This window comes from Actinomadura sp. 9N407 (assembly GCF_044326315.1).
GTDB lineage: Bacteria > Actinomycetota > Actinomycetes > Streptosporangiales > Streptosporangiaceae > Spirillospora.
On sequence record NZ_JBIRAW010000003.1, the window covers coordinates 170,697 to 395,156 of the forward strand.

Sequence of the window (224,460 nt, forward strand, 5' to 3'; positions counted from 1 at the left end):
ATCGACGGCGTGCTGTACGCCTGGGAGATCCTGACATGACCAACGGCACCACCATCAAAGGCCTGTCCGCTTGGGAGGCCCTCGACTCGCGCGGTAAGCCCACCGTCGGATGCGAGGCCACCCTTACCGGCGGTGCGCGAGGCCGCGCGACCGTCCCGTCCGGGGCGTCCACCGGAACCCATGAGGCGCTGGAACTGCGCGACGGCGACCCCGGCCGGTACGGCGGCCACGGCGTTCTGACGGCCGTCGCCCACGTCGACGGCGAGATCGCCGACCGGGTACGCGGCCTTGACGCGGCCGACCAGCAGGGGCTCGACTCGGCCCTGCGCGAGCTGGACGGCACCCCCGATCTAGGCCGCCTGGGAGCCAACGCCGTCCTGGCCGTCTCCATCGCCGCGGCGATCGCGGCGGCCGAGGCCACCGGCGGCCCGCTGTGGCGGCACGCCGCGCGCATGGCCGGCCGCGGCGACGAGAGTCCGCTGCTCCCCCTGCCGATGGTGAACATCATCTCCGGCGGCGCCCACGCCGGGCGTTCCATCGACGTCCAGGACTTCCTCGCCGTTCCGCTGGGCGCGCGATCGTTCGGCGAGGCGATCGAGTGGGCCTCCCGGGTACGCGCCGGAACGGCGCAGATCCTTGAGGACAACGGACTTCCGGTCGCGCTGGTGGCCGACGAGGGCGGGCTCGGGCCGATGCTGCCCACCAACCGGCGTGCCCTGGAACTGCTCTGCCAAGGGGTCGAACGTGCCGGACTCCGCCTGGATACCGGTGGCGGCGACGGCGTGGGCATCGCCATCGATGTCGCCGCCACCCAGTTCCTAGACAAGAACGGACGGTACGTGCTGGCCGCCGAGCAACGACGGCTCACCAGTGCCGAACTCGTGGAAGAACTGGCGCAATGGTGCGCGCGGTACCCGATCGTGTCGCTGGAGGACGCACTGGCCGAAGACGACTGGGACGGCTGGAGTGCCGCGACACCGAAACTGACGACCAACGGCTCCGGCCATCGGGTGCAGCTACTCGGGGACGACTTCTTCGTCACCAACGTGGAGCGGCTGGAACGCGGCATCGAAGCGGGCGCGGCCAACGCCGTCCTGGTCAAGCCCAACCAGGCGGGCACCCTGTCCGGCGCCCTCGCCGTGGTCCGGCGCGCCCACCAGGCCGGCTACACCACCGTGCTGTCGGCCCGTTCCGGCGAGACCGAGGACACCTGGCTCGCCGATCTCGCGGCCGGCTGGCACACCGGCCAGATCAAGGTCGGGTCCACCATGCGTTCCGAACGTACCGCCAAATGGAACCGCCTCCTGCAACTGGAGAGCGAGCTGGACGGCGCCGCTCGCTACGCCGGCGCGCAGGGACTGGCCGAGCCCATGTGAACCGGAAGCCGACGGCCCTGACCAGGGGCCCTGTGCTGAGCCGCCCTCTCATTCGGAGAGGGCGGCCTCACTGCGGGCGGCGGCGAGGAGTTCCTCCCGGAGCCAGACATGCCCGGGGTCGGCATCGCGGCGGGAGTGCCAGAACACCGACTGGCGGAGCGGGCGCAGCGGCTTCTCCAAAGGCAGCACGACGACGTCGGCCGCCTCGGCGACGCGCAGCGCCAGCCGCTCGGGAACGATCGTGATCAGCATGGTGCCGGCCAGCATGAACGGCATGGAGACGAAGTTCTCGGCCCCGGCCTCGACGTTGCGGGCGATCCCGAGGGTGTCCAGGTCCTCCTCGACGAGGCTGATGCCCTGGGAGGGGGCATAGGCGAGGTAGGGCCAGTCGGCGAAGGCGGCGGCCGTCAGGCGGCCGTCGGACGCCACCGGATGCCCCCTCCAGACGACACCGACGAACCGGTCCTCGACCGCCGGCGCGCTGGAGCATTCCGGCAGGTCGCCCGGGTTCACCAGCCGGTCGGGGATCACCGCGATGTCGATCTCGTCGCGTTGCAGGTCGGTGAGGTAACCGAGCGACACCGGACGCAGATCGATGCGCAGACTTGACGCCTGGGGACCGACCCGGGTGAGCAGCGGCCGGATCAGCACGATCCCGATGTAGTCGCTGGCCACCAGCGAGAACGTGCGGGCATCGGTGGACGGGTCGAACCGCGGAGGCCGCAGCACCGACTGCTCGACGGTCGCCAGCACCTCCCGTACCGGCCCCTTGAGCGCCTCGGCCCGCGGCGTCAGGACCAGGCTGCGCCCGTGCTTGACCAGCAGCGGATCGTCCAGGGCCTTGCGCAGCCTGGCGAGCGCCGTGCTGACCGCCGGCTGGGACAGATGCAGCCGCTCGGCGGCGCGGGTGACGTGCTGCTCGCGCAACAGCGTGTCCAGGACGACCAGGAGGTTGAGATCGAAGCTGCCCAATTCCATCGCCGCTCACCTCAACCTTCATCGACCGGTCACGCGCGTCGTTCTCCCTGGTCGGCACAGCGTAACCAGCGAAAGCAGGTGCGCCACGCACCAACAGGCTCCGGTATCCGGCCGGGCGCGATCGCGATGGCTGCCATAAAGGATGGCAATGGGACTCGGGCCTGGAACGCCCTTGCATCGCCCGTACTCTCGCCGGATGAACGCGTCTGAGATCTCCTCATACGCCGGTCGGTCGAATCGATCACCGTACGGCCGTACCCGGCGGGCCCGGCCGGTCTCGAGCGGCGGCGGACGGCTCGTCGTCCTCGGGAAGGAAACCCTCAGCGTGACCGTCGTTCTCGTGCGCCTCGGCGATCCGGACGGGCGGGCGCTGCCCGGGTGGTCGCCCGGTTCCCACATCGATCTCGTACTGCCCAACGGCCTGGTGCGGCCCTACTCGTTGTGCGGCCGCACCGATGACCGGCGGGAGTGGCGGATCCTGGTCCAGCGCCAGGAGGAGTCTCGTGGCGGCTCGGCGTTCGTGCACGATCGGCTGAACCGAGGCGATCGGCTGGACTACCGGGGGCCGAGAGGCTGGTTCCGGCTGCGGTCCGCCCGCCGGTATCTCTTCCTCGCCGGAGGGGTCGGCATCGCCCCGCTGATCCCGATGGCCCGGCTGGTGGCCGCCTCCCATCTGCCCTGGTCGATGGTCCACATCGGACGCTCGGCCGACACCGCCCGGCTCACCGCCGCGCTCCCCGACCTGGCCGTCCGTACCACCGCGATGGCCACGGACGGCGGAGCCCGGACCGATCTCGCGGCGCTGCTGTCCTCCCTCGATCCGGGCACCGCCGTCTACACCTGCGGATCGGACCGGTTCGTCGAAGCAGTGGAACGAGCCACGCGGGAAGGGGTCACACTCCACCGGCAACTGTTCACGGCGCGGGCGGTGCCGGCCGGCGATGACCGGCCGGTCGAGCTGGTCCTGGCCCGGTCGCGGCTGACGTTCACCGTCCCGGCGGGGACGCCGCTGGCCACCGCGCTACGGCAGATGGGCGTCCTGGTACCGGTGTCGTGCGGCGCCGGGATCTGCGGGGCCTGCCTGGTGAACGTGGTCGACGGCGTCCCCGAGCATCGCGACCGGCTCCTGACACCGGGGCGGCGTGAACGCGGCGATGCGATCCTCACGTGCGTGTCCCGGGCCCGCTCCCCACGGCTCGTCCTCGACCTTTGAACGCGGCGGCCGCCGGGCATTCCCCGGACGCGATGGCTGCCATTACGAATGTGTATTTCCGGACCAGGGCCCGACCTGTCTAGCTTCTGACCAACGCCCAAGGAAGGAAGCACGATGCAGGAGATCGCGAAACTCGGATATGTCGGAGTGCAGTCCCCGGCCTACGAGCAATGGCGGACCTGGGCGCCCGAGGCCTTCGGCTGCATGCTCGGCCCCGACGGGGACGACGGAGCCGTCCGGATAAAAATCGACGACGCCGACTACCGCCTGTCGATCCACCCCGGCGACGAGCACCGGCTGGCCTACGTCGGCTGGGAGGTCCTGTCCCACCGCGACCTGGACACGCTGGTGACCAGGCTCGACAAGGCCGGAGCGAACCCGCAGGTCGCCGGCCGGGAACTCGCCGACTCCCGGGGAGTGCTCGACCTGGTGACCTTCCAGGACTGCTTCGGCCAGCCGTACGAGGCGTTCTGCTACCAGGCCAGCGGCTACAAGGACTGGGACCCGCCCCGTCCCCACCAGGGCTTCGTCACCGGCGACCAGGGGCTCGGGCACGTGGTGTTCGTCGTCCCCGATGCCCGGAAGGCGGTCGACTGGCACATCGACGTCCTCGGGTTCCGGCCCAGCGACATCATCAAGCTGCGGGAACCGCTCGGGGACATGTGGTTCCTGCGCGCCAACCCCCGCCACCACAGCGTCGCGTTCCTGGAGATCCCCGAGCTGCTCGGGCTGCACCACGTCTACCTCGAATGCAACTCTCTCGACGATGTCGGCTACTCCTACTACGACGTCCTGGGCGGGGACCAGAACCCGGACATGCTGATGAAGCTGGGCCGCCACATCGGCGACCAGACGGTCTCGTACTACATCCGCACCCCGGCCGGTTTCTTCATCGAGTACGGCTGGGACGGCCTGGCCATCCCCGAGACCGAAGCCCGCTCCCCCCGGTTCATCGACGTGCGCAAGGGCAAGCGGCCCGAGATGTGGGGACACGAATTCACCATGCAGCCCAACGAGACCGTCCGCCCCTACAAGCGCTGAACCCACCACCCGAACGAAAGGAGAACGCGGTGAACAGCGCGTCCGCCGAGCACCATTTCGCCCTCGGCACGTTCACGGACGGCGACGGGCCGCCGTTCGCCGGCCTGGTCAGGGGCGACCGCGTGCTGCCCCTGACCGATGACGGCGCGCTGCGCGGCGCCGCCACCGTCCGCGGCCTGCTGGAGCAGTGGGACGCCGTGTGGCCGCGACTCGACGAACTCGCGGCCGGTCAGGACAGCGGCTGGGCCGACCTGGCGAGCCTTCGCGTCCTGCCGCCGCTGGAACCACGGCAGATCATCCAGGCCGGCGCCAACTACCGCGCCCACCTGCTGGAGATGGCCACCGCCAAACGAGTGGCGGACGGGCAGGGCGCGCAGGAAGCCCGGCACGCCGCCGAAGCCGAGGTCGAGGAGTTCGCGCGGGGACGGCCGTTCCTGTTCATCGGCCTGCCGTCGGCCATGTGCGGCCCGCACGACGACGTCCTGCTGCCCGCGGGCGCCCAGCAGCCGGACTGGGAGGTCGAACTCGCCGCGGTCATCGGCCGGCCGGGACGGCACATCACGCCCGAGCAGGCCATGGACCACATCGCCGGATACACCGTCTGCAACGACATCAGCGCCCGCGACTGGCAGTTCTCCCCCGAGCACCGCGCCCTGGGCGGCGACTGGCTGCGAGCCAAGAACCAGCCGACGTTCCTGCCGACCGGGCCGTTCCTCGTACCCGCGCCGTTCCTGGGCGACCCGTACGGCCTGCGCCTCACCATGACCCTCAACGGCCAGGTCATGCAGGACGAGACCCCCCAGGACATGATCTTCGACATCGCCCGGCTCGTGTCCGACGCCTCCGCCTCGACAACGCTGCTCCCCGGCGACCTCATCCTCACCGGAAGCCCCAAGGGCAACGGCGGCCAGTGGAACCGCTACCTGCGCCCCGGCGACGTCATCGAAGCCGCCATCACCGGCATCGGCACCCAGCGCAACCACTGCGCACCCGCCTGACCGTCCCTCCCCCACCCCAGCACAGCGAGGCATCATGAAGGTTCTCATCGTCGGCGGCGGCATCACCGGAACCAGCCTGGCCATCCTGCTCGCACGCGCGGGCGTCACGGTCGACCTGGCCGAACGCGAGCCCGCCTGGAGCACGCTCGGCTCGGGCATCACCCTCCAAGGCAACGCCCTGCGGGTGCTGCGCGAACTCGGCGTATGGGAACAGATCCGGAACAGCGGCTACGCCTTCGACTCCCTCGGCATCCGCACCCCCGACGGAACCCTGATGTTCGAGACCCAGGACATCAAATCCGGTGGGCCCGGCCTTCCCGCCTCGCTCGGCATGTACCGCCCGGACCTGTGCGCCATCCTCGTCGACGCCGCCGAACGCGCCGGCGCGCGCCTGATGCTCGGCCGCACCGTCACCTCGGTCGACCCGGTCCGGTTCGCCGACGGCACCACCGGCGAGTACGACCTGGTCGTGGGCGCGGACGGGATCCGCTCGTCCGTCCGCCGGATGCTCGGCATCGACATCGAGCCGCGACCGGTCGGCATGGGCGCCTGGCGGGCCCACACCCGGCGCCCCAAGAGCATCGAACGCACCGAACTGATGTACGGCGGCCCCTGTTACATCGCCGGATACTGCCCCACCGGCCCAGACACCATCTACGCCTACCTCGTCGAAAAGGCCAGGGACAAGACCACCGTCCCCACCGACCGCCTGGCCGAAATGATGCGCGCCCTGGCCGAGCCGTACGGCGGCGCCTGGGACGAGATCAAGCCCGGCATCACCGACTCCACCCGGATCAACTACACCTGGTTCGAGTCACTGCTGGTCGACCGCCCCTGGAACCGCGGCAACGTCCTCCTCATCGGCGACGCGATCCACGCCTGCCCGCCCACCCTCGCCCAGGGCGCCGCCCAATGCCTGGAGGACGCCCTCGTCCTCGCCGAACTCCTCCTCGAACGCGGCACCATCGACCAGGCGCTCTTCGACACCTTCACCGACCGCCGGATCGACCGCGTCCGCACCGTCGTCGAGACCTCACTGCAGATCGCGCACTGGCAGATGGACCCCGGGCCGGACGCCGACGTCCCGGGAGCCATGAGCCGCATCGCCGCCATGGTCACCGAAACACCCTGACCCCACTCACCCGCCGCCGCGGCCCGCGCTCTCGCCCAGTTCTCGGAGAACGCGGGAATCGGGTTGGAACCCCGCCGAGCCGTCGGACGGGCGTGGTCTCCGGCTATTCGCAGCAGCCGGTGCCGGTCCGGCGGTTCGACGGGCGGCCGTTTCGGATGCTGGAGGAGCCTTCTCAACCGAGGGTCGGTGATGCTCCCCCGGTTCGGCGGCGCTTCCGTAGGATGAAGGGCGCCGTGTTCGGAAGCAGGCGCAGAAAGCGAGGCGTGCGTGCCGCCGCGTAGTCAGATGACGCCCGGCTCCGCGGGCGGCCATGCTCGTCCCAAGGGCGGCTATCAGGTGGAGGCGCTGGCGAAGGGGCTGCGCATCCTCGGGCTCTTCTCCGAGCAGCGGCCCGCGATGAAGCTGACCGACATGGCCGCCGCGACGGGCCTGCCGCTGCCCACCGCCTTCCGGATGGCGTCCACCCTGACGGCGGAGGGGTTCCTCGAGCAACTACCGGACGGCCGTTACCGGCCCGCGCCCAAGGTGCTCACGTTGGGCTTCTCCGCGTTGCGCAGCCTCGACCTGGTGCAGCTCGCGGACGGCCCGCTGCGCAGGCTCGTCGACGCCACCGGCCAGACGGTGAACCTGGGCGTGCTGTCGGGCGACCATGTGCTGTACCTGGTGAGGCTGCGCAACAACGACCTGGTGACGGCCAACATCCAGGTCGGGTCCAGGCTTCCGGCGGTCCGGACCTCGATGGGCAAGATGCTGCTGTCCGAACTGGACGAAGCGGGGCTGGACCGGGTGCTGACCGAGGAGTCGTTCACCGGGGCGGCCGGCCCCAACGCGGTGACCTCGATGGACGCGCTCCGTCCCGTGCTGGCGGAGATCCGCGGCCGGGGATGGGCCCTGCAGGACGAGGAGCTCGCCCATGGGCTCCGGTCGGTCGCGGCGCCCGTCCGGGACGCGTCCGGGACGGCGGTGGCCGCGGTCAACGTGGCCGTACCCGCGAGGGAGGTCCCCACGTCACGGCTCCTGGACCGGGTCGGGCCGCTGGTCCAGGACACGTGCGCGGAGATCTCCCGCCTGCTGGGCGGGCGCTGACCCGGTCAGGACGGCGGCGCCTTGTGGAAGCGGCCGCCCTGCATGATCGCGGTCAGGTTCGCCGGGTCCTGGAGGAGAGCGACGTCGCGCGCCGGGTCGCCCTGGACGACGAGCAGGTCGGCGAGGAAGCCGGGGGCGAGCACGCCCAGCTCGTCCGCCATGCCCATGACCTCGCCGCCCCAGCGGGTGGCGGCGACCAGCGCCTCCGCCGGGGTGTAGCCGAACAGGTCGACGAACAGCTGCAGGTCACGGGCGTTGCGGCCGATGGGGGTCTGCGGGAACCCGTAGTCGCCGCCCGGCAGGACGCGGATGCCGCGCCGCCGCATCTCCGGGTAGAGCACGGTCTGAGCCTCCAGCTGCGCGACGGACCCCATCCGCTCGGCCATCGCCCGGTCGATCCCGAACTCCTCGGCCTCGTGCACGTTCGCCCACATGATCCCGACGGCCGGCGCGGTGAACAGGTCGTCCTTGTGCTCCTCCAGGAGGTCGAGCGCCTCCTCGTCGGCGTAGGAGCAGTGGTAGACCGAGCGGAACCCGTTCCGGACGGCGAGCTTGATCGACTCGGGGTTCTGGGCGTGGCAGTTGAGCCACACGCCGGCCTCCCGTGCCGCCGCGCCGGCCGCCGCGGCCTCCTCGGCGCTGTACTGGGTCTGCATCGAGCCGCCGGGGACGAACACGTCGTCGTTGCTGAGCAGCAGCTTCACCGAGTCGAACCCGAGCGCGGCCTGCTCGGCGATGAAACCCGCCACGCCCGTCGGCGTGGTGGCCTCGGCGCCGTGCCGCACCGGGTTGTTGTCGCGTTCGAAGCCGGCCGCGCGCAGCCGCGGGCCCGGCACCTCCCCGGCGGCGATCCTGTCGCGAAGCCGGACCTCGACGTTGCCGGGGGTGAGCGAACCGGCCGAATAGGCGCTGGTGAAGCCCGCGTCCAGAAGGATCAGGGCGTTGCGCTCGGCGAGGGCGAGGTGCTCTTCGGCCGTGGGCGGGCGCCCGAAGAACGACACGTCGACCGGCGGGTTGAAGCGGGGCTCCAGGTGGCCGATCGCCGAGGGGAACGTCAGGTGCGCGTGCCCCTCGACCAGGCCCGGCATCACCGTGGCGCCGGTGCAGTCGACGACCGTGGCGCCTTCCGGCGCGGGAGCGTGGCCCGGACGGACGGCGACGACGCGGTCACCGCGCACGACCACCTCGCCGGGGAACGGCTCCCTGCCCGTCCCGTCGAACACCGAACCGCCGGTGAAAACGGTCTCACCCATCGCGAGCCCCTTCCAGAACTTTCATTGAATGAAAGCTACTTTCTTTCAGTGGTAGTCGAAGGGTAATCAAGGCCGGGCCAGGACGCCACGGGCGAAGTCCAGCGACTTCTCGAAGACCGCGGTGACGTCCGGAGCGTCCCGCCAGATGTGGTCGGCGCCCTCGACCCGCCGCAACTCAACCGGCGCGCCCGCCGAGCTCAGCGCCTCGGCCATCCGCTCGCTCTGCGCGAGAGGAACGAGGCGGTCGGCCGTCCCGTGCCAGAGCTGGAAGGGCGGCGCGCCGACGTGGGCGTGCGTGATGGGGCTCGCCTCGGCGGCCAGTGCCGGTACGTCCCCGACGGCCGATCCGAGCAGCAGCGACTCCCGCGACGACGGGTCGCCGGGATCGGGCATCGCGGCCAGGTCGTACACGCCGTACCAGCCCACCACGGCCTCGATCCCGGGGCCGGTGAGGGCGGCGAGCGCGGCCAGATGCGCTCCGGCCGACGCGCCCCAGGCCACGATCCGGGACCCGTCGAACCCGTACTCGTCACCGTGGGCGCGCAGCCAGTCGATCGCCGCCCGCACGTCGTGGAGTTGGGCCGGGTGCCGCGCCTCGCCCGACAGCCGGTAGCCGGCCGAGGCCACCGCGAACCCGGCCGCGGCGATCCGCTCGAACGGCGAGGGCCGCCAGTCCTCGAACGCGTGCCCGAAGTCCCGGCGCGTCCCGCGCCGCCAGCCGCCGCCGTGCAGGAACAGGACGACCGGCGCACGCCCGGCCGAGGGCAGGTAGAGGTCCAACTCCAGCGGCCGATAGCCGATTCGGAACGCGTACTCGACACCCTCGTGGACCGTTCTCACGTGCCGCTCCCCTTCGCGACGAACCGCTGGGTGAGGCGGCCCACCCCCTCCAGGTCGCTGACCAGCACCTCACCCGGGCGGATGAAGCGCTTGGGCGAACGGGCGTTGCCGACCCCGGACGGCGTCCCGGTGAAGACGAGGTCGCCCGGGAACAGCCGGCACACCCGCGACAGCCGGACGAGCAGTTCGGGGACGTCGTAGATCATCTCCGAGGTGCGCGCCTCCTGCATCGTCTCACCGGACAGGCTGCACGAGATGGCCAGGTCGGACGGGTCGTCGAAGGCGTCCGGAGTGACCAGCCAGGGACCGGTCGGGCCGAAGTTCGCGAACGACTTGGCCAGGCTGAACTGCGGCTTGGCGCCGGCGAGCTGCGAGGTCCGTTCGGACAGGTCCTGGCCGAGTGTGATCCCCGCGATGTGGTCCCAGGCGTCCTCGCGCCGGACCCCGGCGGTCTCCCGGGACACCGCCACCACCATCTCGACCTCCCAGTCCACGGTGCCGGAGGGCAGTTCGACCTCGCAGACGGGCCCGGCCAGGCAGCCGGGGAATTTGGTGAACGTCACGGGCGCGGACTCGGGCGGGTAGCCGGCCTCGCTGGCGTGCGCGGCATAGTTGATGCCGATCGCGAACACCTGGCGCGGACGGGGCACCGGTGGCCCCAGGTCCTCCATCGAGAACGAATCGCCCCGCGAGGTGTCCAAGGACGCGGCCCACTCGCGGAACAGGTCCCACTCGGCGAAGACGGCCTGCGGGTCGGCGGCGAACCTGCCCTCGCTCGCCTCGGCCACGTCGACGGCCGCGTCCCCGGCGACCACGGCGAGGCGGCCGTTCAGGTTGGCGAGTCTCACCAGTCGACCTTCTCCGGCGCGGGCTCACCGTGCGCGTCCTGCCAGGAGGACACCGGGTTGCGCAGTGTGCCGATCCCCTCGATCTCGGCCTCCACGACGTCACCCGGGCGCAGGTAGAAGTCGAACGGGTTCGGCTGGACGGCGGCGACGCCCGAGACGGTGCCGGTGGTGAGGATGTCGCCCGCGCTGTAGACCTGCGGGGAGTGGTACGCCACCAGGTGCGGGATCGAGACCCGCATCTGCTTGGTGTGCCCGGTCTGCCGCGTCTGGCCGTTCACCCGCAGCTCCATGGCGAGGTCGTGCATGTCGTCGATCTCGTCGGCGGTCACGATCCACGGGCCGATCGGGCAGAACGTGTCGATGGCCTTGCTGAAGGAGAAGACGCCCGACTCCATCTCGCGGCGCTGGATGTCGCGGGCCGTGATGTCGTTGAAGACGGTGAACCCGGCGATGTGCTCCAGCGCCTCGTCCGGCCCGAAGAACTTGCCGGGCTTGCCGATGATGACGGCCAGTTCGAGCTCGTAGTCCAGTTCGCCGGTGAGGTGCTCGGGATGGACGACCGGGTCGTCCGGGCCGATGATCGCGTCGACGTTCTGGAAGAAGACGATGCCCTTGTGCACCGGATGCGACCAGTTGACCGCCTGCAGCTCCTCGTGATGGTCGGCGAAGTTGCCCGCGGTGTGGAAGAACTTCTTCGGCCGGATGGGGGCGCGGAGCCGGACGTCCGCCAGCTTGAGCCGTTCCCCGGTCTCGGCGGCCGTCCCGCCGCGCTCGAAGAACGCCCGGGTGGACGGGACGTCGAGTTCGATGACGTCGTCGCCGTCCAGCCGGCCGACCCGGCCCTCGTCGAAGGTGATCAGTTTCATCGGTTGGTCTTCCTTTCAGGTGCGCCCGCGTGAGGCGCGTTTCTCAATGGCCGAAAGCGCCGCGTTGACCGCGAGCGCGCCGGCGCAGACCACGAGCACCATGGCGTCCAGCGCGGCCGCCTGATGGTTGGTGATCTGCAGGCTGATGTAGGTACCGACGCCGTCCACCGAGATCATCAGCTCGGCCAGCAGCACGCCCAGCAGCGACAGCGCCGCGCCGATCTTCAGCGCGCCGATGATCTCGGGCAGGCAGGCCGGGACGATCAGGAACAGCATCCGCTGGACGCGGCCGGCGCCCATGGCCCGCCCGGAGTCGATGACGGACGGCTCGACCGCCGCACCCGCCGTCATCGTCATGAGGATCACCGGCAGGATCCCGTGGATGGCGCCGAACGCGATCTCCGACCCGTCCCCGAGCCCGAGCCACAGCACGAACAGCGGGTAGAAGGGCGCCATCGGCAGCGCGTAGAGGACCGACACGATGTCCCGGCCGCCGAGGTGGACGTGCCGGTTCACCCGGCCGAGCAGCAGCCCGATCGCGGTCCCGGCGACGGCCGTGATCGCGAAGGCTGCCAGGAACCGGTAGGTCGTGTAGGCGACCGGCGTCAGGGACTCACGGGTCAGCACGTCAGGCAGCCCGTCGGCGACGATCCGGCTGGGCGAGGTGAGGAAGTCGCCCCCGGCCCCCGAAGCGCGGGTCAGCGCCTCCCACAGGGCGACCAGCCCGAGGACGGTCGCCCAGCGGACGACCTGGACGCCGGCGGCCTCGCCGCGTCCGGTCCGCGGCACCCGGCGCGGCGTCGCGGGCGGCCGGGTGATGACGCTCAGGGACGGCATGGACGGCTCACTTCGCGGTGATCTGGGTGCTGAGGTAGGTGTCCTCGGCGGGCGAGGAGGACGCGATGCCGAGCTTGGGCAGCGCCTTGGCGTAGCCGGCCATTCCAGCGGTGACGATGGCGCCGTCCGGGGTGAAGTCCCCGATCAGCGCGTCGTAGGTCTTCCCGGCGAGCGGCCCGGGCATACCGAGCTTGGCCGTCGCGAGAGCGATGGTGGGCTGCCGGTTGGCCTTCATCCATTCCAGCGCCTTGGTGTAGGCCCTGGTGAGCTTGCGCAGGTTCTCCTCGTTGCCGCCGATGTAGGACTTCTTGGCCATCAGCACGGCGAACTGGGAGTCGGCGCCGAGCACCTCGGACGCCTTCTGCGCGACCTTGCCCTCGTTCTGCGACTCCAGCAGGAAGCCGTAGTTGACCGGCAGGACGAACGCGTCGATGTCGCCGCGCTTCATCGCCGACATCGACGCCGACGGGGCACCGAGCGGCACCTCCTTGATCTTCTCGAACGGCACGCCGGACGCCTCGGCCGTGGCGCGGGTCACGTAGTCGGTGAGCGAGCCCACCTTCGAGATGCCGATCTTCTTGCCCGCCATGCCGGCGAAGCCGGTGATGGCGGAGTCCTTCGGGACGATCAGCGCCATCGGGCTCTTGGCCATGACGCCGTAGAACGCCTGCGTCTGGAGGCTCTTGGCCGCGCCCGCCACCGCGTCCAGCCCGGTCGCGGCGCCCACGTCGATGGACCCGCCGGTCATCGCCTTGGTGAGGTCGGATCCCGCGGAGAAGTCGACGACGCTCACCTCCAGCCCCTCGGCCTTGAAGAGGCCCTGCTCGACGGCCACCCGGGCGGGCATGGCGTGCACGAAGTCCTGCGCCTGGACGAGCCCGATCTTGATGGAGGTGGACGGTCCGGTGGATCCGCCGCCCCCGCACGCGCTCAACGCGGTCGCGCACAGCGCCGCGATCGTGACCAGCCTGATGGTGGGGTTCATCGCTGAACGCCTTTCTGGAGGAGGTGGGTGGTGGCCGAGAACAGCAGGTTGACGGCGACCGTGACCAGGCAGGCGATCACGATCCAGGCGAACAGCCCGGGGCTGTCCAGGCCCTGGCTGGTGGTGCCGAGCTGGTAGCCGATGCCGGCGGCGCCCGCGATGAACTCCGCCGCGATGACCGTGACCAGCGCCAGCCCCAGGGACACCCGCATCGCGGCGAGCACCGGGCCGAGGACGGCGGGCAGCACGACGGCGCGCAGCCACTGCCCCCGGGTGGCGCCCATCGTGCGGGCGGCGACGATCAGGCGGGCGTCCACGTTCGCGGTGGCGCGGACCGCCGCGATGGCGATGGGGAAGAACGCGTACAGCGTCCCGAGCACGATCTTGGACTGGGAGCCCACCCCGAGCGTCGCCGCCAGCACCGGGTAGAGGATCACGAGCGGTAGCGCGTTCAGGCTGGTGAGGAACGGTTCGTAGGCGCGGCGCAGCAGCCGGGACGAGCCGGTCAGCACGCCGATGGGCAGCGCGAGCAGCGCCGCGATCGCGAACGCGGCGCCCGTCTCCCGCAGCGTGGTGCCGATCGGCTCGACCAGCCGCGACGGCTCCCCCGCGAGAGCGGCGAGCACCTGCCACACGCTGCCGATGGAGGGCAGCAGCAGCGGCGCCACCGCTCCCGTGGCCGCGAGGATCCACCAGGCCGCCAGGACGGCCGAGACCGTCCCGGCGTAGACGAGCACGCGCCGGGGGGCGATCATCGCGAGTCCTCCAGCAGCAGCGCCGACAGCCGGTCGGTGAGCGCGTGGAACTCCGGGCTGCGCAGGACGCGCGGCTCGCGCGGCCGCGCCAGCGGCACCTCGATGATCTCCTTGATCGTCGCCGGCCGCGGGGTCATCACGATGACGCGGTCGGACAGGTAGACCGCCTCCGAGAGGCTGTGGGTCACGAACAGCACCGTCTTGCCGTGCTCCTCCAGCAGCGTGATGAGCTGCTCGCCGATCTTCATCCGGGACAGCTCGTCGAGCGCGGCGAACGGCTCGTCCAGCAGCAGGATCGAGGCGTCCGACACCAGCGCCCGCGCGATCGCGACCCGCTGCCGCATCCCGCCGGACAGCTGGCTCGGGAACCGGTACGGGACGTCCTCCAGCCCGACGGCACGCAGCGCGTCCATGGCGCGGGCCCGGCGCTCCCGGCGGCCGACGCCGGCGAACTGCAGAGCGATCTCCACGTTGCGGACGGCGCTGCGCCACGGATACAGCGCCAGATCCTGGAAGACGAACGACACGTCGCGCGGGCGTGGGCCTTGGACGCGCGTCCCGTCCACGAGCAGTTCGCCCGAGACGGGTTCGAGGAGGCCGCCCACCGCGCGCAGGGCGGAGCTCTTGCCGCAGCCGGACGGGCCGATGAGGCTGACGAACTCGCCCGGCCGGACGTCGAAGGTCAGGCCGGTCGCGGCCGTGGTCGCGCCGTAGGCGAGGGTGAGGTCGCGTGCGTCGACGCGCGGGGACGCCGGGTCGGCCGCCACCGGTGCGGCGCTCTTCTCTGGCTGCCGGGGCATGCCCGTCAGGCCCCGACCATGTTGAACCCGCCGTCGGCCAGCATGTAGGCGCCCGTGATGTGGGAGGCGTCCTCGGTGGCCAGGAACAGCGCCGTTCCCGCCACCACCTCGGGCGGCGGGATCGTGCCCATCGGCGTCTGCGCGATGAGCTTCTCCCGGCGGCCGGACTTCCAGTCCTCGCGCTCCAGCGTGGCGCCGGTCTCCATGAAGCCCGGCGCGAACGTGTTGACGCGGACGGTCGGCGCGAACGCCGCGGCGTACGACTTGGTGACGCCGAGCAGCCCGTACTTGGCGGCGGCGTACTGGGGAGCCCGCGCGCTGCCCCGCACCACCACGGTGGACCCGATGTTCACGATGGCGCCGTGGCCCTGGTCCAGCATCCGGGAGCCGAACTCTTGCGTCATCAGCAGCGTGCCCTTGAGATCGACGTCGATGACGCGGTCCAGGGACTCCTGGGTGAGCTCCCGCCACGACATCTGCTCGGTCGCGACGTCCCCGACGTTGTTGACCAGCACGTCGAGGGTGCCCGCCCGCTCGAAGACCTCGTCCGCGAGCCGGCGGATCGACTCCCAGGAGGAGATGTCGGCCTGCACGACGAACGCCTCGGCGCCCGCCGCGCGGACGCGTTCGGCCGTCCGCTCGGCCCCCTGCTTGGAGCTGTTGTAGTGGACGCCGACCCGTGCGCCCTCCTGCGCCGCGCGGACGGCGATCTCGGCGCCGAAGCCGGTGCCCGCCCCGGTGACCAGTACGGTCTTCCCCGCGAAACGCGGAAAGATCCTCTGCTCCGTGCTCATGGTGTTCTCCCTGTCAGACGAGCGTTCGGCCGCCGTCGACGTACATGACGTGCCCGGTCATGAACGCCGCGTGCGGCGAGGAAAGGAACAGGATCGGGCCGACGACCTCGGCCGCCGTGCCCAGCCGCCCGGCGGGGACCAGCCGTACGAGGTCCTCGCGGACACCCGGCTGCGCGAGGTAGGCGGCGGTCAGCGGTGTCTCGACGTAGCCGGGCGCGAGCGCGTTCACCGTGACGCCGTGGCAGGCCCACTCCGCGGCCATGACCCGCATCATCTGGTTCATGCCGCCCTTGGACGCGGCGTACGGGCCGTGCTTCTTGTGCGCCAGATGCCCGGAGACCGACGACAGGAGGACGATGCGCCCGCGGCCCGCGCCGACCATGTGCCGCCCCGCCGCCTGCGCCGCACCGAAGGCGGTGGACAGGTTGGTGCGAAGGATCCGGTCCCATTCGGCCTCGGTGAACTCCAGGACCGGCCGGCGGTCGTTGACGCCGACGCAGTGGAGCAGCACGTCCAGCCCGCCCATCTCCTCCAGCGCGTGCTGGACGGCGCCGGCGCCCGCACCCGGCTCCGTCAGGTCGGCCGCGAGCGTGTACGGCCGGGTCCCGTCCGGGCCGGGGGCCAGCACGTCCAGGCGCGCCTGGTCCCGGTCGACCGCCGTGACGACGGCACCCGCGCCGAGATAACCGCGGACGCACTCCGCGCCGAGCCCGCCCGCGCCCAGGACGAGCACCCGGGCGCCGCGCAGGCCCAGCCAGTCGGTCGCCGTGTCCGGCGACACCTCAGTCGTCTGTGCCCCGTCAGCCACTTGCGGTTCCTCGCATTCCCGATGTACTTTCATTGAGTGAAAGCTACTTTCACTAAGCAAGAGTATGGAGTGACCCAGGTCATGACGTCAAGAGACCGGTCGCGCTACCACATCGCGGCGCTCGCGAAAGGCCTGCAGGTACTGAGCCTGTTCGACGGTCCGACGCTGTCCCTGCGCACCAGTGACATCGCCGCCCTGGCCGGGCTGCCGATGCCCACGGCGTTCCGGATCGTCTCCACGCTGGAGGACCTCGGATACCTGGAGCGCCGGCAGGACGGATCGGTCCAGCCCGGCGTCAAGGTGCTGACGCTCGGCTCGGCGGCGATCCGCGGGTCCAGCCTCGTGCAGCTCAGCGACCGTCCCCTGCGGCTGCTCGCCGAGGCGACCGGCGAGACCGTCAACCTCGGCGTCCTGATCGAGGACCGCGTCCTCTATCTCGCCCGGCTCCGCAACGCCGACCTGGTCACGGCCAACGTCCACGTGGGCTCGACCTTGCCGGCGACCTACACCTCCATGGGCAAGCTGCTGCTCGCCCACCTGCCGCAGGACGATCTGGACCACCGCATCAGCGAAGCGTCCTTCACCGACGGCGCCGGGCCCAACGCCGTCACCGACGCCATCGGGCTGTACGCCCAACTGGAGGAGATCCGCCGCAACGGCTACGCCGTCCAGGACCAGGAACTCGCGCAGGGCCTGCGGTCGGTCTCGGTCCCGGTGTTCGGCACCGGCGACGCCCCGGTCGCGGCCGTCAACGTCGCCGTGTCCGCGATGCGCCGTACCGAAGGCGACCTGCGCGGCGCCATCCTCGAGCGGCTGCGCGAGACCGCCGACGACATCAGCACGAGACTGAGGGCCCGATGACACGGCAGCACCCGTTCACCCCCGGTGAGCTCGACGGCGACCGGCTGGCCGTCTACCGCTCGATCACCGAGGGCCCCCGCGCGCGGGGGCCCCGGTCGTTCGACCTGGTCTCGGAGTCGGGCACCCTGCTCGGGCCGTTCAACGAGTTCCTGCTCAGGCCCGCGCTCGGGGATGCCCTGCAACGGCTCGGCGCGGCCATCCGCTACCAGGGCACCCTCAGCGGACGGGCCCGCGAGATGGCGATCCTGGCCGTGGCCGCCGCCTGGAACAGCGAGTTCGAGCGCACCGCCCACGAGGCGGTCGGCCGGTCGGCCGGCCTCAGCGAGGCGGAACTGAGCGCCATCGCCGACCAGTCACCCGTACCGCTCGACGACCCCCACGAGGCCGCCGTTCTACGCCTCACCCGCGCTCTCGCCGCCGGCGACGTGGACGACGGGACATGGTCGGCCTGCGTCCCGCCGCTGGACCGCGAGACGGTCTTCGAGCTGACCACCCTCGTCGGCTACTACTCGACGCTCGCCCTCCAGATGCGGACGTTCCGCGTCTGAGGACCCATTACCCCGGCGAGCCTCGCCAGGCCTCATCCCGAACGGCCGGACCCTTCGCCGGCTCTCGACCGGCGCCATGCGAGGACCTCGACCCGACAAAGGCGTAGCCGAGATCGAGGGTGAGCCTGTGTTCAGAAGCGGAAGCGGGTCAGGCCGCCCGGCTCGGCCGACCAGACCACGGTCGCCGAACGCGGCTCGATGCGGTACACGTTCCACGGCGGCGGTCCCAGCGAGGGCGCGTTGAACGGGGCGGTGATACCCGACCCGCTCTCATCGGGCTCGGCCGGCCAGCCCTGCTCCGCCCACGCCCTGGCAACGCGCGCCACCGCGCCCGGCTCGGTCACCCGGACCGCGTCGCCTTCGATCACCACGTCCGCGTCGCGGACCGACACCGCGACCGAACACCGCCGATCCCGCGCGACGTTGCGGCCCTTGCGCGTACCCGCGCCCGTCTGGAACCAGAACGTGCCGTCCACCCAGATGGCACCGACCGCGGTCACATGCGGACCGCCGTCCTCATTGAGAGTGGACAGCCACGTCGTGCGGGCGTTCGGCGCGTCCGCCTGCGGTACCGACCCCGCGTCGAGCTTCTCGACAACGGCGGCCCACTCCACCGGCGGCAGCCCATCCGCCTCACCCAGATTGATGGTCTCCATATCCGGAACCTATACGCCCGTACTTCCCCGGTACGCGCGATCCGCAAGGAGACACGCACCCATGCGCAGGCACAGGTCCACGAACTGGTGAGGTACCCGGATTCGGTCAAACACGTGATGTGTCCCGGCTTTGATGGAGTCGTCTTACCGGAACCTCGTGTCTTCGATCATGAGAAGAGGCAGCGATTGTCGGGCAATTCCGGCTGCCCTCTTCAATGACCGTCTACTGACCCCGAGGGATGACCGTCACTGAAGGGCTGCGCGCGCAGGAGGCGGAGCGGAGCCGGGACGCCGACGGCCGGCGGGCCACGGAGGAGCGGATGCGCATCGCCCGCGAGTTGCACGACGTGCTGGCGCACGACATCTCAGTGATCAATGTCCGGCCCGGGATAGATCATTCGGTCAAGGACCGCAGGTAGGCCATGAGGGCCTCGCCTCGCGGGGACAGGCGGTAACCGGTCTCCAGGCTGTCGGTGAGGCCGAGGGCTTTGAGGCGGCGGACGTCGGCCTTGAACGGAAGTTTGTCGCGGCCCAGGTGTTCGGCCAGGTCCAGGGCGCGCAGGCCGGGGTGTTCCTCGACGAGACGGAGGACCTCACGGGTCCAGGGGCCGCGGCGGCTGCGGGTGTCGATGGCGTCGAGGTCCGCTTTGAGGCCGGCCAGTTCCTGGTCGGTCAGGTCGGCGTTCCCGGCCAACTCCGATCGGGGGTCGGGGCCGCCCAGATGGAGCATGACGCGGTGGTAGCCGCCCTCCTTGGTGCTCTTGGACAGGGCGGTGAGCAAGGCCGCGCGGCCGTTGAAGCCCGAACGGAGGGCGTCCTCCTCCGTGATCTCCTCGGGGGTGACGGCCGTGACCGAGTCGATGACGATGATCCCCACCCAGGTGCGCTGGGTGCTCCCCGCGCGGACCCGGGGCTCGGCCCACACCCGGAACACCCGGTCGATCCGCCCACCCGCGATCCCCTCAAGGACCTCCCGCCTGAACAGCAACGTTCCCTCCCGGGTGTCACGACTCTCCTCCTGCAATCTTCTTCGGAAGTATCCAGGAAAGGCCACACGGTTCCCCGCCGATCTTGCGCTCCATGGGACCACGACGCCTCCTCACTCAGGAGGTCTGAGTGAGGGGATCCCGCGCGGAGTCCTGCTGCGCCGCGGACGCCCTTCGGGTGTCCGCGGCCTGGCCTGGACCCCGGCGCATACGGAGACGGCTCCCGAGCTTGCCTTGACACCGTCCCGGGTCATTGGATAAATATCAATTTCGACTTCAATATCAAAAATACACGAGGGGCGGCGGCCGATGTCCGGCGGCATCACGTTCCGACCGCCGTGGTCGTGCCGTAGGTGCCGGATAGCCCCTCGTCCTCTCAGACCAGGAGAAGCCACATGGACCAGATTCTGTACGAGGTCGTCGGTGGGGTCGCGGTGATCACGTTGAACCGGCCCGAGGTCGCCAACGCGCAGACGATGGAGTTGCTGGACGATCTGGACGCGGCGTGGTCGCGGGCGGCGGCCGATGACCAGGTGCGGGTGATCGTGCTGAAGGCCAACGGCAGGCATTTCTCGGCCGGGCACGATCTGAAGGGCGGCGGGCCGGTGCCGGAGAAGATCACGCTGGAGCACATCTACGGGATCGAGGCGCGCCGGTACCTGGAGTACACGCTGCGGTGGCGCAACACCCCCAAGCCGTCGATCGCGGCGGTGCAGGGCAAGTGCATCGCGGGCGGGCTGATGCTGTGCTGGCCGTGCGATCTGATCGTGGCGGCGCAGAACGCGCAGTTCTCCGACCCGGTGGTGCACATGGGCATCGGCGGGGTGGAGTACCACGGCCACACCTGGGAACTCGGCCCGCGCAAGGCCAAGGAGATCCTGTTCACCGGCCGCCCCGTCACCGCCGACGAAGCCGAGAAGACCGGCATGGTCAACCGGGTGGTACCGCTGGAGGAACTGGAGGCCTCGGCGATGCAACTGGCCGAACAGATCGCCCAGATGCACCCCTTCGCCCTGCGCCAGGCCAAACGCGCCGTCAACCAGACCCTCGACGTCCAAGGCTTCTACGCCGCCATCCAATCGGTCTTCGACATCCACCAGACCGGACACGGCAACGCCCTCAGCGTCACCGGCTACCCCATCCTCATGCAACTCGAAGGGATGAAGGACAAGCTCAAGGGACGATGAGCCTCAGCAGGCGGCCGTTTCGGGATCGGCACTACCGGCCGCCTGCCGGCGCACCGGCCGTCATCGCCATCTGTTCGCAGCGATCGCCGGCCGGTTCGCCGACGAGACCCTCCACCCCGCCCAGACGCTCAGCCGATCCCTCCTCGGTAGGTCATGTCCCGGCGCCCGTACGGCTCGCGCCGATCCCCCGGTCATCCCCGCTCGCTCGACGTGAGGCGATCATTCGAGTGCCGGGAGGACTTCCTCGGCGAAGAGCCGGATCGTCTCCGGCGTGCCGAAGTCGTGGAACTGGCAGACGAACAGCTCGGCTCCGGCTTCGCGTTCGCGCGACAGCGCGGCGGCGACCTCGTCGGGCGTTCCGGCGATGACCCCGCCCCATGCGCCGAAACGCCGGTGAGCGGTCTCGACGACCTCGTCCCGGGTGGCCGAGGAGGACGCCAGCCCGATCGGGTGCTGTACGGAGATCCGGGCGGAGCCGGCCAGCGGGCGGAGCCGGGCGAGCCGGCCGGTGGCGCTGGACGGGCAGTTCCACCAGTCGGCCCGGTCCGCGACCAGGGGCATCGTGAGCCGGGGGCCGGCACCGCCGATGTGGATGGGTACCCGGCCGGTCACGGGCCGGGGACGGCAGACCGCGCCCCGGAGCGTCCAGTGCTCGCCGTCGAAGTCGACCGGCTCTCCGGTCCAGAGCAGGCGGAGGAGATCGATGGTCTCGGCGAGCCGGGCGGCTCGGGCGACCGGACCCGGATCGGTGAATCCGTAGTCGGTGAGTTCCTCGGCGACCGATCCCCAGCCCAGGCCGAGCTCCAGGCGTCCGCCGGAGATGGCGTCGAGACTGGCCGCCATCTTCGCCAGCAGTGCCGGGTGGCGGAACTCCGCGCACAGCACGAGGTGGCCGACATGCAGCCGTTCGGTGCGCACGGCCACGGCCGTGGCGACCGTCCAGGCGTCGAGCATGTCGAGACCGCGGGCCGCGGGAGGCGCCAGGTGGTCGATGAACCAGGCGGAGTGGAAGCCCGCCTCCTCGGCGACCCGCGCGCGCCGTTCGATCGCGGCGAAGTCCATCCGGACCTGCGGCAGGTAAAGGCCGGCGAGAGCGCGGTTCGTCATCGTGGTCACACGGGGATGAGGCGGGAGAGGTTGCCGCCCATGATCTTGGCCTTGGCGTCGTCGGGGAGGGCGGCGAGGTCGTCGACGTAGGTGATCGGATCGGCCTTGCCCTCGGGGTGGGGGTAGTCCGAGCCGAACAGCACCCGGTCGATCCCCAGCAGGTCGGCCAGCGCGGCCATGTCGTCCTCGATGAACGGGCTCACGTGGATCAGCCGGCGCATCTGCTCCACCGGATGCTCCTGAAAACCCTGCGGCATCTTCTTGTAGGTGTCGGCCAGCTTCTCCATCAGCGGCCGCACCCAGGACGACCCCGTCTCGATGGTGGCGATCTTCAGATCGGGGAAGCGGGACAGGCAGCCGTGGCAGATCAGCGACGCGACCGTGTCCTCGATCGCCCGCCACTGCCCGATCTGCCGGAAACTCTGCAACGTGAACGGCAGGTACTCACCCGTCTTGCCCTCCCAGTCGGCGGCATACCGCTCGTAGCCGCTGTCGGAGGAATGGAAGGTCACCAGCGTGCCGCTCTCTTCGACCAGCTTCCAGAACGGGTCGAACTCCGGCAGCGCCATCGACCGGGGACCGCGGACCCCGAACGCCGGGGCGGGACGGATCAGCACCGCGCGCGCACCCCGCTCCAGAGCCCACTCCAGCTCCTTGATCGCCTCCGCCACGATCGGCAGCGTGATCACCGGGGTGGTGAAGATCCGGTCCTGGTAGTTGAACGACCAGACCTCGTCCAGCCAGCGGTTCAGGGAGTGGACGGCCGCGTGGGTCAGCTCCGGCTCGTCCCGCATCCGCTCCTCCAGCAGGCTCGCCAGCGTCGGGAACATCAGGGTCCGCTGGACGCCCTGCTCGTTCATCAGCTCCAGCCGCGGGCCCGGCTCCCGGAAGGCCGGGATCGACTCGATCGGCTTGCCCACGATCTCCCGGTACGACCTGCCCTCCGGGTTCCCGTTCTTGTAGTAGTCCTCCTGCGCGCCGGGGCGGGCCACCTTGGAGAACGTCGGGTTCGGGATGTACTCGCTGATCTGCCCCCGGATCGCGATCTTCGTCCGCCCCCGGACCTGCACATATTCGATGGCGCCCTGGTAGGCCTCCGGCAGGTACCGGGTGAAGGCGTCCTCGGTCTCGTACAGATGGTTGTCCGCGTCGAACAGCGGATACGGCAGCTCGCGTGACGGCATGAGTGTCACCCTCTCGGTTCGAAAATCATCCGCAGAATATATCGACCTCGATGTCAAAATCAATCATGCCTGGCGGGATGGCCCGGCGGTCAGAGGACCATGCCCGGGTCCGAGGGCCGGTGGACGAGGGGCCGGATCATCCCGTAAACGGTGTAGGACGCCACGAGCCGTCCGGCCTGGTCGTAGACGCGCCCTTCACTCTGGGTCCCTCCACGGCCCGTGTAGACGACCTGGTTGGCATACAGCAGCCACTGGGTGACGTCGACGTCGTCGTGGTAGGCGACGGTGGCCTTGGAGATGCCCGTGGAGATCGTCTTGTGCGCCTGGGCCTCGCTGTAGCCGGCGTGCGGGCGCAGCGCCGCGGCGATCGTCCAGTGCGTGACCGACTGCGTCATCAGGGCGGTGTGCAGGCACGCGACCGGCGGCGCGTCGGCGAAGCGCGTCCACACGAACAGTTCGGGAGGCCCGACGTGCCGGGGATCCCGGTCGTAGGCGTCGTCGACGATGCGGAGCTCTCGCCCTTGGACCTGCATGCCGGGCTCCTCGAAGGCACGGAGGGCGTCCGGCGCCGGAACGTCGGGCATCGGTGCGGTGGAGCCGATCAGATCGTCGGCGTCGGCCCCCATGAGGATCAGCCCCGCGCAGCGGAGCCTGTCCTCCTGCTTCACCTGCGCCAGGACGGTGGAGTAGGTCCGGCCGCTGTGCGGCACGTCCAGCTCGACGGCGATCTCCGCGTCGTGGCGGGCGGCCCGGGAGAAGACCATCGACGCCGAGGCGACCCGCTGACCGGGGATCTCCTTGGACGCGGCGACGACGGCGTCCGCGAGGAGCTGGCCGGCTTCCACCACGTTGCGGCCGGTGGACCCGTGGGCGGGCGCGGTGTACCGGCCCGGTCCGTCCCGCCGCACGTCCATCAGGCGGAGCAGTTCACCCTGATCCCAGGGCCGCGCCGACTCCCCCGCAGCGCCCCGCTCTCCATCAGTCCCCATCGCTCTCACTCCCCAGCCGCGTCGATCCGATCGAATCCGCAGCATATATTGACAATGACGTCAAAAATAGATTTGCTCGCACGGACGTTCGGAGGAGGTGTCATGCCGGACAGCGTTTCGCGGATCCTGCGCTTCGTCGACGGCTGGGGACGGCGCGCGTACCCGGTGCGGTGGTCGCTCCGGGACACGATCACGTACGCCATCGCCACCGGGGCCGACGGGCGCAACGCCCGCGCGCTCGTCTGGGAGTCGGCGCCCGATTTCGAGACCCTGCCGACGTTCGCGACGCGCTTCGCGCACGACGCGATCATCGACTTCGCGGCCGGAACCCAGAACGCGGGGCTCCCCGCCTTCGCGCGCGCCACCCGCGTCCGTCTCCACCGTCCGCTCGCCGCCGAGGGCGGCCATGACGGCCAGGCGAGCGCGTCGGCCGTGCTCAGCGTCAAGGAACGGGCCCCCGAGCGGCTGGTGCTGACGCTCGATGTCGAAACGCGCGTGGCGGACGAGCCGATCGCGGACTCGTCACTCGACGTGCATTTCCGGCTCGGGGACGCGAGGAGTGCGCGGCGGCCGTCTCGCGGAGCCGACGACGACGAGACCGGCGACGGGACCGTCGAGGTGAAGGAAAGCGTCCATCCCTACCAGGCCGCCGTCTTCCGCACTCTGCTGGGGCTGACGGCCGATGGCCGCGTGCAGGACGCGATGCACATCGACCCGGTCCGATCACGTGAGATCGGCTTGTCCGCGCCGGCGCTTCCCGGAGAGGTCACCCTGGGCATCGTCGCCAGACTGGCCGCACGGAATCTCCAGCCGCTCGGGTTCCGCGGCCTCGTCGGTGCCGAGGCGTCGTACCTGAGCCCCGTATCCGACCAGGACGGGCTGCTGGTCACGTTCACGCCGTCCCGAAATGGATCAGTGCGCACGAGGGTGGTCAACGGAAAGGGCCGTATCGCGGCGCGCGGAACGCTGCACTTCCAGACCTCCCCCCACCAGGCCTCCTCCCCCACCCCCGGTTGCAGGGAGACATCGTGAAACCGTCCTTCGAAGGCTCGCTTCCGCCGCTCGCCGAGCGCACGATCGTGCACGTCCTGCGCGAGCACGCCGAGCGGCACCCCGGCCGGCCGGCGATCGCGGGACCCGGGGCCGAGCTCGGCTACGGCCGGCTGCTGGAGGAGGCGGCGGCTCTCGCGGGCGGCCTGCGCGCCCGCGGCATCGGGCCCGGCGATCGCGTCCTGCTGATGCTCGACGACCACGTGGACGCGGTCGTCGCGTGGCTGGGCGTCGTCTGTGCGGGCGCGGTGGAGGTCCCGGTCAACACCGCGTTCGACGGCGGCTTCCTCGACCACGTCGTGCGCGACAGCGGCGCCGTCGCGGCGATCGCCGAATCGCCGTATCTCGACCGTCTCGCGAAGGCCGGCGGGGGGCGGCTGCGAGGCCGCCTCATGGCGTACGTCCCGGGGAAGGGCCGCGGCCGGTTCGAGGTCCCCGAAGGCGAACCGACGATCGCGGACGCCGATCCCTGGGACATCGCGGCGGTGTTCTACACGTCCGGGACGACCGGGCCGAGCAAGGGCGTGCTCGTTCCGCACGCCCAGGCCTACGGGTACGCGAGCCCGGTCTACATCGGAGCGGTCAAGCCGGACGACACCAGCTACGTGGCGATGCCGCTGTTCCACGTGGGCGGTCAGCTGTGGGGGGTGTACAACGCGCTGATCGCGGGAGCGCGCGCCTACGTCGCTCCCCGGTTCTCGGCGTCGGGATTCTGGGCGGACATCGCCCGGAGCGGCTCCACCTTCGCCGTGCTCACCGGCGCCATGGCCCGCTTTCTGGAGGCACGGCCGCCGGATCCGCTGGAACGGACGAGCGGCCTGCGCAAGGTGTGCCTGGCACCGGTACCGGCGGACGTCGACGCGTTCTGCGCACGGTTCGGGGTCGCCTACTGCGCCGGCTACGGCAGTACGGAGGCCGCCACGCCGATCGCCGCCCCGCACGGGGTGTCGGGCGCGGGCGGGCTCGGCTGGGCGCGTCCGGGCTTCGAGGCCCTGGTCGTGGACGAGCACGACCGGCCGGTCCCGGACGGGCGGATCGGCGAACTCGTCGTCCGGCCGGACGAGCCGTGGACGATGTTCCAGGGCTACGTCGGGCGCCCGGAGGCCACGGCGGCGGCGTGGCGGAACTCCTACTTCCACACCGGCGACGCCGTCCGCAGGACGCCGGACGGCGAGTTCTTCCTGGTCGACCGCATCCACGACAGCATCCGCCGCCGCGGCGAGAACATCTCGTCGCTGGAGGTCGAGGCCGAGGCGAACACCCACGGGCAGGTCACCGAGACCGCGGCGATCGGGGTGCCCAGCGAGCACAGCGAGGAGGAGGTCCTGCTGCTGGCGGTACCGCACCCCGAAGGGGCGCCCCACCCCGCCGACCTGTTCCGCTACCTGGCGGAACGGCTGCCGTACTTCGCCGTCCCCCGTTTCATCGCGTTCGTCCCCGAGCTGCCGCGATCGGCCTCCAACAAGATCATGAAGCGGCCGCTGCGGGAGGCGGGGATTCCGGACGACGCGTGGGACGCCGAACTGAACGGCCTGCGCGCCACCCGGAACGGGATCGTCCCGCTATGAGTCATTGAACCGAACGACAGGTAGCCCTCATGGATGTCACTCTGAGCGCCGAGCAACGCCAGCTCGTCGAGTCCTTCACCGCGCTGTACGGCGACGCGTCGCCGCCGTCCCGGGTCCGGGCGGCCGAGCCGCTCGGCTTCGATCCCGGCCTGTGGGAGACGGTACGGTCCGCCGGCGCCGTCGCCATGGCCGTCGGCGAGGCGGACGGCGGCTGGGGCGCGGGACCGCTCGACCTCGCGCTCATCGCCGAGGTCCAGGGACGCTTCATCGCTCCCGTCCCGATCGTGGAGGCGCAGGTGGCCGCGCGGCTGCTGGCCCGGCTGGGGACGCCGCGCGCCTCGGCCGCGCTCGCCGCCGCGGTGGCGGGCGAGCGCACGGTGACGCTGGGCGTCCATCCGGCCCGCGAGGGCGTGGCCCGGCTCGTACCGGCCGGCGCGGTGGCCGATGACGTGCTGGTGATGGACGGGAGCCGGCTCCTGCTCGTCGCGTCCGGCGGTAACGGCGTCCAGGTGGAGAACCTTGGTTCGCTGCCTCTCGCCGACGTGAGCCTGGGCTCCGGCGCGGAGGTACTCGCCGACGGACCGGACGCCGAGGCCGCCTACGAGGGCGCACTGGACGAGTTCCTGCTCCTCACCGCCGCCGCCCAGGTCGGGATCGCCGCCCGTGCCATCGAGATCGGCGTCGGTTACGTCACCGAGCGCCGCGCCTTCGGCGTCCCGATTGGTTCCTTCCAGTCCATCGCCCATGCCCTGGCCGACTCCGCCGCCGCCGTGGACGGCGCCCGCCTGCTCACGTACGAGGCCGCCTGGGCGCGCACCGAGGATCCGGAACGCTTCGCCGAGCTGGCGGCCATGGCGTTCGCGTTCGCGACCGAGACGGCGCGCGACGCGACGTACCGCAGCCTGCACTTCCATGGCGGCTACGGCTTCACCGACGAGTACGACATCCAGCTCTACTACCGGCGCGCCCGGGCCTGGGCCGCCGTCTACCTCGAGCCGCGTGCCGCCTACCGCAGGGCGGCCGACCGCCGCTACGGCACCGTCCGAGCGGCCGCACAGATGGAGGAACAGTGGACTTCCGCATAGGAGAACGGGGCGAGTCGCTGCGCGCGGAGGTCAGAGCGTTCCTCAAGGAACATCTCACCGATGAGCTGGCCGAGCGCTGCCACCGCACCGGTGTCGCGCACGACGATGACTTCGTCCGCGCGATGCACGAGGCGGGGCTGCTGGCGCTGGGCTGGCCCGAGGAGTGGGGCGGACGGCCCTGCGACCCCCTCGACCTGTGCGTCGTCGAAGAGGAGCTGAGCAAGGCCGAGGCCCCCACGTACGGGGTCAGCACGACGCACATGGTCGCGCGCGCCCTGCTGAAGTGCGGGGACGACCGGCAGCGCGCGGAGATCGTCCCCCGTGCCGTGCGCGGCGAGATCGTCATCGTGCTGGGGTTCACCGAGCCCGAGTGCGGGTCCGACCTCGCCGCCGCCCGGACCCGCGCGGTGCGGGACGGGGACGAGTGGGTCGTCAACGGCTCCAAGATGTTCACGACCAATGCCCAGATCGGTGACTACGCGTTCCTCCTGGCGCGGACCGACCCGGCGTCCAAGCACGGGGGGCTGACCACGTTCCTGGTGCCCCTCGGCGGGCCCGGGATCGAGGTGCAGGCCGTGCGGACCATCTCCGGTGAACGGACGAACATCACCTACTACCGGGACGTGCGCGTCCACGACGAGTGGCGCGTCGGTGATGTGGGCGGCGGCTGGCGCGTTCTGGGCGAGGCGCTTCAGGAGGAGCACTCGGTGGGCTTCGGCGCCTCGATGCTGCGCCTGCTGGAGGCCGCGGAGGGCTGGGCGCGTTCGGCCTCCGGGGTTTCGGGCCGGCCGCGGATCGAGGACCCGGACGTGCGGGAGCGGCTCGGCCGGTGCGCCGCCGAGGCCGAGGTCTCGCTGCTGCTCCAGCGCCGCGCGGCGGCGATGGCGCAGCGTGGCGCGGTCCCCGTGGCGGAGGGGCCGATGGCCAAGCTCTTCAGTTCTGAAGCGCTGACCCGGGCCGCGGAGGACCTGTTCGACCTCCTCGGCCCGGACGCCCTGCGCAGCCGGCTGTCGCCTGCCGCGCCCGAAGGCGGGCGGGTCGAGCACGCGCTGCGCTTCTCCCTCGGCACGACGATCTACGGCGGGACGAGCGAGATCCAGCGGGGCATCATCGCCCGCCGGGGACTCGGTCTCCCCCGGTAGCGCCCGGGAACGCGGACATGACCACCGGCGGCCGCGTCTGACGCGGCCGCCGGTGGTCATGTGACCGGTCCTCCAGTGGTCAACCGGCCGGCTGGCCGGCGCCCGCTCCCAGATAGGCCTGCCGCAGCACGCTGGACGAGGCGAGCAACTCGGCCCCGGTACCGGACATCGACAGCCGCCCCCGGCTCAGCACGTACCCGCGATCACTGACCGACAGGACCTGCGAGGCGTGCTGCTCGACGATGAGCACCGCCGTCCCGGCATCGGCGGCGGCGCGGAGCCGCTCCAGCAGCCGGGTCACGATGAGCGGCGCGAGCCCCAGCGACAGCTCGTCGACCAGCAGCAGATCGGGCTTGCCCGCCAGGCTCCGCGCCAGCGCGAGCATCCGCTGCTCACCTCCCGAGAGCAGGCCGCCGCGGCGCTTGAGAAGCGGCTCCAGCTCAGGGAAGAGCGCCAGCGCGTCCGTGACACTCCCGGGCCCGAGCCTCAGGTTGGCCAGCGTGGTCAGCCGGCTGAAGACCGACCCCTGCTCGCTGATGTAGGAGATGCCCTGCCGTGCCCGCTGGTGCAGCGCCCCGCGCAAGGGGGCGCCCCGGTAGAGGATCCGCCCGGACGTCGGCGCCAGCACGCCGGCGAGCGCGAGGAGCGTCGTGGTCTTGCCGGCCCCGTTGGGACCCAGCAGCGCCACGACCTCGCCCTTGTCGATGTGCAGGTCGAGCTCGCGGATGACGTCCACACCGGAGTATCCGGCGGACGTCCCTTCGACGGTCAGCAGCATTGATCTCACGCCCTCTCCGGCGCGAGCCGGTCGCCGTCGCCGGTCGTTTCCCGGTCGTCCGCCTGATGGCCGGTGCCGAGGTAGGCCTCGACCACGGCGGGGTCCCGCAGTATCTCGGCCGGCTCGCCGTCGGCGATCAACCGCCCGAAGTTCAGGACGGCGATCCGGTCGGCGCAGGTCTGCACGAACGACATGTCGTGCTCGATGACCAGGACGGCGATGCCGAGGGTGTCGGTCAGCCGCCGGATCAGCCGGGCCAGTTCGGTCGTCTCCTCCTCGCCGAGGCCCGCCGCGGGCTCGTCCAGGAGCAGCACGGCGGGCTCGGACGCCACCGCGCGGGCGATGGCCAGCAGGCGGCGGCGCCCGTGCGGCAGTTCGCCGGGGAACCGCTCCAGGTCGTCCGCCAGCCCGAACTCCTGTACGGCGGCCTCGCCCGCGGCGGTGAGCCGGGGCGTACGCGGGCGGACCAGGTCGGTGACGTACCGCAGCGGCGGGATCCCGGACGTGACAAGAAGGTTCTCCAGTACCGTCAGATCCTCGAACAGCTCCAGGGACTGGAACGAACGGACCAGCCCGGCGCGGGCCCTGCGCGCGGCGCCCCAGTCCTCCAGGGCCTGGTCGCCGAGCCGGATCCGACCGCCCCGCTCCGGTTTCACGAAGCCGGTCAGCGCGTCGATCACCGTGGTCTTACCGGCGCCGTTGGGCCCGATCAGGGCCACCACTTCGCCGGGAGCCACGCTCAGGCTCACATCGTCGACGGCCTGCACCCGGCCGAAGCGGACGTTCAGCCCGCTGACCTCCAGGGTGCGCGCACCCGCCGGGCGCTCGGCCCGCGGCGCGTCCCCGGCCCCCGCGTGGGCGGGCCCGGCGACGGACTTGGGGGAAGGCTCGGGCACGGGCTCGGGCTCGGGCTCGGGCTCGGGGGTGCGGCGCTTGCGGGACCCGAGCCGCTCGCGGACCGCGGTGACGGCTCTGACCTGCTCGAAGGCCATTCCGCTGGGATTCGCGATGATGATCATCAACAGCATCGCGCCCGAGATGATCTCCAGCGCGTTGGTGCCCAGTCCGAAGGAGTGCAGGATCTGCCCGCCCACGCCGCCCGGGGCGAACGAACCGCCGCCGAGCGCGCCGATCACGTAGCCGAGCCCGCCGATCACGGTGAAGACCACCAGCTGCACGGACGAGAACGGGGAGAACTCGGTCAGCACCAGGTTCTGCTGCCGGAACGCCAGGAACACGCCGCCGAGCGCGGCCAGGGCGGCGCCGAGGCCGAACGCGTAGACCTTGATCGCCGCGCTGTTGAGGCCGAGCGCCGCGGCCGCCCGCTCGTTGCTGCGCAGCGCGATCAGCCGCAGCCCGGTGCCGCTGCGCCGCAGGTTCGCCACGGCGACGCACACCGCGACGACGACGGCGAGCGTGACGAACGCGAGCCGCCGCGGGTGGTCGAAGCCGTCCATCGCCCAGCCGAAGACGTTCAGCTTGCCGACGTTGATGCCTTCCAGCCCGCCGGTGAGGGCGGGGTTCTGCAGGATCAGCTGGGAGAGCACGACCGACAGGCCGAAGGTCAGCAGGGCCAGGTTCACGCCCCGGGTGCGCAGCGCGGGCACCGCGAACACGACCCCGACCACGGTGGTGATGACCACCGCGGCGATCAGGGCCGGGATCAGCGGCCACGACTGCGTCTGGATCAGCTTCCCGGCGATCCACGCGCCGGTGCCGGCCAGTCCCATCTGCGCCAGCGAGATCTGCCCGGTGAGGCCGGTGACCACCACCAGTGACAGGCAGATCATCGCGACGGCCAGGCTGACCTGGACCGAGGCCGCCCAGGCGACGGGCACCACCGAGATCACCACGACCGTCACCGCCAGCGCCGCGAGCAGGCCGGGCAGCGAGATCCGGCCGGTGCCGAGCACCGGCAGCCGGTCCAGCAGCTCGCCCCGGACGGGCAGGCTGCGGCCCGAGACGAAGAGCACGACGACGATCATGAGGAACGCGGCCGAGTGCGACACCGACTGGGCGGTGAAGGTACCGAACAGCAACTGGTCGTCCGACACGAAGGGCGCCAGCGGCCCCTCGTTCACGATGTAGCGGCCCAGCAGGGTCTCGATCACGCCGATCGCCAGCGCCGCCGCGAGCGTCCGCCAGAACGAGACGAACCGGCCGACCAGCGCCGCCGCCAGCGAGCGCAGCACGATCAGGGCGAGCGCCTCGACGCTGAGGAACAGGATCGGCGCGACCAGGATGCCGGCCAGCGAGGCCAGCACGGCGCCGAGCACCCAGTTCGCGGTGGCGACGACGTCCGGCGACTTGCCGAGGGCGGCCGCGGCCACCGGGTTCTCCGCGATCGCCTCGGTGGTGCGCCCGAACGGCGTCCAGCGGAACAGCGCGACCAGGCCGAGCGTGAGCGCGACCGCGATGCCGATGACCCAGAACCGGTCCTCGCCGATCCCCGCCCCCGCGCCGAACACGTGGATCGCGTCGTGCGGGAGCGGGGAGACGACGAGGTCCTGCCCGCGTCCCCACAACTGGTAGCCGATCCCGACCAGCAGAGCGAAGACGCCCAGGGTCGCGACCAGCCTTACCAGCGCCGACGCCCGCCGCAGATGCTTCATCAGAAGCAGGTGCGTGGCGGCGCCGAGCAGCGCGGGAACGCCCAGGGCGAGCGCCCACGCGGCCGGCTGCGGCAGCCCCATGTCGGGGGCGACGCGGTAGAAGAGAAAGGCGCCGATCATGCTGGAGGCGCCCTGCGCGAAGTTGACCACCCCGCTGCCGCGGTAGATCAGCACCAGGCCCTGGGCGGTGAGGGCGTAGACCGCCCCCACCGACAGTCCCAGGATGAGGAAGGTGAGCAGGTCGTTCATGGGCGAGGCTCCCGGCCGGTCCGATTACTTCTTGGCGAGCGTGTTGAGGTCGGTGAACCCGCCCCCGGCCGGAGCCATGATCTTGCCGCCCCGCACGGTCTGGAACTGGACGGTGGCCCGCGGGAGCCGCGGGAGCTTGAGGAAGTTCGGCGACCCGAAGGTGAAGTCGGGGGCGATGCCGATGGAGACCTTGCTCCCCTCCAGCGCCTTCATCAGGCCGGTGCCGCTGACCTCGGTCATCCCGTTGAGCCGGTCGGCGACCAGGTGGGTCGCGGCCCAGGCGTTCAGCGCGAACTCGGTGCCCTCGACCTTGCCGTCGGCGTACTCGGCCATCTCGTCCACGAACTGCTTGATCTTCGGGTTCGCCGTGTTGGTCACCGCGTCGTAGTCGCTGACGACGATGGTGCCCTCGCCCGCGTCGCCCAGCTTCGCGATGGACGCCTCCGACACCGCCGTCGCCACCACCGCGATCTTGCCCTGGTAGCCGGCCTGCCGCAGGCCGACGATCGTCTTGGCGGTGACGTCGGTGGAGGCCAGCAGCGCGACCCCGTCCGGACGGGCCGCGGCGATCTGGCTGAACTGCGAGGTCAGGTCGGCCGAGACGTCGAACGACAGGTAGTGGGCGCCCTTGAGGTCATCGGGCGAGGCGAGCAGCGCCTTGACGAAACCGGGGACCAGCCGCCCGGACGGGCTGTCGCCGGTGACGACCGCCACCGTCTTCGCCCCCGCCTGCTGCAGCGCGGCGCCGGTCGCCGCCGACAGCATCGGCGAGCCGCCCTGGATCGGGAACGACGCGGGGTTGCTGAAGTCCTGCCCGGTCTGCACCTGCGTGCCGACCAGCGGGATCTTCGCCCCCTGGAAGGCCTGGACGACCGCGTCCGACGACACGTACTTGCCGACCCCGGCGATCACCTTCTCGCCGATGGCCTCGCGCGCGCACTTGGTCGCGGCGTTGGGGTCGGTGACCGTGGAGGCCTCGCAGTGGACCAGCTTGAGCGGACGGGCCTCGCCCTGGCCGCCGGGCTTGACGCCGCCGGCGTCGTTGATCGCGTTCACCGTGGCCTGGGCCGCCTTCAGCAGCTCGGGCTGGTAGATCGGCCCGGGCCCGGAGGCGATCAGCGACAGCTTGATGGGCTCGCCGGTGAGGTTCTTGCCGTACTCGGTCTCCGAACCGGAGCCGGAGCAGGCGGTCACGGTGGCCGCCGCCAGGGCCGCGAGGGCCGCGATACTGAGGACTCGGCGCAATGGACTCTCCCTAGGTCAAGGGCGGGGGGCGGGGGCAGGGCTGAGGGAGCTCGCGGGGCCGGCGGTGCCGATCTGGACGACGGCCCGGTCCTGGTAGAAGGCGAGGTGGTCGCGGAGGATCGCGACCTCGAGGTACGGCTCCGGGTACTCCCAGGCGATGGGGTCGGCGCCGTCCCGCAGCCGCCAGTACTTCGCCCGCCCCTTGTAGGGGCATCTCGTCGAAGCCTGGCCGGAGGGCGCGAGGTGCTCGGTTCGCACGTCCGCGCGCGGGATGTAGAGGACGAGCCCGTGGTCCTGCTCGTCGACCACGAGGGCCGCGGTCGTCTCGGCCAGCACCACGCCCTCGTGCGACACGCGGACGAGATTGCGCTGGCGGCGCACGTCCACGCGGTAGTCCGGGCGGTCGAGGTAACCCGACGGCTCCACGGCGTCTCCCTTCCTTGCCGGCACGCGCTACCGCGCGTCCCGGATCGAGCCGTCGCGTACCTGTTCGCGCAGGCGGAACTTCTGGATCTTCCCGGTCGCCGTGCGCGGGAAGTCCTCGACCAGGTGCACCGACTCCGGCCACTTCTGCCGGCTGAGCCCGGCCGCGGCGAGATGGGCGCGCACGTCGTCCAGCGAGACGGGCCCGGCCTGCTCGTGCGGGCGGATCACCGCGGTGGCGCGCTCCCCCATCCGCGGGTCGGGCTCGGCCACCACGCTGACCTCGGCGACCCGCTCCATCCCGAGCACCAGCGACTCGATCTCCTGGGCGCTGATGTTCTCGCCGCCGCGGATGATGACGTCGGCCACGCGGTCGGTGATGGTGAGGTAGCCGTCGCCGTCCACCGAGCCCATGTCACCGGTGCGGTACCAGCCGTCGGCGTCGAACGCGCGGGCGGTCAGTGCGGGGTCGGTGTAGCCGACGCAGCAGTCGGCGCCGCGCGTGAGGATCTCACCGGTGCCGTCCAGGCGGAACTCGGCGCCCGGCAGCGCCCGGCCGTCGGTGCGCAGCCGTTTGTCTGCCGCGTCGGCCAGCAGGCTCGCCGTGATCGACGGGTGCTCGGTGCTCCCGTACGACCGGTACACCGCGACGCCCTCCTTCGTCGCCCGGTCGGTGAACGCCTCCGGCACCGACGCGCCGCCCAGTCCCATGTACGGGATCAGGGCCAGGTGCTCGGGGGTGAAGTCGGCGTGGTCGAGCAGGCTGGTGAGGAAGTAGGGCGGCCCGCCCGCGACGCCGAGGTTCTCCTCGGCCATCATCCGCAGCACCTCGGCCGGGTTCCACTGGTCGATCAGCTGCACCGGCTCGGACCGCAGCAGCGGCAGCAGGAAGGCGTTGATCATGCCCATGAAGTGGCCGACCGGCGTACCGACGATCTGCGGCGGGCCGCCCTTGCCGTAGAAGCCGTCGCACTGGCGCGCCTCCCAGCCGATCGTCTGGTGGCTGTGCACCACGCCCTTGGGATTGAGCGTCGTCCCGGAGGTGAAGCCCACGATCGCCGGCGCCGCCGGATCGACGGCCTCCGGCTCCTGGAGCACGTCGGCGTCCAGCATCCGGTGGAAGGGCGTGGCGGCCCGCGGCAGGTCCCGTTCCGGGCGGTCGCTCACCACCAGCCACAGCGGCGCGTCGTCGCGCTCGGCCAGCAGCTGCTCGTACTGCTGGAGGTGGTCGGCGCGGCCGAAGCGGTCGGGCGTGACGATCACCGCGGGACGGGTGTCGTCCAGGATGTGGCCGACCTCCCTGGGCCCGTAGAAGTGCACCACGGGGACGACGACGGCGCCGACGTAGGTGGCGGCCCAGAACGTGATGGCGGCCTCGACCCAGTTGGGCAACTGGAGGACGATGACCGAGCCGGGACCGATGTCCCTGACCCGCAGGGCCCAGGCGAGCGAGCGAGCGGCCCGGTCCACATCGGCGAGGGTGCCGGTGTAGGGACGAACTTTGGAACGCACGCGGAAGGGCAGGTGCGGGGAGCGGCCCAGCCCTTCGGCCACCATCGAGCCGAGGGAGTCGGCGGTCCACTGGCCTTCGTCGCGGTAGCGCTGGACGAGCCCGGCGGGAACCGTCCGGATGCCCCAGTCTTCCAGAGCAGAGCTTCGGGTCACCGTATCGCCTTCAGTGGTCGGTTTCGGGCCGGCGGCTTTCGCTCACCGGGGCTGGCCGTTAACATAAAAGTATATTTCGACGTCGAGGTCAATACTTGGAGGCGACCGCATGAGCGTTCCGCGGATCTACCACGTGGGTATCGTCGTCCCGGCCCTGGAGCCGGCGATGGAGCAGTTCAGCGCGTCCACGGGCGTCACATGGGGACGCGTGCAGCGCTTCCCCGTCGAGTTCGCCACGCCCTCGGGGCCGCGGACGTTCGAGCAGACGTTCGTGCTGTCCCTGGAGGGGCCGCCCCACATCGAGCTGCTGGTGCAGGTCCCCGACAGCGTGTGGGAGAAGACCGGCCTCCACCACCTGGGCATGTGGAGCGACGACGTACCGGGGGAATCGGACGGACTGGAAGAGCGCGGATGCGCGTGGCAGGGAGCCATCCTCGACGGCGAGGGCAGGCGGTCGGGCGCCTGCTATCACCTGCTGCCCGATCTCGACGCCCGCATCGAACTGGTGTCGCGCGACGCCAGCGGCCCGCGCCTCGGCCGCTACCTGGCGGGTGGCGACTACCGCTGAGCCCCGGCCCGCGCGTCCACCCGCTGGGCGGGCGCGCGAGCCGGCCTTAGAGAACACAGCTCAGGACGAGCCGGCGGCCAGGGTCTGCGTGAGCGTGGCCTTGGAGCCGGCCACGTTGTAGAGGTACCAGTTCTTGAACGGGTAGTGGTCGCCGGCGGTGTAGCCGAAGGCGTCGACGATGCCGGGGATCGATGTGCGCAACTTCTCCAGCTGCGCTTTGAGCTGCTCGCCGGAGCACGGGTACCCGCAGGTCTTCAGCGCCTCGCCGAAGGCCCTGGCGCTCAGGTAGCCCATGACCGCCTCCCCGTCGTTGAGCCCCATCATGGTCGAGGCGTCCTTGATCTTGGACTTGATCGCGTCGTTGTAGGCCTTGGCGCCCTCCGCGGTCGCGCCCGGCTCGACCAGCGAGTACACGGTCATCGCGTACACGTCCTTGTCGGTGGACGAGGCGAGCGAAGCGAGGTTCGCGGTCCCGTCCAGCCACACCACCGGCGCCTTGATCCCCGCGGCGCGCACGCCCTTCAGCACGCTCAGCAGGCCGGGCCCGGTGTGCGAGATGAGGATGACGTCCGGCTCGGCCTCGACCACCTTCGCCGTCTGGCTGGAGTAGTCGGCCGACATCAGGTCGACCTCCTGCGCGGTGGCCAGCCCGACGCCGGCGCCCGCCGCCTTCGCCTTCACCTCCTTGGCCAGCGCGAGGTCGGTGAGGGTGTTGAGATAGACGAAGGCCGCCTTCGGGTCGCTCTTGCCGGTCACCTTCTTGGCCGCCTCGAACAGCGGCGCCGCCGCGCGCGCGTTGTCGGGCCCGATGCTGAAGACGTAGGGGTGGTGCTCCGCCGCGGAGACGCAGGCCAGCGGCACCTTGTTGCGCGCGGCGATCGGCTGCGCGGCCGAGCAGTTCGAGCTCAGCACGTGCCCGAAGATCGCGTTCACCTGGCGGGCGGTGGCCAGCTGGGTGGCGTTGGCCGCCGACCGGGACTGCTCGCCCCCGTTGTCCAGCGAGGTCAGCTTGATCTTGTGGCCGTTGATGCCGCCGGCCGTGTTCACCTCGTCGACGTAGGCCTCGACGCCCTGCTGGAGCGTCTTGCCGTAGGCCGAGGTGGCCCCCGACAACTCGGCGTTGATGCCCCAGTTGTACTCGCCTCCCGAGGCGCCCGTTCCACCGCCGCACGCGGCGAGAACGAGGGCACCCGTACCGGCTAGGGCGAGGGCCTTGAGGACGGCTCTGTGTGGACGGGGCATCGCGACATCCTTGTCATCAGTACGGCGCCGGGGGGGACGAGGGATGTCCGGTGACGAACATCTTTTTAACTTCGATGTCAAAAAATAAAAGTAGCGGCCGGGCCTGTCAAGGCCCGGGGGCGGCGGACTCGCCGGTATCGGAATCGACCGGCTCGCCCAGGTAGGAGCGCTTGACGACATCGCTGCCCATCACGTCGTCCGGCAGGCCCACGTCCAGGACCTCGCCGAAGTTCATGGCCATGAGGCGGTCGCAGTTCCCGGTCACGAAGCCGGGATCGTGGTCGATCAGCACGATCGTCCGTCCCAGCGTCCTGAGCTGGAGCAGCGCCTCGCCGATCGCACCGCGCTCCTGGCCGCTCACACCGGAGGTGGGCTCGTCGAGCAGCAGGAGCTCGCCGCCCGCGACGACGGCGCGGGCGATGTCGAGGAGCTTCTGCACAGCGCTCGACAGCTCGTTCAGGGGCCGGCTCGCGTACCGTTCCAGCCCGAACTGCTCCAGCACCTCCATGCCCCTGTGGCGCGCCGCCGCCTGCGCCTTGCGCCGCTTGCGGTGACCTGTGAAGCGCAGCGCGCCCGCCACCGAGTTGGGCAGCTCGCCCAGCGCGACGAGTTCCGCCGCCGTGAGGTCCCGGAAGTAGTGGGTCGACTGGAGGCTGCGCCCGATCCCGTGATCGCGCATGTTGTGCGGGCGCACCCGGCACAGATCGACGTCCCCGTACCGGACCGTTCCAGCGCTCGGCCGGACGATGCCGTCGATGACGTTGAGGATGGTGGTCTTGCCCGCGCCGTTGGGGCCGACGATGCCGAACACCTCGCCGGGCCGGACGTCGAACGTGACGCCCCGCAGGATCGCGACACCGCCCAGCTCGACGTCGACCCCGTCGACCTTCAGCGGACGGGCGGCGGGCTTGACCTCACCATTAGCGCTCATGTCGCCCCAGGTAGGTGTCGAGAACGGCGTCGATGTCCAGCGAGTCGAGCGGCCCACTGGCCACCAGCGACCCGCTGTCCACGACCTGGACTTGGTCGGCGACGTGCAGCGAGGCGTGCACGGCCTGGTCGGCGGCCAGGATGGTGAGCCCCCGCTCGTCCGCCAGGCGCCTCAGATGGCCCATCAGCTCGCGCACCATGCCCGGCGCCAGGCCGAGCGACAACTCGTCGACCAGCAGGACGCTCGGCTTGCGCAGCAGCACGAGCGCGGTCGCGAGCATCTGCCGCTCTCCCCCGCTGAGCAGCCCCGCCCGGACGGCACGGCGCTCGCGCAGCCGGGGGAAGAACTCGTACATCTCTTCCACGTCCGGCTTGCGGGAGGTCACCAGGCGCAACTGGTCCTGCACCGACATGTTGGCGAAGACCTTGTGCCGGTCGGACACCAGGCCCACGCCGAGCTTGGACAGGCGCAGCGGGTTCGGGCGCTTGACCACCCGGCCCCGGACCGAGATCGTCCCCCGCGAGGAGCCCGACTCGTGCGCGAGGAAGCCGGTGATGCCGCGCAGCGTGCTGGTCTTCCCCGCGCCGTTGCGGCCGAGGATGACCGTGAGGGTTCCGGGCGCCAGGTCGACGTGGTAGCCCGACACGGCCGGCGGGCCGCCGTCGTAGGACACCACGAGATCCCGCACCGTGAGGAGTGAATCCGTCATTCCGGCGACTCCGCCAATCGTCTGGTACGGCCCCCGACGACGCGCCGCAGGGACCGTTCCACCTTGCCGAGCAGTCCCTGGACGCCCTCGGGCTCGAAGAGCACGACGAGCAGGAAGAGCAGGTTGAACAGGCCGGCGTTCACGATGCTCTGGTTCTCGGTGTACCAGTCCGCGCCGAGCCCGAGCGCGCTCAGCCATTCCGGCAGCCGCAGCTGGAGGATGTACGGCAGCGCGGTGATGATCACCGCTCCGGTCAGCGCACCGAGCCGGGACCGGATGCCGCCGATGTAGATCATCGTGATCAGCGCGATCGACAGGTTGAGGTTGTAGGTCTCGTAGTCCGCCCGCCCGACCAGGTAGGCCATCAGGCAGCCGGCCACCGCGGTGATCGCTCCGCTCAGGGCGAAGGCGTACAGCTTCCAGCGGACGACGTCGACGCCGCTGACCGCCGCCGCCTCGTCGCTCTCGCGGATCGCCTTCCACGCCAGGCCCACGCCCGTTCGCTCGATGAGCGCCACGGACAGGTACACGATCGCGAGGATGCTGATCAGCGCGATGTAGAACAGCTGGCCCGTGGAGGCGTCCAGCGGGCCGATCCGCAGCGGCGGTACCTCCAGCCCGGCGGGGTGGTAGGCCGACTGGTAGTTCTTGGTCAGCGCGGTCACCATGAACTGGAGCGCGAGGCTGGCCAGCAGCAGGTACAGCCCGCGGAACCGCAGGCCGGGCAGCCCGGAGACCAGGCCGACCAGCCAGCCCACCACCGCGCAGATCAGCAGCGGGAGGGGGAACGCTTCGAGCGGCGTTCCGGCCAGGCCGCCGGTGACGAACGCGCCGATGGCCATGAAGGCGGCGCCGCTGAGCGCGATCTGGCCCGCGCTGCCGATGAGCACGGACTGCCCGATCGCGGCGATGGCGTAGATGGCGCAGGCCTGGCCCACCAGATTGAGGAAGGGACCGCCGTTCAGCGCCCACAGCGCGGCGGCGAGCAGCCCGGCGCCCATCACCAGCTGCGTCCCGCTCCCCTGCCGGCTCAGCGCCCGGCCGAGCGCGCGGCCCGGCGCCCCCGCTCGGGGGCTTGCGATATCGCTGCTCACAGCCGTACGACCTCCGCCTTGCCGAACAGCCCTGACGGGCGGAAGAACAGGATCGCGAGCATGATCGCGAAGGAGAACAGATCCACCCAGCCGGCCCCGATGCCGATCCGCACCACGTTCTGGACGGCGGCGAGCATCAGCCCGCCCGCGAGCGCGCCGCCGACCGAGCCGAGGCCGCCGAGGATGATCGCCGGGAACGCCAGCAGCCCGATGTTGGCGACCCCGGCCGGGTCGACGGCGGACCTGAGGCTGAACGCGATGCCGGCCAGCGCGGCCGTCCCCCCGGCCAGGGCCCAGGCCACGGTGGCGACGCGGGCCGAGCTGATGCCGAGGTGCACCGCCAGCGTGGCGTTGTCCGCCACGGCGTTCATCCGCAGGCCGATCTGGGAGTGGCGCAGGGTCAGCACCAGGACCGCCACGACGATCGCCGCCATCGCCACCGCCACGATGTCGGTGACGGGCACCACCGCGCCCAGGAACCGGTAGGCGCGGTCGGACACCACGTCCGGCAGGCTGAGCGGCGCGGTTCCGTACTTGATCCCCACCGCCGCCTGCAGGACGCCCGCCAGCCCGATCGTGGCGACCGAGGTGGCGAACGCCTCCCGGGCCGCGACCCGGGCGAAGATCAGCACGTAGACCAGGGCGCTGAAGGCGGCCACGCCGATCACGGTGAGGAGCACCGCGACCGGCAGCGGTCGCTCGGCGTCCACCATCGAATAGAAGATGAAGGCGCCGAGCAGCATGAAACCGCCCTGGGCGAAGCTCAGGACCTTCGAGGCGCGGAACAGCAGCGCGAACCCCACGCCGACCAGTCCGTAGATGGATCCGGTCACGATCGTGCCCTCGACAGCCTGGGCGACAACGCTCACGACGTCGCTCCCTTCTCCGCCGGAACGCCCGCGCGGGCCGCGGGCGTCCCGAAGCTGCGGGACATTGAAATTGACTTCGACGTCACAATATAAGTGTGGGCCAGGCCACGTCAATGCTCGCGAACACCGGTGACCTGGTGATCAACGAGCCGCGGCGCGGGCGGCCAGGAACGTCCACGTGCTCTCGGTATCGACGTCGGACGTGGCCAGGACGTGCGCGGCGAAGTCCGTGACACCGCTCGCCGCGAACGCGTCCAGGCGCCGTCCGACCTCGCCGGGCGAACCGACGATCGCCAGCTGGGCCACGCCGTCCACGCCTTCCCTGCGCAGCACCTTCTGGTACGAGGGGAAGCGGTCGTTCGCTCCGAGCACGCGGTGGATGTGCTCGCGCGCGCCGGCGATGTCGCTCGTCACGCAGACCGGCAGGGCGGCCACGATCCGGAACGGTGCCCCGCCCGGCCGTTCGAGCGCCGCCGGCCGGATCACCTCCGCTATCGTCCGGGGTCCCGCCGCCCAGGTGACGGCGCCGGAGGCCACCTCCGCGGCCAGCCGGGCCATGGCCGGATTGACCGCCCCGAGCAGGATCGGCGTCGGATCGCCGCCGATGGCGACCCGGCGCCCTTCCCGACCGGTCATGACGGCCGTCAGCTCCTCCACGTAGCGCCGCGTGGCCGGGATCGGCGGCGTCCACTCCAGCCCGAACGCGTCCTTGACCAGCGCCTCGTGCGAGGGGCCCAGGCCGAGGGCCAGCCTCCCCTTCAGCACTTCCTGAACGGTCGCCACCTGCTGGGCGAGGGCGAAAGCGGGACGCAGGGGCATCGGCACGACGGCCGTCCCCAATTCCACCTCCGGCACCTCGCGGCCGGCGATGGCGAAGGCCGTGAGCGTGTCGTGCCCGGTGAGCATCGGCGCCCAGTAACCGGCAAGGCCGAATTCGACGACCTTGCGCACTTCGGCGACGATGTCCTCGACCCTCCCGCGCATGGTGAGGCCCGAATGAATGGCGATCCGCAATGTGTCTCCGCTCCGCGCGCGTCTTGTCGCTCAGAAGGACTGTCGTTCGGCAGGACTGCCGTTCAGACAGGGCTGGCGTTCAGTAGGACTTGGGCAGGCCGAGAACGTGCTCGCTGATGTAGTTGAGCACCATTTCCTGGCTGACCGGGGCGATGCGCATCAGGCGCGATTCCCGGAAATAGCGTTCGACGTGGTATTCGCGGGCGTAACCGAATCCGCCGTGCGTCTGGACGGCGGCGTCGGCCGCGGCGAAACCGGCGTCGGCGCAGAGGAACTTCGCCGTGTTCGCCTCCTTGCCGCACGGCTCCCCGCGGTCGTAGCGGGCGGCGGCGTGCCGTGCCGCCAGCTCGGCCGCGTCCAGGCGCATCGACGCCTCGGCGAGCGGGAAGGCGATCCCCTGGTTCTGCCCGATCGGGCGGTCGAACACGACGCGTTCCCCGGCGTACCGCACGGCTCGGCGCAGCGCCGCGCGGCCGATACCCAGCGCCTCGTGCGCGAGCAGGATCCGCTCGGGGTTGATGCCGTCCAGCAGGTAGGTGAACCCGCGGCCCTCCTCCCCCACCAGGGCCGATCCGGGAACGCGGAAGTCGTCCAGGAACAACTCGTACGAGGAGACCGCGTTGCGGCCCATCTTCGGGATCGGCCGCATCTCGACCTCGCCGCCGGTCAGGTCGACCACGAACATCGACAGCCCGTCCGTGCGCCGTCCGCCCTCCCCCGGCTCGCTCGTGCGCGCCAGCAGCACCGCCTTCTGCGACTGCGCCGCCTTGGTGATCCAGACCTTGCGGCCGTTGATCACGTAGTCGGACCCGTCCCGCCGGGCGAAGGTGCGGATGCGGCTGGTGTCGGAGCCGGCGTCGGGCTCGGTGATGGCGAAGCAGACGTGCAGGTCACCGCTGGCGGCGGCCGGTAGCAGCTCGCGGCACAGCCGTTCGCCGCCGTGCCGTGCCACCAGGTTGAGGCCGAAGATCGTGAGGTGGAACGGGCTGCAGCCGTTCATGCCGGCGCCGGACGCGGCGATCTCGTAGACCATGGACGACGCGGCCGAGATGCCCATGCCGGCGCCGCCGTACTCGCGGGGGATCGCGATGCCGAGCCAGCCGGCCGAGGCGAACGCGTCGTAGAAATCCCACGGGAACCTGCCCTCCTGGTCCACCTCGGCCCAGTACCCGTCATCGAACCGCCCGGCGACGTCCCGGACGGCCGCGCGCAGTTCCTCGTCGGTGAGCGCCTCGTCCTCGGCGGCCGTGCCGCCGGGCGCGGCCGGTGCTGCGATGTCGGTCATTGAGAGGTCCATCCCATCGTCGGCTTCGTTCTGATCACACTCGGCGCCGGTCCCGAGGGGCCGGCCGCGGCCGGGCTCAGCGCACCGAGCGTCCGCCGTCGACATAGAGGACCTGGCCGGTCACGAAGCCCGACTCCTCCGCGGCGAGGAACAGGGCCGCGTTCGCGATGTCGGCGGGCACTCCCGCTCTGCGCATCGGCAGCGTGGCCGCGACCTCGGCCAGGCGCTGGTCCACCGGGACGCCGAGCCGCTCGGCCGTCGCGCGGGTCATCTCCGTGTCGACGTAACCGGGCCCGATCGAGTTGACGGTGATGCCGAACGGCCCGAGCTCGATGGCCGCCGTACGGGTGAAGCCCTGGATCCCCGCCTTGGCCGCGGAGTAGTTCGCCTGGCCGCGGTTGCCCAGTGCCGAGGTCGAGGAGATGTTGACGACTCGCCCGTACCGCCGCCCGACCATGACCTCCTGGGCCGCCTGGGTGACCAGGAACGTACCGCGCAGATGCACGCCCATCACGGTGTCCCAGTCGTCCCCGGTCATCTTGAACAGCAGGTTGTCGCGGGTCACCCCGGCGTTGTTGACGACGATGTCCAGCCCGCCGAACTCCTCGACGACCCGTTCCACCGCCCGCCGCACCTGTGCGGCGTCGGACACGTCCGCGCCGATCGCCAGGGCCTGCCCGCCCGCCTCGTTGATGGAGGCCACGGTGCCGCGGGTCAGGTTCTCCTTGAGGTCCAGGACCCCGACCTTGGCTCCCGCGCGGGCGTACACGCGAGCGATCTCCGCCCCGATGCCGCGGGCAGCGCCCGTCACCAGCGCGACCCGCCCGTTCAGTTTCGTCATGATCCGTCTGCTCCCGGGTTCTCGGTGGTGGAGGCGGAGCGCGCGGCGAGGCCGCGCGCCAGCGCCCGTACGGCGTCGCGGTGGGCGTCCGATTCCAGGAGCCGGACGTGCCACTCGGCTTCGGCATCCGCGCAAGTGGCAAGGTCGTGATCCTGGGCGCGGCCCACATGGGCCTTCATCGCGCGGGCGGCGTCGGGAGAGAGCGCGGCCAGGCGTGCGGCGACCTCGGCGACATGGCCGCCGAGCCGCTCGTCGGGCACCGCCTCGGTCACCAGCCCGAGTTCCTGGGCACGGGCGGCGCCGAGCGGCGGCGACAGGAGCAGAAGCTCCAGCGCGCGGGACGCTCCGACCAGCCGGTTCAGGGACCAGGTGCAGCCGAAGTCGCCGGCCAGGCCGAGCCTTCCGAATCCGGTGCGCAGCGTCGCGGAGGCCCCCGCGTAGCGCAGGTCGCAGGCCAGGGCCAGGCCGAGACCGGCCCCGACCGCCGCCCCCTCGATCAGCGCGATGGACGGCTTGTCCAGCTCACGGAGCCGGACGACCGTCGCGCGCTGGAGCGTCTTCTGCGCCTCCAGGCGCGCGTCCGGGTCGGCTGCCGGACCGAAGATGCTCTCCCCCGACGCGAGCCTGCCGAGGTCGCCGCCCGCGCTGAAGGCGCCTCCCGCCCCGGCCAGGACCACGGCGCGGACGGACTCCTCCCGGGCGGCGAGGTCCAGCATGGCCGCCAGGGCTTCGAGCATCTCCCGCGAGAACGCGTTGCGGGCCTCGGGGCGGTTGAGCGTGAGGGTCAGCGTGCCGCCGGCCCGGCTCGCGAGCAGGTGCCCGGTGCCCGTCCCGACGGCCCGCGCCTCCAGATTATTTGACATAGACGTCGAAATTACAATGGGCCCACTTGTCGGGTCAACCCTCGGCACCCCACCCACACCGCCGGCCGCCCAAGCCCCGTCGACTCGTGGCGTGTTCGCCCTTCGCAGCGGTAAGACGGGCGACCCCGCCACGAGACAACACAGGGGGAGGGTGCCCGGGGTGGGGGCGGGCACATATGATTGACATCGATGTCAAAATTTTCCCTGCCGGCGCGGGCGGGGTGCCCACGACGTACGTACACGGAGGACCGCATGGACGACCGGCCGGACCGGGACCAGGGTCCCGCCCCCGGAGGGCCTCTCACCGGCACCGTCGTGGTGAGCTTCGAGCAGGCGGTCTCGGCGCCCTACTGCACGCGGATGCTGGCCGATCTCGGCGCCGAGGTCATTAAGGTGGAGCACCCGCGCTCGGGAGACCTCACCCGCTGGTTCGACAAGGCCGCCAACGGCATGGCGACGTACTTCGCCTGGCTGAACCGCAACAAGCGGTCGCTGGCACTGGACTGCAAACTCCCGGAGGCGCGGCCCGTCCTCGACCGGCTGCTCGAACGCGCCGACGTCGTCGTGCAGAACCTCGCGCCGGGCTCGGCCCGCCGCCTCGGGCTGGACGCGGCGACGCTGGTCGAGCGGTACCCGTCCCTGGTGGCGGTGGACATCTCCGGCTACGGCACCGGCGGACCGCTCGACCACCGCCGCGCCTACGACCTGCTCGTCCAGGCCGAGAGCGGCTCCTGCGCCGCCACCGGGCAGGCCGGCGCCCCGGCCAAGCCGGGCATTCCCATCGCCGACATCGGCACCGCGATGCACGCCGCGTCGGGCATCATGGCCGCCCTGCTCGGACGCGCACGCACCGGCGCCGGCGCCGCCCTCCAGGTGAGCATGTTCGACACGGCGGCCGACTTCCTCGGTTTCGCGCTGCTGTACGCCCGCTACACCGGCGAGGAGCGGGCACCGATCGGCATGTCGTCGCCGATCGTGGCCCCGTACAACGCCTACCCGACCAAGGACGGGCGCACCGTCGTTCTCGGGACCACCAACGACGCCGAATGGCAGCGGCTGGCCCGGGACCTGATCGAGCGCGCGGACCTCGCGGACGACCCGGACCTCGCGACCACACCGCAGCGCTGCGCGCAGCGGGGCAGGCTGGACGAGGCCGTCACCGCGTGGACCTCGACGCTGGACCTCGCCGATATCTGCGCGCGGGCCGACGCGGCCGGCATCGGCAACGCGGTGTTCAACCGGGTCACCGAGGTCGTCGACCATCCGCAACTGACCGCGCGCGAGCGCTGGCAGGAGGTCGGATCGCCGGTCGGGCCGCTGGCGTCGCTGCTCCCGCCCGTCATCACCTCAGCGTGGAGCACGCCGCTGGAGGACGTCCCCGGCCTCGGCGAGCACAGCGCCGCGATCCTCACGGACCTGGGCTTCACCACCGAGGCACAGGACGAACTCGGCCGGGCCGGCGCGGTCGTCCGGCGCGGCGCCACCACTCCCCCCTCTCAAGGAGCGACATGAACGAGGCTGTGATCTGCCTACCGGTGCGGACCCCGATCGGCCGGTTCGGCGGTGCCCTGCGGACGGTCCCGGTCCAGGATCTGGGCGTGACGGTCGTCCGGGCGCTGATGGAACGCAGCGGCCTGGACGGCGCGCTCGTCGACGACGTCGTGCTCGGCCACTGCTACGGAACCGCCGAGGCGCCCGCCCTCGGCCGCGTGGTCGCCCTCGACGCCGGGCTCCCGACGACCGTTCCCGGCGTGCAGATCGACCGTCGCTGCGGCTCGGGCCTGCAGGCCGTGGTGTACGCCGCCGCGATGGTGCGTTCCGGCACGGCCCAGGCGATCATCGCGGGCGGCGCGGAGAGCATGTCGCAGGCACCGCACTACTCCCTGACCGCGCGCTGGGGAACGCGCGCCGGCGACCTCACGCTGACCGACACGCTGACGCGGGGACGGGCGACGGCCGGCGGGCGGTCCTACCCCGTGCCGGGCGGCATGCTCGAGACGGCGGAGAACCTGCGCCGCGAGTACAAGATCGGCCGGGAGGAGCAGGACGAGCTCGCCTACACCTCGCACCGGCGGGCCCTGGACGCCCAGGACCGCGGCGCGTTCGCCGAGGAGATCGTCCCGGTGAAGGTCGGCACGAAGAAGGGCGAGGTGGTCGTCGACACCGACGAGCATCCGCGCCGCGACATCTCCCCCGAGGCGCTGGCCGCCCTCCGCCCGGCCCTGGCGAAGCAGGACGCCGAGTCCACGGTCACCGCGGGCAACGCCAGCGGCCAGAACGACGGCGCCGCGGCGTGCCTGGTCACGACACCCGAGTTCGCCGCCCAGCACGGGTTGCGGCCGCTCGCGCGCGTGGTGTCCACCGCGGTCGCCGGCGTACCGCCCCGCGTCATGGGAATCGGCCCGGTCGCGGCGACGCGGCGCGCGCTGGACGCCGCCGGGCTGACGCTGGCCGACATGGACCTCATCGAGCTCAACGAGGCGTTCGCGGCGCAGTCGCTGGCGGTGACCCGGGAATGGGGCTTCGGCCCGGCCGACTTCGAGCGGCTCAACGTGAACGGCTCGGGCATCTCGCTCGGCCATCCGGTCGGGGCGACCGGAGCGCGGATCGTGGCGACGCTGCTGCACGAGATGGCGCGGCGCGACGCCCGGTACGGCCTGGAGACGCTGTGCATCGGCGGCGGCCAGGGCATCGCGGCGGTCTTCGAGCGGGCGGGCGCCTGACGGTCCGAACGCCGTGGCCGGCGTCCGGCGGCAGCGGGACACCGGCCACGGCCGCCGCGGCGACGTTCGGCGGGAAGGCCTTGGGAGTCAGGCGGTTCCGCTCTTCGCGGGAGCCTTCCGATCGGCGGTGGAGTCCATGCCCAGCGCGTTGGCCCACAGGAGCGTGAGCTGCTCCACCGCCGCGTTCATGTCGAAGCGCGCGCCCCCGATGAACATCATCTCGGCGAACTTGGCGACCATGCCGCCCAGCGCCGTCGCGGCGTACCGCTCGTCGATCCGCTCATCGGCCAGCCCTTCCGACTGCAGCCGCTTGATCGCCGATTCGAGCCTGACCGCCAGGTTGTCGTCGCGCTTGGAGCGCACCTTGCGGACGTCGTCGTCATAGCGGCTGACCTCCTCGATGACCCGCATGATGCGGGCCTCTTTCCGGTACGCCGTCAGGTAGGCCTTGTTGGCGGCGCGGATGCGGTCGACGGGGCCGGCGCTCTCGGCGAGGTCCTGCGCGATGTCGTCCATGGACACCAGCCGCACCTCGACCTCCTCGGCGATCTCGCGGAAGAGAGATTCCTTGGAATCGAAGTAGTGGTAGAACGACCCGTGCGAGACCTGCGCCTCGGTGGCGATGTCGGTGATGCGCGCCTGCAGGAAGCCGTCGCGCTCGAAGACGGTCTTGCCGGCCTCGACGAGGCGCGCCCGCGTACGGCGGCCCTTCGCCGAGCGAGGCTCTGGGTCCATCCTGCCCTCCAACCGATGAATTCGACGTCGGAAACATAATGCCGCACCAGAACGTGCGATACGTCATCCGGAACGCGCGTGGCCCCCTGTGGCCGCGGGAGACATTGTCGTCCGGGTACCGTCCAGGTGACGGATTATCGCGGGTCAGCGCGAACGCAAAGCAGGCGATACGTCTAGATTGTCGGCATCTGTCCGCTAGGCAGATCCACCGTCGATGTGACCGATCTGACAATTTCGGTCACGCCGGGCGGCGGATATCGATGTGCCTCCTGGCGAACACCAGGCGCCCTTCCTCCCAGGTCATCCGGTCGACGTAGGCACCCGCCACAATCGCGCCGGTCTCGGCGTTGAAGAAGACGAACGGCGCCACCGAGTCGATGTCGCCGTCCGGACGGGCGTCAAGGCTGGGAACGCCCTGCAGATGAACCCCCTTCGGCGCGCGGGCCGCGAAAGCCTCCAGTTCCCGGCCGCCGATCTCCCTGCCGTCCGACACCGAGAGAACGCCTCCAGTGCCGTAGAGCCCGCTCCACGCCTCCGATTCACCGCCGTCGACGAATCGGGCATAGTCCGCCTGCAGCTTCGTCACCGCCGCCAGTTGCCGTTCGGCCCGCTCAGCATCGGTCATCCCGCCCCTCCCTCCTGCGGCCACCGCGGCCGGCCACCGCTCGACTGTCCAGCGGCTAGGTCATCCTTATGACTTCGATGTCAATATTGTCAAGCCTTCCAGTGCACTGAGAGAGTCCACCATCGCTTTACCTCGCTACATTGAGGCACTCTGGCGGACGGTCACGCCGGCCAGGCATCCGACTCTATTCTTCGATGTCGACGTCAGGATAGGATGATTCGGACGCACCTTGCGGGGCCGGCCCCGGCAGCACCGGGCCCGGCGCGAGCAGGGCGGCCGGCGCGCGTTCGCTCCGGCCCCGGGGCCCACGCCCCGGCCCGCCTCCCCTGGCCAGTGAGGAAGCAAGGAGAAGAGATGGCACCGGTCCCCATCGCCGACGACCTGTTCACCGGGTCCGGCGAAGAGTCCCGCCTCATCGGCGGCAAGTGCAAGGAATGCGGCACGTTCGTGTTCCCCGTCCGGACGGGCTGCGCGCGCTGCGGCGCCGCCGCGGTGGAGCGCGCGCCGCTCAGCCGCTCCGGGACCCTCTGGACCTGGACGAGCCAGGGCTTCCCGCCGAAGGCGCCGTTCCGCGGCGAGTTCGCCGGGACGGACCCGTTCGAGCCGTGGCTGGTCGGGGTGATCGAGCTTCCCGGGCAGCTGCGGGTCGAGTCGCTCATCGTCGGCTGCGCCCAGGAGGACCTGGCCTTCGGTATGCCGATGCGGCTGGTCACCACGCCGTTCCGCACCGACGAGGACGGCCGGGAGATCATCACTTTCGCTTTCAGCCCCGCTGGGGCCGACGCTCCCGCCGGGGCCGACGATGCTGGAGGGGCCGACCATGCCTGACGTCGCGATCATCGGAGTGGGGATCCACCGGTTCGGCCGGTTCCCCGGCAAGCCCGCCCTGGCCATGGGCGCCGAGGCCGCCAGGGACGCGCTGGCCGACGCCGGGCTGGCCTGGACCGACGTCCAGTTCGCCGTGGGCGGCAGCTACGAGGTGGACCAGCCGGACGCCGTGGTCGGCGAACTGGGGCTGACCGGCGTCCAGTTCACCAACGTCTACAACGGCTGCGCGACCGCCGGGAGCGCGCTGGCCCTCGCCAGCCAGACGATCAAGCTGGGACAGCACGAGATCGGCCTGGTCCTCGGTATGGACAAGCACCAGTCGGGCGCCTTCACGGCCGATCCCCAGGAGTACGGGTGCCCGCCCTGGTACGGCGAGATGGGGCTGTTCCTGACCACCAAGTTCTTCGGCATGAAGATCAACCGCTACATGCACGACCACGGGATCACCCACGAGACGCTCGCCGCCGTCGCCGAGAAGAACTACGGCAACGGCGGGCTCAACCCCAACGCCCACCGGCGCACCCCGCTGACCAGTGAGCAGATCCTCGCGTCTCGGATGGTCAACTACCCGCTGACGCAGTACATGTTCTGTACGCCCAACGAGGGCGCGGCGGCGCTGGTCGTGTGCAGCGCGGACGTGGCCCACCGCTACACCGACAAGCCGGTCTTCCTGCGCAGCGTCGTCACCCGGACGCGGCGCTTCGGGGCGTTCGAGGTGCACAGCCCGTCCGCCTCGGTGGCGGCCGACCACGTCCCGGCGCCGACCGTGGACGCCGCCAGGGCCGCGTTCGAGGAGGCGGGGATCGGGCCGGCGGACGTCGGCATCGCCCAGCTCCAGGACACCGACGCGGGCGCCGAGGTCATCCACATGGCCGAGGTCGGGCTGTGCGAGGACGGCGAGCAGAACAAGCTGATCGCCTCCGGTGCCACGGCGCTGGGAGGCGCGCTTCCGGTCAACACCGACGGCGGGCTGATCGCCAACGGCGAGCCGGTCGGGGCCTCGGGGCTGCGGCAGGTCCGCGAGCTGGTGCTCCAGATGCGCGGCACGGCCGGTGAGCGCCAGGTCGCCGGCGGGCCGCGGGTCGGCCTCGCCCAGCTGTACGGCGCTCCCGGGGTCGCCGCGGTCTCCATCCTGTCCACCTGACGGAGATCGCGGCGCCCCGTCGCGGGCGGCCCGGGCCCGGTCAGCCCGCGGCCGCCCCGAGCGCCTGGCGGGCGATGATCAGCTGCTGGATCTGGCTGGTGCCCTCGTAGATGCGGAACAGCCGCGCGTCGCGGTAGAACCGCTCGACGGCCACCGAGCGCATGTATCCGGCGCCGCCGTGCACCTGGACGGCACGGTCGGCCACCCGTCCGACGGCCTCGCTGCAGAAGTACTTGGCGGCGGCGGGCCCGGTCCGGCGGTCCGAGCCGTCCTGGTAGGCGCGCGCGGCGTCCAGGACGAGACTCCGCGCGGCCATCGTGTCGGTCACGGAATCGGCGATCATCGCCTGCACCAGCTGGTGGGACGCGATGGGGCGCCCGCCCTGCTTGCGGTCCGACGCGAACCGCACGGACTCGTCGATCAGCCGCTGGGACATCCCCACGCAGGCGGCGGCCAGTAGCAGGCGCCCGTTGGACAGGCAGCGCATCGCGGTCAGGAAGCCGGTGTCGACGCCCGCCTCGCCGCCGACGACCGCGTCGAACGGCACCCGCACGCCGTCGAGGTTGACGTCGGCCGTCCAGGCGCCGAACTGGCCCATCTTGTGGTCGCGCGGCCCCACCGACACCCCGGGAGTGCCGGCCGGGACGATGAACGTGGAGATGCCCCTGGACGACTTCGCGTCCGGGTCGGTACGGGCGAACACCATGAACACGTCGGCGATCGGCGCGTTGGTGATGTAGCGCTTGACGCCGTTGAGGACCCATTCGTCGCCGTCGCGGACCGCGCTCGTGCGCAGGTCGGACGGGTCGGACCCGGCGTCCGGCTCGGTGAGCGCGAACGAGGCGATCACCTCGCCCGTGGCCAGCCGGGGAAGCCAGCCCGCCTTCTGCTCCGCGGTCCCGCCGTCCATGATCACGTGCCCGGCGATGCCCACGTTGGTGCTGAACATCGAGCGCAGCGCCGGCGTGGTGTACCCGATTTCGATCAGCAGCCGGCACTGGTCGACGATGCCGAGCCCGAGCCCGCCGTACTCCTCCGGGATGGTGAAGCCGAACAGGCCCATCGTCTTGGCCGTCTCGCGCAGGACCGCCGGCACCTCGTCGTTCTCGTCGATCTCCACCTCGCGGGGGATGACCTCCTTGCGGATGAAGTCGCGGACCGCCTCGAGCATCGGCTCGAGATCGTGATCGTGCATGTCAGCCACCTTCCAATGGGACCGCCGCGCCGCCGGGACCGTCGCGCCGCCGGCGCATTCGACATAAACCGACGTCGGTGTCAATAATGCCTCAAGCGACGGGCCCGGCGGCCGCCCGGTCCCGCAGTGCGGTCTTGCGCACCTTCCCGCTGGCGGTGAGCGGCAGCTCGCCGATCAGCTCGACCCGGCGCGGAACCTTGTAGTTCGCCATCCGCTCACGGCACCAGGCGATGACCTCGTCGGCGGCCGGCGCGGGCGGGCGCGGCACGATGAACGCCATGCCCACCTCGCCCAGGCGCTCATCGGGGACTCCGATCACCGCGGCCTCGCGAACGCCCGGATGCTCCAGGAGCATGGCCTCGATCTCGGCCGGGTAGGCGTTGAACCCCCCGACGAGGAACATGTCCTTGGACCGTCCGGCGATGCGCAGGCACCCGCGCTCGTCGAAGCGGCCGAGATCCTCGGTGCTCAGCAGGCCGTCCGCGGAGAGCACCGCCGCCGTCGCCTCCGGGTCGTCCAGGTATCCGGCCATCACGGTCGGCCCGCGCATGACGATCTCGCCGACCTCGCCCGGCGCGACGTCGCCGCCCGCCCCGTCGACGACGCGGATCTCGAAGCCCGGCCGGGGACGCCCGACGGTCGTGGCGATGGTCTCCGGGTCGTCGTCGGGCGAGGTCGAGCTGGCCGTCCCGCCCTCGGTGAGGCCGTAACCGGCCACGATCACCGAGAACGGCAGCTCGTCACGGACCCGCCGGATCAGCTCGACGGGGATGTCGGCCGCGCCGGTCACCGCGACCCGCAGGCTCGACAGGTCGTACCGGTCCCGGTCGGCGTGCTCCAGGATCGCCTGGTAGAGGGCCGGCGGCCCGGGCAGGACGGTGATCCGCTCCTCGGCGACCTGCCGCAGCACCCGGTCCACGTCGAGTACGGGCTGCGGATACATGGACGCGCCACTGGCGAGGCAGGCCAGGATTCCGCCCTTGAAGCCGAACATGTGGAAGTAGGGATTGACCATCACGTAGCGGTCGCCGGCCGAGAGACCGGCCATGTCCACCCAGTCGGTCCCCACGCCCATCGTCCGCCGATGGGTCATCAGCACGCCCTTGGGCGTTCCCGTCGTGCCGGAGGTGAACAGCACGTCCGATAGGTCGTCCGGACCGAGGGCGGCCCGGCGCCGTTCGACCTCGGCGAGACCGCCGTCGACCGCGCGCGCCAGGAAGTCCGCCCACATCACGCCGGACCCGGAGGGCCCGCCCCGGGCGATGACGACGGTCCGCAGGTCCGGCAGGGGCACGCCCGACCCGGCGAGCATCGCGACGTAGTCGTTGCCGAGGAAGTCCGTCACCGTCACCAGGACCTTGACCCTGGCACGGCTCAGGATGTCGGCGGCCTCGCGCCCCTTGAACCTGGTGTTGACCGGAACGAGGACCGCGCCCGCCTGGTAGAGCCCCAGCAGCGCGACGATCCATTCGCGGCTGTTGAACGCCCAGATCCCGACGCGGTCGCCCGGTTCGACGCCCTCGGCCACCAGCGCCGCCCCGAAGCGGCGGGCCTCCTCGTACAGCTCCGCGTACGAGACGCGCGCGTCGCCGTCCACGACCGCGACGCGATCGGGGAAACGCTCCGCGGCGTCCTCGGTCATGGCCGCGACGCTCGGCCAGGTCGGCTCCCGGCTGTCGTTCATGCGCAACTTCCCGTCTCCGTGATTGACATCGACGTCAGTATAGACTTTTATCTAGAGGAGAACAGAGCTTGCGACATCCCGCGCCGGCGGCCCGCGCGCACCCCCGCGCGCGGGGTCCGGCGCGCTTCTCCCGAGGGTGCCGGTACATGATCACCAAGCCCGATCCCCGCACGGCCGCCGCGCCGTGTCCACCGGGCCGCGGCCGCGCCGCGGTGCCGGTCCTCCCGCCACGCCGCGGCCGGCTCCTCCCCCGAGGCTCGCTCGCGCCTCCCCCCATGCGGGCCACCGGCCTGCCGGACGCGTGCTCGCCGGACCCGTGCTCGCCGGTCAGGGGCCTACCCGGCATCGTGCGGGGTGACCGCTGATGGACGTCCGCCTGTCCGCTGATCAGCGGGCGCTGCGCGAAGCCGCGGCCCGGCTCGTCGACGACCACGCGCCCGCGTCCGTCGCCGATCTGGACGACACGACCCGGGCGGCGAGGCTGGAGGCGGCCCTGGTCCGTTCCGGCTGGCGCGAACTGCGCGTCCCCGACGACGGTGGTGACCGGCCGCCGGCCTCCGCCGTCGAGACCGCGATCGTGGCCGAGGAACTCGGCCGCGGCCTGGCCGACACCTCCTTCCTGGGCCCCACCCTGGCCACCGAGCTGCGCCGCCGCGCGGCGGCCGGGCCCGCCACCGCCCACGAGACCGTGCTGCTCCGTTCCGACCTGTCCGGCATCGTCGTGGTCGAGGACGCCGACATGCTCTGCAGCGGCATCGCGATCGACGTCCGGGGCGCCACGTCCGCGCTGGCCCTGGTCCGCACCGGTCACGGCTACGACCTGGTCTCTGTCCTGGTGACGGACGGCCCGCGCGGACACGACCTCACCCGTCCCACCGGTACGGTCGAGCGGGCGCCGTTCGAGGTGCTGCGCGACGCCGGCCGCCCGCTGACCACCGAGGACATCGAGGCCTGGTCGGCCTTCGCCCTCGCCCTCACCTGTGCCGACCTCGTCGGGACGATGCGGGGCGCGGTGGAAATGGCCCGCTCGTACGCCGGCGTCCGTCACCAGTACGGCGTGGCCATCGGCACCTTCCAGAGCGTCCATCACATGCTGGCGGACGCCTTCGTCTCGATCGAGGGGTCGAGCAGTGTCGCGCGGCACGCGGCCTGGGCGGCCGACACCCTCCCCGCGGGCGAGGCGCTCGCGGCCGCCGCGACGGCCAAGGCCTACTGCGCGCGCGCCGCGCGCGAGGTGTGCGAGACCTCCATCCAGGTTCACGGCGGGATCGGCATGACCTGGGAATGCCTGGCGCACATTCATCTGCGGCGGGCGCTGCTGTCGTCCCAGGTGCTCGGCGACGTGGGCGCGAACCTCGCCCGGATCGCCGCGCACCGCAAGATCGGAGGCGGACACGATGGACTTCGCTGACTCCCCCCAGGAGGCGGCATTCCGCGAGCGGCTGCGCGCGTGGCTCGTGGAGAACAATCCGGAACTCCCGCAGTCGTCCACGGCCGACGCGTACTGGGACGGGCAGGCCCCCTGGCACCGGGCCCTCTACGACGCCGGCTTCTTCGCGCTCTCCTGGCCGGAGGAGATCGGCGGCCACGGCCTGCCGAGCGTGTACGAGGCGATCGTGGACGGTGAGCTCGCCGCGGCCGGCGCACCCCCGCGTCCCAGCCTCGGCTACCTGGTGCAGGGCTTCCTGCGGCACGGTGGCGAGGACGTCAGGCGCCGGTTCCTGCCCGGCATCGTCAACGGGCGGCAGCGCTGGTGCCAGGGGTTCAGCGAGCCGGACGCCGGGTCGGACCTGGCCTCGCTGCGCACCCGCGCGGTCCGCGACGGCGAGGACTACCTGATCACCGGGCACAAGGTGTGGACCAGCTACTCCGACGAGGCCGACTGGTGCCTGGTCCTGGCCCGGACCGACGGCGAGGTCCCCAAGCACCGCGGGCTGTCGGCGTTCGCCGTCCCGATGGACCAGCCGGGCATCGAGCAGCGCCCGCTGAAGATGATCAACGGGGTCACCCGGGAGTTCGGCGAGGTGTTCTTCGACGGCGCGGTCGCGAAGGCGTCCGACATGATCGGGGCACCGGGCGAGGGCTGGAAGCTGGCCATGACCGTGGTCAGCCATGAGCGGGAGCCGGGCGAGCTCGGCTACGTCGCCCGCTACAGCAAGGCGGTCAACGAGCTCGTGGACCGCGTCCGGGCCGAACCGGACCGTTTCAACGACGAGAACGTGCGCGACGTCGCATGGGCGATCGTCGAGGCGGAGATGCTCCGGCTGCACGTGTGCCGGCGGCTCTCGGACCGGCTGAACGGGATCTCGCACGGTCCGGAGGGGTCGGTGGACAAGCTCCTGATGACGCGCGTCGAACAGGCCATCGGGCACGCCGCCCTTGGCATGAGCACCCTGACCGGTGACACCGAGGAGGACACATGGCTGAAGATGTACCTCTACAGCCGGGCGCAGAGCATCATGGGCGGAACGTCGCAGATCCAGCGCAACCTGGTGGCGACCCGGATCCTCGGGCTCCCGGTCTCGTGAGCGGCTACGGGATGCCTCCGGAGATCCAGGTCACCGCCGACGGGCCGATCAGGATCGTGACGCTCAACCGCCCGGACGCGCTGAACGCGTCCAACCACGCCCTCCATGAGGGACTCGGGGCGCTCTTCCCCCGGCTCGACGCGGACGAGGACGCCCGCGCCGTGGTGATCACGGGTGCGGGCCGCGCGTTCTCGGCGGGCGGCGACTTCTCCTACCTGGACGAGCTCACCAAGGACGACGAGCTGCGGCGCCGGACCCTGGTGGACGCCCGCCGCATCGTCACCGGCCTGGTGCAGTGCAGGCTGCCGATCGTCGCGGCCGTCAACGGCCCCGCCGTCGGCCTGGGGTGCAGCCTGGTCGCGCTCTCCGACATCGTGTTCATGGCCGAGAGCGCCCATCTCGCCGACCCCCACGTCCTGGTCGGGCTGGTGGCCGCCGACGGCGGCCCGGTGGTCTGGCCGCTGCTGACGAGCCTGCAGCTGGCCAAGGAGTACGCGCTGACCGGCGACCGGATCAGCGCCCGCCGGGCCGCCGAGATGGGGCTGGCCAACCATGTCTGCGCCGACGACGAGGTGATGTCCTCGGCCATGGCCTGCGCGCGCAAGCTCGCGGCGATGCCGCGCCGGACCCTGGAGGACACCAAGCGGGTCCTCAACCTGCATCTGGAACGGGCCGTGCTCGCCACGCTCGACTTCGCGATGGCCGCGGAGGACCGTTCGTTCCGCTCACCGGAACTACGGGCGACCCTGGACAAGCAGTTGTCCAAGCGGAGCGACCCCCGCTGACGGCCGGACGAGCGACGGGCGCCTTCCCCTCGGGGAGGCGCCCGTCGCGTTCACCGGACCTTCACAGAGGTGGAGCGGCCGGCAGCCGGCGGTCGCGCAGCAGCTCTTCCCCGAGCTCGCGCGTCAGCGACCGGGCGTCGCCGAGGAGCCCGTCGAGGGTGAGGACCCGCCGGAAGCAGTGGTGGAAGTCGTGCTCCTCGGTGAATCCCACGCCGGCGAGCACCTGCTGGCAATGCCGTGCCACCGTGCGCGCGTTGCGTCCGGCGAGCGCCTTGGCCATCCCGGCCGGCGTCGCGGGCACCTGGACGCCCGGGCCCGGCCCCGCCGCCTCGATCGCGGCGCCGGCGGCGGCCTCGGCGCTCTCGATCGCGACCAGGCCGTCGGCCAGGCGGTGCCGGACGGCCTGGAACGAGCCGATCGGCCGGCCGAACTGGATCCGGGTCACCGCGTGCTCTCGCGCGAGCCGGAGCATCGTCCGGCTCACGCCGACCAGCTCGTGGGCCAGCGCCGCCCGTCCCGCGGACAGCGCGTCCGCCCAGCCCGCGGTGACGTCCGCGCCACCGGACGCGGCGATCCCCCGCCCTTCGACCGTGACCAGTCCCAGGCGCGGGTCGACGCCCCCGACCGGCCGGGTCTCGAGCTCGCCCGTCTCCACGACGAACGCCCGAAGCGCACCGTCATCCTCGGCGACCACCACGGCGCGGGCGGCGCCACGCATCCGCACGGTGCCGAGTCCGCGCACCGCGAGACTCCCGTTCCGGACGGAACCGGGTGCCGCGTACGTTCCGAACGCCGGCAGGACGAACGCCGTGTCCGGACCGGCCGGCAGGCCCAGCGCCCCCGTCAGCAGATCGTCGAGCGCGCCCGAAGCGGCGTTCGCGGCTCCCTGGCGGGTGAACAGCAGCGGGATGACGGCGGCGCCCTCTTCCTCCAGCGCCTCCCGCCAGCCGATCTCCTCCAGCGACGCGTCGACCGCCGTGGCGGTCTCGCCCTTGAAGGCCCGGTCGAGGCTCTGCGACAGCAGGGCGTCCGTTTCGGCGTCCATCATCGGTCCGTCCCGAGGTCGAGCAGGCGGCACGCGATGATGTCGCGCTGGATCTCGGCACTGCCGCCGTAGATCGTCGCCGCCCGCGAGTACAGGAACTCGGTCCGCCACCGATCGCTGTCGGCATCGTCGCCGACGGCGATGCCCGGCGCCACCGCGTCCGCGGCCAGGTCGAACACCGTCTGCTCGGTGGTCGCCAGCAGCACCTTGTCGATCGACGTCTCCGGCCCCAGCCGCTCGCCGCGCGCCATCCGGTGCTGCGTCCCCCGGGAGCGCGCGTGGAAGGCGAACGCCATCTGGACGGCCTCACCGAGGTCCCGGGGATCGAGCGCCCCGTCCGTTGCGGAGGCGAGCAGGCGACCCAGCCGCTGCCGGAGATAGGCGCTGCGGTGCCACAGCGAGGTGCTCCGCTCGTAGGGCAGCAGGTCCATCGCGACGGTCCAGCCTCGATCGACCTCGCCGAGCGTGCGGCCGACCGGGACCGGCACGTCGTCGAAGAACACCTCGCAGAACTCGTCCCGCCCGTGCATCGCGCGGATCGGGCGCACCGTGATCCCGGGCGCGTCCATGTCCGCGAACAGCGCGGTGATGCCCTTGCTGCCCGACTCCGGTGCACCCGTACGGGCCAGCAGCACGCACCGGTCGGCGTACTGCGCCAGGCTCGTCCACACCTTCTGGCCGGTGACCCGCCAGACGTCGCCGTCCCGGCGGGCACGGCACGTCAGGGAGCCCAGGTTGCTGCCGGTGCTCGGCTCGGAGAAGCCCTGGCACCACGTCTCGTCGCCCCGCAGCAGCCGCGGGACCATCTCCGCCGCCAACTCCGGGCGGGCGAACTCGATCATGGTCGGCACCAGCACCTCGGTCATCGAGTAGATGCCGGGCTCGATCATGTCCCGGGACGCCAGCGCCTCCCCGAGGTAGGCGCGCATGAGCGTGGAGCCCCCGTACCCGCCGACCCGTTCGGGCCAGCCCCACCGCATCCAGCCGGCGTCGAACGCCAGGCGCTTCACCTTGGAGAGGTGCTCCATCTCCTGGTCGAGGGTGACGTCCGGGCCGAACGCGGCCTCGAGCTCCGAGGCGTTCTCGCCGAGCCACGCGTCCAGGCCGTCGCGGAATTCCTGTAGGTCCATGGAAGCGCGGTTCAGTTCGCCGTCTTCTGCCCGGGCACCGGACGCCGGGGATCGTGGGAACGCCCGGAGTCGCGGGAGCCGCTCTTGCGCAGGAAGGTCATCGCCCTGGTCCGCAGCCGCCAGCCGTCCGGAGTGCGGCGGTAGGTGTCGGTGTAGTACCCGATCCGCATCGAATGGTCGGTCTGGGCCACGAAGCACAGGGTCTGCTCCCCCGTCGCCGAGTCCTCGCCGTCGAATCCGATCGCCGGGGTGCTCACGGAGAACACTCCCTTGGGCGCGGCCGCCACGAGTTCCGGGAAGTCGTCGACACCGTACTTCTCCCCGAAGGCGCTGTACGTGCCGTCCGGCGTGAACACCGCGACGACCGCGTCCACATCGTCCTTCGTCATACCGACCGCGTAGCGCGCGAGCAACTGCTCGATCTCGATGATGTCGGCGATGTGCGAACTCTCCACGCTGGAGCCTCCTCGGCAGGGATCTCGGGCGAGCCGGCCGGCCGTGCCCGCACGGCACCCGCTCGACGGAATCCTAACTCGACATCGACGTCAAATCCAGTTCAACGGCGCCGCCGTGGCATTCGCGCTCGGCACCGGCTCTGCGGGGTTCCATCGCGCTACGCGTCGCGGGCTCAACAGGTCAGTGGAGCCGGTGCCGAAGCGGGGCGGCCAGGTCGGTGGTGCTCAGGGTCAGGGCGACGGTGTAGCGAATGAGATGGTCCCGGTCGATGTCCAGGTCGCCGCGGAACCAGGTGGTGAACAGCTCCCACAGACCGGCCGTGAGGGTCAGGCCGGTCAGTTCCAGGTCGCGGTCGGGCAGGGAGACCTCGTCCAGGACCTCGTCGGCCTGGGCGGCGAAGATGGCGGCCAGGGTACGGATGATCTCTAGGCGGCGCCGCTGGAGAAGGGGGGAGGCGGGGAACTCGTGGGTGAGGATCCGGGCACGGCGCGGGTCCGTGGTCAGGAAGTCGAGGACGGCCGTCACCACCGCGAGAGTACGGGCGTGCGGGCGGCGGGGAGCCTGGCGGGCGGCGGACAGGATCACGTCGGTTCCCTGGGCGATCTGCTCATCGACGACCGCCAGGAGCAGGGCGTCCCGGTCCGGGAAGTTCTCGTAGAAGTAGCGATCGTTGAGCCCGGCCTCAGCGCATACCTTCCGTACGGTCATGGCCTGCCACCCCTGGGTGCCCAGGAGCTCCAGCCCGGCCCGCAGCAGCGCGGCACGGCGGCGGGCTCGGCGCTGGTCGGCGGGAACTCCGCCGTAGGGGCGTGCGCGAGAAGGCTCAGAGGTCACGGCCCAAGTGTGCCGCACCCCTTGACGCGGCTCGCAAATCTGGAGATGGTTCTCACCAGATAATTCTGGTGCATAGGCTCACCAGAATTCCCCTCGCGGTGTGACTGGGAGTGTGATGGTCCGATGTCCACGGAGAACCCCGCACGGCTGACCACGGCGGACATCGATCTGAGCGATCTGCGGTTCTGGGCCCGGCCGCTGGAGGAGCGGGCACGGGCCTTCGCGCTGCTGCGCGCTCGCCCCGCGCCGGAGTTCTTCACTCTGCCCAAGCTTCCCTTCCTCGGGCAGAGCCCGGGAGCCTGGGCGCTGGTACGCCATGCCGACGTGACCGAGGCCAGCCGGCACCCGGAGGTGTTCAGCAGCGAACCCAGCGCCACCAGCCCGGCCGACATGCCGCGCTGGATGGACAAGTACTTCAACTCGATGATCGACATGGACGATCCGCGGCACGCCAAGATCCGCCGGATCGTGTCGCGGGCCTTCAGTCCCAAGATGCTCGCCAAGGCCGAGGACGACATCGCGCGGCGGGCCGCCCGGATCGTCGACGAGCTGATCGAGGCCGGAGGCGGCGACCTCGTCTCCCAGGTCGCGGTGCGGCTGCCGGTCGAGGTCATCTGCGACATGCTCGGCATTCCCGCCCGGCACCACCGCCAGGTGGTGGAGTGGACCAACATCATCGTCGGCTACTCCGACCCCGAATACGTGGGCGCCACCGTGGAGTACGGCGCCGATGGCACCGCGCGGATGGGCCGGCTCGCCACGCTGCGCATGCTGGGCACCATCGCGTCCGCGGGATGGCGGCTGCACCGGCTGGCGGCCCGGCTCGGCCGGGAGCGCGCGACCACGCCCACCGACGACCTGACCTCTGCCCTGGTGAACGCCAACGTCGACGGTGAACGGCTGTCCCCGCGCGAGTTCGCCACGTTCTTCCTGCTGCTGGTGGTGGCGGGCAACGAGACCACACGCAATGCGATCGCGCACGGCCTGAGGCTGTTCACCGAGCATCCCGAGCAACGCGAACTGCTGCTGGCCGACTTCGACGGGCGCATCGCGGGGGCCGTCGAGGAGATCGTCCGCTACAGCAGTCCGGTCATCTTCATGCGCCGAAACCTCACCCGCGATCACGAGATGAACGGCCACACCTTCCGCAAGGGCGACAGGGTGACGCTGTTCTACTGGTCCGCCAATCGCGACGAGGACGTCTTCACCGACCCCGAGTCGTTCGACATCACCCGTTCCCCGAACCCGCACGTCGGATTCGGGGGGCCCGGCCCGCACTTCTGCCTGGGCGCCAACCTGGCGCGGCGCGAGATCACCGTGATGCTCCGTGAGCTGTTCACCCGCCTGCCCGACATCACCGCCGGGGAGCCGGATCGGCTCATGTCCGGTTTCATCAACGGTTACAAGCGTCTTCCCTGCACCTTCACTCCCCCGGCCTCCGCGCCCGGCCAGACGAAGGACGCATGACCGCGCGGGCCGTCCCCGGCCTACCGGGGACGGCCCGCGCGGACATGAGCGGAACCGCTCAGAACGTCAGGTCACCGGATTGTCGACCAGGTAAACGGGCGGCGACGGCTTGGCGCAGGTCGCCTGGGTGGGCGCTCCGCCGTCGAAAGTGAGCTGCGCACTGGCTCCGCCCAGCATCACCCGCACGTTCCGCGATCCCGCCGATGGCTTGAACGGGCCCGCCGTCAGCGTGCCGTCCGCGGGCAGCGGCACGACGAGCCGCTGGTCACGCGCCAGGGTCGTCCGGGGGATCTGGACACCCTCGCTCGGGATGACGTTGAGGGTCTGCGGGGTGCCGCCCTCGACCTCCAGGTTCAGTTCGGACACCCTTCCCGAGACCGTCTTCACTCCCTGGTCGAGGAGGCTGTTCACGGTCTCCTTCGGCACCGTCAGCGCGCCGGACGCGTTCGTGAAGGAGAACGAGCCCCGCCTGCCGACCGTGAGCGGAATGCCGTCGGCGCCGACCGCGATCCCGATGTTGTGCGGCTGCCCGTTCCAGGTGCACCGGTAGGGCGCGTTGATGATGCCGGCCAGTTCGCCGGACTTGGGTTCGGGGAAGTTCAGCGGCGCGCCGTGGATCTTCGCGGGCGGTTGTCCCGGCTCCCCGCCCACCGCGATCGTCAGCAGCGCGTTGCCGCCCCGCGGCTTGCAGTCGGCGGTGATGGGGAGCGAGAAGCCGGCCGAGGACTTCAGGTCGACCTTCGCGAACGCGCTGTTGAAGCCCAGCGTGACCTTGCCGCTCCGCGGGGCGGTGTAGGGCCCCACGTCGAACGGGTCCTGGCCGGGCGCGGGTAGCCCGACCTTCAGCGGCTTTCCCGGCTCGATCGGGATGTCGGAGAGCGTGATCGGGTCCTTGGCGATGTTCACCGCGTCCGGCGTCGAGTCGGTCGCGCCGATGGACATGTCGCTGATCGTCGCGTCGGCCTTGTCGATGCCCAGGATCGGGGCCAGGGCGGTCAGCCAGGCCGGGAAGGTGATGCTGCCCGAGCCCTGGGTCAGCCAGAACTCCTGGCCGGGCCCGAGCCGCACCGGCGCGACGCCCTGGATGTCGACGTCCAGGGGCAGCCACAGCACCGGCAGCGCTCCGGCGAAGTTGATCGTGCAGGCGATCGGCAGTTTGAACCGGCCGGTGTCCACGCCGACGGCCGGCAGATCCTGCGGCGGGATCGCGTTGGCCGCCTGCGGTACCGCCAACGTGGGCACCAGCATCGCCACCGCGCTGATCGCGGACAGGAGCATGGTGCGGATCGGTCTGCGACGTGCCGGGCGCCCAAGGGCGTGGCGCGGTCTGGGGGTGAGTCGCATGTGGTCCCTCATTCCTTCGAATCGGGGAATGCGTCCCACAGTGTGTGTCGCACAGTTGACCGTTGAGTAGAAAGCGCAGTGCGGTTTCGGGTCGGCGGGCTTCTGCCCTAACTCACAACAACGTTCCCCGGGGGTCGGCCACCCTGCGGGTCGAGCGCCGTGCGGAGCCGTCCCAGCACCTCCGCGTGCCAGTCGTCCAGGAGCCCGATCGCCTGCCGGGCGGGTCCCATGTCCCCCGCCTCCCATGCGCTGACGAGCTGGTCCCACCACCACACGTGAACGCCGGGGGCGTCGAACACGACGTCGAGCACCTCCGGCACCTCGCTCAGCATCGGCCCCAGGGAGTTGAGCACCCCGAGGAAGACCCCGCCTCCGACCGCCATCGATCCCGCCCGCAGGACCTCCAGCACGCCCTGGTGGACGTCCGCCGGGCTCGCCTTCTCGTCTTGGGCCAGCATTTCGAGGCGCCGCCACGCCCGCCTCGCCGGCGCCGGGTCATAGGCGCCCGGGTCCGCCTCGATCTTGTCCGCGACCGACGCGTAGAACAGGCGCAGGGTCTCCAGGATGTCCCGGAGGATCCGTACCGCCAGATCGGGCAGCCTTCGCGAGAACCGGAACAGGTAGCGCCACGTCTCCACCCCGCCGTACGCCTCGACGTCGCGGACCACGGCACCGATCCCCTGATGGGTCTCCACGAAACCCGCCGCCCGCAGCTGTCCCAGCACGAGCTGCACCGTGGACGGGTTGATCTCGTACTCCTCGGCGAGCCGCCGGATCGACGGCAGCCGCTCCCCTGCCCGCAGCCGTCCCACCGCGATCGCGAACGCGATCTGCTCGGCGACCTCCTCGACCATCGTCCCGCCGGTCATGGCGCCCCGGCAGCCTTCGCGACCCGTCCAGCGCCCGCCTGTGAGCTCCGCATGCCGGACAGCGTACGGCTTGTCCCGCTTTCCGGCGTTCCTTCAGCGCCCCGCACCGCTCCGGGCGTACGGCCTGGATCACTCATCTGATTGAGGAAACCGATCCCCGACTTCTGCCTTCGGGACACTACGTGCGGGCCACTGTGTGACACAGACTCTGGTGCACCCTTACTCCGTGGGAGGAACCCTTGCAGTCGTCCTTCTCTCCTGCCGCTGAGTGCCGACCGACGCGATGAGCCGGGGCCAGATCCGATGAAGCTCCCGTTCCCAATAGGGCCAGCTGTGCGTGCCGTTCCGGTACAAGTGGGCCGTCGCGGGGATTCCCAGGGCGCGCAGCCTCCGCAGGAACGGGCGGATGGTCGACCGCACGACGGGCTCGGCGAGGTTGGCCGCACTCCAGGGCCCCGGCGGGTCCAGCGGGCCGGGACGCCCGGTCAGCCCGCACGACACGAACACGCCCGTACCGCGCAGCCCGGCCGCCAGGTGGAGCGGGTCGGCGGCCCGCCAGCGCCGGTCTTCGAGTACGGGCACACCCCACATGCCGAACGGGTTCACTCGGCCGGCGATCCCGGTGGCGGCGAGCAGGGTGGTCGCGGCGAGCGGGGAACGGATCGTGCACGGTCCGCTCAGGGCGGCCGCGAATCGGAACTTTCCGGGATGAGCCGCCGCGCTCAGCAGCGCCCCGTACCCGCCGCCGGAGACACCCGCGACCGCGCGCACGGCCGAGGCCCGGTACCGCTCCCGCATGAGCGCGTGGAGGTCGTGGACGTGGAAGGCCTGCCACTGGGGGCCGTGGCGCCAGTCGGCGTATCCGCCCGCCCGTCCGCCGTCCGGCATGACGATGAGGACGTCGTCGTCCCGGCTGAGACGCTCCACGTCGGTGTGGCGCGTCCACGACGCCGAGTCGTCGAGACCGCCGTGGTGCAGCGTCAGCAGCGGCCAGGAACCGCCGCCGCGCTCGGTCCAGCCCCGCGGGACCAGGACCCGGATCGACCATTCTCGCGGGCCGATGGAATCGGCCCGCACCGTCAGTCTCCTGAGCCGGTCGCCCAGCCTCTCCTCGTCGAGGACCTTGATCGCCATGAATCGAGGTTATGGCGCCACTGAATGGCGCGACACTGAGCCGGCGAAGATTCGGCTTCGCCGATCGCTTACTTTCCTGAGTCCTTTCGGGACCCTTCTTCGATGACACCAGAAATACCGATCGGCGTTTCTGGCGACCCTGGATGAAAGGAGGCCGGAACATGGCCGTCGGATTGATCATCGTCATCGCGCTCTGCATGACGGCCAACGCGTGGCGGCTGCGGGCCCGCCTGCGCGGCCTCCATCCGCTGCCGCCCGCACCCGGCGGCCATCGGCCGGACGGTGAGCGGGACGAGTTCGTCCTGCTCACCGTGGACGGAGTCCAGGTCCCGCCCGGAGTGGTGCGCGCCGCCGAGCAGCACGCCCGCGACAAGGACCTCGGCCTGGTCGATCTGATGCCCCGGGATCTGCACGTCGACGCGGTCCTCGACCTGGCCCGCCACCTGGACTTCGACGCCTACCGCGACGACGTCTTCGGGATGGGCCGCGGGGGCTGTCACGCGGTGCTCGCCTCGCGTACCGCCGTCACCGGCGCCGGGATCACGAGGTTCACCGGCCTCGACCCCGACGAGCTCGGTGCGGCCACCGCCCGGCTGCGGCTCTACACGGGCTCGGCCGACATCGTCGTCGCCCCGTTCGGCGGCCACGACCAGACCGCCTTCCGGCGTTCGCGAATGCGTTCGCTCGCGCTGGTGATCCCGCAGACCCTCGCCCTGCCGCAGACACTGTTCGCCGCTGCGGGCGGATACCTCCTCGTGGCCGGGGCCATCATGCTGGCGCCGGTCGCCGGGCTCGGGCTGGCGCTGCTGTACTGCGCTCTCCCGGCGCTGGTCTTCGCCGGTGCCGCCGTCCGGCCCCGCGACCTCGCCCGCGTCTGCGCGCTACGGCTCGTCCACACGCCCCGCTCGATCGCCCGCACCCTCACCGCCCCGAGGACGCGCTGGGAACGGGAGCTGATCGCCCGCCGTGAGCAGGCCCGGGTCTGGTACAGGGCCGAGATCGACCAGGGGGTCGACCGGTTCGCCGGGCCGCGCGCCGAGGAATGCCCGTGGTGCGGCGGCCGCGCGCTGAGCAGGCGGGTCGTGGCCCGCGACGTCCTCCAGGGCAAGCCGGGACGTTTCACCATGGACCGGTGCGACGGCTGCGGGCACGTCTTCCAGAACCCGCGCCTGACCCCCGAGGGCCTGGCCTTCTATTACAAGGACGTCTACGACGGTCTCGGGGACGTCCTGGCCGAGCGGATCCTGTCCTCCAACACCTCCTGGTACCTCGCCCGCGCCGGCCTGGTGGCCCGTGCGACCACCCCCCGGACCTGGCTCGACGTCGGCACGGGCAAGGGGCATTTCTGCCGTGCCGCGCGGACCGTCCTGCCCGGCACGCGCTTCGACGGCCTCGACTTCGGCGCGGCGGTCGACGAGGGCGCGCAACGCGGCTGGGTCGAGCGCGCCTACCGCGGCGAGTTCACGGCACTGGCCGCCGACCTGGCCGGGCGCTACGACGTGATCAGCATGCACCACTACCTGGAGCACACCGCCGACCCGCTCACCGAACTCGACACCGCCGTCAAGGTACTGCCGTCAGGGGGGCACCTCCTGATCGAACTGCCCGACCCCGAGTCATGGTTCGGCAGCGTCCTGCGCGGCTTCTGGCTGCCCTGGCTCGCGCCCCAGCATCTGAACATGATCCCCATCGGCAACCTGCGCGAGGCGCTGGCGCAGCGCGGCCTGGAGATCCTCGCCGAAGAGCGCAGGGAAGCCGACCAGGGACCGGACTTCGTCGCCTCCGCCGCGGCCGTCCTCAACTGGCTCGCCCTCGACGTCGACCGGCCGTGGTGGCCGCGTCCCCCGGGCCGCCGCGAGTACGCCGGCGCGCTCGCCACGATCGTGCTGGCCGGCCCCCTCATGGGGACGGCCCTGCTGCTGGACCTGCTCACCATCCCCATCGCCCGGAAGAACAGCAACGCCTACCGGGTCCTGGCCAGAAAGAACCTCGGATGAGACGCCTTCCGCTGACGCTGATGCTCACGCTCCTGCTCTCGCTCATCTCCGTACCCGCGCGCGCCGGCGCGTCGGAGATCACCGAGAAACGGCTCGACGCGCGCACCCTCGACCTGACCTGGACGTCGCCGAACGTCGGCGACGTCAGCGCCCGCCTCCTGCTGCCCAAGGGCTGGACCCGATCCGCCAAGCGCACCTGGCCGGTCGTCTACGCCTTCCAGGGCGGCCGCGACGACTACACCTCCTGGACCCGCGAGACCCACATCGAAGAACTCGCCGCACGGTGGGACGTCATGGTCGTCATGCCGTCCGGCGGGAACAACGGCAGCTACACCGACTGGTGGAACGACGGGAAAGGCGGCGTCCCGCGCTGGGAGACCTTCCACACCAGCGAGGTGCTCACACTGATGGCCCGCTACCGGGCAGGAACCCGCCGAGCCGTGATGGGCGCTTCATCGGGCGGCCAGGGCGCGCTGGCCTACGCCGCCCGGCACCCCGGGATGTTCCGGTACGCGGCCTCCTTCAGCGGCTCCACCCACCTGACCATGGACGGGATGCAAGCGTTCCTGCTCGCGATGAACCTGCTCGGCTCGGGCATGGACGCCTTGCGCATCTTCGGCCTGCCCGGCCGCGACGACGCGAACTGGCGGGCCCACGATCCGTACGTGCTGGCCGAGAAGCTGCGCGGCGTCGGCCTGTACGTCTCCAGCGGGACCACCGGCATGAACGGCCCGTACACCCCCGAGGGCGCCCAATGGCGGCTCACCCAGCTCAGCGAGGTCCTCATCGGCCGGATGAACCGCTCGTTCGTCACCCGGCTACGCGAACTGAACATCCCGGTCACCTCCCACATCTACGGCGACGGCTGGCACGCCTGGCCCGAATGGATACCGGAAATGAACGCGGCCTGGCCCTTGATGATGCGCACGATCGACGCGAAGGGCGCCAAGGCCTGAACTCCGGATCACGGTCTTCCTGTTTCCCCATTGCGACGGCGGGCTGTCGGTCGCCTGCTCTACGGTGAGGCGCCATGGAAGATCACCTTCGGGACGAGGGCATCCTGATCCTCCCGGATCCCTTGCGGCGCCACGTCTACCCGCGGCGGGACGGGAGTCCGGGCCCGAGGCCCAAGGTCAACCGGTCCGCGGGCAGGACCGTGCGTGAACGCGTGCGCGCGCTGGAGGCCGTGCGACCGCTCGCGGAGCGCGAGGGCGTCACGCCGGACATGGCCGAAGCCCTGCGGGCGTACGCGTCCGGAGGCGCGCATCCCCTCGGCGCCGCAGTGGCCGCCGCGCTGCTCATGCAGGACGCCGGGAACGATGACGAGAAAGTCGCCGTACTGGCCGTCGACTCCTGGGTGGCCGGGCACGGGCTGCCTTTCGCCGCCTGCGCGTTCGCCGAGTGCAGCCAGATCCTCTGGGACCGCCCTGGGCTCGGCCTCGTCGACGGGAGCGGCACGGGAGTTCAGGGCTCGGCCATCGTCTCCCAGGCACCCAAGGCCGCCGTACGGCTCCGGGCGTTTCTGTCCGTCGCCGATGAGGAGGTGTATCAGGAGGCGGTGGACCGGTTGGCGGGATGCCGGCGCACCGCGTCCCAGCGGGTGGTGGTCTCCTTCCTGGTGCCCGCCCGCGAGGACTGGGTGGACGAGTGCTGCGCCGACCCTCCCCCTGCGAGGGGCCAATTGGGTTTCTGGTGGATGCTGTACGGCTCGCTCGGCTCGCCTGGCCAGGTCGACCAGCTCCTCCAGCACAGGGTCGTCAGCAGGTTCCTGTGGGACCGGGCACTCCTGGCCACCATGGCGGACGCGGTGGGGCCGGCCATCACGCCCCTGGTCGTCGCAGCGTTCGACGACACCTGGGACACCTCCGCACGCAAGCTGTTCCTGGAGTTCCTTGCGGTCCTGCCGTGCGACGAGGCGTTCCGGGCGCTGGTGGATCGCGCCGATCAGAAGAACGTGCAGCCCGCCCTGCTCGCGGCGGCCAAGCGGTTCCCCGAGCGGGCGCGGCGGCTGCTGCCCGAGCTGGCGGCCGAGAGGGACGCGCTGGCCGCCGGCCGGCTGCCGGACGCACCGGTGGACGCCCTTCCCAAGCCCCTGACCGACCCGCGGAGTCTCCCCTCCCGCGTACAGGAGCCGGGTGAGTGGGCCGATCTGGAGACGCTGCCGCAGATCAGGCTCCGTGACCGGGGCGAGGCGCTCCCCGCCGACGCCACCCGCCGCCTGCTGACGATGCTCGCCATGTCCTCCTCCGCAGAGGCGCACGCGGGCCTCGCGGCCGTCAAGGACGCGTGCGACGCCAGGTCGCTGGCCTCGTTCGGGTGGGCGCTGTTCCAGCTGTGGGACAAGATCGGCGCACCGCCCAAGGACCGGTGGGCGCTGAGCCGGATGGGGTGGTTCGGCGATGACGAGACCGTCCGCATGCTGACACCGCTCATCCCCGCGTGGCAGGGGAAGCGCGCCCACGCCAAGGCGTTCGCCGGCCTGGACGTCCTGGCCGGGATCGGCTCGGACGTGGCGCTGACGCATCTGGACGGCATCGCGCAGAGGGGCAAGTACAAGGACCTCAGGAAGCGCGCCCACGAGAGGTTCGATGAGGTCGCCGGCGAGCTGGGACTGACGCCCGAGCAGCTCCGTGACCGGCTGCTCCCCGACTTCGGCCTGGACGCGGCGGGCAGGCTCGTCCTGGACTACGGGCCGCGGCGCTTCCTCGTCGGCTTCGACGAGAACCTCAGGCCGCACGTGGCCGACGAGGACGGCACGCCCCGCAGATCGCTCCCCAAGCCCGGCGCCAAGGACGACCAGGAACTCGCGACCGCCGCCTACAAGCACTTCACCGCGCTCAAGAAGGACGTGGGCACGGTGGCCGGCGACCAGATCCGACGGCTGGAGGCGGCGATGGTGGCACGGCGCCGCTGGACCGTGGCGGAGTTCCGGCGCCTCTTCGTGGAGCACCCCCTGCTCTGGCACATCGCGCGCCGCCTGGTGTGGCTCGCCGAAGACGGCTCCGGGACGACCGCTTTCCGCGTCGCCGAAGACCGCACGCTCGCCGGCCCCGGCGACGGCGCGCTCACGCTGCGGGATGGGACCCGCATCGGCCTCGCCCACCCGCTGGACCTGGGCGGAGCGCTCGGCGCGTGGACGCGTGTGCTGGCCGACTACGAGCTCATGCAGCCGTTCCCGCAGCTCCACCGCCCGGTGCACGTCCTGACCGAGGCCGAGCGCGCCGTCCGGCGGCTGGCCAGGTTCCAGGACGCCGCCGCACCGGCCCGGGCGGTGCTCGCCCTCGAACAGCGCGGGTGGCGGCGCAGCGCACCCGTGGACGGCGGCTACCAGCGGTGCCTCTACCGCAAGGTCCCCAGCGGCCTGTTCGTCAACGTCAAGATCGACCCGGGAATGAAGATCGGGCACGGGGCCGACAACCCGGAACAGCGGCTGGCTGAGATCCGGCTCGACGACCGTCCCGAGGAAGGCCACTGGTCCTCGCGCGACGGGCGGACGTTCGGCGACCTCGATCCACCCACCGCCTCCGAGGTCCTCAGCGAGCTCGCCGAAGCGACCGCCCGGGAGTAGACAGTGTTTCAAAGTCCCGGCCCACGGTGCTCGCCTGGCGGCTCGCACCGTGACCGGTTCTTGTGCGAGCGCGGCATCGCTTCGCGATCTGCCCGGGTGAGGCTCGCCTCCGGCTTTGCCTCACCGGCCAGGTAACGCGCTCGCGCGGTGGCTGAGCCCTCTTTGAGACAGGCATTAGACCCCCCGTTTCCGCGCAGCCGGAGCAAGGCGGCTGCGGCCGATCCCTGCGCGAGGGGTTTCCCGATCGCCTGTCCATGGTTCGGGTCCTATCCACCTGGCAGACGACCACCCGTCAGACGGCCGTGTCCAGGTCGAGGATCTCGGCGAACGGGTCGTCCAGGCAGGTGGCGGGCTCGCCGGGGGCGAGCAGGCATCCGTCGAGCAGCGCGTGGATCCGGTCGTGGTCGAGTTCGGGGCCGGTGAGGACCAGGTGCTGGACGCGGTCACCGTGGTCGGCCGACCAGTCCAGCTCGGCGGCCAGCCGGCGGGCGGGCGGGACGGTGTGCCAGTCGTGTTCGGGGAGGGCGGCCAGCCAGGGGCCGGTGTCCTCGACCATGACGACGCCGGCGACGGCGTCCCAGGCCAGCATCCGGTCGGGCCGGCTGGAGAGCCAGAACCGGCCGCGGCTGCGTACCGACTCGGTGGCCAGGACGTCCATGGCGTCGAAGAACCGGGCCGGATGCAGGGGCGTGGTGCGGTGCCAGACCACGGTGTCGGCCGCGGGGGTGTGCGACGCGCAGGGGAGCTGCGCCGTGGCCGGGTCGACGCGGGCCGCCAGCTCGTGGGCGCACAGCGCGGGGCCGGCGAGCGGAGGCAGCGGCTCGCCGGGCATGGTGACCGGCGTGATCGGGGCCAGGTGCCCGAGCAGTTCGCGGCACAGGTCCAGATCCCCCCGGTCGGCCGGGGGCAGCGGGGCCGGCAGGGTCTCGGGGACGACCAGCGCGGTGGCGTACTCGATCTGGTGGGCCAGTACCTCGGCCAGGTAGCGCCGGTCGCCGGGCGCGCCCGGCTTGCCCGCCTCGGTCAGCAGTTCGCCGCGGCAGATGTCGGTGGGCATCAGCTCGGCGTCCACCGCGGTGAGCACGCCGGTGAGCCGGATGTCGCCGTCCAGGCCGGGATGGTCGAGGGCTTCGGCGACCGACCGCGGCTCGACGCAGTCCCACAGGTCCACGACCAGCAGTTCGGCGCGGCCGGCGTACCGGAGCAGCTGGGGGATCAGATCCTCGCGGACGGTGCAGGTCACGCAGCCGTGCTCCAGCCGGATGAGGGTCCGCTCCAGCGTCGTGCCCGCATCGCGGACGGTGCGCGTCACCAGCCCGCGGGTGATGGCGCGCAGATCGTGGTGGATCGCCACGGCGCCGGGATGCTCGCGCAGCAGCCGGTCGACGACGGTGGCGCGGGCGGTGCCGTGCAGCCCGGCCACCAGTGCTACGGGAACGGACATCGGAGACCCCTTCTGCAAGTGAAAACGATTATCACTATCATTGCATGCGTCGAGGCTCCCTGCGGCTCCCGGACTCCCGGCACGCTCTGAACGGCGCGGGGCATGACCTGGATCTGGTGAAATCTGCTCCAGACCGCATCCCTGGAACGACAACGTTCACCGAAGGGCCGGTACCCTCCGCGACTCGACACTCATCACTCGGAGACACCGGCACTTCGCCCGTAAGGAGCCGCAACCGTGGGCGCCCACCACTCACACCGACACGACGCCGGCCCCACCGCGCCCGCCACCGTACGAGCGGTGCTGATCGTCATCGTCCCGCTGGCCGTCGCCACGCTGGCCGCCCTGATCTGGATGTGGCCGTCCGGTACCGATGGAGACGAGACCTCCGCCGCCCGGTTGAAGAAGGTCACCGGGGAGATCGTCCGGATCGATCTCAAGCCGTGCCCGGCCCAGGCCCCGCCCGTCGCAGAGCCCGGCACGCCATCGCCGCCCGGCGCGCCGCGGCCCGATCCGAGAAGGTGCGGAACCGCCACGGTCTCCCTCACCTCGGGGCCGATGGCCGGGCGGGCGGTGCAAACCGAACTGCCGAGCGGTCCCGGCAACAGGATCTTCAGCGCCGGGGAGGCGGTGGTCCTGGTCGAGATGCCCGACGCCGAAGGCCTTCCCGGCTCTCCGGGCTCCCCGTACCAGCTCAGTGATCACGACCGTTCCGGGGCCCTGTGGATCGTGGCCCTGGCCTTCATGCTCGCGGTGGTCGCCTTCGGCCGCTGGCGCGGCCTGACCGCCCTCGTCGGGCTGGCCATCACCTTCGCCCTGATCCTGCTGTTCCTGATCCCGGCCATCATCGACGGGCGCCCACCGCTCTTGGCCGCGATCGTCTGCGCGGCGGCGATCATGCTGGCGGTGCTCTATCTCACCCACGGCTTCACCGTGACCACATCGGTCGCCGTGATGGGCACGCTGGCCAGCCTCACCCTGACAGGCGTACTCGCCATGGCGGCCATCGAGATGACCCGGCTCACCGGGATCATCGACGACAGCTCCCTGTTCCTGGACATCGACTACGACATCAACACCCGGGGGCTGCTCCTGGCCAGCGTCATCATCGGCGCGCTGGGCGTACTCGACGACGTCACCATCACCCAGGCCGCGACCGTCCGGGAACTGGCACGGGCCAACCCCTCCTTCGGTTTCGGGCGGCTGTACCGAGCCGCCACCCGGGTCGGGCGGGCGCACATCGCCTCGGTGATCAACACGATCGTCCTCGCCTACGCGGGAGCGTCCCTTCCCCTCCTCCTGCTGTTCAGCCTCGGCCGGCAGCCCGCCGGCGAGGTCCTCACCAGCCCCGCCGTCGCCCAGGAGATCGTGCGCGCCGTCGCCGGCACCATCGGGCTCATCGCGGCCGTCCCCCTGACCACCGCCCTGGCCGTATTCACCGCTACGCGGCGCACACCCACCGACACCGACGCGGTGGGCGTCGCCGAGGCTCCGACCCGTTGGCCAAGGTCCGGCAGAACTGCTCGAAATCATGCGAGCCCGCTCAGAGAGTCTCGGTCACAGGACGGCGGCCACCAAGACGGGCAGGAACAGTGGTGAGCGCCGCCACCACGAGCCCGGTCGCCAGTACCAGGGCGAGCAGCTGCCAGAGCGAGGGAAGCGCGGCCTTGTCGCTGTCGCCGCCGGTGATCGTGTTTATCGCGGCGAACAGCGCGAAGCCTCCCGGGAAGACGCCCAGGATGGCGCCGGCGAGCGCGGGCAGCACCTGCGCGGCCGCCAGTGCCGCACTCACTTCACGAGGGGTCGCGCCGAGGGCGCGCGCCAGCGCGGAGGAATGCCGGTTGTCGAGCACCGTCGCCCAGGTGATGACGATGGCGTTGACCGCCGCCAGGCAGAGCAGTATGACCGTCCAGACGAGAAGCACGTGCCGGAGCACCGCCACTTGACCCTCGCTGTACGCGCCGGTGCCCGGCTGGGCGTCGAGGAAGGCGTTGAGCATCAGAAGGACGTAGATCCCGCTGACCGTGACCGCGATACTGGCCACCCCCAGCACGACCCGTCGCGGCCGGCGGGCGGCGACCCGCAAGGCGAGGAGCAGCGGGACCGGCAGTCGCGTCGAGAGAGTGATCAGCCAACCGGTGCGGCGGGGCGGGCGGGCCGCGTCGGCCAGCGCGCTGACGGTGCTCGAGCGGGCGCCGCGTACCGCCGGGACGGCGGTCGCCACTACGGCTACCCCGAGGGCCACGGCGGTCACCAGACCCACCGTGGACCACGTCAACGACGCCGTCCCCGCGCTGCCGACGAGGCCCGCGGTCGACTCGGTGAGCAGCGGAGCGGTCAGCGCCCCGATCACCAGGCCGGCCGCCGCCGCGACGACGGCCACCAGGAGATACTCCGCGAGCAGCACGGCGGCGACCAGGCCCGGTGTGCCGCCGACCGCCTTGAGGAGCCCGACGCGTCGGGTTTGATCGGCCATCCGGCCGCCGACCAGAACGGAAAGGCTGGCCACCGCGAGCAGGCCGAGCAGCCAGGCGCCGATCAGCAGCAGGATCTGGGAGTCTCTGGCCAGGTCGGTGGCGTCGGCGAGGATGCTCTGCCAGGGCTGCATGGCGATGGCGCCGCTGCGATCGCCGCCGTTCGCGTCGACGAACGCCTGAGCCTCATCCGGGTCGGCCAGCTTCAGGTTCATCACATAGGACACGGAGCCCTGTGTCGGGACGAGGCTCCGCACGTCCGCCTGGGTGAGCCAGACGAGCCCGGGGTTGTGCAACAACTCCGGAGGCAGATTCCGGTCCTGCGGGATGGCGCCGTTGACGCAACCGACGGAGACGACGATGCAGGACGCCCCCGGATAGGGCGCCATGGCGGCGGTGACCGCCAGGCCGACGACCGGGAACGACTTGCCGCCCAGAGTGATCCGATCACCGACGTTCACCTCGAGCGAGTTGGCGTAGGCGGCTTCGAGCACCACGCCGCCGTCGCTGACCCAGGTGCCCTGCGTCACCGCTGGCTGATCGACCGCCGCGATCGTGGCGTCCCGCCCTTCGATCTGCGCGTCCGACGTCCGGCCGGACGCCTCGAGCTCCCCCGCGATGACGGGGTACGGTCCGCTGTGTCCGGTGACATCGGAGGTAGCGGCCAGTTCCTCGAGGCCGGCGAGACCGGCGGACGTGCCGACGGCGGCGACCGCGTCCGGTCCCTTGGTCGCTGCCCGGGTGCTCTCGTACGGGCCGCCGGCCGCGTCGCGCAGAACCAGCCCGAGCGTCAGCGTCGTGGTGGCCGCCAGGATGGCGATCAGCAGAAGGACTGCTTCGGTACGGCGCCGCCGGAGGTCCCGCACGGCGAGGCGTCCCACGAGAAGGATGCGGCCCATCGCCCTCAGTCCTCCAGCCCGGCGAGGGCGCCGAGGTATCCGGTGGCGCCACCGGTCAGCCGGGTCTCGTCCACGAACGCGCCGTCGCGCATCGAGATCAACCGGTCCGCGATGGCCGCGATCCGCGCGTCGTGGGTGACGATGACCAGTGTCTGCCCGGACCCGTGCAGGCCCTCGAAGAGCTGGAGGACGTCCAGGGTGGCGGCGCTGTCCAGGTTCCCGGTCGGCTCGTCGGCGAGAACGACCAACGGTTCGTTGCTCAACGCCCGGGCGACCGCGACCCGCTGCCGCTGGCCACCGGACAGCGCGGAGGGCAGGAAGCGCGCCCGGTCGGCGAGCCCGACCTGCTCCAGCAGGTCCACGGCACGCCGTCTGGCCACCCGCGGAGAGCGTCCGGCCAGCAGCGCCGACAGCTCGACGTTCTCAACGGCGGTGAGCTCCTCCATCAGATGGAAGGATTGGAAGACGAAGCCGACATCGGTGCGCCGCATCCGGGCCAGGGCCTTCTCGCTGATGTCGTCGATGCGACGGCCGTTCAGCGACACCTCTCCACCCGAGGGCCGGTCCAGCCCTCCGAGCAGATGCAGCAGCGTGGACTTCCCGCATCCGCTGGGCCCCATCACCGCCACCGTCTCTCCCGCCCCGATCTCGAGATCGACGCCGTCGACGGCGCGCACCAACCCTTCCCCCTTGCCGTACTCCTTGCGCACCCCGCGGGCCCGCAGCACGGGCATGTCGGCGGCGTTGCTCACGATCCGCTCCTTCGCTGGGTCCAGTTCTTCTCACATGTCTCGAGCCAGCGCAGGTCCGCCTGAAGCCTGAGCACGATGCCCTCCAGTAACAGCGCCGCGTCCGAGCGGACCGGCTCGGCCATGGCGGCGCGCTGGGTGTCACGCAGCCGGCGCAGCAATTCGCGGCGCTGGGTGTCGACGATGGTGAGCGGGTCGGCCAGCCCGGCCGCCGCGGCCGCGATCAGCTTGAGATGGAACTCCGCCAGATCGGGTCGCGGCCACCTCACCTCGGCGATCCACGCGGCGACTCGCTCTTGGCCGTCGGGGGTGAGCGCGTACACCTTGCGATCCGACCGGTCAGCGCCCCCGGCAGACCTCTCGACCGCCAGCAGGCCGGCCTTTTCGAGCCGGGTCAACGTGACATAGATCTGCCCGGCGTTCATCGCGTCACCGAGAGGGCCGAGCGCGTCGCGCAGCCGCGCACGCAGCTGGTAGCCGTGCGAGGGCTCCTTGGCCAGCAGCGCCAGCACCACTTCCTGCTGCATGGGGCCTCCCATATAACCGTTAGCCCCTATGTCTAACGGTTATTCCCACGGTTGGCAAGCCCACGCGCCGCCGGTCGCGGAAACCGCCGCGACCGGCGAGTGGCCGGCCGGGATCCCGGCCGGCCACGTTTCGACATCCGCCACTCAGCGAATCGTGCTCAGTGACGGTGACCGGGGCCGCAGTCGTTCATCGGGGCGTGACGCTTGACCCAGCTGGCGCCGCGGGCCGCGGCCGCCGCCTTCTTGACGTCGCTGGAGCCCTCGTCGTAGGCCACCGTGCCGCCGACGATGGTCATCGCGACCGGCAGCTGCGAGATCTCGGCGGTGCCGATGGCGTGCACATCGCCGTCGAGGACGGTGATGTCGCCGACGTGGCCCTTGGTGAGCCGTCCCTTCCATGCCTCCGCGTGGTCCTGCCAGGCGCCGGTGCGGGTGTAGGTGGCGATCGCCTCGTCCAGGCCGATGCGCTCCTGCGCGCCGTAGAGCCTGCCCGACACCCGCCCTTCGCGGCGGACCATCGTCTCCAGGCCCTGCCGGAAGTCCGGGTAGACGACGGGAGCGTCCGAGGCGCTGGCCACCTTCACGCCCGACCTGAGCGCCGTGGCGTACGGCCACTCGTACTCGGCCCGTTCCAGCCCGATCGACTCGATCTGGGCGTCGGTCAGCACCCACTTGATGTTCGGGTTGAAGTTCCCGCCGACGCTCGCCCTGGCCATCCGGGCCAGGTCCGCGGGCCGGGCCAGGTCGCTGTGGATGATGTAGTGCCGCGGGTTGACGCGACGCGGGTTCGTGCGATGCATCCGTTCGTACGCCGTGATGACCGCGTCGATCGTCCGGTCGCCGGTCGCGTGCGTCCCGATCTGGAATCCGGCCGTGTGCGCCATCCGGACCAGCTCTTCGAGCGTCGCGACCTGCTCCTCCGGGGTGCTCCCCGGAAGGGTCATGCCGCCGTACCCGCCGCCCACGTACTCCTCGAACAGCCACGCGGTCTTGTTGATGGTCGGGATGCCGTCGGCGAAGATCTTGACCTGGTTCGCCGTGAAGCGGCGGGGGTCGACGTCGGGCCGCTCGAACTCGGCCAGGTTCGCTCGCAGGCTCTCCGGCGAGGAGCCGCTCAGCATCATGCTGACCCGTACCGGAATCCTCCCGGCGTCCACCAGGCCGGCGACCGCGGTGATGAGCCGAGGCGACGAGCCCGGGTCGGTGTAGCTGGTGATGCCTTCGGCGAGCATCATCTTCGCGGCGAGTTCGGCGGCGGCGGCCTGCTGCTCGATGGTGTACGGCGGGACGTGGCGGCCGGCCAGGCCGGCGGCGGTCTCCAGGAGCACGCCGGTCGGTTCCCCGTCGGCGTCCTTGACGATCTGGCCGCCCGCGGGCGGGACCGTGTCCCTGGTGATGCCGGCGATCCGCAATGCCTCGGAGTTGACCCATGCGGCATGACCGGACCACTCGGTCAGGTAGACGGGGTTGTTCGGGGAGACCGCGTCCAGGTCCTGCCTGGTCGGCATGCGGCCCTCACCGAGGTACTGCGGGTCCCAGCCGCTGCCCCGGATCCACGCGCCGGGCCCGGCCGCCGCCGCGGCCTGGGCCACGGACGCCGCGATGTCGGCGATCGACCGTACGGTCGGATAGCCGACGTCCAGGCTGAACGGCGGCCTGCTCAGCCCCCAACTCACCGCGTGCAGGTGCGAGTCGTTGACGCCCGGCATCGCGGTACGGCCTTTGAGGTCGACCACGTCGGTTCCCGCGCCGATGAGATGCCGCACCGACGCCGACGGCCCGACATGGACGATGACGCCGTTCTTGATCGCGACCGCCGCCGCGACGCGGAAGTGCCGATCGAGGGTCAGCACCTTGCCGTTGACGAGGACGAGGTCCGCCGGGCCCGGCTTGGCCAGGGCCTCCGCGTGCGGCAGGCCCAGCGTCGACACCCCGAGCGCCGCCAGTGCGGCACCTCCACCCTTGATCACGGAGCGGCGGGTGGTCATGTGGTTCTCAGACATGGAGGTCCCTTCGAACGACACATTTCATTTGACCCCGTACGATAAAGAAATCGTACGGGATCAAATGAAGCCTGCCAAGGGTCGCGCGCAGACCGCGTCGGGAAGGACCTCACGTCCTTCCTGCACCGCTCAGGCGAGGGTGACCTCGACCGGGAGCCTCTTGATGCCGTTGACGAAGTTGGAGCGAACCCGGGGGATCTCGCCGGCGAGCCTGATGCCGGCGAGCCGAGGGATCAGCTCCTCGAACATGATCCGGATCTCGGTACGGGCGAGCAGGTTGCCCAGGCAGAGGTGCGGGCTGCCCTTCCCGAAGGTGACATGGTCGTTGTTCTGGCGGGCGACGTCGAAGTCGTACGGGTTGCCGAAGACCTCCTCGTCCCGGTTGCCCGAGGCGAACCACATGACGGCCTTGTCGCCCTCCTTGATCTGCTTTCCGCCGAGTTCGACGTCCCGGGTCGCGGTGCGGCGGAAGTGGTAGACCGGCGTGGCCCAGCGCAGGAACTCCTCGACCGCGGCCGGGATGAGGGAGGGGTCCTCCTGAAGCCGCGCGAGCTGGTCGGGGTGCTGGATCAGGGCCAGCATGGAATGCGAGATGGTGTGGCGGGTGGTCTCGTTGCCGGCGACGACCAGGAGCAGGAAGTAGTTGTCGAAGTCCTGCGGCGAGAGCGGGATCCCGTCGCGCGGCTCGCCGTTGACGAGTCTGGAGACCAGGTCGGTGCCGTCGCCGCCACGCCGCCGCCGGGCGAGGTCGCGGCCGTACTCGAAGACCTCGAGGGAGGCGGGCGAGCGGAAGGGCAGGTCGCGGTACCGCTCGCTCTCCTCGCTGTGCAGCAGGACGTCGGCGTAATCGGGATCGGTATGGCCGATGATGCGGTTGCCCCAGTCGATGAGCTTCTGGTTGTCCTCCGGGGGCACGTCCAGCAGGCGGGCGAGGACGTTGATGGGGAAGTCCGCGGAGACATCGGCGACGAAGTCGAACGTGCCCTGGGCGAGAGCGGCATCGAGGGTCCGCACGGTGAGACCGCGCAGGAAGTCGGTGTATCCGTTGATCACGGACGCGCCGAACTGCCGCTGGAGCAGGCTGCGCAGGGCGCGGTGCCGGACGCCGTCGAGCTCCAGGATGGAGGCCCGCTTCCTGATCTGGTCGTCGTCGACCTCCTCGAGATTGACGAACCGGGTGGAGGTGAAGGTCTCGGCGTCGCGGTCGACGCGGACGATGTCGGCATGCCGGGTCACCGCCCAGAAGCCCGAGTTGGGGGCGTCCTCAGGCTGCCAGTGGACCGGGTCCTCATGGCGCAGGGTGTGGAGCATGCGCCATGGCGTGACGCCGTCGGTGAAGTTGTCGAGGTCGGCGAGATCGACGTCCTCCAGCGGGAAGGGCTCGTTCACCGCTTCCTTCGCGGTGGGCGGGTGGGTGGTCATGCCAGGCTCCTCGGCGTCACAGGTGGTAGGCGTATTCGGTGAACTCCCAGTCGGTGACGAACCGCTGGAAGCGTTCGGCCTCATCCCGCTTGTAGGTGAGGAACGAGGTGGTGAAGTCCTTGCCGAGGATGTCGGTGAGCGCCGTGTCCGCCTCCAGTGCGTCCAGCGCGGCCGGGAGGTTCATGGGGAGCACGGCCGACCTGGCGGGGTCGTACCCGTAGCCCTCCAGCGGAGCCGGCGGCTCCTCTCCGGCCAGGACGCCCAGCAGCGCGGCGGCGGCGGTTGCGGCGATCACCAGGTACGGGTTCGCTCCGGCGTCCCCCAGGCGCAGCTCGAGCCGTGCCGCCGATCCGCGCTCGGGCGGGATGCGGACCATGGCGCTGCGGTTGTCCAGGCCCCAGTCGATCAGCCAGGGCGCGAGGGTGTCCGGTCCGAAGCGCTTGTAGGAGTTGACGGTCGGGTTGAGCAGGGCGGCCAGAGCGGGGGCGTGCGCGAGGATGCCGGCCACCGCGTGGCGCGCGATTCCGGACAGGCCGTACGGGGCCGAGGTGTCGCCGAAGACGTTGCCACCGGCGTCGTCCTCACCGGACAGGTGGATGTGGAAGCCGGAACCGCCGCCGTCGTTGAACGGCTTGGCCATGAAGGTCGCCAGCCTGCCCTCCTTGCGGGCCAGTTCCTTGACCGCGGCCTTGAGCCGGAAGGCGCGGTCGGCGGCGTCCAGGGCGTCGGAGTGGACGAGGTTGATCTCGAACTGGGCACTGTCGAACTCGTGGTTGCCGGTGGTGACGCCGATCCCGAGGTCGCGGAGCAGCCGTAGCGTGCGCAGCAGATGGTTGTCGGGGTCTGCGCGGAGACCGGCGGTGTAGACGCTGCCGGCGGCGTCGGTGTACCTGCGCCAGCCGGTGGCCGATCCCGGGTCCGCCTCGCACAGGAAGTACTCCAGCTCCGGTCCCACCACCGGGCGCAGGCCGTGCTCGGCGCACCGGGCCAGGACCGCGCGCAGCAGGTCACGGGGCGATTCGGCGGCGGCCGATCCGGTCGCCGGGTCGGTGACCTCCCCCAGGCAGGACGCGACGCCCGGCTCCCACGGGAGCGTGACCAGCGTGTCGAGGTCGGGGCGTACGCAGATGTCGGGCAGCCCCGCGTCCAGGCCGCCGGGCACCGGCACCACATCGCCCTGCGGGCTGGTGTGGTAGACGGCGCGGCAGAAGGCGAGCCCGTGCTCACAGGCCGATGGCAGATGCTCCAGCAGGACGTCGCGGGCCCGGTCGGTGCCGATGAGATCGGGGAAGGTCACCCGGACCACATCGATGCCCTCGGCGGCGAGCCGATCCAGATGCTGACGGAGGTGGGGGGTCACGGAAGCGCTCACCGATGTCTCCTTGGCCGGATGTGAGGTGGCGAGTGGGGTCGGGCTGCGGTGCCGGCGGAGCCCGGCTGTCATTTGATGCCAAACGGTATGAAGCGCACCCGCCCCGCCGCAAGAGGGCGGAGCGAAATCGTCCGGCGGAGCGAGATCGTCCGGCCGGGCACGGCTTGACCCGCGAGCGGGTGCCCCTTATCTTGTTTGAGGTCAAACGAATTGCTCCGCGGACTCCCTGGCCGGCCCGGCCGGACCGTGGCGTCCTGGCGTCCGCGAGCCGCGCCCGCCCGCTGCCTCCGCCCCGACACCTCCTGGGAGGACCGGCCATGAAGGTCGTCGTCGATATGAACAAGTGCCAGGACCACGGGCAGTGCGTGTTCGCGGCGCCTGACGTCTTCCGGATCGACGACGGCGGGCGGCTGGCCTACGTCTCCGACCCCGACGGCTCCCTGCGCGAGGAGGTCGAGGAGGCGGCGGACGTCTGCCCGCTCCAGGCCATCCGGATCGAAGGCTGACCCCCGTGTCCGGAAACACCGTGTCCGGAAGCACCGTGTCCGGAAGCACCGTGCCTGGAAGCATCGTCGTCGTCGGCGCGTCCCTGGGTGGCCTGCGCGCGGCGGAGCGGTTGCGCGCGGCCGGCTGGACCGGATCGATCACCGTCGTCGGGGACGAGCCGTACATGCCCTACAACCGGCCTCCGCTGTCCAAGGAGGCGCTGGCGGGCAAGGCGACGTTCGAGTCGCTGGCCTTCACACCGAAGGCCGGCGTCGCCGACGTGCGCTGGCGGCTCGGTACCCGCGTCACCGCCGCCCGCCTGGCCGACAGGTTCATCGTGCTGGACGGCGGCGAGGAGATGGCCTTCGACGGCCTGGTCGTGGCCACCGGCATGCGGCCGCGGCGGCTGCGCTGCGCGGGACCGGCCACCGGCCGGCACACCGTCCGCACCATCGCCGACGCCCGGGGGCTGCGTGACGCTCTGACACGGCCCGGCGCCCGCGTCGTCGTGGCCGGTGCGGGGTTCATCGGCTGCGAGGTCGCCGCCACGGCCATCGGGCTCGGTGCCGCCGAGGTGACCGTCGTCGATCCGCTGCCGTTGCCCATGGTGGGACCGCTCGGCGAACTCCTGGGCCACGCACTGCTCCAGCGGCACCAGGAGCGCGGGGTGCGCTTCGCCCTGGGCACCGGTGTCGCCGGTTTCGAGGGCACCGACCGCGTCACGGGGGTCGCCCTGAACGACGGCCGCGTCCTACCGGCCGACGTGGTCGTGGAGTCGGTCGGCTCGGTCGCCAACACCGAATGGCTGGAGGGCAACGGGCTCGACCTGGCCGATGGCGTGCTCACCGACGCACGGCTCCGGGCCGGCGGCCTCCCGCATGTCATCGCGGTCGGCGACGTCGCCCGCTTCCCCAACGCCCGCTACGACGGGGTCCCGCGCCGTGTCGAGCACTGGTCCATCCCCACCGACACCGCGAAGCACGCCGCGAAGGCCCTCGCCGCCCATCTCATGGGCACGGGTGCGGACCCGGGCCCCTTCGCGCCGCTGCCGGCGTTCTGGAGCGACCAGCACGACTTCCGGCTCCAGTCGTTCGGCGCGCCGTTCCTCGGCAAGGACGACGTGCGGGTCCTGGACGGCGACCCCGAAGGCGATGTCCTCGTCGGCCACCACCACGGCGGCCGGCTGGCCGGAGTGGTCGCCCTCGGCGGGCCCGAGGCCACCGCCGCAGCCGCCCGCTACCGCGCCCAGTTGCTCGAGCAACCCGCCCTCGCGCCGTAAGGATGAACGTCATGACCGGTCCTCGAGGCTTCTTCGTTCCCAAGACGGCCAGCGGCGCGTCGTCGCTGATCCCGTCCCCGCCCTGGCTCTACTCCGGTGATCTGCTCACCGTCGAATACCGGACCGACCCGGCCCGGGTACGCGAGCTGCTGCCCGAACCTCTGGAACCCGCCGCCGAGGACCCGGGCGCCGTGGCGCTGATCTGGGCCGACTGGCAGTCCTGCGCGGCGGGCGAGGCGGAACTGCTGGACCCCGTGCGCTCCCAGTACAAAGAGGCGTTCGCGGTCGTCCGCTGCTCCTACAAGGGGCGTACCTACTCGCGGTGCGTCTACATCTGGGTCGACAAGGACTTCGCGATCGCCCGCGGGCTGCACCAGGGGTACCCGAAGAAGCTCGGCTCGATCCATCAGACCCGGCCGCACCCGTTCGGACCCGCCCCCCGGATCGAGGCGGGAGCGCGCTTCGGCGCGACCCTGGCCGCAGCGGACCGGCGACTGGCCCAGGCGGTGGTCACCCTGCGCGAGCCCGCGGAGACCAACGGCTTCGTCAACGGCCATCCGATGGCACACCACCGCTGGCTCCCCGCCATCGAGAAGGACGGCGGGCTCGCTCTCGACGAGCTGATCGAATCCGGCGCCGCGTCCTTCGAGGGCGGCGGGCCGTGGACCGGGGACGCGGAACTGGAACTGTTCGAGGCCCCCACCGAGGAGCTGTCCCGGCTGGAGGTCCGCGAGCCGATCGCCGCGTACTACCGCCAGGTCGGGGTGGTCTGGGACGGCGGCCGGTTGCTGGAGGCCCGCGGCCGGGGCGACCGATGACCCCTACGTTCTCGACAGGATTGGGAAGCCGGACATGACCGAGCACATCACCACCGTGGCCGGGGTCGCCGTCGACACCCGGCACTGGATCGGCGGACGGCGCGTGCCCTCCGCGGAGACGTTCACCGACCTCTCCCCCATCGACGGGAGCAGCCTCGGGGAGATCTCCCGGGGCGGAGGGGAAGAGGCGGCGGCCGCCGTGGCCGCCGCGAAGGCCGCCTTCCCCGGCTGGGCCGCGACACCGCGCACCGAACGCGCCCGCCTCCTCCGCGCCATCGCCGACGGCGTGGAGAAGCGCCTCCAAGACCTCGCGATCGTCGAGACCCATGACAACGGTGCCCTCCTTCGCTCGCACCGCCGGGGCGTGATGCCCCGGGTCGCGCACAATTTCCGGTTCTTCGCGGACTGGTCGCTGCGACTCGGACACGAGGATTTCGAGACCCGTGGTCACACCAACCACGTCAGCTGGGACCCGGCGGGCCCCAGCGTTCTCATCACCCCGTGGAACGCCCCGCTGATGCTGGCCACGTGGAAGGTCGCCCCCGCCCTGGCCGCCGGGAACACGGTGGTCCTCAAGCCCGCCGAGTGGTCCCCGCTGACCGCTTCGCTGCTCGCCGACATCGCCGCCGAGGCGGGCCTGCCGGCCGGAGTGCTCAACGTCGTGCAGGGTCTCGGCGCCGAGATCGGTGACGCCCTCACCTCGAACCCGGACGTGCGCCGGATCAGCTTCACCGGGTCCGTGCCGACCGCCCGGCGCATCGCCGCATCGGCGGCGGCCGGCCTCACCCCGCTCAGCCTCGAACTCGGCGGCAAATCGCCGCTGCTGGTCTTCGCGGACGCCGATCTCGACCTGGCCGCCGACCTGGCGGTGGAGCAGTACGACAACGCCGGGCAGGTCTGCCTGGCCGCCACCCGGATCCTCGTCGAGGAAACGGCCGCCGAGGAGTTCACGCGGCGTTTCACGGAGAAGGCCTCGGCACTCAGGCAGGGCGACCCTCGCGACGAGACCACCGACATCGGGCCAAACGTCCACTCCCGCCAGGTGGAGAAGATCGACGGCTTCGTGCGGCGAGCCCTCGCGGCCGGTGCGCGCGCCGTGATCGGCGGCGGGCCCGACACCGATCTGGGCGGCCTCTACTACCGGCCCACCCTCCTCACCGGCGTCGGCCAGGACAGCGAGATCGTCCAGGAGGAGGTCTTCGGTCCCGTCCTGACCCTGCAGACCTTCTCGTCCGAGGACGAGGCGATCGCCCTGGCCAACGACACCCGTTTCGGCCTCGCCGCCACCGTCGCCACCGGAGACCCCGAGCGGGCCCGGCGCGTCACCGCACGGCTCGTGGCGGGCACGGTCTGGGTCAACTGCTTCTTCGTCCGGGACCTCCGCGCGCCCTTCGGCGGATCCCGCCTGTCGGGTGTCGGGCGTGAGGGCGGCGACTGGAGCTTCGACTTCTACTGCGACATGAAGAACACCGTGACCGCCCCCGGGAGCGGGCAGCCCCATGGGTGAGATCGTCGGGGCGGGCCTGCTCGCCCACGTCCCCACCATCGTCCTGCCGGAGGACGAGAGGCGGGAGCTCAACGAGGGCAAGGAGATCACCCTCGTCACCGGTCTCCGGCGGCTCCGCGAGGAGGTCTTCGAGCGCGACGACTACGACACCGTCGTCGTGCTGGACTCGCACTGGGCCACCACCGTCGAGTTCGTCCTGACGGCCCAGGACCGGCGGGCGGGCCTGTTCACCTCCGAGGAACTGCCCCGCGGCATGTGCCGGATGCCGTACGACTTCCCCGGCGACCCCGAACTCGCCCACGCCATCGCCTCGTTCGCCGACGCCCACGGGACCTGGATCACCCCGATCGACGACGCCTACCTGCCGATCTACTACGCCACCGTCAACCTGTGGAAGTACCTCGGCGAGGGACTCCCGGACAAGCGCTGGCTGACCATCGGCGTCTGCCAGACCGGTGACATGGAGGATCATCTCCGCCTGGGCCGGGCCCTGGCCGACGGCATCGCGGCGACTCCCGGGCGCAGGGTCCTGGTCATCGCGTCCGGTGCCCTCTCCCACACCTTCTGGCCACTGCGCGAACTGCGGGACCATGAGGCCAGTGACCCCCTCCACATCTTCACCCCCGAGGCACGCGAGGCCGACCTGCGGCGGATCGCCTGGTTCAAGGAAGGCCGTCACGACAAGGTGCTCCAGACGATGGACGAGTTCTGGAAGTTCAAGCCCGAGGCGAGGTTCTCCCACTACCTGATGATGGCGGGCGCCCTCGGCGAGCAGGCCTGCACCGCCAGGGGCCGCCAGTACAGCGCGTACGAGAACTCCATCGGCACCGGGCAGGTCCACCTCTGGTTCGACCGCCCGGCCGGCGGCTGGACCGCCGCCACCCCGCCCGCATCCCCGCACAGCCAGCCCCAGGAGGCCTGACATGACCGAGTACCGCCGCATCCTCCTGGACGGTGCCACCGTCCAGGTCGTCCGGGAAGGCGATGAACTCGTCGCCGGCGACGGACGGCGCGTCAAGGCCGGCGATGCCCGGCACCTGCCTCCGGTCCAGCCGACGAAGATCATCGCCGTTCACCTCAACCACCGCAGCCGCGTCGAGGAGTTCCAGGCCGAGCTTCCCGCCGCCCCCACCTTTTTCCACAAGCCCGTCTCGGCACTCAACTCCCACAAGGGCGCCGTCGTCCGCCCCGAGGGCTGCCGATGGCTCAACTACGAGGGCGAGGTCGGCGTCGTCATCGGAAGGACCGCCCGGAACATCTCCCCGGACGAGGCAGGGGCGTACATCGCGGGCTACACCATCGCCAACGACTACGGCCTGCACGACTTCCGCGACACCGACGCCGGCTCCATGCTCCGCGTCAAAGGCTCCGACACCCTCTGCCCGCTGGGCCCCGGTCTGGTCACCGACTGGGACTTCCATGGCAAGCGCCTACGGACGTACGTCAACGGCGAGGTGGTCCAGGACGGCTCGACCGACGAGATGAAGTGGGACATGCACTACCTCGTCGCCGACATCGCCCGCACCATCACGCTCCACCCCGGCGACGTCCTGCTGTCCGGCACTCCGGCGAACTCCCGCCCGGTGCAGCCCGGCGACGTCGTCGAAGTGGAGGTCGAAGGGCTGGGCCGCCTGACCAACCACATCGTCACCGGACCGGCTCCCATCCGCGCGGACGTCGGCGCCCAGCCCACGTCGTCCGAACAGGTCGTCTCCACCGCGCTCGGAGGCGACTGGGAGTTCCGCGGCATCCGGCCGCCCAAGCGCTGACGCGGCGGGGGGCGGGGCCGCTCACGCCAGCTGATCGAGGAAGCCGTCGACCAGCAGGCCGGCGCGCCCGCCGGCACCGGCCTCCATCTCCAGGGTGCGTTCGAGCAGCCGGCGCGGGTCGACGCCGTGCCGCAGCAGCTCGTCTGGCTCGGCCAGCTCGAGCCATCCCCGCACCATCGCCGGCGTGACCTCCGGATGGAACTGCACTCCGAGGCTTCGTCCCACGTGGAAGGCCTGGGGGCATGCGGAGTTGCGGGCCAGCTCCACGCTCCCGGGCGGCAGCACGCAGCGGTCGTAGTGCCATTGGAACCACGGCCCCGGCGGCACCAGGTCAGGACGGTCGCTCTGGATCTCGATCCAGCCGATCTCCGGGCGCGGGGCGGCCTCCACCGCGCCGCCGAGGGCCGCGGCGAGCGCTTGGGCCCCGAAGCAGACGCCCAGCACGGGGACGCCGAGGCGGTGGGCCTCCCGCAGCAGTGCCAGCTCGCCGTCCAGCCAGCTGCCGACGGCCGTGTCGTCGTACACCGACCAGGGCGCGCCGAGGGACACGATCAGGTCCCAGCCGCCGGCCTCGGGGAAGTCGAACGTCACGTCGGGTGCGTGGTACCTGGCCTCGGGCACGACCGTCACGGGGACGAGATCGTACCCGCGCTCGGCGAGCCGGGCCCCGACATGTCCCGGCTCCGTCACGTGATCATGCTGGATGACGAGTGCTCGCACGATGGACGCTCCTTCCGCTGTCCCGGGCGTGGTGGACGGACGGAGCCCGCCGCGGTCCTGCTTCGTTTCCGGCTCTCACAGGCCTACCAGGGCTTCGGACCGCCTGACGACCTCGCGGCAGAAGGCGCCGATGTCGTCCGGGTCGTCGATGAACTGCGAAGGCTTGATGCAGAACGTGGTGAATCCTTCGGCCTGCTGCCCCGGAATGCTCTCCAGCGCGGGCGCCAGCGGGGCGCAGGAGCGGTCGCCGGGGAAGACGGGGCGGGTTCCGCCGACCATTTCCAGGGCGGTCCCGTCGCGGCCCGCGTCGCCCATGGCCGACCGCAGCCGGGCGAGTTCCTCGGGAGCGGGCCTGCCCAGCGGGTGGAACCCGTGGCCATGGCGCACCAGGCGGTCCAGCAGCCGGTCGTGCAGCCGACGGCCTCCGAACCACATGCGGGGACCGTCGGGCCGGTGGGCGCGTGGCTCGAAGTACACGTCCTCGAAGCCGTAGTACCGCCCCCGGTAGGAGACCGGGGAGCCCTGCCAGAGCAGGCTCCAGATCTCCAGCTGCTCGTCGAGCAGCGCGCCCCGCTGCTCGAAGGGCACCCCCAGCGCGGCGTACTCGTCGCGGCTCCAGCTCACGGTGGGCTGGACGACCAGGCGGCCTCCGGAGAGCAGGTCGAGGGTGCCGAGATCGCGGGCGAGCGCGAGCGGGTGCCGCAGCGGCGCGATCACCGCGGCCGCCGCCAGCCTCAGCCGCGAGGTGACCGACGCGATCGCCGCGAGGAGCAGCAGTGAGGACGGCCATGGCGTGTGCGGATCCTGGTTGCCGGGCAGCGCGTACTCCCGCGGATTGCGCATGACGCCGTCGGCACCGGCGTCCGGGCCGAGGACGATGTGCTCGCTGACCATGACGGCGTCGAACCCGGCGTCCTCGGCCTCCCGTGCCCAGCGGACCAGGGCGGGCAGGTCACGGCCGCTGGTCATCGTCCAATTCTCGCTCAGTACGAGCACGAAGCGCGGAGTCTCCATCATCACCACAGAATGTTCGGGATCAAACGAACTGTCAAGATCCGCAAGGAGGGATTTCGTACGGGACCGAATGGAGTCGGGCCGGCGGTAGATTCGCATGCAGCCGGCGGGAAGAGGTCTGCGCCGGCCCATCGGGAGGGACGAACGTGACCGGCCATCACACTCTGCGACAGACCGAGCAGGCCATAGAGCGGCAGCTCAGCGGCGCGCCCGTGCGCCACGACGCGATGATGGCGGTGTCCAACATCTACCGCGCGGCCGCCGCGATCCGGCAGCACTTCGAGGCGTCCGTGCTGCGCGGCGCCGATCTGACCTGGACGGCGTTCGTCGTGCTGTGGGTGGTGTGGATCTGGGAGGACATGGAGACCCGGCACGTCGCCGAGGAGGCGGGCATCTCCAAGGGCACGCTCACCGGCGTGGCCAGGACGCTGGAGGGACGCGGCCTGCTCGAGCGCGTCTCGCACGCCACCGACGGGCGCCGCGTCCTGCTCCGGCTCACCGACAAGGGCCACGCCCTGATGAAGGAGCTGTTCCCGGCGTTCAACGCCGAGGAGGCGTTCGTGGTCGAGCGCCTTTCGCGCCCGCAGGGCCAGGCGCTGACGGAGTCGCTCCGGACCGTCATCGAGCACCTGGAGGAAGAGGGCGAGGAGCGGCGGGCCGTCCTGCGGGCGGAGTCGCCGCCGCCGCCCCGCCGTTCAGGCCGCAGGCCCCGCGCCTGACCTGACCCCCACGGCGACCGTATGAGGGTCAGGTCGAAGCCCGGCACATGCAGCCGCGAGGACGCCGCCTCATCGGCCCCTCAGCTCACCAGGTCCGCCATCGCCTGGGATTTCTCCTTCCCACGCCGTGCGGCGCCTACGGCCGTCCCCGCGGCGAGAACGAGGAAGGGCAGCGCCACCAGGAACCAGCCCAGCGCCGACAGGCCCCACGACTGGGTCGCGGGGTCGACGCCCTCCGCCGCGGTCCCGGCCAGGAGGCCGAAGCGGGAGACGAGCAGGTACATCCCGAGCACGAGGCCGACGATGGAGACGGCGGGCGCGACCAGGGTGCTCCAGGGGCTCGCCGCCTCCGCCTGCCGGCGGAAGTACACGATCACGGCGGCGGAGACCAGCACCTCGACCAGCACGATCGCCAGCACGGCCAGGGCACTGAACCAGGTGAACAGGTGCAGCACCGGGTCGCGGCCGGTGATCTGGAACAGCACGACGACGAGCAGCGAGATCACCGAGACGGCGGCGGTGCCGTACGCCGGCGCGCCGCGCCCGTTGACCCGGCCGAGGACGGCGGGCAGCACCCCGGCGCGCGACATGGAGAAGAAGTAGCGGGCCGCACTGTTCTGGAAGGCGAGCAGTCCCGCGAAGAGGCTGGAGAGCACCAGCCAGCTCATCACCGTGGCCAGCCAGCCGCCGACGTACTCGCCGGCGACGAAGAACAGCACCGCGGCGGGATTGGCCAGCGGCGTCCCGTCCACGGTCGAGAGCTCGACGGCACGCGCGACGACGTCGCCGCTGCCGAGGCCGCTGACCACGGCCCAGGCGGTGAAGGCGAACAGCAGCGCGATCAGCGAGACGGCGATGTAGGTCGCGCGGGGAACGCTGCGCTTGGGGTCCTTGGTCTCCTCGCCGTAGATGGCGGTCGCCTCGAACCCGATGTAGGACGCGAAGGCGAAGGTGAGCGCGATGCCCGCCGAGCCCGCGAAACCGCCCGCGAAGACGCTGCCCGGCGAGAAGGACGAGCCCAGCGACAGACCGTCAGGGCCTCCGCCCCGCAGCAGCACCGCGGCGGCCACGATCGCCAGCGCCAGCACTTCGAGGGCCATGAGCAGGCCGAGCACCTTGGCCCCGATGTCGACGCTCAGCGCCGACAGGCCCGTCACCAGCGCCCACGCGATCAGAACCCACACCCACCAGGCCAGGTCGATTCCCAGTTCGGCGTTCATATGCCCGGCCATGGTGGCGCCGAAGAAGCCGAAGACCGCGAGCTGGATCGCCACGTAGGCGAGCAGGGAGACGAAGGCCGATCCCACACCCGGCGCGACGCCGAGCCCGCGCCCGACGTAGGCGAAGAACGCTCCGGTGTTGGTCACCCGGTGGCTCATCGCGGCGTAGCCGATGCTGAAGACCAGCAGGATCAGGCCGACGGCGAGGTAGGCGCCGGGCACTCCGGCGCCGTTGCCGGCGACGATGGCGATGGGGACGGCGCCGGTCATGCCCACCAAGGGGGCGGCCGCGGCGACGACGAAGAAGACGATGCCCGCGACTCCGAGCTTGTTCGTGGCGAGGCGGCTTCCGCCTCCGTCTGCTGGACCCGCCTGCTGCAGGCCTGGTGCGTCCTGGTCGGTCATGCCCTCATAACCCTTTCGATCGGCCACGCACGGCGATGGGGTGGTCGGATCATAAGGGCCCAAACAACCGTTGGGAAGGCCTCCTCGCAACTCGGCCACGAAGAGACGCGGACCCGACCGGCCGGGACTGCGCCGTACCTCTCGAGAGAGGCTGCCTCGGAACCCGGGTCGGCTCATGGAGGCCCTGGCGGATCAGGTGGTGCGGGTGTACGTTCCGCTCAGGTGTGCCGGGAAGCCTGGTCGGCGGCTCTGTCCGCAACGGCTTTCGGAGGCGCCATGGACGCGCACGCAGCGATCCTCACCACAGCACTGACGAAGCACTTCGGCCGGGTCCGGGCCCTGCAGGATCTGAATCTCGAGGTGTCGCGCGGGGAGGTCTTCGGGTATCTGGGGCCCAACGGCGCCGGGAAGACGACCACGATCCGGCTGCTGCTGGACTTCCTGCGTCCCACCGCGGGCATGTCGGAGATGCTGGGCGGATCCGGTGCCGATCCGGCCGTCCGGGCCCGCGTCGGCTACCTGCCCGCCGAACTGCGCGTCGATCCCCGCTACACGGCCACCGATCTGCTCGCCTTCTATGGACGCCTGCGCGGTGGGCATGATCGCGCCTGGGTCGCGGAACTGCTGGACCGGTTCGGCCTGGACCCGGGGCGCCGCGTGGGGGAACTGTCGACCGGCAATCGACGCAAGGTCGGGATCGTGGCGGCGGTGGCGCACCGCCCCGAGTTGCTCATCCTGGACGAACCGACCTCGGGCCTGGACCCCCTGCTGCAGCACGAGTTCCAGCTCCTGGTACGGGAACTGGTCGGCGAGGGCGCCACGGTTCTGCTGTCCAGCCACGTACTGCCCGAGGTGGAGGTGCTGGCCGACCGGGTGGCGATCTTGCGGCAGGGCCGCCTGGTGACGGTCGCCACCGTCGATGAACTACGCCTGCAGGCTCGCCAGCGCATCGACCTGTACGTGGCGCGCCGGCCTGCTTCATCGGATTTCGCCGAGGTGCCGGGCGTCGTCGAGGCCCAGGTGGTGCCGCCCCGGCCGGGTGCCGCGGACGCGGGGACGTTGCTGCGGCTGGTGGTGGAGGGATCGGCGGCCGCTGCCATCAGCGCCGCCGCGCCCTTGGAGGTGCTGCGGGTCGTCACCCACGAGGCCGATCTGGAAGAGGTGTTCCTGCGCTACTACCAGCGGGACTCCAGTGCCGCCGACCAGCCGGTCGCGGCGTCCGAGGGGCGGGTACGGCCATGACCGTCGCGCTGCGCCTGCTGGCGGATCGCCGCAGGGCCTTGGTTTGGTGGACGGTCGCGGTTGCGTCCTTGGTGCTGTTCACCGTCTCGCTGTATCCGTCGCTGAAAGAGCAGGCGTCCATCGACGACCTGGTGGCCGGGCTGCCCGAAACGGTCCGGACGATGGTGGGATACCAGGCAGGGGTGCCGTTGACCTCACCGGCGGGCTTCCTGCACGCCCGGCTGTTCGCCACCCTGCTGCCGGTCCTGGTCCTGGTGCTGGGCATCGGCGCGGGAGCCCGTGCGATCGCTGGTGCCGAGGAGGAGGGGGCACTGGAACCGATGCTGGCCAACCCGGTCACCCGCCGGCGCGTGGCCGCCGAGCGCTACGCCGCCGTCCTGGTCCAGCTGGTGATCGTGGTGGGGGCCTTCGCCATCGCTCTGGTGGTCATGGGGCCGATGTTCGGCGTGCTGGAGGACATCTCACCGCCGGCCCTGGCGGGCGCGTGCGCGGCATTGCTGGGACTCGCGCTGATCCACACCACGCTGGCGTTCGCGATCGGCGCCGCGACGGGGCGTCCGGGGCCGGCGGTGGCGGTGAGCGCCGCGGTCGCGGTCACCGGCTACCTGATGCAGAATCTGCTCACCGCCGATGGCGCGGGCGGCTCGGTACGCGGGTTCAGCCCGTGGTCGTGGTACCTGGACGGCAACATCCTCGCCGACGGCCCCAGCATGGTCGCGCTGTGGGGCCCGCTTCCCCTCACCGCCGTTCTGTTCACCCTCGGCGTCGTCCGCTTCTGCCGGCGCGACCTGCGATGAAACGCGCACTCGCGGCCCCGTGTCAGAGCAGCGAGACCAGGAGGAAGAGGCCGAGGAGCAGGGCCACCCACAAGACCATGACGTCGGTCGGCCATGGCGTTCCCAGCCACCCCCGCGCTTTCAGGGGCCGGGAGGCGAGAGCGAGGACCCGATCGGCCCGCCGCTGCAGGGGCTTGGTCACCTGGTCCCGTACGCGCGTCGTCCCCTGTACTCCGGTGCGCCAGGCGCGCGGCAGGAAGCGGCGATAGACCACATCGGCGTCCACGTTCACCGAGGGCAGTTCGGGCGGGTAGAGCCCGGTCCGCATGAGAACGGTGAAGGCCATCGAGGCGAGAAGTAGCAGCTGGATCTGGTTGACCACGTGGGGCACCGTGTACGCCGAATAGTCCATCTCGTACGGCAGCAGGCCGTACAGCAGGTTCGGTGCCACTCCGATGGCGATGGAACCGGCCGCGGCGAGACCCATGGCGAGCCGCATGTTCAGCGGAGCCTCGGCGACCCGGTGTCCCCGGTCGTGGGCGAAGAAGGCGAAGAAGGGGATCTTGATTCCGGCATGGTGGAAGACCCCGGCCGAGGCGAAGAGCAGGAGCAGCCACACGACGGTGCGATGCTCCTCCGAGACGGCCTCCATGATGATCGACTTGGTGGCGAATCCGGAGAAGAGCGGGAAGGCGGAGATGGACGCCGCCCCGATGACGCACAGCACCATGGTCTGCGGCATGGACTTGTAGAGCCCGCCCAGTTCCGAGCCCTTGGCCGTCCCGGTGCGCAGCAGGACGGCGCCCATGCTCATGAACAGCAGTCCCTTGAACAGGATGTCGGCGAACGCGTGCGCGGCGGCGCCGTTGACCCCGAGCGCGCCCCCGACCCCGATCGCGGCGACCATGAAGCCGAGCTGGTTGATCATGCTGTACGCCAGCACCCGGCGCAGATCGTTCTCGATCACGGCGTAGAAGATCGGGAAGCAGGCCATCGCCACGCCGACCCACACCAGTTCCCCGGTACCGGGGAAGCCGCGCGCCAGAACGTAGATCGCGAACTTGGTGGTGAACGCCGACAGCACCACGGTGCCGACGACGGTGGCCTCCGGATAGGTGTCCTGCAGCCAGGCGTGCAGGACGGGGAAGGCGCACTTGATCCCGACGGCGAGCAGGATCAGCAGGCCGCCGGGATCGCCCAGGCCGATGAAGCCGAACTCCAGGCCGGCTCCGGACTGCACGTGCAGGACGATGCCGCCCAGCATCAGCAGGCCGGAGGCGACCTGCGCGACCAAGTAGCGCATCCCCGCGCGGTAGGCGCGCTCCGTACGCCGGGCCCAGATCAGGAACACCGAGGACAGCCCGGCCAGCTCCCAGAACACGAAGAGCGTGATCAGGTCGCCCGCGAGCGCCCCGCCGACCGCGGACGCGGCATAGACGGGGATCACGGTCTGCTGCACGCGGTCGCGCAGGTTCAGGGCGTAGACAACCGAGATGAACGCCGCGACGAGGAAGGCCGTCGCGAACACCCGCGCGAGAGCGTCCACCCGCAGGGGGTTCAGCGCGAGGCCGAGCACATCGAAGCCGCCGTGGACGCCCTCGGGCAGCGTCCACAGCACCACCATCGCGGCGGCCGGGAGCAGCAGCATCCACGCGGCGCGGGCCCGGCCGTTCAGCAGCGGGACCGGCAACGCGCCGAGGATCAGCAGCAGCGCCGGATTAATCGTCATCGTCGGTCCGCTCCGGCTGCTCGTAGAAGTCCTCGCGGCGCATCAGCACCCGGCGCAGCTGCTTGGCCGCCAGCACCAGGGTCACGCTGCCGACGAAGCCGTAGAGGGCGTAGAAACCGAAGACGTTCTCGATATCGAAGAAGGCGTGCTTGGTGTAGAGCAGGTCCGTGAGGAACGCCAGAGCGCAGGCGGTGTAGAGGCCGTAGACGATGCGGTCCACGTTGCGGGGCTCGTCCAGCCAGCGGCGATCGTCCTTCATGGCAGCTCCAAGACCTGGTTGAGGGGGGCGATGACCGCATCGACTCCAAAGAACAGGACCACGCAGGCCAGCGCGGTCAGCACCAGCGGCAGCACCAGGGTCCAGGACGCCTCCCCGTGGTCGATCCGCTCGGCGGGCGGGCGGAAGAACGCCCGGGCCGGGATCGGCATCAGGTAGGCCAGCGACAGCAGCGATCCCACCAGCAGGACCACGAGCATCACGCTCTGCCCGGCGTCGGCCGCGCCCATCAGCAGCAGCCACTTGCTCCAGACACCGCCGAGTGGGGGCAGGCCGATGATCGAGATCGAGGCGACCAGGAAGGCCCCGAAGGTCCAGGGCATCGCGCGGCCGAGCCCGTCCAGCTCGCTGACGTGCGTCCGGTTCGCCGCGGTGTAGATGGCACCGGCGCAGAAGAACAAGGTGATCTTGCCGGCCGCGTGGGTGGCGATGTGCAGCGCGCCGCCGGCGGCGGCGATGTCGTTGGCCAGCGTGGCCGCGAGCACGATGTAGGCGAGCTGGCTCACCGTCGAGTAGGCCAGCCGTTCCTTGAGGTTGTCGCGCGTGATCGCGATCATCCCGGCTCCCAGCAGGGTGAACGCCGCGACCCACATCATCGGCGCCGCGGCGCCGGTGACGTCGAGCGTGTCGATGCCGAAGACGTAGACCGAGACCTTGAGCACCGTGAAGACGCCCGCCTTGACCACCGCCACCGCGTGCAGCAGAGCCGACACCGGCGTGGGCGCGACCATGGCGGCGGGCAGCCAGCGATGGAAGGGGAACAGCGCCGCCTTCCCGATGCCGAACAGGTAGAGGGCGAACAGCACGGTCAGGGTGGCGGTACCCGCCTTGCCCTCCAGCATCCCGCCGGCCGTGAACTCGGTGCCGTCGGCCAGGATCGACGTCCAGACCAGGGCCGGAAGCAGCAGGCCGATCGAGGTCGTCAGCAGCAGCCCGAGGTAGACGCGTCCCGCGCGCTTGTCCTGCTCGTTCCCCGCGTGGGTGACCAGGGGCCAGGTCGACAGCGTCAGGATCTCGTACCCGATGAACAGCGTGATCAGGTTCCCCGAGAACGCGATCCACAGCGCCGCCGCGATGGCCAGGGCGAAGAAGAAGTAGAACCGGGTCTGGTGCCGCTGCAGGTTGCCGCGCATGTAGCCGATCGCGTACAGCGTCGTGATCGGCCACAGCAGCCCGGCCACGGTCGCGAACAGCAGGCCGAGGGGTTCCAGCTTGAACACCAGCGAGATGCCCGGCAGCCAGTCCCACAGCCGGAAGCTCAGGCCTTCGTCGACCACCGGCCACAGGGACAGGACGAGTGCCGCCACCGCGACGCCGGCCACCAGCGAGGCCGCTTCGCGCAAGGCGGGACGGCGCCGGAAGGCGAGCACCCCGAGGCCGCCCAGCAGCGGCACCGTCACCGCGACCGGCAGGACCAGCGCGTTGCCGGACGCTAGCCAGGTCGCACTCTGGACGCTCACTTGCCGCCTCCCAGAAGTGCGGCGGCGGCACCTTCGGCGAGACTCGTCGGCCAGCCGGGAGCCAGGCCGAACAGCAGTGACAGCAGGACCAGGGCCCAGGTGGCGGCGACCATGGACGACGGCGGTCTCGCGACCGTCACCGGCTCGGAGACGCGGCGGAACCAGCCGACCTCGATGACCCGCCCGATGTAGACCAGGGCCAGCAGGGAGCTGACCAGCATCACCACCAGGACCGGCCAGTACCCGGCCTCGATGAGCGCTCGCGCGAGCGTCCACTTGCTGACGAACCCCGCCGTCGGCGGCAGGCCGACCAGCCCGAGCCCGGCCACCACGATCGCGGCGAAGGTCCACGGCATGCTCCGGCCGAGCCCCGCCATCGCCGAGAGCCGTACCGAACCGAGCCGCAGCAGCAGGATGCCGGCCACCGCGAACAGCGCGCCCTTGATCACCGCATGATTGATCATGTGCAGGTAGGCGGCGGTCAGGCCGTCGGCGGTCGCGAGACTGAAACCGGCGACGATGTAGCCGATCTGGGCGATGCTCGACCAGGCCAGCACGCGTTTGAAGTCCTGCTGGAAGCAGGCCACCGCCGATCCGATCAGCATCGCCAGGCAGGCCAGCACCAGGCCGATCTCGGCGATCGGCATCCTTCCGAAGACCAGTGCCGTCCCGAAGACGCTGAACGCGAATCGCAGGAACGTGTAGATGGCCACCTTGGTACTCGTGGCCGCCAGGAACATGCCGACGACCGACGGCGCCTCCGCGTAGGCGTCCGGCAGCCAGGCGTGCAGGGGGAACAGGGCCATCTTGATGGCCAGCCCGACGAACACGAAGATGACCGCCGCGGCCAGCGCGCGGTTGCCGTAGATCTCCGGCAGCCGCTGGGCCAGGTCCGCCATGTTGAGCGTGCCGGTCACGGCGTAGGCCAGCCCGATGCCGATCAGCAGGAACGTGGCCCCGACGGTTCCCACGATCAGGTACTGGAAGGAGGCCAGCAGGGCCCGCCTGCGCCGTCCCATCGCGATCAGCGCGTACGAGGACAGTGAGGTGATCTCCAGGAAGACGAAGGCGTTGAAGGCGTCACCGGTGGCGGCGATGCCGAGCAGGCCGGTCAGGTTCAGGCACAGGCAGGCGTAGAACATCGGGACCCGGGGCGCCTCGATCTCCGCCGCGATGCTGGGCCGGCTGTAGACGGCGACGGCCAGGCCGATCGCCGACACCAGGAGCAGCACCGGCACGTTCGCCCTGTCGATCACGTACTCGATGCCCGCCGGCGGCTGCCAGCCGCCCATCGCGTACCGGAGCACCTCGCCCCCGGCGACCTGCCAGGCCATCACCGACGCGCAGGCCAGGGCCGACGCCGCGGCGACCAGGAACAGCAGCCAGGCGGCCGTCCGGGAACGGAACAGCACGCACAGCGGAGCGCACAGCAGCGGGATCACGACCTGCAGCGCAGGCAGGTGGGCCGTCACGGCGCCGGCTCGTCGTCGACGTTGTCCCGTTCATCGACGTTGTCCCGTTCGATGACCTCGTCCTCCTCGATCGTGCCGTAGGCCTCGAAGATCCTCACCGTGAGCGCCAGCCCGATCGAGGTGGTGGCGATACCGACGACGATCGCCGTGAGGATCAGCACGTGCGGCAGCGGATGCGAGTACGTCTCGACACCCTTCTCGATGATCGGCGCCTGGCCGCCCTTGACCTTGCCGAGGGCGATATAGAACATGAACACGCCGATCTGGAAGAGGTTCAGGCCGATCAGCTTCTTCACCAGATTGCCGTGGCTGATCACCGTGTACAGACCGATGACCATCATGGTGAACGAGAACCAGTAGATGTAGTGGTCGCCGGTCACCGCGGCGCCCCGCGGCTGGTGAAGCTATAGAAGATGGCTATCAGCACGGCCGCCACCGTGATCCCCACCCCGGTCTCGATCACCAGGATGCCGAGATGCTGGCCTTCCGCGGGATGGTCGGGAACCAGCGTGCCGTAGTCGAGGAACGAGCCGCCCAGTGCCATGTTCACGACGCCGAGCCCGGCATAGAGCAGAACACCGACCGGCAGCAGGCCCAGCAGCACCGGCCACGGCAGCACGCGCCCGACGCCTTTGAAGCCGAAGACCAGACCGTACAGGACGAATCCCGACGCGAAGATCACACCCGCCTGGAATCCCCCGCCCGGCCCATAGTCCCCGTGAAAGAGAATGTAACAGGCGAAGATAAAGATGAAGGGCATCAATATCTTGCTGGCGACGCGGAGAATGCGGTATTCGCTCAGCGTGTTCTCGTTCGTCTCGTCGTCCTCGCCGCGCCGCCGCGTCCGCATCAGCAGGAGCGCGACCGTGACTCCCGCGGTGAACACCACGACCAGTTCTCCCAGCGTGTCGTAGCCGCGATAGCTGGCCAGTACGGATGTGACCGTGTTCGGAATTCCGATCTCCTGCTGTGAATCCTCGAGATACGTCTTGCTCACCGGATGCGTCTGTACGGGGTTGCCCGGTTCGGCGAACGGCGGCAGGTCCTGGCTCGCGTACATCAGCGTGGCGCCCAGCAGCACCGCCACGGCCCCACCCGACCAGAGCCTGCGGCGGGGGGTGACCGCCTCGCGCGAGCGGGTGAGCGCCAGCACGCCGAGGAACAGCACCGTGCTGATCCCGGCCCCGACGGCGGCCTCGGTGATGGCCACGTCCAGCGCGTCCATCGACACGAAGAGGCTCGCCGACAGCAGGCCCGCCAGCGCGGTCAGCATGGTCGCCTCGTAGAGGGCGCGCAGCCGGCTGATCGCGAGCGCGGTCGCCACGAGGAGCGCGAACAGTGAGATGTTCATCAGCACCAGCAGGGACATCAGTGCCGGCCCTCGCCTTCGGGCAGCGCCCGCTCACCGTCCCGGCGGGCCGCCTGGGCGAGCGCGTGCGCGGCGGTCGGGCCCGTCAGCATCATGAACATCAGGATCAGCAGCAGCCGGATCACGTTCTCCCAGCCCTCCACCCGCAGCAGCAGGCCCGAGATCAGGAGTATCGCTCCGGCGGTGTCGGCGAGGCTGCCCGCGTGCGTCCGGGTGTAGAAGTCCGGAAAGCGCAGCAGGCCGACACCGCCCGAGAGCACGAACACACAACCCGCCAGCACCAGTGCGCCGCCGGCGAGATCGATGAGTAGGGAGATGCTCACTGCGCCTTTCCCTCGTCCATCCCCGCCCACACTTCGTCGACGTGGGTCAGCCGCAGCACGGCGATGGTGGTGATGAAATTGACCAGCGCGTAGAGTAGCGCGATCTCGAAAAGGTACGGCCGGCCGGAGATCGTCCCGACCACCGCGATGAGGAGGACGGTCTTCGTGCCGAATACGTTGATCGCCAAAATGCGGTTGTAAAGCCGGGGGCCCAGGAACGCTCTGGCGAGGGCCAGGACCATGGCCACGAGGATGGCGATGACGGCCGCGATGAGCATCAGCGGCCCTCCAGGTCCCTGACCCGTTCGAGCATCGCGCCCTCTCGCAGTTGCTCGATGCCCTCCTGCTCGATCCCGTGGACCTCGATGACCTTTTCGTGCAACGAAAGCGAAAGCGTGCCCGGCGTCAATGTGATCGAGTTCGCGTAGACGACCTTCGACAGATCCGACAGGTCATCGGCCGGCACGGTGGCAATGACGGGACGTAGCTTGCGCCGCGGTGACCACACCAGACGAAGGACCGTGAACGCCGACACGAAGATCTGTCCGCCCAACCACAGCCAATAGCCGGGTATGCGCGGCAGCAGCCGCAGTGGAAGGCTCTCGTCATCGACGACGTCCATTCGCAATACCACCCACATCACCAGCACCACGGACAGTATTCCGAGCGTCAGCAGTAGCGGCGTGTAGTGCCCGGATATCGCCAGCCAGAACGCGGCCAGCAACGGCGACAACTTGAGAGCCGTGCCGCGCCGCCCGTTGAAACGTCCGAACTCATGAGAGCGTGGCGATTCCGGATCTTCCGTTTTCCTTGCAGGCATCGTTCTCCATACACTCGCCCGGCTTAACCGCGGATGGGCATCGAAAGGGGCGAGGGCGTTCGGCACCCGGCGGGGCCGCCGCCGCGCGCGCCGGCCCCGCCGATATCCGGATGGCGGCGGTCCGCGGCGGCTCCAGCGAGGCACGGCACACCCGGTAACGGGTGGGTGCAGCGGACCGTCGCGGTCGACGGAATCATGCGGTCGGCCCGGACGGACAACGGCACGGCCGGCGAGGGCAACGCCGCGTCAGCGGTGAGCAGGGTGTTCATCGGCGGGCTCCGGGAGAGGTTCGGTAAGGACTCGCCGACCAGACTTCCCGGCACACCAGGTCATGACCTTAACGGGATTCTGATCGCCTGACCACTCCCCCGGCCGGTACGGCGCCACAGAATCCGATCATGGTCCACCGCGCGATGACCGCGACGGCGGACATCGCCCGGCCCCACGCCACGTACCGCTCCCCGAACCGGGTCAGGACGAGGAAGGCGAACAGGACGCAAGGGGCAGACCGGCCGGGTCATCCTTGCGCCGCCGACCACCCGCGGCTCGATCGACGAGAATTCGAATCGGTTTGTCAGTCCTGGAAATCGGGGGGCCGGTTCTCCTTGCGTGCTTGGACGGCCTCCTCGAAGTTGCGGGTCGTGAGCCGCACGAACAACTGGCCGAGGCCCTCCTGGCCCATGTGCGCGTCCAGGCTCCCCGCGTCGAGTCCCGACCACAGCGTCCGCTTGGTCAGCTCCACTCCGGGACGGCTGAACCCGGCGATCCGCTCGGCCAGCCGGTAGCAGGAGTCCAGCAACTCGTCGCCGGGGACGACCTGGGAGACCAGCCCGATCCGCTCGGCCTCCACCGCGTCCACATCCCGTCCGGTGAGCATGATCTCGAACGCCCGGGACGAGCCGATCGCGCGCGGCAGCAGGTAGCTGAGCCCGAGCTCGCTGGCGGTCAGCCCGTTGTTGATCCCCGCCGCGCGGAACACCGCGCCGTCGGCCGCGAGCCTGATGTCGGCGGCCAGGCTCAGGCACAGCCCGCCGCCGATCGCCGGTCCGTTCACCGCGGCGATCACCGGCTGGTGGGCACGGCGCATCGCGCGGACCACGTCGTCCAGCAGTTCCATGGAACGCAGGGCAATAGTGGGGACCGTCAGCCCCTCGACGCCGGGGATACGGCCCGCCGACTCCAGATCGGCGCCGGAGCAGAAGCCGCGCCCGGCGCCGGTGACCACGATGGCGCGGGTGTCGTTGTCGCGACCGGCCGCCTCCAGCGCCTCCCTGAACGGGACCATGACATCGAACGCCATGGCGTTCATCCGCTCGGGGCGGTTGAGGGTGATGAGCGTGACGTGCGGTCGCGGCTTGTCGACCAGGACGAACGGCATGCGGTCTCCTCCAAGCGTTACCTAACAAGCGCTAGGTTACAGTGCGGGCGGCCGCCCCCGGCCGGCCCCGAACCCGACCACGTTCCGGCGCGTCGTACTCATCGGCTCCCCTGACCTCGAAGGGAAGCCGAATGTCGCGATCGACCGCGAAGAACTCCGGCAGGACCAGTCCGGTCGGTGTTCTCGTGCTCCTGGGCCTATGGCTCACCATCGGGCTGATGCCCGTCCTGTTCTCCATCACGGATCTGCGGCTCGCGTTCGGCCTGACCGGCCAGGCCGGCACGGCCGTCGTGGAACGATGCACCGAGCACACCTCCGGAACCGACGACTACGTCGAGTGCCGGGGAAGCTTCCAGCCCAGCGATCACCGGGCCGCCCCGACGGCCGACGTCCATCTCCCGCCGGAATCGGACGAGGGCGAGAGCTTCCCCGCACGACTCCAGGACGACGGTGACCGCGCACGTCCCGCCGACCTCAAGGGCCGGCTCGCGGCCGCCGCCGTACCGGCGCTCGGAGTCTTCTTCCTCGTACCACTCCCCTGGGCCCTGCTCTACATGATCACTGGACGGGGACCGAACCGGATCTCGCGGTACGCCATGGCATCCCTGGCGATCGTCACCGCGGGCCTGTGCCTGGCGGGCCTGATCGCCGCGCAGCTGTGAACGATCCGAATGGGGACGTACGTACTGAGTTCACGGGGCATTGGTGAGCCAGTCGTGGAATCCGGAGGGCCGGTGGATCCCGATGACGCCGTGCTCGTACAGCCCCCACCCTTCGCGTGGGGCCTTGCCTTCCTCGCGCCAGACCGCTCGTCCGACGCTGTCGGTCAGGCCGAAGGGGACGCGGCCGACGATCTCCGGGGCGGTCATGTCGTAGGTGACGCGCTCGCTCCACCCTTCACCCCGCCATTGGCCGTGTGCCCAGTCGGAGTCGCCGCCGTATCCGCCGCCGACGTGGATGGCGAGAGGCAGGAGCGACTCGAGTTCGACGAGGACGTCGGTCCCGTCAGGGGTGCGAAGACCGAGGGTGCCGGTCAGGGGTGTGCGAGTCCCGGGTCGATAGGTCGTGGTGACGAGTGGCCAGCCGAGCTGCTCGGTCCGTCCGTCCGGCCAGACGCGGTGGCAGTCGTTGAGGATGCGGTTCCCGTCGGGCTCCTCCTGGAGGATGATGATCATCGCGAAGTCGTCGAAGGCGATCGGGGCGTAGAGCCACCACATTCCGTCGAACGGCGGTTCCCCGGGCGCGCCCGCCGGCTCGCTCTCGCCGACCGGCCGGATGCCCCAGGAGCGGTCCCGGGTGCCGCGCCAGGTGTCCGGGGTGATGTCGTACTCCCGGCCGTCGACCACCAGGCTGCCCTCCCAGGATCCGACCTGGGCGAAGCGCTGGGCGTCGAGCGTCGCGCGATGACCGCCGGCGCGCATGATGTGCCGCTGCTCGGGGATCGCGGGGAAGAGCCCGGTCCAGGTCATGTCGAGAGAGATGCCCTCGGTCTCCTCGATGATCAGCCGTGACGTCTTGAGCGGCTCGATGACCTCGATCCGGTAGTCGCCGCAGTGCTGGTTGAGCCGGTCGCTGTCCAGCCTGTCCCCGAAGTGCAGTGCCGTCTGCTCGTCGCCGCGCCGAAGGAGGAAGAACGCGTCCTTGGTACCGAGGTTCGGGTAGTAGCCGATCCCGGTGATCATCATGAGGTCGCCGGTGCGGTCGTGGGCGTTCCAGTACGACCGGTCGTAGAAGTTACGGTCGCTGCCGACCCACTCGATGGGGGCGGGGATCTGGTGGATCGGGAACTCGTCGAGCGGGAAGACGCCGGGCACCTCGGGCATATGTGAGACCTCCAGGACTATGCGGTGGTGGGCGGGGACGGAACGGGGGCGCGGTCCAGCAGCGTCACGGTGCCGCGGTCGCCGTCGACCCGGACCCGGTCGCCGGTGCGGAGCACGCGGGTGGCGCCCTGGGTGTTGACCACGCAGGGCAGTCCGTACTCGCGGGCGACGACGGCACCATGGGAGACCGAGCTGCCGATGTCGGTGACGAGCGCGGCGATCAGCGTGAAGTAGGGCGTCCAGCCGACGTCCGTCACGGGCGCGACCAGGACCTCGCCGGGGTGCAGTTCCCGAGCCTGCGCGACCGTCGTCGCGACCCGGACGATTCCCTCCACGACCCCGCTGCACGCGGGACGACCGACGATCACCCCGTCCTCGCTGCCCTCCGGGGGCTCGAGCCTGGCCGGAACGGGCTTGCCGACGGAGACGTCCGGGAACTCGAGCCGGGCCTGGAACGGAAGCGCCGCCCGTCGTCCTGAGGCGCGGTCGACCAGGTCCTGGACGTCGCCGGTGCCCGCCAGTGCCGGCAGCTCCGATCGGGCGAAGAAGAACACCAGGTCCGCATCGGGCAGGCGCCCGGTCGCGGCCAGCCGCTCGCCCAGCAGGCCATAGCCACGGCTGAGCAGGTAGGCGACCTGGACCATTCGCGACTTGGTCGCCTCACGTCCGCGTGCCCCGGCCCGCGCCAGCCGGGCCATCATCCGCACGGTCCGGGAAACGCCTTTCTGCGGCGATGCCGGAGTCGGCCGGACGGTGTCGCCGGCGCTCAGGCGGGCACGGAGCATGGCCTGCATGATCGTGCCGAGACCGTCGGGGTCGTCCCGCCAGGACCGATCGCGCATGCACAGCTCCCGGTAGCCCCGGTGGCCATGGCGCCGCAGGAACTCGTTGAACGTGCGGCTGATCGGACCGGTGCCTCCGGTCAGCCCGGTCACGGCCTCGGCCGCATCCCGTTCGAGGAACGCCTCGGCCGCCGCCGGGTCCCCGGCCAGGCGGCCCACCACGTCGTCCAGATGCTCCAGCATGACGGCGCTCTCGACGTCGGCGGCGCCGGCCATCATCGCGGCGGCCCGGGAACGGCCCTCGTCCTCGCTCCGGCCCGCACGGATCGCTTCGCGCATCACCGTCTGTTCGAGCACGTTCGCGGCGACGGCGGACCGCGAGGAGGACCGGACGTGGGTGAGCGTGGCCTCGTTGTAGAGCTCGATCCCCGCGTCGAGCTCTGCGAGCAGAGCCGCCGGCTCCGCCGCGGACGGCGCCTCGAAGCGTGCCAGCTCGCGGTCGAGGCGGCGGATCGCGCGCCCTGCCGAGAGCGCGAACGTCGTCAGCCGGACGGTGTTGACCAGGCGGCGAGCGAGCGGCTTCGGCGGCTTCGGCACCAGCTCGTCCACGACCCTGCCCGCGATCGAGAGCGAGTACTGCTCGAGGGAGTTGCCGAGGATCCCCGAGCTCAGGGCCGTGCCTTCGGTCATGTTGAGGAACAGGTGGCCTGAGAAGTAGCCCAGCTGCAGCCAGCGGTCCTCGTGGTAGGAGTCCTGGAAACCGCCGGCGACCTGGACCATCTGCATCGCGTACTCGATCGCCTGGCCGCTGACGGACGCCGTGAGCGGGCAGAAGGCACCGGGCATCATCTCGCCGATGTTGCACCGGGTGTAGACGTGGTCCTCGCCCGCGACCGTGCTGTCCATCTCGTTCAGGTCCCCGGGCAGGGTGGTGATCGGCCGTGCCTGAAGCCAGCGGATCTCGCCGGTCCGGTCGATCGCCCATTCGAGGTCGAGAGGCATCCCCCACCGCGCCTCCGCGGCCCGGGCGCCGGCCACGACGGCCATCACCTCGTCATCGGTGAGTGCCGGACTCGACGCGATCCGGCGATCCATGATCTGCCCGGCGCGGTCGACCTCGTAGTGGTCCGAGCTCGCGGAGCCGTCGACCAGCGACTCACCCAGGCCGGGAACCGCGTCGACCACGCAGAGGTCCCGCCTGCCGCCGGCCGGATCCGCGGTGAACACGACACCGGCGGCGCGCGCGTCGACCATCTCCTGGACCACGAGGTGCATCGCGCCGGAGATCCCGGCGCCCGGCCGGTAGGCGGCCGCTCGCTCCGCGGACGCCCCGGCCGCGCAATGCCGGATCGCGGCGAGGAGTTCGTCGTACCCGTGCACGCCCAGGACCGTCTCGTACTGGCCGGCGAAGGAACTCTCGAGTCCGTCCTCGCCCGCAGCCGAGGAACGCACCGCGACCGCGCCCGTCTCGGCCGAGGCGGCCATCCGGGCGTAGCGCGCTTCGAGTTCGACGGGGAGGACGCCGGCGGCGGCGTTCGCGATGACGAAGGCGGCGGGCACCGGGAAACCGGCGGCGGCCAGCTCCGCGAGACCGAGAGCCTTACCGCCGTACCTCGCGTCGATGACGTCCGACAACTCGACGAGCTCACTCCGCGGCTGCTGCACGGCGGTTACGTTACACTGTGCTCGAAAATGAACAACCCCACCGGAAGACCGCGTGACGCCCGCATCGACGGCGCCGTCCTGGACGCCGCCGCCGAACTGCTGGCGGAGGTCGGCTACGCCGAAGTGACCGTGGCCGCCATCGCCGACCGCGCCGGCACGTCCCGGCCCGCCGTCTATCGACGCTGGCCCAGCAAGGCCCACCTCATCCACGAGGCGACCTTCCGAGGCGGCGCCACCACCGACCCCCTGCGGACCGGCTCCTTCGCCGAAGACCTGCGCGAACTGGTGAGACGGATCGCGGAACTCCTGACCACCCCGCTGGCCCGAATCGCCGTACCCGGCCTGATAGCCGAAGCCGCGACCGACCCGGTCGTCCACCGGCGCATCCTCGAGCGGTTCTCCGCCGAGGGGTGGCGCGGCCTCGACGCCGACCTCGACGCGGCCGTCAGGAGCGGAGAACTCGACGCCGACGTCGACACGGTCGTGATCCTGGAGATGATCATCGGCTCCGCCCTGGCCGCAACGCTGATCAGAGGTCCCGACGGCCTCACCGCGGACTGGGTCGACAAGACCACCCGCATCCTCCTCAACGGCGTGAGGCCCGCGGATCGCCCGGCAACGGACTGACGATCCCGGATCCGAACATCACGACCGGGTGAGGCGGAAACCTCCAGCCCCGCGATGCAGGCCGATTTCGGCCATGATCCGGCCCTGTCCCCTGGGCGGGGCAGCAGGTACAAAGATCACAATCTGCCGCCTTTCTCGTTGACAGGACAGGGGCAAGGCATGGGCCGACCTTCTGGGGACGAACGGAAATCACGGCCCGTGTCCACGGCGGTGCCACCAGCTCACTCGCCGGCCCGTACAGCGTCCGGCCCGCCGCCTCCCCGCCGTCTGCGGCGGCGGCTCGGTGCGCTCTTCCTCACCGCCGCGGTTGCGGGATCGTCCGGCTGCTCCCCGGACGAAGGACCGCCGGCACAGCCGCCATCCGCAAGCCCATCGCCCAGCCCATCCCCCAGCGCTCGGCCGGGCTCGGACTACACAACGACCAAGCGGGTGATGAAGCGCCACGAAAAGGACATCTTCCGCCGCTACACCGGCGTGACGGGAATGGGCATCGGCGCCGCGGACGAGTCGGCGCCGCAGCCGGGCCGGTACGCGATCGTGGTGTACCTGCGGGAAGAGCGGGACCGCCCCGCCGGGCCTCAGAGCATCGCCGACGTCCCGTTGCGTTTCGTCGTCACCGGCGAGATCCGCCCGCTGGCACCGCGGTGAGTCATGCGATATCGGGGCCCTCTCGGAAGCTGGATGCGGCGGCGCCCCCTGTCGCCTCGCCGCGGGCGAGAGCCGGCTCGAAGCCGAAGGTCAGAGGTTCGTCAGCCGAGAGGGAGGGCGCGCCGGGGTACGGGCGAGGACACCAGGATCGAGCTGGTCGTCTGCCCGTAGAGCAGGAACCGGTCCAGTACGTCCTCCAGGCGGTCGACGGCGGCGACATGGATCTTCATCAGGAAGCAGTCCTCGCCGGTGATGCGGTCGCACTCGACCACCTCGGGCGTCTCGGCGGCGAGCGCGGCTACCCGGCTGAGCTGGCCCGGTCCCGGACGGACGCGTACCCAGGCGGCGACCGGGAAGCCGATGGCGGCCGGATCGATGTCGACGGAGTAGCCGCGGATGACGCCCGCGCGTTCGAGGCGCTGCACGCGTTCGGTCACCGCCGGCGCCGACATCCCCACCCGGCGGGCCAGGGACGACATGCTCTGCCGTGCGTCCTCGCGGAGGGCTTGGAGAAGCCGGACGTTGATCTCGTCGAGGAGCGGATCATGACCCGAAAGGCGATTCGCCGGTCCGGCTGATCGATCTGAAGCCATATCGTCCTTTGTGCCTTCGAATGCCGCTTCAGGAACCAGACGATGCTCTCATGCTGTGGGCGCGTCCCTTTCGTCCTCTCCGGACGGCCGTCCTGGTACCGGCGGCGTCAGCGGTCCGGGTTGACCAGAGTGTCCCCGTACCGGTCGCCGCGCACCCGGCCGGCCACGCTCGCCAGGATCGCCAGGTCCTCGGGCGCCAGGACGACGCTCAGTGCGGCGGCGTTGGCGTCGAGGTACGCCCGCCGCTTGGTGCCCGGAATCGGCACGATATCCGTTCCTTGGGCGTGCACCCAGGCCAGCGCGACCGCTGCCGCGGGAACCCCGTGCCGGTCGGCCACCTCGCGCACGATCGAGGCGATCGCCGCGTTCGCCTCGATGTTGGACGCCGCGAACCGGGGCAGCCCGCTGCGGAAGTCGTCCGGGCCCAGCACGGTCCCGGGTGCGACCGTACCCGTCAGGAACCCGCGTCCCAGTGGCGAGAACGGGACCAGTCCGACGCCCAGCCCGCGCATCGCGGGCAGCACCTCGACCTCGATGCCGCGCTCCCACAGCGAGTACTCCGACTGCACCGCCGTGATCGGATGGACGGCGTGCGCCCGGCGGAGCTGATCGGCGCTCACCTCCGACAGGCCCAGGTAGCGGACCTTCCCGGCCGCCACGAGCGAGGCCATCGCGCCGACGGTGTCCTCGATCGGCGTCGCGGGATCGGTGCGGTGCAGGTAGTAGAGATCGATGTGGTCGACCCTCAGGCGGCGCAGGGACGCCTCGCAGGCATCGCGGACGTAGGCGGGATCGGCGCGCAGCGCGATACGGCCCGCGTCCTCGTCGCCCGTGATGCCGAACTTCGTGGCCAGTACGGCGTCGTCGCGGCGGCCCTTCAGTGCCCGGCCGACGAGCCGTTCGTTGTGCCCGGCGCCGTACACGTCGGACGTGTCGAGGAGGCCGATCCCGAGGTCGAGGGCGCGGTGGATCACCGCGACCGCCTCGGTCTCGTCGGCCGCGCCGTAGGACCCGCTCATCCCCATGCATCCCAGCCCCTGCCGCCCGGCCACCAGCCCCTGGCTTCCGAGGGCCACACATTCCATGGGCACCGCTGCCGTCTCCATGCCCGCAGCATCTCAGAGGAAGAGCGAAAAACCACAGAAGGGATCGAAGGCGCAAAGGGCGTATCGCCTACAGAACGGCAAGTCTGCAGCCGTTCAGCCTTGTCGGCGCAGGGAGTCGACGTACCGATGGGCGTCGTGGGCGATGTTTCGCCAGAGTGCGAGTGTCGCGGTGTCGGTTTCCTGGGCGGGAAACGCGATCCATTCACGCATGGTCCGGCTCCCCATGGTGACGTGTTCCGCGGTTCCCGCGTCGACGAGGCGGCGGGCTCGTTCCTGGGGGAGTTTCACGATGAGTTCGCCGTCATGGCCGAGGAACGCGAAGATCTTGCCGCCGACGCGGAGGCCCGGGCCGCGGAACATCGTCCCCATCGCGACGTCCGGTTCGTCGTCGAAGTCTTCAGCGACCTTGTCGAGGAGATGCTGGTTGGGCGTGTCTCGACGGCCTGTCATCGGTTCGCCCTCTCTGCGGGGAGCAGGCGTTGGAATGCCGGCGTGGAACCGTCGACGACCAGCCCCTCGGTCTGGGCCTTCCGCAGGGTCATCAGTCCGGTGAAGAGCGCGACGAACACCTGCGGTGGCGCTGTGATCGTGGCGTCGGGTCGACGCTCGGTCGAGCACGGACGCACGTCGATCCGGCCGTGGTCGGCGATGATGTCGCAGCCGTCGTGCAGGTCGCCCAGGCGCACGGTGACGGCCGGCTCGTCGGGTGAGCCGTCCTGGCACAGGTGGCGCAGGGGCAGTGACAGCCAGTGCGCCCTGAACTCGTCGCCGTCCGGCGGGGCGAGCATCAGGGGCGCGCCCCAGCGGGTCAGTTCGCGGACGACGCCGCGAAGGTCCTGGCCGCGTTCGGTGAGGCTGATCAGCGTTGCGGCGACCGGTGGTGGTTCTTCGTGCCGGGTGATCAGCCCGGCGGACTGCATCTCGCGCAGGCGCTCGGCGAGCAGGTTGCTGGCGATGCCGGGCAATCCGCGTCGGAGGTCGGAGAACCGGCACGGACCTTGAGTGAGCAGTTCGCGGACGATGAGCAGCGCCCAGCGATCGCCGACCAGGTCCAGCGCGCGGGCCATCGAGCAGTACTGGTTGTACGAGCGCATGGCCGCAGCCTATCAGCCCGGTTGCGATTCTCTACTTAGTGGTTTACTTTTTCAACCACGCCAATCGTCGATCGAGGGAGATCCCGTGACAGTCGTCAGCGACACCGCACCTTCCCTGCTCAGGGCCTACTACCAGGTCCTCACGGGCGGGATCGAGAGCTACGGGGACGGCCGGGAGCTCGCGCCCCTGCTGGCCGACGACCTCGAGTTCGAGGGCCCCATCGCCGGACGGGTCACCGGGGCCGCGCCCTTCAGGCAGGGCGTCAAAGGGTTCATCGCCAACGTCAGCAAGATCGACCTGATCCGGGAGGTCAACGGCCCCGACGGCAGCGCCGTTCTCTACGACGCCCACCTGCCCAAGGGCATCGTCAGGATCTCCGAGTTCTTCACCATCACCGGCGGCAGGATCCAGCGGCTCCACCTCCAGTACGACCCCGCCGCCTACGTCGCCAACGGAGGGGGCTGACGGTTCCGGCGGCCGGCGCCGCGCCGGAACGCCCGTTAAGGAGAAGTGAAGAAGGAGGGCCGCGTTCACCGTCTACGACGATCATGACCACCCCCGCGTCGGCAACCTGCGCGCGAGCGTGGCCACTGCGCCCCGGCCCGAGTGAAAAGCGGAGGGGCCGCCCTTGACCGGCGGCCCCTCCCGGCACGTCAGGTAGAGACGCCCTGCCAGCCGCTGGAGTCCCAGACCTCGCCGCCGTCGACGGCCTCGACCCGGTAAGTGATCAGGTTGTCCTGCCCCTTGTACTTCTCCTTGAAGTCGTAGTTGCACTTCCTCGCCTTGCCGGAGCTGTCGGGGTCCCAGCACTTGCCCTTGCGGCCGTCGCGGGTGCGCCACGTCACGCGGACCGCACCGCCGTCCCAGCTGGTGTCGTGCACCCGGATGATGTCGCCCTTCGACTGATAAATGACGGTCGGTTTCAGGACAACCTGGGGGTGAAGGTGGTGCGGTAGTCGGTCATGGTGACGCCGACCAGCCGCCGAAAGTGCGGGCGCAGTGCCGCGGCCGAGGTGAACCCGCAGGACCGGGCGATCTCCTCGACCGGCAGGGTGGTGGCCTCCAGCAGGTGCTGGGCCCGGATGATCCGCTGGTGGGTCAGCCATTTGGCCGGGGCCGTTCCGGTGATCTCCCGGAACCGCCGGTCGTAGCTGCGGCGGCTCATGTGCGCCCGCTCGGCCAGCAGGCTCACCGGCAGGGCGGTGTCCAGCCTGGTGCGCGCCCACGCGATCGTCTCGGCGACCGGATCATCGGCGTCGGCGTCGGGCAGGGGTGTCTGGATGTACTGCGCCTGCCCGCCCGGCCGGTGCGGCGCCACCACCATCGCCCTGGCCAGCCGGTTGGCGGCCGCGGCGCCCGCCATCGCGCGGACCAGATGCAGGCCGACATCGATCCCCGCAGCACCGCCGCCCGCGGTCAGCACGTCACCATCGTCGATGTACAGCGCGGATGCGTCCACGCGCACCCCGGGATACATCTGCGCCAGCCGGCCGGCGACCGCCCAGTGCGTGGTCGCCGGACGGCCCTCCAGCAGACCGGCCGCGGCCAGGACGAACGTGCCGCTGCACAGCCCCGCCACCCGGGCACCCCGGGCATGCGCCGCGCGCAACGCCTCCAGCGCGGGCTCGGGCGGATCCTCAGCCGAGCACTGCGGCAGGTTCGGCACCAGGATCAGATCGGCGTCCCGCACCGCCCCCAGATCGTAAGGGACCTCGCACGTCAATCCGCCGCCCACGATCGTCGTGCCCGGTTCGCCCGCGACCACCCTCACCGCCACCCCGGGAAGGGCACCGTAAGACGCGGCGATATCGAACACCCCGAACGCGAAAGACATACTGCCCAGCAGAGCCCCATCGAAAAGCACCACGACAAGACGCCGCATCTCCCACGCCTCAGCCTGATCACCGACCAAAGCCTCCCGAAGAAACTCGGTGCTCACAAGCGGCCACCTTTCCCACACCGGGGTCTGAACTCATACTGCCTACGGCCGCGTGGGATTGTCAGCGATCGGCCCCAAGGAGGAGGGACGCCGAGCCATCGCCCGACGCCTCTACTTGTTCACGCCGGCTGAAGAGACGGCCCTGCTTTGCGCCAGCCCGATGCAGAACCGGCCATGCCGGCTCGGCGGCATCGGTGCAGGACGGTATTCGGCGACATGGCCTGGGCACCGAAACCGGGCGGAGTTCGGACAGAAACACACTGGCCGACGCTGAAAGCCGGGCTGAGTGGCTATGGGTGCAAGAAGCGGATCACCTTGTTGGTGTGGCCGGTCAGGCGGCAGACACCGACATAGGCGAACGCGAGGGCGAACGTGCCCAGCATGAACGGCAGCCAGAATCGATCGACGACGGTCCGGTCGGCGTCCGCGGCGTTGTCGTGATCGCCGGGGACGTACCGGACCCTGACCGTGTCCCCCTGTTCCGGCAGCCTCCCCCAGTCGCTCTGGCTGATCTCCACCCGGACGTTCTGGCCGTCGACGGTGGTGAAGCCGACCACCAGGTAGCCGCTCTTGGAGCCCTCCACCACCTTGATGACCTTCGCGGACGTCTCCGTCCCTGCACGCGTGCGGTCGATCTCGGTGAAGAGGCCTCCCAGCGCGATGAGGCCGAAGAAAGCGGCGAAGAGCATGTAGCCGCCGGCCTGGATCCTTGACCTGCTCACACATCTTGGACGCCCGGGTGGCCGCACAGGGCCTCTCGTTCCGGTGGCCGCCCCCGGCCACCGGTCCGGCGTCGTCGCGAGGCGCGGTCAATGCGTTTCAGGTCACCAGGCCCCTGCGGTAGGCGTAGACCACGGCCTGTACGCGGTCGCGCAGGTCGAGCTTGGTGAGAATGCGCGACACATACGTCTTGACGGTCTCCGGGCTGATCACCAGCGTCGCGGCGATCTCGCTGTTGGACAGGCCGTTGGCGATGAGGCGCAGTACCTCCAGTTCGCGCGGGGCCAGCGGAACGTCGCCGGGCGTGCCCTCGGCGGGACGGATCCGCGCCGCGTACCTGCCGACGAGCTGCCGCGTCACCTCAGGGGCCAGCAGCGCGGCGCCGGCCGCGACGGTACGGATGCCGTGCAGCAGTTGCGCCGGCGGGGCGTCCTTGAGCAGGAACCCGCTCGCCCCCGCGCGCAGCGCCTCGTACACGTACTCGTCCAGGTTGAACGTCGTCACCACGAGGACCTTGACCGGATCCGCCACACCGGCACCGGCCAGCAGGCGGGTGGCCTCGATGCCGTCGAGCACCGGCATCCGCACGTCCATCACCACCATGTCCGGGCGCAGCCGGCGGGCCAGGTCGACACCGGCGCGTCCATCGCCGCACTCGCCCACCACCTCCAGGTCGGGCTGCGCACCGATGATCGTCGCGAACCCGGTCCGGATCAGGGCCTGGTCGTCGCAGATCAGGACGCGGACCGGCGCGGTCACGACGGGCTCCCGGCGGGGATGCGCGCCCGCACGACGAAGCCGCCGCCCGCCCGCCCGCCCGCGCTGAACTCGCCGCCTATGGCGTCCACCCGTTCGCGAAGCCCGGCCAGGCCCCGCCCGCTCCCGCCGGGCGACCCGGCTCGCGAGCCGGAACCGTCCGTGCCGACCTCCACGGTGATCTCCTTTGCGTCATAGTGCAGGTGGACCGCGGTGCGGCTTCCGTGGGCGTACTTGAGGGCGTTCGTCAGAGCTTCCTGCACGACCCGGTAGGCCACGAACTCGGCACTGCCCGCCGACTCGGCCCGTTCACCCTCCTGGGCGAACTCCACCGGCTGACCGGCCTGCCGCGTCTGCTCCACCAGCGCGTGGATGTCACCGGCCGACGGTGCCCTTCCCACGTTCCCGCCCGCGGTGTCGTGATCGGGGTTGAGCAGGTCGAGCAGGTGACGCAGGTCGGTGATGGCCCGCCGGCCGGTGTCGGTGATCGCGCTCAGGGTCGTGTCGAGGCGGTCGGGCGCGGCCGTCAGGTAGCGTGCCGCCTCGGCCTGGACGACCATCGCCGTCACATGGTGGGTCACGATGTCGTGCAGCTCGCGGGCGATGCGGGTGCGTTCGGCGGTGCGGCTGGCCTCGGCGACGCGGCTGCGGCGCTCGGCCTCGGCGATCCGGGTCGAGCGCAGCCATGCCCCCAGGCCCCACGCGACGGCCGCCAGCAGGTAGAACGTGACGAATCCGCCCAGCCGCTCGGTCGAGCCGAGCCGGTCGAGCGCGACCGCCAGCGGGACGTACGCGGCGGAGAGGAGCACGACCGCGGCGCGCCGGTGGCGTTCCAGGTGGGCGCCCGCGCTCATCAGGGCCAAGGGCATGGCGGTGCTCGCGACCATGTGGTAGCTGCGGAGCTCGACGATGACGAAGCCGAGCGTCACCAGGACGAGGCAAGCGGCCGGCCACCGCCGGCGCAGGGCGATCGGGACGCACATCAGGACGAGCGCCGCGATGGCCAGCGCGTCGAAGGGGCGGGGCGGCAGATCGCCGACCTGCGTCTCCTGGCCGCGGAACATCGGCAGGAACGATGCGACGACGAGCAGCAGCGCGAGCGGGAGATCCCGGAGCGTGACGTCCCATCGCCGCCACAGGTCCGGGACACGCCGAAGCTCGATCACTGGGAGAGCGTAGCGGCCGCGTCGGCCCGGGCGGCGCGGGCGGCGCGCCGGCGGCGAGGCACCACGTTGCCGCGCCGGCGGGCCGTCCACATGAACACGATCGTGAGCAGTACGCCGATCAGGACCGTGTACGGGCTCCCCTCCGGCCCGAACCGGCCGCCGGTGAGCAGGTCCGAGCCCGACATCACGCCGTTCAGCAGCCCCTCGTTCGCGCCGTTGCCGGAGACCTCGGCGCCGAAGATGCCGCCCAGGGCGAAGTTCCAGCCGAAGTGCACGCCGATCGGCACCCACAGTGTGCGGGTGGCCGCGTAGGCGGCGGCGAGCATGGCGCCGGCCTCGATCGCGATGGCGATCGCCCCCCAGAGGCTGGCATGCGGGTTGAGCAGGTGGGACAGGCCGAACAGCACGCCGGTCAGCGTCAGCGCCATCCACGTGCCGGTGCGTTCTTCGACGATCCGGAACAGGATGCCGCGGAACAGGAGCTCCTCCGTCACGGCGGCGGCGGCCATGAAGCCGAACAGCCCGATCGGGCCCGCCGGCGACCCGAAGCCGTCCACCCGGTAGCCGCCGAGGAAGGCGATGTTCATCATGACGGCCGCGCACCACCCGACACCGAGCAGCATCCCCAGACCGATGCGGGTGGCGGCACCTTCCGCGGCCACCTCGACCGGCACGCGATGCTCGGACCACCGCACCGCCCGGGCGTACACGAACACCGCGAGCACGGCCGACGCGATACCAATGGCAAGGGTGAGAAACGCATTCCCTTCCACCAGAACAATGGCTTGGCCACCGACGAACGCAACCGCCGCGACGGGCAAGAGTTGCTTCAACAGCCGCATGACGACTCCTCCGTGAGATTCCGCGGCGCAAGCGCGGCTACGTCGAAGAACGCTATGGATTCGACGCTCCGGAATCGTCACCGCACGGTGGACACTCACGAGTAGCTCGCTCGGGGGACGAGTGCACCGCGATTCAGTTCGCACACCCGACCGCCTGGGTTACTGCTCCCCGAGTGGTCGACGCCCCAGCCGTCCTGCGCGGCATGCCCCTGCCCACCGCTGCCGGGGATGTCGCCGACCCGCGTGAAAGCGATCCGGGGGGCGAGCGGAGTAGAAGTGATGACCATCCCCTCGGAGGTGTCCCATGCCGGACCCAACGGAAGGGGCGGCAGCGTGACCGCCCGGCCCGATACGGCCCCGACGGACGCGGAAGTGCTCGCCGCGTCCGTCCGCGACGGCGACCGCTTCACCGCCGTCTACGACCGGCACTACGCCGATGTCCACCGCTACGTCGCCGGACGTCTCGGCCCGGAGGCGGCCGACGACGTCGTGGCCGAGACCTTCCTCGCCGCGTTCCGCCGCCGCGCGGCCTTCGACCCGTGCCGCGGATCCGTCCGGCCCTGGCTGTTCGGCATCGCGACCAACCTCATCGCCCAGCACCGCCGGACCGAGACCCGCCGCTACCGGGCGCTCGCTCGGGTGGGCGCGGACCGCCACCCCGGCGGCCACGACGACCGGGTCGCGGCCTCGGTGTCCGCCGAACGGCTCCAGCCGTCGCTGGCCAGGGCGCTCGCCGCGCTGTCCCGCAAGGACCGCGACGTCGTGCTGCTCAAAGCCCTCGCCCAGCTCTCCCACGAGGAGATCGCGGGCGTGCTGGGCATCCCGTACGGCACCGTCGGTTCCCGCCTGAACCGGGCGCGAAAGAAGCTGCGCGCCGCCCTGCCCGCCCACACGGAAGGACTGTGACCATGGACGAACTCCAGATGATCGCCACGATGCTGGACGAGCCGCCCACGCCGGAGACCGAGGCCGCCGTCCGCCATCGTCTCCTCAACGGGATGCGCGAGCCGGAGCACCCGGCGCGACAGGCCTGGCGCCGTCGCGCCCGGTGGGGCGGGGTCGGCCTGGCCGCCACCGCCGCCGCCGTCACGGGCGCGGTCGTGCTGTCCTCCGGTACCACCCCCCGCGCGCCCGACCACGGCCGCGGTTCCGTCGCCGCGCAGCCGATGTCGGCGAAGACCGTCCTGCTCGCCGCCGCCGAGCAGGCCGAGGCCGCACCGGCCACCGGCAAGTACTGGCACGTCCTGAGGATGCAGTCGAGCGCCTACTACGACGAGCCCGGAGACTACTGGATGCTCGGGCGGCAGCTGATCGGGCAGTGGAGCCGCCCGGACGGCCGGTCCTGGACGGGATACCGGACGCTCGGCGCCGTGCCCATGTCCGCCAAGGACGCGCCCGCCTTCCGGCGGGACGGCTCGCCCGACCCGAACCCGGTCTCCCCCGTGCTCGACAAGGACACCGGGACGAAGACCTATCCGGTCTGCGACAGGGAGATGACGTTCAAGCAGGTCCAGGCGCTGCCCGCAGACCCCGGCAAGCTGAAGGGCGCCCTCAAGCGAGCGATCCCGCGCGACCACCCCACCGCGGGCCGGACCACGGACGAGGTCTTGAAGAACTGCGTGACCGGGCTGCTCAGCTTTACCCCCGCACCGCCGAAGGTGCGCGCCGCCGCCTACCGGATGCTCGCAGCCATGCCCGGGGTCACCGCCATCGGCACGGTCACCGACGAGCGCGGCCGCAAGGGGGTCGGGCTGCACGTACGGGTCCTGCGCGACGTCGCCGAAACCGTGATCATCGACCCGGGCTCCTCGCTCGTGCTGAGCACGTCGCGCACCGTTCCAGACGTCCCCGGCAAGGTCGCCAAGGACCTGTACCTGCAGGCCGGCTGGACCGACGCGGCCCCGAGGATCCCCACCCTCCCCTGACCCCCGCGAGCGTGGCCTCAGGAAGTCGCGCAGCTCGTCGCGGCGGTCAGAGAACGCGGGCGACCCCGCCGAGGTAGGTGGCCCTGGTGAAGTCGAAGTCCTCGGTGCCGCCCGGCCGCCAGTCCTCGACGGGGGCGAGGCCGGGCGGCAGCGGCTCGGTCCCCGCGAACAGCGAACCGATCTGCGCGCGGCTGCGCAGCGTGAAGTTCCCCGCCGTGGTGCGGCTGTAGACGCCGTCGACCTTCGCCAGCTCGTCGTCGTGGCCCTCTCCCGGGAACACGTGCGAGATGACCACGTGGCTGCCGGACGGCAGGCTCTGGCACAGCCGGCCGACGATCCGCTCGGCCTCCGCGTCGTCGGAGACGAACTGCAGGATGGCGCAAAGGATCAGGGCGACGGGCTGATCGAAGTCGATCCGGGCGCGCAGCGCGGGGTCGGCGAGCAGCGCGTCCGGGTCGCGCAGGTCGCCCTCCAGAACCAGGGTCTGCGGGTTGTCGGCGAGCAGCGCCCGCGCGTGGACGAGCACGATCGGGTCGTTGTCGACGTACACGACCTGCGCGTCGGGGGCACGGCGCAGAACGACCTGGTGCACGTTCTCCTGGGTGGGCAGCCCGGTGCCGATGTCGAGGAACTGCCGCACGCCGAGGCCGGCCAGCATCCCCATGGCACGGCCGAGGAAGGCGCGGTTCGCACGGGCGGCCAGCCGGACGTCGTTGCCGACCTCCCTGCTGATGGCGATGACCTTGTCCGCGGCCTCCCGGTCGGAGCGGAAGTTGTCCTTGCCTCCCAGGTAGTAGTCGTACATCCGCGCCACGCTCGGAACGCTCGGGTCGATGCCCGATGGCACCTGCTCGCCAGTGCTCAAATGCCCACCTTTTCTGTCCGAGGAAAGCGAACCACAGAAAGGCATTCCTTGCCCGTTACTCGTGAACAGTGAATCGGCGGCGTCGCGCCCACTCGGTGACACCGCCGGACAGCCTTGATCAGGGAAGATGTGGCGGGCGTGCCGGTGGGCCCCGGCGATGTGAGGGAAGACACCTGGCACGACCCGGCCATCGTGATCACCTGACCACTGCCGGTCATCTGCACTCGGCCATCTCGGCTGGTCTTCGGGCATGGCCGGGCCGTTCTCGCCGTGGCCGGGTCATCAGGGCCGTGGCAGGATGGTGGAAATGGTCAGCGAGGGGACCGATCATGACCTTGGTGATGAACACGGCCGAGCGGGAACGTTTCCTGGCCGGGCCGCACGTGGGGATCCTCAGCGTCGCCGGAGAGCAGGGCCGCGCGCCACTGGCCGTGCCGGTCTGGTACCTGTACGAGCCGGGCGGTGAGATCTCGTTCGCGACCGGCCAGGACAGCCGCAAGATGGCCCTGATCCGTCAGGCCGGCCGGGTCAGTCTCACGGTGCAGAACGAGCGGATGCCCTACGGATACGTCTCCGTGGAGGGCGCCGTCACCGCCGTCCAGCAGGCCCACCCGGAGGAGCGCCGCGCGCTGGCCGAGCGCTATCTCGGGCCCGAGGGTGCCGCCGAATACCTGGAATCCACCAAGGACATCGCCCACACGATGGTCGTCGTCCGCGTCCGCGCCGAGCACTGGCTCACCCGTGACTACGGCAAGCATTGATCATTCGCCGGATGGCGGGCCGGCGGGGTCCACCCTCGGACTCGGGATCGGTCATCGGGCGGTCGTGGTCGGCCGGTTCACCATCACCCAGGGGGGCGAACGACGAGCTCTTCGAGCTTGTCGAGGGATCTGCGTGACTCGCGTCCGACCCCGATCGGCACGATGGCGGCCATCGCCGGGACCCGTACACCTCCGGTGAGGGCGACGCGGGTACGCCCGTCGGGCTGAGCCGCCGCCGCCATGCCGATGATCAGGAACCGGCTCTGCAGCCAGCACCAGCCGGGGCGGACGACCCCGCGCAGGTGGGCGCGCTGGCCGAGCCTGCCACGGGCGTGCAGCTCCGCCCTATCGCCGTCCCGAGTGAGGACGCGGACGTGGTGCATGCCGGGCTGCACCGTGGTGAACCCGTCCTCGAAGTCGGTGAGGATCTCCCAGATCTGGTTCAGCGGGGCATTGACGATGCGTTCGGTCACCGTGGCGCCGGGCACGCCGGCGGCCATGGCACGGAGCCGGCGCACGGGGTCGACCGCGGCGGAAGGCCAGGTCGGGGTCATGAGATCCACGCCTTCCTGAAGGACTCCCGGGCTCGGTGAAGCCGGGATTTCACGGTCCCGACCGGCAGGTCGAGCAGGGCCGCCGCGTCGTCCTCGGTGACGCCGTGCAGGTCGCGCAGGACGAGCACGGCGCGGTGCCGGGGGCTCAGGCGGGCGAGCACATCCCGGATGTCGGCGGCGAGCTGGGGGTCGCCGCGGGCCGGTATCCGGTTCAATGTCTCGTCGCCGGTGGGACGGGCTCGGGCGTCTCGTTCGGCGTGGCGGACCGCTTCGCGGACCGCGATAGTGCGTACCCAGCCGAACAGTGCGGCGGGCTCGCGCAGTGACCGCAGCGACCTCATCACCACGATCAGGGTGTCCTGAGCGGCGTCGGAGCCACTGCGGAGGGCGATCGACCCGCACACTTGCGCGACGTAGGGCGTGAGCACGTCGAGCAGGTCGCCCATCGCCAGGGTGTCGCCGCCCTGCGCCGTCCGGACCAGGGTGACCGTGTCGACCGGGCCCGGTGCGGGATGGGGCGGATCAGTACCCACGCAGGAACTCTTTCATGTGCGCGTTCACCTGGGACGGGCAGTCCAGCGGCAGCCCGTGACCGCAGCCGTCGAGAACGTGGAGCCGCACCGCCGGGAGCCGCTGCTCGAACGTCGCCGCGTACTCGACCGGGAGGACCGAGTCCGCGCCGCCCCAGAGCACCAGCGTCGGTGTCGTCGTCCGTGGCATGGCGCGCTCGGTGACGCTCCAGTCCAGCCGGGCCTCGAGCTCGTGGGTGGCCCGCACGTTGCCGGGGAACGTGCCCGGGACGGCGAGAGCGTTGATCAACGCGGGGTCGACCGCGTCGGGATTCACCAGCAGGCCGCGCACGGCGCTTTCCAGCGAGGGGACACTGGATGACCCGAGCCGCGCCAGGGCGAGGCCGACGATCGGGAGCTTGAGGATCTCCCATCCGACGGGGTCGGGACGGTCCGCTCCCGACGGGGCGAGCAGGATCAGGCGGTCGACCCGGTCCGGATGGGACTGGGCGTAGGCCAGCGCCCATCCGCCGCTCCAGGAGTTGCCGGCCAGGACGGTCCGGGGAAGGCCGACGGCGTCGAGGTAGGTGTCGATCGCCCGGGTCATGCCGTTCAGGTCGTAGGTGAACCCACGGTCGCGGAGCTCGGTGTAGCCCTGTCCGGGCAGATCCACGACGTAGACGGTGTGCTCCGCCGAGAGTTCCGCGAGCTGCGGCGTCCATGCCGCGGCCCACGACGATCCCGGCGACAGGAGCACCACCGGCGACCCGGAGCCCAGCTTGACGTGGTGGAACCGGGCCAGCGGGGTGTCGACGAACTCCGACGTGGCCTGTCCGAGAACCGCCGTCGGGACGTCCCGGCTCTGGGCCGCCGGCGAGAACCCGAAGGCCCCGAGCAGTGCCAGGGCCACCACGGCCGCGGGCACTCCGGTGGCCGCCGTCCGCGACCAGCGGGCCCCGGGGCGGGTCGTCCCGGGCCGGCCGGTCCCCTCGCCGAGGAGCCGGAGGCCGCAGCCGGCCAGGCCCAGGCACATCGGCGTGTAGACGAGGATGTTCATCCAGTAGAAGACACCGGGCGTATGGCCGAGGGCCGGCACGCACCACAGCACCCCGAGCAGTCCGCGGGTGAGCAGCCCGGCGGTGACACCGAGCGTGCCCAGCTGCCAGAGCCACCCGAGCCGGTGCTCCCGTCCCAGGCGCCCGCGAGCCAGAACGAGCCCCGCCGCGACGGTGAGCAGCGCGGCGAGCGGCAGGACGAGTCCGGGCCTGAAGTCGGAACCGAAGCCGAGGACGGCGCGGGACAGGTCGTAGGTGTCGTCCGCGGGCCACACCGCTCCGGTGGCCCAGTACGCATGGAACGCGGCGTCGCCGAGAAGGACCGTTGCCATGATCGTCGACCAGAACGCGGCGCGGGCTCGCCGCGGTGGCGGGCCCGGCGATCGACGGATCGGGGCGGACCGGTCATCAGCGGTGAGTGCCATACCCGACAGAGGACGTTGACGCCGCAGACGTTCCACACGATTTCGAAGTCGCCGCCCTCCAGTACCCAGCGGCCGTGAACGGGGCTGAAGAACAGGAGCACGAAGACCGTCCCCCAGCCGATCTGCGCCAGGACCCAGTGAGCGCCATGATGACCTCGCTATCGGGGCGAACAGCTGAATCGACCGGGCGTGTGGTGAGGGTTCGGTTGCCGTCGGCGCGAGTGCGAGGCCTCTACTAACGCGCGATACCAACTCGCGTTAGTACCTAATGGCACGGGACGGGCGGGTGGCAAGGGGAAGCCGCGTAACGAACGCGCGAACGGCGGGCGTGGTCGGCCCGGGTCCGCTAACACGCGTTACAAGCGAGGCCGTACGATGAGCATCGTTGATCGGCACCCCGCGGCGAGAGGCCCATGACGCACCCTCCGAAACGCATCACCAGCGCCGACGTCGCGCGCGCGGCCGGAGTGTCGCGGACCACGGTGAGCTTCGTGCTCAACGACCGTCCCGGCCAGTCGATCCCCGAGGAGACCCGGCGTCGCGTGCTGGAGGCCGCGCGAAGCCTGGACTACCGCCCCCACGCGTCCGCGCGCGCCCTGGCCGCCGGGCGCAGCGACATCGTCCTGCTGGCCGTTCCCGACCTGCCCATCGGGCCGGGGATCAGCCGATTCGTCGAGGAGCTCGCCGCCGCGCTCGCCGACCACCGGCTGACGCTGGTCACCCACCTCACGGGCGCGCGCGGGCGCCCGCTGCCGGACGTGTGCGCCACCCTCAGCGCCACGGCGGTCATCGGTTTCGACTCGTTCGAGCCGGCGATGGTCGAGGCGCTCCACCGGGCGGGGGCCTCGGTCGTGCTGCCCGCCGAGGGCGCCGCGTCCGCCATGTCCGAGATCGGACGGCTCCAGGCCGAGCACCTGATCGGCCGCGGTCACCGGCGCCTGGGATACGCCATGCCGACGGACTCCGGCCTGCGCCCGATGGCCGAGGCGCGGCTGGAAGGCGCCGCCCGCGCCTGCGCCGTCGCGGAACTCGACCGGCCCGTGGCCCTGGACACGGGAATGGAGATCGCCGAGGCGGCGCTCGCCGTGACCGGATGGACGGCGCGGTCGGTCACCGGCGTGTGCGCCTTCAACGACGAGATCGCCATGGCGGTCCTGGCCGGCATGCGCGAGCACGGTCTGGCCGCGCCCGCCGACATCGCCGTCATCGGCGCCGACGACGTTCCCGCCGCCCGGCTGACGGCGCCGCCGCTCACGACCGTCGCCTACGACCTGCGCGAGGTCGGCCGCCGCCGGGCCGAGGCGGTCGCCGCCGGGCTCATGGGCGACGATCCGCACCCCGCCCTCGCGCGGACGTCCGAGCGGGTGATCGAGCGCTCGTCCACCTGACGGAGCCGGTACGCCGGCGCGCGCCGTTCACGGCCACCTCGTGAATCCTTCGTGCCGGACGGACCAGGTGCCGTCGGCGGGGAAGCCGGGGCGGTTCGCGTCCGCCCCGTCCCAGCCCGCGGCCATGAGGGAGACGGCGGCCAGGAGGGCCCCGTTGGAGGGCAGGTAGACCGGCAGCAGGCTGCCGATCTGGGGGGTGTGGCCGGACGGCCCGTACCGGTTCTTCGGCTCGTCCATGTGGAGCGCGTCGACCGCCAGGTCGGGGCGGCCGAGGCGAGCGGCGGTCATGGCCATGGCGGGGAAGTCCCAGCCCCAGGCCGTGTTCCAGTCCCAGGTGTCGCGGACGTCCAGGAGCGTGGCCTGCATGGTGGCGGGGTCGATGAGGGGCGTGGCGGGGACGACGCCGAGCGCGCACAGCATCGAGGGGTGGTCGTCCCGGCGGAGGTAGGGCTCGGTCGCGATCGCCGTGTACCGGCCGTCCTCGATGTGGGGAGGGACCAGGCCGTCCTGGACGCGCCGCCAGTGCTCGTCGCGGTCCCGGCCGAGGCGTTCGCGCCAGCGCTGCGCGATCTCCAGGCCCCACCACCAGTAGGCGAGCTCGAAGGTGGGGTCCTCGGTGGTGGTGGCGTCGTAGAACTCCTGGGCGGGGACGAGCGGTGCGGGCAGGTGGTAGGCGCCGTCGCGTTCCTCGACGAAGGAGGCCATGAACAGCGCCGTCTCCTCGACCAACTCGGCGAAGCGCGCCGCCAGCTCCTCGCGCTGCCGTCCGGTGCGGCTCCGGTAGAGGAGTTCCAGCAGGTAGAGGGGGTGGGGCTGCTGCCAGACGAGCAGTGCGCCGATGTCGCTCGGGCTCTCCCTGCCGTCGGGACCGACGTGCTTGGGCCAGCGTGCTCCTGCGTAGTTCTGTCGGCGGGCCGTGTCCCGGGCGGAGTCCAGAATGGACAGGTACCAGTCCATGCTCCGTTCGAGCAGTTCGGGACGTCCCCATGCCGCGAAGTGCGCGGCGTGCCACCAGTGCATCTCCAGGTGGAACTTGCCCTGCCAGGAGTTGGTGATCAGGCCCGTCTCCTGGGGCGGGGTCGTGCCGGAGCAGTTCACCTTGGTGAGGTACTGCGACAGGACGATCCGGCGCTCCAGCTCCGCGGCGCGCGGGTCGGTGCTGCCGGCGAAGTCGATGGCCGCGCCCGACGTCCAGAAGCGGTGCCAGGCCCTCTCCGCGGATGACCGGATGCGGGCGAACTCGGTGCGCCCGAGGTCCGCCCCGTCGCCGGGGGCGAAGGAGGCGACGAGTTCCAGGGCGGCGTCCGGTGTCGTCAGGGCGAACTCGTGCGGTTCGCCGGTGGCCTCGACCGTCCCGCACGACCAGTCCAGGCGCATCGTGTACGCGGTGTCGTCGAGGGCGCGGCCGAACATGCAGGCCCGCTCTCCGACCGGTTCCAGCGTCGTCCGGTGCTCGCGGGGCGAGGACCAGTCCGCGGTCCGGAAGAAGTCGTCGCTGGCATAGGGGAACCGGACGGCGACACGCGCCCGGCCGTCGGCGAGCAGCTCCGACTCCACGCGGAAGGCGACCCGCGCGTGGTCGGGGTCGGCGACCGTGGTGACGCGCACCTCGTGTCCGGCGTACTCGAAGACGCTCTCGAGCACGCCGGTCCAGAGATCGAGGCACTGGCGCGGGTTCGCGAGCACCGCGGGCTCGGTCTCCGGGACGGCGCCCGGCGCCCGCCGGAGCAGCAGCCCGATCCGGCCCAGGTCCACTCGCTGGGGGTTCAGATGCAGCCACGTCCCGGCCCGGTACTCCTCGGCGACCGCGCCGCCGAACGCCGCGGCCATGTCGAACCTGTCCGGGTACTGCACGGGTCCGCGTGCGGAGGGATAGGACGACATCGCGTCGGCGAGCACGAAGCCGTCGGGGTTGGGCATCGAATGCCAGCCCCAGGTCGACATCGTCGCGGTGTTGACCGCCGGTCGCCGTTCCGCGTGGGCGGCGGCCTGGTCGTGGAAGGCGGTGAAGGTCTGCATTCCCGTGATGTCGGCGGTGAAGGCGAAGTCGCCGTTGCCGACCGTCAGAACCTGGGAGGGGTCGGGCTCGGTCAGCTCGACGGTGTGGCGGCGGACCACCGCCTGTCGGTCGATCATCGTCGTCCTTCCGGTAGAGGGCGGGCCTGGCCCCCGGTGGCCGCGCTCGTCATCCGACGGCGACCGAGAGCTCGACCGGGTCGCATCCGGGAGCGGAGACCAGGAGGCGGATCCTGCCGGGACCGGTCGGACGCAGAACGGCCAGGGCGCGGCCCTCGTAGGTGCGGTGCTCGGCCGCGTCGAAGCGTTCCTCGCTCGCCGGTGCGGCGCTGCCGAAGCCGGCCAGAACGCCCGCGCCGGAGACGTCCACGCGCACCGGGCGGTCGGCGGCGGGCTGGAGCGTTCCGCGCTCGTCGGTCAGCGTGATCGTCACGAACGCCAGATCGCCGCCGGTGTCGGTGATGACCGGCCGGTCGGACTCGGCACGCAGCCGGCACGGTCCTTCTGCGGTTCGCAGCAGGTGGCGGCCGATCTCGGCGCCGCCCCGGTAGGCGATCGCCACCAGGTCACCCGGCGCGTGGACCGTCTCGAACTCGGCGCGAAAGCGCTGTGCTTCCCCCGCCGGGCGCCGTCCGAGCGAGCCTCCGTTCACCAGGAGCTCCACCTCGTCGGCGCCGGCGTAGACCTCGACGGTGATCGGCGAGCCCTCGTATCCGGGCCAGGTCCAGCTGGAGACGGCATCGCTCCACGCCCACGGGCTTCCGCCCCAGGTCTTGCCGTGATGCTGTGGCCGTCTGACCGCCACGTAGGGCGCGGCGCGCAGACCGAAGACGATCTCCCGGTAGTAGGAGACGGGACGCCGGTGCCCGGTGATGTCCAGGTCGCCGCAGCCCGCGAGCAAGTGGGGGTAGGGGGCCACGTGGACGGGCCGCGGCGACTCGGGCGTGAGGTACTGGGGCCGTCCGATGCCCACCTCGCCCAGGTAATCCCAGCCTGTCCAGGTGAAGTCGCCGATGACGTGGTCGTACTTCTCGACCAGCTTCCAGTTGCCGTCGATGCGGGTGGGGAACGTTTCGGCGCCCACGATGATCCGGCCCGGGAACAGGTCCCGGTCCAGGGCGTAGCGGCTCTCGGAGTAGTTCATGCCGGCGACGTCCAGCACCGCGTAGGACTCGGCGGTGCGCTCGGTCACCAGGTCCGAGACGGCGACCTTGTTCATCATGTCGCCGGCATCGGCCATGACGGTGTTGATGCCCGCCTGCTCGTCGATGCCCGCCTGCTCGCCGGCCTCTTCGCCCGCCGCCTCGGTCCCCCGCGACCGCTGCCGCGCCTTCAGGACCTCCGGCAGCACGGCCAGCATGTTGTTGACGCCGTTGGTGACGAAGCGAGTGCCGTCCAGGGAGCGGACCTTCTCGGCGAGCCTGCGCGCCCAGAACGCTCCGGCGGCCGTACCGGCCTCGGGGATCTCGTTGCCGATGGAGTACATGACGACGCTGGGGTGGTTGACGTCCTTGGCGACCATCGCCTCGATGTCGCGTTCCCACCATTCGGGGAAGTGCAGGCTGTAGTCGAACTCGCTCTTGGCCGAGGTCCACATGTCGAACGCCTCGTCCATGACCAGCACGCCGAGCCGGTCGCACGCGTCCAGCATCGCCCTGCTCATCGGGTGGTGGGCCATGCGGATCGCGTTGAACCCCGCGTCCTTCAGCAGTTCCACCCGCCGCTCCTCGGCGCGGGCGAACGTGGCCGCGCCGAGCACCCCGTTGTCGTGGTGGACGCACGCGCCGCGCAGCTTGACCGTCCGGCCGTTGACCTGCAGGCCGGACCGGGGGTCGAGCTGCAGCGACCGGATGCCGAAGGTGACGTCGCCGGCGTCCACCTCCTCGCCGTCCTCCCCCAAACGCAGATGGCAGGTGTGGAGCATGGGAGAGTCGGTGCTCCACAGCGCGGGATCGAGAACGTACAGGCGGGTGCGGGCCGTCGCGGGTTCACCGGGCAGCACCGTGATCTTCGAGACGTCGCCGGCGACGACGACGCCCCCGGCATCCCGGATCTCGGTCGCCAGGTCGAGGGTGCGGATCGCGAGCGAGTCGTTGTCGACCGTGACCGCGACCTCCACCACCGCGCGGTCCCGGTCGATGTCGGGCGTGGTGACGCGGACGCCGTCGAGCGCGATGCGGGCCGTTGCGCCGATGAGCATCCAGGTGTCGCGGTAGATGCCCGCACCGGTGTACCAGCGGGAGTCGCGGTGGGCCCGGGCCTCCACGCGGATCTCGTTGTCCTGCCCGAAGCGCAGGAACCGGTCGGCGTCGATGTGGAAGTGGGAGTATCCGTAGGGCCGCTGCCCCGCGTAGTCGCCGTTGAGGTGGACGGTCGCATCGCGGTAGACGCCCTCGAACTCGAAGAAGATCCGCTTGCCCCGGTGCTCCTCCGGCACGAAGAACGTCTTGCGGTACTCGAAGGCGCCGCCGGGGAAGTACGCTCCGGCGCCGTTCTCCATCGTGGCGGCCCCCTGGGGGACGACCCGGTCCTGCTCGATCATCGCGTCGTGCGGCAGCGTCACCGGGCGGTACTCGACGGCGGTGCCGGACAGTTCGGCGAAGGGGTTGACCTTCGGCCGGGCCTGCCAGCCGTCGTTGAACGAAATGCGGTTCATGAGAGCTCGCCTTCCCTTCGCCTCTTCTCCGGCCCGATACTAACGCGCCTTAGTAAAGCGCGTTACCTCGCGGCCACCCGGCAGGCCAGGTTCACCAGCTGATTCCGGCCGCCACCGGCCGGTGGTCGCTGCCGGTGGCGGGGAGCACCCACGAGCTTTCCGGCCGCACGCCCCTGACCAGGATCTGGTCGATCCGCACCAGCGGGAAGGACGCCGGCCAGGTGAAGCCGAAGCCGTCCCCGGCCGCGTCCTGGGCCGAGCGCAGCCGCGCGGTGATGCCGTCGAACGCGCGGTCGTCCATGGTGCCGTTCAGGTCGCCGAGCAGCACCACCCGCTCGTTCTGCTCGGCGGCGATGGCCTGGCCGACCGCCTGCACGCCTCTGTCCCGCTGGGCCGTCCCGAAGCCCGCCCGGGGATTCACCCGTACCGACGCCATGTGGGCCACGTACACCACCAGCGGCCCGTGGCCGGTGGCCACCGTGGTGCGCAGCGCCCGGGCGTCGTCCATCCTGGCGTCGATCGGCTTGGTATCGGCCAGCGGCCCGTAGTCCATCTTGATGTCGACCGGCCGGATGTCCGACAGCGGCAGCCTGCTCCACAGTCCGACCGTGCCCTGCACCGCGTGGTGCGGGTACGCCTTCGCCAGCTCCTTCTCGTACGTGCCCCGCGCCTGCCGGCTCAGCTCCTGCAGTGCCAGCACGTCCGCGCCGGTTGCGGCCAGGTTCCGGGCGGTGCCGGCCGGGTCGGGATTGCCGGCGCCGACATTGTGGCTGACCACGGTCAGGTCGCTGCCCGAGCGGGACTTGTCGCCGAGCAGCCCGCCGAAGAGGCTCAGCCACACCACGACCGGAAGCAGCAGCCCGGCGACCGCGGAGGCGGAGCGGCGCCACAGCGCCCCGGCCAGCAGCATCGGGACGAACAGGCCGAACCACGGCAGGAAGGTCTCCACCAGGCTGCCGAGGTTGCCGATCCGGTTCGGGATCGTCGCGTGCAGCAGCAGGAACAGGCCCAGCAGCAGTGCCACCGCCGCGAACACCAGGCCGCGCTTCCAGGGCCCCGTCCGCGAGCCGACGCGGACCAGGCGGCGGATGCCCTCGCGCCAGGTCCCGGCACCGGTATCCAGGCCTCCGGCGCCGCCCTGTTCGGCCTCCGCCGTTTCCACCTGCGCCATCGGCCGCCCTCGCTCATTGCCGGTCACTGCTGCATCCGTCGGCGGCCACCATCCGCCCGCAACTGTCTATCCAACGGGCGGTCACAGCACGGTGCCCAAAGCTGTGACCCGGCTGTGACCCGGGCCTGCTGCCCGAGCCGGGTGGTGCGAACTCCGCGACGGCCTCCGATGCCCGCACGACCGAGCGGCCCGGTGCCGCGCCGGGCCTCGGAGCTAGCCCAGCTGGGCGGCATAGTGCTTGATCAGCTGCTCGGTACGGTCCGCCGGCCATGGGCAGCGGATCTCGCCGTGGGTGGCCGCGAAGAACTGCTCAAGCTGGACGTGCCATGCGGCCAGTGCTGTGGCGCGCAGCCCGGCCAGGTGTGCGGGCAGAGTCTGCTTCAGCTCGAGGCGGACACCCAGCTCGGGATCGGAGAGGAACTCCCAGCGCACCGTGCCGGCCTGCGCTCCGTCGTGCAGCCACCCGTATTCCAGGACTCGCGGCGCGTCGACCGCGGTGACCTCGCCGGCCGGCACGTACCCGTTCGTCGCACGCGCTGGCGGCTCACCACCGACCTGCGGAGCGGCGTCCTCGACGAGCACCCCCCAGGCGTCGTCGACCGGCTTCCACACCAGGTCGCGGGCGAAGTGCAGCTCGTAGCCGGCGCCGGTCGCGCGAACGGTGCCCGCACCGAGGCCGAACTTCTCGATGTAGCGCTCCATCGGGCCGAGCCAGTCGGTCCGGGGCGGCACGGTCTCGCCGTCGAGCTGGCCGTCCAGCTCGTCCAGGCATGTGTCCCAGCCGGCGGCCGTGCGGCCGGCGCCGAGCAGGCCCACCTCGCCACCGCCGATGGTCTGGGTGAACACCAGCAGGCAGCCGTCGTCCACGGGGATCAGCTCGATCCGCAGCACGTCGTCGTTCCAGCGGAACATGAAGACCTTCGGCGGGTCGACCTCGAGCACCTCGCCGTCCCATCCGCCGTCCACCACCGCTTCGTCCGGGAAGGTGAACCGCATCGGCGCGCCGGGACGCAACTCGGCCTCGACCCTGGCGGGAAACCAGTGCGCCATCTCGGCCGGATCGCTCACCGCCCGCCAGACCTTCGCGGGCGGGTGGGCGAGCCGACGCTCGAAGCGAAGCGTCGGCTTCCCGTTGACGGTCCGCAGTGTCGCTTCCGTGGTCATCAGGCTCCTTCGGCGTCGTCGTCCGGCATGGTGTCCAGGTGGCGTTCGAGGGTGTCGAGGCTGGCGCTCCACATCCGGCGGTAGGGCGCGAGCCACTCGTCGATCTCGGCCAGCGGCGCCGGGCACAGCCGGTACCAGCGGCGCTGCGCGGCCGGCCGGACCTCGACGAGCCCGGCGCCGCGCAGGATCTTCAGATGCTTGGACACGGTCGGCTGGGTCAGCTCCAGCCGCTCCACCAGGTCCCCGACCAGCCGTTCGCCGTCGCGCAGCAGATCGAGGATCTCCCTGCGGTGAGGCTCGGCCAGCACCTCGAACATAGATGCCATAGCGGCAATATAGCCAAAGAGGCATATAGACTGTCAAGGAGCCCGCGGCCCGGCTTCCACTGCCGGTTCCCACGGTTCCTGGGCGCCGAAACCGGAATGACACGCCCCCAGGCGGTTGGAGACGATGCCGCAATGTCATTGCGGCCGCGGTCACGAACTCCGGATTCGAGCGAAGCCGATGCCCAGGTCTCGGTCACGGGGGTCGGCATCCGGGACGAGGAGGGCGCCCACCGGCTCGCCGGGCTGCTCCTGCGCCCGGCCACAGAGGAGAGCGCGCCGACGCTGCTCAGGCTCGTCGGCGAGCGTCCCGACCTGCTCATCGCTCTGGACCGCCTGGCGCGGCATCCGCTGTACGCGCCCGTTCCCGGCTGGAGCGAGGAGGCCCGCCGCGCGTTCGCCGGCGGCAGCGGCGGCATCGCCGTGACCGCGCTGGCCTCCCTGCACCGGAACGGGCACGTACGGGAGACGGCGACCGCCGCGCTCGATGCAGAGGGCGTCCTGCTCCCCTTCCTCATGCTGCGCACCACCGACCACGTCCCCCAGGTCCGCGACCAGGCGCGGGCAGCGCTGGCGACCGCGCTGTTCCGGCACCCTGAGGCCGCCGGACGGCTGGCGGCCCTGGCGCTGCGGCTGGTCCGCCGAGGCCACGGCGGGTTCGCCCTCGCCCAGGTCACCGCCGTACTCTGGAACGCATCCGCGAACGACCTGCGCGCCAGCCTGACGGCGGCCCGCGGGCACCGCACCCGGCGGTTCCTCTTCGATCTGGCCCTGGCCGCCGGTGCCCTGGACCCCGTCCACCTGCGCGACCTCGCCCTGGCCGACCCCGACTGGCGACTGCGCGCGAAGGCCGCCGACCTCCTGGCCAAGGACGCGGTCTGGACCCGGCGCCCCGATCTGCTGCGCGAACTCGTCCCCGCTGCGGCGCCGGAGGTGCGGGTGTCGGCGCTGACCGGGCTGGACCGGCTGGGCCTGCTCGGTCCCGCCGTCCGCCATCTCACCGACGGCTCGTTCACGGTACGGGCCTTCGCGCGCGACGCGTGCCGCCGCGCCGGTGACGATCCCGCCGCGCACTACCGCGCACTGGTCGACTCCGCCACCCCGCCGGCCCCGGGCGCGCTGGCGGGGCTGGGCGAGTGCGGCTCGTCCGGTGATGTCCCCCGCCTTGCCCGATGGCTCGACCACCCCTCCCCCGCGGGCCGCGTGCAGGCCGTCCGCGCACTGGACCGGCTGGGCGGCGTCCGGTTGACCGACCGTGCGAGCGACCTGCTCACCGATACCTCCGCCGACGTGATCCGAGAAGCGGCCCGAGCACTGCGTCCGCTCGCCGGCCGCCTCGGCGACGACCGCATGCTGGCCCTGCTCGCCCATGACCGCCACCAGGTGCGCTATGCCGCCTACTCGATCCTGCGAGAGCGAGACGGGTGGCTCCGGCTGCGAGCGGCCCTCACCTCCGCCGTGGACGCCCACCTCAAGACCGCCACGCGGGCCCGTATCGACGCCGTGTGGTGGGCACGCCGGGACGAACCCGCCCACGTCCCCCCGCGCGACTGGCAGAAGATCAGCCGGGAACGTCTGCCCGCCCTCACCTGGGACGAACACGCCGTACTCACCGCGCTGGCCGACGCCGCCACCCCATTCCTGTCGCCGTACGCCGTCGGCAAACTGCACCGCCTCCTCCACACCCATCGGACCAGCCAGTAGTCCGGGGGGTACTTCGAGGATCGGCCGAACGCGGCGCGGAGGCCAGAGTCGTCCCATTGAATGGATGGGACGTTCGCGCTGCCTCTAGGCGCGGATGGGGGTGTGCGGGCTGGGCTGCAGGTCGACGGCGTGGTGCGTGAAGCGCTGCCGGTAGGTGGTGGCCGTCAGCCCGTAGTGGGCCTTGAACCGCCGGGCGAAATGGTTCTGGTCCGCCCAGCCCACGGCCCGGCCGATGTGGGTGATCGACTGGTCGGTGTGCAGGAGCAGGTAGGCCGCCTTCTCCACCCGGTGCTGGGCGAGGTAGGCCATCGGGGGCAGGCCGGTGGCGTTCTTGAAGATCCGGACCAGGTAGCGCGGGGCCAGATGGAGCTCGTCGGCCAGTTCGGTCAAGGTCCAGCGGTACGCCGGCCGCGCCTCCAGCAGCCGCATCGCCTGGGCCACCGCGGGGTGGGTCGGACCCGTACCGGTCTCGCTTCCGCGCTGCTCGGCGACCGCCCGGGCCAGCTGGCTGAGGAACAGCGTCAGGCGTCCGATGATGTCGCCGCGATGGCGGTCGACGCTCTCCCGGTTGAGCCGGTCCAGAGCGTCCAGGTGAACGACGGATGCCTTGAGCGCTTGTGCATCGAGCCGTGTGGTGAGCAGGCCCCGGCGCTGCATGGAGTTGGGCCCGGTCCACAGCAGGTATCCCATCAGGGGGTCCTCCCGGGTCCAGGCCAGTTCGCGCTGGAGCAGCTCGGTGCTGAAACAGCAGTTGTACACGTCCAGCCGCCGGCAGTCCTCGTACCCGTGCCAGACCCCCGGGCGCAGCAGTACGACCTCTCCGACCTGCAGTTCTCTGCGTCCGTCGAGTGATCGGTGCACTCCTCGGCCGCCGGTGACGACGGCGATCTCCACGAAGCTGTGGGTGTGCACCGGGTGGTCATGATCGTGGATGTAGTGGCCGGCGTAGGCGAGGGAACCGTCGGTGAAGTACAGCAGGCCCTTGGCCGTCCCGACAGGCGGATCGTCCATGGCGAGCACCCTAGCCTTCTCCGCCGAGGTGACTTCCGTGCTAGCGCTGGTCCATTTCGGGCTATCGGCACCCCGGGCGCCGGGCGCACGATCCCTCACTAACCGGTGACACCGTTCACCCGCCCGAAACGAGGTCGCCATGTGCGCTGCACCCGCGCCGCACGGCACTAGGAGGTCCCCCATGCCCGCGCGGTCCCCCAAGGAGGTGATCCCACGGAAGGAACCGGTGCGCGGCAGGCGGCGCCGAGGGCGGACTCCAGGCTGGTTCGTGCTCCCGGCGCTCGGCCTGTACGTCTTCGTCGTGCTGCTGCCCAGCGCGCAGGGCGCGACGTTCGCGTTCACCGACTGGGACGGACTGAACCCGGTCAAGCATTTCGTGGGCCTGGCCAACTTCCGCGAACTGTGGGCCGACCCGGCCGCCCGAGGCGCGCTGCGGCAGACCCTGATCATCGCGGTGACCATCACCATCGTCCAGAACGCCCTCGGACTGGCGCTGGCCATGGGCGTGCACAGCCGCATCAAGAGCCGTTTCGTCCTTCGGGTGATGCTTTTCGCACCGGCGGTGCTGACTCCGGTCGTCACCGCCGCACTGTGGAAATACATGCTGGCTCCCGAGGGCGCGGTCAACAGCCTGCTCGGCGCGGTCGGACTCACGTCATGGCAGCAGAACTGGCTGGGCGAGCCGGGCCTGGCGCTCGGCAGCGTCATCGGGGTCATCGTCTGGCAGTTCTCGGGCTATTCGATGGTCATCTTCCTGGCCGGTCTGCAGGGGATTCCCACCGAGGTGTACGAGGCGGCCGCCGTCGACGGCGCCGGTGCCTGGCAGCGTTTCCGCAGCATCGTGCTACCGCTGCTGGCACCCGCGATGACCATCAACCTGATGCTCTCGATCATCGGCGGGCTGAAGCTGTTCGACCAGGTGTGGGTGATGACCGGCGGCGGTCCCGGTGATTCGACCGAGACCCTTTCCACGCTGATCTACAAGAACGCCTTCCAGTTCAACGAGTACGGCTACAGCGTCGCGATGGCGATCGTCCTGACGGTCTTCGTCGCGCTGATCTCCAGCGGCCAGTACGGGCTGCTGCGCCGCCAGGAGAGGTCGGCCCGGTGAACCGCTATACCCCCGGCACGCTGCTGCGCGAGATCCTGATGATCGCGGTCACCGCGGTCATGGCGTTCCCGCTGTACATCCTGGTGAACCTGTCGCTGCGCGACCCGCGCGACGGCGGTTCGGCGATCAGGCCGACGACGTCGCCGACCCTGGGCAACTACGCCGACGCCTGGCGGGAGGCCGGGCTGGCCGGCGCCATCGTCAACAGCGTGATCGTGACCGCGATCAGCGTGGTGTTCATCGTGGCGGTGTCGGCCATGGCGGCCTACCCGCTGGCCCGGGTCACCGCCCGCTGGTCGCGCTGGACGTTCCTGCTGATCATGCTGGGACTGCTGCTGCCGTTCCAGCTCGCGCTGCTGCCGCTCTACCAGACCATTCGGGATCTGCAGCTGCTCGGCACGCTGGCGTCACTGGTGCTGTTCTACAGCGGCCTTCAGGTTCCCTTCGCCACTTTCCTGTACGCGGGCTTCCTGCGCGCCATCCCCCGGGACTACGAGGAAGCCGCGCTGATCGACGGGGCCGGTCCCGTCCAGGTCTTCTGGCGCGTCGTGTTCCCGCTCCTGCGTCCCGTCACCGGGACGGTCGTCATCCTGAACGCCATCTTCATTTGGAATGATTTCTTGACTCCTTTCCTGTACCTCAGCGGCGGAGACCAGCAGACCATTCCGGTCGCCATCTTCGGATTCCTCGGCCAGTACGTCTCGCAATGGAACCTGGTGTTCGCCGGACTCGTCCTGGCGATGCTGCCGATCCTGGCCGTCTACTTCGTCATGCAGCGGCACATCATCAAGGGATTCGCCGGAGGGCTGAAGGGATGACATTTCCCCCGACCACTGACTCCCTCACCCCGTACGGGCTCACCTGCGAGATGCTGCACGAGCCGCTGGGACTGGACGAGCCCTCGCCCCGCCTGTCGTGGAAACTGGCGTCCGAGCATCGCGGCGACCTCCAGAGCGCCTACCGGCTCACCGTGGCGCTCACCGAGGCCGACCTGGATTCAGGCCGTCTCCTCTGGGACACGGGCCGCCGGGACACCGGCGACACGCTGCTGGTGGCCTACGACGGGCCGCCGCTGGAGTCGGCCACGCGCTACCACTGGCGGGTCACCGTCTGGGACGCGCGAGGCGAGCAGGCGGGCCAGGCCGGTTCCTGGTTCGAGACCGGCCTGCTGCACCCTGACCAATGGCAGGCGTCCTGGATCGCCCGCGATCCGCACACGTCGCCCGTCCAGGAGCCGCCGCGCGATGAGGACCGCAGCGAACGCACCCGCCATCTGCTGCCCTGCTCGCACCTGCGGCGAGCCTTCACCCTGGACGGTCCACGCCCGGTCCGCGCCCGCGCCTATGTGAGCGCGCGCGGCCTGTACGAACTGCGCGTCAACGGCCATCGCGTCGGCGACGCCGAACTCGCTCCCGGGTGGACCGAGTACCGGCGGCGCGTTCTCTACCAGACCTATGACGTGGGCGACCTGCTGAACGAGGGTGACAACGTCGTCGGCGCGGTGCTGGCCGACGGCTGGTGGAGCGGCTACGTCGGATTCGACTCGCGCCGGCAGGCCCTGCACTACGGGGACGCGCCGGAGCTGATCGTCCAGGTGCTGCTGGACTTCACCGACGGTTCCCGCTGGTGGGTGCTGAGCGACGGTTCCTGGCGCGAGCATCCTGGACCGATCCGGTACGCCGATCTGCTGATGGGCCAGTACGTCGACGCCCGCCAGGAGCTGCCCGGCTGGGACCGTCCCGGCTACGACGACGGCGACTGGAATCCCGTCATCGTGACCGGCGACGACACCGCCGTCTTGCAGGCGTCCCCGGACCAGCCGGTACGCGTGCTCCAGGAGCTGAAGGCCCAGTCGGTGCGGCGACTCCCGGACGGGCGGTTCATCGTCGACCTCGGACAGAACATGGTCGGCCGCGTACGGCTGACGGTCCGCGGGGCCCACTCTGGGCAGCCGGTACGGCTGCGCCACGCCGAGATCCTCGACGGCGGCGAGCCGTACCTGGACAACCTGCGCACCGCCGAGGTCACCGACACCTACGTCGCCGCCGGCGAACCGGTGGAGGTGTTCGAGCCGCAATTCACCTTCCACGGCTTCCGGTACGTCGAGGTCACCGGCTATCCCGGAGAGCTGCGACCAGAGGACGTCACCGGGCGCGTGCTGCACAGCGACACCCCCTGGACCGGGGAGTTCGCCTGCTCCGACGAGACCGTCGACCAGCTGCACGCCAACATCCGCTGGGGCCAGCGCGGCAACTTCGTGTCCGTCCCCACCGACTGCCCCCAGCGCGACGAACGGCTCGGCTGGCTGGCCGACGCCCAGGTCTTCCTGCCCACCGCGTGCCGCAACGCCGACGTCGCCGCGTTCTTCGCCCGCTGGATGCGCGACGTGGTCGACGCCCAGCACGAGGACGGCGCGTTCGGCGACGTGGTCCCGGAGCTGTGCATGACCCGCGAGGGCGCCCCGGCCTGGGGCGACGGCGGAGTGATCATCCCGTGGCACCTGTACCGGACGTACGGGGACCGGCGGGTCCTGGAGCGCTCGTACGGCGCCATGAAGGCCTGGGTGGACCACGTCCGGCGGCACAATCCCGACCTGATCTGGCGCCACCGGGTCGGCAACCACTACGGCGACTGGCTCCAGGTGAACGCCGAGACCTCGCGCGACGTGCTGGCCACCGCCTACTTCGCGCGCAGCGCCGAACGCGTCGCCGAGACCGCCCGCGTGCTCGGCGCCGACGATGACGCCGGCCACTACGAAGCGCTGCACACCGCCGTCCGCGCCGCGTTCATCGACGCCTTCGTGGACACCGGCCAGGGCCGGGTCGACGGGGAGACCCAGACCGGCTACCTGCTCGCCCTGGCCTTCGGCCTGCTCCCCGCGCCGGCGATCCCGGCGGCGGTGGCGCACCTGGTCGCCGACATCCGGGCCCGGGGCACCCATCTGACCACCGGCTTCGTCGGTGTGGCGCTGCTGTGCCCGGTCCTCGCCGAGCACGGCCACGCCGGCCTGGCCTACGCCCTGCTGCACCAGGACGAGTATCCGTCCTGGGGCTATTCGATCCGGCACGGCGCCACCACGATCTGGGAGCGCTGGGACGGCTGGACCGAGAAGCACGGCTTCCAGTCGGCCGCGATGAACTCCTTCAACCACTACAGCCTCGGCTCCGTCGGCGAATGGCTGTACGGCGGCGTCGCGGGGATCCGCCAGCGGCCCGACTCGGTCGCCTACCGGCACCTGCTGCTCCAGCCCACCGTCGGCGGCCGCCTCACCTGGGCCCGCGCCCGGCAGGAGACCGCGCGCGGCACGGTGGAGTGCGGCTGGTCCCTGCACGAAGGGCGACTGCTGCTCCAGGCGACCGTCCCGCCCGGAGCGGACGCCACTGTCACCGTGCCGACCACGGCGCCCGGCGACGTCCACGAGGGCGGCAGGCCGGTGGCGGGACGCGACGACATCGAGATCACCGGCCGTACCGACCGGTCACTGACCGTCCGGCTCGGGAGCGGCCACTACCGGTTCAGCACCGATTCCATCCCCCCATCACCCTGAGGAAGCCATGTCAACGATCCATCGCGTCACCGCGGTCTGCGCGGTGTCGGCCGTCGCCCTCACCGCCGCCTGCAGCAGCGGCACCAACGCCTCCGGCGGAGGCGCCGACAAGCTGCGGGTGGCCGCCGTGGCCACCGACCGGGCCGGGACCGAGGCCGTCATCAAGGCGTTCACGGCGAAGAACCCCGGCGTGGAGATCACGCCGTCCTACTCCGACACCGACCAGTACCAGGGGACGCTGCGCACCCAGCTGTCCTCGGGGACGGCACCGGACGTCTTCTTCGCCTGGCCCGGCAACGGCAACCCCGGCGCCATCGAGGTCCTGGCCCCCACCGGCTATCTGGCCGACCTGTCCGGACGCTCCTGGACCGCGAAGATCCCCTCCGGGATCAAGCCGGTCACCCAGGTCGGCGGCAAGACCTACGTCGTGCCGCTGACCTTCGTCGGGATCGGCGCCCTCTACAACAAGAAGGCCCTCGGCGAGATCGGCGGGAAGATCCCCACCACCTGGACCGAGACGCTGGCCATGTGCGACGCGGCCAAGGCCAAGGACAAGTACGCCTTCGCGCTCGGCAACCAGACCGACTGGGTCACCCAGCTGGTGAACTACGCGCTGGTCCCCACCACCGTCTACCTGGGGGACAAGGACTTCGACCAGCGGATGAAGGCCGGCTCGGCCACGTTCGCCGGCTCCGGCTGGGGCACCGCGATGGCCAAGTACCTGGAGATGAACGAGCGCGGCTGCTTCTCCAAGGACCCGCTCGGTACCTCGTTCGAGACCTCGGTGTCCCAGCTGGCCAAGGGCAAGGCGGTGGCCGCCGTCCAGGTCACCTCCACCCTCAACCAGCTCAAGTCCGAGGCGCCCGCGGGCACCGAGTTCGGCATGTTCCCGCTGCCGGCCACCGGCAACGCCGCCGACACCCGGATGCCCGGCGCGGCCGGAGGCGCGTTCGCCCTGAACGCCAAGGCCCAGAACGCCGACCTGGCAAGCAAGTTCATCGACTTCATGGCAACGCCCGAGGCCATGAACCTTTATGCCGGTGAGACCGGAAACCTGCCGAGCATCCCCAACGACCAGTACAAGACGGACCCGTCCCTGCAGCCGCTGGTCGACTTCCAGAAGGCGGGCAAGACCGTGCCGTTCATGGACCAGCTCTGGCCCAACCCCAAGGTTCAGCAGGCCCACTTCACCGGCGTGCAAAACATGTTCTCCGGCAAGGCCGACCCGGCCACCGTCCTGAAGCAGATGGACAAGGCCTACACCGAGAAGTAGGAACGCCGCCGGATCCCGGACCGCCGTGCGTTGCGTTCCCTCGCACGGCGGCCCGCCTTCGCCAGGAGCACAGATGCGCTTACACCGTCCCCGCTCTGCAACTCGCACATTGACCGCCGTCGTGACGGCTCCCCTGATCACCGCCGCCGTCATCACCGCGATGGCCACGGCGAGCATCCCGGGCATCCCGGCCGCCGCCGCACAGGCCAGGCCCGCGTTCCCCGTCCAGTGCCCCTGGATGGACACGACCAAGACCGCCGGCCAGCGGGCCCGCCTGCTGCTGGACGCCAGTTCGCCGGGGCAGAAGATCCGCTGGCTGGACGAGCATTCGGCGACCCGGCCCGCCGAGACGACCTTCGAGGGCGTCGGCTACCCGGCTCAGCTGCCCTGCACCCCCACGATCACCTACACGGACGGCCCCGACGGCGTCCGCGGCTCCACCGGCGTGACCGCCTTTCCCGCCCCCATCTCCATGGCGTCCACCTGGAGCGACCAGCTCAGCCGTACCAAGGGCAAGGCCCAGGCAGAAGAGGCGTTCGACAAGGGCAAGGCCGTGGTCCTCGCCCCCGGCATCGCCAGTGGACGCACGCCGCTGTCGGGCCGCAACTCCGAGTACTTCGGCGAGGACGCGCTGCTGAGCGGCCGGCTGGCGGGCGCCACCATTCGCGGCCTGCAGAAGGGCAACCCGGGAAAGCCCACCCTGGCGGTCCTCAAGCACTACGTCGCCAACGAGCAGGAACTCGACCGCACGCTGAGTTCCTCCAACATCGATGAGCGAACGCTGCGGCAGGTGTACGACCTGCCGTTCGAGATCGCCATCAGCGACGGGCGGCCCGAGGGCGTGATGTGCTCGTACAACCAGATCAACGGCGTCTACGCCTGCGAGAACCCGCTGCTGCGCAAGGTGCTGAAGGGCACGCTCGGGTTCGACGGGTTCGTCGTGTCCGACTTCTGGGCGGTGCACTCCACCGCCCCGTCGCTGACGGCCGGCCTGGACCAGGAGCTCAACAAGCCCGTCCACTTCACCCCTGACAAGCTCACCGCCGCCCTCGACGCCGGCCGGATCACCCGGACGCAGATCGACCAGGCGGCCTTCCGCGTCGTGCGTTCCTACATCCGCGCGGGCCTGTTCGACCGCCCGGTGCCCACCGCGCCCGCCGACGACGTCTCCACACCGGCCAACAAGGCCGTCTCGCTGGACGTCGCCACGCGCGGCTCGGTGCTGCTGAGGAACCGGTCCGGCATCCTGCCCCTGAAACCGTCCCGACGGAAGATCGCCGTCATCGGGCCGACGGCGTCCAACACCCCCACCGACGGCATCAGCGCCGCCAGCGTCTGCGCGTCGCTGTTCTTCGGACAGCCGTCGGTGTCCTGCCCCAACCCCGTGGCGGCCGTGGACGCCATCACCCGGCGCGCCGCCCGCGACGGCGGGACGGTCACGTTCGACAACGGCAAGGACATCGCCGCCGCTGCGGCCGCCGCCAAGGGCGCCGACGTCGCCGTGGTGTTCGGCCACTACACCGAGGGGGAATTCGCCGACCGCCCCGACCTCAACCTCGACGGCAACGGCGACGCCCTGATCTCGGCGGCGGTCGCGGCGGCCAACCCCGACACCGTCGTCGTCCTGCAGACCGGCAGCGCCGCGCTCATGCCCTGGCACGACGAGGTCAAGGCCGTACTGCAGACCTGGTACGCCGGTGACCAGCAGGGCACGGCCGTCGCCCGGCTGCTGTGGGGGGACGCCAACCCGTCAGGCAAGCTGCCGATGACCTTCCCCAAGTCCGAGGCGGACCTGCCCACCCGTACCGCGCGGCAGTACCCCGGCGTCTTCCCCGACGGGTCCACCACCCGGCCGCCGGGCGACGAGACCACCATCCGCCAGGTCGACTACAGCGAAGGCCTCAAGGTCGGCTACAAGTGGTACGACCAGCAGGGCATCGAGCCCCTCTACGCCTTCGGGCACGGCCTGTCCTACACAAGGTTCGGCTACGAGAACCTGCGCGTGACTCCAAAGAGCTCCGGCGATGTCGAGGTCAGCTTCCTCATCAGCAACATCGGCGCACGTCCAGGGACGGAAACGGGCCAGGTGTACCTCACCCTGCCCGGCAGCGCCGGTGAGCCAGGCAAGCGCCTGGTGGCCTACACCAACGCCACCCTCAAGCCCGGTGGGACACGGGTCGTCAAGCTCACCATCAAGGCCGGCGGCCCCGATCACCCGCTGTCCTACTGGAACCCGACCACCGACAGATGGACCACACCGCACGGCACCTACACCGTCAGGGTCGGCTCGTCCTCGCGTGACCTGCCCCTGACCGGGTCGTTCACCCGCTGATCCACCCGGGATCCCTGCCCTGGCCGACCACACCGGTCAGGGCAGGGCCGAACGCATGCGCCCTGTCAGTCCCCCTTGGGCCGTGCAGACCCCGGTACGGCGCTCAACGCGCGGCTGAGGGCCAGGCCGGTGAGCTGGAGGTGCCGGTGCAGTGACCACGCGGCACCGTCGTTGGGCACGATCAGCCCGAGCGCGGCGACCACCCGCCCGTTCTGCCGGACCGGTACGGCGATCCCGGTGGCGTCGGGATGGATGTGGCCGGGGCAGAACGCGAACCCGCGGCGCCGTACCTCCGCCAGCTCCGCGCGCAGCGCCCGCTCGTCGACGATGGTGCGCGGGGTGAGGGCCGGAAGGGGCCCCTGGATGATCTGTTCCTGTACCTCGGCCGGTGCGTGGGTCAGCAGGACGAGCCCGGCGGACGAGGCGTGCAGCGGAAGCCGCCCCCCGATCCGGGTGAGGTTGACGACCGATTCCGGCGCCGTGAGCCGTTCGACGAACAGCACCTCCCCGGCGTCCAGGACGCCCAGCTGAGTGGAGTGCCCGACGACCGCCTGGAGATCCCCCATGTACTGGAGGGCGGCCTCGCGCAGGACCTGCATCGGCGAGGCCCGCTCGGCCAGCTCCCACATGCGCGTCCCGATCCGTACCCGGCGCTGCTGGTCACGGGTCAGCAGGCCGTGCCGGGTCATCTCCTTCACCAGCCGCGCCGCCGTCGCCTGCGGGAGCACCGCACGGCGGCTGATCTCCCCCACCGTCAGCACCGGCGCCTCGGGACCGAACGCGTCGAGGATCCGCACCACGCGGGTGAGGACCGACTCTCCACTGGGTGATCTGGCCACGCCTCCATTCTCTCAACCGCCGGAGGCAGCCGTGGCGAACCGATCCATTGAATGGATCCCCTATGGCCGCTCGATGTGATGCAGCTCATGCTCGGGCCACCGATCCCACCCCTGAAGGAGGCGGCCCTGTGAGTTCCGCGGGAATCGATCTGCGCGATCGGCTCGACCACAGCCCGATGACCACGCCGCAATGGACCGCGATCGCGGTGTGCGTCCTACTGAACGTCCTCGACGGCTTCGACGTCCTGGTCATGGCGTTCACCTCCGCGGCCGTCTCCGACGAGTGGGCGCTGTCGGGATCGCAGCTGGGGCTGCTGCTGAGCGCGGGCCTGGCGGGCATGGCGCTCGGCTCGATCCTGCTGGCGCCCCTGGCCGACCGGATCGGCCGCCGCGCGATGATCCTGATCGGCCTGACCCTGGCCGCGACGGGCATGGGGCTGTCGGCGATCAGCCAGAGCCCGCTCCAGCTGGGCGCCTTGCGCGTGCTCACCGGGATCGGCATCGGCGGCATCCTGGCGAGCAGCAACGTGATCGCCCGCCGAGTACGCCAACCGGCGCTGGCGCGGGCTGGCCGTCAGCCTCAACTCCACCGGCTACGCCATCGGCGCGACCGCCGGCGGCATCATCGCCGCCGCCCTGCAGAGCGGCGGCGGGTGGCGGCCGGTGTTCGCCTTCGGCGCGGTCGCCACCGCCCTGCTCATCCCGGTCGTCCTGTGGCGGCTGCCCGAGTCCCTGGACTTCATGCTGACCCAGCGTTCGCCCCGCGCACTGGGACGGCTCAACAAGCTGCTGGCGGCGATGGGGGAACCGGCCGTCCAGGAGATGCCACGCCCGATCGTGCCGCCCGGCGCCGGTCCGCGGCGGCCCCCCGGGCTCAAGCGGATCCTCGCCCCGTCGCTGCGCCGCAACACCCTGCTGACCTGGGCGGGGTTCTTCCTGGTGATGTTCGGGTTCTACTTCGTCACCAGCTGGACCCCCAAGCTGCTGGTCGAGGCCGGGATGTCGGCCAAGGAGGGCATCACCGGAGGCGTGCTGCTCAACCTGGGCGGCATCTTCGGCACCGCCCTGCTCGGGCTGCTGGCGGCCCGGTTCGCCCTCAAGAACGTCCTGGTCGCCTACACCCTCGCCACCGCCGCGCTGCTGGCCCTGTTCGTCCCGGCCGCCTCGGTGTACGGGCTGGTCCTGGCGCTGGGCGCGCTGATCGGCGTGTTCGTCAACGGCTGCGTCGCCGGACTGTACGCCCTCACCCCCTCCATCTACGGCCCCGACGTCCGGGCGACCGGTGTGGGCTGGGGCATCGGCATCGGACGCATCGGCGCGATCCTGTCGCCGCTGGTGGCGGGCCGGCTGCTGGACGCCGGCTGGTCCCCCGGGCAGCTGTTCCTGCTCGTCGCGGCCGTCCTGGTCCTGGGCGGCCTGATCGTGCGCTCCTTCCGGATCGACCGGGACGACCCGAGCGACTGGACTCCCGTGGCCCTCGCGACAGCGGCGGGCGGCCCGGCATGACCCCTCCTCCGTAGCTCGGTGTGCGTCCAGTGAGGTGACACGCTGCGGCTTGGTCCTCTTCGCGCCGTCGATGAACTCCATGCGGCGTCCTCAAGAGCCGGGGCGGCGGCCGGACTCGGCCTCGGGTGCCGGATGCGGGGGCGGGTCTTTTACCTTTGGGACGCCCCCCGCCGGAGCATGAGGAATGCGCCATGAGCCGATTCGTGTTCTCGGGTTTCCACCTCGATGGGACCACCTTCGAGCTCCGCCGCGAAGGCCGGGCGGTGCCGCTGGAGCCGCAGGTCTTCGACGTCCTGATGTACCTGGTCCGCCACCGCGATCGGGTGGTGCCCAAGGAGGAACTCCTCGACCAGGTCTGGGGTGACCGTTTCGTCAGCGATTCGGCGTTGACCAGCAGGATCAAGCAGGTCCGCAAGGCCCTCGGCGACGACGGGCGCCGCCAGCGCTTCGTGCGGACCGTCCACGGGCGGGGCTACCGCTTCGCCGCCGAGGTCGTCCGCGCCGACGGCGACGCGGGCTTGGATTCTCCCGGTACGCGGGCACCGGCCGTCGCGCCGCCGGTACGGCACAACCTGCCGGCGGAGCGGACGCCGTTGTTCGGGCGGGACGAGCAGATCGCCGAGGTGGCGGAACTGGTCGAGCGCGAGCGGCTGGTGTCGCTGCTCGGGCTCGGGGGTGCGGGCAAGACGAGGCTGGCCTGCGCCGTCGGGCGGCGGGCCCTGGACGGGTTTCCCGACGGTGTGTGGTTCGTCGATCTCACGCCCGCCGGGGGCGAGCACTCGGTGGCGACCACGATCGCCCGCGCCGCGGGGCTGGCGCTGGACGCGGGGGAAACGCGCGCCCAGCTCGCGCGGCTGCTGGAGCGCCGTGCGCTGTTCGTCCTGGACAACTGCGAGCACGTCCGCGGTGCTGTGGCGAGCACCGTCGATCATCTGCTGGACCGCACCGCCGGGCCGCGCTTCCTGGTGACCAGCCGCGAGCCCCTCGACCTGCTCGACGAGCGCAGGGTACGGGTGGAGCCGCTGGACGCGGGCGAGGTGTCGGCACCGGCCGTCGAGCTGTTCCGGTCCGCCGCCGAGCGGTTCGGCGCGGCGGTCGACGAGCGCGACGTGCCGATCGCGCACCGGATCTGCCGGGACCTGGACGGCCTGCCGCTCGCCATCGAGCTCGCCGCCGCCCAGTTGCGGGTGCTGCGCCCCACCGAGGTCGCCGACCGCCTCGACCACCGCTTCGAGCTGCTGCGCGCCCGGCGCGGGCCCGGGCACGAGCGCCATGCGAGCCTCGTATCGGTGCTGGAAGGCACCTGGGCCCTGTTGGACGGCGATGAGCGGGATCTGCTCGGCCTGCTGGCGGCGTTCCCAGGTCCGTTCGACCTCGAGGACGTGGAGCAGGTGGGCTCCGGGCTCGTTCCAGGGGCGGCCGCGCGCACGCTGGCGCAGCTGACCGACCGGTCGCTGGTCGTGGCCGCGCCGGCGGACGGACGGTTCCGCCTTCTGGAAACGGTCAGGTTGTTCACCAGGCACAACACGGACGCCCACCGGTACGCCGCCCGGCACGCGCGGTGGTGCCTGGATCAGGTCGGCGGCTCCTTGCACGCCCACCTCTTCGACCTCGCCCTGGCCGAATGGTGCGCCCGGCACTACGACGACGTACGTGCCGCAGCCCGCCACCTGCTCGACGACGGCCGCGCCGAGGACGCCGCGATGCTGCTGTCCAGCACCGCGCTGGCCATGCACTTCGACATCGGCGCCCGCGCCGCCGACCTGTTGCCGGGCATCGAGGACCTGGTCGAGCGCGTCGTCGACCCTGCGCTGACCGCCCGTCTCCACGTCACCGGCGTGTTCGCGGGCATGGCCACCCGCGCGCCGGAGCTGATCGCGGCACATGGCGCCGCCGCGGTACGCGCCGCGCGGTCGAGCGAGGACCCGGTCCTGCTGGCGGTCGCGCTGGTGCACCGGTCATGGTCGGTGGTCCTCGCCGACCCGGCCCGCGCCCTGGAGATGACCGGGCAGGCCCGCGCGCTGGCGGCACGGGCCGGGGACGTCCGTGTCGGTCACCTGGCCGCCTCGTACCACGCCTTCCACCTGGCGTGGACGCGGCGTTACGACGAGGCCATCGAGCAGGCCGAGGCCGTCGTCGCGGGAGGGCCGTGGCGCGCGGGCGGGCCGCAGGAGACCTTGGCGGCCGTCGGCCTCCTGGCGGGCTGCGAGGTGGTCCACCGGCCCGAACGGTGCCGGCGCTGGCTGGATCCGCTGCTGTCGCTCCCGTCCCCGGAACGGGCGATGTGGGGCAACCAGGTGATCGCCGCCGCGATCCTGGCGTCCTGCGGCGACCGCGCCGGAGCGGCGGCACTGGCCGGTGCCGTCCACGACCGGCTGGCCCGGGCGGGCCAGAACGGCCTGCCGGACCTGCTGGTGCCGGCGGCCATCCTGGCGCACCGGGAGGGCGACGATGGACGGGCGGCGCGCTGGATCCGGGCGGTGCGGGACTGCGGCCGTCCGACGCAGAGCTTCCACGTCACCTGCGCGTACCGCCGGCTCCGCGAGGTGGTCGGCATCGACCCGCAGGCGCCCCCGGCGACCGGCACCCTGGACGAGATCGGCGCTGAGGCCCTCGCGTGGATGCTCTCGGCCGCGTCCCCTGACGGGTGAGCACCGGCGGCCGTCGCGTCGCCCGCCGGCGGGGCCGGTCACGCGGCGGCCCGCCGCTGGGAGAGGTGGCGGACGAGGTGGTCGCACAGCTCGCGGGCGTCCGGCCCGGCTCCGGCGATGAGGCTGGACCTCCGGCGCCGCAGGAACGGCAGGCCGAGTACGTACGTGCCGGGCGCCGCCGCCACCCCGCCGTCATGGCGGAGGCGGCCGTGGCGGTCGAACAGCGCCCCGTCCAGCCGGGGGTAGCGGGGCCGGTAGCCGGTCGCCCACACCACGGTCGCGAACCGGGCCAGCTCCACCTCGGTCGGCGCGACCGGGACCCGGGTCGGCCCCGGCCGGTCGGGCGCGCCGACCCGGCCGATGAGCCCGTACGCCGCGACATGCTCGTCGATGAGGTCCAGCAGCCGGTGCAGTTTCAGGTCGGCGCCGGTGACCAGGTTGGCCAGCGAGCCGGAGAACTGCGCCCGTCCGCGTGACACGCCCACCAGGCGGCCCACGATCCGAACACCGGAGGCGGCCAGCGCGTTCAGGTCCAGGGGACGGCCCTCGGGCGTCCCCACCAGTTGCAGCGAGGGCAGTCGGCGGGCCCTGGCGAGGTCCTCGACCTGGTCGTAGCGCTCGTCGAGCCGGCCGATGGCGTCCATCCAGCGGTAGATGTCGCGGCCCCGATAGGTGCGGGGCACCCGGACGTGATCGCCGACCGCGAGGGTGACGGAACGGCCGGCGCGGCTGAGCTCGTCGGCGAGCTGGACACCTGCGGCGGACGCGCCGACCACCAGCACCCCGCCCGTGCCGACCTGTGCCGGACCGCGATAGTCCAGCGCGGTGAGCTGCCGGATCCCGGCCGGGATCGCGGCGGCGACGGCGGGCACCCGCGCGGATCCGGCGGCTCCGGTGGCCAGTACGACCGCCCGGCACCGCCAGGATCCCTGGTCGGTCTCGACCAGGGACCCCGCGTGCCCGATTCGCACGGCGGTCACCGTCGTGCCGGGGAGGACGGGCGCGCCGAACGAGCGGCCGTAGGACTCCAGGAAATCCGCGACCTCGGCGGCCGGCATGTAACCGTCCGGGTCGTCCCCGTCGTAGCGGTGCCCGGGCAGGCGGCTCATCCAGTTCGGTGTGAGCAGGCGCAGCGAATCCCAGCGTTCGCCGCGCCACGCCTGCGCGACGCCGCCCCGTTCGAGGACGACATGGTCGACCGACCGGCCGGTCAGGCATCTGCTCATCGCCAGGCCGGCCTGTCCCCCGCCGATGACGACGACCGCGGTTTTCATCGGATCAGGCCACCTCGACGGTGACCGCCGTGGGATTGGTGACGATGTCGAAGACGGCCGAGCGCTTCTGGGACTGGGCGACGATGGCCTCGATGTCGGACCGGGGCGCGTCGGCGTCGATCTCGTAGCGCACCCGGATGCCGCTGTAGCCGTTGCGCACCTCCGGGTCGATCCCGAGGATGCCCTGGATGTCCATGTCACCCTCGATGAGGGCCCGGACCGACTTCAGCCGCACGCCCCGGCGGGTGGCGACCGACGCGACACCGGCGGTCAGGCAGCCGACGAGTGCGACCAGCAGGGCCTCCACCGGCGTGGCGCCCTGGTCCGCCGAGGCGAAGATCTCCGGATGGTCGCCGTCGAAGACGAACGGGGTGCGGTGGGCGTGTTCGGCGCCGAGCCCGGAGAAGTCGGTCACGGTGGTGCGGCTGTGGGTACCGTTCACCCACTCGCACCGTGCCCGCCATGTGAACCGCGCGGCCTCGGGCGCGGCGGCGAGCATCTCCCGCGCGCCCAGCAGCGCCTCGACGTTGACGCCATTGTCGACGCCCGGTGTTTCGATCGTGCTGCTCACAGTGTGTCCCCTCGGTCGGTTCCGGTCCGCCGCCCCGTCCGGGATGTGGACGGGGCGATGGCACGACCTTCCGGCACTGCGACCCAGCGGACGTGGAGACCGGATGACGATGGCGTGGAGAAATCCTCCAGGAGATCTCCACACCGTCTCCACCTGACGGGCACCGGTCCGGGCCGACCATGGCGGCCATGAACACCAGCGACGGCACCACGACCACACAACCGCCCGCCTCCGGCACCTGGCGCGAAGCCGGCGTCGCGTGGGGGCATCGGGCCGACGACTGGGCCTGCCTGTTCGAGTCCTACTCGTCGGAGATGCTCGCCGCGCTCTTCCCCAGGATCGGCGTGCGGCCCGGGATCGCCCTGCTCGACATCGCCTGCGGCTCGGGCATGGCCGTCCGGCAGGCGATGGCCGAGGGCGCGACCGTGTCGGGCATCGACGCCTCCGAGGAGCTCATCGAGGTGGCCCTGCTCCGCAATCCGGATGCCGACCTGCGGGTCGGCTCGATGTTCGAGCTCCCGTGGGAGGACGACCGGTTCGACGCGGTCGTCTCCGTCAACGGCATCTGGGGCGGCTGCGCGCCCGCACTGGCCGAGGCGTACCGGGTGCTGCGGCCGGGCGGGACGATCGGCATCAGCTTCTGGGGCACCGGTCCCCCGCTCGACCTGCGCGCCTGCTTCAAGGCGTTCGCGGGCCTGGCACCCGAGGAGCACATCGGCTCGATGAAGCGGCTGAACAACATCGCCTTCCCCGGCGTGGCGGAGGAAATGCTCGAATCGTCCGGATTCGAGGTCCTGGAACGGGGCGCGCGGACGTCGACGATCGAATGGCCCGACGCGGAGATCGCCTGGCGTGCCCTGTCGAGCACCGGACCCGCCGTCCCGGCCCTGCGGCACACCGGCGCCGCCGAGGTCAGGCGCGCGGTGCTGGCCGCCATCGAGTCCTGCCGCGACCGGCGCGGCGTCTACCGCTTCCGCAACGACCACCATTTCGTGATCGCCCGCAGACCGCTGGAGGACACCGAGTGATCGGTATCCGTCGGCCTCCTGACGGAGGTGCGCTCATCGGTCTCCCGGTCTCTGTCGGGAGGCCGGTGGCGCAACCCGCCGATGGGTCCTTGAGCTCGATCATGTAGTCGCCGCCGGGATTACGATGTCGTCGTGACGACCCGAAGGGGTCTCTCGGCTGGACGACCGAACCCGAAGGTGACCGAGTCCATGGAATACGTCGCCCGGGTGCCCGCCCCGCCGCTCGACCGGTTCATCGATGACATCTACTGCCTGACCGGGGTGCCGCGCCACTCCCGGATGAACGTCCCGCCCATGCCGTCGGCACACCTGTTCATCAACCTGGGCGAACCCGCCCGCCTGTGGGATTCCGACCTTTCGGTGCCACCGGCGGTACTGGCCGATGGGTGGTTCATGGGCGTATGGACCAGGCGTTTCCATTACGAGTACCCGGCACGGGTCCGGCTCGTCGGGGTGCACTTCAAGCCTTGGGGGCTTTCGCCGTTCATCGGCATGCCGGCGACCGAACTGCGGGACCGGTGGGCGCCGGTCGACGCCGTCTGGCAACGGTCCGTGGACCGGATTCGCAACCGGGTCGGCGACACCGCATCGGCCACCGAGACACTGCGGGTGCTGGAGGAGGAACTGCGGTCGCGGCTGCTCGATGCACCGCCGCGGGGTCTCGACCTGGTCCTGCACACGGGCGGGCGTTTGGAGATCTCCTCCGGCGCGGTCCCGGTCGGTGCGCTGGCCGATGCCGCCGGAGTGAGCGGCAATCACCTGGCCACGCTGTTCAAGACCCATGTCGGGGTCACCCCGAAGCGGGTGGCGCGGATCTACCGCTTCGCGCGGCTGATCCTTTCCGTGGACGCCCCGCGTCCGGTCGACTGGTCGGAGCTCGCCCAGACGGCGGGCTATTTCGACCGGGCCCACTTCAGCAGGGAGTTCAAGGACTTCACCGGCCACACCCCGGCCGAATACCTGGCCCTGCGGCGCCGGTTCCCCGCCGAGCAGGGGTTTCCCCCGGACAGCGGTCCGATGCCCGCTGATTGATTTCTTACAAGCACGGCCGCCCGCCGAGGCGACAGGATCGGGAGCGGCCGCGCAAGGAGACTCGAGGAGATCCCGTGGGAACAGTGATCATGCACAGCGTGGTGTCGGTGGACGGCTTCATCGCCGACAAGAGCGGTGACGTCGGGCCCCTCCACGAGTGGTACTTCAGCGGGGACACCCCCATCGCCGAAGGCGACGACCAGGAATTCGACCATTCCGGAGCCGGAAGCGCCCTCAGGGTCTCACCCGCATCGGCGGAGTACATCCGGCGGATATGGGCCTCGATCGGCACGATCGTGATGGGCCGCAACCTGTTCGACCAGGTGAACGGCTGGGAGGGGCATCCGCCCGCGGGCGACCACGTGGTCGTGGTGTCGCACCGGCCCAAGCCCGAGGGCTGGCACCCCGAGGCGTCGTACCATTTCGTCGATGGCGTGACGGAAGCGATCGACAAGGCTCAGGAGCTCGCCGGGGAGCGGATCGTCAGCGTGAACGCCGGTGAGGTGGGCGGCCAGATCCTCGCGGCCGGCCTCGTGGACGAGCTGGCGATGGACGTGGTTCCGGTGGTGTTCGGGTCGGGCAGGCGCTACTTCGGCGGCATCGACGGGCAGCATCTGCTGGAGGATCCCCACGTGATCATCCACGGCGACCGGGTCCTGCACCTGGGATACAAGGTCCGCCGCTAACCGCGAACCCCAGCTTCGTGCGGCCGGATTCGTGGTCACCGCACCAGAGATGGATCGAGCCCTCGCCCGTGTCGGGTCGAGGGCTCGTTCAACGCTCGGGGGTCAGCTCAGGTCGTGCTCGCCGCTCTTCACACGACGGGCGAACGTACGCCAGTCGGCGGAGCGGAACACCAGGTGGGGGCCTTCCACGTTCTTGGAGTCGCGCACCCCGATGCTGCCTGGGAGCTGCGCAACCTCCACGCACTCCCCGCCACTACCGCCGCTGTGACTGCTCTTCCGCCACCGAACGATCGCCATGCCAGCCATGTCCATACCCCTCCGTGATCGACTCGATCAACTCACGGAAATCAGCGATCGAGCACTTCCGGTGGATGCGTCCGCCGAGCTGATCCAGAAAGCGATGGAGGGGTTCGAATGACTCTCGTCTGGCGCAAGTCGAGGCGTAGCGGAAGCGACCCCGCTACGAGCGACTGCGCTCGTCATGCCACATTTGAGTCCTCCCCTCCCTAACGGGAGGGGATTTCTGGCTCACGTTGGCTGCGGGCCGGCGGCCCGTCAGCTCTTACACGATCGGCACCAGCCGGGTTGAGACCAGCCCGGGCCAGCATCACGCGGGCGGAGTTCTTGTCCCTGGGGGAGACGGTTCCGCACGTGGTGCAGGCGTAGGTACGTTCTGAGAGGGGTAGTGCGTGCTTGGTTCTCGCTCCGCACTGTGCGCAGTCCATGGTGGTGTGCGCGGGGTGGACCAGGTGCAACTCACGGCCGTGCTTGCGGGCCATGTGGATCAAGGCGTGCTTGGTCGCGCCGATCGCCGCGTCAGCGGACTTACGGGCCATGGTGGTCTTGGTGAGGAACTTGGGGTGGAAGTCCTCGACCGCCAAGCGGTCATGATCGCGGACGACCTTCTTCGCCCACTTACGGCCGGTGTCCTCTCGCTGCCGGGCGACCTTCTTGTGCAGCTTGGCGGCCTGCCGCTTGGCCGCCTGGTAGCCCTTGGAGGCGGACTGTCCGCGTTTGGGTTTGCGGCGGGCCATCATCCGCTGATACCGCGCCAGGTTCGCGGCTGCGGCCTTGCCGTGCTGGGCGTGCGGGAGGTCGTGGGCGTCGCTGGTGGTGGTCGCGGTCTCCCTCACGCCCCAGTCGATACCGATGGCACGCCCGGTGGCGGGCAGCGCCTGGGTGGTCGTGGCCACGACGAACGATGCGTACCAGTGTCCGAGACTGTCGCGGTAGACGCGGACCGAGGACGGCGGCTCGGGCAGGGACCGCGACCACACCACGCCCAGGCTGATCCCGCCCGCCAGGCGCAGGCGCCCGTCTTTGAGGCGGAACCCGCGCCGGGTGTAGTTCAGGCTCGCCTCGGCGGCGTTCTTCTTCTTGTACTGGGGCATCCCCGCCCGCTGCCGCTGCGGCGACCCGGCCTTGATGTCCTTGCACGCCTTGGCCCGCGACCTGGCGAAGTCGCGGATGACCTGCTGCTGCGTCACCGAACTGCCCGCACGCAGCCACGCGTTCACGGCGCGGGCCTGGGTCAGCATCTTGTCCAGCCGGGCCGGGCCGCACTCCTCACCCTCGGCGTATGCCTTCTTCGAGCGGGCGCAGCATTCATTCCAGAGCCATCGGCACCGCGCCCACTCCGCCAGCAGCCCGGCATGGGCGGTCGACGACACGCGCAGCCGGTAGGTGTACCGGGCATGTCCGGCGTCCTCGGCTCCTGCCGCGTCAACCCCCTGCTGCGTCAGCACGACGTCATTCTACCACTATGAAGCCGTCGCTATGCACCTAGCATGGAGTCATGGACGACACAACGCGCATCACCCTCAGACTGCCCACCGACCTCCACGAGTGGCTGGTCGTTGAGGCCAAGACCGCCCGCAGATCCCTCAACTCCGAGATCGTCCACCGCCTGGAGACCGAGCGCGACACCGCCGAGACGGACGGCGAAACGCCCTGACAGCGATCCGCCTTTCCCTGCACTGCTGCGCAGGAGTCCGATTCATCCCCGGCCTGAAGGCCGGGGCATCCTCGAAGGAATCAGGTGAACGATGTCGGTCATGCACTACATACGGGACGGCGGCTCCAGAGTCATCGGCAATTCGAACATCGGGAACAGGGAAGGGTCGAGATAGGTGGTCATGGCGGCGATCGACCCGTCCCGGACATCGACGATGACCAGGCCGAACGCTCGCCCCTCCCGGTACTGCGCGAGGGCGGTCGACCCGTTGGCCGCCGTACGGACCAGCCGGTCGCCGGCGCATGCCCCGCCTGCGCCGAGCAGGGCCGTGCGGATCGACTCCCGGCCGCTGAGCCACCACGCGAACGGCGGCATCGACATGGTGGCGTCCCGGTGGAGCAGTGCCACCAGGCCGTCGACGTCGTAGGAGGTGAACGCCTTGACGTACCGGTCGAGCAGGTCCGGGTCGATCTCGCTGTCCCCGCCCGGCCCGCGCCGCCCGGACATGGTCGCCCGCGCGCGTTGCAGGGCGCTGTTGACCGCGGCCGGGCTGCAGTCCAGGAGCGCGGCCGTTTCCTCCGCCGACCAGCTCAGCACCTCGCGCAGGATGAGGACCACCCGCTGACGCGGCGGCAGGGCCTGCAGGGCGGCGATGAACGCCAGCCGGATCGTTTCGCGCTGAACGGCGAGTTCGGCCGGGTCTCCTTCGGAAGGCAGCACGAGCCGGTCGGGGACCGGCCGTACGAAGGCGCCGGAGTCCAACGGCGCCCCAAGGGCACCCCCAACGGGCGTGGCCGGGCCGATGTCCATCGCAAGCGCGCGCCGCTGGACGGCGCGGGTCATGTCGAGGCACACGTTGGTGGCGATCCGGTACAGCCAGGTGCGCAGGCGGGCTCTGCCCTCATCGAACCGGTCGGCGCTCTTCCAGGCGCGCACGAACGTCTCCTGAACGGCGTCCTCGGCCTCGGCGGCGCAGGCGAGCATCCGGTAGCAGTAGGCGGTCAGCTCGACCCGGTGCGTTTCCAGCCGATCCTCGAATTTCACCCGGCCACACTAAGGCCTGATTCGAGGTTGATCAGAGCCACTCGTCGAGGGCTGCTCGAACTCGAACGGCGCGAGTTTCGCCCCACGCCACGTACTGCGCCCGCAATAATGATGGTTCGCTGTAAGACTTGGAGGGCCATGGGGCACAGTCCTGATCCCCCTCAGCTGATACCTCTGAAAAATCTTCGCATCACGCGCCGTAAAGCGCACCTCGAAATCCGGCCCGGCTGGCTCGTACTTCGGTTGCCGTGGTACTTCGGACGGAACCTTTGGCAGGTTCCCATCGGCGAGGTCCACGTCGTGGACATGTCCTCGCGGTACGCCACGGTCAAAAGGTCCACTGACCTGCATCCGGACCCCGTCACGGTTCCGTTCCTGACCACCGCCAGCCACCTCGCCCGTCCCACGCTGATGCTGCTCTTCACCACGCCGCAGCCGATACCGGAACTGCGACTGAAACCGGAGGCCTTCGCCAATCTCGCGGATGACCGTCATCCCGAACCGGGCACCGGCAGCATGATCGACGGGGTGCAACTGGTCGCCAAGAACCCCGCCGAGGCGGCCCACCGCCTCGTCGCCGCGGGCGCCCACCAGGCCCACGACTCGCGGCAATGGCTGCGCGAGCATCGCCGGCACGCCACCGATCCGGTCGAGCGGACCATCATGCGAAAGCGCCGCTCGCGGCTCCGCACGGTATGGATCACCTCACAAGTGATCTTCTGGGTATTCTGTCTACCTTCCTTTGTCGCCGCCCACACCCTCTCCTTGGATGACGACTTTCCATTGTGGCTGCTGTGGACGTTGATAGGCATCAACGTGGTGAGCGCCCTCCTCATGCGGCCGCTGGACCGCCGTACCCATCGATCTGGGAGGCGGCACTGACCCAGGCCGTCAGCCAACGTTCTGTGACCCATGCCACATGGGGTTCCTGTCAGGAATCGGCGTGCCGTTCCGCTCAACTCACCGAGAGAGCAGCCGAACGGCAGGAGCACCACATGAAGCACCGCATCGTCGTCCTCGGCGCCGGCTATGCCGGGTCCTACGCGGCCGGGAACCTGGCCCGCCGGCTTTCCCCGGCGGATACCGAGATCACCGTGGTCAACGCCGTGCCGGACTTCGTCGAGCGGCTGCGGCTGCACCAGTTCGCGGCCGGTCACGAGATCGAGACCCAGAAGCTCGCCGACGTCTTCTCGGGTACGGGGATCCGGCTGCGGCTGGCCCGTGTCACCGCCGTCGATCCCGAGCGCCAGGTCGTCGCCGTGGCCGACGCCGACGGCGGCGGCGAGCTCGGCTACGACACGCTTCTCTACGCGCTCGGCAGCCACGTGGCCGACCACGGCGTCCCCGGCGTGGCCGAGCACGCCTTCAACGTCGCCGCGCGGCCCTCGGCGCTGCGCCTGCGCGAGCACCTGGACGCCCTGGAGGAGCGGGGCGAGGGCGGGAGTGTGCTGGTCGTCGGCGACGGGTGGACCGGCATCGAGACCGCCACGGAGTTCGCCGAGGCCCGGCCCGGCCTGTCGGTGACGCTGATCGCCCGCGGTGAGCTGGGTGCCCGGCTCTCCCCCGGAGCCCGCGGCCACCTGCGGCAAGCCTGCGACCGGCTGGGCATCACCGTCCTGGAGCACACCAGCGTCGAAGCCGTCGAAGCGGCGCGGGTGCTGTGCGCCGACGGCACCGCCCTGGCGTCCGACGCGACCGTGTGGACGGCCGGGTTCGCGGTCGGCCCCATCGCCGCCGCCGGCGGGCTGGAGGTCACCGAGAACGGCCAGATCGTCGTCGATCGCACCATGCGGTCGGTCTCGCACCCGAACGTCTACGCCGCCGGCGACAGCGTCCACGCCGTCGGCGACAACGGCCTGCCGCTGCCGATGTCCTGCGCTTCGGCCGGCTACACCGGCCGGCAGGCCATGAAGGCGATCCTGGGACACCTGACCGGCCGCGACATCCCGCACACCAAGCTGGACTTCCAGGGCAACCACATCAGCCTCGGGCGGCGGGACGCGATCCTTCAGATGGTCGACGACCAGGCGCGGCCGAAGCCGAAGTACGTGGGCGGCCGCAAGGCCGCGCGGATCAAGCTCGGCATCCTCAAGATGTCGCTGTGGACCAACGCGCACCCGACCTTCGGCCTGCCCAAGCGCAAGCGCCATCTGGCCGCCGCGCCGGATGCGTCCGCCGCGGTCCCGCACGTGCCCGACGCGTCCGCCGACAAGGTGATCGCGTAGCCGCCGATAGGGTGGTCCGCGTGGACGGCACCGCCGACGATCGCTTCGGCACCGGTCGGTTCGAGGCCAGCCGGAACCGGCTGGCCTCGCTGGCGTACCGGCTGCTGGGCTCCGCCGCCGACGCCGAGGACGCCGTGCAGGACGCGTTCCTGCACTGGCAGGCCGCCGACCGGCGGCTGATCAAGGTACCGGAGGCCTGGCTGACCAAGGTCGTCACCAACCTGTGCCTCGACCGGCTCCGCTCGGCACAGGCCCGCCGCGAACGCGCCGCCGGCGCCTGGCTGCCCGAACCGCTCCTGGACGGCGACCCGATGCTCGGCCCGGCCGACACCTTCGAGCAGCGCGAATCGGTCTCGCTGGCCGTGCTGACCCTCATGGAGCGCCTGTCACCCGTGGAGCGGGCCGTCTACATCCTGCGCGAAGCGTTCTCCTACGGTCACGCCGAGATCGCCGAGATCCTCGACATCTCCGAGTCCGCTAGCCAGCAGCACCTGCACCGGGCCCGGCGCCGCGTCACCGCCGCGCGCCACGGCGGCGAAGCCGATCCGGCATCCGCCCGCCGGATCGTCGAGGAGTTCCTCGCCGCCGCCTCCTCGGGCCGCACCGAACGGCTGGTGGCGCTGCTCACCGACGACGCGACCGCGATCTCCGACGGCGCCGGCCTGGCCGCGACGCTGCTGCGGTACGACACCGCGCAGCGCATCGCCGCCGTCGTACGGGCCGGCTTCAGACCCACACCCGCGAAGCGGCGGCTCGCCGGCGGCACGCCCGCCGTCCACTACGCGCCCCTCAACGGCGCCCCCGCCCTCCTCTTCGTGGTCGGTGACAAGGTCGCCGGCGCCGTGTCGTTCGACATCACCGGCGGCAAGATCGCAACCGTGATCGGCATCGCCGCACCCACCCGCCTCACCCGCCTCACCGAGGCTTGGCGGCGGCACGAACCGGGAACACCGCTGATCACCCAGTGGTGACCCGACACCGCCCCTGCCGGCCCGCTCAAGGAACGGAGGCGAAACCCTGAACCCGTCCTCACCCGCGGAGGCGCTGAACGCCGAGCGTGCGGGCACTCTGGACCTGATCGCCGCACTGACCCGTGACTGGGAGGGCATCGTCGAGTCGTCCAGCATGACCGGCGTCGACGACGAGCACGATCCCGAAGGCGCGACGATCGCCTTCGAACGGTCCCGGGTCGAGTCCGCGCTGCATCAGGCGCGCGGCCACCTTGCCGATCTGGACCGAGCGGTCGAACGCCTCCGTGACGGAACGTACGGGACCTGCGAACGCTGTGGCGGGCCGATCGCCGCCGCCCGCCTGGTCGCGCGCCCCGCGGCGCGTACCTGCATCACCTGCGCCGCGCGCTGAGCCGGAGGAGACGCCGCCTACCGTGATCACCTGATCGCGCTGAGGACAGGGCCGTCTCGGCGGCCTGATTCGCATGCCACGCCCGGGCATAACGGCGTAAAGTCGAGTTGAAGATCACCCAGGCCGTGCGGCCCTGACGGGAACGGACACAACACCACATGGACGACGCGCAGCAGTCCGCCGAGATCGATACGACCGTGCCGCACTCGGCCCGCATCTGGAACTACTGGCTGGGTGGCAAGGACAACTACGAGGTCGACCGGGTGGTGGGCCGGCAGGTCGAGGAGATCTTCCCCGGCTTCGTGCAGGTGGCCCGGATGACCCGCCAGTTCACCGGTCGCGCGGTCCGTCACCTGGCGGCCGAGGCCGGGATCCGCCAGTTCCTGGACGTCGGCACCGGGCTGCCGACGGCCGACAACACCCACGATGTGGCCCAGCGCATCGCGCCCGATTCCCGCATCGTCTATGTCGACAACGACCCGCTGGTCCTCGTGCAGGCCCACGCGCTGCTCACCAGCGCGCCCGAGGGGGCGACCGCCTACGTGGACGCCGACCTGTGCGAGCCGCAGGAGATTCTGAAGGCCGCGCGGGAGACGCTGGACTTCGACCAGCCGATCGCGCTGATGCTGATGGGGATCCTCGGGCACATCGACCCCTACGAGCGGGCCCGCGACATCGTCGCCACCCTCGTCGACGCGCTGCCGTCGGGCTCCTACCTCACCATCGTCGAGGCGGACGACACCCACCCGGCGTTCGTGGAGTCGATGCGCACCTACGCCGAGTCCGGCGCGGTCCCGTACAACCTCCGCAGCCCGGAGCAGATTCGCGGCTTCTTCGCCGGCCTGGAACTGGTCGAGCCGGGGCTCGTCGCACCGCACACCTGGCGGCCGGAACAGCAGAACGAGATCGGCTCCTCCGAGCCCATTCCCGGCGCCGGCCTGGCCGCGATAGGCCGCAAGCCCTGATCCTCGTGGTCGACCGCCTGCCGAGGATCAGGGACGGGGAACGGCGACGGCGTTGTACGGGATGTGAGGGGTCGGCCCCGTAGCGAAGAACCGGGTGTTGGGAAGGTACAGCCGCGAGCCGAAGGCGGCCATGGTCGTCGGCAGGGCGAACCGTTCGTCCTTCACCCGCCGTACGACGCGGCCGTCGGTCCCCGCCGCGTTCAGCCGCAGGACGGCCACGGTGTTCAGCCGGTTCTGCACCGCGAACAGCGTCCGGCCGCGCAGCAGCAGTCCGTCGCCTTCCGGCAGCGACTCGCCGTGCAGGTCGACTCGGCGGGTCGTGCCGGTCGCCGGATCGACGCGGAACAGCCCGCCGGTATTCGACTGCACGACGAGCAGACCCCGTCCGTCCGGTGTGGGCGTGATGCCGTTGGCGTTGAAGCCGGCACTGTCGGGGCTGCCGGGGTCGCCCTGGTAGACGAGGTCGCCGGTGAGCGGAATCCGGACCGCGGCGGAGGGCAGCCGTCCGCCGCGCAGCGGCAACTTGTAGAGCACCGGATTGGTGGAGTCGGTGAACCATGCGGCGCCCTGGGTGAGAATGACGTCGTTGACGAACGCCGTGCCGGTGGCCAGCCGGTAGGAGGCCAGGACCCGGCCGGTACGCGCGTCGAGAACGCGGGCGTCGCCGCCCCTGCCGCCGGCCACGAACAGCCGTCCGCGCGGGTCGGTCTTCAGCCCGAGGGCCTGGGTGCCGGACCCGCGGCTGACGATCGCACCCGCTCCGGTGCGCAGGTCGGCACGGTAGATGGAGCCATCGGCCATGGAACCGACGTAGGCGAACGGGCCGGGCCCGATCGTGATGCCCTCGGGCTGGAACCCGTTCGGCAGCCGGAGCGTGGTCGGGTACTCGGCCATACCAGCACGGTGGCCGGCGGTGTGGCGGTCGACGGCCGCCATCGCCGGCGCGCTGATCGCGGCGGTCAGCCCGAACACCAGCACGGCGGAGATCTTCTGATGTCTCATTGGACAACCTCTCAACGTTGAAATGTTCAACGTTGCGGAGCGTAGGTCGAATGCTAACTTGATGTCAAACAGTTCAACGTTGAGAGGTGCTTGTGGAGCGTGACGCCGTCGACCTCATCGTGGACCAGTGGGCTCGCGCCCGCCCGGACCTCGACCCGTCCCCCATCGGCGTTCTCGGCCGTCTCTCCCGGGTGACCCGGATCGCCGAGCGCGAACTCAAGACGCTCTTCGGCGAGTTCGGGCTGGAGCGGGGCGAGTTCGATGTCCTGGCCACCCTTCGGCGCGCCGGCTCGCCCGGCGGCCTGACCGCGGGCGCGCTGGCGCGCTCCTCGATGGTGACCTCGGGTGCCGTCACCAACCGGCTCGACCGGCTCGTCGCCAAGGGCTACGTCACACGCGACCTCGACCCCGCCAACCGGCGTACCCTCATCGTGGCCCTCACGACCGCCGGCCGCGACCTCATCGACCGCGCCGTCGCCGCCCACCTCGACAACGAGCGCCGCCTCCTCGCCGCGCTCGACCGGCACCAGCAGGACGACCTCGCCGCGACCCTGCGCACCCTGCTGCTCAGCCTCGGCGACGAGGCGGACGCCCCCCGCGCACCAGGCGACCCCTGACTCTCGACCGGTCCGGGGAATTCGCCGCGGCCGCCTCGTCACACTCTCGCGTCGGCGCTTGTCAGTGTCTGTGACCGACAAGAACAGCCAGAGGAGCGAGACCGTGAACGATGGCGTCCAGACCATCATCTTCCCCATCCAGGACCTTGAGAAGGGCAAGGCCCTGCTGGCGCTGCTGGCCGGCGCCGAGCCCTACATGGACGAGCCCTACTACGTCGGCTTCAAGATCGGCGGGCAGGACGTCGGGCTGGACCCCGGCGCCCGGGACAAGGGCCTGACCCACCCGACCCCCTACTGGCACGTCGCCGACATCCGGGCCAAGTACCAGGCGCTGCTGGACGGCGGGGCCACGTCCGTCCAGGACGTTCGCGACGTCGGCGGCGGCAAGCTCGTCGCCTCGGTGCGCGACGGCGAGGGCAACGTCATCGGCCTGATCCAGGACGCGGGTTGAACCGGCCGGCGGACGGTCCGCGCCGGCCGGCGCGGCGCGGATACGGGGTGGTCGGCGGAAGGGCACATCATGCGCCGCTGGGCTGAGTTGATGCTGGCCCATCGCCGGCTGGTCATGGTGTTCTGGCTCGTCGTCGCCATCGCCGGCGGAGCCGTCGCGGGCATGGTCTCCGAACGCATGACGACCGATTTCTCCCTTCCGGGCGAGCCCGGGAGCAAGGCCGCCGAGCAGATCACCGAAACGTTCGGAAACGGCGGATACACCGCGCCCTATCTGGTGACGGTGAGCTTCCCCGAGGGACGCTCGGTCGCCGGAAACGAGGCCGAGGTCGCCGCCGCGTTCGGGAACATCCAGAGGACGGTCCCCGATGTGCGGGTCCTGGACCAGGCCACCACCGGTGACCCGGCCTTCGTGACCGACGACGGCCGGACCTCGTACGCGATGGTGTTCTTCCGGTACGACACCTCCGCGACCGCCAAGATCCCGACCGACTCGATCCAGCGGGCCCTGGAGAGCGCCAAGCCGCCCGGCACCACGGTGGGGATCACCGGCGAGAGCGTGCTGGCCAGTGGCTCGGAGTCCGAGGGGCCGGGGGTACTGATCGAAGTGCTCATCGGCTCGATCGGCGCGCTGGCGGTCCTGGCGTTCGTGTTCGCGTCGATGCTGGCGTTCCTGCCGCTGATCATCGCCGCCGCGTCGATCCTGGCGACGTTCGTGCTGCTGCTGCCGCTGAGTTACGTGGGGACGTTCTCCTCCCTCGTGCAGTTCCTGGTCGCGCTGATCGGGCTCGGGGTGGCGATCGACTACTCATTGCTGGTGGTGACCCGGTGGCGGGAGGAGCGCCATCGGGGCGTGGACAACCATCAGGCCGTGATCATCGCGACCCGGACCGCCGGGCGCGCGGTGGTGTTCTCCGGGGTGACGGTCGCGATCGGGCTGCTGGCGCTGCTGGTGCTGCCGGTCCCGTTCATGCGCAGCATGGGGGTCGGCGGCGCGCTGATCCCGCTGGCCAGCGTGGCCGCCACGCTCAGCCTGACCCCGGCGATCCTGGGCAGCGTCGGGCCCCGGTGGGACTGGCCGAGGCGGCGCCGCGAGGACACCGCGAGCGGCTCGTGGAGCCGGTGGGCGGCCTGGATGGTCAAGCGCCGCTGGGTCGCGGCCGGCGTGTCGATCGGGCTGCTGCTGGCGCTGGTCGGTGCCTTCTCCGGGATCAGGATCGGCATGTCGTCCAGCGATTCGCTGGCCGAGAGCGGGCCGGCCTACGAGGCACTGCACACCCTCGAGACAGGCGGGGTCACCAGCGGCAACCTGTCCCCGGTCGAGGTCCTGACGTCCACCGGCCGGGCGCCCGCGGTCGCGGCCGAGCTGGGCGAGGTGCCGGGGATCGAACGGGCGCTCGTACCGAAGGGGCCCGCCGGCAACCGTGACGGGAAGACCGTGGTGGTGCTGATCCCGGAAGAGGAGACGGTCAACTCCACGACCATCGGCACGGTGGAGGACGTCATCGAGCGGGCCGGGCGGACACCGGGCGTGCTGGGCGTGTCCGGGACCGGTACGGCCCAGATCGACTTCCTCAACGCGGTGTACGGCAACTTCCCGATGATGCTGGCCCTGATGGCGCTGCTCACCTACGTACTGCTGGTACGGGCGTTCCGGTCGCTGCTGCTGCCGCTGAAGGCGGTGCTGTTCAACCTGCTGTCGCTGGGAGCCACGTTCGGGCTCGTCGTGCTGTTCTGGCAGGAGGGCATCGGATCGGAGTTCGTGTTCGGCATCTCCGAGACGGGGGCGGTCACCTTCTGGGTACCGCTCACGATCTTCGCGTTCCTGTACGGGCTGTCCATGGACTACGAGGTGTTCATCCTGGCCCGCATGCGTGAGGAGTACGACAGGACGGGCTCGACCACCACGGCGGTGGTGGAGGGCATCGGCCGTACCGGGCGGCTGGTGACGAGCGCGGCGCTCATCCTCTTCCTGGCGTTCGCCGCGCTGGCGGCGGGCCCGGGGACCGACCTGAAGGTGATGGCGACCGGGCTCGGCTTCGGCATCCTGCTGGACGCGACGATCGTCCGGTCCATGCTGCTGCCGTCCCTGGTGTCGCTGATGGGCAAGTGGAACTGGTACCTGCCCGACGCGGTCGCCAGGATCCTCCGCGTGGAACCGTCCCGGCCGGTCACCACCCGGCCGGAACCGGAACCGGCCGAAGCCACGGTCGGCTGACACCTCACCGGAGTCACCGGGGCCGCGATCAACTGCTCCCGGCTCCGGACGTCCCGGCGCGGCTAGCGTGGCGAGCGGCTCACGGCGTTCAGGCGCCGGGCCACGGTGGCCGGGTCGGTGACGGTGACGGTGAGGCCGGGGTGGCGTAGCAGCCGGAGTGGATCGAGGCCGGTCACCGGGGTGTGGAAGCGGATGCACACGCCCTGTGCGGTGCTCGTGCCGAAGGTGAGTCCGCGGTCGGCCAGTGACAGGTGCGGGCCGATGACCTTCCAGGCGGTGAAGGGCCCGGTGGTCTCGGCTCCCGCCACATTGTCCAGCGGTGTCCGTACCGTCCAGGGCCCGAACCGGACGTGCAGCCCGGCGGACGTGAGGGTGAGATGGCAGGTGGCAGGCCGGATCCCCAGTATCGACAGCCGGCGGGCGAAGCGGTGGTCGAAGGCGAAGCCGTACCGCTCGACATCGGTTTCGGTGGCCATTGACCCCCTATTCCCGGTCCCCGCGGTGTTATGGCTTTCGATGGACGGCATTACCCGGCCTTGTCCTCCAGGGCCTGCCGTCGCGTGGCGAGTGCGGCCGTCGTGAACGACTCCATCCGCCGGCACGCACGTGCGTAGAACCTGAGCTGTGTGGCCCTGCCGAAGAGGATGAAGCCGAGACGCACGATGGGGTTCGGGATGGGCGCTCGTTGTGAGAAGCCGTGTATGTGGAACTCCACCTCGCCGGTGTCGAGCCACTTGCGCACTTCCTGGTCCATTTGGCCGCGTTCAAGGTGTCCCTGCAGCGTCCGGTAGTTCCATCCCCACACCCGCGCCCGGCGCCCGTCCTGCTCGACGACTCCGTCGACGACGTCACCGACACGGAGGCCGAGATAGAACCGCAGCCCGTAGAACCGGCCTTCGAGCAGCATGTCCCGGCCCGGCTCCGGATCCCCCGAACGGCAGATCTCCCGGATGATGCCCGGGTCGGCGTATTCGTAGTTGCGTACCAGCCGGCAGGCGATCTCCCAGCTTCCTCCCGGGACCGGCGGACCGGGCGGCTCCGCCGGCAGCGGCTGCCGGTAGTCATCGACATGCCAGCCGCTTTCCGGGCGGCTCATGTCGTGCCGGCCCGGATCGAAGTTGAGAGGGAGCCGGTTCAGGCCGGCGTGCCGCCGCCGCAATCGCCGCTGGACGCGGGTGCGCGGACTCATCGGGCCGTCCTCTCCGGCTGGCGGCGCCGCTCGCGGCGGGGTTCCCTGGTGCGGCGGGCCACATGCTGAACGGCGGCGTAGACCGGGCCGCGCACCTGCTGGAGCAGCCCCGCGGGGAGGAGGCCCTGGATGGGATTGCGGGCGGGATCGAAGCGCAGTTCTTCCGTGTCATCGCTTCGTGCGGGCCCCTGCAGCCGCAGTTCACCGAATCGCTCCCATGGACCGAACTCGGTCGCCACCACCAGATCCAGCAGCAGGGGCCGTTCCTCCAGGGCGCGCGCCAGCGGAGCGATACCTGCCGGAACGTTCCCATCCCCCGCCGTGACCGCGCCCAGCAGGACCCGGCGGTCACCGGCCCGATAGGCGAGCAGGGAACCGTAGAACGCGGGGCTCCATCCGGTGGCGGGCCGCAGCAGGTGGCGGCCCAACCGGGTACGCCCCGTCGTTGCCAGCAGCAGTTCCGCGGTGGCCTCCGCTTCCCCGCCTACCTCCGGTTGCCGCCACCGCAGCGCCAGCCCGAGTATGTCCGGCAGCGCGGGCGGCAGTCCTGCCGCTCGAGAGAGCCGGACCTGCCCCCGCAGTTCCGTACGGTCGTCCAGGAACGGCACCCCCCAGTATCGGGACGTCCCGTGCAAGGAGAGGGTGGCTTCGACCACCAGCCCCTTGGGGTGCAGGGGCCGGTCGCGCAACCGTGCCGCCAGAGCGAAGGTTCGCGTGAACGCCGCCGTGACCGCGCGGGTGGCGAGCCGTTGCGGCCCGGGCCTGGAGGCCTCCGCCCGTTCGGTCCGGACTTCCACCTCACCGATCATGTGACCCCCTGACAACTCGGCTACCCGGGTGCAGAAATGCGTCCACATATGGAGTTGCATCTCCTTCGCGATGCCCAGCTTCTCGTAAAGAAGTTCGGCCATCCGGTCCCCGCTTCGCGCCCAGGACTCGATCGTGAACACCAGGTCACCTTCCCGGACGTCGCTCGCCCGGAACTCGATCTCTCCGGCCTCCAGGTGGCCGCGCAGCGTCGCGAACCTGAAGGAGACCGGCGTGTGTTCCACCACCCGGACCGGGCAGTTCCAGGGCCCCGGCATGTGGACGACGTACTCGTCTCCCACCCCCAGGTTCCGGGACATCCCCGAGGTCTTGTCGAAGACGGCGACCTCCACCGGTGACGCGGCGTTGAGGTCGTTCCCCAAACGCTCGATCAACTGCGCCGCGGTCAGCGGGCTGCCCGAGACACGGACCGTGTAGCGCCGCTGGTAGGCAGGCCCCACACCCTGCCGTGGGTCCTGCACCCGGCCTCCACCACGGCCCGGGATCCGCTCGAGTTCCGAGACCGCCCTCGTGCGCAACCGGCCCCGCGATACCCGGCGAGAATGCCGCAACCACCGCCAGCCGGCGATTCCCATGCCCGCGGGCCAGCGCACCGCACGGACGCGCCGCCGCCAACGTACTCGCACGGCGCCCCCCGATGCCGCCCGTCGTCACCCGCCGCCCCACCGGGCCCGATGGGCAGGCCCATACCCCCTCTGACCAGGCCGAACCGCCGGCCCGAGGTGAGGAGCGCGGTGATGGCGACGCTATGACCCACACCACAGGCGATTCCTGTCAGCAATCAGGGCTCCGTCCCGCTCAACTCACCGGGAGCAAGCGAACCGACGGGAGCGGCATATGAAGCACCACATCGGCGTCGACGAGGGCGGCGGGAGCGTGCCGGACGCGCGCCGACTGCGAGCGATCCTGATCGCCGTCTCGATGGCGCTGATGGCCGTCATCGCGTCGGTGTCCGGGCTGATCGTCGCCCAGACGCACGTGGCCGTCGATTTCGGCACCTCGCAGAACACGGTCCTGTGGATCATCAACATCTACACCCTCGCGCTGGCCGCGCTGCTGCTGCCGCTCGGCGCGCTCGGTGACCGTCTGGGCCGCAAGCCGATGCTGATCGCCGGGCTGGCCGTCTTCGGCATCGCGAGCATTGCGGCGGGCCTGGCTCCGAACGCCGAGGTGATGCTCGCCGCGCGCGTGGCCGGCGGTATCGGCGCAGCAATGATCATGCCCATCACGCTGGCCGTCATCACCTCCACCTTTCCCGAGGAGCAGCGCGGAAAGGCGATCGGCGTGTGGACCGGCGTCGCCGGAGGCGGCGGCATCCTGGGCATGTTCCTGTCCGCCCTTCTCGTCGACGTCGCCGACTGGCGCTGGCTGTTCGCCCTGCCCGCCACTCTGGTCGTCGTGGCCCTGGCCATGACGCTGACGTCGGTCCCCAACTCCCGCGAGCGCTCCGCCCACGCCTTCGACACCGTCGGCGCACTGGTGTCCACCATCGCCGTGGTCGGCCTCATCTTCGTCCTGCAGGAGGGACCGCACCGCGGCTGGACCGCACCCGCGACTCTGCCCGGCCTCGCGGCCGGGCTCATCGCCACGGGCGGCTTCGTGGCCTGGGAGCTGCACCGCCGGGACGCCTCGCTGCTGGACGTCCGCCTGTTCCGCGAGCGCGGCCTGGCCGGCGGCTCGGTCACGCTGATCGTGGTGTTCGGCGTCCAGGCGGGTATCTCCGTGGTCCTCTTCCCGTTCCTCCAGGCCGTGCTCGGCTGGTCGGGACTACAGTCCGCGGCGGCGCTGATGCCCCTGGCCGTCGCGATGATGGCGGCCTCCGGTCTGGCCCCCAGGTCGGCCGCGCGGTTCGGCTCCCGCCCGACCATGACCGCGGGGATCGCGCTGACCGGTGCCGGCCTGGCGCTCATGGCCCTGCTCGTCTCCGTCGAGGGCGGCTACCCGTCGATCCTGCCCGGCATTCTCGCCATGGGCATCGGCATGGGCCTGTCCATGGTGCCCGCCACCGAGGCGATCACCCGCTCCCTGCCGCGCGAGAAGCAGGGCGTCGCCTCCGCCCTGAACGACGTCACCCGCGAGTTCGGCACCGCACTGGGCGTCGCCATGCTCGGCGCACTCCTGTCGGCCGGCTACCGCAACGCCATCGACGACAGGCTGCACGGCATCCCCGAGGGGACCGCGGACACCGCGCGGGAAGGCATCGCCAACGCCCTCGAGGCCTCGGGCGGCGCCGGCTCACACGCGCCGGAACTGGTCCGCGCCGCCCAGCAGTCCTTCGTCGACGGATGGCAGCAGGCCATGTGGGCGGGCGTCGCCGTCACGGGCGTGCTTCTGGTCTACATCGCCCTCCGCGGCCCGAAGAACGCCGCCCCCGTGGCATCGGACGAGGCGGCCGAGATCGAGACCGTCGCCGCCCGATGACGGAGGAGGCCCGGTCACCCTCGAGGAACGCGTCCCGTGACGGTCGGGTGTCAGGACCGGACCGGCGTGCCCGGTTCGATGTCGTAGGCCTTCCGCACGAGATCGGGGCGGCGGCCGTCGTTGAGCCGGCGGCTCCACTGGGCGTCCACCTGTTCGCGGGCCTGTGCCTCCATCTCGGCGGGAAGCAGGTGCCGGTAACGGCGGTCCTGGCCGAGAAGGACCTGGACGGTCCGTTCGTAGACGGGTTCGGGGTCGTACTGCTCGTGCGGGAAGGCCAGTTCGGCGTAGTCGTAGAGGCGGCCGTCGGGATCGTCGCGCCATTCCTTCCATGTCTCGAACATGGTGTCGTTGAAGCCGGTCAGGAAGGGCCCGGGGTTGATCGTGGCGACGGTGACGCCGAATTCGGCGAGCTCCTGGTCAAGGGCGTCGGCGAACGCCTCCACGGCGTGCTTGGAGCCGGCGTAGGCGCCGGTGAACGGGTCGACGGTGAGGCCGGCGACCGAGGACATGAACACGATGCGCCCACTGCGGCGGGCCGCCATCCGGCGGGCGATGCCCTGGGTGAGCAGAACGGGCCCGAAAACGTTCACCTCGAACTGGCGGCGCAGCCGCTCCTCCGGGATGTCCGCGGTGGCGCCGCCCTCGGAGACGCCGGCGTTGTTGAGCAGGACCTCGACGTTCCAGGTCCAGGCGTTCTCGCGGTCGCCGGGGTCGGTGACGTCCAGCTTCTCCACCGCCAACTCGACCCCCCGTTCGCGCGCCTCGGCGCGGACCGCGCTGACCTGGGCGATGATCTCCACGCCCGCGATCACCTGATGCCCGGCCGCCGCCAACCGCAGCGCGACCTCCTTGCCGAAGCCGCTGCCCGCTCCGGTGATGAGAATCGGTCCTGCCATGTCCCCGCTCCCCCGTTTCGTACCGGTGCCCCCAGGCCCTCAGGGGCCGGAGGTCCTCGGTCCGCTCATGCCCACCGTGCCGGCGTTTACAAGGCCGTGAGGAAAGCCCCTGGCACCCCGGCGGTCGTGCTTCCGTGCGCAACCGCCGGCTCCGCGGCGCAGTGCCATGTGGAATGCGATCCATCAGGACCGGGATGACGGCCGATCGGCGAGTGGGGCGATCAGCGAGTGGGAGGACGCCCGGCCACGGCGTGCGCGACATTGATCACGGCGACGACGATCCAGACCAGGAAGACGGCGGCGATCCCGTCGGCCTGCATCGTCACACCGATCACTCCGGTGGCGAGAAGGCCGCCCAGCATCGAGGCGAACACCAGCTCCGCCGGCGTTCCGCTCCGCTCGGCCGCGGGCGCCTCGGCCGGCCGTGCGTTGACCCGCGCGTCCACGCGGGCCTCGATCGTACGGTCGAGCCGTTCGAGGAAGGACTCGACGATCTCGGGCTCGAAGTCGGGACCGAGCTCATGGCGCACCGCCAGAGCAGCCCGCAGATCGTCGGCAGGACTTTCCGGGATCGCCACGACCAAGACTTATCGCGCCGTGGAGGGATTGACCAGACGGTGCGGTTGACCGGATCGCGCCACGTACCGCCCCGGACTCCGGGCTCGGTCGTCTAGCCGGAGCCTCGGCCGTTGGCCAGGGTGCGGTCGAGGAGGGGGAGCAGGCGGTCCCAGTGGCGCTGCAGCGCGGAGGAGTCGAAGGCGTCGGTGTCGGCCATGGTGAAGCCGTGCACGGTGCCGGGGTAGACCTCGGTGGTGTGGCCGACTCCCGCGGCGTCCAGGGCCTGGTCGAGCTCGCTGATGGCCTCGGGCGGAAGGTCGTCGGAGAGGCCGAGGTGGACCTGGGCGGTGAGCTCCGGGATGAGACGGTGCAGGCTGTCGGGCCCGTCGGTGACCACGAAGCCGGGGTGGAATCCGGCGACGGCGGCCACCCGCTCCGGATGGGCCGCCGCGATCCGCATCGCCAGGGCGGCGCCGATGCAGTAGCCGACCAAGGCGACCGGTCCGGCGGTGACCTGGGGCTGGGCGGAGAGGAACCTGAGGTAGGCGTCGGCGTCGCCCAGGACGCGTTCTTCCGTGAGGTGCTCCTGGAGCAGGGGCATCAGCCGGGCGATGACCTCGGGCCGGGCCTCCTCTCCGATGTGCTCGGGAAGTTCGATCACCGGTGCCGGGCCGTGCCGGTGGAAGAAGTTGGGAACGAGCACGTAGTACCCGTGCTCGGCCAGTTCGCGGGCCATCTCCTCCAGCACGGGCCGCACGCCGAAGGCGTCGGTGTACAGCAGCACCCCCGGGTGGCGCTCGGCGCGGTCGGGGAAGGCGGCGAAAGCGTCGGCCGGGCCGTCGGGGGTGGGAATCCGCAGGGTCTCGGTGGGCAAGAACGTCCTTCCGTGGAGTTCACTCGATTAACGTTTATTGCACTAACGTTCTGAACGCGAGCGAACCTACATCGTTAGTCTGACTAACGCAACGGGCGGGACGGGCCATGAGCAGAGCCGAAGCCGCGGACAACCCCGACGACGGCGTGTCCAAGACCCCCGGCCGGCTGCGTCGGCGGGCGAGCCGGCTGTTGTCGCAGCTGACCGTGCGGTCGGACCGGCTGATCAACGACGGGCTGGCCCGGGCCGACGCCCGCAAGTGGCATTACGCCGTCCTCGCCTCGCTGCAGGAGCACGGGCCCGGCAGCCAGGCGACGCTGAGCCGGCGCACCGGCATCTACCGCAGCGACATGGTCGGCGTGCTCAACGAACTGGCCGAGCGCGATTTCGTCGAGCGGACGCCGGATCCCGACGACCGGCGCCGCAACATCATCACGATCTCCGCCCGGGGACGCCGCCACCTGCATCGCCTCGACAAGGTCCTGGACGACCTCCACGACGAACTGCTCGCGCCACTGAGTCCGGCCGAACGCGACCAGCTCGTGCGGCTGCTCACCCGCTTGCTGGATCATCACACCCGGACGTCCTGAACCCGCCGGAGACCATGGCCGTGGCACCTTTCCGACGTGTCGCTACAGCAGCCGTCCCGCGCTGGTGAGCGCGTCACGGAGGATCTGTTCCATCTCGTCGAACTCCGCCTGGTCGCAGATCAGCGGTGGAGCGAGCTGGACGACCGGCTCGGCGCGGTCGTCGGCGCGGCAGTACAGGCCGGACTCGAACAGTTTCCTGGACACGTGGTTCTGCAGGATCCGTTCCGATTCCCGCGGCGTGAACGTCTCCTTGGTGGCCTTGTCCTTGACCAGTTCGATCCCGTAGAAGAAGCCGCCGCCGCGGACGTCGCCGACGATGGGCAGGTCGGTGAGCCTGTCCAGGGTGGCCCGGAAGGCCGATTCCTTGGTACGCACGTGCTCGTACAGGCCTTCGCGTTCGAGCACGTCGAGGTTGGCCAGCGCGACCGCGCAGGAGACCGGGTGCCCGCCGTAGGTCGATCCGTGCATGAACGGGGCGCCGCCGCGGCGGAACGGCTCCATCAGCCGCTCGTCCACCAGAACGGCTCCGAGCGGGGCGTACCCGGAGGTCAGCCCCTTGGCCGTGGTGATCATGTCGGGACGGTACGCGTAGCGGTCGGCGCCGAAGGCGTACCCGAGCCGGCCGAACGCGCAGATCACCTCGTCGGAGACCAGCAGGACGTCGTGCCGGTCGCAGATCTCGCGGACGCGTTCGAAGTAGCCGGGCGGCGGCGGGAAGCAGCCGCCGGTGTTCTGCATGGGCTCCAGGAAGACCGCGGCCACGGTGCCGGGGCCCTCGAACTCGATGGCCTGCTCGATCCGGTCGGCGGCCCAGCGGCCGAACGCCGCGTGATCGCCGGCATGCTCGGGCGCCCGGTAGAAGTTGGTGTCGGGTACCCGGATCGTGCTGGGCACCAGCGGTTCGAAGTCCTGTTTGGCGGCGGGGATCCCGGTGATCGACAGGGCCCCGTGCGAGGTGCCGTGGTAAGCCAGCGACCGGCTGATCACCTTGTGCTTGCCGGGCCTGCCGGTCAGCTTGAAGTACTGCTTGGCCAGCTTCCACGCCGTCTCCACCGACTCCCCGCCGCTGACGGTGAAGAACACGCGGTTCAGGTCGCCGGGCGCGTCCGCGACGAGCCGGTCGGCCAGCTCGATCGCGCTCGGATGGGCATGCGACCACAGCGGGAAGTAGGCCAGCCGCCGCATCTGCTCGGCCGCGGCCTGGGCCAGTTCCTCCCGGCCGTGACCCACCTGGACGGCGAAGAGGCCGGCCAGGCCATCGAGATAGCGCTTGCCTCGGGCGTCCCATATGTACGCGCCCTCGCCTCGTACGATCACGGGTACGGCAGGGTCGTCGGCGGCGGAGTGGCGCGTGAAGTGCAGCCACAGGTGCTCGATCGAGGGCGGTTCGGCATCGCCGGGGAGCCGGGCCGTCGCAGGGAACGCGTTCTCGGACATGGCGTCACTCACTTCTCGTCGCGGCAAGGGGTTCGGCAACGGGATCCGTCACCTCGTGGGCGTGCGTCGCGGGTGCGGAGTCCCGCTCGGTCAGCTGTCGAAGCCGAGGCCGAGCGTGTCCATCGTCCGCAGCCACAGGTTCCGCTTCCCGCCGTTGCGGTCGGCGCGGGCCATCGACCGGCGGGTCAGCTCGATGCCGGCCCAGCGGAACGGTTCGGGCGGGAACGGGACGGGCTTGCTGCGCACCATCTCGAGCCTGGTCCTCGGGGTGTCGAGCCCGTCGAGCCGGTCGAGCATGACCTGCGCCGCGAACCGGGTCGCGGCCACGCCGAGCCCGGTGAAGCCGAGGACGTAGCCGACCCTCCCCCGGGCGGCCGTGCCGAAGAAGGCCGAGAACCGGGTGCAGGTGTCGATCACGCCGCCCCAGGTGTGGGTGAACCGGAGGCCTTCCAGCTGCGGGAACGTACGGAAGAAGTTCCCGGCCAGCACCTGGAACGTGGCGGGCCGCTGGTCGAGGTCACCGGACAGCCGCGATCCGTAGTGGTAGACGGCGTCGTAGCCTCCCCACAGGATCCGGTCATCGGCCGTCAGCCGGTAGTAGTGGAACTGACTCGCCGAATCGGACATGCCGTAGCGGTTGTGCCAGCCGACCGAGGCCAGCTGCGCCTCGTTCAGCGGCTCGGTGACCATCGCGTAGTCGTACACGGGCACCATGAACGGGCGGACCCTGCGCACGAGCGGCGGGAACGCGTTCGTGGCCAGCGCGACCCTGCGGGCCACCACCCGGCCATATCCCGTCGTGACCACCATTCCGGCGCCGCGCGTTTCCAGTCCGGTCGCGGTGGTGCGTTCGAAGATGCGCACGCCCAGCCGGACGCACGCCTCCCGGAGCCCCCAGGCGAGCCTGGCCGGGTTGACCAGCGCGGTCCCGCGCCGGTCGAGGAATCCGGCCAGGTAGGTCGGCGAGGACACCTCGGCCCTGACCTCGTCGGTGCCGAGGAACGCGCAGGAGACGCCGAAGTGCCGTGCCGTCTCGGCCATGTCGCGCAGCTCGGGGACCTGGTGCGGCAGGGTCGCGACGTCGAGCGAGCCGGTGCGTTCCCAGTCGCAGTCGATGCCGTACCGCCGCAGCGTGTCCTCGATGCCGTCCAGGTTCTCCCTGCCGAGCCGCTCCAGCTCCGCCAGCTCGTCCGGCCACCGGGCCATGCCGTTGCCGAAACCGTGCGTGAGGGAGGACGCGCAGAAGCCGCCGTTGCGGCCGGAGGCCGCCCAGCCCACCTCGCGCGCCTCGATGAGGACGACGTCCCGGTCCGGGTCCCGCTCCTTGGCGATCAGGGCGGTCCACAGCCCGCAGTATCCGCCCCCCACCACGACCAGGTCGCAGTGCTCCTCCCCCGCCAGCGCCGGAGAGGGCGCCGGCCGCGCGGGGTCGTCGAGCCAGAAGGGAGCGGGTTCGGCATTGACGAGGGAACGTACCGGATCAGTGGCAATGACGCGCGACATGGAACGAATGTAGTTCCAGTGTGGCCATGATGTCCACTATTCTAGTTGAACTTGGGCGAAGCGACCACTGATCTGGTCGTGCCAAGCGGCGCCACGACAGATGACCACTAGATTAGTCGCCGTTGACAGGCGATACTCGCTCATCCCATAGTGACTACGCCGTACAGCAACTGAAATAGCACACTGCTCTGCTGATTCGGTGCGGCCACCGAGGCCTGGATCACGGCCCCGGACCGCATCCTGCCGATCATGAAGGGAAGCCGGTGACGACCTTCACCAACTTCGTCGACGGCGAGCGGCGGCCCGCCGCCGACGGACGGACGCTCGACATCATCGACCCGGTGACCGAGGACGCCTACGCGACGTCACCGCTGTCGGGCCGGGCCGACGTCGACGCCGCCGTGGACGCCGCGGCGCGCGCGTTCGAGTCCTGGCGCTGGACGACGCCGGCCGAGCGCCAGCGCGCGCTGCTCAAGATCGCCGACCGGATCGACGCGCGGCTCGACGAGCTGATCGACGTCGAGTGCGCGGACACGGGCAAGCCCCGGGCGCTCACCGCGACCGAGGAGGTCCCGCTGTGCGCCGACCAGTTCCGGTTCTTCGCCGGGGCGGCGCGGATCCTGGAGGGACGCTCGGCCGGCGAGTACATGGCGGGGCACACCTCCTTCGTACGGCGCGAGCCGGTCGGCGTCTGCGCGCAGGTCACCCCGTGGAACTACCCGCTGATGATGGCCGTGTGGAAGATCGCCCCCGCCCTGGCCGCCGGTAACACGGTGGTGCTCAAACCGTCCGACACGACCCCGGCGTCGACCGCGCTGCTGGCCGAGATCTGCGGGGAGTTCCTGCCCCCCGGCGTGCTGAACGTGCTGTGCGGCGACCGGGACACCGGCCGCGGGCTGGTCTCCCACCCGAGGCCCGACATGGTGTCGATCACCGGCTCGGTCCGGGCCGGGATGGAGGTCGCCGGCGCCGCGGCCGCCGACCTCAAGCGCACCCACCTCGAACTCGGCGGCAAGGCCCCGGTGGTGGTGTTCGGCGACGCCGACATCGCGGCCGCGGCCGAGGGCATCGCGGGCGCCGCGTTCTTCAACGCCGGCCAGGACTGCACCGCGGCCAGCCGCGTCCTCGTCGCCGCGGAGGTGCACGACGAACTCGTCGCCGCGCTGACCGAGCAGGCGCGCGCCACCCGTACAGCGGGGCCGTCCGACCCCGACGCCGCCTACGGCCCGCTGAACAACGCCGATCAGTTGGCGCGCGTGGCCGGAATGGTCGACCGGCTCCCCGGTCACACGACCCTCCACCACGGCGGCGCCAGGGTCGGCGACCGCGGCTACTTCTACGCGCCGACCGTGGTGTCCGGCCTGCGGCAGCAGGACGAGGCCAGCCAGACGGAGATCTTCGGCCCGGTCATCACCGTCCAGGCCTTCACCGGCGAGGACGAGGCCCTCCGGCTCGCCAACGACGTCCGGTACGGCCTCGCGTCCTCGGTCTGGACCCGGGACCACGCCCGGGCGATGCGCATGTCGTCCAGGCTCGACTTCGGCTGCGTCTGGATCAACACCCACATCCCGTTCGTCGCCGAGATGCCGCACGGCGGGTTCAAGCACTCCGGCCACGGCAAGGACCTGTCGATGTACGGGTTCGAGGACTACACCCGCATCAAGCACGTGATGAGCGCCATCGCCCCTCAATGAGATGCGATCCGGTCTCGGCCGCCGCCGCAGGCCGGCACGGTCCGTTCGCTCACCTGGACGTCGCAGGACCCGGACCACGACGAGGTCTGGCGCCGGGCCGTGGAGTTCCTGAACGAAGACGCCGCGGACCGCTGCGGCTGAGCCGGAACGGCCGTCCGCCCCGGCGGACGGCCGGGCTCAGGGCCGCTCGCGTTCCCTGACCCGTTCGGCGATCGCTTGCCCCAGTTCCACGGTGGTGCCCCGGCCCTGGAGATCCGGGGTCAGCGGGGCCGCTTGGGGGCCCGCCGCGAGGACGTCCTCGATCGCGCCCAGCAGGTGGGCGCCGGCGTCCGGGTGCCCGAGGTGGTCGAGCATCATCGAGGCGCACCAGATCTGCCCGACCGGGTCGGCGATGCCACGGCCGGCGATATCGGGCGCGGAGCCGTGGACGGGCTCGAAGAGGCTCGGGTGGGTGCGGTCGGGATTGATGTTGGCGCTCGGGGCGATGCCGATCGTGCCGGTGCAGGCGGGGCCCAGGTCGGAGAGGATGTCGCCGAACAGGTTGCTGGCGACCACGACGTCGAACCGGTCCGGGTGCAGGACGAAGTTCGCCGCCAGCGCGTCGATGTGCGACTTGTCGTACGCGACCCCGGGGAACCGCTTCCCCATCTCCTCGACCCGTTCGTCCCAGTAGGGCATCGAGATCGAGATGCCGTTGCTCTTGGTCGCCGAGGTCAGGTGCCGGGCCGGTCGCCGCTCGGCGAGTTCGAAGGCGTACCGCAGCACGCGGTCGACGCCCACGCGGGTCATCACCGTCTCCTGCAGGACGGTCTCGCGCTCGGTGCCCTCGAAGATCCGGCCCCCGATGCTGGAGTACTCGCCCTCGGTGTTCTCCCGGACGACGAGGAAATCGATGTCGCCGGGCACGCGGCCGGCGAGCGGGCTGCGGACGCCCGGCATCAGCCGGCAGGGACGCAGGTTGACGTACTGGTCGAACGTCCGCCTGAACCGCAGCAGGCTGCCCCACAGCGAGATGTGGTCGGGAACGATCTCCGGCCAGCCCACGGCGCCGAAGAACAGGGCGTCGTAGGAGGCGAGGGTCTCCTGCCAGTCGGACGGCAGCATCGTTCCATGGCGCTGCCAGTACGCGGCGCTCGCGAAGTCGAAGTGGTCGAAGCGCAGGTCGAGCCCGAACACTCCGGCGGTCGCCTCCAGCGCCCGGAGCCCTTCGGGTACGACCTCCGTTCCGATCCCGTCTCCGGGAATCACGGCGATCCGGTACGCGCGCGTCGTCGCGGTCATGCGGGCCTCCTGCCGGGTGGTGTCATCAGGGCCGCGAGGCCGCCCTGGGCGTCCTCGATGACCAGCCGTTCCGCCGTCACGGAGTCGCCTTCCCTGAAGGCGCGCACCAGGGCGCGGTGACCGGAGTAGCGGTCCAGCCCGAAGCGCTCGTCCGCCGCGATCTTCTCGAGGCGCAGGGCGCGGCGCTCGGGCCGGGAGAAGACCTGCGACTGCTCCAGGAGCCGGATCAGCACCGGGTTGGCCGCGCAGGAGTTCACCGCCTCGTTGAAGTCCTGCATCCGGTCGAGCAGCGCGGCGACGTGCCGGTCGGTGTCCTCGCCGTTGCGGTGCCGGGTGGTGATGACGATCAGCAGATCGTCGGCGTCGTCGAGGATCGCGTCGAGGGCGTCGAGCTGGCCGGGCGTGGCGTGCCGGGCCGCGAACCGGGCCACCAGGCCGCGCAGCCCGACCTCGACCTCGGCCAGCTCGTCGATGGCGCGCTCGGCGATGTCGGCCACCACGACGGTCCGGGGTCCCGCGCGCTGGATGAGGCCGTCCTGCTCGAGCCGGCGCAGCGCCTCGCGCACCGGGGTGGGACTGACCTCGAGCCGCTCGGCCAGGCCCCGCTCGGTCACCTTCTGACCGGGCCGCAGCGTGCCGGTCCCGATCGCCTTCCTGATCTCCCGGTAGGCGAGATCGGCCCGCGTCCCGCTCCCGGTCTCGCCCTGAGCCGGCGTCGACTGAACCATCATGACGCCACGATAGCAGCCGCCATGGCAAGGGCCGATGCTATCTATTGACACTTTTGCTATGGCAAGTAGTGTGTCCCTCGCCACAGCCCGAGGAGGACGCCATGGCCAGCGGAACAGCGGCCGCCCAACCCAAAGCCGGTACGAGACGGATCACCCTCTACGTCGCCCTCGCGGTGTTCGCGCAGGAGTCCACCTGGAACTTCTACGACAGCCGGGTGCCGGAGATCCTGCGCGACCACGTGTCGAGCGCCGCGGTGATCGGCCTGCTCATGGGCATGGACAACCTGCTCGGAGTCTTCATCCAGCCCTACATGGGCAACCGTTCGGACAACACCCGGACGCCCTGGGGCCGGCGGATCCCGTACCTGGCGGTCATGATGCCGGTGGGCGCCGTGCTGTTCCTGCTCATCCCGCACGCGACCTCGCTGGGCTGGCTGATCCTGGCGATCTTCCTGTACGCGCTGGTGATGAACAGCTTCAAGCCCATCAGCGAGTCGCTCATGCCGGACTTCATCGAGCCGGCGCGGCGGAGCCGGGCCAACGCCGCGGTCAAGATCGCCTCGGCGCTGACCACCATCGTGGCGGCCCTGGTCAGCCTGCTGCTGGTCGACGACCACCCGAAGCTGGCCTTCGCCGTCCCCTCGGCCCTCATGCTGGTGGCGGTGGCGGTGCTCGCCTGGCGGGTCCGCGACAGCCGTTCGGCGGCCTACCAGGCCGCCCTCGCGGAGGACGCGGCATCGACGGCCGCGGGAACCCGCGACGCGCATCCCAAGGTCAGGATCAGGACCATCCTCGGCGAGCTGGCGCGCGATCCCGATCGGAGCCGGCTGCTGCTGATGGTGGCCGTCCTGGTGTTCGCGATGGCGTGGTTCGCGTCGCGTTCCCTGATGACGCCCTACGGCGTGGAGGTCCTCGGCCTCTCCGACGGCAAGGCGGGAGGGCTGACGCTTCCGAGCGGGATCGCCTACATCCTCGCCGCCTTCCCCGCCGCGCTGCTCGCCGAGCGCTTCGGGCGGCTGCGGATCATGGTCGCCGGGATGGCGGTCTTCGCCGCCGGCGCGCTCCTGGGCGCCGCCGTCCAGACCCCGACGGCGACCGTCGTGGCCATGTGCCTCGCGGCGGCCGGCGCCACCGGGTTCGTGATCAACGCCGTGGTCGTGCTGTGGAACCTGGCGCCGACGAGCCGCGTCCTGGGCACCTACACCGGCCTGTACACGGTCGGGTGGGCCGGCGGGGGCATGCTCGGACCGGCCCTGGTCGGCCTGGCGGTCGACCTCACCGGGTGGGAGCTGATGTTCCTGCACATCGCCGCGCTCACGGTCGTCGCCGCCGTGCTGGTCGTCCGGATCGACCGGCTGCAGCGCCGGAACGCCACCGACAAGATCGTCCTGCTGTGAGCGCCGCGCCCACCGTCCTGATCACCACCGACCATCTGGTCCCCGGCGACGAGGTGGACGGCCTCCTCCGCGACGCCGGTCTCGCGACCCGGCACCGGCCGATGCGAGGGGTACGGGACCGCGGCGAACTCATCGCCGCGCTGGAGGGTGCCGTCGGCGCGCTGATCGCCAACGAGCCGATGACCGCCGAGGTGTTCGCGCACGCTCCCGGCCTTCGCGCGGTGGTGCGCACCGGCGTCGGACACGACTCCGTCGACGTCGCCGCCGCGACCCGCGCGGGCGTCTCGGTGAGCAACCTGCCGGGCGTCAACGCCAACGCCGTGGCCGAGTACACGATGGGCCTGATCCTGGCCCAAGCGCGCCGGCTGGTGCCGGTGGCCGCCGGCGTCGAAGCCGGCCGGTGGCCGCGCGAGGACGGTCAGGAGCTGCGCGGCAGGACGCTCGGCCTGCTCGGGTACGGCGCGTCCGCCCGGGCCGTGGTGCCGCTCGCTCAGGCGTTCGGACTGTCGGTCCTCTGCACGACGGGGGTGCCGCCGGACCAGCGCCGCGACGCGTCCATCCAGTTCGTGGAACTTCCCGAACTGCTGGCCAGGGCGGACTTCCTCTCCTTGCACACGGCGCTCACTCCGGCCACCCGGCATCTGATCGACGCGTCCGCGCTCGCGCGGATGAAGCCGACGGCGCACCTGGTCAACACTGCACGCGGTGCCATCGTCGACGAGACGGCGCTGGCCGGAGCGGTCCGCGCGGGCCGGCTCGCCGGCGCGGCCCTCGACGTCACCGCCACCGAGCCGCTTCCGGCCGAAAGCTTGCTGCGCGACGTCCCCGGCATCACGGTCTTCTCCCACCTCGCGGGGCAGACCGCCGAGGCCCGGCGGGCCGCCGGGCTCGCCGGCGCCCGGGAACTGATCGCCGCCCTGCGGGGACGTCCCCGGTCCTCGCTCAACGCACACCTGCTCCCGCCCGGTGCGAGCCGGGAACCGAACGACCACCAGAGAGACGAGGACGACATGACCAGTACGCACGCTGCGGAGGATCCCGTTCCGAAGGAGACGGTGAGGGTCCTGGCTCCCACCGGAATGCTCGGGGCGGGGTTCCCGCCGGAGACGATCGACCGAGGGGTCGAACTCGGGGCCGACGTGATCGCCGTCGACGGCGGTTCCACCGACTCCGGCCCGTACTACCTGGGCTCGGGCACGCCGAAGACGACCGCCGCCGCCGTCGCGCGCGATCTGCGGTTCCTGCTGCGGGCCTCGGCGAGCGCGGGGATCCCGCTCATCGTCGGGTCGTGCGGCACGAGCGGCACCGACTCCGGCGTCGACTGGGTCGCCGGCATCGTCGACCGCGTCCTGCGCGAGGAGGGGCTGGACCTCGCGGTCGCCCGCATCTACAGCGAGCAGACGGCCGCCGACCTCAAGGAGCGGCTCAACGAAGGCCGGATCCACCCGCTCGCGCCGACGGGCGAACTGGACGCCGCCACCCTGGACGACTGCGCCCACATCGTCGGGATGATGGGCCACGAACCCATCGCGGCGGCGCTCCGGGCCGGCGCCGACGTCGTGCTGGCCGGCCGGGCCACCGACACCGCCGTCGCCGCCGCGTACCCGCTGATGAACGGCATGCCGGCCGGACCGACCTGGCACGCCTCGAAGATCATCGAGTGCGGCGGGCAGTGCACCACCAACCCGCGCACCGGCGGTGTCCTGGCCACCATCGACCGGCGCGGCTTCACCGTCGAACCGCTGGACCCGTCCGCCGCCTGCACGCCGACCTCGGTGGCGGCGCACATGCTCTACGAGACGGTCGACCCGTTCCAGATGCGCGAGCCGGCGGGCACGCTCGTGGTCACCGACGCCGTCTACACCGCGCTGGACGACCGCCGCGTGCGCGTCGAAGGATCGCGCTTCGACACCGCGGACCAGTACACGATCAAGCTCGAAGGGGCCCGCGTCACCGGCTACGAGACCATGTCCTTCGTCGCCATCCGGGATCCGCACATCCTCGCCCGCATCGAGGAGTGGGCCGCGCTGATGCGGGAGGTCCTGACCGGGCGCGTGCGGCAGACGCTGGACCTGGAGCCTTCCCGGTACGGGGTCGACATCCGCCTGTACGGGTACAACGCCGTCCTGGAGGGCATCGACCCCGCGACCGGGCCGCCCCGGGAGGTCGGGGTGATGATGCTGGTCAACGCCCCGGACCAGGCGACCGCCACCGCCATCGCCAAGATCGCGAATCCGCTGATGCTGCACCTGCCGACTCCGGACATGGACCACCTGCCGAGCCTGGCCTTCGCCACCTCACCGGCCGAGACCGAGCGCGGCCCGGCGTACGAGTTCGTGCTCCACCATGCCGTGGACGTGGACGAGCCCACCGGCATGTTCCGTATCGAGACCCCCGGGAGCGCCTCCCATGCCTGACGACCGCCGTCCCACGCTGGGCGAACTGGCCCTGGAGGTCCGCTCCAAGAACGCCGGGCCGTTCTGGGTGACCATGGAGCTGTTCATGCGCGACGCCGAGGGCTACACCACCGTCGCCGACGAGGACTTCATCAACGAGGCGGTCATCGCGCGCCTGTACGGCCTCGACCCCGCGAACATCCGGATCTTCCGGATCCCGGACCTCAACGTCGTGAAGATCTCCTTCCCCCGGCCGGTGGCCCAAGGCAGCCTGCGGGACCGCGACGTTCACGCGGGCCAGCACCACGTGCCCTTGGCGGCACTCGTACCGGCGTAGTCGGGCACCACGCCCGGCCTGTGCCGGGCGTGGTGCTCACTCGTCCGCGTCGGTCACGGGCGCGGTGATGAGCGCGGCGAGAGCGGCCGCGAACCGGCCGGAGTCGATGTCGGCGGGAGGGCGGCCGAAGAACTCGCTGGACAGGTGGTAGCCGGTCAGGGCGGAGACCACCACGGCGAGCAGCGCGGCCGGATCGTCGTGGCCGGGCATCGTCGGCAGGTCCCGGCTGAGGTGCTCGGCCTCTTCGGTGATGCCCTGGTCCAGCAGCACGCTGCGGATCTTCCGGGTGAGGTCGGGGAACATGCCGTGCTCGCGGGCCAGCAGGGTGATCAGCGGCCTGATCCGCGCCAGGTAGTCGAGTTGCTGCAGCAGGCGGCGGGTGAGCGCCTCCTGGGGATCGGCGGTGACGGGCCCGCGTTCGAACGCCTGCCGGTGCCGCTGGGCGCGCTCCAGCTCCCGCTCGAAGACGGTGCGGAAGACGTCCTCCTTGGACCGGAAATGCCGGTAGAAGCTGCCGCTGCCGGGCGAGAGCCCGGCCAGTTCCTCGATGTCGGTGACCGTGGTGCCGCCGAAGCCGCGCTGCTGGATCAGCTGCAGCGCCGCGTCGAGGACGCGCTCGCGAGTGGTGGATGGCACGAACGCAAGATAACTCTTGCGCATGCAAGAAGGTTCTTGCATAGTGAAGGCCCCCTCGTGAAAGGCCCCGCCATGGCAGCGATCCGCGCCTCCCTCATGTCGGCCCGTTCGGGCAGAATCGCGTCGGCCGTGCTCCTGGCCCTGATCGGCCTGCCTGCCGTGAGCACGGCCTCGGCACAGGCGGACCCGCAGGGCACCATCGTGGTCTCGCCCAAGCAGCAGAACTGGGTGCTCCGGGACGGAGAAGGCCGCGAGGTGACCCTGCGCGGCTTCAACGTCTCGGGAAGCACCAAGCTCTACGAGAACGACCTCCTGCCGTTCCGTACGACCGCGGACGCCGCCAGGTCCGCGCAGGCGATGCGGGATCTGACCGGTGCCAACGCGATCCGCTTCCTGATCAGCTGGGAGGGGGTCCAGCCGGCCCCCGACCGGATCGACTACGCCTATCTCGACCGGGCCGTGGCGCAGATCAGGGCGTTCACCGACCGCGGATTCCGCGTCCTGATCGACTACCACCAGGATCTGTACTCCTCCCACCTGTTCAATTCCGGCAGCTGGTACACCGGGGACGGCGCTCCCAAGTGGGTGATCCAGGCGGGGGGTTATCCGAAGGAGTCCTGCGGCATCTGCCTGCTGTGGGGGATGAACATGCAGACCAATGCCGCCGTACGGCAGGCCGCCTACGACTTCTGGCGCAACCGGGTGCTGACCACGCCGGCCGGGCCGATCGGCGTCCAGGACGCCTTCCTGTCGCAGGCCAAGGCGACCATGGCCTACCTCAAGCAGAAACTTCCCGCGCAGGCCTTCGACAGCATCGCCGGATTCGATCCGTTCAACGAGCCCTACGACGGCGGCCTGGACGGCAAGACCGGCCTGGACTGGGAGAAGGCGCACCTGATGCCCTTCTACCAGCGCTTCCGTACCGCCATGGACGAGGCGGGCTGGAACGCCAAGCCCGCCTTCGTCGAGCCGCTGGTCTTCTGGAACACCGGGTTCTTCGAGGAGGGCGGCATGACGTCGGTGGGGCGGCTGGGCACCCGGATGGTGTTCAACAGCCACTACTACGACGGCGCCCGGATGACGATCGACCCCTCCCCCGCCTCCGACGGGACCTACGCCGCGCCCATGAACGAGATCCGGCAGCGGGCCACGCAATTGGGGACCGCGCCGTTCATCTCCGAGTTCGGCAACAAGCTCTCCGGGAACGGCAGCGACCGCACCCCGTGGATGACCCGGGCGATGTACCAGGCGATGGACTCCGGCGTCCCCGGCAGGAATTGGTGGGACGGGCCGGCCGCCGGTGGCTCGGTCCTGTCGGCCATCCAATGGCAATGGGACATCTACAGCGGGCGGCACCACGAGTTGATGAACGGCAATCCCAACAAGGTGCAGACCGACGGTGACGGGTGGAACGACGAGGACCATTCGGTGGTGGCCGCCGACGACGCGGGCAACGTCGCGCTCCGGCTGGACCGGCGCGTCCTGGACCGGCTCTACCCCTCGGCGGTGAACGGCGACACCCTGGCCTTCGCCTTCGAGGACCTGGCCCGTTCCGGATACGGCGGCGCCGGCCGGCAGCAGGCATGGCTGACCGTCCCGTCCTCGCTGCCCCGCCTGGCGGCCCTGGTGAAGGACCGCCAGTACGGCATGCTCGTATGGAAGGGATCGGCCACGGGCGCGCCCACCGATCTGCATCTCCCGCAGTCCTTCGCCCCGTCGAGCACCACGGTCGTCAGCACCCTCGGCACGCTCAACGGCGTCCCTGCCGCCGGTCCCGTCAAGGCCACGCTGGAGCCGGGCGCGTCATCGGCGCACCGCCTGCAACTCACTCCGGCCGCGCAAGCTCCGCGGGTGCACTTCGCCCTTGTCGTCAACACCGCGGCCGGCACGCCGGTGACCGCCGAACAGCTCGCCGCGGCCAACGCCGAACTCACCGCCTGGATGGCTCGGAAGTTCCCCGCGAACTGATGACCGGCGGCCGGAGCCGCCGAGCCCCGGGCCGGGGATCAGCAGGGGCCGGCCAGTCGCACCAGAGCTGTTGCGGCGGCGGTCAGCGGCAGGGCCGCCGCGCTGGCGGAGAGGACCCAGGCGATGGGACGTCCACCGCGCCGTGGCCGGGCCCGCTCCTCCAGCCGGGCCAGCCGCCGCGACAGCGTGCCGTGGTCCTGGCCTGAGGCGGCGAGCGCGCCGGCGAGGCCCGGGGTGGTCGCGATCTGCCGCAGGGCCTCGGCCAGCGTCCGCCGTCCGCTGGAGCGGGCCGCCGCGTCGTCGGCGGCCATCTCCAGCAGTGGCGGGATCCTCGTCTTGGCGAGCCGTACGGTCGGCAGCCACGGCAAGAGCGCGTGGACGACGTCGATCAGGATCAGCAGGGCGTGGTGACGCTGGCGCAGGTGCGCCCGCTCGTGCTCGAGAACGGCTTCCAGCTGCCGCGCGGAAAGCCGTTCTCGGGCACCGGTGCTCACCACGATCGGCCGCCACCGCGAGGGCAGGCAGTAGGCGACCGGAACCGGATGATCGAGCAGGAGGACGTCATCGTGCTCGGCGTCCTCGCGCGCGACGATCTGCAGCATGTCGCGGTGGCCGCGCCGGTGCCGCAGGGCCCGGCGCAGGCGCGGAACGCCGCGCACCAGCCGCGCGCAGCAGAGCCAGATCAGGGGCAGGCTCGCCACCCCGGCCAGCAGGGTCATCGCCGTCCGATGGTGGGGCAGGCAGCCGTGCAGCCATTCCAGGAGCCCGTGACCGGGGGTGGGCGGCCACAGCAGCCCGATCGAGACGGCGCCCGCGACGGCCGCGACCGTTCCGGTCAGCGCGCCCAGCCAGCAGGCCAGGGCGGTGCCGGGATGGGCTCCGGACGGCCACAGCCGATCGAGCGCGAATCCGGCCGCGCCGCCCAGCAGCACCACGGCCGAGACCAGCACGATCAGGAGGACGAGCATCCCGTCAGGACCCCGACTCGCCGGACGCCCGGCGGCGCAGCGCTTCGAACAGCTTCCGGGCGTCCTCGGGGGCCACGCCTTCGGCGAAACGCGCCAGGACCGCACCGTGATCGGGCGTCTCGGTCAGGGTGTCGAGCATGAGGTCGGCCACGTACTCCTCGCGGGCCCGCGTGGGGCCGTAACGGAAGGCGTGGCCGTCGGGGGTCTTGGTGAGCATGCCCTTGCGGGCGAGCCGTTCCGCCACGGTCTGGACGGTGTTGTAGGCCAGCGGTTTCTCCGCGCCCTCGTTCAGCCGTACCAGCAGTTCACGGACGCGCAGCGGCCCGGACGCCGCCCACAGCGCCTGCATGATGGCGCGTTCGAGCGAGCCGGCCAGTCCACCCACGTGATCACCCCTGTCCCCCGCACATTCTGCCCAACGGCCAGGTGCGATGGGTAACGCGCTCGACCCGCGACCCGCCGGGGCGGCGGCCGGGGCGGCGGCCGGCACGGCCGCCGCCCCGGACAAGACGGCTCAGGACCATGCCGCTCAGTGGTGGTACTGGTGCACCACCGCGTGCCCGAGGCCGCGGCCGATCATCCAGCGGTTGATCGGCGTCGTCAGCAGGAACGCCACCAGGAACGCGAAGGCCAGCGCGCCCCAGAAGAGCGGGCTGGCCAGGCCCGTGTGCATCGCGCCGGGGACGAGCAGCATGACGCCGTTGTCCAGGATCTCCATGATGGCGATCGACACCGTGTCGGCCGCCAGGGCGACCTTGAACGCCGCGCGCAGCGACAGCCCCGCCTTGAGCACGCCGCGCATGGTCAGGGCGTACCCGAAGATGAACGCCAGCACGACGGCCAGGGCGATCGTGGCGAGGTTCGACCAGCCCAGCGCCGTGCCGATCACCATGCCCAGCACCTCGCCGATCGCGCAGCCGGTCAGGCAGTGCAGGGTCGCCTGCGCGGCCATCCCCCAGCTGACCTTCCCTCCAGGCGCATGCCCTCCCCCATGCCCGGCATGCTCGTGCCCCGCGTGCTCTTGCTCTTGATGGCCCGCGTGCTCGTGCTGTCCCGTGTGCTCTTGATGGCCGGCAGCGTGCGCCGTGCCTCCTTCGGACGTTCCAGGAAGTCGCTGGTCATGCGCGCTCATAGGGTGCTCTCCAAAGTGGGATGATCTACCTCAGTGTCACCTACGCACTGTAGGAGATCGCACCGGGACATGCGAAGCCCGATCACCACCGCGGCGATGAGGCACGGATCAGCGCACGGCGGACAGGACGGTGAGGGCGGTCAGTTCGTGCCGCGTGACCCTGGTGAAGAGGTCGCCGAGTCCGTTCTCGATCTGGGCGATCACGCTCTCGGGCAAGGCGAGGCGGCGGGCGATCCGGGACGGGCGCGTCCCGCCGTGCCAGGCGATGACCGTCCTGCCGCCGGGACGCGTCACCCGGTGCACCTCGCGCAGCCCGGCGTGCAGGTCCGGCCAGATCGCGACGTTGTTCACCGAGACCACGCGGTCGAACTCCGCGTCGGGGAACCCCGTCCGGTCGGCGGTGCCGAGCCGTAGATCGACCCGGCCCGCCGCGATCGCGGCGCCATGCGGACGCGCGGCCTGCGCGAGCATCTCGGGTGAAGGGTCGACACCGCAGATGGACGTCGCGTGCGTCCACTGAAGCAGCCGGATCAGCCCACCCGGTCCGTAGCCGACTTCCAGGATCCGTTCCCCGTCCTGGATGTCGAGCAGTTGGAGCAGGTCCTGGTGCCGGTTCAGGCGGAGCATCAGGCGGCCGGCGAGCCGTCCCGCGAGACCGGTAGGCGTGGCGAACGGCGACCGCGTCGGCTTGCCGGTGGTCCAGGGTGTGGTGCTCATGGGGACAGCTTTCCGCTTCAGCCCGATTTGAACCGCCCGTGGCTCAATGCCGGCAGGGCCTTCGTCAGGGAACGGCCGGGGCTGCGCAGCACCTGGTCATTTCGTTCACGTCCGGGTTCGATGAGTTTCCGGCGCGGAACGGGTCGGTACGGTCATGACCACGCAGATGCTGGAGACCCCTGAGGCCGACCTCGCCTACGACGTCCACGGCCCGCCGCCCACCGCCGGCGGGCGCCCGCCGCTCGTCATGATCGGCCAGCCCATGGCCGCCGCCGGGTTCCGCGCGCTGGCGTCGCACTTCCCCGAGCGCACGGTGATCACCTACGATCCGCGCGGCCTCGGCCGCAGCGTGCGCAAGGACGGCCGGGCCGACCAGACGCCCGAGACCCAGGCCGGCGACGTGCACGCCCTCATCGAGGCGCTCGGCGCGGGCCCGGTCGAGATGTTCGCCAGCAGCGGCGGTGCGGTGACCGCGCTCGCCCTGGTGACGGCGTACCCCAAGGACGTGACCACCCTGGTGGCCCACGAGCCGCCGCTCATTCCGGTGCTGCCCGACGCCGAGGCCGCCGAGCGCGCCCGGGCCGGCATCACGCAGGCGTACGAGGCCGGCGGCTGGGGTGCCGGCATGGCCGCCTTCATCGCGATGACGTCATGGCAGGGCGAGTTCACCGATGACTACTTCGCCCAGCCCGCGCCGGATTCCGCCGCGTTCGGGATGCCGGCCGAGGACGACGGCTCCCGCGACGACCCGCTGCTCTCCGACCGGGCCTGGGCGATCAGCGGCTACCGGCCGGACGCGGGCGCCCTCATCGCGGCGCCGACGCGGGTGGTGATCGCGGTGGGCGAGGAATCCATCGACACCATCACCGGACGCACCTCGGTGGCGGCGGCCGGACTGCTCGGCCAGGAGGCGACGGTGTTCCCCAGCCACCACGGCGGCTTCCTCGATGGCGAGTTCGGCTACGCCGGGCAGCCCGAGGCCTTCGCGCGCAAGCTCCGCGAAGTCCTCGACACCGGCTGACGGCCGTCCGTCCCATCTCACGGCGTCGAGGCTCTCCGGGGTGCCGGCGGGCACCCCGGAGCCGTACCACCGGTCGGCCCGGCGCCCTTCATCGCCGGGCACCTCCCGAGCGGGCGCGGCGCAGCCGGCCCCAGGGCTTGGCGACGGCGAGCACGGTCGCGAAGGTCAGCATGGTCAGCGACACCGCGGGCGGGAAGAAGAGGGACGAGATGGCCTCCGGCTCGGCCGCCCCGGCGGGCAGTTCCCGGCCGTACGCGCCGACCTCGTCCATCCCCGGCTGGAGGGCGAACACGATGAGGAAGCACAGGACGAGGTTGAGGGCGAGCTTGACCGCGACCCACCAGTAGCGCAGCAGGCCCCACTTCGTGCCGAGGCCCAGGACGAGCCCGGTGACCAGGGAGGCGAGCGCGGAGACCAGCATGGGCCACACGACGAAGGTCGCCAGCGACTCGTAGGCCAGCCCGCGCACCGCGTCGGTCGAACCGAAGCGGCCGGTGACGACCAGGACGGCCACGATGACGTCGATCCCGATCCAGGCCCCGGCGGAGACGATGTGGGTGACGAGCACCGTCTTGCGCCATCCCCGGCTCAGCTTGAACAGGGGTTCCGTCCGGTGTGCCTTGACCGGCAGGGCGGCTCCGTCGCCGGACGGGCCGGCACTCCCCGCCAGGCCCTTCTCATGTGGCACCATCTCGCGTCCTTCCCGTGCTCGGGCCGGACCACTCCTTGTGGTCTCCCGGCGGCCCGAGCGTGGAACGACCGTCCCGCGACTACATGCCGGGTGTCGTCCGCCACACGGCGACACCGCCCGTACGCCCTGCGGGGTACGGCACCGCGGCCGTCGTCAGCGCGCCCGCCACCGGTAGCTCTCCTTGCACAGTTCGAGATAGACGATCGCCTCCGCGCTGGTGACCCCCGGAACAGATCTGATCCGGTTCGCCAGCACCTCGACCAGGTGCGCGTCGTCGTCGCACACCACCTCGCAGAGGATGTCGTAGGTACCGGCGCAGAGCACGACGTAGATCGTCTCGGACATCGCGGTCAGGGCGTCCGCGACGGGCCGCAGCGGGCCCGAGACCTTCAGGCCGACCATCGCCTGCCGGTGCGCGCCGACCCGCATCGGGTCGGTGACGGCGACGATCTGCATCACGCCCGCCTCGGTCATGCGCTGCACCCGCTGGCGGACGGCCGCCTCCGACAGCCCGACCACCTTGGCGATGGCTCCGTAGGAGCGGCGCCCGTCCTCCTGCAACTGCTCGATGATCTGCCACGAAATGTCGTCGAGGTCTGGTCCGGCCACGCTCTTCCTGCTCATGACCGCATCATCCCAGGGGCGGTCGTCCGCGCGTCCGGTCTCCGTGGTGCCCGTCATGAGGTGTCGCCGTCCCGCTCGGGCGCCCGCCGGAGGTGCTCGGGGTGCCACCGGCCGATGCGCAGGCACGAGGATCGGGGCCCGCCCACGGTGATCTCCCTGGTGGCCGGCTCACCGGACGGGCTCGTCCACGGGTCGGCACCATCGGCGCCTTCAGCGACGAAGTACGGGAAGTCGCTGCTCATGATGTCGAGGGCCAGGCGGTGCCCGGCGCGCAGCCGGTACGCGACGCTCTGCAGGTCCACGACGGCCTCCTCCCCGGCCAGTGGCACGTCCAGCCGCACCTGGCCGCCGGCGATGAGGAACGCACGGCCGTCGGGCGCCAGGTCCAGTAGCCGCGCGTGGACGTGCGCGCCTGCGGGTGCCTTGAGCCGCAGCAGCAGCGTCGCCGCCCCGACGAGGTCGAGGTCCGCGCCGGCGGCGGGGCCGGTGCAGCGGAGCACGTCCGGGCGCTGCCCGGCGGAGGCGAGATCCGGCCAGTCGAAAAGTACGGCGAAGGGGTTCGGCCCTGCCGAGGGGACCAGGTCGGACGGGTCGTGCACCCATCGCAGGACGCTCGTCTCCGGTACGGCCTCGGCCGTCAGGCTGGGGAACGGGTCCGCGGACAGGTGGTACTCAAGGCCGGACGCTTCGCGGGGTGGCCAGGCATCGCTCTGGCTCCATTCGCCGTGGCAGACCTCGTACCGGACACGGGGCAGCGCCGCCAGGTCGCCGGAACGGCCGAGAACGGCATCGAAGAACTCGACCGCCGGGTCGAGGTATCCGGGCAGCATCCGTTCCAGGGCGTCAGCGTCATCGGCGTGGTCGTCGTGCGGGGCGATGGGCGCGTCACCGAGCCGGTAGTTCTCGTGGTCGATGGCTTCCAGGCGGAGATGGAGACGGGACGCCCAGCCCGGGTCGCGGGACAGGGCGCGGACGTCATGCCAGGACCAGACGGCGCAGTTGTCGAACCATCCGATCGTGTAGAGGGCCGGAACGGGAGGGCTCGCGAGCAGCGCCTTCAATGGGGGCGGGACGAACCGGGACTCGCCCTCGAACTCGCCGTCGAAATTGGCGGATCGCCTTCCCAGCCGGTCGAAGAACCGCTCGAACGTGTCCCGCAGTGGGCGGCGGTTCCAGTCGGGCTCCCATTCGTACCGGTCCGCGTCCACGTAGTGGGAGGCGTAGTAGAACTTGCGGCTCGTCTGCTCGACGTCCCGCGTTCCGTCGCCGTACTCCAGCACCGTCGACAGCTGGGAGCCGGTGACGCGCGGCGAGATCGCCTTGAGTGCGGGATGGCCGCTGATCGCCGCGGCGATGGCCGTGTAGCCGTAGTAGGAGTCACCCCACATGACGACGTCGCCGTCGCACCACGGTTGCTCGGTGACCCACTGGATCGTGTCGTATCCGTCGTCGGCCTCGTGCAGGGCGAACTCGGTGGCACCCTCCGAACGGAACTTGCCCCGGACGTCCTGGACGACGACGTTGTATCCCCTGGCCAGGAAGTAGCGGCCGATCTCGGGCATGAAGCAGTAGGCGCCGTTCTTGTCGTACGGGAGGCGGACCAGCACGGCCGGTCCCGTACGCGGCGGGCCGTCGAGGTAGACGTCGGCGGCCAGCCGGACACCGTCCCGCATGGGGATCATGACCTGTTCGGCGTCCTCGGGCACGGCGGCGGGACCGACCCGCTTGATGTTCGGCACGTGGTGTCTCCGTGATGTCAGGGGGCGGGGCGGATCAGGACCGGTCGAGCGCGCGCCGGTCCCGGGCGACCCGTTCGAGATCCCAGCCGGGCGCGGGGATCGAGTCGAGCAGCAGGCGGGTGTAGGGATGCTGGGGGCTGCGCAGGATCCGCTCGGTCTCGCCGCGCTCGACGATGCGGCCCTGCCGCATCACGACGGCCGTGTCGGTGATGTGGCGGACGACCGCGAGGTCGTGGCTGACGAAGACGTAGGAGATGCCGGTGCTCCCGCGCAGCTCGTCCAGCAGGACGAGGATCTGGGCCTGGATGGAGACGTCGAGCGCGGCGACGGCCTCGTCCAGGACCAGGACGCGCGGCTCGATGCCGAGCGCGCGGGCGATCGCGGCCCGCTGCCGCTGGCCGCCCGACAGCTCGCGCGGCCGCGACCGGCCCGCACGGGCGCTGAGCCCGACCTGGTCCAGCAGCTCGCCGACCCGGGCCTGGCGCTCCCTGGCCGGGCCCGGCCGGTGCAGCCGCAGGGGTTCGGCGATGGACTCGGCGATGGTCAGCAGGGGGTCGAAGGAGCCGTACGGATCCTGGAAGATCATCTGGAGCCGGCGGGCCTGGCTCCGACGCGCGCGCCGCGAGCGCCCCCGTACCGGCTCGCCGGCGAGCGTGACGGTCCCGGACGTCGGTTCCTCGAGCCCGGCCAGCATGCGGCCCGTGGTCGTCTTGCCCGATCCCGACTCCCCGACGATGCCGAGCGAGGCACCGGGCATCAACTCGAAGCTCACGTCGTCGACCGCCGTGACGTTCCCGAACCTCTTCACCAGGGATGTCACGCGCAGCACCGGTTCGGTCCCGGCGCCGCCCGTCGCGGTGTCACCTGTCGTGGCCTGGTCGGTCATGGCGTCACCTGTACGGGGCGAAGGCACGCGACGAGCGACGCGCCGTGCGTGCGGGGGGCGGGTACGCCGGTGGCGCAGTCGTCGTCGGCCAGCGGGCAGCGGTCACGGAACGAGCAGCCCGACGGCGCTTCGGTGAGCGCCCTGGGACGCCCCTCGATGGCCTTGATCGCGACCTTGTCGCCGTGCACGGACGGGCTGGCCTCCAGCAACGCCTTCGTGTACGGGTGCGCCGGCGCGGTGAACAGCGCCGATCCGGCGGCCTCCTCCACGATGCGTCCGGCGTACATGACGTAGACGCGGTCGCAGATCGCGGACGCGAGGTCGAGATCGTGCGTCACGAACAGGATTCCGGTGCCGTGGGCCTGCTGCGCGTTCTTCAGCAGCCCGATCACCTCGGCCTGGGTGGTGACGTCGAGAGCGGTGGTGGGCTCGTCGGCCAGCAGCAGATCCGGCTCCGCGGACAGCGCCCCGGCGATCACGACCCGCTGCAGCATGCCCCCGGAGAACTCGTGCGGGAAGCGCCGCATCGCCCCCTCGGGATCGCGGATGCCGACCTGGCCGAGCAGCTCCAGCGCCCGTCCGGCGGCGGCGCGCGCGGGCACGCCGCGAGCGCGCAGCCCTTCGGTGAGGTAGTCGCCGATGCGGCGCACCGGGTTGAGCGACGCGCTCGGATCCTGGAAGATCATCGATGCCCGGGTACGGCGCAGGTCGCGCAGCTCGCCGCGGCCGGCCGTGAGGACGTCGACGTCCGAGACCCTGACCTCGCCGGTGGCGTGCCCGCCCTTGGGCAGCATGCCCAGCGCGGCGCGGGCCGTCAGCGACTTGCCCGAGCCGGATTCCCCGACCAGGCCGACGGTCTCCCCGCGCCCGACGCGGACGGTGACGTCGGCGAGCAGGGGGACCGCCCGGTCCCCCGTACCGACGGACAGGCTCAGCCGCGCGATGCCCAGGGCGTTCCCCGGCGCCGTGGCCTCTTTCTTCACCAGCACCTTCACGCCTTCACACTTCCCTTGCGGCCGATGGACCCGCCGATGTGCTCGCCCAGCAGGTTGACGCTCACGACGGTCAGGAGGATCGCGATGCCGGGGATCAGCCCGCTCCACGGCGCTCCCGCGAGGATGGCGCTCTGCGACTGGCTGAGCATCGACCCCCAGTCCGCGTCCGGAGGCCGTACCCCGAGTCCCAGGTAGGACAGGGCCGCCAGGTCCATCAGCGCGTGGGCGAAGGTGAGCGCGCTCTGCGCGATGAGGGCGGGCAGGATGTTGGGCAGCAGGTGGCGGACCGTCACCCACACCTCGCCGAACCCCATGACGCGGTAGCCGTCCATGTACGGGCGCACGCCCTCCTGCAACGCCATGCTGCGGACGAGGCGCCCGACGAACGGTGTGTAGCTGACGGCGAGGGCGCAGATGGGTCCGGTGAGTCCGGGCCCGACCACCGCCACGACGAGCATCGCCAGCAGCAGGCTGGGGAAGGCGAAGACGATGTCCATGCCGCGCGAGAGCACCGCGTCGGCCCAGCCGCCGGCGCGGGCGGCGAGCAGCCCGATCGCGGTTCCGAGCACTCCCGACAGCAGCACCACGCCGAGAGGGGCGAGCAGCGAGAGCCGCGCGCCGTGCATGAGCCGCGACAGGACGTCCCGTCCGGCCGAGTCGGTACCGAGCAGGTGCCCCTCCGAGCCGGGGGGCGCCAGCGAGTTCAGCAGGCTCGTGGCGTCCGGGGAATGCGGGGCCAGCAGCGGGGCCAGGACGGCCGCGGTGATGACGGCGAGCAGGAACCCGATCGCGAGCAGGAGGCTCAGCGGCCGGTGCCGCCGCCTCCTGGCGTTCCTGGCCCGGAGCGCCGGTACGGTCAGGGTCATCGGCCGAGCCTTCCGATCGTGACCCGGGGGTCGATGAACGGCAGCGCGAGGTCCACCAGCGTGTTGACGGTGACGAACAGCACGACCGCGATGAGGGCGATGCCCTGCACGACGGGGAAGTCCCGCCGCGACACGGAGCGGACGAGCAGGGAGCCCACGCCGTCCAGCCCGAAGGCGGTCTCGACGACGGCGGTGCCCACGAACAGGCTCGCCCCCAGCAGGCCGATCAGCGTGAGCATCGGCCCGAGCGCGTTGCGGACCACGTGCCGGCGGATCACGGCGGCGCCGCCGACGCCCCGGCTGCGCGCCACCTCCACGTGCTCGCGGCGCAGCTCGTCGGCGAACGCCGCGTTGCCGACCCGGGCCAGGACGCCGTAGGCGGCCAGCGCCATCGCGATCGCCGGCAGGGTCAGGTGCCACAGCCGGTCGGCCAGGCCGGTGCCCGCCCCGGTGGTGGGGAACCAGCCGAGGCCGACCGCGAACACCGACATCAGCACGATGGCCGCCACGAACGGAGGCGTCGCGGTGGTGAGGGCCGCCGAGACGGCCGCGATCCGGTCGGCCCGTCCGCCCTTGACCGCCGAGATCAGCGCCACGGCGGTCCCGGCCACGATCGTCAGGAACGCCGAGTACAGGATCAGCGGGCCCGACACACCGAGCCGGTTCCCGATGAGCGAGGTGACGCCGGTCTGGTAGTTCAGCGACGTCCCGAGGTCGAGCCGGAGCGCGTCGCCGATCCACGCGAGGTAGCCGCCCACGAACGTGCGGTCGAGCCCGTAGGCGTGGCGCAGCGCCTCGATCTGCTCCGGGTCGAGCCGGCGCCCCGCGGTCACGGCCAGCACCGGGTCGCCGGGGACCAGCCGCAGCGCGCCGTAGATGACGATCGACGCGAGCAGGACGGTCAGCAGCGCGCCGGCGGCGCGGGTGCCGATCCAGATCGCGAGCGTGCGGGTCATCGCCACCGCCGGATCACTTGCCGCCGAGGGTGGTCGCCCACGGCGTGTAGAGGTTGCTCTGCAGCGGGACGAGACCGGTCAGGCCCGGCCCGTAGTAGACACTGACGTGCTGCGTCGCGATCGGGATGTTGGTCAGGCCGGCCGCCATGATGGACTGCGCCTTGATCACCTCGCGGGCGCGGGCGGCGGGATCCTCGGTGGCCATCGCGGTGCTGATCGCGGTGTCGTAGGCCGCATCGTGGTACTTGGCGAAGTTGTAGAAGTGCCCGGTGGTGAAGTACTGGTAGTACTCGATCGGCTCGGGGAAGTCGAGGTAGCCGCTCGCCAGGAACAGGTCCACGCCCTTGCGGGCCTCGGGCGAGGCGAACATCGCGCCGTACTGCTCGCCGGTGAGCGGCTTCAGCTCCACCTTCATCCCGATCCGGTTGGCGGTGTCGGCGACCGCGGTGGCGATCTTGGTCTCCTCCTCGATGGCCGTCGTGTAGGCCAGCACGATCTTCTGCTTGGCCTTGGCGGACCCGGCCACGAGCTTCTTGGCCTTCTCGAGGTCCTGGACCGGCTCGGGCAGCTTGTCGTAGGCCTGCTGGTAGACGTCCGCGCCGTACCCCCACGCCGCCGGCGGGACCAGGGCCCGCAGCGGCCGCGCCGAGCCCTGGTAGGCCGAGTCGATGATCCCCTTGTACGGGATCAGTGCCTGGACGGCCTGCCGGGTGGCGAGGTCGGACAGCGCGCCCTGCTGGTTCAGCACCGAAAGGAACGTGGTGGACAGGCTCTTCCCGTACAGCAGGTTGCCCTTGCCGGTGAGCTGGTTCCTGGCACCCTGCGGGACGAGGAACTGGCCGTCCACGTCACCGCCGGCCATCGCCGCCGTCTGCGCGGCCGGGTCGGTGGTGAACGTGAAGCGCAGGTTCTTCACCTTGGGCTTGACCGAGGTGTTCCACCACGAGTCGTTGCGCGTCAGGGCGATGTTCTGTCCCTGGGACCAGCCGCCGAACTTGTAGGGGCCGCTGCACATCACGCCGCCCCGGGCCGTCCCGAAGCCCCGGCCGGCCTTCTCCGCGAAGTCCTTCTGCACGACGACGAAGGCGGGCGTGGCGAAGAAGTTGGGGACCAGGACGTCCGGCTTCTTCAGCTTGATGGTGACCTCATGGTCGCCGGTGACCTCGATGCCGGCCATGTGCTGGGCCCAGCCGGCCCACGGCGAGGCCACCTTGGGGTCGAGGATCCGCCGGACGCTGTAGACGACGTCCTCGGGGGTGACCGGCTTGCCGTCCCAGAACGTGACGCCCTCGCGCAGCTTGATCACGTAGGTGCGCGGGTCGGGGTGGTCGAGGGAGGTGGCCAGCGCGGGCAGGCGCCGGTGGTCCGGGCCGAAGGTGAACAGGCTCTCGCACATGTTGGCGACGATCGAGCTGACGGACTCGACGGAGGACTGGGCGGGGTCCAGCGTGGTCGGCTCGCCGGTGGCGAGGTTCCAGGTGACGGTGTCGACGGCCTTGGCCGGGGCCGGGACGGACGTGGTGAGGACCGGGGCGTTCTTCGAGGCCGGGCCCGCGCCGTTCGTGCAGGCGACGAGCGTGCAGGAACCGGCGAGGACCGCGGTGAGCGCGGTCAGACGCGGACGTGTCATGGATGGACCCTTCGGGACTGAAGCGGCCGGAATGGGGGGTGCGGTGATCGGACCGGCGCCGTGCCGCGGCTGGACCGGCCTGATGTCCAGGTGGTGTCGCCCAGCGTCGTCGGTCCGGATTTGATTGTCAATGCTGCAAAACAAAAAGAGGAACGGGAGGAACGGGGGCGGCCATCAGCCCGCACCGGGAAGGGCGCGGAGCACCAGCCGGCAGGCCATGTCCGGGCTCGTCCGCAGCGTCTGGCGGCTGCCGCGGCGGTGCTCGGCGGTCCACGGGTTCTCCCGCGTGCCCGGGTTGGGGGCGAACTCGGGGTAGTCGCTGCCGGCGACGTGCAGCCGGAGCCGATGGCCGGGCCGCACGCGATAGCCCGTGTGGGTCATCTCGATGCGCGCCGGTTCCGCCGCGCCGGGCTCGGTCAGCACGCCCTGGCCCCGGCTGATCATGTGGCAGGCGCCGCCGGGCGCGACGTCGTAGAGCTTGGCGTAGACGTCGGCCGTGGGGGCCGTCGAGTCCACCCGCAGGTGGAGGTCGATGGGACCGGCGAGGTCCAGTCCGTCCCCGAACGCGGCCGTGTCGAACCTCAGCACGTCGGGCCGGTCCCCCGCGTCCCGCTCGTCCGGATAGGCGCGCAGGAACTCGAAGGAGTTCTCCGCCGCCGACGGCACCAGGTCGCCGGGGTCGTGGTCCCAGCTCACCGACTCCTCGCGGGCCGGCGGATCGGGCGCGAGCCGTCCCGTCCCCGCCCCCTCGGCGGCGGTGAGGCCGGCCAGGTACAGGGTGTACGGAGCCGATTCCTCGGGCGGCCAGCATCCGGCCCGCCGCCATCCCGCGTGGCCGAGATGCCACCGCACGCGCGGGACGGTCTCGGCCGGGGCGGTCTCGGCGAGGAAGGCGTCGAAGAAGTCGATGGCCGGATCGAGGTAGCGGTCGAGCATCCGGCCCAGCGCGGCATCGTCGCTCTCGTGGTCGTCCTCCTCCTGGATCGGGACGAGCGAGAGGTGGTAGTTCTCGTGGTCGATCGAGTCCGCGTACAGGTACTGCATCGGCGCGTGCCCCGGCCGGCTCGTGAGCTCCAGGTAGTCGCGCATCGAATGCAGCAGCACGTTGTCGTGCCAGCCGACGACGTGCAGGGTCGGAACGGGCCGGGCGTCGAACGGGTGCCCGTCGGGGAAGACCGTGACCGGCTTCGCCTCGGGGATCGACCGGTCGTACCAGGAGGACCGCCGTCCCCGCCTCCGGAAGGCTTCCTCGAAGACCTCCGTCAGCGGGGTGCGGGTCCAGTCGAGCTCCGGCTCGTGCAGCCAGGGCCCGTTCCAGCACTCGGCGATGTACGCGGCGAAGCCGGACCAGGGCGGGTCCAGCACCGAGCCGTGCGCCACCGGCGTGAACGACGCCATGTCGACGGCGGTCACCCGGGGGACGATGGCGCGGAGCGCGGGATGGGAGGTGCTGACGGCGGCCCACTGGGTGAAGCCGTAGTAGGAGTCGCCGAACATGCCGACGCGGCCGCCGGACCATTCCTGGCGGACGATCCACTCGATGGTGTCGTAGCCGTCCCACGCCTCGCCGACCAGGCCCAGCGCCTCCCCCTCGGACCGGAACTTGCCGCGCACGTCCTGGACGACGAGGGCGTAGCCGCGCGCCACGAGCCGGCGGCCGACCTCCTCCATGAAGACGTACCGGCTGTTCTTGTCATAGGGCAGGCGGACCAGTACGGCGGGCAGGGCGGCCGCGTCTTGCGGCTTGCCGGTGTCCTGGGGTTTGTAGACGTCCGTCGCGAGCCTGACGCCGTCGCGCATGGGCACCATGTGCGAGTCGGCCCAGCCGGGGACGGGTTGCGGTGTCGCCGATGCCATCGACATCCTCGAACTCCTCCTGAAAGGATCACGGTGCTAGGCTGAAGCGTTGTTGTTTGTCATATCCGCATAACAATTTGTGATGAGGGAGCCCGGTGGGAAGGCCCAGCGTCGCCGCGGAGCGGCGGCAGCAGATCCTGAAGGCCGCCGCCCGGTCAGTCGCCAGGCACGGGCTGGCCGGCAGCACGCAGGAGCGCATCGCCGCCACGGCCGGCATGAGCCGCTCGCACGTCCGGCACTACGTGGGCAATCGCGACCAGCTCATCGACGCTCTGTGGGATCACGTCATCACGCCCTATCTCGCCTCGCTGGAGGCCGCCATCGCGGGCCGCGACCCGGCCGCGCGGCTGCACGCGCTGGTGGACTACCTCTTCGGGCCCCAGATGGCGCGCAACGACGACGACGCCGTCATCGAGGCGTTCATCACCGGGGCGATGCACGACGTGCGGCTCCGCGGCCGGGTGTACGACAGCTACAGCCGGCTGGAACGCGAGATCGCCGCGACGATCCGCGCCGCGATCCCCGGCTGCGACTCGGCGACGAGCCTGCGGCACGCCTATGCCCTCGTCTGCATGGCCTTCGGCAGCTCCACGCTGGCGTCGCTGCCGTTCCCCGCGAGCCGCCACGCGGGTGCGAAGAACCTGGCCGCTCACATGCTCGCGACGCTCGAGGCGGAGACCGCCGGACGGGCGGCGCGGTCCGGCGATGGGGCGAGGGCTCCGGTGGCTCATTGACGTTCCCCGCTCGCGTGCACCGGTGGCCTGCGCGACGACCACGGCATGCGTTCCTCGAGCGCTGCCGCCACCTGGAGCAGGAGGTCCTCGCGCCCCTCGGCGGCCACGAGCTGGACCCCGATCGGCAGGCCCGTTGAGCCCTGCCCCAAGGGCAGGCTGATGGCGGGCTGCCCGCCGAGGTTGAACACCTCCGTGAACGGCCCGTACTCGAAGATCGTCCGCAACCAGGACCGGGCGGTCCGGCCCGGCCGGTCGTAGTCCAGCGTCCCGTGCGGGGCGGGCTGCTGGGCCAGCGTCGGTGTGACGAGCAGATCGACCCCGTCGAAGTAGGCGCGCATCCCCTCCGTGACCGCGTCCGCCGCCTGGAATCCGCGGGCGACCTGGTACCCGTTCAGCCGGCGCGCCTCGTCCAGGATCGCCAGGGTCACCTGCTCGAGACGGTCGCCGCCGATCTTCTCGTGCTCGTCGAACACGCCCGCGATGCCCAGGACGGTGAGCACGGTGTAGGCGTCCAGGACCGCCTCGGCGTCCACGGCGGGCGGCGGCGCGCCGACGTCATGGCCCAACTCGTCCAGGGTCCGCGCGACCTGCTCGGTGACGGCCGCGACCTCCGCGTCCACGGGCGCGTCCGTCCACGGCCGGGTGGTGACCGCGACACGGAGGCGCGGAGCGGAGAGAGACAGGAGGTCCCGGTACGGGACGGGGCCCGGCGGCACGCGGTGCTTGTCGTGACGGCCCGCGCCCTGCACCGCGTCCAGGGTGTGCGCGACGTCCCGGAGGGTCCGGGCCAGCACGAAATCGATCGCGAGCCCGAACATGGCCTCCGACGCGCCCGGCCCGACGGGGGTCCGGCCGCGGGTCGGCTTGAGCCCGACGATCCCGCAGGACGCCGCGGGGATCCGGATCGATCCGGCGCCGTCGTTGCCGTGCGCGATCGGGACCGCGCCGGCGGCCACCAATGCGGCCGCCCCTCCGCTGGAGCCTCCGACACCTCGGGACGGATCCCAGGGATTCCTGGTCGGGCCGTACCGTACCGACTCGGTGGCGAAGCTGATCGCCATCTCCGGCACGGTCGTCACGCCGATCGAGGCGAAGCCGGCCGCCCGGAAGCGCTCGTTGATCTCGGCGTCGCATTCGGCGACCGCGTCGGCGAAGTAGCGCGAGCCCACCGAGAACCGCACGCCCGCCGCGACGGGGTGGCTGTCCTTGAGCAGGAACGGCACCCCGGCGAACGGTCCGTGCCCGTCATGCTCCAGCGGCTCGCCGAACAGCGGCTGCGACAGCGCGTTCAGCCTCGGCTCGACCCGTTCGACGGCCTCGCGCGCCAGGCCGGCCAGCTCGGCCGCGTCCACGGCGCCCGCCTTGACGAGTCCGGCCAGGGCCACGGCGTCATGGGAGGTGTACTCACTCAGATCCATCCCCGGCTCCTGTCTTCGGTACGGAGGCCAGCAGGCCCATGAGCCGATCGACGAGCGGGACCATGTGCTCGCCGGTCCAGTGCTCGGGGTCCTCCAGGCTGCACACGTAGAAGCCGCGCAGCACGAGGAAGAGCACCTCGGCGGTGAACGCGGCGTCGGCCGCCCCCGCCTCCCGCGCGCCGCCGACCATCTCCACGCGGTTCTTGCGGGCGTCCTCGCGGAGGGCCTGAAGCGCCGCCGAATTCGGATCGCCCCGCCCCAGGATCTCCAGGAAGAGTTTGCGCAGGACCAGGTCGTTCCCAGTGGTCGAGCATGCCCACCGGACGGCGACGGCCAGCCGCTCCTCCTCGCGGGTCGCCGCGACGACGTGATCGATCTCGGTGTCCCACGCCCGGGTCGCGTGCTCTATCGCGTTGACGAGCAGGGCCTCCCGGGTGGGCAGGTAGTTGGTGACCAGCGTCGTGGAGCCGCCGATCCGCTTGGCCACGGCCCGGATGGTCACCCCGTCGAGACCCTCCTCCGCCACGATCTCCAGCGTGGCGTCGGCGATGGTCCGGAGGCGCTGGGCAACATCGATTTCGACCGGCATGGCGGCATGCTAACCACGGCGACCCGGAATATACAACAGCGTTGTACATCAACGTTGCATCACGTACGCTCCTCCGCATCGCCGAGGTGAGCGCCCTGGCGGGCCGGTGCGCCCTCATGACGTCTAGGAGCAGGCATGGAACTTTGGCAGCTGTCCGCGACCGAGCTCGCGGCCGGAATCCGGACCCGGGAGTTCTCGGCGACCGAGGTGGCGGAGTCCTGCCTGCGCAGGGTCGAGGACGTCAACCCGAGGCTGAACGCCCTGGTCGACGTCCGTCCCGAGGAGACCCTGGCGGACGCGCGCCGGGCCGACGCGGCGGTGGCCTCCGGCGAGCCCCTCGGCCCGCTGCACGGCGTCCCGGTCTCCACCAAGATCAACACTCCGCAGCGCGGGCAGGCGCTCACCCAGGGCGTGTCGGCCATGGCCGGTGTGACGGCCACCCACGACGACGCGAGCGTCGCCGCCCTCCGCGGCGCCGGCGCGGTCTTCCTCGGCCGCAGCAACGCCCCCGCCTTCTCGGTGCGGTGGTTCTCCACGAACGCCCCGCACGGGCGGACGCTCAACCCGTGGAGCGACGCCCACACCCCCGGCGGCTCCAGCGGCGGCGCCGCCGGTTCCCTCGCCGCCGGCATGACGCCGCTGGCGCAGGGCAACGACATCGGCGGGTCGATCCGCTACCCGGCCGCCTGCTGCGGCGTGGTCGGCATCCGCCCCACGGTCGGCCTCATCTCCAACTGGATGGCCCCCGAGGACATGGGCCCCGAGGCCGCCCCCCTCACGTTCCAGGCCTGGGCCGTTCAGGGGCCGCTCGCCAGGAACGTCGCCGACGCGCGCACGGCCCTGCACGCGATGGCGGGCACCGACCTGCGCGACCCGTTCGGCATCCCCGTCCTGCCCGAGGCCGCGCCGCAGGCGGGACCGATCCGCGTCGGCCTCGTCCGCGACGTGGGCATCGTCAAGTCGCACCCGGCGGTCGACCAGGCGCTGGACGACGCGGCCCGGTGGCTGGACGACGCCGGCTACGAGGTCGAGGAGCTGGAACTGCCGCTGCTCGCCGAGGCCGCCCGGCTGTGGTCCCTGCTGCTGTTCGAGGACATGCGTCCCATGCTGCCCGGCATGCTGGAGCTGGGCGACGACGCGCTGGGCACCCACCTGAAGTACGCCTACGAGTTCGCGGCCGCACTCTGGGGCGACAAGCCCGACATCACGGCCTACATCCAGGGCTGGGCCCGCCGCGCGACGCTGATCACCCGGCTGCAGGAGCTGCTCGGCACGGACATGCTCCTGCTGACCCCGGTCTCGGCCGAACCGCCCTTCGAGCAGGACGCCGACATCGCCGGCCCCGAGCGCGGGCTGAGCGTGGTCGCGGCGCAGTGGCCGATGACGTCACTGCCGGTCCTGGGCTTCCCCGGCGTCTCCGTACCGGCGGGCACGGCGGACGGGCTCCCGATCGGCGTCCAGCTCATCGGCGGCCGGTTCACCGAGGACCTCGTCCTCGACGCCGCCCAGGCGATCGAGGACCGAGCGCCCCGCGGTTCCCCGGCCGCGGCGCTCGCAGGGCAGAGCCGGGACGTCCGCCCTGCGAGGTAGCCGTCAATCCCGTCCCGGGGTCAGGACCGCGGCCACGAGTGCCGCGGCGACCGCGGCGGCGGAGGCGAGGACGAAGCCGTCGGTGAACCCGGCGAGCGTGTCGCCGACCAGGCTGGCCGCCGCGACGCTGGAGATGACGGCGGCTCCGATGGAGGCACCGAACTCGTGGAACGTGCTGACGATGCCGGAGGCGATGCCGGATTCATGGGGGGCCACCTGGCCGAGGGCGGTCGCCGACGCGACGACGAAGATCGCGCCGGTTCCGGCACCGGCGATCGCCGTGCCGATCGCGACGGTCGCCGGGTGCATCGACAGGGCGGGCAGCGCCAGGCCGATCGCGGCGACGAGCAGCCCGGCCACGGCGAGCCGGCGCGCCCCCGCCGCGGCGAGCGCCCGGCCGGTCAGGTCGGCCCCGAGCATGGTCGCCACCGCGATCGGGAGGAACAGCAGACCGGTCCGCAGGGCGCCGTACTCCCGCGCGTGCTGGAAGTAGAACGTGCCGAGGAAGAACACCGCGATCATCAGGGCGGTGGCCATCAGGATGAGGAACGTGCCGGTGGCCACCGGGCGCCTGGCCAGCAGCGCGAGGTCCATCATGGGTGACCTGGCGGTCCGCTGCCGTACCACGAACGCCAGGTAGCCGATCGCGGCCAGCAGGACCGGTACCCCTGTCGCGGCGCTCAGCCACCCGCCGTCGCCGGCCCGGATGAGCGCGTAGATCAGGCTCGCGGACGACGCGGTGACCAGCAGCGCGCCCAGGACGTCGAGCCCGGGACGGGGCGTGGCCACGCTCTGCCGCGGCAGCATCCGGGCGAGCGCCGCGATGATCACCAGCCCGATCGGCACGTTCACGTAGAAGATCCAGGGCCAGCCCGGGCCGGCGGTGAGCAGCCCGCCCAGGAGCACGCCGAGGGCGGCGCCGCCGCCGCCGAGCGCGGACCAGACGCCGAGCGCCTTGTTCCGCTCGTCCCCCTCGAACAGGTGGACCACGAGCGACAGGGCCGCCGGGGACAGCAGGGCCGCGCCCAGCCCCTGCGCGACACGGCCGCCCAGGAGCATGCCGGCCGAGCCGGCGAATCCGGTCGCCGCCGATGCCGCCGTGAAGACCAGCAGGCCGGCCAGGACCACGCGCTTGGCCCCGATCAGGTCGGCGATCCTGCCTCCCAGCAGCATCAGCCCGCCGAACGTGAGGGTGTACGCGCTGACCGTCCAGGTCACGGCCTCGCGGCTCAGGTGGAGGTCGGTCTCCATGTGCGGCAGCGCGACGGCCACGACGGTGACGTCGAGGATCAGCATCAGCTGCGCCACGCCGAGAAAGCCGAGGATCCGCCATCGCGCGGGGTGGAACGGGCCGCTCCGCGCGGCCGGGACGTCGCTGTCGTGTGTCATCGGATGCCTCCCGTAACTCGTACTTCTACGTACGAGTAGAAGCCGGGAGCGTAACACGTATATTCCCGTACGAGTTAGATCCGATGGACATGCCTGCCGCCTGTGGTTTCCGGGGCGCCGCGGACAGGGCCCGGCACGTCAGCCCACCGGCCTGCCGTTGTATTGAAGGAACGCGCGCAACTGCAGCGGCGTGAGGCCGCTCATCTCCCGGACGTCCCGGGTGAGGTGCGGCTGATCCGCGTACCCGCACCTGTCCGCCAGGTCGAGCGTCGCCGACGGCCTGCCCAGCAGAAGCGCGACGCGCTGGAAACGGGCGATCCGCGCGATCGTCTTGGGCGGCAGGCCGATCTCCCGCTGGAAACCGGCCTCCAGGCGGCGCCTGCCGATGCCCAACTCATCGGCCAGCGCGTCGATTCTGAGCCGGCCGCCCGTTTCCTGCAGCCGCCACCACGCGCGGGTCACCGCACGGTCCGGCTCTGGGACCGGGCGGGGCCGCAGCATCGCCGTGAGTTCCTGGTCCAGGGCGGCGAATCGGGCGGCCCAGTCCGGTCCCTCGGCCAGCCGGTCCGCCAGCCGCCGCGCGCGGCGGCCGAGCAACGCGTCCAGCGGGATCTCCGCGCCGGCCAGCTCGCGCGCCGGGACGCCGAGGAGCGCGGGCGCCCCCGCCGTGGTCAGCCCGATCGCGATCCCGTACCGCCAGCCGGTCCCGGCCACGTCCGAGGTACCGCGCGGCCCGGTGACCAGGCCCGGCCCGGCGAAATCGATGATCAGCGTGGTCAGGCTCAGCGGCAGGACCCGGCGGCGCGGCGGCTCGGCCGTTCCCGCGCGAAAGCCCCCGTAGCCCGCGACGTACGGGAGCAGCGACGGCCCCGGCGCTCCGGTGACCGTCTCGCAGGGCATCGCCTCGACCCGTACCGAAATGGAATGGAGCACGACTCCATCATCGCGCCGATCCGGCACACGTCCCCGATACCCGGCTCGATACCGGCCCTCAGAGGAGGAGGCCGCCAGTGGCGCGGATGTTCTGGCCGGTGATCCAGCCGGCGTCGGGGCCGGCGAGGAAGGCCACGACGTCGGCGATGTCGGCCGGCCGGCCGAGCCGCCGCAGGGCGGTGAAGGCCGCGGTCTGCTCCAGGGCCCCGGGCGGGTTCGTGGCACGGAGCAGGTCCGTGTCGGTCGCGCCCGGTGACACGGTGTTGACCGTGATGCCGCGTTCGCCGTACTCGCGCGCCGCGACGGCGGTGAACTGCTCGAGCGCCGCCTTGCTCGCGGAGTACAGCGCGAGACCGGGAGCGGGCAGCGCGGTGTTGAGCGTCGAGATGTTGACGATGCGGCCGCCGTCCCGCAGGATTCTCGCCGCGCGCCGCATCACCAGCAGCGGGACCTTCGCGTTGACCGTCATCACCCGGTCGAACTCCTGCGGGGTGATCGCGGCGATCAGCGCGGGAGAATTGACGGCCGCGTTGTTGACAAGGATGTCCAGGCTGTCGCCGACCGGCTCGAAGAGCGCCTCGACGCACTCGGGATCCTCGTGGTCCGCGCGGACCGCGACGGCCCCGTCCAGTTCCCGGACCAGTTCTTCGGCCGCCGTCCTGCTCTCCTTGAAGCCGAACACGACCCGGGCACCCTCGCGGGCGAGGCGCCCTACGATCGCCCGGCCGATCCCGCGCGTGCCGCCCGTCACGAGCGCCGTCTTCCCCGTAAGCGTCATGGCCCGGTACGTTAGCCCGCCGGTCTCCCGTTGTATTGAAGGAATGCGCGCGACCGAGTCGCCTTCCGCCCGCGAGTTCAGGCGGCCGATTGCCTCGGTGGCCGTGAACTCGCGGGCGCAGGCGGAACGGTCAGATCATCGGGTGGCCCGCTCGCGGGAGCGGTAGGCCACGACCGTGGCCGTGATGCCCGCGATGAGGGCGGTGGTGGCGCCGATGCCCCGGACCGATGCCCCGGCGATCTCGCCGATCGCGTCGGCGTCGACGGCACTGCCCACGAAACCGGGTATCTCCGCCAGCGCGGCGAGGACGCCCAGGACGAGCGTCCAGCGCCACCGGCTCACCACGATCAGGACGGCTGCCAGCCCCAGGATGACCAGGCCCGGCGGCACGGGCGGCATCTCCACGCCGCCGGCCTTCTGGACCAGAAGGCCGGCGGCGCCGGTGACCAGGCCGATCACCGTGATCAGGGTGGGCCGGTTGAGAGAGGTCGTGCGCATGACTGCACTCCTTACTCCGAGGGGATCGAGCGATACCGGAGACGATCCGGTGCAGGTCCGGCCCGCGTCGTCACCCACCGGAAGGCTCCTTCGCTACTCCACGGGTGGTAGCGGGCCCCGTACCGGAAGGCCTGCTGACCGCGGGCCAGGACGGGCGCGGGCCGGGCGTTTGCGGGCCGTCGGAGGATGGACGAAGATCCTGGCCATGACGAACGATCATGACCGGCTGCGGGCCCTGTTCCCGTCGTGGCACGCGCGGCCGGACCCGGCGGCCGTCGAGCGGGGGCTCGTCGGGATTCCGGCCGCCGCGATCGCGGACCTCGTCCTCGACGGGGACGAGCCGTTCTGGCGGCGGGACGCCTGCGGAGAGGCGCTGATCGGGCGCGTCCCCGATGAGCGGGCCCTGGAACTGGTGGCCCATGCCTGCGACGACGAGATCAGCCACGTGCTCGGGAACGCCCTGGTCACCGCGTTGAACGTGCCCGGGCGGCCCTATCGCGACGCCCTACGGGAACGGGCGGTGGAACGGGGCAATTACGACATCGCGGAGAAGCTCGGTCCGCGGACGCTGGTGGACGAGGCCGCAACCGGTGACGCGACGGCGCTGAGACTGCTCGCCGTGCTGGCCTCGGCGCCATGGAGGCACCTGCGTGAGGCGGGACGGAAGGCACTCGACGAGCTGATCGAGCGGCGCGGCCTCCCGGCGTTCCTCGACATGCTCGGGGCCGCCTCGCCGACCGAACTCGCGCTCTCGGGGGCCTACCCGGCGGAACGGCTTCTCGGCCTTCGGTTTCTGCGGGACGCGGGCGGCGACATCGCCCCCTGCCTGGGCGACGACGCCGCCATCGTGTGCCGGGCGGCGTACGACCTGCTGCTCGCCGGGTACGGCGGCGACGGGACTCTGCTGGCCATGGTGGAGGAGGAACGGCCCGGGCATCTGTGGGCGCTGCCGATCCTGCGGGAGCGGGGCCACGACGTCCGCCCGCTGTGGGAGCGGCTCGGCTCGCCCCGCGTCGAGGTGCCCGGCGTCCCGCCGGACGTGCGGGAGGCGATCGTCCGGCGGTTCGCGCCGGGGCAGGCCGGCACCGACCCGCGCTGGCTGATCGAGGCCGCGCTCCTCGCCCCGTCGCCCCCGCCCGAGGAAGAGCACGCGATCAGGGTGGAACGGCTCCGCGCCGCCTGTACGGCCCTCGTCGAAGCCGGCCTGAACCCGCAGGACCCGGTACCCGTGGGCAAGGCGTCCGGATCGGGGCACGGCACGTACGACATCGTCGCCACCGACGCGGGCAAGGTCTGGGTGAGCACGCTCGGCCCCTTCTTCGGACACCCGGGCGACGCCCGGATCGTGACGGCCCTCCAGGGCGCGGGTTTCCGGTACGTCGACGCCGAGCTGCGCGAGGTCATGTTCACCGGACTGGCCGTCTACTTCTTCGGCTCCCGCGACCCGCTGAAGGTCGGCGACCTGGTGTTCTACTGGCAGGACTGAGCCCAAGGAGGCTTCATCGAGCCAGTCGGGCAAGCGAGCGGCTCAGTTCGCCGGCGACCCGCCAGGCCCTGTTCTGCTGTGCGGCCGCCAACTCGGAGGGCTTCGCCCTGTCCTGGTCGACGGTGGCCGCTGAGACCAGGACCGTGACGTTCCTGACACGGACCCAGACGCCCGAATCTCGCCTGGCCGGAATGTCGGCGACGCCGGCGCTGAAGCCGTGGCCGACGGTGCAGGATCCGTCGAGCTTGCAGGGCACGGTGGGAGCGCAGCGGCCGCCGCGCTGCCGGACGCGTGGTCCGGCGAAGGACGCGGCGCGGGGGTCGGGCGCCCGCGTCTGACCACCACCGATGAGTTTCGCGCGCTCGTCTCGTCTACATGGATTGAGGCGCCGCCAGACCGGCACCCGATCGCTACGTAGGTGAGGAGAGATACCGAGATGACCGCCAAGTCCCTGCCTCCCGTTGTCGACGAGGACGGCTGGCGCCGTCGGCTCGACGAGCTGCGCACCCGCGAGAAGGCCGCCACGAGGGAGCTCGATGCCATCGCCGCCCAGCGACGGCGGCTGCCCATGGTGCGGCTGCCCGATTACACCCTGGAGGGACCGGACGGGCCCGTCCGGCTGGTCGATATCTTCGACGGGAAGAGCCAGCTGATCGTCTACCACCACATGTGGAATCCCGGCCAGAAGTGGCAGTGCCCGGGGTGCACCGGGTTCACGTCCCAATTCTGGAAGCTGGAATTCCTGGAGGAGTACGACGCCCGTTTCGTCATCATCACCCAAGGGCCGATCGACGAGGCCTTGGCGTACAAGCGGCGGACCGGCAACGCGATGGACTGGTACTCGACCGCCGGCAGCCCTTTCGGCGGCGACATGGGCGCGCCCCAAGGAGGCGGATTCGCGGTCAACGTCTTCCTGCGGGACGGCGACACCGCCTACCGCACCTGGCACACCGACGGCCGTGGCACCGAGCAGCTGAGCCACACGTTCCCGCTGCTCGACCTGCTCCCTTACGGCAGGCAGGAGGAGTGGCAGGACGTCCCGGAAGGCTGGCCACAGGCGCCGACGTACAGCCACTGGTGGAGTTCGGAGCGCTACGGCCGATACGGCGAGGAGGAGTAACGGGTTCCCGAGCCGAGGGCCGATGCCGTGGCTCGGCCCTCGGCTCGGGAGCGTCCCCGGGCCTACGCCCTCTCGTCTGGACGGGACGAGATCATCGGGTCGATAGGACGCTGTCAGGAGGTTCTGGAGCAGCTTTCGGTCCAGGGCCGGTCAGGACGGTAGTCGCCGGTGTGGCGCCAGTCGCCGGTCGCGTGCCACGTCCTATTGCCGGCGGAGCCCGTGGCGTGGCCGGGACGGCCGATCGGCTGGAGCCCGAAATTGCTGTAGAGGACGCCGGGATCGATGTCTCCGTACGCGCCGGCGTCGAAGTGCCCGACGGTCTTGGCGACGCCTTTCACGCCGCCGCCGGCTTCAGTGGTCTTGGTGTAGACACACGCCCACTTGTCGCCGAGGTTGATGGGGGTCTTGTTCGCCCAGGCCGGAACACCCGAACTGTAGGGCCCGTACCAGCCTGTACCGCCTCTGTCGCCGCCCACGTCGCTGCACCAGCTGAGCGGGCCGTAGGCCGGATCACTGAGCCAGGGCAGAGGGCACCAGATCCCATTGCCCATGTACTGGAAGTCTTTCGGGTCGGGTGCCGCGCTTGCGGGACCGGCGACGCCGACGACCATTGCCAGAGCGGCCGCGGTCGCGGCCAGAATGCGCTTGACGATGACCACGGAAATGCGAGCTCCCTTCGGACGGCCCCCGAGCGATGACCTTGCCACTGGATGCTGGAAAGGTCGGGATGCGCCTACGGTGCGTCGAAGGAAGGCGCTTGTCCAGAACGAGGAGGAATTGCGACGTTCCACTGGCAGGAAGCGGCCAGCCGGGCCTCCCCGAGGGTGCCGCCGCACTCAGGTCCGTACTGGATCGGGAACGTACGCCTGCCGCGCCGGACGATGACAGCGGCACGGGTACGAGGCGATCGTCCGCCGGGCCGGCCCGGCGGGTGCGATAATGGAAACGATGTTTCCATGGAGGTGCGCGTGCGGTACGTGATCATCGGGTGCGGCAATGTCGGGATGGAACTCGCGCGGCGGTGGGGGGCGGCAGGGCATGCCGTCACCGGGACGACGACGTCGCCCGAGCGGGTCGGGGAGCTGCGGGAGGTCTGCTCGGACGTCGCGGTGCTGCGCGGTTCCGACGAGGCGGCCGTGGCGGAGGCGGTACGGGGCGCGGACGCGGTGGTGCTGACCGTGAGCCCGCGCCTGTCGCGCTCCTTCGACGCGGCGGGGCGGATCGCCGAGTACGCCGACACGCTGGCGGCGAGCGCGCGGACGGCCGTGGCGGCGCATCCGCGCGTGGTGTTCACCAGCTCGACGTCGGTGTACGGAGCGGGCAGCGGGCCGCTGATCGACGAGGCCACCCCCACGACCGATGACGGGGACGCGTCGCCGCGCAACTTCGTCGCGGCGGAGGAGGCGGTGCTGTCCTCGGCGCGGGGGGCGGTGGTACGGATCCCCGACGTGTACGGGCATCCCCGGGACATCGACTACCCGGCCCGGATCCGGTTCGCGCACGAGGTGCTGGGCGGGAGCGTGCCGTTCTCGGCGGAGTCGCTGCTGTACCGGATCGACTACCGGGACGCGGCGGCGGCGCTCGGGTTCGTGGTGGGGCGGGAGCTCACCGGCGTCTACAACGCCGTACCGGACGGGACGGTGCCGCCGACGAACGCGGCGGCGTTCGAAGAGATCTGCGCGGCCGAGGGGCTGCCGGAGCTGGCCTACCGGGGCGAGATCCGTACCCCGGCCGTACCGGTGACGTCGGAGCGGCTGCGCGCGGCGGGGTTCGCCTTCGCGTACTGAGGCCGGGTGCCGTCCCGCCAAGCGGCCGGGCTCTTCCATCGCAGCCGAAGCCCGCTGAACCGGCGCTCCCGCGGGCCGCGGGAGCGCCGGCGGTCAGCGGACGTACCGCACCGTGACGGCGTCGTCCACCGCGTCCCCGATGTTCCAGAGCCAGACTCCCGACCAGGTGTCGCCCAGGACCGTCCGGAGGAACATGGCGCTCCAGCGCGCGGAGGCCTTGACGCTGGTCTCCTGGGACACCGTCTGCGGGGACGGGTCGGGGAGGGCGCCCGGCGGGTTCTGCGTGCCGGTGACGCCGTAGTGGTTGGCGCCCGTGACGGACACGAGCATCTTGGGCGGCGACTGGATGGCTCCGTAGGTGCCCTCGGCCGCCGCCGGCGGCGCCACACCGTCCGCCGTCCCCTGGACCAGGGCGACCGGGACGGTGTTGGCGACGGGCGGGTTGCCCGAGCCGCCGGGCGGGCTGTTGTTGGTGCCGAAGAACGCGGCGCCCTTCAGCTCGGCCGGCATGGTCGCGGGCGTACCGCAGAACGGCGGGACGCAGGCGCCCGTGGTCAGCGTCAGCCCGGCCGCGCCGCCGAACGAGTGGCCGAGCAGCACGAGCGAGCCGGTGTCGATCCTGCCGTTCAGCGGCGAGCCGCTCCGGGCGTCCTCGGTACGTGCCCAGGCCACGGTCCAGGACGCCTGGGCCTCCTCGGCGTACAGGCCCGGCTGCCCGAAGATGACCCGGTGGTGGTTGGGCACCACGACGGTGAAGCCGTACCCGGCCACCGCCCGGGCGTACGCCGCGTACGCGGACTTGTCCACGTTGGCGCCCTGGAGCAGCAGGGCCACCGGCAGGTCGGCCTTGATGTCGCCGGGGGCCGGCGCGTACACGTCGGCCGGGTCGCCGTTCACCGTGGTCGCGTACTGGATGGGTCCGGGCGCCGCCTCGGCCGGGGCCTGGAACGCGGCGACCGCGAGCACGGCCGTGGCGAGGGCGGCCCCGGCGGTCCAGCGGCGCCTCACGAACCACTCCTGCGGCGGCGCGGGATGATGAGGAGCGCCGCGCCACTGACCATGACCAGCGCGGAGGCGATCAGGGCGTAGGTGGGCAGGCCGTCGGGGCTGCCGGTGTTGGGCAGGGAGCCTCCGTCGCCACCGCCACCACCGGTCTCGCCACCGCCGCCGGTTTCCCCACCACCACCGCCGCCTCCCCCACCGCCGCCGGTGAAGGTGAGCGGGATCTCGGCGGTGTTGGCCTCCATGTTGGCGCCGAGCGCGGTGACGGCGATGACGCAGGCGCCCGCCTTGGACGCGCACGTGGCGCCCCCGGCCTTGGCGACCATCTTCAGCTTGGCCTCCTTGGCGCCGGCCTGGGTCAGGAAGTTGCCGCTGCTGTCCGAGGTGCCCCGGACGGCGGCGCCGGTGGCCTGCGCGGCGCAGTCGCTCGGCAGCTGGGGCTTGGGCTCGCACAGGCCGAGCGTCACGAACGTCTCGCCGGGGGTCAGGCCGGTCACCGTGACGGTGATGCTGTCCCCGGCCTTGAGGCCGGTGGTCTTGCTCGCGTCGATCTTCGGTGCGGCCAGCGCGGGCTGGGCGAGCGCCAGCACGCAGGCTCCGCTGAGCGCGGCGATGGTACCGGCACGCTTTCTGATGGTGGTCATGAATCGCTCCTTCTGGTCATCGGCTGCGGCGTTGGACGGCGGCGACGGCGGCTCCGGCGAGGATCAGCAGGGCCGCGGTGGCCGCCCAGAGCACGATCGACGGGCCGCCCGTACCCGGGCCCGCGGACGGCGCGGGCGCCGCCGCGGGTGCCTGGGTGGCGCCGCCCTTGAACGACGACCCCTTGAAGCCGACACGGACGACGGCGGTGTTGGCGTTGACGACGGCGGGCGGGTTGGTGGTGGGCAGGGGCGCGGCACCGATGACGCACTGGCGCGCCATGCAGTCGATGCCGTTGAACTTCGTGCGGGCCTTGAGCTTCACGGTGGGGAACGCGCCCTTGGCGTCGATGTTGACGAAGGTCGCGCCGCCGCCGAGATCGCAGTCCTTGAGGCCGTTGGTGTAGCCCTCCCGGCACAGCCCCACGGCCACCGACTTCAGCCCGGGCCGGAAACCGCTTCCGGTGACGGTGATCGCCTCCCCCTCGGAGAGGTCGGTGCCACGGCTGACCTGGAGCGCCGGCGCCGCGGCCCAGTGTGTGGAGGCCCCGTGTGTGGAGGCCCCGTGTGTGGAGACGCCGTGCGTGGAGGAGCCGTACACGGGAACGGCAGGTGCGGGGACGGCCTGTGCGGGCAGGGCCGCGCCGGTGAGCGGGGCCGCCACCAGCGCGGCGAGCGCGAACGCGATCACAGGGCGGAACCTCCGGTGCTGGAGGCCACCGGCGACGGCCGGCGGACCTCGGCGGGTACGGGATCGGGGAGTTCGGTGACGCGGTCATGGCCGACGGTGCAGGCGCGATCCGCGAGTGCCCGGGTCCCTGGCCCCGCCGGTCCGACGAGGACGACGGTGGTGCCGGTGGCGGCCAGGCGCCGCAGGACGGCGTGCGCGGCAGCGGCGCAGGGGCCGTCCGCGATGCCGTCCACCAGCAGCAGCCGGGGCCGGGCGAGCAGGGCCTCGGCGAGCGAGACCAGGCACCGCTCGGGCGCGTTGAGCGTCCCGGCGGCCTCGCCGCCGCGCCCGCGCAGTGCCGGGAACACCTCCAGCACGGAACGGGCGGCGTCCTCCGGCCGGGCGGCCCCCATCGCGCGGGCGTGGCCGGCGAGTCCCTCGGTGATCGGCAGCGCGTCCGGAACGCCCGGATCGGGGCCGGCGAGGTGGCACAGTCCCGGCCTCATCCGGCGCCGGGCGTCCCGTGACCCCAGGTCGGCGCCGTCGAGCAGCACCTTTCCCCGGAACGGGACGCGGCCCGCGAGTGCGGCCAGCAGCGCGCTCGCGCCGGGACCGGTGAGCGCGATGGTCTCCCCCGCCTCCGCCCTCACGTGGATCCGGCGGAGCCGGACCGGTCCCTTCGGGACCGTGAGGGCGCGGACCTCCAGAAAGGACGGCGCCCGCCGCACCTCCGGACCGCGCACGCGCAGGGCCAGGAGGGCGGCGAGGATCGGGGGGACGGCCGTCAGCGTCAGCGCGGATCCCTCGGCGAGCGTCCCCCGCAGGGCGGTGGCGCAGCCGTACCCCGCGAGGCCGCCGACCACGGCCGCGACGGCGGTGAGCCCGGCGGCGGGCAGGTGCCGTTCGTACGGCAGCGGGCGCAGCACGGCGGTGTCGAGCGCGGCGACGGCCAGGCAGGCGGCGGAGGTGGCGACCGCGAATCCGGCGGCGAGGAGCACCGGCCCGGTGGCGGTCGCCATCAGCACCGGCGCCGCCGCGCCGGCCAGCAGCAGCCACGGCAGGGTCCGCGACGCCTCCGCCGCCCGGCGCCCGATCACGACCAGGAGCACGGCGGGCGGCAGTGCCCATGCCAGGTGCCTGACCGGCTCATCGCCGATCAGGTTCCACCGGAAGAGCAGCAGGTGCAGCCCGCCCATGAGCGACGCGCCGACGATCCAGCCTGCCGCCAGGTAGGCGGGCAGGGCGGCGCGCACGTCTTTGACGGCGACGACGTCCCGAAGCCGGGCCACCGGCCGGGCGGGCAGTGCCGGGACGGCGTACGGGACCACGATCGAGGCGAGCGCCAGAAGTGCGGCGAGCACCCCCGCGAAGAGCAGGGCCGTACTGGGCGCGGCGGAGTAGGCCGTCGCGAGCCAGGCGGCGCCGGCCGCCCCGGCGAGCGCGCTGGCCTGGCACCAGGCGGGCGCACCGGGTGCCCGGACGGCCTGCGCCCGGGGCACCATGAGCAGCGGGGCGGCGAGGAGGCCGGCCAGCATCACGCCGGTCGCGAAGACCGGGACGGCGGGCACCAGGCCCGCAAGCGCGATCGCGAGGCAGGCGAGCGCGCCGGCGACGGCGGTGGTGCCGTGCGCGGGCAGGCGCCGCGCCGGCCACAGCACGAGCGGTATCCCGGCGCACGCGAGCAGCAGCCCGGTGAGCGACATGTAGATCACCACGTCACCGGGGACCTTCACGACGCCGCCGAGGGCGTCGGCGAGCAGCAGCACGGTGCCGCCTGCGAGCGTTCCTGCGGCGGGCACGGCGAGTCGGCCCGCCGCGGCGACGGTGGCGCGGCGCGGCGGCAGGGCCGGTGTTGTCATTGGCTTGGTGGTCATCGGCCACCCTCCCCGGCCAGGGCGAGGAACCGGTCCAGCGCCTCCAGGTCGACGGCCTCCACGCCGCCCCCGCGCCGTCCCTCCAGGTAGCCGATCAGCGCGTCCCGGTCGACCACGTACGCGCCCGACGGAGAGCGCGTCGCCGAGTCCAGGTAACCGATCAGGTCGGCGACCTCCACCACGGGCGCGCCGTCCGGAGCCGCCTGATGGATGGTCGCGGGGACCGCCGCGAGGCGGCGACGGCGGCGGGCCCTCGCCCGGCGGCCCAGCGCCAGCCGGATCCCGAGCAGCAGGAGCAGCACCGCCAGCAGGTTCACGCCGAGCAGCCCCCACGGATAGGTGCTGAAGGAGCTCTCGAACGGGACCGAGCCCGCGTACCGGCCGCCGACCACGAAGCGGCCGAACGAGGCGGGCGGCAGCTGCACCGGGATCCGGTACGTGACGGTCTGGCCGGGCCGGAGGGTACCGGTCGCGGGCGCGTCCAGCGGGCTGTCGGGCGTGTCCTCCGCGCCCCAGCCGACGACCAGCGGCGCGTCCACGATGGGTTCCGGGCCGGAGTTGCGGACCTGGAGCACCAGCGTGCGGCGCGGCGTACCGCCGAACAGCTCGCCGCGCTCCCCGCCGCCGACGATCTCCATACCGACCACGTCGGCGCGGACCGGTACGGCGTCGCGGACGATGCGCTCGACGCGGTGCCCCTCGACGGTGAACGGCGCGGTGGCCGTTGCCGGGGCGCCGGTGCCGCCCGGCATGGTCGCGACCCGTACGACGCAGGGGCAGGCGGCGGGCGGTGCCCCGACGGTGAGGCCGGCCTCGAACGTCCCGGCCGGGGCGACCATCGCGGTGACGCCGCGCTCGGTGTCGCAGTCGGCCGAGCCGTGCACCGCGCCGGCGCCGCAGATCTGGACCTGCACGGTCGTCCCGGGCGTCCACGCGCTGCCGCGTACCCGTGCCGATGTTCCCGCCGCAGCCCGGGTGGGCTGGATGCTCACGCCGGGGGCGGCCGCCTGGACCGTCCCGGGCCCGGCCTGCGCCGGCACCGTCTGCGTCGGCACGGTCTGCGCCGGCACGGCCTGCGCCGGAACGGCGAGCGCCGGGACCGCCAGCCCGGCGGCGAGCAGCGCCGTGAGCGCGTGGATCCTCACAGGAACACCCCCGTCTCATCGGGGCCGCCGAGGCCGGCCCGTTCCCGCCAGCGGCGGATCAGCCGGGGCAGCACCGACCACATCAGGAAGACCGACCCGGCCAGGACGATCAGTGCCGCCCAGGGCACCGTGGTGAAGCCGAACTGCGTGCGGGCCCGGATCCCGTTGCCGTCGGTCAGTTCCACCCGGACGGTCACCGCCTCGATCGGCGGGGTGCCGTTCCACGGCAGCGTGATCTCGGTGCGCTGGCCGGGCAGGATCTCCGGCAGCCGCCGGTCGGGCCACTGCTCGATCTCGCGGCCGAACAGGCCGGTGGCCCAGACCCGCGCGGTCGGCGCGATCCGCTGGTTGCCGGTGTTGACGACGGTGTAGCGGATCGTCCCCCGCCCCTCGTTCAGGAACGGGACCAGCGGCTCGGTCCGGGCGACGGTGAGCCCGTCGGGGCGCAGGCCGGGGGTCAGCGGGCCGCTGACCCGCAGGTAGACGCGGGCGCCGACGGCCCGCCGGATCCCGACGCGGGCGCCGCCGCTCTCCTGGACGCTCTCGACGGCGGTGTTCAGCGCGACGATGCCGCCGATGTGCTCGCCCGGGGTGGCGTGCGCGGGGACCTTCACGGTGAACGGGACCTCCTTGGCGGTACGCGCGGGGACCTTCAGGTCCGTGCTCTTCAGGGAGATCCAGGCACCGACGTCCCGGGCCTTCTCCTCGGCCGTGCGCAGCGCGAATCCCGCGTCCCTGGGCGTGTTGTAGGCGTCGGCCCCGTACAGGCGGAAGGTGATGGGGGCCGCGGTCAGGTTCGTGATCCGCACGGCGTCCCGGACGGTCTCGCCGGGCGGTGCCTCCAGCGCGAAGTTCGGCCGCGCGGCCAGGGCCGCGCTGCGGTTGACCGGGCCCACCGACCAGGACCCGTTCCCGTTCGCGGGGGCGGGCGCGGGCGGCGCCGCGGCCCCGCCCGGCGCCGCCGCGAGGGCGGCGCCGGGCGCGGTGGCCAGGGCTGCCGCCGCCGCGGCGGCGGCGATCCGGGATCGGGGGCTCATCGATCACCTCGCGATGGCGTCGAGCGGATGCGGGACGGTCGGGACAAGCTGACGGTCGGGACCGGGCGACGGTCAGGACAGGGTGAGGGTGAGAATGGCGGTGTAGCGGCCGGCGCCGGTGGTCGGCGGAATCGTGAGGTCGAGGCCGGCACCGGCGGTGAAGGTGCCGCCGGTGATCTGGCCGGCACCGTCCGGCGCGCCGCAGAGGGTCGCGGCCGTGGTGGTGCCGAGCGCGCCCGCGCTGCCGGGCGTGACGGTGCCGGATCCGGGGCCGGCGGTGCAGCTCGGGGTCCAGGACAGGTTCCCGGCCGGGATCTTCGTGCCGGCGGCCGAGCCGAAGTCGGTCAGCGTGCCGGTGAGCGACCATCCGGTGGTGCCGCCCCGCGCGTCGACGACCTCGACCTCCTTGAGCGAGCCGGTGGCGTTCTGCTCCGTGCCGTTCAGCGTGACCGGGGTCAGGTCGACCTCGCCCGGCTGCCGGGACATGGTGAGCGGGCCGCCGTTGACGGTCAGGTTGATCTTCTGTTCGGCGCATTCCGAGGCGGGCTTGTCGCCGCACTCACCCTCAGGCGGCGTCACCTTCTCCGTGACGGTCAGCGCGAGCCTCTTGGTGGCCGCGCCCTGGGCGATGATCAGGGTGCGGGCGCCGGCGGCGGCGGACTCGGCGATGGTCCCGGACGCGGTCAGCTTGCCCGCGGCGTCGGCCGAGGCCGTCACGCCGGTGAGGTCCTCCGGCTTGCAGGCGGCGCCGTTGGAGTCGCACAGCGACAGTTCCGCCGCGCCCGGCTGCCAGCCGGTGCCGGTGACGCTGAACGCGCCGCCCTGGGCGACGGTCGGCGGGTCGACCGAGGCGTCCGGCCCCTCCTGCCCGCCCTCCTCGACCGTGATGGTGGCGAGCGCCCCGGGGGCCGCCTTGGGCGTGCAGGTGATGGTCGCCTGGGCGCCGGCGTCGGCGAGGATCGACAGCCCGGCGGGCGCCAGGGTGACGTCACCGGGCGCGGTCAGCGTGACCTTGCCGGAGACCTTGCCGATCGGCAGCTCACCGAAGGCCGGGATCTCCTCGACCCGTTCGGGCGCCTTGATCGGGACGGTGCCCGACTGCGCCCCGGAGACGGTCAGTGACCCGGAGGTGGTCCATTTCTTGACGGGCAGCGGCGCCACCCCGGGAAGGTTGGAGAAGTCGGCCTCGACGCTCACCTCGTCCCCGACCCTCGCCGAGGCCGGGGCCGTCACCGTCACGGTGGCGTTGTAGTCGAACATGGTGCTGAAGATCTGGCACTGGTAGGGGACCTGTCCCGTACCGGCGTGCGCGGTACCCGCCGCCGCGACGGGGATCGCGACCGCGCCGGCCGCGGTGATGGCCGCGGCGGCGCCGCGCAGAACCGTTCGTGAGCGTCTCATCGTGTGTCGCCACTCCTCTCCGCCGCACTCCGTTTCGCACAGGGAAACAAAGTTTCGCAACGTGGACATAGCGAAGCCGCAGCGGACGCGCGATGTCAAGGGATGGCCCGTGCCGGAGACAGAATCGTTTCATTGTGGGGATCGCCGTTTCCCTTTCGCCGGGCTACGGTTCGGGCCATGCGCACGGTCCTGCGAAGCCTGGCCGAGATGTCGTTGACCGCCGGCCTCGTCCTCGCCATGTTCGTCGGCTACCTGTCCTGGGGGACGGGCGAGTACACCCACCGGCGGCAGGGCGACCTGCACGACGACCTCGAACGGCGGTGGAGCTCCGAGCGCGTCCGGAAGCTGGCCGGCACGGGGTCCCGCAGCGGCGGCAGTGGCGCCGCCGCGTCCCCGGCCGTGGCCGACGGCGCCGCGTTCGCCCTGCTGCGCGTGCCGAGGTTCGGTTCGTCGTACCGGTACGCGGTCGTGGAGGGCGTGGACGTCGCGGACCTGCGCAAGGGACCGGGCCACTACCCCGGAACGGCCGGGCCGGGCGAGGTCGGCAACCTGGCCATCGCCGGGCACCGCACCACCTACGGCGGGCCGTTCGAGCGCAACGGCGAGCTGGCACGCGGGGACGAGATCCTCGTCGACACCGCGACCACGACCTACGTCTACAAGGTGACCGGCCGGACCATCGTGCGGCCGAGCCGTACCGATGTCGCCGCGCCGGTACCGATGAAGCCGGGCCGCAAGCCGCGCAAGGCGATGCTGACGCTCACCACCTGCCATCCGAAGTTCTCGGCCGCCTACCGGCTGGTGGTCTTCGCGGAGCTGGCGGGCAAGCGGTCGCGCACCGCCGGTACCTGAACAGCCCGTGTTAACGTTCCCCACACCGAAACATCGTTTCCATAGCGAGGGGGATGGTCGTGGGGGCTCACGCGCACGGCTGGTGGATCCTGCTGCACCTGGTGCTCTTCGTCTTCTGGCTGGGCGGCGACCTCGGGGTCTTCTACTCCAGCCGGTACGTGCTCAGGCCCGATCTGACCCCGGCCGCCCGCGCCACCGCGCTCGGCGTCATGAGCGGGCTCGACCTCGGCCCGAAGGTCTGCCTGGTGCTGTTCCTGCCGAGCGGGGTGACGCTGATGGCGCTCGACCCGCACGGCGCCGAACTGTTCGGCATGCCCGCCTTCGGCTGGTGGCAGGTCACGCTGGTCTGGGTCTTCGCGCTGGCCTGGCTGGCGGCCACCGTCGCCGACCACCGCACGCACGGAAGGTTCCCGTGGGTGCGCCGCGCCGACTGGACGGTACGGATCGTCCTGGTCACGGCGCTGGCCGCCGTCGCGGGCTACACGCTGCTGGCCGACCGGCCGTTCGGTGTCGGCACCGATCCGCGCTGGCTCGGCGCCAAGCTGGCCCTGTACGCCGCGGCCATCGCCTGCGGGCTGGGCATCCGCGTCATGCTGCGCCCTTTCGGGCCCGCCTTCGGCGCGCTGATGAACGACGGGTCCACACCGCGGATCGAGCGCGCCCTCAAGCGCTCGGTGGACGGCTGCCTGCCGTACGTGTTCGGCATCTGGACGGCCGTCCTGGCCGCGGCCGCCCTCGGCGTCTTCAAGCCCGGCGCCGACCTCTGAGCGGTGGCCGGTCCTCAGCCGTCGTGGCCGAGCCGGCCGGAGATGCGGCTCGCGGCCTCCAGCAGTGGCGGCGCGCACTCGGCCATCCGGGCCTTGAACCGGGTCAGCGGGCCGGCCACGCTCACCGCCGCGATCACCCGGCCGTCATGGTCGAAGATCGGCGCGGCGATCGACGCGGTGCCCTCCTGCCGCTCGCCCTGGGACGAGGCGTACCCGCGCTTGCGGATCGCCGCCAGCTCCTTGCGCAGCCGGGACTCGTCGACGATCGTCCTGCCGGTGAGGGCCTTCAGCCCGTGCCGGCCCAGCAGCCCGTCGACCTCCACCGGGTCCAGGAAGGCCAGGATCGCCTTGGACGAGCTGCCCGCGTGCAGCGGGTACGGGATGCCGAGGCTGACGTCGACGCGCAGCTCGTGCGGCGGGACGACCTGGTCGACGTACAGCCGGGTGTCGCCCCGGCGGATCGACAGGGTGGTGGTCTCCCCCACCTCCTGGGAGAGGCGGCGCAGCTCGGGGGCGGCCATCGCGCGCAGGTCCATCCGGGCCAGGTAGGCGCGGCCGAGCCCGATCGCGGCGTGCCCGAGCGCGTACCTGCGCGACACCGGGTCGACGGTGATCAGGTCGCGGCTGCGCAGCGCGGTGAGGATGCGGTGCACGGCGGCCTTGGTCAGGTCCAGCTCGGTGGCGATCTCGGTCACCCCCAGGTCGGGGCGGCTGCTGCGGCCGAACAGCAGCAGCACGTCCATCGCGCGCTCGACGGCGGCGATCGACCGGCTCTGGCCCTCCCCTTCCTCGGCGGCGGGCGCGGGGGTGTTCTGGGAGGTCGCACTGCGCGACACGGCGGTTCCTTCCGACGGACCACGGAACAGCCGCAGTCTAGGGCATCGCGTTTCCCTTAGGGAAACACCATGCCCGATTCCGGCGTTGACACCCGATCCCGACGATCGTTACCGTGAGCGTGACGATGTTTCCTTTAGCGAAACGAAGGGCCCGATGCCGTGACGGTCGACGCGCAGACGTTCCGGGCGGTGCTGGGCCAGTGGCCGACCGGCGTCGCGGTCGTCACCACCACGGCGGGCGACCGCCGGCACGGCATGACGGCCAGCTCGTTCAGCAGCGTCAGCCTCGACCCGCCGCTGGTGCTGGTCTGCCTCGCCAGGGACATCCACACGCACGAGCTGATCGAGCGCAGCGGCGTGTTCGCCGTCAGCTTCCTCGGCAAGGACCAGGCCGCCGTCGGCCACCGGTTCGCCGGCCGCGACCCGGGCGACCGGTTCGCCGGCCAGCCGTGGACACCCGCGCCGACCGGCGCCCCCGTGCTCGGCGGGGCGCTGGCCTGGCTGGACTGCCGGGTCGCGCACGCCTACCCCGGCGGCGACCACACCATCTTCGTGGGCGAGGTGCTGGCGGCCGAGGTCTGCCGCCGCACCGCCCCGCTGCTCTTCCACTCCCGCGCCTGGGGCCAGCTCGCCGACCCGCTGCCGGACGAGGTGACGCTCGCCGACACCGGCCTGGCGGCCGCGCTGGACCGCCGGCTGCGCGGCTCCGGCTCCGCCCGGACCCGGGTCACCCCGGCCGGAGCGGCCCGGCTGCTGGACTCCGTCCGCGCGGCCGGAGTTCGTGTCCGGGTCCCGGCGACCGCCCTCCCCTTGCCCGGTCCGGCCGGCCGCGCCCGTGAGCCGGGTCCCGCGGCCCTCGGCCGCCCGTCCTGGTCGACGCTGGTCGAGGAGCCCGCACGGCTGCCGGCGCTGCCGCCCGGGGCCCCGGTCATGGTCGAGGTCACCGACGCCCCGGGCGCTCCCCGCCTGATCGGCGCGGCGCGCGAGCGCGGTCTCGCCGTGGTCGGACGCGTCCCCGACGCGTTCGCGCCCGCCAGGGAGGCCGAGGTCCTCGCCGCCGCCGACCGGCTGGTCGCGGCCGGCTGCGCCGAGGTCGCCCTGGACGAAGGCCCGGAGGCCGCCTCACCGCTGCAGGTCCGCAACCTGCTCCAGGAGGCGGTGCCCCGGACCCGCCCGGTGCCCCTGCGCGTGCGGCTGCGCGAGGCGTACGGGCTGGGACCGGCGAACGCGCTGACCGCCATGAAGAGCGGCGTGCGGCACTTCGACGCGACGCTCGGCGGCATCGACGGCGGGCTGTGCGCGGAGGACGTGCTGTTCCTGGCCGCCCGGCTCGGCGTCGCCGCACCGATCGACCGGGCCGCGCTGGTCGCGGCCGCCACGGACCTCGAGGCGATCTGGGGCTCGGTGCTGCCCGGCCGCACCTACCGCCTCGACCACCTCGCATCCTGACCACCCGAAGGGGGATCCAGCCGATGACCCAGCCGATGACGCTGACCGGCGAACGGCTCGTCGAGAACATGACCGGCGCCGAGCGCGAACGGGCCGCACGCGTGGAGTCGGTCCTGCCCGCGCTGCGCGAGGCCGCCGCCGCCGCGGACGCCGCCGCCGAGTTCCCGATCGGGCACGTGGCGCTGCTGCGCGAGGCCGGGCTGCTCGGCCTCGTGGTGCCCGCCGAGTACGGCGGGCTCGGCGGCGGGCTGCGCGACCTGGCCGCCGCCACCTACGCGATGGGCACCGCCTGCCCGTCGACCGCCCTGTCGTACTTCTTCCACAACACCAGCGCCTCGCGCGGCCTGCTCCCGCTGGAGGCGGTCGAGGCCGGGCTGTTCACCGGCGACGAGGAGGTCAAGCCGGTCCGGGCGTTCGCCGAGAAGGTGCTGAGCCGGATGGCCGCCGGGACCTGGATGGCCAACTTCGCCAGCGAGGAGGTCAAGAGCTCCAGCGCGAACATCGCCATCGCCACGACCGCCGTCCCGGCCGAGGGCGGCTGGGTCCTGAACGGGGTGAAGTCGTTCGGCTGCGCCACCGGGGTCGCCGACACCTACCTGGTGACCGCCCGCCTGGACGGTACGTCCGACGCCGACGGGCTGGCCCTGTTCCTGGTGCCGCGCGACGCGCCCGGCGTCGCGTCCCGTACCCCGTGGAACGGGCTGGGCATGCGCGCCTCCAACAACCACGGGGTGACGCTCACCGACGTGTTCATCCCGGCCGAGGAGGCGCTCACCGTCCCCGGCTCGTTCGTGCGGATGCTGCGGATGAGCCGGGGCAGCTTCGTCGGGAACCAGCTGGCCATCTCGGCCTGCTACCTCGGGACGGCGCAGACGGTGTACGACTTCGCCATCGACCGGCTCACCCGCAAGAAGTTCGCCGACTCCGGGCGCCCGATCGCGTCCTCCCCGATGCACCAGGTCATCATCGGGGACATGACCGAGCGGCTCGAGACGGCCTACCTCTGGATCCGCCGCCAGCTGGAGCTGGAGACCTCCGAGCCGCCGCTGCGGCCCAAGCCGGAGGTCTACCGGCAGTGGCGGATCGCCAAGGGCGACATCGCCGAGTCGTGCTTCCAGGTCGCCGTGGGCGCGTTCAAGGCCTGCGGTACCTCCGCCGCGATGATGGACGGCATCATCGGGCGCGCCATGCGCGACCTGGCGATGGGACTGGTGATGACGTTCCCGGCCGAGCGCGGCCGGCTCGAGGCCGCGCAGGTCGTGACCCAGGACCGGGAGACCGAGCTGTTCGCGAGCGTGCCCAAGTGATCCCGCCGCATCGCGACCTGGTCGACGGGGAATGGGCGGACGCCCCGCCCGGCGCCGGCCCGGTCCTGGAGGACCCGGCCACCGGTGCGGAGCTGGGCCCGTCCCCTGTCACCGGGGAGGAGCGCCTGGAACGGGCGCTCGCCGCCGCCGACAGCGCCGCCGGTGACTGGGCCGACGTCCCGGCCTCCGAACGGGCGGACCTGCTGGACGGGGTCGCCGCCGCCCTGGAGCCCGTGGT

General features: G+C 71.3%; 212 protein-coding genes and 1 pseudogene (2 of these 213 running past the window's edge). 84 read left to right on the top strand and 129 right to left on the bottom strand.

From position 1 onward, the window contains the following. Together ACH34Q_RS06250 and eno are read left to right on the top strand one after the other, a co-directional pair. Positions 1-39, top strand: partial view of a phosphotransferase family protein gene (locus ACH34Q_RS06250; protein ID WP_395981785.1) — the end only. The gene continues 963 nt to the left of window position 1, outside the view; 39 of the gene's 1,002 nt are visible here — the last part of the coding sequence; the start codon falls outside the window, past its left edge; the stop codon is at positions 37-39. After that, a complete protein-coding gene (gene eno, locus ACH34Q_RS06255) occupies positions 36-1,376 on the top strand; it encodes a phosphopyruvate hydratase (RefSeq protein WP_395981786.1) in 1,341 nt (446 codons plus the stop codon). The genes ACH34Q_RS06250 and eno overlap by 4 nt, the downstream gene beginning before the upstream one ends. A gap of 48 nt (positions 1,377-1,424) precedes the next feature. Here eno and ACH34Q_RS06260 read toward each other — a convergent pair whose 3' ends face one another. Further along, on the bottom strand, positions 1,425-2,354 hold the full coding sequence (locus ACH34Q_RS06260) for a LysR family transcriptional regulator (protein WP_395981787.1): 930 nt from the start codon (positions 2,352-2,354) through the stop codon (positions 1,425-1,427). A gap of 196 nt (positions 2,355-2,550) precedes the next feature. On the opposite strand from ACH34Q_RS06260, the gene ACH34Q_RS06265 reads away from it, so the two are divergent. The 5 genes from ACH34Q_RS06265 to ACH34Q_RS06285 all read left to right on the top strand — a co-directional run bounded on the left by ACH34Q_RS06265 (position 2,551) and on the right by ACH34Q_RS06285 (position 7,824). Continuing rightward, positions 2,551-3,567: a PDR/VanB family oxidoreductase gene (locus tag ACH34Q_RS06265; protein WP_395981788.1), complete on the top strand. Its 1,017-nt coding sequence runs from the start codon at positions 2,551-2,553 to the stop codon at positions 3,565-3,567. A 114-nt stretch (positions 3,568-3,681) separates the two neighbouring features. Beyond that, positions 3,682-4,608 (top strand): VOC family protein, encoded by a 927-nt coding sequence (locus ACH34Q_RS06270; RefSeq protein ID WP_395981789.1) that lies wholly within the window; start codon positions 3,682-3,684, stop codon positions 4,606-4,608. A 29-nt stretch (positions 4,609-4,637) separates the two neighbouring features. Continuing rightward, positions 4,638-5,606, top strand: coding sequence for a fumarylacetoacetate hydrolase family protein (locus ACH34Q_RS06275; RefSeq protein ID WP_395981790.1), 969 nt, complete (start codon positions 4,638-4,640; stop codon positions 5,604-5,606). 34 nt (positions 5,607-5,640) lie between these two features. Beyond that, positions 5,641-6,738: an FAD-dependent monooxygenase gene (locus ACH34Q_RS06280; RefSeq protein WP_395981791.1), complete on the top strand. Its 1,098-nt coding sequence runs from the start codon at positions 5,641-5,643 to the stop codon at positions 6,736-6,738. 285 nt (positions 6,739-7,023) lie between these two features. Beyond that, on the top strand, positions 7,024-7,824 hold the full coding sequence (locus ACH34Q_RS06285) for an IclR family transcriptional regulator (protein WP_395981792.1): 801 nt from the start codon (positions 7,024-7,026) through the stop codon (positions 7,822-7,824). 5 nt (positions 7,825-7,829) lie between these two features. Here the strand turns inward: ACH34Q_RS06285 and ACH34Q_RS06290 are convergent, their stop codons facing one another. The 10 genes from ACH34Q_RS06290 to ACH34Q_RS06335 form a co-directional block, all read right to left on the bottom strand. Next, complete coding sequence (locus ACH34Q_RS06290) at positions 7,830-9,077, bottom strand: amidohydrolase family protein (protein ID WP_395981793.1); 1,248 nt, start codon at positions 9,075-9,077, stop codon at positions 7,830-7,832. Positions 9,078-9,143: 66 nt separating this feature from the next. Continuing rightward, a complete protein-coding gene (locus ACH34Q_RS06295) occupies positions 9,144-9,917 on the bottom strand; it encodes an alpha/beta hydrolase fold domain-containing protein (RefSeq protein WP_395981794.1) in 774 nt (257 codons plus the stop codon). Beyond that, the gene (locus ACH34Q_RS06300; RefSeq protein WP_395981795.1) at positions 9,914-10,765 is read right to left on the bottom strand and encodes a fumarylacetoacetate hydrolase family protein; all 852 of its coding nucleotides are present in this window, start codon (positions 10,763-10,765) and stop codon (positions 9,914-9,916) included. Before ACH34Q_RS06300 ends, ACH34Q_RS06295 begins: the two co-directional genes overlap by 4 nt. Next, complete coding sequence (locus ACH34Q_RS06305) at positions 10,762-11,631, bottom strand: fumarylacetoacetate hydrolase family protein (RefSeq protein WP_395981796.1); 870 nt, start codon at positions 11,629-11,631, stop codon at positions 10,762-10,764. Before ACH34Q_RS06305 ends, ACH34Q_RS06300 begins: the two co-directional genes overlap by 4 nt. Before the next feature lie 15 nt (positions 11,632-11,646). Next, on the bottom strand, positions 11,647-12,468 hold the full coding sequence (locus tag ACH34Q_RS06310) for an ABC transporter permease (protein ID WP_395981797.1): 822 nt from the start codon (positions 12,466-12,468) through the stop codon (positions 11,647-11,649). 7 nt (positions 12,469-12,475) lie between these two features. Continuing rightward, positions 12,476-13,453 carry an ABC transporter substrate-binding protein gene (locus tag ACH34Q_RS06315; RefSeq protein ID WP_395981798.1) on the bottom strand — a complete coding sequence of 326 codons (978 nt, stop codon included), beginning with the start codon at positions 13,451-13,453 and terminating at the stop codon, positions 12,476-12,478. Continuing rightward, on the bottom strand, positions 13,450-14,208 hold the full coding sequence (locus ACH34Q_RS06320) for an ABC transporter permease (protein WP_395981799.1): 759 nt from the start codon (positions 14,206-14,208) through the stop codon (positions 13,450-13,452). Before ACH34Q_RS06320 ends, ACH34Q_RS06315 begins: the two co-directional genes overlap by 4 nt. Next, positions 14,205-15,008, bottom strand: a complete 804-nt coding sequence (locus ACH34Q_RS06325) for an ABC transporter ATP-binding protein (protein ID WP_395981800.1) — start codon at positions 15,006-15,008, stop codon at positions 14,205-14,207. Before ACH34Q_RS06325 ends, ACH34Q_RS06320 begins: the two co-directional genes overlap by 4 nt. A gap of 5 nt (positions 15,009-15,013) precedes the next feature. Then, positions 15,014-15,802 carry an SDR family NAD(P)-dependent oxidoreductase gene (locus ACH34Q_RS06330; protein ID WP_395981801.1) on the bottom strand — a complete coding sequence of 263 codons (789 nt, stop codon included), beginning with the start codon at positions 15,800-15,802 and terminating at the stop codon, positions 15,014-15,016. A 13-nt stretch (positions 15,803-15,815) separates the two neighbouring features. Next, a complete protein-coding gene (locus tag ACH34Q_RS06335; protein ID WP_395981802.1) occupies positions 15,816-16,610 on the bottom strand; it encodes an SDR family NAD(P)-dependent oxidoreductase in 795 nt (264 codons plus the stop codon). 81 nt (positions 16,611-16,691) lie between these two features. On the opposite strand from ACH34Q_RS06335, the gene ACH34Q_RS06340 reads away from it, so the two are divergent. Beyond that, entirely contained in the window at positions 16,692-17,471 is a 780-nt protein-coding gene (locus tag ACH34Q_RS06340; RefSeq protein ID WP_395981803.1) for an IclR family transcriptional regulator, read from the top strand. Continuing rightward, complete coding sequence (locus ACH34Q_RS06345; RefSeq protein WP_395981804.1) at positions 17,468-18,019, top strand: carboxymuconolactone decarboxylase family protein; 552 nt, start codon at positions 17,468-17,470, stop codon at positions 18,017-18,019. Before ACH34Q_RS06340 ends, ACH34Q_RS06345 begins: the two co-directional genes overlap by 4 nt. A gap of 131 nt (positions 18,020-18,150) precedes the next feature. Here ACH34Q_RS06345 and ACH34Q_RS06350 read toward each other — a convergent pair whose 3' ends face one another. Continuing rightward, positions 18,151-18,675: a pyridoxamine 5'-phosphate oxidase family protein gene (locus tag ACH34Q_RS06350; protein ID WP_395981805.1), complete on the bottom strand. Its 525-nt coding sequence runs from the start codon at positions 18,673-18,675 to the stop codon at positions 18,151-18,153. Between the two features lie 239 nt (positions 18,676-18,914). Between ACH34Q_RS06350 and ACH34Q_RS06355 the strand changes: the two genes are divergently transcribed. Beyond that, on the top strand, positions 18,915-19,094 hold the full coding sequence (locus tag ACH34Q_RS06355) for a histidine kinase (RefSeq protein WP_395981806.1): 180 nt from the start codon (positions 18,915-18,917) through the stop codon (positions 19,092-19,094). On the opposite strand, the gene ACH34Q_RS06360 is transcribed toward ACH34Q_RS06355, so the two are convergent. Continuing rightward, the gene (locus ACH34Q_RS06360) at positions 19,070-19,663 is read right to left on the bottom strand and encodes a hypothetical protein (protein WP_395981807.1); all 594 of its coding nucleotides are present in this window, start codon (positions 19,661-19,663) and stop codon (positions 19,070-19,072) included. The two genes, ACH34Q_RS06355 and ACH34Q_RS06360, sit on opposite strands and share 25 nt — an antisense overlap. A 393-nt stretch (positions 19,664-20,056) precedes the next feature. On the opposite strand from ACH34Q_RS06360, the gene ACH34Q_RS06365 reads away from it, so the two are divergent. Continuing rightward, positions 20,057-20,848, top strand: coding sequence for an enoyl-CoA hydratase (locus ACH34Q_RS06365; protein WP_395981808.1), 792 nt, complete (start codon positions 20,057-20,059; stop codon positions 20,846-20,848). Between the two features lie 219 nt (positions 20,849-21,067). On the opposite strand, the gene ACH34Q_RS06370 is transcribed toward ACH34Q_RS06365, so the two are convergent. The 3 genes from ACH34Q_RS06370 to ACH34Q_RS06380 all read right to left on the bottom strand — a co-directional run bounded on the left by ACH34Q_RS06370 (position 21,068) and on the right by ACH34Q_RS06380 (position 24,128). Further along, positions 21,068-21,955: an LLM class flavin-dependent oxidoreductase gene (locus ACH34Q_RS06370; RefSeq protein WP_395982070.1), complete on the bottom strand. Its 888-nt coding sequence runs from the start codon at positions 21,953-21,955 to the stop codon at positions 21,068-21,070. Between the two features lie 5 nt (positions 21,956-21,960). Beyond that, positions 21,961-23,139 carry an amidohydrolase family protein gene (locus tag ACH34Q_RS06375; RefSeq protein WP_395981809.1) on the bottom strand — a complete coding sequence of 393 codons (1,179 nt, stop codon included), beginning with the start codon at positions 23,137-23,139 and terminating at the stop codon, positions 21,961-21,963. An 89-nt stretch (positions 23,140-23,228) separates the two neighbouring features. After that, on the bottom strand, positions 23,229-24,128 hold the full coding sequence (locus ACH34Q_RS06380) for an acyl-CoA thioesterase (protein WP_395981810.1): 900 nt from the start codon (positions 24,126-24,128) through the stop codon (positions 23,229-23,231). Between the two features lie 102 nt (positions 24,129-24,230). Here ACH34Q_RS06380 and ACH34Q_RS06385 point away from each other — a divergent pair, with 102 nt between their 5' ends. Genes ACH34Q_RS06385 through ACH34Q_RS06400 form a run of 4 tightly spaced genes read left to right on the top strand, consistent with a single transcriptional unit; the run spans position 24,231 to position 28,973 of the window. Then, positions 24,231-25,160 (top strand): hypothetical protein, encoded by a 930-nt coding sequence (locus ACH34Q_RS06385; protein ID WP_395981811.1) that lies wholly within the window; start codon positions 24,231-24,233, stop codon positions 25,158-25,160. Then, the gene (locus ACH34Q_RS06390) at positions 25,157-26,746 is read left to right on the top strand and encodes an AMP-binding protein (RefSeq protein ID WP_395981812.1); all 1,590 of its coding nucleotides are present in this window, start codon (positions 25,157-25,159) and stop codon (positions 26,744-26,746) included. Before ACH34Q_RS06385 ends, ACH34Q_RS06390 begins: the two co-directional genes overlap by 4 nt. Positions 26,747-26,775: 29 nt before the next feature. After that, positions 26,776-27,831 carry an acyl-CoA dehydrogenase family protein gene (locus ACH34Q_RS06395; protein ID WP_395981813.1) on the top strand — a complete coding sequence of 352 codons (1,056 nt, stop codon included), beginning with the start codon at positions 26,776-26,778 and terminating at the stop codon, positions 27,829-27,831. Further along, complete coding sequence (locus ACH34Q_RS06400; protein WP_395981814.1) at positions 27,816-28,973, top strand: acyl-CoA dehydrogenase family protein; 1,158 nt, start codon at positions 27,816-27,818, stop codon at positions 28,971-28,973. Before ACH34Q_RS06395 ends, ACH34Q_RS06400 begins: the two co-directional genes overlap by 16 nt. Positions 28,974-29,052: 79 nt before the next feature. Here the strand turns inward: ACH34Q_RS06400 and ACH34Q_RS06405 are convergent, their stop codons facing one another. The 5 genes from ACH34Q_RS06405 to ACH34Q_RS06425 are packed head-to-tail and all read right to left on the bottom strand — an operon-like array spanning position 29,053 to position 35,945. After that, positions 29,053-29,751, bottom strand: a complete 699-nt coding sequence (locus ACH34Q_RS06405) for an ABC transporter ATP-binding protein (RefSeq protein ID WP_395982071.1) — start codon at positions 29,749-29,751, stop codon at positions 29,053-29,055. A 5-nt stretch (positions 29,752-29,756) separates the two neighbouring features. Next, the gene (locus ACH34Q_RS06410; RefSeq protein WP_395981815.1) at positions 29,757-32,612 is read right to left on the bottom strand and encodes an ATP-binding cassette domain-containing protein; all 2,856 of its coding nucleotides are present in this window, start codon (positions 32,610-32,612) and stop codon (positions 29,757-29,759) included. 24 nt (positions 32,613-32,636) lie between these two features. Continuing rightward, positions 32,637-33,857: an ABC transporter substrate-binding protein gene (locus ACH34Q_RS06415; protein WP_395981816.1), complete on the bottom strand. Its 1,221-nt coding sequence runs from the start codon at positions 33,855-33,857 to the stop codon at positions 32,637-32,639. Positions 33,858-33,872: 15 nt separating this feature from the next. Continuing rightward, a complete protein-coding gene (locus ACH34Q_RS06420; protein ID WP_395981817.1) occupies positions 33,873-34,283 on the bottom strand; it encodes a DUF427 domain-containing protein in 411 nt (136 codons plus the stop codon). A gap of 27 nt (positions 34,284-34,310) precedes the next feature. After that, positions 34,311-35,945 carry an AMP-binding protein gene (locus tag ACH34Q_RS06425; protein ID WP_395981818.1) on the bottom strand — a complete coding sequence of 545 codons (1,635 nt, stop codon included), beginning with the start codon at positions 35,943-35,945 and terminating at the stop codon, positions 34,311-34,313. 109 nt (positions 35,946-36,054) lie between these two features. Here ACH34Q_RS06425 and ACH34Q_RS06430 point away from each other — a divergent pair, with 109 nt between their 5' ends. Further along, on the top strand, positions 36,055-36,513 hold the full coding sequence (locus ACH34Q_RS06430) for a VOC family protein (RefSeq protein WP_395981819.1): 459 nt from the start codon (positions 36,055-36,057) through the stop codon (positions 36,511-36,513). A 60-nt stretch (positions 36,514-36,573) separates the two neighbouring features. Here the strand turns inward: ACH34Q_RS06430 and ACH34Q_RS06435 are convergent, their stop codons facing one another. From ACH34Q_RS06435 to ACH34Q_RS06475, 9 genes are all read right to left on the bottom strand, one after another. Next, complete coding sequence (locus tag ACH34Q_RS06435) at positions 36,574-37,755, bottom strand: ABC transporter substrate-binding protein (protein WP_395981820.1); 1,182 nt, start codon at positions 37,753-37,755, stop codon at positions 36,574-36,576. A 106-nt stretch (positions 37,756-37,861) separates the two neighbouring features. Next, entirely contained in the window at positions 37,862-38,686 is an 825-nt protein-coding gene (locus ACH34Q_RS06440) for an ABC transporter ATP-binding protein (RefSeq protein WP_395981821.1), read from the bottom strand. Next, on the bottom strand, positions 38,676-39,395 hold the full coding sequence (locus tag ACH34Q_RS06445; protein ID WP_395981822.1) for an ABC transporter ATP-binding protein: 720 nt from the start codon (positions 39,393-39,395) through the stop codon (positions 38,676-38,678). Before ACH34Q_RS06445 ends, ACH34Q_RS06440 begins: the two co-directional genes overlap by 11 nt. After that, entirely contained in the window at positions 39,392-40,489 is a 1,098-nt protein-coding gene (locus ACH34Q_RS06450) for a branched-chain amino acid ABC transporter permease (RefSeq protein WP_395981823.1), read from the bottom strand. The genes ACH34Q_RS06445 and ACH34Q_RS06450 overlap by 4 nt, the downstream gene beginning before the upstream one ends. Then, entirely contained in the window at positions 40,486-41,358 is an 873-nt protein-coding gene (locus tag ACH34Q_RS06455) for a branched-chain amino acid ABC transporter permease (RefSeq protein ID WP_395981824.1), read from the bottom strand. Before ACH34Q_RS06455 ends, ACH34Q_RS06450 begins: the two co-directional genes overlap by 4 nt. Positions 41,359-41,499: 141 nt before the next feature. Continuing rightward, positions 41,500-42,372 carry an LLM class flavin-dependent oxidoreductase gene (locus tag ACH34Q_RS06460; RefSeq protein WP_395981825.1) on the bottom strand — a complete coding sequence of 291 codons (873 nt, stop codon included), beginning with the start codon at positions 42,370-42,372 and terminating at the stop codon, positions 41,500-41,502. Between the two features lie 79 nt (positions 42,373-42,451). Further along, on the bottom strand, positions 42,452-43,657 hold the full coding sequence (locus ACH34Q_RS06465; protein WP_395981826.1) for an acyl-CoA dehydrogenase family protein: 1,206 nt from the start codon (positions 43,655-43,657) through the stop codon (positions 42,452-42,454). 76 nt (positions 43,658-43,733) lie between these two features. After that, positions 43,734-44,498, bottom strand: a complete 765-nt coding sequence (locus ACH34Q_RS06470) for an SDR family NAD(P)-dependent oxidoreductase (RefSeq protein ID WP_395981827.1) — start codon at positions 44,496-44,498, stop codon at positions 43,734-43,736. Continuing rightward, positions 44,495-45,361: an enoyl-CoA hydratase/isomerase family protein gene (locus ACH34Q_RS06475; protein ID WP_395981828.1), complete on the bottom strand. Its 867-nt coding sequence runs from the start codon at positions 45,359-45,361 to the stop codon at positions 44,495-44,497. Before ACH34Q_RS06475 ends, ACH34Q_RS06470 begins: the two co-directional genes overlap by 4 nt. Positions 45,362-45,613: 252 nt before the next feature. Between ACH34Q_RS06475 and ACH34Q_RS06480 the strand changes: the two genes are divergently transcribed. Continuing rightward, a complete protein-coding gene (locus tag ACH34Q_RS06480; RefSeq protein ID WP_395981829.1) occupies positions 45,614-46,873 on the top strand; it encodes a CaiB/BaiF CoA transferase family protein in 1,260 nt (419 codons plus the stop codon). Then, positions 46,870-48,084, top strand: coding sequence for an acetyl-CoA C-acetyltransferase (locus tag ACH34Q_RS06485; protein ID WP_395981830.1), 1,215 nt, complete (start codon positions 46,870-46,872; stop codon positions 48,082-48,084). Before ACH34Q_RS06480 ends, ACH34Q_RS06485 begins: the two co-directional genes overlap by 4 nt. 87 nt (positions 48,085-48,171) lie before the next feature. Here ACH34Q_RS06485 and ACH34Q_RS06490 read toward each other — a convergent pair whose 3' ends face one another. Continuing rightward, positions 48,172-48,819: a TetR/AcrR family transcriptional regulator gene (locus ACH34Q_RS06490; RefSeq protein WP_395981831.1), complete on the bottom strand. Its 648-nt coding sequence runs from the start codon at positions 48,817-48,819 to the stop codon at positions 48,172-48,174. Between the two features lie 238 nt (positions 48,820-49,057). Next, entirely contained in the window at positions 49,058-49,444 is a 387-nt protein-coding gene (locus tag ACH34Q_RS06495; protein ID WP_395981832.1) for a nuclear transport factor 2 family protein, read from the bottom strand. A gap of 354 nt (positions 49,445-49,798) precedes the next feature. Here ACH34Q_RS06495 and ACH34Q_RS06500 point away from each other — a divergent pair, with 354 nt between their 5' ends. Beyond that, positions 49,799-50,272 carry a Zn-ribbon domain-containing OB-fold protein gene (locus ACH34Q_RS06500; RefSeq protein WP_395981833.1) on the top strand — a complete coding sequence of 158 codons (474 nt, stop codon included), beginning with the start codon at positions 49,799-49,801 and terminating at the stop codon, positions 50,270-50,272. After that, positions 50,265-51,416 carry a thiolase family protein gene (locus ACH34Q_RS06505; RefSeq protein ID WP_395981834.1) on the top strand — a complete coding sequence of 384 codons (1,152 nt, stop codon included), beginning with the start codon at positions 50,265-50,267 and terminating at the stop codon, positions 51,414-51,416. Before ACH34Q_RS06500 ends, ACH34Q_RS06505 begins: the two co-directional genes overlap by 8 nt. A gap of 40 nt (positions 51,417-51,456) precedes the next feature. On the opposite strand, the gene ACH34Q_RS06510 is transcribed toward ACH34Q_RS06505, so the two are convergent. Then, positions 51,457-52,611, bottom strand: a complete 1,155-nt coding sequence (locus tag ACH34Q_RS06510) for an acyl-CoA dehydrogenase family protein (RefSeq protein ID WP_395981835.1) — start codon at positions 52,609-52,611, stop codon at positions 51,457-51,459. 91 nt (positions 52,612-52,702) lie between these two features. Beyond that, complete coding sequence (locus tag ACH34Q_RS06515; protein ID WP_395981836.1) at positions 52,703-54,295, bottom strand: FadD3 family acyl-CoA ligase; 1,593 nt, start codon at positions 54,293-54,295, stop codon at positions 52,703-52,705. A 364-nt stretch (positions 54,296-54,659) separates the two neighbouring features. On the opposite strand from ACH34Q_RS06515, the gene ACH34Q_RS06520 reads away from it, so the two are divergent. From ACH34Q_RS06520 to ACH34Q_RS06530, 3 genes are read left to right on the top strand one after another with little or no spacing between them, the layout of a single operon-like run. Then, on the top strand, positions 54,660-55,706 hold the full coding sequence (locus tag ACH34Q_RS06520) for an acyl-CoA dehydrogenase family protein (protein WP_395981837.1): 1,047 nt from the start codon (positions 54,660-54,662) through the stop codon (positions 55,704-55,706). Continuing rightward, positions 55,693-56,823 carry an acyl-CoA dehydrogenase family protein gene (locus ACH34Q_RS06525; RefSeq protein ID WP_395981838.1) on the top strand — a complete coding sequence of 377 codons (1,131 nt, stop codon included), beginning with the start codon at positions 55,693-55,695 and terminating at the stop codon, positions 56,821-56,823. Before ACH34Q_RS06520 ends, ACH34Q_RS06525 begins: the two co-directional genes overlap by 14 nt. Positions 56,824-56,834: 11 nt before the next feature. Further along, a complete protein-coding gene (locus ACH34Q_RS06530) occupies positions 56,835-57,608 on the top strand; it encodes an enoyl-CoA hydratase/isomerase family protein (protein ID WP_395981839.1) in 774 nt (257 codons plus the stop codon). A gap of 61 nt (positions 57,609-57,669) precedes the next feature. Here the strand turns inward: ACH34Q_RS06530 and ACH34Q_RS06535 are convergent, their stop codons facing one another. The 4 genes from ACH34Q_RS06535 to ACH34Q_RS06550 all read right to left on the bottom strand — a co-directional run bounded on the left by ACH34Q_RS06535 (position 57,670) and on the right by ACH34Q_RS06550 (position 61,073). After that, positions 57,670-58,656 (bottom strand): acyl-CoA dehydrogenase family protein, encoded by a 987-nt coding sequence (locus ACH34Q_RS06535; protein WP_395981840.1) that lies wholly within the window; start codon positions 58,654-58,656, stop codon positions 57,670-57,672. Next, complete coding sequence (locus ACH34Q_RS06540; protein ID WP_395981841.1) at positions 58,653-59,783, bottom strand: acyl-CoA dehydrogenase family protein; 1,131 nt, start codon at positions 59,781-59,783, stop codon at positions 58,653-58,655. Before ACH34Q_RS06540 ends, ACH34Q_RS06535 begins: the two co-directional genes overlap by 4 nt. 11 nt (positions 59,784-59,794) lie before the next feature. Next, positions 59,795-60,238: a nuclear transport factor 2 family protein gene (locus tag ACH34Q_RS06545; protein WP_395981842.1), complete on the bottom strand. Its 444-nt coding sequence runs from the start codon at positions 60,236-60,238 to the stop codon at positions 59,795-59,797. A 181-nt stretch (positions 60,239-60,419) separates the two neighbouring features. Beyond that, positions 60,420-61,073, bottom strand: coding sequence for a TetR/AcrR family transcriptional regulator (locus tag ACH34Q_RS06550; RefSeq protein WP_395981843.1), 654 nt, complete (start codon positions 61,071-61,073; stop codon positions 60,420-60,422). 123 nt (positions 61,074-61,196) lie between these two features. Here ACH34Q_RS06550 and ACH34Q_RS06555 point away from each other — a divergent pair, with 123 nt between their 5' ends. Continuing rightward, positions 61,197-62,540, top strand: coding sequence for a cytochrome P450 (locus ACH34Q_RS06555; protein ID WP_395981844.1), 1,344 nt, complete (start codon positions 61,197-61,199; stop codon positions 62,538-62,540). A 66-nt stretch (positions 62,541-62,606) separates the two neighbouring features. On the opposite strand, the gene ACH34Q_RS06560 is transcribed toward ACH34Q_RS06555, so the two are convergent. The 3 genes from ACH34Q_RS06560 to ACH34Q_RS06570 form a co-directional block, all read right to left on the bottom strand. Then, positions 62,607-63,818, bottom strand: coding sequence for a hypothetical protein (locus ACH34Q_RS06560; RefSeq protein ID WP_395981845.1), 1,212 nt, complete (start codon positions 63,816-63,818; stop codon positions 62,607-62,609). Positions 63,819-63,991: 173 nt separating this feature from the next. Further along, entirely contained in the window at positions 63,992-64,753 is a 762-nt protein-coding gene (locus ACH34Q_RS06565; RefSeq protein WP_395981846.1) for a GntR family transcriptional regulator, read from the bottom strand. A gap of 219 nt (positions 64,754-64,972) precedes the next feature. After that, complete coding sequence (locus ACH34Q_RS06570) at positions 64,973-65,887, bottom strand: alpha/beta hydrolase (protein ID WP_395981847.1); 915 nt, start codon at positions 65,885-65,887, stop codon at positions 64,973-64,975. Between the two features lie 161 nt (positions 65,888-66,048). Between ACH34Q_RS06570 and ACH34Q_RS06575 the strand changes: the two genes are divergently transcribed. The 3 genes from ACH34Q_RS06575 to ACH34Q_RS06585 all read left to right on the top strand — a co-directional run bounded on the left by ACH34Q_RS06575 (position 66,049) and on the right by ACH34Q_RS06585 (position 71,452). Then, positions 66,049-67,884, top strand: a complete 1,836-nt coding sequence (locus tag ACH34Q_RS06575) for a class I SAM-dependent methyltransferase (RefSeq protein WP_395981848.1) — start codon at positions 66,049-66,051, stop codon at positions 67,882-67,884. After that, positions 67,881-68,840 (top strand): alpha/beta hydrolase, encoded by a 960-nt coding sequence (locus ACH34Q_RS06580; protein WP_395981849.1) that lies wholly within the window; start codon positions 67,881-67,883, stop codon positions 68,838-68,840. Before ACH34Q_RS06575 ends, ACH34Q_RS06580 begins: the two co-directional genes overlap by 4 nt. 74 nt (positions 68,841-68,914) lie before the next feature. Continuing rightward, entirely contained in the window at positions 68,915-71,452 is a 2,538-nt protein-coding gene (locus tag ACH34Q_RS06585; RefSeq protein ID WP_395981850.1) for a DUF4132 domain-containing protein, read from the top strand. A 292-nt stretch (positions 71,453-71,744) separates the two neighbouring features. On the opposite strand, the gene ACH34Q_RS06590 is transcribed toward ACH34Q_RS06585, so the two are convergent. Continuing rightward, entirely contained in the window at positions 71,745-72,896 is a 1,152-nt protein-coding gene (locus ACH34Q_RS06590; protein WP_395981851.1) for a CobW family GTP-binding protein, read from the bottom strand. A 237-nt stretch (positions 72,897-73,133) separates the two neighbouring features. Here ACH34Q_RS06590 and ACH34Q_RS06595 point away from each other — a divergent pair, with 237 nt between their 5' ends. After that, positions 73,134-74,495 carry a YibE/F family protein gene (locus ACH34Q_RS06595; RefSeq protein ID WP_395981852.1) on the top strand — a complete coding sequence of 454 codons (1,362 nt, stop codon included), beginning with the start codon at positions 73,134-73,136 and terminating at the stop codon, positions 74,493-74,495. Here the strand turns inward: ACH34Q_RS06595 and ACH34Q_RS06600 are convergent. The 6 genes from ACH34Q_RS06600 to ACH34Q_RS06625 form a co-directional block, all read right to left on the bottom strand. Beyond that, entirely contained in the window at positions 74,440-76,269 is a 1,830-nt protein-coding gene (locus ACH34Q_RS06600; protein WP_395981853.1) for an FtsX-like permease family protein, read from the bottom strand. The genes ACH34Q_RS06595 and ACH34Q_RS06600 overlap by 56 nt on opposite strands. Before the next feature lie 5 nt (positions 76,270-76,274). Next, positions 76,275-77,003 (bottom strand): ABC transporter ATP-binding protein, encoded by a 729-nt coding sequence (locus ACH34Q_RS06605; RefSeq protein ID WP_395982072.1) that lies wholly within the window; start codon positions 77,001-77,003, stop codon positions 76,275-76,277. Between the two features lie 14 nt (positions 77,004-77,017). Further along, the gene (locus tag ACH34Q_RS06610; protein ID WP_395981854.1) at positions 77,018-77,545 is read right to left on the bottom strand and encodes a PadR family transcriptional regulator; all 528 of its coding nucleotides are present in this window, start codon (positions 77,543-77,545) and stop codon (positions 77,018-77,020) included. Positions 77,546-77,703: 158 nt separating this feature from the next. Further along, positions 77,704-79,548 (bottom strand): amidohydrolase, encoded by a 1,845-nt coding sequence (locus ACH34Q_RS06615; RefSeq protein ID WP_395981855.1) that lies wholly within the window; start codon positions 79,546-79,548, stop codon positions 77,704-77,706. Positions 79,549-79,677: 129 nt separating this feature from the next. Further along, entirely contained in the window at positions 79,678-80,970 is a 1,293-nt protein-coding gene (locus ACH34Q_RS06620; RefSeq protein WP_395981856.1) for a cytochrome P450, read from the bottom strand. 16 nt (positions 80,971-80,986) lie between these two features. Beyond that, a complete protein-coding gene (locus tag ACH34Q_RS06625) occupies positions 80,987-82,342 on the bottom strand; it encodes a glutamine synthetase family protein (RefSeq protein WP_395981857.1) in 1,356 nt (451 codons plus the stop codon). 317 nt (positions 82,343-82,659) lie between these two features. On the opposite strand from ACH34Q_RS06625, the gene ACH34Q_RS06630 reads away from it, so the two are divergent. Genes ACH34Q_RS06630 through ACH34Q_RS06655 form a run of 6 tightly spaced genes read left to right on the top strand, consistent with a single transcriptional unit; the run spans position 82,660 to position 88,201 of the window. Next, positions 82,660-82,848 (top strand): ferredoxin, encoded by a 189-nt coding sequence (locus ACH34Q_RS06630; protein WP_395981858.1) that lies wholly within the window; start codon positions 82,660-82,662, stop codon positions 82,846-82,848. Between the two features lie 50 nt (positions 82,849-82,898). Then, entirely contained in the window at positions 82,899-84,107 is a 1,209-nt protein-coding gene (locus ACH34Q_RS06635) for an NAD(P)/FAD-dependent oxidoreductase (protein ID WP_395981859.1), read from the top strand. 11 nt (positions 84,108-84,118) lie between these two features. Beyond that, positions 84,119-84,925: an acetoacetate decarboxylase family protein gene (locus ACH34Q_RS06640; protein ID WP_395981860.1), complete on the top strand. Its 807-nt coding sequence runs from the start codon at positions 84,119-84,121 to the stop codon at positions 84,923-84,925. Positions 84,926-84,959: 34 nt separating this feature from the next. Further along, positions 84,960-86,432: an aldehyde dehydrogenase gene (locus ACH34Q_RS06645; protein WP_395981861.1), complete on the top strand. Its 1,473-nt coding sequence runs from the start codon at positions 84,960-84,962 to the stop codon at positions 86,430-86,432. Beyond that, positions 86,425-87,354, top strand: a complete 930-nt coding sequence (locus ACH34Q_RS06650) for a 3,4-dihydroxyphenylacetate 2,3-dioxygenase (RefSeq protein WP_395981862.1) — start codon at positions 86,425-86,427, stop codon at positions 87,352-87,354. Before ACH34Q_RS06645 ends, ACH34Q_RS06650 begins: the two co-directional genes overlap by 8 nt. A 1-nt stretch (position 87,355) precedes the next feature. Beyond that, entirely contained in the window at positions 87,356-88,201 is an 846-nt protein-coding gene (locus tag ACH34Q_RS06655; RefSeq protein WP_395981863.1) for a fumarylacetoacetate hydrolase family protein, read from the top strand. Between the two features lie 21 nt (positions 88,202-88,222). Here the strand turns inward: ACH34Q_RS06655 and ACH34Q_RS06660 are convergent, their stop codons facing one another. Both ACH34Q_RS06660 and ACH34Q_RS06665 read right to left on the bottom strand, forming a co-directional pair. Beyond that, complete coding sequence (locus tag ACH34Q_RS06660; RefSeq protein ID WP_395981864.1) at positions 88,223-88,921, bottom strand: type 1 glutamine amidotransferase; 699 nt, start codon at positions 88,919-88,921, stop codon at positions 88,223-88,225. Positions 88,922-88,996: 75 nt separating this feature from the next. Next, entirely contained in the window at positions 88,997-89,938 is a 942-nt protein-coding gene (locus ACH34Q_RS06665) for a TIGR03619 family F420-dependent LLM class oxidoreductase (protein ID WP_395981865.1), read from the bottom strand. Between the two features lie 143 nt (positions 89,939-90,081). Between ACH34Q_RS06665 and ACH34Q_RS06670 the strand changes: the two genes are divergently transcribed. After that, the gene (locus ACH34Q_RS06670; protein WP_395981866.1) at positions 90,082-90,654 is read left to right on the top strand and encodes a MarR family winged helix-turn-helix transcriptional regulator; all 573 of its coding nucleotides are present in this window, start codon (positions 90,082-90,084) and stop codon (positions 90,652-90,654) included. An 80-nt stretch (positions 90,655-90,734) separates the two neighbouring features. Here ACH34Q_RS06670 and ACH34Q_RS06675 read toward each other — a convergent pair whose 3' ends face one another. Continuing rightward, entirely contained in the window at positions 90,735-92,279 is a 1,545-nt protein-coding gene (locus tag ACH34Q_RS06675; protein ID WP_395981867.1) for an APC family permease, read from the bottom strand. A gap of 276 nt (positions 92,280-92,555) precedes the next feature. Here ACH34Q_RS06675 and ACH34Q_RS06680 point away from each other — a divergent pair, with 276 nt between their 5' ends. Further along, on the top strand, positions 92,556-93,521 hold the full coding sequence (locus ACH34Q_RS06680) for an ABC transporter ATP-binding protein (protein ID WP_395981868.1): 966 nt from the start codon (positions 92,556-92,558) through the stop codon (positions 93,519-93,521). Then, positions 93,518-94,318: an ABC transporter permease subunit gene (locus ACH34Q_RS06685; RefSeq protein ID WP_395981869.1), complete on the top strand. Its 801-nt coding sequence runs from the start codon at positions 93,518-93,520 to the stop codon at positions 94,316-94,318. The genes ACH34Q_RS06680 and ACH34Q_RS06685 overlap by 4 nt, the downstream gene beginning before the upstream one ends. A 22-nt stretch (positions 94,319-94,340) precedes the next feature. Here the strand turns inward: ACH34Q_RS06685 and ACH34Q_RS06690 are convergent, their stop codons facing one another. The 10 genes from ACH34Q_RS06690 to ACH34Q_RS06735 all read right to left on the bottom strand — a co-directional run bounded on the left by ACH34Q_RS06690 (position 94,341) and on the right by ACH34Q_RS06735 (position 103,125). Beyond that, complete coding sequence (locus ACH34Q_RS06690) at positions 94,341-96,026, bottom strand: Na(+)/H(+) antiporter subunit D (RefSeq protein ID WP_395981870.1); 1,686 nt, start codon at positions 96,024-96,026, stop codon at positions 94,341-94,343. After that, on the bottom strand, positions 96,016-96,285 hold the full coding sequence (locus tag ACH34Q_RS06695; RefSeq protein WP_395981871.1) for a hypothetical protein: 270 nt from the start codon (positions 96,283-96,285) through the stop codon (positions 96,016-96,018). Before ACH34Q_RS06695 ends, ACH34Q_RS06690 begins: the two co-directional genes overlap by 11 nt. Beyond that, positions 96,282-97,763: a proton-conducting transporter membrane subunit gene (locus ACH34Q_RS06700; protein WP_395981872.1), complete on the bottom strand. Its 1,482-nt coding sequence runs from the start codon at positions 97,761-97,763 to the stop codon at positions 96,282-96,284. The genes ACH34Q_RS06695 and ACH34Q_RS06700 overlap by 4 nt, the downstream gene beginning before the upstream one ends. Then, entirely contained in the window at positions 97,760-99,235 is a 1,476-nt protein-coding gene (locus tag ACH34Q_RS06705; protein WP_395981873.1) for a monovalent cation/H+ antiporter subunit D family protein, read from the bottom strand. Before ACH34Q_RS06705 ends, ACH34Q_RS06700 begins: the two co-directional genes overlap by 4 nt. After that, positions 99,232-99,615, bottom strand: a complete 384-nt coding sequence (locus ACH34Q_RS06710; protein WP_395981874.1) for a cation:proton antiporter subunit C — start codon at positions 99,613-99,615, stop codon at positions 99,232-99,234. The genes ACH34Q_RS06705 and ACH34Q_RS06710 overlap by 4 nt, the downstream gene beginning before the upstream one ends. Further along, the gene (locus tag ACH34Q_RS06715; protein WP_395981875.1) at positions 99,612-100,604 is read right to left on the bottom strand and encodes a DUF4040 domain-containing protein; all 993 of its coding nucleotides are present in this window, start codon (positions 100,602-100,604) and stop codon (positions 99,612-99,614) included. The genes ACH34Q_RS06710 and ACH34Q_RS06715 overlap by 4 nt, the downstream gene beginning before the upstream one ends. Further along, positions 100,604-100,927, bottom strand: coding sequence for a monovalent cation/H(+) antiporter subunit G (gene mnhG, locus ACH34Q_RS06720; RefSeq protein WP_395981876.1), 324 nt, complete (start codon positions 100,925-100,927; stop codon positions 100,604-100,606). Before mnhG ends, ACH34Q_RS06715 begins: the two co-directional genes overlap by 1 nt. Next, positions 100,924-101,205, bottom strand: coding sequence for a monovalent cation/H+ antiporter complex subunit F (locus ACH34Q_RS06725; protein ID WP_395981877.1), 282 nt, complete (start codon positions 101,203-101,205; stop codon positions 100,924-100,926). The genes mnhG and ACH34Q_RS06725 overlap by 4 nt, the downstream gene beginning before the upstream one ends. Continuing rightward, the gene (locus tag ACH34Q_RS06730; protein ID WP_395981878.1) at positions 101,205-101,747 is read right to left on the bottom strand and encodes a Na+/H+ antiporter subunit E; all 543 of its coding nucleotides are present in this window, start codon (positions 101,745-101,747) and stop codon (positions 101,205-101,207) included. The genes ACH34Q_RS06725 and ACH34Q_RS06730 overlap by 1 nt, the downstream gene beginning before the upstream one ends. A 574-nt stretch (positions 101,748-102,321) precedes the next feature. Further along, on the bottom strand, positions 102,322-103,125 hold the full coding sequence (locus tag ACH34Q_RS06735) for an enoyl-CoA hydratase (protein WP_395981879.1): 804 nt from the start codon (positions 103,123-103,125) through the stop codon (positions 102,322-102,324). Between the two features lie 131 nt (positions 103,126-103,256). Here ACH34Q_RS06735 and ACH34Q_RS06740 point away from each other — a divergent pair, with 131 nt between their 5' ends. Continuing rightward, positions 103,257-103,787 (top strand): hypothetical protein, encoded by a 531-nt coding sequence (locus ACH34Q_RS06740; RefSeq protein WP_395981880.1) that lies wholly within the window; start codon positions 103,257-103,259, stop codon positions 103,785-103,787. 30 nt (positions 103,788-103,817) lie between these two features. Here ACH34Q_RS06740 and ACH34Q_RS06745 read toward each other — a convergent pair whose 3' ends face one another. Continuing rightward, the gene (locus ACH34Q_RS06745) at positions 103,818-104,948 is read right to left on the bottom strand and encodes a hypothetical protein (protein ID WP_395981881.1); all 1,131 of its coding nucleotides are present in this window, start codon (positions 104,946-104,948) and stop codon (positions 103,818-103,820) included. 17 nt (positions 104,949-104,965) lie between these two features. Continuing rightward, on the bottom strand, positions 104,966-107,395 hold the full coding sequence (locus ACH34Q_RS06750; RefSeq protein ID WP_395981882.1) for a PEP/pyruvate-binding domain-containing protein: 2,430 nt from the start codon (positions 107,393-107,395) through the stop codon (positions 104,966-104,968). Positions 107,396-107,422: 27 nt separating this feature from the next. On the opposite strand from ACH34Q_RS06750, the gene ACH34Q_RS06755 reads away from it, so the two are divergent. Continuing rightward, positions 107,423-108,022, top strand: a complete 600-nt coding sequence (locus tag ACH34Q_RS06755; RefSeq protein ID WP_395981883.1) for a TetR/AcrR family transcriptional regulator — start codon at positions 107,423-107,425, stop codon at positions 108,020-108,022. Positions 108,023-108,454: 432 nt separating this feature from the next. Continuing rightward, positions 108,455-108,670, top strand: coding sequence for a hypothetical protein (locus ACH34Q_RS06760; protein WP_395981884.1), 216 nt, complete (start codon positions 108,455-108,457; stop codon positions 108,668-108,670). Positions 108,671-108,771: 101 nt separating this feature from the next. Here ACH34Q_RS06760 and ACH34Q_RS06765 read toward each other — a convergent pair whose 3' ends face one another. The 4 genes from ACH34Q_RS06765 to ACH34Q_RS06780 all read right to left on the bottom strand — a co-directional run bounded on the left by ACH34Q_RS06765 (position 108,772) and on the right by ACH34Q_RS06780 (position 111,463). Next, positions 108,772-109,263 carry an Lrp/AsnC family transcriptional regulator gene (locus tag ACH34Q_RS06765; RefSeq protein WP_395981885.1) on the bottom strand — a complete coding sequence of 164 codons (492 nt, stop codon included), beginning with the start codon at positions 109,261-109,263 and terminating at the stop codon, positions 108,772-108,774. Positions 109,264-109,370: 107 nt separating this feature from the next. Further along, positions 109,371-110,369, bottom strand: a complete 999-nt coding sequence (locus ACH34Q_RS06770) for an aldo/keto reductase (RefSeq protein ID WP_395981886.1) — start codon at positions 110,367-110,369, stop codon at positions 109,371-109,373. 93 nt (positions 110,370-110,462) lie between these two features. Then, complete coding sequence (locus ACH34Q_RS06775; RefSeq protein WP_395981887.1) at positions 110,463-110,819, bottom strand: hypothetical protein; 357 nt, start codon at positions 110,817-110,819, stop codon at positions 110,463-110,465. After that, positions 110,816-111,463 carry a winged helix-turn-helix transcriptional regulator gene (locus ACH34Q_RS06780; protein ID WP_395981888.1) on the bottom strand — a complete coding sequence of 216 codons (648 nt, stop codon included), beginning with the start codon at positions 111,461-111,463 and terminating at the stop codon, positions 110,816-110,818. The genes ACH34Q_RS06775 and ACH34Q_RS06780 overlap by 4 nt, the downstream gene beginning before the upstream one ends. A gap of 85 nt (positions 111,464-111,548) precedes the next feature. Here ACH34Q_RS06780 and ACH34Q_RS06785 point away from each other — a divergent pair, with 85 nt between their 5' ends. Beyond that, entirely contained in the window at positions 111,549-111,929 is a 381-nt protein-coding gene (locus ACH34Q_RS06785) for a nuclear transport factor 2 family protein (protein WP_395981889.1), read from the top strand. A 188-nt stretch (positions 111,930-112,117) separates the two neighbouring features. On the opposite strand, the gene ACH34Q_RS06790 is transcribed toward ACH34Q_RS06785, so the two are convergent. The 6 genes from ACH34Q_RS06790 to ACH34Q_RS06815 all read right to left on the bottom strand — a co-directional run bounded on the left by ACH34Q_RS06790 (position 112,118) and on the right by ACH34Q_RS06815 (position 116,887). Continuing rightward, positions 112,118-112,345: a hypothetical protein gene (locus tag ACH34Q_RS06790; protein ID WP_395981890.1), complete on the bottom strand. Its 228-nt coding sequence runs from the start codon at positions 112,343-112,345 to the stop codon at positions 112,118-112,120. 41 nt (positions 112,346-112,386) lie between these two features. Next, on the bottom strand, positions 112,387-113,298 hold the full coding sequence (locus tag ACH34Q_RS06795) for a GlxA family transcriptional regulator (RefSeq protein WP_395981891.1): 912 nt from the start codon (positions 113,296-113,298) through the stop codon (positions 112,387-112,389). Between the two features lie 395 nt (positions 113,299-113,693). Next, complete coding sequence (locus tag ACH34Q_RS06800) at positions 113,694-114,125, bottom strand: DUF3592 domain-containing protein (protein ID WP_395981892.1); 432 nt, start codon at positions 114,123-114,125, stop codon at positions 113,694-113,696. 97 nt (positions 114,126-114,222) lie between these two features. After that, a complete protein-coding gene (locus ACH34Q_RS06805; RefSeq protein WP_395981893.1) occupies positions 114,223-114,882 on the bottom strand; it encodes a response regulator in 660 nt (219 codons plus the stop codon). Beyond that, positions 114,879-116,045 carry a sensor histidine kinase gene (locus tag ACH34Q_RS06810; protein WP_395981894.1) on the bottom strand — a complete coding sequence of 389 codons (1,167 nt, stop codon included), beginning with the start codon at positions 116,043-116,045 and terminating at the stop codon, positions 114,879-114,881. Before ACH34Q_RS06810 ends, ACH34Q_RS06805 begins: the two co-directional genes overlap by 4 nt. After that, positions 116,042-116,887 carry a lysostaphin resistance A-like protein gene (locus ACH34Q_RS06815; RefSeq protein WP_395981895.1) on the bottom strand — a complete coding sequence of 282 codons (846 nt, stop codon included), beginning with the start codon at positions 116,885-116,887 and terminating at the stop codon, positions 116,042-116,044. Before ACH34Q_RS06815 ends, ACH34Q_RS06810 begins: the two co-directional genes overlap by 4 nt. Positions 116,888-117,166: 279 nt before the next feature. Here ACH34Q_RS06815 and ACH34Q_RS06820 point away from each other — a divergent pair, with 279 nt between their 5' ends. Next, positions 117,167-117,793 carry an RNA polymerase sigma factor gene (locus tag ACH34Q_RS06820; protein WP_395981896.1) on the top strand — a complete coding sequence of 209 codons (627 nt, stop codon included), beginning with the start codon at positions 117,167-117,169 and terminating at the stop codon, positions 117,791-117,793. Between the two features lie 2 nt (positions 117,794-117,795). Beyond that, the gene (locus ACH34Q_RS06825; RefSeq protein ID WP_395981897.1) at positions 117,796-118,812 is read left to right on the top strand and encodes a CU044_5270 family protein; all 1,017 of its coding nucleotides are present in this window, start codon (positions 117,796-117,798) and stop codon (positions 118,810-118,812) included. A gap of 46 nt (positions 118,813-118,858) precedes the next feature. Here the strand turns inward: ACH34Q_RS06825 and ACH34Q_RS06830 are convergent, their stop codons facing one another. Then, on the bottom strand, positions 118,859-119,677 hold the full coding sequence (locus tag ACH34Q_RS06830; RefSeq protein ID WP_395981898.1) for an SAM-dependent methyltransferase: 819 nt from the start codon (positions 119,675-119,677) through the stop codon (positions 118,859-118,861). Between the two features lie 329 nt (positions 119,678-120,006). On the opposite strand from ACH34Q_RS06830, the gene ACH34Q_RS06835 reads away from it, so the two are divergent. Beyond that, positions 120,007-120,438 carry a pyridoxamine 5'-phosphate oxidase family protein gene (locus ACH34Q_RS06835; protein ID WP_395981899.1) on the top strand — a complete coding sequence of 144 codons (432 nt, stop codon included), beginning with the start codon at positions 120,007-120,009 and terminating at the stop codon, positions 120,436-120,438. A gap of 83 nt (positions 120,439-120,521) precedes the next feature. Here the strand turns inward: ACH34Q_RS06835 and ACH34Q_RS06840 are convergent, their stop codons facing one another. Genes ACH34Q_RS06840 through ACH34Q_RS06850 form a run of 3 tightly spaced genes read right to left on the bottom strand, consistent with a single transcriptional unit; the run spans position 120,522 to position 122,888 of the window. Beyond that, on the bottom strand, positions 120,522-120,992 hold the full coding sequence (locus ACH34Q_RS06840; protein ID WP_395981900.1) for a hypothetical protein: 471 nt from the start codon (positions 120,990-120,992) through the stop codon (positions 120,522-120,524). Next, positions 120,989-121,525, bottom strand: a complete 537-nt coding sequence (locus ACH34Q_RS06845; protein WP_395981901.1) for an RNA polymerase sigma factor — start codon at positions 121,523-121,525, stop codon at positions 120,989-120,991. Before ACH34Q_RS06845 ends, ACH34Q_RS06840 begins: the two co-directional genes overlap by 4 nt. Next, on the bottom strand, positions 121,515-122,888 hold the full coding sequence (locus tag ACH34Q_RS06850; RefSeq protein WP_395981902.1) for an alpha/beta fold hydrolase: 1,374 nt from the start codon (positions 122,886-122,888) through the stop codon (positions 121,515-121,517). Before ACH34Q_RS06850 ends, ACH34Q_RS06845 begins: the two co-directional genes overlap by 11 nt. A 506-nt stretch (positions 122,889-123,394) precedes the next feature. Here ACH34Q_RS06850 and ACH34Q_RS06855 point away from each other — a divergent pair. Beyond that, positions 123,395-124,369 (top strand): LacI family DNA-binding transcriptional regulator, encoded by a 975-nt coding sequence (locus tag ACH34Q_RS06855; RefSeq protein WP_395981903.1) that lies wholly within the window; start codon positions 123,395-123,397, stop codon positions 124,367-124,369. Between the two features lie 27 nt (positions 124,370-124,396). On the opposite strand, the gene ACH34Q_RS06860 is transcribed toward ACH34Q_RS06855, so the two are convergent. The 5 genes from ACH34Q_RS06860 to ACH34Q_RS06880 form a co-directional block, all read right to left on the bottom strand. Beyond that, entirely contained in the window at positions 124,397-126,505 is a 2,109-nt protein-coding gene (locus tag ACH34Q_RS06860; RefSeq protein WP_395981904.1) for a hypothetical protein, read from the bottom strand. A gap of 49 nt (positions 126,506-126,554) precedes the next feature. After that, positions 126,555-129,041 carry a glycoside hydrolase family 2 TIM barrel-domain containing protein gene (locus ACH34Q_RS06865; protein ID WP_395981905.1) on the bottom strand — a complete coding sequence of 829 codons (2,487 nt, stop codon included), beginning with the start codon at positions 129,039-129,041 and terminating at the stop codon, positions 126,555-126,557. A gap of 91 nt (positions 129,042-129,132) precedes the next feature. Next, positions 129,133-130,212, bottom strand: a complete 1,080-nt coding sequence (locus ACH34Q_RS06870) for an endonuclease/exonuclease/phosphatase family protein (RefSeq protein WP_395981906.1) — start codon at positions 130,210-130,212, stop codon at positions 129,133-129,135. Positions 130,213-130,425: 213 nt separating this feature from the next. After that, a complete protein-coding gene (locus ACH34Q_RS06875; protein WP_395981907.1) occupies positions 130,426-131,376 on the bottom strand; it encodes an SRPBCC family protein in 951 nt (316 codons plus the stop codon). Further along, positions 131,376-131,702 (bottom strand): ArsR/SmtB family transcription factor, encoded by a 327-nt coding sequence (locus tag ACH34Q_RS06880; protein WP_395981908.1) that lies wholly within the window; start codon positions 131,700-131,702, stop codon positions 131,376-131,378. The genes ACH34Q_RS06875 and ACH34Q_RS06880 overlap by 1 nt, the downstream gene beginning before the upstream one ends. Before the next feature lie 132 nt (positions 131,703-131,834). Here ACH34Q_RS06880 and ACH34Q_RS06885 point away from each other — a divergent pair, with 132 nt between their 5' ends. After that, positions 131,835-133,403 (top strand): HEAT repeat domain-containing protein, encoded by a 1,569-nt coding sequence (locus tag ACH34Q_RS06885; protein WP_395981909.1) that lies wholly within the window; start codon positions 131,835-131,837, stop codon positions 133,401-133,403. Positions 133,404-133,487: 84 nt separating this feature from the next. Here ACH34Q_RS06885 and ACH34Q_RS06890 read toward each other — a convergent pair whose 3' ends face one another. Beyond that, the gene (locus ACH34Q_RS06890) at positions 133,488-134,414 is read right to left on the bottom strand and encodes a helix-turn-helix domain-containing protein (RefSeq protein WP_395981910.1); all 927 of its coding nucleotides are present in this window, start codon (positions 134,412-134,414) and stop codon (positions 133,488-133,490) included. Between the two features lie 181 nt (positions 134,415-134,595). On the opposite strand from ACH34Q_RS06890, the gene ACH34Q_RS06895 reads away from it, so the two are divergent. The 5 genes from ACH34Q_RS06895 (at position 134,596) to ACH34Q_RS06915 (ending at position 142,677) form a co-directional block, all read left to right on the top strand. Continuing rightward, positions 134,596-135,525: a carbohydrate ABC transporter permease gene (locus ACH34Q_RS06895; protein WP_395981911.1), complete on the top strand. Its 930-nt coding sequence runs from the start codon at positions 134,596-134,598 to the stop codon at positions 135,523-135,525. Next, entirely contained in the window at positions 135,522-136,343 is an 822-nt protein-coding gene (locus tag ACH34Q_RS06900) for a carbohydrate ABC transporter permease (protein ID WP_395981912.1), read from the top strand. The genes ACH34Q_RS06895 and ACH34Q_RS06900 overlap by 4 nt, the downstream gene beginning before the upstream one ends. Next, complete coding sequence (locus ACH34Q_RS06905) at positions 136,340-139,072, top strand: family 78 glycoside hydrolase catalytic domain (protein ID WP_395981913.1); 2,733 nt, start codon at positions 136,340-136,342, stop codon at positions 139,070-139,072. The genes ACH34Q_RS06900 and ACH34Q_RS06905 overlap by 4 nt, the downstream gene beginning before the upstream one ends. A 7-nt stretch (positions 139,073-139,079) precedes the next feature. Beyond that, positions 139,080-140,345, top strand: coding sequence for an ABC transporter substrate-binding protein (locus ACH34Q_RS06910; RefSeq protein ID WP_395981914.1), 1,266 nt, complete (start codon positions 139,080-139,082; stop codon positions 140,343-140,345). A gap of 121 nt (positions 140,346-140,466) precedes the next feature. After that, on the top strand, positions 140,467-142,677 hold the full coding sequence (locus ACH34Q_RS06915) for a glycoside hydrolase family 3 C-terminal domain-containing protein (RefSeq protein WP_395981915.1): 2,211 nt from the start codon (positions 140,467-140,469) through the stop codon (positions 142,675-142,677). Between the two features lie 65 nt (positions 142,678-142,742). On the opposite strand, the gene ACH34Q_RS06920 is transcribed toward ACH34Q_RS06915, so the two are convergent. Beyond that, positions 142,743-143,516, bottom strand: a complete 774-nt coding sequence (locus ACH34Q_RS06920) for an IclR family transcriptional regulator (protein WP_395981916.1) — start codon at positions 143,514-143,516, stop codon at positions 142,743-142,745. Positions 143,517-143,767: 251 nt separating this feature from the next. Here ACH34Q_RS06920 and ACH34Q_RS06925 point away from each other — a divergent pair. The 3 genes and pseudogenes from ACH34Q_RS06925 to ACH34Q_RS06935 all read left to right on the top strand — a co-directional run. Beyond that, positions 143,768-143,995, top strand: a pseudogene (locus ACH34Q_RS06925) (MFS transporter); the annotation flags it as partial. Positions 143,996-144,116: 121 nt separating this feature from the next. Further along, a complete protein-coding gene (locus tag ACH34Q_RS06930; RefSeq protein ID WP_395982073.1) occupies positions 144,117-145,022 on the top strand; it encodes an MFS transporter in 906 nt (301 codons plus the stop codon). 191 nt (positions 145,023-145,213) lie between these two features. Further along, positions 145,214-147,673, top strand: coding sequence for an ATP-binding protein (locus tag ACH34Q_RS06935; protein WP_395981917.1), 2,460 nt, complete (start codon positions 145,214-145,216; stop codon positions 147,671-147,673). Between the two features lie 38 nt (positions 147,674-147,711). On the opposite strand, the gene ACH34Q_RS06940 is transcribed toward ACH34Q_RS06935, so the two are convergent. Both ACH34Q_RS06940 and ACH34Q_RS06945 read right to left on the bottom strand, forming a co-directional pair. Continuing rightward, the gene (locus ACH34Q_RS06940; RefSeq protein WP_395981918.1) at positions 147,712-148,947 is read right to left on the bottom strand and encodes an NAD(P)-binding domain-containing protein; all 1,236 of its coding nucleotides are present in this window, start codon (positions 148,945-148,947) and stop codon (positions 147,712-147,714) included. A gap of 4 nt (positions 148,948-148,951) precedes the next feature. Further along, complete coding sequence (locus ACH34Q_RS06945; protein ID WP_395981919.1) at positions 148,952-149,518, bottom strand: OsmC family protein; 567 nt, start codon at positions 149,516-149,518, stop codon at positions 148,952-148,954. Positions 149,519-149,706: 188 nt separating this feature from the next. On the opposite strand from ACH34Q_RS06945, the gene ACH34Q_RS06950 reads away from it, so the two are divergent. The 3 genes from ACH34Q_RS06950 to ACH34Q_RS06960 all read left to right on the top strand — a co-directional run bounded on the left by ACH34Q_RS06950 (position 149,707) and on the right by ACH34Q_RS06960 (position 152,264). Further along, complete coding sequence (locus tag ACH34Q_RS06950) at positions 149,707-150,546, top strand: class I SAM-dependent methyltransferase (RefSeq protein WP_395981920.1); 840 nt, start codon at positions 149,707-149,709, stop codon at positions 150,544-150,546. A gap of 189 nt (positions 150,547-150,735) precedes the next feature. Beyond that, the gene (locus ACH34Q_RS06955; RefSeq protein ID WP_395981921.1) at positions 150,736-151,578 is read left to right on the top strand and encodes a helix-turn-helix domain-containing protein; all 843 of its coding nucleotides are present in this window, start codon (positions 150,736-150,738) and stop codon (positions 151,576-151,578) included. Between the two features lie 74 nt (positions 151,579-151,652). Then, the gene (locus tag ACH34Q_RS06960; protein ID WP_395981922.1) at positions 151,653-152,264 is read left to right on the top strand and encodes a dihydrofolate reductase family protein; all 612 of its coding nucleotides are present in this window, start codon (positions 151,653-151,655) and stop codon (positions 152,262-152,264) included. A 102-nt stretch (positions 152,265-152,366) separates the two neighbouring features. Here ACH34Q_RS06960 and ACH34Q_RS06965 read toward each other — a convergent pair whose 3' ends face one another. Together ACH34Q_RS06965 and ACH34Q_RS06970 are read right to left on the bottom strand one after the other, a co-directional pair. Then, positions 152,367-152,576: a DUF397 domain-containing protein gene (locus ACH34Q_RS06965; protein WP_395981923.1), complete on the bottom strand. Its 210-nt coding sequence runs from the start codon at positions 152,574-152,576 to the stop codon at positions 152,367-152,369. A 194-nt stretch (positions 152,577-152,770) separates the two neighbouring features. Then, a complete protein-coding gene (locus tag ACH34Q_RS06970; RefSeq protein WP_395981924.1) occupies positions 152,771-154,009 on the bottom strand; it encodes an RNA-guided endonuclease InsQ/TnpB family protein in 1,239 nt (412 codons plus the stop codon). A 50-nt stretch (positions 154,010-154,059) separates the two neighbouring features. Here ACH34Q_RS06970 and ACH34Q_RS06975 point away from each other — a divergent pair, with 50 nt between their 5' ends. Next, positions 154,060-154,218, top strand: a complete 159-nt coding sequence (locus tag ACH34Q_RS06975) for an Arc family DNA-binding protein (RefSeq protein ID WP_395981925.1) — start codon at positions 154,060-154,062, stop codon at positions 154,216-154,218. A gap of 105 nt (positions 154,219-154,323) precedes the next feature. Here ACH34Q_RS06975 and ACH34Q_RS06980 read toward each other — a convergent pair whose 3' ends face one another. Next, positions 154,324-155,262 (bottom strand): sigma-70 family RNA polymerase sigma factor, encoded by a 939-nt coding sequence (locus ACH34Q_RS06980; protein WP_395981926.1) that lies wholly within the window; start codon positions 155,260-155,262, stop codon positions 154,324-154,326. 138 nt (positions 155,263-155,400) lie between these two features. Between ACH34Q_RS06980 and ACH34Q_RS06985 the strand changes: the two genes are divergently transcribed. The 5 genes from ACH34Q_RS06985 (at position 155,401) to ACH34Q_RS07005 (ending at position 159,814) form a co-directional block, all read left to right on the top strand. Further along, a complete protein-coding gene (locus tag ACH34Q_RS06985) occupies positions 155,401-156,144 on the top strand; it encodes a hypothetical protein (protein ID WP_395981927.1) in 744 nt (247 codons plus the stop codon). A 113-nt stretch (positions 156,145-156,257) separates the two neighbouring features. Then, positions 156,258-157,487 carry an NAD(P)/FAD-dependent oxidoreductase gene (locus tag ACH34Q_RS06990; RefSeq protein WP_395981928.1) on the top strand — a complete coding sequence of 410 codons (1,230 nt, stop codon included), beginning with the start codon at positions 156,258-156,260 and terminating at the stop codon, positions 157,485-157,487. Between the two features lie 20 nt (positions 157,488-157,507). Continuing rightward, positions 157,508-158,458 carry a sigma-70 family RNA polymerase sigma factor gene (locus ACH34Q_RS06995; protein ID WP_395981929.1) on the top strand — a complete coding sequence of 317 codons (951 nt, stop codon included), beginning with the start codon at positions 157,508-157,510 and terminating at the stop codon, positions 158,456-158,458. Positions 158,459-158,612: 154 nt separating this feature from the next. Further along, positions 158,613-158,849, top strand: a complete 237-nt coding sequence (locus ACH34Q_RS07000) for a TraR/DksA family transcriptional regulator (protein WP_395981930.1) — start codon at positions 158,613-158,615, stop codon at positions 158,847-158,849. Positions 158,850-159,007: 158 nt separating this feature from the next. After that, on the top strand, positions 159,008-159,814 hold the full coding sequence (locus tag ACH34Q_RS07005) for an SAM-dependent methyltransferase (RefSeq protein WP_395981931.1): 807 nt from the start codon (positions 159,008-159,010) through the stop codon (positions 159,812-159,814). A gap of 27 nt (positions 159,815-159,841) precedes the next feature. On the opposite strand, the gene ACH34Q_RS07010 is transcribed toward ACH34Q_RS07005, so the two are convergent. After that, positions 159,842-160,816 carry a superoxide dismutase gene (locus ACH34Q_RS07010; protein WP_395981932.1) on the bottom strand — a complete coding sequence of 325 codons (975 nt, stop codon included), beginning with the start codon at positions 160,814-160,816 and terminating at the stop codon, positions 159,842-159,844. 86 nt (positions 160,817-160,902) lie between these two features. Between ACH34Q_RS07010 and ACH34Q_RS07015 the strand changes: the two genes are divergently transcribed. From ACH34Q_RS07015 to ACH34Q_RS07025, 3 genes are all read left to right on the top strand, one after another. Next, on the top strand, positions 160,903-161,433 hold the full coding sequence (locus tag ACH34Q_RS07015) for a MarR family winged helix-turn-helix transcriptional regulator (RefSeq protein WP_395981933.1): 531 nt from the start codon (positions 160,903-160,905) through the stop codon (positions 161,431-161,433). A 103-nt stretch (positions 161,434-161,536) separates the two neighbouring features. Continuing rightward, positions 161,537-161,884 (top strand): VOC family protein, encoded by a 348-nt coding sequence (locus ACH34Q_RS07020; RefSeq protein ID WP_395981934.1) that lies wholly within the window; start codon positions 161,537-161,539, stop codon positions 161,882-161,884. Between the two features lie 69 nt (positions 161,885-161,953). After that, positions 161,954-164,101: an MMPL family transporter gene (locus ACH34Q_RS07025; protein ID WP_395981935.1), complete on the top strand. Its 2,148-nt coding sequence runs from the start codon at positions 161,954-161,956 to the stop codon at positions 164,099-164,101. A 62-nt stretch (positions 164,102-164,163) separates the two neighbouring features. Here the strand turns inward: ACH34Q_RS07025 and ACH34Q_RS07030 are convergent, their stop codons facing one another. Genes ACH34Q_RS07030 through ACH34Q_RS07040 form a run of 3 tightly spaced genes read right to left on the bottom strand, consistent with a single transcriptional unit; the run spans position 164,164 to position 166,579 of the window. Further along, complete coding sequence (locus ACH34Q_RS07030) at positions 164,164-164,577, bottom strand: hypothetical protein (RefSeq protein WP_395981936.1); 414 nt, start codon at positions 164,575-164,577, stop codon at positions 164,164-164,166. Between the two features lie 50 nt (positions 164,578-164,627). Further along, entirely contained in the window at positions 164,628-165,290 is a 663-nt protein-coding gene (locus tag ACH34Q_RS07035) for a DUF1990 family protein (protein ID WP_395981937.1), read from the bottom strand. After that, complete coding sequence (locus ACH34Q_RS07040) at positions 165,287-166,579, bottom strand: DUF1990 family protein (protein WP_395981938.1); 1,293 nt, start codon at positions 166,577-166,579, stop codon at positions 165,287-165,289. The genes ACH34Q_RS07035 and ACH34Q_RS07040 overlap by 4 nt, the downstream gene beginning before the upstream one ends. Positions 166,580-166,955: 376 nt before the next feature. Between ACH34Q_RS07040 and ACH34Q_RS07045 the strand changes: the two genes are divergently transcribed. Continuing rightward, positions 166,956-168,539, top strand: a complete 1,584-nt coding sequence (locus ACH34Q_RS07045; RefSeq protein ID WP_395981939.1) for an MFS transporter — start codon at positions 166,956-166,958, stop codon at positions 168,537-168,539. Positions 168,540-168,589: 50 nt separating this feature from the next. On the opposite strand, the gene ACH34Q_RS07050 is transcribed toward ACH34Q_RS07045, so the two are convergent. The 3 genes from ACH34Q_RS07050 to ACH34Q_RS07060 form a co-directional block, all read right to left on the bottom strand. Further along, positions 168,590-169,435, bottom strand: coding sequence for an SDR family oxidoreductase (locus ACH34Q_RS07050; protein WP_395981940.1), 846 nt, complete (start codon positions 169,433-169,435; stop codon positions 168,590-168,592). A 221-nt stretch (positions 169,436-169,656) separates the two neighbouring features. Then, complete coding sequence (locus ACH34Q_RS07055) at positions 169,657-170,013, bottom strand: hypothetical protein (RefSeq protein WP_395981941.1); 357 nt, start codon at positions 170,011-170,013, stop codon at positions 169,657-169,659. Between the two features lie 92 nt (positions 170,014-170,105). Further along, positions 170,106-170,867: a dienelactone hydrolase family protein gene (locus ACH34Q_RS07060; protein ID WP_395981942.1), complete on the bottom strand. Its 762-nt coding sequence runs from the start codon at positions 170,865-170,867 to the stop codon at positions 170,106-170,108. A 107-nt stretch (positions 170,868-170,974) separates the two neighbouring features. On the opposite strand from ACH34Q_RS07060, the gene ACH34Q_RS07065 reads away from it, so the two are divergent. Continuing rightward, on the top strand, positions 170,975-171,457 hold the full coding sequence (locus tag ACH34Q_RS07065) for a MarR family winged helix-turn-helix transcriptional regulator (RefSeq protein WP_395981943.1): 483 nt from the start codon (positions 170,975-170,977) through the stop codon (positions 171,455-171,457). 42 nt (positions 171,458-171,499) lie between these two features. Here ACH34Q_RS07065 and ACH34Q_RS07070 read toward each other — a convergent pair whose 3' ends face one another. Then, positions 171,500-172,894: an aspartate aminotransferase family protein gene (locus tag ACH34Q_RS07070; protein WP_395981944.1), complete on the bottom strand. Its 1,395-nt coding sequence runs from the start codon at positions 172,892-172,894 to the stop codon at positions 171,500-171,502. 90 nt (positions 172,895-172,984) lie between these two features. Next, positions 172,985-174,397: an NAD(P)/FAD-dependent oxidoreductase gene (locus ACH34Q_RS07075; RefSeq protein WP_395981945.1), complete on the bottom strand. Its 1,413-nt coding sequence runs from the start codon at positions 174,395-174,397 to the stop codon at positions 172,985-172,987. Between the two features lie 263 nt (positions 174,398-174,660). On the opposite strand from ACH34Q_RS07075, the gene ACH34Q_RS07080 reads away from it, so the two are divergent. Then, on the top strand, positions 174,661-176,091 hold the full coding sequence (locus tag ACH34Q_RS07080; protein ID WP_395981946.1) for a gamma-aminobutyraldehyde dehydrogenase: 1,431 nt from the start codon (positions 174,661-174,663) through the stop codon (positions 176,089-176,091). Between the two features lie 177 nt (positions 176,092-176,268). On the opposite strand, the gene ACH34Q_RS07085 is transcribed toward ACH34Q_RS07080, so the two are convergent. Next, positions 176,269-177,372: a tartrate dehydrogenase gene (locus ACH34Q_RS07085; RefSeq protein WP_395981947.1), complete on the bottom strand. Its 1,104-nt coding sequence runs from the start codon at positions 177,370-177,372 to the stop codon at positions 176,269-176,271. Further along, positions 177,369-178,103 carry a GntR family transcriptional regulator gene (locus ACH34Q_RS07090; RefSeq protein ID WP_395981948.1) on the bottom strand — a complete coding sequence of 245 codons (735 nt, stop codon included), beginning with the start codon at positions 178,101-178,103 and terminating at the stop codon, positions 177,369-177,371. The genes ACH34Q_RS07085 and ACH34Q_RS07090 overlap by 4 nt, the downstream gene beginning before the upstream one ends. 101 nt (positions 178,104-178,204) lie before the next feature. Here ACH34Q_RS07090 and ACH34Q_RS07095 point away from each other — a divergent pair, with 101 nt between their 5' ends. Genes ACH34Q_RS07095 through ACH34Q_RS07105 form a run of 3 tightly spaced genes read left to right on the top strand, consistent with a single transcriptional unit; the run spans position 178,205 to position 182,233 of the window. After that, on the top strand, positions 178,205-179,500 hold the full coding sequence (locus tag ACH34Q_RS07095; protein ID WP_395981949.1) for an MFS transporter: 1,296 nt from the start codon (positions 178,205-178,207) through the stop codon (positions 179,498-179,500). Then, positions 179,497-181,917, top strand: a complete 2,421-nt coding sequence (locus ACH34Q_RS07100; RefSeq protein WP_395981950.1) for an NAD(P)-dependent oxidoreductase — start codon at positions 179,497-179,499, stop codon at positions 181,915-181,917. Before ACH34Q_RS07095 ends, ACH34Q_RS07100 begins: the two co-directional genes overlap by 4 nt. Then, positions 181,910-182,233 carry a DUF4387 domain-containing protein gene (locus tag ACH34Q_RS07105; RefSeq protein WP_395981951.1) on the top strand — a complete coding sequence of 108 codons (324 nt, stop codon included), beginning with the start codon at positions 181,910-181,912 and terminating at the stop codon, positions 182,231-182,233. Before ACH34Q_RS07100 ends, ACH34Q_RS07105 begins: the two co-directional genes overlap by 8 nt. Positions 182,234-182,269: 36 nt before the next feature. Here ACH34Q_RS07105 and ACH34Q_RS07110 read toward each other — a convergent pair whose 3' ends face one another. Further along, a complete protein-coding gene (locus ACH34Q_RS07110; protein ID WP_395981952.1) occupies positions 182,270-182,869 on the bottom strand; it encodes a TetR/AcrR family transcriptional regulator in 600 nt (199 codons plus the stop codon). A gap of 72 nt (positions 182,870-182,941) precedes the next feature. Here ACH34Q_RS07110 and ACH34Q_RS07115 point away from each other — a divergent pair, with 72 nt between their 5' ends. Beyond that, complete coding sequence (locus ACH34Q_RS07115) at positions 182,942-184,837, top strand: cellulase family glycosylhydrolase (protein WP_395981953.1); 1,896 nt, start codon at positions 182,942-182,944, stop codon at positions 184,835-184,837. 38 nt (positions 184,838-184,875) lie between these two features. On the opposite strand, the gene ACH34Q_RS07120 is transcribed toward ACH34Q_RS07115, so the two are convergent. The 4 genes from ACH34Q_RS07120 to ACH34Q_RS07135 form a co-directional block, all read right to left on the bottom strand. Next, positions 184,876-185,805 carry a M56 family metallopeptidase gene (locus tag ACH34Q_RS07120; RefSeq protein WP_395981954.1) on the bottom strand — a complete coding sequence of 310 codons (930 nt, stop codon included), beginning with the start codon at positions 185,803-185,805 and terminating at the stop codon, positions 184,876-184,878. 4 nt (positions 185,806-185,809) lie between these two features. Further along, positions 185,810-186,190 (bottom strand): BlaI/MecI/CopY family transcriptional regulator, encoded by a 381-nt coding sequence (locus tag ACH34Q_RS07125; RefSeq protein ID WP_395981955.1) that lies wholly within the window; start codon positions 186,188-186,190, stop codon positions 185,810-185,812. Positions 186,191-186,334: 144 nt separating this feature from the next. Continuing rightward, positions 186,335-186,757 carry a DUF4396 domain-containing protein gene (locus ACH34Q_RS07130; protein WP_395981956.1) on the bottom strand — a complete coding sequence of 141 codons (423 nt, stop codon included), beginning with the start codon at positions 186,755-186,757 and terminating at the stop codon, positions 186,335-186,337. 288 nt (positions 186,758-187,045) lie between these two features. Next, entirely contained in the window at positions 187,046-187,654 is a 609-nt protein-coding gene (locus ACH34Q_RS07135) for a class I SAM-dependent methyltransferase (RefSeq protein ID WP_395981957.1), read from the bottom strand. A 154-nt stretch (positions 187,655-187,808) separates the two neighbouring features. On the opposite strand from ACH34Q_RS07135, the gene ACH34Q_RS07140 reads away from it, so the two are divergent. Beyond that, on the top strand, positions 187,809-188,675 hold the full coding sequence (locus ACH34Q_RS07140; RefSeq protein WP_395981958.1) for an alpha/beta fold hydrolase: 867 nt from the start codon (positions 187,809-187,811) through the stop codon (positions 188,673-188,675). Between the two features lie 88 nt (positions 188,676-188,763). Here the strand turns inward: ACH34Q_RS07140 and ACH34Q_RS07145 are convergent, their stop codons facing one another. From ACH34Q_RS07145 to ACH34Q_RS07185, 9 genes are all read right to left on the bottom strand, one after another. Continuing rightward, complete coding sequence (locus ACH34Q_RS07145) at positions 188,764-189,366, bottom strand: hypothetical protein (protein ID WP_395981959.1); 603 nt, start codon at positions 189,364-189,366, stop codon at positions 188,764-188,766. A 153-nt stretch (positions 189,367-189,519) separates the two neighbouring features. Next, positions 189,520-189,990: an Lrp/AsnC family transcriptional regulator gene (locus tag ACH34Q_RS07150; RefSeq protein ID WP_395981960.1), complete on the bottom strand. Its 471-nt coding sequence runs from the start codon at positions 189,988-189,990 to the stop codon at positions 189,520-189,522. Positions 189,991-190,043: 53 nt separating this feature from the next. Further along, entirely contained in the window at positions 190,044-191,729 is a 1,686-nt protein-coding gene (locus tag ACH34Q_RS07155) for a CocE/NonD family hydrolase (RefSeq protein WP_395981961.1), read from the bottom strand. Positions 191,730-191,763: 34 nt separating this feature from the next. Beyond that, positions 191,764-192,615: an ABC transporter ATP-binding protein gene (locus tag ACH34Q_RS07160; protein ID WP_395981962.1), complete on the bottom strand. Its 852-nt coding sequence runs from the start codon at positions 192,613-192,615 to the stop codon at positions 191,764-191,766. Beyond that, positions 192,612-193,610, bottom strand: a complete 999-nt coding sequence (locus tag ACH34Q_RS07165; protein WP_395981963.1) for an ABC transporter ATP-binding protein — start codon at positions 193,608-193,610, stop codon at positions 192,612-192,614. The genes ACH34Q_RS07160 and ACH34Q_RS07165 overlap by 4 nt, the downstream gene beginning before the upstream one ends. After that, the gene (locus ACH34Q_RS07170; RefSeq protein WP_395981964.1) at positions 193,607-194,476 is read right to left on the bottom strand and encodes an ABC transporter permease; all 870 of its coding nucleotides are present in this window, start codon (positions 194,474-194,476) and stop codon (positions 193,607-193,609) included. The genes ACH34Q_RS07165 and ACH34Q_RS07170 overlap by 4 nt, the downstream gene beginning before the upstream one ends. Further along, entirely contained in the window at positions 194,473-195,432 is a 960-nt protein-coding gene (locus tag ACH34Q_RS07175) for an ABC transporter permease (protein WP_395981965.1), read from the bottom strand. The genes ACH34Q_RS07170 and ACH34Q_RS07175 overlap by 4 nt, the downstream gene beginning before the upstream one ends. 13 nt (positions 195,433-195,445) lie before the next feature. Continuing rightward, on the bottom strand, positions 195,446-197,062 hold the full coding sequence (locus ACH34Q_RS07180) for an ABC transporter substrate-binding protein (RefSeq protein WP_395981966.1): 1,617 nt from the start codon (positions 197,060-197,062) through the stop codon (positions 195,446-195,448). 174 nt (positions 197,063-197,236) lie between these two features. Beyond that, the gene (locus ACH34Q_RS07185; RefSeq protein WP_395981967.1) at positions 197,237-198,925 is read right to left on the bottom strand and encodes a CocE/NonD family hydrolase; all 1,689 of its coding nucleotides are present in this window, start codon (positions 198,923-198,925) and stop codon (positions 197,237-197,239) included. Positions 198,926-199,014: 89 nt separating this feature from the next. Here ACH34Q_RS07185 and ACH34Q_RS07190 point away from each other — a divergent pair, with 89 nt between their 5' ends. Further along, positions 199,015-199,653: a TetR/AcrR family transcriptional regulator gene (locus ACH34Q_RS07190; RefSeq protein WP_395981968.1), complete on the top strand. Its 639-nt coding sequence runs from the start codon at positions 199,015-199,017 to the stop codon at positions 199,651-199,653. Here ACH34Q_RS07190 and ACH34Q_RS07195 read toward each other — a convergent pair. Next, positions 199,647-201,071, bottom strand: a complete 1,425-nt coding sequence (locus ACH34Q_RS07195; RefSeq protein ID WP_395981969.1) for an amidase — start codon at positions 201,069-201,071, stop codon at positions 199,647-199,649. The two genes, ACH34Q_RS07190 and ACH34Q_RS07195, sit on opposite strands and share 7 nt — an antisense overlap. Continuing rightward, positions 201,058-201,660 carry a TetR/AcrR family transcriptional regulator gene (locus ACH34Q_RS07200; protein ID WP_395981970.1) on the bottom strand — a complete coding sequence of 201 codons (603 nt, stop codon included), beginning with the start codon at positions 201,658-201,660 and terminating at the stop codon, positions 201,058-201,060. Before ACH34Q_RS07200 ends, ACH34Q_RS07195 begins: the two co-directional genes overlap by 14 nt. 135 nt (positions 201,661-201,795) lie before the next feature. Here ACH34Q_RS07200 and ACH34Q_RS07205 point away from each other — a divergent pair, with 135 nt between their 5' ends. Beyond that, entirely contained in the window at positions 201,796-203,250 is a 1,455-nt protein-coding gene (locus ACH34Q_RS07205; protein ID WP_395981971.1) for an amidase, read from the top strand. A gap of 3 nt (positions 203,251-203,253) precedes the next feature. Here the strand turns inward: ACH34Q_RS07205 and ACH34Q_RS07210 are convergent, their stop codons facing one another. From ACH34Q_RS07210 to ACH34Q_RS07225, 4 genes are all read right to left on the bottom strand, one after another. Further along, complete coding sequence (locus tag ACH34Q_RS07210) at positions 203,254-204,639, bottom strand: MFS transporter (RefSeq protein WP_395981972.1); 1,386 nt, start codon at positions 204,637-204,639, stop codon at positions 203,254-203,256. Positions 204,640-204,777: 138 nt separating this feature from the next. Further along, on the bottom strand, positions 204,778-205,572 hold the full coding sequence (locus ACH34Q_RS07215; protein ID WP_395981973.1) for a helix-turn-helix transcriptional regulator: 795 nt from the start codon (positions 205,570-205,572) through the stop codon (positions 204,778-204,780). 58 nt (positions 205,573-205,630) lie between these two features. Next, entirely contained in the window at positions 205,631-206,350 is a 720-nt protein-coding gene (locus ACH34Q_RS07220) for an SDR family oxidoreductase (protein ID WP_395981974.1), read from the bottom strand. Positions 206,351-206,485: 135 nt separating this feature from the next. Next, a complete protein-coding gene (locus ACH34Q_RS07225; RefSeq protein WP_395981975.1) occupies positions 206,486-206,848 on the bottom strand; it encodes a hypothetical protein in 363 nt (120 codons plus the stop codon). 205 nt (positions 206,849-207,053) lie between these two features. Between ACH34Q_RS07225 and ACH34Q_RS07230 the strand changes: the two genes are divergently transcribed. Further along, on the top strand, positions 207,054-208,334 hold the full coding sequence (locus ACH34Q_RS07230; RefSeq protein ID WP_395981976.1) for a hypothetical protein: 1,281 nt from the start codon (positions 207,054-207,056) through the stop codon (positions 208,332-208,334). 436 nt (positions 208,335-208,770) lie between these two features. Then, positions 208,771-209,454 carry a DUF899 domain-containing protein gene (locus tag ACH34Q_RS07235; protein WP_395981977.1) on the top strand — a complete coding sequence of 228 codons (684 nt, stop codon included), beginning with the start codon at positions 208,771-208,773 and terminating at the stop codon, positions 209,452-209,454. Positions 209,455-209,567: 113 nt separating this feature from the next. On the opposite strand, the gene ACH34Q_RS07240 is transcribed toward ACH34Q_RS07235, so the two are convergent. Next, a complete protein-coding gene (locus ACH34Q_RS07240; protein WP_395981978.1) occupies positions 209,568-210,113 on the bottom strand; it encodes a hypothetical protein in 546 nt (181 codons plus the stop codon). A gap of 297 nt (positions 210,114-210,410) precedes the next feature. Here ACH34Q_RS07240 and ACH34Q_RS07245 point away from each other — a divergent pair, with 297 nt between their 5' ends. Continuing rightward, a complete protein-coding gene (locus ACH34Q_RS07245) occupies positions 210,411-211,241 on the top strand; it encodes an NAD(P)-binding domain-containing protein (protein ID WP_395981979.1) in 831 nt (276 codons plus the stop codon). Positions 211,242-211,334: 93 nt separating this feature from the next. Here ACH34Q_RS07245 and ACH34Q_RS07250 read toward each other — a convergent pair whose 3' ends face one another. From ACH34Q_RS07250 to ACH34Q_RS07280, 7 genes are all read right to left on the bottom strand, one after another. After that, positions 211,335-212,249 (bottom strand): hypothetical protein, encoded by a 915-nt coding sequence (locus ACH34Q_RS07250; protein WP_395981980.1) that lies wholly within the window; start codon positions 212,247-212,249, stop codon positions 211,335-211,337. Then, positions 212,246-212,887 (bottom strand): neocarzinostatin apoprotein domain-containing protein, encoded by a 642-nt coding sequence (locus tag ACH34Q_RS07255; RefSeq protein WP_395981981.1) that lies wholly within the window; start codon positions 212,885-212,887, stop codon positions 212,246-212,248. Before ACH34Q_RS07255 ends, ACH34Q_RS07250 begins: the two co-directional genes overlap by 4 nt. A gap of 16 nt (positions 212,888-212,903) precedes the next feature. Then, the gene (locus tag ACH34Q_RS07260) at positions 212,904-213,575 is read right to left on the bottom strand and encodes a neocarzinostatin apoprotein domain-containing protein (protein WP_395981982.1); all 672 of its coding nucleotides are present in this window, start codon (positions 213,573-213,575) and stop codon (positions 212,904-212,906) included. Next, the gene (locus ACH34Q_RS07265) at positions 213,572-215,428 is read right to left on the bottom strand and encodes a hypothetical protein (protein ID WP_395981983.1); all 1,857 of its coding nucleotides are present in this window, start codon (positions 215,426-215,428) and stop codon (positions 213,572-213,574) included. Before ACH34Q_RS07265 ends, ACH34Q_RS07260 begins: the two co-directional genes overlap by 4 nt. Beyond that, positions 215,425-216,573, bottom strand: coding sequence for a hypothetical protein (locus tag ACH34Q_RS07270; RefSeq protein WP_395981984.1), 1,149 nt, complete (start codon positions 216,571-216,573; stop codon positions 215,425-215,427). Before ACH34Q_RS07270 ends, ACH34Q_RS07265 begins: the two co-directional genes overlap by 4 nt. Continuing rightward, entirely contained in the window at positions 216,570-217,610 is a 1,041-nt protein-coding gene (locus ACH34Q_RS07275) for a WxL protein peptidoglycan domain-containing protein (protein ID WP_395981985.1), read from the bottom strand. The genes ACH34Q_RS07270 and ACH34Q_RS07275 overlap by 4 nt, the downstream gene beginning before the upstream one ends. A 72-nt stretch (positions 217,611-217,682) precedes the next feature. Continuing rightward, the gene (locus tag ACH34Q_RS07280; RefSeq protein WP_395981986.1) at positions 217,683-219,011 is read right to left on the bottom strand and encodes a hypothetical protein; all 1,329 of its coding nucleotides are present in this window, start codon (positions 219,009-219,011) and stop codon (positions 217,683-217,685) included. Between the two features lie 177 nt (positions 219,012-219,188). On the opposite strand from ACH34Q_RS07280, the gene ACH34Q_RS07285 reads away from it, so the two are divergent. After that, entirely contained in the window at positions 219,189-219,863 is a 675-nt protein-coding gene (locus ACH34Q_RS07285) for a class E sortase (RefSeq protein WP_395981987.1), read from the top strand. A 53-nt stretch (positions 219,864-219,916) separates the two neighbouring features. After that, entirely contained in the window at positions 219,917-220,630 is a 714-nt protein-coding gene (locus tag ACH34Q_RS07290; protein WP_395981988.1) for a hypothetical protein, read from the top strand. A gap of 14 nt (positions 220,631-220,644) precedes the next feature. On the opposite strand, the gene ACH34Q_RS07295 is transcribed toward ACH34Q_RS07290, so the two are convergent. After that, the gene (locus ACH34Q_RS07295; RefSeq protein WP_395981989.1) at positions 220,645-221,466 is read right to left on the bottom strand and encodes an IclR family transcriptional regulator; all 822 of its coding nucleotides are present in this window, start codon (positions 221,464-221,466) and stop codon (positions 220,645-220,647) included. Between the two features lie 159 nt (positions 221,467-221,625). Here ACH34Q_RS07295 and ACH34Q_RS07300 point away from each other — a divergent pair, with 159 nt between their 5' ends. The 3 genes in view from ACH34Q_RS07300 to ACH34Q_RS07310 are tightly spaced (at most 23 nt apart) and all read left to right on the top strand, a layout consistent with a single transcriptional unit that may run on beyond the window. Next, a complete protein-coding gene (locus ACH34Q_RS07300; protein WP_395981990.1) occupies positions 221,626-222,915 on the top strand; it encodes a flavin reductase in 1,290 nt (429 codons plus the stop codon). A gap of 23 nt (positions 222,916-222,938) precedes the next feature. Continuing rightward, the gene (locus ACH34Q_RS07305; protein WP_395981991.1) at positions 222,939-224,222 is read left to right on the top strand and encodes an acyl-CoA dehydrogenase family protein; all 1,284 of its coding nucleotides are present in this window, start codon (positions 222,939-222,941) and stop codon (positions 224,220-224,222) included. After that, positions 224,219-224,460 carry the 5' portion of an aldehyde dehydrogenase family protein gene (locus ACH34Q_RS07310; protein WP_395981992.1) on the top strand. The gene runs 1,252 nt beyond the window's last position, so the window shows 242 of its 1,494 coding nt (coding positions 1-242); its start codon is at positions 224,219-224,221; the stop codon falls past the right edge of the window. Before ACH34Q_RS07305 ends, ACH34Q_RS07310 begins: the two co-directional genes overlap by 4 nt.

What these genes read in the sequence shown, in the direction of transcription:
- eno (WP_395981786.1), top strand. Translation starts at nt 36, where the DNA reads ATGACCAACGGCACCACCATCAAAGGCCTGTCCGCTTGGGAGGCCCTC.
- ACH34Q_RS06260 (WP_395981787.1), bottom strand. Translation starts at nt 2,354, where the DNA reads ATGGAATTGGGCAGCTTCGATCTCAACCTCCTGGTCGTCCTGGACACG.
- ACH34Q_RS06265 (WP_395981788.1), top strand. Translation starts at nt 2,551, where the DNA reads ATGAACGCGTCTGAGATCTCCTCATACGCCGGTCGGTCGAATCGATCA.
- ACH34Q_RS06270 (WP_395981789.1), top strand. Translation starts at nt 3,682, where the DNA reads ATGCAGGAGATCGCGAAACTCGGATATGTCGGAGTGCAGTCCCCGGCC.
- ACH34Q_RS06280 (WP_395981791.1), top strand. Translation starts at nt 5,641, where the DNA reads ATGAAGGTTCTCATCGTCGGCGGCGGCATCACCGGAACCAGCCTGGCC.
- ACH34Q_RS06285 (WP_395981792.1), top strand. Translation starts at nt 7,024, where the DNA reads ATGACGCCCGGCTCCGCGGGCGGCCATGCTCGTCCCAAGGGCGGCTAT.
- ACH34Q_RS06290 (WP_395981793.1), bottom strand. Translation starts at nt 9,077, where the DNA reads ATGGGTGAGACCGTTTTCACCGGCGGTTCGGTGTTCGACGGGACGGGC.
- ACH34Q_RS06305 (WP_395981796.1), bottom strand. Translation starts at nt 11,631, where the DNA reads ATGAAACTGATCACCTTCGACGAGGGCCGGGTCGGCCGGCTGGACGGC.
- ACH34Q_RS06310 (WP_395981797.1), bottom strand. Translation starts at nt 12,468, where the DNA reads ATGCCGTCCCTGAGCGTCATCACCCGGCCGCCCGCGACGCCGCGCCGG.
- ACH34Q_RS06315 (WP_395981798.1), bottom strand. Translation starts at nt 13,453, where the DNA reads ATGAACCCCACCATCAGGCTGGTCACGATCGCGGCGCTGTGCGCGACC.
- ACH34Q_RS06320 (WP_395981799.1), bottom strand. Translation starts at nt 14,208, where the DNA reads ATGATCGCCCCCCGGCGCGTGCTCGTCTACGCCGGGACGGTCTCGGCC.
- ACH34Q_RS06325 (WP_395981800.1), bottom strand. Translation starts at nt 15,008, where the DNA reads ATGCCCCGGCAGCCAGAGAAGAGCGCCGCACCGGTGGCGGCCGACCCG.
- ACH34Q_RS06330 (WP_395981801.1), bottom strand. Translation starts at nt 15,802, where the DNA reads ATGAGCACGGAGCAGAGGATCTTTCCGCGTTTCGCGGGGAAGACCGTA.
- ACH34Q_RS06340 (WP_395981803.1), top strand. Translation starts at nt 16,692, where the DNA reads ATGACGTCAAGAGACCGGTCGCGCTACCACATCGCGGCGCTCGCGAAA.
- ACH34Q_RS06345 (WP_395981804.1), top strand. Translation starts at nt 17,468, where the DNA reads ATGACACGGCAGCACCCGTTCACCCCCGGTGAGCTCGACGGCGACCGG.
- ACH34Q_RS06350 (WP_395981805.1), bottom strand. Translation starts at nt 18,675, where the DNA reads ATGGAGACCATCAATCTGGGTGAGGCGGATGGGCTGCCGCCGGTGGAG.
- ACH34Q_RS06355 (WP_395981806.1), top strand. Translation starts at nt 18,915, where the DNA reads ATGACCGTCACTGAAGGGCTGCGCGCGCAGGAGGCGGAGCGGAGCCGG.
- ACH34Q_RS06365 (WP_395981808.1), top strand. Translation starts at nt 20,057, where the DNA reads ATGGACCAGATTCTGTACGAGGTCGTCGGTGGGGTCGCGGTGATCACG.
- ACH34Q_RS06370 (WP_395982070.1), bottom strand. Translation starts at nt 21,955, where the DNA reads ATGACGAACCGCGCTCTCGCCGGCCTTTACCTGCCGCAGGTCCGGATG.
- ACH34Q_RS06375 (WP_395981809.1), bottom strand. Translation starts at nt 23,139, where the DNA reads ATGCCGTCACGCGAGCTGCCGTATCCGCTGTTCGACGCGGACAACCAT.
- ACH34Q_RS06380 (WP_395981810.1), bottom strand. Translation starts at nt 24,128, where the DNA reads ATGGGGACTGATGGAGAGCGGGGCGCTGCGGGGGAGTCGGCGCGGCCC.
- ACH34Q_RS06385 (WP_395981811.1), top strand. Translation starts at nt 24,231, where the DNA reads ATGCCGGACAGCGTTTCGCGGATCCTGCGCTTCGTCGACGGCTGGGGA.
- ACH34Q_RS06395 (WP_395981813.1), top strand. Translation starts at nt 26,776, where the DNA reads ATGGATGTCACTCTGAGCGCCGAGCAACGCCAGCTCGTCGAGTCCTTC.
- ACH34Q_RS06405 (WP_395982071.1), bottom strand. Translation starts at nt 29,751, where the DNA reads ATGCTGCTGACCGTCGAAGGGACGTCCGCCGGATACTCCGGTGTGGAC.
- ACH34Q_RS06410 (WP_395981815.1), bottom strand. Translation starts at nt 32,612, where the DNA reads ATGAACGACCTGCTCACCTTCCTCATCCTGGGACTGTCGGTGGGGGCG.
- ACH34Q_RS06430 (WP_395981819.1), top strand. Translation starts at nt 36,055, where the DNA reads ATGAGCGTTCCGCGGATCTACCACGTGGGTATCGTCGTCCCGGCCCTG.
- ACH34Q_RS06435 (WP_395981820.1), bottom strand. Translation starts at nt 37,755, where the DNA reads ATGCCCCGTCCACACAGAGCCGTCCTCAAGGCCCTCGCCCTAGCCGGT.
- ACH34Q_RS06440 (WP_395981821.1), bottom strand. Translation starts at nt 38,686, where the DNA reads ATGAGCGCTAATGGTGAGGTCAAGCCCGCCGCCCGTCCGCTGAAGGTC.
- ACH34Q_RS06445 (WP_395981822.1), bottom strand. Translation starts at nt 39,395, where the DNA reads ATGACGGATTCACTCCTCACGGTGCGGGATCTCGTGGTGTCCTACGAC.
- ACH34Q_RS06465 (WP_395981826.1), bottom strand. Translation starts at nt 43,657, where the DNA reads ATGACCGACATCGCAGCACCGGCCGCGCCCGGCGGCACGGCCGCCGAG.
- ACH34Q_RS06470 (WP_395981827.1), bottom strand. Translation starts at nt 44,498, where the DNA reads ATGACGAAACTGAACGGGCGGGTCGCGCTGGTGACGGGCGCTGCCCGC.
- ACH34Q_RS06475 (WP_395981828.1), bottom strand. Translation starts at nt 45,361, where the DNA reads ATGTCAAATAATCTGGAGGCGCGGGCCGTCGGGACGGGCACCGGGCAC.
- ACH34Q_RS06480 (WP_395981829.1), top strand. Translation starts at nt 45,614, where the DNA reads ATGGACGACCGGCCGGACCGGGACCAGGGTCCCGCCCCCGGAGGGCCT.
- ACH34Q_RS06485 (WP_395981830.1), top strand. Translation starts at nt 46,870, where the DNA reads ATGAACGAGGCTGTGATCTGCCTACCGGTGCGGACCCCGATCGGCCGG.
- ACH34Q_RS06490 (WP_395981831.1), bottom strand. Translation starts at nt 48,819, where the DNA reads ATGGACCCAGAGCCTCGCTCGGCGAAGGGCCGCCGTACGCGGGCGCGC.
- ACH34Q_RS06495 (WP_395981832.1), bottom strand. Translation starts at nt 49,444, where the DNA reads ATGACCGATGCTGAGCGGGCCGAACGGCAACTGGCGGCGGTGACGAAG.
- ACH34Q_RS06500 (WP_395981833.1), top strand. Translation starts at nt 49,799, where the DNA reads ATGGCACCGGTCCCCATCGCCGACGACCTGTTCACCGGGTCCGGCGAA.
- ACH34Q_RS06505 (WP_395981834.1), top strand. Translation starts at nt 50,265, where the DNA reads ATGCCTGACGTCGCGATCATCGGAGTGGGGATCCACCGGTTCGGCCGG.
- ACH34Q_RS06510 (WP_395981835.1), bottom strand. Translation starts at nt 52,611, where the DNA reads ATGCACGATCACGATCTCGAGCCGATGCTCGAGGCGGTCCGCGACTTC.
- ACH34Q_RS06515 (WP_395981836.1), bottom strand. Translation starts at nt 54,295, where the DNA reads ATGAACGACAGCCGGGAGCCGACCTGGCCGAGCGTCGCGGCCATGACC.
- ACH34Q_RS06520 (WP_395981837.1), top strand. Translation starts at nt 54,660, where the DNA reads ATGGACGTCCGCCTGTCCGCTGATCAGCGGGCGCTGCGCGAAGCCGCG.
- ACH34Q_RS06525 (WP_395981838.1), top strand. Translation starts at nt 55,693, where the DNA reads ATGGACTTCGCTGACTCCCCCCAGGAGGCGGCATTCCGCGAGCGGCTG.
- ACH34Q_RS06530 (WP_395981839.1), top strand. Translation starts at nt 56,835, where the DNA reads ATGCCTCCGGAGATCCAGGTCACCGCCGACGGGCCGATCAGGATCGTG.
- ACH34Q_RS06535 (WP_395981840.1), bottom strand. Translation starts at nt 58,656, where the DNA reads ATGATGGACGCCGAAACGGACGCCCTGCTGTCGCAGAGCCTCGACCGG.
- ACH34Q_RS06540 (WP_395981841.1), bottom strand. Translation starts at nt 59,783, where the DNA reads ATGGACCTACAGGAATTCCGCGACGGCCTGGACGCGTGGCTCGGCGAG.
- ACH34Q_RS06555 (WP_395981844.1), top strand. Translation starts at nt 61,197, where the DNA reads ATGTCCACGGAGAACCCCGCACGGCTGACCACGGCGGACATCGATCTG.
- ACH34Q_RS06560 (WP_395981845.1), bottom strand. Translation starts at nt 63,818, where the DNA reads ATGCTCCTGTCCGCGATCAGCGCGGTGGCGATGCTGGTGCCCACGTTG.
- ACH34Q_RS06565 (WP_395981846.1), bottom strand. Translation starts at nt 64,753, where the DNA reads ATGACCGGCGGGACGATGGTCGAGGAGGTCGCCGAGCAGATCGCGTTC.
- ACH34Q_RS06570 (WP_395981847.1), bottom strand. Translation starts at nt 65,887, where the DNA reads ATGGCGATCAAGGTCCTCGACGAGGAGAGGCTGGGCGACCGGCTCAGG.
- ACH34Q_RS06575 (WP_395981848.1), top strand. Translation starts at nt 66,049, where the DNA reads ATGGCCGTCGGATTGATCATCGTCATCGCGCTCTGCATGACGGCCAAC.
- ACH34Q_RS06580 (WP_395981849.1), top strand. Translation starts at nt 67,881, where the DNA reads ATGAGACGCCTTCCGCTGACGCTGATGCTCACGCTCCTGCTCTCGCTC.
- ACH34Q_RS06585 (WP_395981850.1), top strand. Translation starts at nt 68,915, where the DNA reads ATGGAAGATCACCTTCGGGACGAGGGCATCCTGATCCTCCCGGATCCC.
- ACH34Q_RS06590 (WP_395981851.1), bottom strand. Translation starts at nt 72,896, where the DNA reads ATGTCCGTTCCCGTAGCACTGGTGGCCGGGCTGCACGGCACCGCCCGC.
- ACH34Q_RS06600 (WP_395981853.1), bottom strand. Translation starts at nt 76,269, where the DNA reads ATGGGCCGCATCCTTCTCGTGGGACGCCTCGCCGTGCGGGACCTCCGG.
- ACH34Q_RS06605 (WP_395982072.1), bottom strand. Translation starts at nt 77,003, where the DNA reads ATGCCCGTGCTGCGGGCCCGCGGGGTGCGCAAGGAGTACGGCAAGGGG.
- ACH34Q_RS06610 (WP_395981854.1), bottom strand. Translation starts at nt 77,545, where the DNA reads ATGCAGCAGGAAGTGGTGCTGGCGCTGCTGGCCAAGGAGCCCTCGCAC.
- ACH34Q_RS06615 (WP_395981855.1), bottom strand. Translation starts at nt 79,548, where the DNA reads ATGTCTGAGAACCACATGACCACCCGCCGCTCCGTGATCAAGGGTGGA.
- ACH34Q_RS06620 (WP_395981856.1), bottom strand. Translation starts at nt 80,970, where the DNA reads ATGACCACCCACCCGCCCACCGCGAAGGAAGCGGTGAACGAGCCCTTC.
- ACH34Q_RS06630 (WP_395981858.1), top strand. Translation starts at nt 82,660, where the DNA reads ATGAAGGTCGTCGTCGATATGAACAAGTGCCAGGACCACGGGCAGTGC.
- ACH34Q_RS06640 (WP_395981860.1), top strand. Translation starts at nt 84,119, where the DNA reads ATGACCGGTCCTCGAGGCTTCTTCGTTCCCAAGACGGCCAGCGGCGCG.
- ACH34Q_RS06645 (WP_395981861.1), top strand. Translation starts at nt 84,960, where the DNA reads ATGACCGAGCACATCACCACCGTGGCCGGGGTCGCCGTCGACACCCGG.
- ACH34Q_RS06650 (WP_395981862.1), top strand. Translation starts at nt 86,425, where the DNA reads ATGGGTGAGATCGTCGGGGCGGGCCTGCTCGCCCACGTCCCCACCATC.
- ACH34Q_RS06655 (WP_395981863.1), top strand. Translation starts at nt 87,356, where the DNA reads ATGACCGAGTACCGCCGCATCCTCCTGGACGGTGCCACCGTCCAGGTC.
- ACH34Q_RS06665 (WP_395981865.1), bottom strand. Translation starts at nt 89,938, where the DNA reads ATGATGGAGACTCCGCGCTTCGTGCTCGTACTGAGCGAGAATTGGACG.
- ACH34Q_RS06675 (WP_395981867.1), bottom strand. Translation starts at nt 92,279, where the DNA reads ATGACCGACCAGGACGCACCAGGCCTGCAGCAGGCGGGTCCAGCAGAC.
- ACH34Q_RS06680 (WP_395981868.1), top strand. Translation starts at nt 92,556, where the DNA reads ATGGACGCGCACGCAGCGATCCTCACCACAGCACTGACGAAGCACTTC.
- ACH34Q_RS06685 (WP_395981869.1), top strand. Translation starts at nt 93,518, where the DNA reads ATGACCGTCGCGCTGCGCCTGCTGGCGGATCGCCGCAGGGCCTTGGTT.
- ACH34Q_RS06690 (WP_395981870.1), bottom strand. Translation starts at nt 96,026, where the DNA reads ATGACGATTAATCCGGCGCTGCTGCTGATCCTCGGCGCGTTGCCGGTC.
- ACH34Q_RS06695 (WP_395981871.1), bottom strand. Translation starts at nt 96,285, where the DNA reads ATGAAGGACGATCGCCGCTGGCTGGACGAGCCCCGCAACGTGGACCGC.
- ACH34Q_RS06715 (WP_395981875.1), bottom strand. Translation starts at nt 100,604, where the DNA reads ATGTCCCTGCTGGTGCTGATGAACATCTCACTGTTCGCGCTCCTCGTG.
- ACH34Q_RS06725 (WP_395981877.1), bottom strand. Translation starts at nt 101,205, where the DNA reads ATGCTCATCGCGGCCGTCATCGCCATCCTCGTGGCCATGGTCCTGGCC.
- ACH34Q_RS06730 (WP_395981878.1), bottom strand. Translation starts at nt 101,747, where the DNA reads ATGCCTGCAAGGAAAACGGAAGATCCGGAATCGCCACGCTCTCATGAG.
- ACH34Q_RS06735 (WP_395981879.1), bottom strand. Translation starts at nt 103,125, where the DNA reads ATGCCGTTCGTCCTGGTCGACAAGCCGCGACCGCACGTCACGCTCATC.
- ACH34Q_RS06740 (WP_395981880.1), top strand. Translation starts at nt 103,257, where the DNA reads ATGTCGCGATCGACCGCGAAGAACTCCGGCAGGACCAGTCCGGTCGGT.
- ACH34Q_RS06745 (WP_395981881.1), bottom strand. Translation starts at nt 104,948, where the DNA reads ATGCCCGAGGTGCCCGGCGTCTTCCCGCTCGACGAGTTCCCGATCCAC.
- ACH34Q_RS06755 (WP_395981883.1), top strand. Translation starts at nt 107,423, where the DNA reads ATGAACAACCCCACCGGAAGACCGCGTGACGCCCGCATCGACGGCGCC.
- ACH34Q_RS06760 (WP_395981884.1), top strand. Translation starts at nt 108,455, where the DNA reads ATGAAGCGCCACGAAAAGGACATCTTCCGCCGCTACACCGGCGTGACG.
- ACH34Q_RS06765 (WP_395981885.1), bottom strand. Translation starts at nt 109,263, where the DNA reads ATGGCTTCAGATCGATCAGCCGGACCGGCGAATCGCCTTTCGGGTCAT.
- ACH34Q_RS06770 (WP_395981886.1), bottom strand. Translation starts at nt 110,369, where the DNA reads ATGGAGACGGCAGCGGTGCCCATGGAATGTGTGGCCCTCGGAAGCCAG.
- ACH34Q_RS06775 (WP_395981887.1), bottom strand. Translation starts at nt 110,819, where the DNA reads ATGACAGGCCGTCGAGACACGCCCAACCAGCATCTCCTCGACAAGGTC.
- ACH34Q_RS06780 (WP_395981888.1), bottom strand. Translation starts at nt 111,463, where the DNA reads ATGCGCTCGTACAACCAGTACTGCTCGATGGCCCGCGCGCTGGACCTG.
- ACH34Q_RS06795 (WP_395981891.1), bottom strand. Translation starts at nt 113,298, where the DNA reads ATGTCTTTCGCGTTCGGGGTGTTCGATATCGCCGCGTCTTACGGTGCC.
- ACH34Q_RS06815 (WP_395981895.1), bottom strand. Translation starts at nt 116,887, where the DNA reads ATGCGGCTGTTGAAGCAACTCTTGCCCGTCGCGGCGGTTGCGTTCGTC.
- ACH34Q_RS06820 (WP_395981896.1), top strand. Translation starts at nt 117,167, where the DNA reads ATGACCATCCCCTCGGAGGTGTCCCATGCCGGACCCAACGGAAGGGGC.
- ACH34Q_RS06825 (WP_395981897.1), top strand. Translation starts at nt 117,796, where the DNA reads ATGGACGAACTCCAGATGATCGCCACGATGCTGGACGAGCCGCCCACG.
- ACH34Q_RS06835 (WP_395981899.1), top strand. Translation starts at nt 120,007, where the DNA reads ATGACCTTGGTGATGAACACGGCCGAGCGGGAACGTTTCCTGGCCGGG.
- ACH34Q_RS06840 (WP_395981900.1), bottom strand. Translation starts at nt 120,992, where the DNA reads ATGACCCCGACCTGGCCTTCCGCCGCGGTCGACCCCGTGCGCCGGCTC.
- ACH34Q_RS06850 (WP_395981902.1), bottom strand. Translation starts at nt 122,888, where the DNA reads ATGGCAACGGTCCTTCTCGGCGACGCCGCGTTCCATGCGTACTGGGCC.
- ACH34Q_RS06855 (WP_395981903.1), top strand. Translation starts at nt 123,395, where the DNA reads ATGACGCACCCTCCGAAACGCATCACCAGCGCCGACGTCGCGCGCGCG.
- ACH34Q_RS06860 (WP_395981904.1), bottom strand. Translation starts at nt 126,505, where the DNA reads ATGATCGACCGACAGGCGGTGGTCCGCCGCCACACCGTCGAGCTGACC.
- ACH34Q_RS06865 (WP_395981905.1), bottom strand. Translation starts at nt 129,041, where the DNA reads ATGAACCGCATTTCGTTCAACGACGGCTGGCAGGCCCGGCCGAAGGTC.
- ACH34Q_RS06870 (WP_395981906.1), bottom strand. Translation starts at nt 130,212, where the DNA reads ATGGCGCAGGTGGAAACGGCGGAGGCCGAACAGGGCGGCGCCGGAGGC.
- ACH34Q_RS06875 (WP_395981907.1), bottom strand. Translation starts at nt 131,376, where the DNA reads ATGACCACGGAAGCGACACTGCGGACCGTCAACGGGAAGCCGACGCTT.
- ACH34Q_RS06880 (WP_395981908.1), bottom strand. Translation starts at nt 131,702, where the DNA reads ATGGCATCTATGTTCGAGGTGCTGGCCGAGCCTCACCGCAGGGAGATC.
- ACH34Q_RS06885 (WP_395981909.1), top strand. Translation starts at nt 131,835, where the DNA reads ATGTCATTGCGGCCGCGGTCACGAACTCCGGATTCGAGCGAAGCCGAT.
- ACH34Q_RS06890 (WP_395981910.1), bottom strand. Translation starts at nt 134,414, where the DNA reads ATGGACGATCCGCCTGTCGGGACGGCCAAGGGCCTGCTGTACTTCACC.
- ACH34Q_RS06895 (WP_395981911.1), top strand. Translation starts at nt 134,596, where the DNA reads ATGCCCGCGCGGTCCCCCAAGGAGGTGATCCCACGGAAGGAACCGGTG.
- ACH34Q_RS06905 (WP_395981913.1), top strand. Translation starts at nt 136,340, where the DNA reads ATGACATTTCCCCCGACCACTGACTCCCTCACCCCGTACGGGCTCACC.
- ACH34Q_RS06910 (WP_395981914.1), top strand. Translation starts at nt 139,080, where the DNA reads ATGTCAACGATCCATCGCGTCACCGCGGTCTGCGCGGTGTCGGCCGTC.
- ACH34Q_RS06935 (WP_395981917.1), top strand. Translation starts at nt 145,214, where the DNA reads ATGAGCCGATTCGTGTTCTCGGGTTTCCACCTCGATGGGACCACCTTC.
- ACH34Q_RS06940 (WP_395981918.1), bottom strand. Translation starts at nt 148,947, where the DNA reads ATGAAAACCGCGGTCGTCGTCATCGGCGGGGGACAGGCCGGCCTGGCG.
- ACH34Q_RS06950 (WP_395981920.1), top strand. Translation starts at nt 149,707, where the DNA reads ATGAACACCAGCGACGGCACCACGACCACACAACCGCCCGCCTCCGGC.
- ACH34Q_RS06955 (WP_395981921.1), top strand. Translation starts at nt 150,736, where the DNA reads ATGGAATACGTCGCCCGGGTGCCCGCCCCGCCGCTCGACCGGTTCATC.
- ACH34Q_RS06965 (WP_395981923.1), bottom strand. Translation starts at nt 152,576, where the DNA reads ATGGACATGGCTGGCATGGCGATCGTTCGGTGGCGGAAGAGCAGTCAC.
- ACH34Q_RS06975 (WP_395981925.1), top strand. Translation starts at nt 154,060, where the DNA reads ATGGACGACACAACGCGCATCACCCTCAGACTGCCCACCGACCTCCAC.
- ACH34Q_RS06985 (WP_395981927.1), top strand. Translation starts at nt 155,401, where the DNA reads ATGGGGCACAGTCCTGATCCCCCTCAGCTGATACCTCTGAAAAATCTT.
- ACH34Q_RS06990 (WP_395981928.1), top strand. Translation starts at nt 156,258, where the DNA reads ATGAAGCACCGCATCGTCGTCCTCGGCGCCGGCTATGCCGGGTCCTAC.
- ACH34Q_RS07000 (WP_395981930.1), top strand. Translation starts at nt 158,613, where the DNA reads ATGACCGGCGTCGACGACGAGCACGATCCCGAAGGCGCGACGATCGCC.
- ACH34Q_RS07005 (WP_395981931.1), top strand. Translation starts at nt 159,008, where the DNA reads ATGGACGACGCGCAGCAGTCCGCCGAGATCGATACGACCGTGCCGCAC.
- ACH34Q_RS07010 (WP_395981932.1), bottom strand. Translation starts at nt 160,816, where the DNA reads ATGAGACATCAGAAGATCTCCGCCGTGCTGGTGTTCGGGCTGACCGCC.
- ACH34Q_RS07025 (WP_395981935.1), top strand. Translation starts at nt 161,954, where the DNA reads ATGCGCCGCTGGGCTGAGTTGATGCTGGCCCATCGCCGGCTGGTCATG.
- ACH34Q_RS07030 (WP_395981936.1), bottom strand. Translation starts at nt 164,577, where the DNA reads ATGGCCACCGAAACCGATGTCGAGCGGTACGGCTTCGCCTTCGACCAC.
- ACH34Q_RS07035 (WP_395981937.1), bottom strand. Translation starts at nt 165,290, where the DNA reads ATGAGTCCGCGCACCCGCGTCCAGCGGCGATTGCGGCGGCGGCACGCC.
- ACH34Q_RS07045 (WP_395981939.1), top strand. Translation starts at nt 166,956, where the DNA reads ATGAAGCACCACATCGGCGTCGACGAGGGCGGCGGGAGCGTGCCGGAC.
- ACH34Q_RS07050 (WP_395981940.1), bottom strand. Translation starts at nt 169,435, where the DNA reads ATGGCAGGACCGATTCTCATCACCGGAGCGGGCAGCGGCTTCGGCAAG.
- ACH34Q_RS07065 (WP_395981943.1), top strand. Translation starts at nt 170,975, where the DNA reads ATGAGCAGAGCCGAAGCCGCGGACAACCCCGACGACGGCGTGTCCAAG.
- ACH34Q_RS07070 (WP_395981944.1), bottom strand. Translation starts at nt 172,894, where the DNA reads ATGTCCGAGAACGCGTTCCCTGCGACGGCCCGGCTCCCCGGCGATGCC.
- ACH34Q_RS07075 (WP_395981945.1), bottom strand. Translation starts at nt 174,397, where the DNA reads ATGTCGCGCGTCATTGCCACTGATCCGGTACGTTCCCTCGTCAATGCC.
- ACH34Q_RS07085 (WP_395981947.1), bottom strand. Translation starts at nt 177,372, where the DNA reads ATGACCGCGACGACGCGCGCGTACCGGATCGCCGTGATTCCCGGAGAC.
- ACH34Q_RS07090 (WP_395981948.1), bottom strand. Translation starts at nt 178,103, where the DNA reads ATGATGGTTCAGTCGACGCCGGCTCAGGGCGAGACCGGGAGCGGGACG.
- ACH34Q_RS07095 (WP_395981949.1), top strand. Translation starts at nt 178,205, where the DNA reads ATGGCCAGCGGAACAGCGGCCGCCCAACCCAAAGCCGGTACGAGACGG.
- ACH34Q_RS07105 (WP_395981951.1), top strand. Translation starts at nt 181,910, where the DNA reads ATGCCTGACGACCGCCGTCCCACGCTGGGCGAACTGGCCCTGGAGGTC.
- ACH34Q_RS07115 (WP_395981953.1), top strand. Translation starts at nt 182,942, where the DNA reads ATGGCAGCGATCCGCGCCTCCCTCATGTCGGCCCGTTCGGGCAGAATC.
- ACH34Q_RS07120 (WP_395981954.1), bottom strand. Translation starts at nt 185,805, where the DNA reads ATGCTCGTCCTCCTGATCGTGCTGGTCTCGGCCGTGGTGCTGCTGGGC.
- ACH34Q_RS07130 (WP_395981956.1), bottom strand. Translation starts at nt 186,757, where the DNA reads ATGGCCGCGCAGGCGACCCTGCACTGCCTGACCGGCTGCGCGATCGGC.
- ACH34Q_RS07135 (WP_395981957.1), bottom strand. Translation starts at nt 187,654, where the DNA reads ATGAGCACCACACCCTGGACCACCGGCAAGCCGACGCGGTCGCCGTTC.
- ACH34Q_RS07140 (WP_395981958.1), top strand. Translation starts at nt 187,809, where the DNA reads ATGACCACGCAGATGCTGGAGACCCCTGAGGCCGACCTCGCCTACGAC.
- ACH34Q_RS07145 (WP_395981959.1), bottom strand. Translation starts at nt 189,366, where the DNA reads ATGGTGCCACATGAGAAGGGCCTGGCGGGGAGTGCCGGCCCGTCCGGC.
- ACH34Q_RS07150 (WP_395981960.1), bottom strand. Translation starts at nt 189,990, where the DNA reads ATGAGCAGGAAGAGCGTGGCCGGACCAGACCTCGACGACATTTCGTGG.
- ACH34Q_RS07160 (WP_395981962.1), bottom strand. Translation starts at nt 192,615, where the DNA reads ATGACCGACCAGGCCACGACAGGTGACACCGCGACGGGCGGCGCCGGG.
- ACH34Q_RS07170 (WP_395981964.1), bottom strand. Translation starts at nt 194,476, where the DNA reads ATGACCCTGACCGTACCGGCGCTCCGGGCCAGGAACGCCAGGAGGCGG.
- ACH34Q_RS07175 (WP_395981965.1), bottom strand. Translation starts at nt 195,432, where the DNA reads ATGACCCGCACGCTCGCGATCTGGATCGGCACCCGCGCCGCCGGCGCG.
- ACH34Q_RS07180 (WP_395981966.1), bottom strand. Translation starts at nt 197,062, where the DNA reads ATGACACGTCCGCGTCTGACCGCGCTCACCGCGGTCCTCGCCGGTTCC.
- ACH34Q_RS07185 (WP_395981967.1), bottom strand. Translation starts at nt 198,925, where the DNA reads ATGTCGATGGCATCGGCGACACCGCAACCCGTCCCCGGCTGGGCCGAC.
- ACH34Q_RS07195 (WP_395981969.1), bottom strand. Translation starts at nt 201,071, where the DNA reads ATGGATCTGAGTGAGTACACCTCCCATGACGCCGTGGCCCTGGCCGGA.
- ACH34Q_RS07200 (WP_395981970.1), bottom strand. Translation starts at nt 201,660, where the DNA reads ATGCCGGTCGAAATCGATGTTGCCCAGCGCCTCCGGACCATCGCCGAC.
- ACH34Q_RS07205 (WP_395981971.1), top strand. Translation starts at nt 201,796, where the DNA reads ATGGAACTTTGGCAGCTGTCCGCGACCGAGCTCGCGGCCGGAATCCGG.
- ACH34Q_RS07210 (WP_395981972.1), bottom strand. Translation starts at nt 204,639, where the DNA reads ATGACACACGACAGCGACGTCCCGGCCGCGCGGAGCGGCCCGTTCCAC.
- ACH34Q_RS07220 (WP_395981974.1), bottom strand. Translation starts at nt 206,350, where the DNA reads ATGACGCTTACGGGGAAGACGGCGCTCGTGACGGGCGGCACGCGCGGG.
- ACH34Q_RS07225 (WP_395981975.1), bottom strand. Translation starts at nt 206,848, where the DNA reads ATGCGCACGACCTCTCTCAACCGGCCCACCCTGATCACGGTGATCGGC.
- ACH34Q_RS07230 (WP_395981976.1), top strand. Translation starts at nt 207,054, where the DNA reads ATGACGAACGATCATGACCGGCTGCGGGCCCTGTTCCCGTCGTGGCAC.
- ACH34Q_RS07235 (WP_395981977.1), top strand. Translation starts at nt 208,771, where the DNA reads ATGACCGCCAAGTCCCTGCCTCCCGTTGTCGACGAGGACGGCTGGCGC.
- ACH34Q_RS07245 (WP_395981979.1), top strand. Translation starts at nt 210,411, where the DNA reads ATGGAGGTGCGCGTGCGGTACGTGATCATCGGGTGCGGCAATGTCGGG.
- ACH34Q_RS07255 (WP_395981981.1), bottom strand. Translation starts at nt 212,887, where the DNA reads ATGACCACCATCAGAAAGCGTGCCGGTACCATCGCCGCGCTCAGCGGA.
- ACH34Q_RS07265 (WP_395981983.1), bottom strand. Translation starts at nt 215,428, where the DNA reads ATGACCACCAAGCCAATGACAACACCGGCCCTGCCGCCGCGCCGCGCC.
- ACH34Q_RS07275 (WP_395981985.1), bottom strand. Translation starts at nt 217,610, where the DNA reads ATGAGCCCCCGATCCCGGATCGCCGCCGCCGCGGCGGCGGCAGCCCTG.
- ACH34Q_RS07280 (WP_395981986.1), bottom strand. Translation starts at nt 219,011, where the DNA reads ATGAGACGCTCACGAACGGTTCTGCGCGGCGCCGCCGCGGCCATCACC.
- ACH34Q_RS07285 (WP_395981987.1), top strand. Translation starts at nt 219,189, where the DNA reads ATGCGCACGGTCCTGCGAAGCCTGGCCGAGATGTCGTTGACCGCCGGC.
- ACH34Q_RS07290 (WP_395981988.1), top strand. Translation starts at nt 219,917, where the DNA reads ATGGTCGTGGGGGCTCACGCGCACGGCTGGTGGATCCTGCTGCACCTG.
- ACH34Q_RS07305 (WP_395981991.1), top strand. Translation starts at nt 222,939, where the DNA reads ATGACCCAGCCGATGACGCTGACCGGCGAACGGCTCGTCGAGAACATG.